Annotated in this window: 197 protein-coding genes, 3 tRNA genes and 1 pseudogene (2 of these 201 running past the window's edge); 114 read left to right on the top strand and 87 right to left on the bottom strand. The window is 60.5% G+C overall.

Translation table 11 applies throughout. The features are described 5' to 3' along the window. Positions 1-262, bottom strand: the 5' portion of a protein-coding gene (locus GEI7407_RS21215; RefSeq protein WP_015173776.1) for a hypothetical protein. Its footprint begins 338 nt before the window's first position; the window shows 262 of its 600 coding nt (coding positions 1-262); its start codon is at positions 260-262; its stop codon lies beyond the left edge, outside the window. A 122-nt stretch (positions 263-384) separates the two neighbouring features. Further along, the gene (locus GEI7407_RS21515; RefSeq protein ID WP_015173775.1) at positions 385-588 is read right to left on the bottom strand and encodes a hypothetical protein; all 204 of its coding nucleotides are present in this window, start codon (positions 586-588) and stop codon (positions 385-387) included. A gap of 261 nt (positions 589-849) precedes the next feature. On the opposite strand from GEI7407_RS21515, the gene GEI7407_RS18660 reads away from it, so the two are divergent. After that, positions 850-1,356, top strand: a complete 507-nt coding sequence (locus GEI7407_RS18660) for a hypothetical protein (protein WP_015173774.1) — start codon at positions 850-852, stop codon at positions 1,354-1,356. A 96-nt stretch (positions 1,357-1,452) separates the two neighbouring features. On the opposite strand, the gene GEI7407_RS18655 is transcribed toward GEI7407_RS18660, so the two are convergent. Together GEI7407_RS18655 and GEI7407_RS21510 are read right to left on the bottom strand one after the other, a co-directional pair. Further along, a tRNA-Gly gene (locus tag GEI7407_RS18655) sits at positions 1,453-1,523 on the bottom strand. A gap of 79 nt (positions 1,524-1,602) precedes the next feature. Further along, entirely contained in the window at positions 1,603-2,874 is a 1,272-nt protein-coding gene (locus GEI7407_RS21510; RefSeq protein WP_190274159.1) for a hypothetical protein, read from the bottom strand. Positions 2,875-3,129: 255 nt separating this feature from the next. Between GEI7407_RS21510 and GEI7407_RS18645 the strand changes: the two genes are divergently transcribed. The 12 genes from GEI7407_RS18645 to hpsP all read left to right on the top strand — a co-directional run bounded on the left by GEI7407_RS18645 (position 3,130) and on the right by hpsP (position 14,392). Further along, on the top strand, positions 3,130-4,362 hold the full coding sequence (locus GEI7407_RS18645; protein ID WP_015173772.1) for an RNA-guided endonuclease TnpB family protein: 1,233 nt from the start codon (positions 3,130-3,132) through the stop codon (positions 4,360-4,362). Positions 4,363-4,571: 209 nt separating this feature from the next. Beyond that, on the top strand, positions 4,572-4,952 hold the full coding sequence (locus GEI7407_RS18640; RefSeq protein WP_015173771.1) for a DUF1823 family protein: 381 nt from the start codon (positions 4,572-4,574) through the stop codon (positions 4,950-4,952). Between the two features lie 85 nt (positions 4,953-5,037). After that, complete coding sequence (locus GEI7407_RS18635) at positions 5,038-5,418, top strand: hypothetical protein (protein ID WP_015173770.1); 381 nt, start codon at positions 5,038-5,040, stop codon at positions 5,416-5,418. Between the two features lie 389 nt (positions 5,419-5,807). Further along, complete coding sequence (locus GEI7407_RS18630) at positions 5,808-6,029, top strand: Calvin cycle protein CP12 (protein ID WP_041269253.1); 222 nt, start codon at positions 5,808-5,810, stop codon at positions 6,027-6,029. A gap of 264 nt (positions 6,030-6,293) precedes the next feature. Next, positions 6,294-6,893: a DUF3177 family protein gene (locus tag GEI7407_RS18625; RefSeq protein WP_015173768.1), complete on the top strand. Its 600-nt coding sequence runs from the start codon at positions 6,294-6,296 to the stop codon at positions 6,891-6,893. A 27-nt stretch (positions 6,894-6,920) separates the two neighbouring features. Then, positions 6,921-7,220 carry a hypothetical protein gene (locus GEI7407_RS18620; RefSeq protein WP_015173767.1) on the top strand — a complete coding sequence of 100 codons (300 nt, stop codon included), beginning with the start codon at positions 6,921-6,923 and terminating at the stop codon, positions 7,218-7,220. Positions 7,221-7,440: 220 nt separating this feature from the next. Further along, positions 7,441-8,925, top strand: coding sequence for a phosphoglucosamine mutase (gene glmM, locus GEI7407_RS18615; protein WP_015173766.1), 1,485 nt, complete (start codon positions 7,441-7,443; stop codon positions 8,923-8,925). A gap of 161 nt (positions 8,926-9,086) precedes the next feature. Continuing rightward, positions 9,087-9,230 carry a hypothetical protein gene (locus GEI7407_RS21505; protein WP_190274158.1) on the top strand — a complete coding sequence of 48 codons (144 nt, stop codon included), beginning with the start codon at positions 9,087-9,089 and terminating at the stop codon, positions 9,228-9,230. Then, on the top strand, positions 9,190-10,905 hold the full coding sequence (gene hpsL, locus GEI7407_RS18610; RefSeq protein ID WP_015173765.1) for a hormogonium polysaccharide biosynthesis protein HpsL: 1,716 nt from the start codon (positions 9,190-9,192) through the stop codon (positions 10,903-10,905). The genes GEI7407_RS21505 and hpsL overlap by 41 nt, the downstream gene beginning before the upstream one ends. Positions 10,906-10,977: 72 nt before the next feature. After that, positions 10,978-12,006 carry a hormogonium polysaccharide biosynthesis glycosyltransferase HpsN gene (gene hpsN, locus GEI7407_RS18605; protein ID WP_015173764.1) on the top strand — a complete coding sequence of 343 codons (1,029 nt, stop codon included), beginning with the start codon at positions 10,978-10,980 and terminating at the stop codon, positions 12,004-12,006. A gap of 23 nt (positions 12,007-12,029) precedes the next feature. Then, positions 12,030-13,199, top strand: a complete 1,170-nt coding sequence (hpsO, locus tag GEI7407_RS18600) for a hormogonium polysaccharide biosynthesis glycosyltransferase HpsO (RefSeq protein ID WP_015173763.1) — start codon at positions 12,030-12,032, stop codon at positions 13,197-13,199. An 8-nt stretch (positions 13,200-13,207) separates the two neighbouring features. Further along, positions 13,208-14,392, top strand: coding sequence for a hormogonium polysaccharide biosynthesis glycosyltransferase HpsP (gene hpsP / locus GEI7407_RS18595; RefSeq protein ID WP_041269252.1), 1,185 nt, complete (start codon positions 13,208-13,210; stop codon positions 14,390-14,392). On the opposite strand, the gene GEI7407_RS18590 is transcribed toward hpsP, so the two are convergent. Beyond that, positions 14,380-14,691 (bottom strand): hypothetical protein, encoded by a 312-nt coding sequence (locus GEI7407_RS18590; protein WP_015173761.1) that lies wholly within the window; start codon positions 14,689-14,691, stop codon positions 14,380-14,382. The genes hpsP and GEI7407_RS18590 overlap by 13 nt on opposite strands. Before the next feature lie 150 nt (positions 14,692-14,841). Beyond that, a complete protein-coding gene (gene glgA / locus GEI7407_RS18585; RefSeq protein WP_015173760.1) occupies positions 14,842-16,254 on the bottom strand; it encodes a glycogen synthase GlgA in 1,413 nt (470 codons plus the stop codon). 359 nt (positions 16,255-16,613) lie between these two features. On the opposite strand from glgA, the gene GEI7407_RS18580 reads away from it, so the two are divergent. Both GEI7407_RS18580 and GEI7407_RS18575 read left to right on the top strand, forming a co-directional pair. Next, the gene (locus GEI7407_RS18580; protein ID WP_041268527.1) at positions 16,614-17,111 is read left to right on the top strand and encodes a hypothetical protein; all 498 of its coding nucleotides are present in this window, start codon (positions 16,614-16,616) and stop codon (positions 17,109-17,111) included. Positions 17,112-17,190: 79 nt separating this feature from the next. Beyond that, on the top strand, positions 17,191-18,153 hold the full coding sequence (locus tag GEI7407_RS18575; RefSeq protein ID WP_015173759.1) for a glutathione S-transferase family protein: 963 nt from the start codon (positions 17,191-17,193) through the stop codon (positions 18,151-18,153). Positions 18,154-18,174: 21 nt separating this feature from the next. On the opposite strand, the gene GEI7407_RS18570 is transcribed toward GEI7407_RS18575, so the two are convergent. Further along, a complete protein-coding gene (locus GEI7407_RS18570; protein ID WP_015173758.1) occupies positions 18,175-18,396 on the bottom strand; it encodes a hypothetical protein in 222 nt (73 codons plus the stop codon). 651 nt (positions 18,397-19,047) lie between these two features. On the opposite strand from GEI7407_RS18570, the gene GEI7407_RS18565 reads away from it, so the two are divergent. After that, complete coding sequence (locus GEI7407_RS18565; RefSeq protein WP_015173757.1) at positions 19,048-19,392, top strand: hypothetical protein; 345 nt, start codon at positions 19,048-19,050, stop codon at positions 19,390-19,392. A gap of 111 nt (positions 19,393-19,503) precedes the next feature. Here GEI7407_RS18565 and GEI7407_RS18560 read toward each other — a convergent pair whose 3' ends face one another. The 3 genes from GEI7407_RS18560 to GEI7407_RS18550 all read right to left on the bottom strand — a co-directional run bounded on the left by GEI7407_RS18560 (position 19,504) and on the right by GEI7407_RS18550 (position 21,878). After that, positions 19,504-19,932: a DUF1824 family protein gene (locus GEI7407_RS18560; protein ID WP_015173756.1), complete on the bottom strand. Its 429-nt coding sequence runs from the start codon at positions 19,930-19,932 to the stop codon at positions 19,504-19,506. A gap of 38 nt (positions 19,933-19,970) precedes the next feature. Then, positions 19,971-21,362, bottom strand: coding sequence for an asparagine--tRNA ligase (gene asnS / locus GEI7407_RS18555; protein ID WP_015173755.1), 1,392 nt, complete (start codon positions 21,360-21,362; stop codon positions 19,971-19,973). 120 nt (positions 21,363-21,482) lie between these two features. Next, positions 21,483-21,878, bottom strand: a complete 396-nt coding sequence (locus GEI7407_RS18550) for a hypothetical protein (protein WP_015173754.1) — start codon at positions 21,876-21,878, stop codon at positions 21,483-21,485. 175 nt (positions 21,879-22,053) lie between these two features. On the opposite strand from GEI7407_RS18550, the gene GEI7407_RS18545 reads away from it, so the two are divergent. Further along, the gene (locus GEI7407_RS18545; protein ID WP_015173753.1) at positions 22,054-22,365 is read left to right on the top strand and encodes a DUF6439 family protein; all 312 of its coding nucleotides are present in this window, start codon (positions 22,054-22,056) and stop codon (positions 22,363-22,365) included. Here GEI7407_RS18545 and GEI7407_RS18540 read toward each other — a convergent pair. Next, on the bottom strand, positions 22,362-22,811 hold the full coding sequence (locus GEI7407_RS18540; RefSeq protein ID WP_015173752.1) for an anti-sigma regulatory factor: 450 nt from the start codon (positions 22,809-22,811) through the stop codon (positions 22,362-22,364). The two genes, GEI7407_RS18545 and GEI7407_RS18540, sit on opposite strands and share 4 nt — an antisense overlap. Before the next feature lie 716 nt (positions 22,812-23,527). On the opposite strand from GEI7407_RS18540, the gene GEI7407_RS18535 reads away from it, so the two are divergent. Continuing rightward, on the top strand, positions 23,528-23,851 hold the full coding sequence (locus GEI7407_RS18535; RefSeq protein ID WP_015173751.1) for a DUF1825 family protein: 324 nt from the start codon (positions 23,528-23,530) through the stop codon (positions 23,849-23,851). Positions 23,852-23,878: 27 nt separating this feature from the next. Here the strand turns inward: GEI7407_RS18535 and GEI7407_RS18530 are convergent, their stop codons facing one another. Beyond that, positions 23,879-25,816, bottom strand: coding sequence for a transglycosylase domain-containing protein (locus GEI7407_RS18530; protein WP_015173750.1), 1,938 nt, complete (start codon positions 25,814-25,816; stop codon positions 23,879-23,881). A 270-nt stretch (positions 25,817-26,086) separates the two neighbouring features. Between GEI7407_RS18530 and tyrS the strand changes: the two genes are divergently transcribed. From tyrS to GEI7407_RS18515, 3 genes are read left to right on the top strand one after another with little or no spacing between them, the layout of a single operon-like run. Beyond that, positions 26,087-27,331 (top strand): tyrosine--tRNA ligase, encoded by a 1,245-nt coding sequence (gene tyrS / locus GEI7407_RS18525; RefSeq protein WP_015173749.1) that lies wholly within the window; start codon positions 26,087-26,089, stop codon positions 27,329-27,331. An 18-nt stretch (positions 27,332-27,349) separates the two neighbouring features. Next, positions 27,350-28,069, top strand: coding sequence for an orotidine-5'-phosphate decarboxylase (gene pyrF / locus GEI7407_RS18520; RefSeq protein WP_015173748.1), 720 nt, complete (start codon positions 27,350-27,352; stop codon positions 28,067-28,069). Between the two features lie 13 nt (positions 28,070-28,082). Then, complete coding sequence (locus GEI7407_RS18515; RefSeq protein ID WP_015173747.1) at positions 28,083-28,679, top strand: hypothetical protein; 597 nt, start codon at positions 28,083-28,085, stop codon at positions 28,677-28,679. A gap of 24 nt (positions 28,680-28,703) precedes the next feature. Here GEI7407_RS18515 and GEI7407_RS18510 read toward each other — a convergent pair whose 3' ends face one another. Then, positions 28,704-29,414, bottom strand: a complete 711-nt coding sequence (locus tag GEI7407_RS18510; protein WP_015173746.1) for a uracil-DNA glycosylase family protein — start codon at positions 29,412-29,414, stop codon at positions 28,704-28,706. A 301-nt stretch (positions 29,415-29,715) separates the two neighbouring features. On the opposite strand from GEI7407_RS18510, the gene purL reads away from it, so the two are divergent. Continuing rightward, complete coding sequence (gene purL / locus GEI7407_RS18505; RefSeq protein WP_015173745.1) at positions 29,716-32,067, top strand: phosphoribosylformylglycinamidine synthase subunit PurL; 2,352 nt, start codon at positions 29,716-29,718, stop codon at positions 32,065-32,067. Positions 32,068-32,411: 344 nt separating this feature from the next. Beyond that, entirely contained in the window at positions 32,412-33,929 is a 1,518-nt protein-coding gene (gene purF / locus GEI7407_RS18500; RefSeq protein ID WP_015173744.1) for an amidophosphoribosyltransferase, read from the top strand. Positions 33,930-34,011: 82 nt separating this feature from the next. On the opposite strand, the gene GEI7407_RS18495 is transcribed toward purF, so the two are convergent. After that, positions 34,012-35,352: a sensor histidine kinase gene (locus GEI7407_RS18495; protein WP_015173743.1), complete on the bottom strand. Its 1,341-nt coding sequence runs from the start codon at positions 35,350-35,352 to the stop codon at positions 34,012-34,014. 31 nt (positions 35,353-35,383) lie between these two features. Further along, on the bottom strand, positions 35,384-38,443 hold the full coding sequence (locus GEI7407_RS19785) for a PAS domain-containing hybrid sensor histidine kinase/response regulator (protein WP_015173742.1): 3,060 nt from the start codon (positions 38,441-38,443) through the stop codon (positions 35,384-35,386). Positions 38,444-39,196: 753 nt separating this feature from the next. Here GEI7407_RS19785 and GEI7407_RS19780 point away from each other — a divergent pair. Then, positions 39,197-40,930 carry a HAMP domain-containing sensor histidine kinase gene (locus tag GEI7407_RS19780; protein ID WP_223294452.1) on the top strand — a complete coding sequence of 578 codons (1,734 nt, stop codon included), beginning with the start codon at positions 39,197-39,199 and terminating at the stop codon, positions 40,928-40,930. 431 nt (positions 40,931-41,361) lie between these two features. Next, positions 41,362-41,529 carry a hypothetical protein gene (locus GEI7407_RS21500; protein WP_190274157.1) on the top strand — a complete coding sequence of 56 codons (168 nt, stop codon included), beginning with the start codon at positions 41,362-41,364 and terminating at the stop codon, positions 41,527-41,529. Between the two features lie 167 nt (positions 41,530-41,696). On the opposite strand, the gene GEI7407_RS18480 is transcribed toward GEI7407_RS21500, so the two are convergent. After that, positions 41,697-42,584 carry a M23 family metallopeptidase gene (locus GEI7407_RS18480; RefSeq protein WP_015173740.1) on the bottom strand — a complete coding sequence of 296 codons (888 nt, stop codon included), beginning with the start codon at positions 42,582-42,584 and terminating at the stop codon, positions 41,697-41,699. Between the two features lie 156 nt (positions 42,585-42,740). Between GEI7407_RS18480 and GEI7407_RS18475 the strand changes: the two genes are divergently transcribed. From GEI7407_RS18475 to GEI7407_RS18465, 3 genes are all read left to right on the top strand, one after another. Beyond that, positions 42,741-43,616, top strand: coding sequence for a sulfurtransferase (locus tag GEI7407_RS18475; RefSeq protein WP_015173739.1), 876 nt, complete (start codon positions 42,741-42,743; stop codon positions 43,614-43,616). Positions 43,617-43,953: 337 nt separating this feature from the next. After that, positions 43,954-45,126 carry an RNA-guided endonuclease TnpB family protein gene (locus GEI7407_RS18470; protein WP_015173738.1) on the top strand — a complete coding sequence of 391 codons (1,173 nt, stop codon included), beginning with the start codon at positions 43,954-43,956 and terminating at the stop codon, positions 45,124-45,126. Between the two features lie 136 nt (positions 45,127-45,262). Beyond that, complete coding sequence (locus GEI7407_RS18465; protein ID WP_015173737.1) at positions 45,263-45,472, top strand: hypothetical protein; 210 nt, start codon at positions 45,263-45,265, stop codon at positions 45,470-45,472. On the opposite strand, the gene ggt is transcribed toward GEI7407_RS18465, so the two are convergent. Beyond that, the gene (gene ggt, locus GEI7407_RS18460; protein WP_015173736.1) at positions 45,473-47,047 is read right to left on the bottom strand and encodes a gamma-glutamyltransferase; all 1,575 of its coding nucleotides are present in this window, start codon (positions 47,045-47,047) and stop codon (positions 45,473-45,475) included. 9 nt (positions 47,048-47,056) lie between these two features. Continuing rightward, positions 47,057-48,223: a pyridoxal phosphate-dependent aminotransferase gene (locus GEI7407_RS18455; protein WP_041269247.1), complete on the bottom strand. Its 1,167-nt coding sequence runs from the start codon at positions 48,221-48,223 to the stop codon at positions 47,057-47,059. Positions 48,224-48,598: 375 nt separating this feature from the next. Between GEI7407_RS18455 and GEI7407_RS18450 the strand changes: the two genes are divergently transcribed. The 4 genes from GEI7407_RS18450 to GEI7407_RS18435 all read left to right on the top strand — a co-directional run bounded on the left by GEI7407_RS18450 (position 48,599) and on the right by GEI7407_RS18435 (position 52,985). Continuing rightward, positions 48,599-50,863, top strand: coding sequence for a Tex family protein (locus tag GEI7407_RS18450; protein ID WP_015173734.1), 2,265 nt, complete (start codon positions 48,599-48,601; stop codon positions 50,861-50,863). Between the two features lie 256 nt (positions 50,864-51,119). After that, positions 51,120-51,890, top strand: a complete 771-nt coding sequence (locus GEI7407_RS18445; protein WP_015173733.1) for an alpha/beta hydrolase — start codon at positions 51,120-51,122, stop codon at positions 51,888-51,890. A 241-nt stretch (positions 51,891-52,131) separates the two neighbouring features. Continuing rightward, positions 52,132-52,320 carry an NAD(P)H dehydrogenase subunit NdhS gene (locus GEI7407_RS18440; RefSeq protein ID WP_015173731.1) on the top strand — a complete coding sequence of 63 codons (189 nt, stop codon included), beginning with the start codon at positions 52,132-52,134 and terminating at the stop codon, positions 52,318-52,320. 2 nt (positions 52,321-52,322) lie between these two features. Then, positions 52,323-52,985 carry an HAS-barrel domain-containing protein gene (locus GEI7407_RS18435; protein ID WP_015173730.1) on the top strand — a complete coding sequence of 221 codons (663 nt, stop codon included), beginning with the start codon at positions 52,323-52,325 and terminating at the stop codon, positions 52,983-52,985. Here GEI7407_RS18435 and GEI7407_RS18430 read toward each other — a convergent pair. Then, positions 52,982-53,515 (bottom strand): hypothetical protein, encoded by a 534-nt coding sequence (locus tag GEI7407_RS18430; RefSeq protein ID WP_015173729.1) that lies wholly within the window; start codon positions 53,513-53,515, stop codon positions 52,982-52,984. The genes GEI7407_RS18435 and GEI7407_RS18430 overlap by 4 nt on opposite strands. Positions 53,516-53,587: 72 nt before the next feature. Between GEI7407_RS18430 and GEI7407_RS21845 the strand changes: the two genes are divergently transcribed. Then, positions 53,588-53,710 (top strand): hypothetical protein, encoded by a 123-nt coding sequence (locus GEI7407_RS21845; protein ID WP_255347593.1) that lies wholly within the window; start codon positions 53,588-53,590, stop codon positions 53,708-53,710. On the opposite strand, the gene GEI7407_RS18425 is transcribed toward GEI7407_RS21845, so the two are convergent. The 3 genes from GEI7407_RS18425 to GEI7407_RS18415 form a co-directional block, all read right to left on the bottom strand. Continuing rightward, positions 53,707-54,273 carry an NUDIX hydrolase gene (locus GEI7407_RS18425; protein WP_015173728.1) on the bottom strand — a complete coding sequence of 189 codons (567 nt, stop codon included), beginning with the start codon at positions 54,271-54,273 and terminating at the stop codon, positions 53,707-53,709. The two genes, GEI7407_RS21845 and GEI7407_RS18425, sit on opposite strands and share 4 nt — an antisense overlap. Positions 54,274-54,427: 154 nt before the next feature. Next, complete coding sequence (locus GEI7407_RS18420; RefSeq protein WP_015173727.1) at positions 54,428-54,880, bottom strand: tellurite resistance TerB family protein; 453 nt, start codon at positions 54,878-54,880, stop codon at positions 54,428-54,430. Between the two features lie 170 nt (positions 54,881-55,050). Beyond that, positions 55,051-55,980 carry a histone deacetylase gene (locus tag GEI7407_RS18415; protein WP_015173726.1) on the bottom strand — a complete coding sequence of 310 codons (930 nt, stop codon included), beginning with the start codon at positions 55,978-55,980 and terminating at the stop codon, positions 55,051-55,053. A gap of 138 nt (positions 55,981-56,118) precedes the next feature. On the opposite strand from GEI7407_RS18415, the gene GEI7407_RS18410 reads away from it, so the two are divergent. After that, positions 56,119-57,438 carry a pentapeptide repeat-containing protein gene (locus GEI7407_RS18410; RefSeq protein WP_015173725.1) on the top strand — a complete coding sequence of 440 codons (1,320 nt, stop codon included), beginning with the start codon at positions 56,119-56,121 and terminating at the stop codon, positions 57,436-57,438. 99 nt (positions 57,439-57,537) lie between these two features. Here the strand turns inward: GEI7407_RS18410 and GEI7407_RS18405 are convergent. The 3 genes from GEI7407_RS18405 to GEI7407_RS18395 form a co-directional block, all read right to left on the bottom strand. Further along, a tRNA-Gln gene (locus GEI7407_RS18405) sits at positions 57,538-57,609 on the bottom strand. Positions 57,610-57,679: 70 nt separating this feature from the next. Beyond that, on the bottom strand, positions 57,680-58,306 hold the full coding sequence (locus GEI7407_RS18400) for a hypothetical protein (RefSeq protein ID WP_015173724.1): 627 nt from the start codon (positions 58,304-58,306) through the stop codon (positions 57,680-57,682). 145 nt (positions 58,307-58,451) lie between these two features. Beyond that, positions 58,452-61,316 carry a GAF domain-containing protein gene (locus GEI7407_RS18395; protein ID WP_015173723.1) on the bottom strand — a complete coding sequence of 955 codons (2,865 nt, stop codon included), beginning with the start codon at positions 61,314-61,316 and terminating at the stop codon, positions 58,452-58,454. 942 nt (positions 61,317-62,258) lie between these two features. On the opposite strand from GEI7407_RS18395, the gene GEI7407_RS18390 reads away from it, so the two are divergent. After that, complete coding sequence (locus GEI7407_RS18390) at positions 62,259-62,669, top strand: PleD family two-component system response regulator (protein WP_015173722.1); 411 nt, start codon at positions 62,259-62,261, stop codon at positions 62,667-62,669. A gap of 86 nt (positions 62,670-62,755) precedes the next feature. On the opposite strand, the gene cheB is transcribed toward GEI7407_RS18390, so the two are convergent. From cheB to GEI7407_RS20815, 6 genes are all read right to left on the bottom strand, one after another. Next, positions 62,756-63,853, bottom strand: a complete 1,098-nt coding sequence (gene cheB, locus GEI7407_RS18385; protein ID WP_015173721.1) for a chemotaxis-specific protein-glutamate methyltransferase CheB — start codon at positions 63,851-63,853, stop codon at positions 62,756-62,758. After that, positions 63,854-66,271, bottom strand: coding sequence for a hybrid sensor histidine kinase/response regulator (locus tag GEI7407_RS18380; protein WP_015173720.1), 2,418 nt, complete (start codon positions 66,269-66,271; stop codon positions 63,854-63,856). It lies immediately after the preceding gene. Between the two features lie 105 nt (positions 66,272-66,376). Beyond that, on the bottom strand, positions 66,377-67,828 hold the full coding sequence (locus GEI7407_RS18375) for a methyl-accepting chemotaxis protein (RefSeq protein WP_015173719.1): 1,452 nt from the start codon (positions 67,826-67,828) through the stop codon (positions 66,377-66,379). 43 nt (positions 67,829-67,871) lie between these two features. Continuing rightward, positions 67,872-68,930, bottom strand: coding sequence for a chemotaxis protein CheW (locus GEI7407_RS18370; protein WP_015173718.1), 1,059 nt, complete (start codon positions 68,928-68,930; stop codon positions 67,872-67,874). A 47-nt stretch (positions 68,931-68,977) separates the two neighbouring features. Beyond that, on the bottom strand, positions 68,978-70,378 hold the full coding sequence (locus tag GEI7407_RS19775) for a CheR family methyltransferase (RefSeq protein WP_015173717.1): 1,401 nt from the start codon (positions 70,376-70,378) through the stop codon (positions 68,978-68,980). 52 nt (positions 70,379-70,430) lie between these two features. Beyond that, a complete protein-coding gene (locus GEI7407_RS20815; RefSeq protein WP_081587342.1) occupies positions 70,431-70,676 on the bottom strand; it encodes a hypothetical protein in 246 nt (81 codons plus the stop codon). Here GEI7407_RS20815 and GEI7407_RS18360 point away from each other — a divergent pair. Further along, positions 70,675-74,187 carry a response regulator gene (locus GEI7407_RS18360; protein ID WP_015173716.1) on the top strand — a complete coding sequence of 1,171 codons (3,513 nt, stop codon included), beginning with the start codon at positions 70,675-70,677 and terminating at the stop codon, positions 74,185-74,187. The genes GEI7407_RS20815 and GEI7407_RS18360 overlap by 2 nt on opposite strands. 85 nt (positions 74,188-74,272) lie before the next feature. Next, positions 74,273-75,406, top strand: a complete 1,134-nt coding sequence (locus GEI7407_RS18355; protein ID WP_015173715.1) for a PP2C family protein-serine/threonine phosphatase — start codon at positions 74,273-74,275, stop codon at positions 75,404-75,406. A 30-nt stretch (positions 75,407-75,436) separates the two neighbouring features. Here the strand turns inward: GEI7407_RS18355 and GEI7407_RS18350 are convergent, their stop codons facing one another. Then, entirely contained in the window at positions 75,437-75,763 is a 327-nt protein-coding gene (locus tag GEI7407_RS18350; RefSeq protein WP_015173714.1) for an STAS domain-containing protein, read from the bottom strand. A 461-nt stretch (positions 75,764-76,224) separates the two neighbouring features. On the opposite strand from GEI7407_RS18350, the gene mrdA reads away from it, so the two are divergent. Both mrdA and hemH read left to right on the top strand, forming a co-directional pair. Then, entirely contained in the window at positions 76,225-78,009 is a 1,785-nt protein-coding gene (gene mrdA / locus GEI7407_RS18345) for a penicillin-binding protein 2 (protein WP_015173713.1), read from the top strand. A 324-nt stretch (positions 78,010-78,333) separates the two neighbouring features. Then, the gene (hemH, locus tag GEI7407_RS18340) at positions 78,334-79,497 is read left to right on the top strand and encodes a ferrochelatase (protein WP_015173712.1); all 1,164 of its coding nucleotides are present in this window, start codon (positions 78,334-78,336) and stop codon (positions 79,495-79,497) included. Positions 79,498-79,594: 97 nt separating this feature from the next. Here the strand turns inward: hemH and GEI7407_RS18335 are convergent, their stop codons facing one another. Beyond that, positions 79,595-80,209, bottom strand: a complete 615-nt coding sequence (locus GEI7407_RS18335; protein ID WP_015173711.1) for a DUF4126 domain-containing protein — start codon at positions 80,207-80,209, stop codon at positions 79,595-79,597. 562 nt (positions 80,210-80,771) lie between these two features. On the opposite strand from GEI7407_RS18335, the gene GEI7407_RS18330 reads away from it, so the two are divergent. Together GEI7407_RS18330 and GEI7407_RS18325 are read left to right on the top strand one after the other, a co-directional pair. After that, positions 80,772-82,061, top strand: coding sequence for a Glu/Leu/Phe/Val dehydrogenase (locus GEI7407_RS18330; RefSeq protein ID WP_015173710.1), 1,290 nt, complete (start codon positions 80,772-80,774; stop codon positions 82,059-82,061). Positions 82,062-82,274: 213 nt separating this feature from the next. Next, entirely contained in the window at positions 82,275-82,850 is a 576-nt protein-coding gene (locus tag GEI7407_RS18325) for a thioredoxin family protein (RefSeq protein ID WP_015173709.1), read from the top strand. Positions 82,851-83,099: 249 nt separating this feature from the next. Here GEI7407_RS18325 and GEI7407_RS18320 read toward each other — a convergent pair whose 3' ends face one another. After that, positions 83,100-83,327, bottom strand: coding sequence for a hypothetical protein (locus GEI7407_RS18320; protein WP_015173708.1), 228 nt, complete (start codon positions 83,325-83,327; stop codon positions 83,100-83,102). A 301-nt stretch (positions 83,328-83,628) separates the two neighbouring features. Between GEI7407_RS18320 and GEI7407_RS18310 the strand changes: the two are divergent. Then, positions 83,629-84,501 (top strand): annotated as a pseudogene (locus tag GEI7407_RS18310) (NAD(P)-dependent oxidoreductase); the annotation flags it as partial. On the opposite strand, the gene GEI7407_RS18305 reads toward GEI7407_RS18310, so the two are convergent. Both GEI7407_RS18305 and GEI7407_RS18300 read right to left on the bottom strand, forming a co-directional pair. Continuing rightward, positions 84,498-85,127, bottom strand: coding sequence for a TenA family protein (locus tag GEI7407_RS18305; RefSeq protein ID WP_015173705.1), 630 nt, complete (start codon positions 85,125-85,127; stop codon positions 84,498-84,500). The pseudogene GEI7407_RS18310 and the gene GEI7407_RS18305 overlap by 4 nt on opposite strands. A gap of 32 nt (positions 85,128-85,159) precedes the next feature. Next, a complete protein-coding gene (locus GEI7407_RS18300; protein ID WP_015173704.1) occupies positions 85,160-86,107 on the bottom strand; it encodes a nucleoside hydrolase in 948 nt (315 codons plus the stop codon). A 42-nt stretch (positions 86,108-86,149) separates the two neighbouring features. On the opposite strand from GEI7407_RS18300, the gene rbsK reads away from it, so the two are divergent. The 5 genes from rbsK (at position 86,150) to lspA (ending at position 90,300) form a co-directional block, all read left to right on the top strand. Further along, positions 86,150-87,073: a ribokinase gene (rbsK, locus tag GEI7407_RS18295; protein ID WP_015173703.1), complete on the top strand. Its 924-nt coding sequence runs from the start codon at positions 86,150-86,152 to the stop codon at positions 87,071-87,073. Between the two features lie 147 nt (positions 87,074-87,220). Further along, a complete protein-coding gene (locus tag GEI7407_RS18290; RefSeq protein ID WP_015173702.1) occupies positions 87,221-87,898 on the top strand; it encodes a pentapeptide repeat-containing protein in 678 nt (225 codons plus the stop codon). A 101-nt stretch (positions 87,899-87,999) separates the two neighbouring features. Then, positions 88,000-89,115, top strand: a complete 1,116-nt coding sequence (bioB, locus tag GEI7407_RS18285; protein ID WP_015173701.1) for a biotin synthase BioB — start codon at positions 88,000-88,002, stop codon at positions 89,113-89,115. A 6-nt stretch (positions 89,116-89,121) separates the two neighbouring features. Then, complete coding sequence (locus GEI7407_RS18280; protein ID WP_015173700.1) at positions 89,122-89,703, top strand: biotin transporter BioY; 582 nt, start codon at positions 89,122-89,124, stop codon at positions 89,701-89,703. Positions 89,704-89,811: 108 nt separating this feature from the next. Then, positions 89,812-90,300: a signal peptidase II gene (lspA, locus tag GEI7407_RS18275; RefSeq protein WP_015173699.1), complete on the top strand. Its 489-nt coding sequence runs from the start codon at positions 89,812-89,814 to the stop codon at positions 90,298-90,300. 2 nt (positions 90,301-90,302) lie between these two features. On the opposite strand, the gene GEI7407_RS18270 is transcribed toward lspA, so the two are convergent. Next, positions 90,303-91,712: a glycoside hydrolase 100 family protein gene (locus GEI7407_RS18270; protein WP_015173698.1), complete on the bottom strand. Its 1,410-nt coding sequence runs from the start codon at positions 91,710-91,712 to the stop codon at positions 90,303-90,305. A gap of 204 nt (positions 91,713-91,916) precedes the next feature. Between GEI7407_RS18270 and GEI7407_RS20490 the strand changes: the two genes are divergently transcribed. Beyond that, positions 91,917-95,666: a glycosyltransferase gene (locus GEI7407_RS20490; RefSeq protein ID WP_015173697.1), complete on the top strand. Its 3,750-nt coding sequence runs from the start codon at positions 91,917-91,919 to the stop codon at positions 95,664-95,666. Between the two features lies 1 nt (position 95,667). On the opposite strand, the gene GEI7407_RS18255 is transcribed toward GEI7407_RS20490, so the two are convergent. Together GEI7407_RS18255 and GEI7407_RS18250 are read right to left on the bottom strand one after the other, a co-directional pair. Then, positions 95,668-97,908: a hypothetical protein gene (locus tag GEI7407_RS18255; protein ID WP_015173696.1), complete on the bottom strand. Its 2,241-nt coding sequence runs from the start codon at positions 97,906-97,908 to the stop codon at positions 95,668-95,670. A 156-nt stretch (positions 97,909-98,064) separates the two neighbouring features. Continuing rightward, positions 98,065-98,640: a type IV pilin-like G/H family protein gene (locus GEI7407_RS18250; RefSeq protein WP_015173695.1), complete on the bottom strand. Its 576-nt coding sequence runs from the start codon at positions 98,638-98,640 to the stop codon at positions 98,065-98,067. A gap of 278 nt (positions 98,641-98,918) precedes the next feature. On the opposite strand from GEI7407_RS18250, the gene GEI7407_RS18245 reads away from it, so the two are divergent. The 4 genes from GEI7407_RS18245 to GEI7407_RS18230 all read left to right on the top strand — a co-directional run bounded on the left by GEI7407_RS18245 (position 98,919) and on the right by GEI7407_RS18230 (position 103,998). After that, the gene (locus GEI7407_RS18245; protein ID WP_015173694.1) at positions 98,919-100,952 is read left to right on the top strand and encodes a DICT sensory domain-containing protein; all 2,034 of its coding nucleotides are present in this window, start codon (positions 98,919-98,921) and stop codon (positions 100,950-100,952) included. Positions 100,953-101,093: 141 nt separating this feature from the next. Next, the gene (locus GEI7407_RS18240) at positions 101,094-101,522 is read left to right on the top strand and encodes a photosystem I reaction center subunit II PsaD (RefSeq protein WP_015173693.1); all 429 of its coding nucleotides are present in this window, start codon (positions 101,094-101,096) and stop codon (positions 101,520-101,522) included. 138 nt (positions 101,523-101,660) lie between these two features. Next, on the top strand, positions 101,661-103,199 hold the full coding sequence (gene trpE / locus GEI7407_RS18235; protein WP_015173692.1) for an anthranilate synthase component I: 1,539 nt from the start codon (positions 101,661-101,663) through the stop codon (positions 103,197-103,199). 181 nt (positions 103,200-103,380) lie between these two features. Continuing rightward, positions 103,381-103,998, top strand: a complete 618-nt coding sequence (locus GEI7407_RS18230; protein ID WP_015173691.1) for a pentapeptide repeat-containing protein — start codon at positions 103,381-103,383, stop codon at positions 103,996-103,998. Between the two features lie 11 nt (positions 103,999-104,009). Here GEI7407_RS18230 and GEI7407_RS18225 read toward each other — a convergent pair whose 3' ends face one another. The 3 genes from GEI7407_RS18225 to cruF are packed head-to-tail and all read right to left on the bottom strand — an operon-like array spanning position 104,010 to position 106,987. Continuing rightward, positions 104,010-104,792 carry a ZIP family metal transporter gene (locus tag GEI7407_RS18225; protein WP_015173690.1) on the bottom strand — a complete coding sequence of 261 codons (783 nt, stop codon included), beginning with the start codon at positions 104,790-104,792 and terminating at the stop codon, positions 104,010-104,012. Positions 104,793-104,843: 51 nt separating this feature from the next. Then, positions 104,844-106,061 (bottom strand): 2'-O-glycosyltransferase CruG, encoded by a 1,218-nt coding sequence (gene cruG, locus GEI7407_RS18220; RefSeq protein WP_015173689.1) that lies wholly within the window; start codon positions 106,059-106,061, stop codon positions 104,844-104,846. Then, on the bottom strand, positions 106,058-106,987 hold the full coding sequence (gene cruF / locus GEI7407_RS18215) for a gamma-carotene 1'-hydroxylase CruF (RefSeq protein WP_015173688.1): 930 nt from the start codon (positions 106,985-106,987) through the stop codon (positions 106,058-106,060). The genes cruG and cruF overlap by 4 nt, the downstream gene beginning before the upstream one ends. Positions 106,988-107,261: 274 nt before the next feature. Between cruF and GEI7407_RS18210 the strand changes: the two genes are divergently transcribed. The 8 genes from GEI7407_RS18210 (at position 107,262) to GEI7407_RS18175 (ending at position 116,524) form a co-directional block, all read left to right on the top strand. Next, positions 107,262-108,431 carry a F420-0--gamma-glutamyl ligase gene (locus tag GEI7407_RS18210; RefSeq protein ID WP_041268525.1) on the top strand — a complete coding sequence of 390 codons (1,170 nt, stop codon included), beginning with the start codon at positions 107,262-107,264 and terminating at the stop codon, positions 108,429-108,431. A 172-nt stretch (positions 108,432-108,603) separates the two neighbouring features. Then, a complete protein-coding gene (locus tag GEI7407_RS18205; RefSeq protein ID WP_015173686.1) occupies positions 108,604-109,833 on the top strand; it encodes a GNAT family N-acetyltransferase in 1,230 nt (409 codons plus the stop codon). Between the two features lie 9 nt (positions 109,834-109,842). Continuing rightward, complete coding sequence (gene ruvX / locus GEI7407_RS18200; protein WP_015173685.1) at positions 109,843-110,331, top strand: Holliday junction resolvase RuvX; 489 nt, start codon at positions 109,843-109,845, stop codon at positions 110,329-110,331. A 9-nt stretch (positions 110,332-110,340) separates the two neighbouring features. Then, positions 110,341-110,892 (top strand): DUF3727 domain-containing protein, encoded by a 552-nt coding sequence (locus GEI7407_RS18195; protein ID WP_015173684.1) that lies wholly within the window; start codon positions 110,341-110,343, stop codon positions 110,890-110,892. Between the two features lie 200 nt (positions 110,893-111,092). Continuing rightward, the gene (mltG, locus tag GEI7407_RS18190; RefSeq protein ID WP_015173683.1) at positions 111,093-112,292 is read left to right on the top strand and encodes an endolytic transglycosylase MltG; all 1,200 of its coding nucleotides are present in this window, start codon (positions 111,093-111,095) and stop codon (positions 112,290-112,292) included. Positions 112,293-112,540: 248 nt separating this feature from the next. Beyond that, positions 112,541-113,101 (top strand): YqeG family HAD IIIA-type phosphatase, encoded by a 561-nt coding sequence (locus tag GEI7407_RS18185; RefSeq protein WP_041269232.1) that lies wholly within the window; start codon positions 112,541-112,543, stop codon positions 113,099-113,101. Between the two features lie 384 nt (positions 113,102-113,485). Continuing rightward, positions 113,486-114,598: a glutamate 5-kinase gene (gene proB, locus GEI7407_RS18180; protein WP_015173681.1), complete on the top strand. Its 1,113-nt coding sequence runs from the start codon at positions 113,486-113,488 to the stop codon at positions 114,596-114,598. Between the two features lie 294 nt (positions 114,599-114,892). Continuing rightward, positions 114,893-116,524: a Ppx/GppA phosphatase family protein gene (locus tag GEI7407_RS18175; protein WP_041268524.1), complete on the top strand. Its 1,632-nt coding sequence runs from the start codon at positions 114,893-114,895 to the stop codon at positions 116,522-116,524. On the opposite strand, the gene GEI7407_RS18170 is transcribed toward GEI7407_RS18175, so the two are convergent. Genes GEI7407_RS18170 through GEI7407_RS18160 form a run of 3 tightly spaced genes read right to left on the bottom strand, consistent with a single transcriptional unit; the run spans position 116,521 to position 119,579 of the window. Further along, positions 116,521-117,219 (bottom strand): DevA family ABC transporter ATP-binding protein, encoded by a 699-nt coding sequence (locus GEI7407_RS18170; RefSeq protein ID WP_015173679.1) that lies wholly within the window; start codon positions 117,217-117,219, stop codon positions 116,521-116,523. The two genes, GEI7407_RS18175 and GEI7407_RS18170, sit on opposite strands and share 4 nt — an antisense overlap. A gap of 9 nt (positions 117,220-117,228) precedes the next feature. After that, entirely contained in the window at positions 117,229-118,404 is a 1,176-nt protein-coding gene (devC, locus tag GEI7407_RS18165) for an ABC transporter permease DevC (protein ID WP_015173678.1), read from the bottom strand. Further along, the gene (locus GEI7407_RS18160; protein ID WP_051030885.1) at positions 118,401-119,579 is read right to left on the bottom strand and encodes an ABC exporter membrane fusion protein; all 1,179 of its coding nucleotides are present in this window, start codon (positions 119,577-119,579) and stop codon (positions 118,401-118,403) included. Before GEI7407_RS18160 ends, devC begins: the two co-directional genes overlap by 4 nt. A gap of 152 nt (positions 119,580-119,731) precedes the next feature. Here GEI7407_RS18160 and GEI7407_RS18155 point away from each other — a divergent pair, with 152 nt between their 5' ends. Together GEI7407_RS18155 and GEI7407_RS18150 are read left to right on the top strand one after the other, a co-directional pair. After that, positions 119,732-120,367, top strand: coding sequence for a TetR/AcrR family transcriptional regulator (locus GEI7407_RS18155; protein ID WP_015173676.1), 636 nt, complete (start codon positions 119,732-119,734; stop codon positions 120,365-120,367). A 162-nt stretch (positions 120,368-120,529) separates the two neighbouring features. Then, positions 120,530-121,210, top strand: a complete 681-nt coding sequence (locus GEI7407_RS18150; RefSeq protein WP_015173675.1) for a hypothetical protein — start codon at positions 120,530-120,532, stop codon at positions 121,208-121,210. A 220-nt stretch (positions 121,211-121,430) separates the two neighbouring features. Here the strand turns inward: GEI7407_RS18150 and GEI7407_RS18145 are convergent, their stop codons facing one another. After that, complete coding sequence (locus GEI7407_RS18145) at positions 121,431-121,874, bottom strand: Hsp20/alpha crystallin family protein (protein WP_015173674.1); 444 nt, start codon at positions 121,872-121,874, stop codon at positions 121,431-121,433. Positions 121,875-122,641: 767 nt separating this feature from the next. Between GEI7407_RS18145 and GEI7407_RS18140 the strand changes: the two genes are divergently transcribed. Together GEI7407_RS18140 and GEI7407_RS18135 are read left to right on the top strand one after the other, a co-directional pair. Further along, positions 122,642-123,274 (top strand): TetR/AcrR family transcriptional regulator, encoded by a 633-nt coding sequence (locus GEI7407_RS18140; protein WP_015173673.1) that lies wholly within the window; start codon positions 122,642-122,644, stop codon positions 123,272-123,274. Between the two features lie 4 nt (positions 123,275-123,278). Beyond that, the gene (locus GEI7407_RS18135; protein WP_015173672.1) at positions 123,279-124,664 is read left to right on the top strand and encodes an aminopeptidase P family protein; all 1,386 of its coding nucleotides are present in this window, start codon (positions 123,279-123,281) and stop codon (positions 124,662-124,664) included. Here the strand turns inward: GEI7407_RS18135 and lysS are convergent. Then, complete coding sequence (lysS, locus tag GEI7407_RS18130; protein WP_015173671.1) at positions 124,661-126,223, bottom strand: lysine--tRNA ligase; 1,563 nt, start codon at positions 126,221-126,223, stop codon at positions 124,661-124,663. The two genes, GEI7407_RS18135 and lysS, sit on opposite strands and share 4 nt — an antisense overlap. Before the next feature lie 115 nt (positions 126,224-126,338). Between lysS and GEI7407_RS21205 the strand changes: the two genes are divergently transcribed. Continuing rightward, the gene (locus tag GEI7407_RS21205) at positions 126,339-126,518 is read left to right on the top strand and encodes a hypothetical protein (RefSeq protein ID WP_150109823.1); all 180 of its coding nucleotides are present in this window, start codon (positions 126,339-126,341) and stop codon (positions 126,516-126,518) included. Here GEI7407_RS21205 and gatB read toward each other — a convergent pair. The 3 genes from gatB to GEI7407_RS18115 form a co-directional block, all read right to left on the bottom strand. Continuing rightward, the gene (gatB, locus tag GEI7407_RS18125; RefSeq protein WP_015173670.1) at positions 126,508-127,995 is read right to left on the bottom strand and encodes an Asp-tRNA(Asn)/Glu-tRNA(Gln) amidotransferase subunit GatB; all 1,488 of its coding nucleotides are present in this window, start codon (positions 127,993-127,995) and stop codon (positions 126,508-126,510) included. The two genes, GEI7407_RS21205 and gatB, sit on opposite strands and share 11 nt — an antisense overlap. Before the next feature lie 77 nt (positions 127,996-128,072). Continuing rightward, positions 128,073-128,492, bottom strand: a complete 420-nt coding sequence (locus tag GEI7407_RS18120; RefSeq protein WP_015173669.1) for a hypothetical protein — start codon at positions 128,490-128,492, stop codon at positions 128,073-128,075. A gap of 188 nt (positions 128,493-128,680) precedes the next feature. Continuing rightward, positions 128,681-129,109 carry a peptidylprolyl isomerase gene (locus GEI7407_RS18115; RefSeq protein ID WP_015173668.1) on the bottom strand — a complete coding sequence of 143 codons (429 nt, stop codon included), beginning with the start codon at positions 129,107-129,109 and terminating at the stop codon, positions 128,681-128,683. On the opposite strand from GEI7407_RS18115, the gene GEI7407_RS21200 reads away from it, so the two are divergent. The 3 genes from GEI7407_RS21200 (at position 129,108) to GEI7407_RS18105 (ending at position 132,018) form a co-directional block, all read left to right on the top strand. After that, positions 129,108-129,332: a hypothetical protein gene (locus GEI7407_RS21200; protein ID WP_150109822.1), complete on the top strand. Its 225-nt coding sequence runs from the start codon at positions 129,108-129,110 to the stop codon at positions 129,330-129,332. The two genes, GEI7407_RS18115 and GEI7407_RS21200, sit on opposite strands and share 2 nt — an antisense overlap. 242 nt (positions 129,333-129,574) lie before the next feature. After that, on the top strand, positions 129,575-131,089 hold the full coding sequence (locus GEI7407_RS18110; protein WP_015173667.1) for an NAD(P)/FAD-dependent oxidoreductase: 1,515 nt from the start codon (positions 129,575-129,577) through the stop codon (positions 131,087-131,089). Positions 131,090-131,115: 26 nt separating this feature from the next. After that, positions 131,116-132,018, top strand: coding sequence for a DMT family transporter (locus GEI7407_RS18105; RefSeq protein WP_015173666.1), 903 nt, complete (start codon positions 131,116-131,118; stop codon positions 132,016-132,018). Here GEI7407_RS18105 and GEI7407_RS18100 read toward each other — a convergent pair. Continuing rightward, on the bottom strand, positions 132,015-132,632 hold the full coding sequence (locus GEI7407_RS18100) for a class I SAM-dependent methyltransferase (protein WP_015173665.1): 618 nt from the start codon (positions 132,630-132,632) through the stop codon (positions 132,015-132,017). The two genes, GEI7407_RS18105 and GEI7407_RS18100, sit on opposite strands and share 4 nt — an antisense overlap. 280 nt (positions 132,633-132,912) lie before the next feature. Here GEI7407_RS18100 and GEI7407_RS21495 point away from each other — a divergent pair, with 280 nt between their 5' ends. The 4 genes from GEI7407_RS21495 (at position 132,913) to GEI7407_RS18085 (ending at position 135,882) form a co-directional block, all read left to right on the top strand. Further along, positions 132,913-133,077, top strand: a complete 165-nt coding sequence (locus GEI7407_RS21495) for a hypothetical protein (protein WP_190274156.1) — start codon at positions 132,913-132,915, stop codon at positions 133,075-133,077. A gap of 8 nt (positions 133,078-133,085) precedes the next feature. After that, positions 133,086-133,430: a thioredoxin gene (trxA, locus tag GEI7407_RS18095; protein WP_015173664.1), complete on the top strand. Its 345-nt coding sequence runs from the start codon at positions 133,086-133,088 to the stop codon at positions 133,428-133,430. 96 nt (positions 133,431-133,526) lie between these two features. Continuing rightward, a complete protein-coding gene (locus GEI7407_RS18090) occupies positions 133,527-134,696 on the top strand; it encodes an LL-diaminopimelate aminotransferase (RefSeq protein ID WP_015173663.1) in 1,170 nt (389 codons plus the stop codon). Positions 134,697-134,955: 259 nt separating this feature from the next. After that, positions 134,956-135,882: an NF038130 family PEP-CTERM protein gene (locus GEI7407_RS18085; protein ID WP_015173662.1), complete on the top strand. Its 927-nt coding sequence runs from the start codon at positions 134,956-134,958 to the stop codon at positions 135,880-135,882. A gap of 150 nt (positions 135,883-136,032) precedes the next feature. Here the strand turns inward: GEI7407_RS18085 and GEI7407_RS21490 are convergent, their stop codons facing one another. Both GEI7407_RS21490 and petN read right to left on the bottom strand, forming a co-directional pair. Next, the gene (locus GEI7407_RS21490) at positions 136,033-136,170 is read right to left on the bottom strand and encodes a hypothetical protein (protein WP_190274155.1); all 138 of its coding nucleotides are present in this window, start codon (positions 136,168-136,170) and stop codon (positions 136,033-136,035) included. A gap of 6 nt (positions 136,171-136,176) precedes the next feature. Further along, positions 136,177-136,266: a cytochrome b6-f complex subunit PetN gene (gene petN / locus GEI7407_RS20485; RefSeq protein WP_071880863.1), complete on the bottom strand. Its 90-nt coding sequence runs from the start codon at positions 136,264-136,266 to the stop codon at positions 136,177-136,179. A gap of 331 nt (positions 136,267-136,597) precedes the next feature. Between petN and GEI7407_RS18080 the strand changes: the two genes are divergently transcribed. Together GEI7407_RS18080 and GEI7407_RS18075 are read left to right on the top strand one after the other, a co-directional pair. After that, a complete protein-coding gene (locus tag GEI7407_RS18080) occupies positions 136,598-137,647 on the top strand; it encodes a TonB family protein (RefSeq protein WP_015173661.1) in 1,050 nt (349 codons plus the stop codon). A 10-nt stretch (positions 137,648-137,657) separates the two neighbouring features. Then, positions 137,658-137,936 carry a TIGR02450 family Trp-rich protein gene (locus GEI7407_RS18075; protein WP_015173660.1) on the top strand — a complete coding sequence of 93 codons (279 nt, stop codon included), beginning with the start codon at positions 137,658-137,660 and terminating at the stop codon, positions 137,934-137,936. Here the strand turns inward: GEI7407_RS18075 and GEI7407_RS18070 are convergent. Next, positions 137,933-138,415 (bottom strand): universal stress protein, encoded by a 483-nt coding sequence (locus GEI7407_RS18070; RefSeq protein ID WP_015173659.1) that lies wholly within the window; start codon positions 138,413-138,415, stop codon positions 137,933-137,935. The genes GEI7407_RS18075 and GEI7407_RS18070 overlap by 4 nt on opposite strands. 124 nt (positions 138,416-138,539) lie before the next feature. On the opposite strand from GEI7407_RS18070, the gene GEI7407_RS18065 reads away from it, so the two are divergent. After that, on the top strand, positions 138,540-140,066 hold the full coding sequence (locus GEI7407_RS18065) for a dolichyl-phosphate-mannose--protein mannosyltransferase (RefSeq protein WP_015173658.1): 1,527 nt from the start codon (positions 138,540-138,542) through the stop codon (positions 140,064-140,066). 11 nt (positions 140,067-140,077) lie between these two features. Here the strand turns inward: GEI7407_RS18065 and trmB are convergent, their stop codons facing one another. Continuing rightward, complete coding sequence (gene trmB / locus GEI7407_RS18060; RefSeq protein ID WP_015173657.1) at positions 140,078-140,707, bottom strand: tRNA (guanosine(46)-N7)-methyltransferase TrmB; 630 nt, start codon at positions 140,705-140,707, stop codon at positions 140,078-140,080. Between the two features lie 290 nt (positions 140,708-140,997). On the opposite strand from trmB, the gene GEI7407_RS18055 reads away from it, so the two are divergent. After that, the gene (locus tag GEI7407_RS18055; protein ID WP_015173656.1) at positions 140,998-142,107 is read left to right on the top strand and encodes a metallophosphoesterase; all 1,110 of its coding nucleotides are present in this window, start codon (positions 140,998-141,000) and stop codon (positions 142,105-142,107) included. A gap of 15 nt (positions 142,108-142,122) precedes the next feature. Here GEI7407_RS18055 and GEI7407_RS18050 read toward each other — a convergent pair whose 3' ends face one another. The 3 genes from GEI7407_RS18050 to GEI7407_RS18040 form a co-directional block, all read right to left on the bottom strand. Then, on the bottom strand, positions 142,123-143,361 hold the full coding sequence (locus GEI7407_RS18050; RefSeq protein WP_150109820.1) for an FIST N-terminal domain-containing protein: 1,239 nt from the start codon (positions 143,359-143,361) through the stop codon (positions 142,123-142,125). Position 143,362: 1 nt separating this feature from the next. After that, a complete protein-coding gene (locus GEI7407_RS18045) occupies positions 143,363-143,551 on the bottom strand; it encodes a hypothetical protein (protein ID WP_041268522.1) in 189 nt (62 codons plus the stop codon). 94 nt (positions 143,552-143,645) lie between these two features. Then, positions 143,646-145,493, bottom strand: a complete 1,848-nt coding sequence (locus tag GEI7407_RS18040) for a DUF1565 domain-containing protein (RefSeq protein WP_015173654.1) — start codon at positions 145,491-145,493, stop codon at positions 143,646-143,648. Between the two features lie 410 nt (positions 145,494-145,903). Between GEI7407_RS18040 and GEI7407_RS18035 the strand changes: the two genes are divergently transcribed. From GEI7407_RS18035 to GEI7407_RS18020, 4 genes are all read left to right on the top strand, one after another. Further along, complete coding sequence (locus GEI7407_RS18035) at positions 145,904-146,992, top strand: thiamine phosphate synthase (protein ID WP_015173653.1); 1,089 nt, start codon at positions 145,904-145,906, stop codon at positions 146,990-146,992. Continuing rightward, positions 146,985-147,224 carry a sulfur carrier protein ThiS gene (gene thiS / locus GEI7407_RS18030; RefSeq protein WP_015173652.1) on the top strand — a complete coding sequence of 80 codons (240 nt, stop codon included), beginning with the start codon at positions 146,985-146,987 and terminating at the stop codon, positions 147,222-147,224. Before GEI7407_RS18035 ends, thiS begins: the two co-directional genes overlap by 8 nt. A 251-nt stretch (positions 147,225-147,475) precedes the next feature. Then, entirely contained in the window at positions 147,476-148,459 is a 984-nt protein-coding gene (locus GEI7407_RS18025; RefSeq protein WP_015173651.1) for a DUF1517 domain-containing protein, read from the top strand. A 233-nt stretch (positions 148,460-148,692) separates the two neighbouring features. Next, positions 148,693-150,630 (top strand): CASTOR/POLLUX-related putative ion channel, encoded by a 1,938-nt coding sequence (locus GEI7407_RS18020; RefSeq protein WP_015173650.1) that lies wholly within the window; start codon positions 148,693-148,695, stop codon positions 150,628-150,630. Positions 150,631-150,717: 87 nt separating this feature from the next. Here the strand turns inward: GEI7407_RS18020 and clpB are convergent, their stop codons facing one another. From clpB to gloA, 3 genes are all read right to left on the bottom strand, one after another. After that, entirely contained in the window at positions 150,718-153,378 is a 2,661-nt protein-coding gene (clpB, locus tag GEI7407_RS18015; RefSeq protein ID WP_015173649.1) for an ATP-dependent chaperone ClpB, read from the bottom strand. A 163-nt stretch (positions 153,379-153,541) separates the two neighbouring features. Then, the gene (locus GEI7407_RS18010; RefSeq protein ID WP_015173648.1) at positions 153,542-155,035 is read right to left on the bottom strand and encodes an iron uptake porin; all 1,494 of its coding nucleotides are present in this window, start codon (positions 155,033-155,035) and stop codon (positions 153,542-153,544) included. Position 155,036: 1 nt separating this feature from the next. Continuing rightward, positions 155,037-155,471, bottom strand: a complete 435-nt coding sequence (gloA, locus tag GEI7407_RS18005) for a lactoylglutathione lyase (protein WP_015173647.1) — start codon at positions 155,469-155,471, stop codon at positions 155,037-155,039. A 206-nt stretch (positions 155,472-155,677) separates the two neighbouring features. Between gloA and eno the strand changes: the two genes are divergently transcribed. Both eno and GEI7407_RS19770 read left to right on the top strand, forming a co-directional pair. After that, positions 155,678-156,976, top strand: a complete 1,299-nt coding sequence (gene eno / locus GEI7407_RS18000) for a phosphopyruvate hydratase (protein ID WP_015173646.1) — start codon at positions 155,678-155,680, stop codon at positions 156,974-156,976. A 284-nt stretch (positions 156,977-157,260) separates the two neighbouring features. Then, positions 157,261-161,670: a PAS domain S-box protein gene (locus GEI7407_RS19770; protein WP_015173645.1), complete on the top strand. Its 4,410-nt coding sequence runs from the start codon at positions 157,261-157,263 to the stop codon at positions 161,668-161,670. On the opposite strand, the gene pheS is transcribed toward GEI7407_RS19770, so the two are convergent. Then, positions 161,667-162,662, bottom strand: a complete 996-nt coding sequence (pheS, locus tag GEI7407_RS17990) for a phenylalanine--tRNA ligase subunit alpha (RefSeq protein ID WP_015173644.1) — start codon at positions 162,660-162,662, stop codon at positions 161,667-161,669. The genes GEI7407_RS19770 and pheS overlap by 4 nt on opposite strands. A gap of 237 nt (positions 162,663-162,899) precedes the next feature. Between pheS and surE the strand changes: the two genes are divergently transcribed. The 5 genes from surE to GEI7407_RS17965 all read left to right on the top strand — a co-directional run bounded on the left by surE (position 162,900) and on the right by GEI7407_RS17965 (position 168,993). Then, positions 162,900-163,745: a 5'/3'-nucleotidase SurE gene (gene surE / locus GEI7407_RS17985; RefSeq protein WP_015173643.1), complete on the top strand. Its 846-nt coding sequence runs from the start codon at positions 162,900-162,902 to the stop codon at positions 163,743-163,745. 255 nt (positions 163,746-164,000) lie between these two features. After that, positions 164,001-164,909, top strand: a complete 909-nt coding sequence (locus GEI7407_RS17980; protein ID WP_015173642.1) for an MBL fold metallo-hydrolase — start codon at positions 164,001-164,003, stop codon at positions 164,907-164,909. Positions 164,910-165,019: 110 nt separating this feature from the next. Continuing rightward, a complete protein-coding gene (locus GEI7407_RS17975) occupies positions 165,020-166,012 on the top strand; it encodes a bifunctional riboflavin kinase/FAD synthetase (RefSeq protein WP_041268521.1) in 993 nt (330 codons plus the stop codon). 163 nt (positions 166,013-166,175) lie between these two features. Then, a complete protein-coding gene (locus tag GEI7407_RS17970) occupies positions 166,176-167,084 on the top strand; it encodes a MoxR family ATPase (protein WP_015173640.1) in 909 nt (302 codons plus the stop codon). Positions 167,085-167,457: 373 nt separating this feature from the next. Beyond that, positions 167,458-168,993 carry a family 10 glycosylhydrolase gene (locus tag GEI7407_RS17965; protein ID WP_015173639.1) on the top strand — a complete coding sequence of 512 codons (1,536 nt, stop codon included), beginning with the start codon at positions 167,458-167,460 and terminating at the stop codon, positions 168,991-168,993. 202 nt (positions 168,994-169,195) lie between these two features. On the opposite strand, the gene GEI7407_RS21485 is transcribed toward GEI7407_RS17965, so the two are convergent. Continuing rightward, a complete protein-coding gene (locus GEI7407_RS21485) occupies positions 169,196-169,351 on the bottom strand; it encodes a hypothetical protein (protein WP_190274154.1) in 156 nt (51 codons plus the stop codon). A gap of 67 nt (positions 169,352-169,418) precedes the next feature. Between GEI7407_RS21485 and GEI7407_RS17960 the strand changes: the two genes are divergently transcribed. The 5 genes from GEI7407_RS17960 to purU are packed head-to-tail and all read left to right on the top strand — an operon-like array spanning position 169,419 to position 174,694. Beyond that, positions 169,419-170,450 (top strand): ABC transporter ATP-binding protein, encoded by a 1,032-nt coding sequence (locus GEI7407_RS17960; protein WP_015173638.1) that lies wholly within the window; start codon positions 169,419-169,421, stop codon positions 170,448-170,450. Beyond that, on the top strand, positions 170,451-171,257 hold the full coding sequence (locus tag GEI7407_RS17955) for an ABC transporter permease (RefSeq protein WP_015173637.1): 807 nt from the start codon (positions 170,451-170,453) through the stop codon (positions 171,255-171,257). It abuts the gene before it with no gap. A 16-nt stretch (positions 171,258-171,273) separates the two neighbouring features. After that, complete coding sequence (locus tag GEI7407_RS17950; protein ID WP_015173636.1) at positions 171,274-173,076, top strand: Gldg family protein; 1,803 nt, start codon at positions 171,274-171,276, stop codon at positions 173,074-173,076. Positions 173,077-173,091: 15 nt separating this feature from the next. After that, positions 173,092-173,817, top strand: a complete 726-nt coding sequence (locus GEI7407_RS17945) for a DUF4340 domain-containing protein (RefSeq protein WP_015173635.1) — start codon at positions 173,092-173,094, stop codon at positions 173,815-173,817. Positions 173,818-173,839: 22 nt separating this feature from the next. After that, positions 173,840-174,694, top strand: coding sequence for a formyltetrahydrofolate deformylase (purU, locus tag GEI7407_RS17940; RefSeq protein ID WP_015173634.1), 855 nt, complete (start codon positions 173,840-173,842; stop codon positions 174,692-174,694). Here the strand turns inward: purU and GEI7407_RS17935 are convergent. After that, positions 174,691-175,638: a glycosyltransferase family 2 protein gene (locus tag GEI7407_RS17935; protein WP_015173633.1), complete on the bottom strand. Its 948-nt coding sequence runs from the start codon at positions 175,636-175,638 to the stop codon at positions 174,691-174,693. The two genes, purU and GEI7407_RS17935, sit on opposite strands and share 4 nt — an antisense overlap. 141 nt (positions 175,639-175,779) lie before the next feature. On the opposite strand from GEI7407_RS17935, the gene GEI7407_RS17930 reads away from it, so the two are divergent. The 8 genes from GEI7407_RS17930 to GEI7407_RS20475 all read left to right on the top strand — a co-directional run bounded on the left by GEI7407_RS17930 (position 175,780) and on the right by GEI7407_RS20475 (position 184,806). Next, positions 175,780-176,997 (top strand): glycosyltransferase family 4 protein, encoded by a 1,218-nt coding sequence (locus GEI7407_RS17930; protein ID WP_015173632.1) that lies wholly within the window; start codon positions 175,780-175,782, stop codon positions 176,995-176,997. Positions 176,998-177,015: 18 nt separating this feature from the next. Next, positions 177,016-179,289 (top strand): hypothetical protein, encoded by a 2,274-nt coding sequence (locus GEI7407_RS17925; protein WP_015173631.1) that lies wholly within the window; start codon positions 177,016-177,018, stop codon positions 179,287-179,289. Positions 179,290-179,433: 144 nt separating this feature from the next. Then, complete coding sequence (locus GEI7407_RS17920) at positions 179,434-180,051, top strand: thylakoid membrane photosystem I accumulation factor (protein WP_015173630.1); 618 nt, start codon at positions 179,434-179,436, stop codon at positions 180,049-180,051. A 113-nt stretch (positions 180,052-180,164) separates the two neighbouring features. Then, positions 180,165-180,665, top strand: a complete 501-nt coding sequence (locus GEI7407_RS17915; protein ID WP_015173629.1) for a pentapeptide repeat-containing protein — start codon at positions 180,165-180,167, stop codon at positions 180,663-180,665. Between the two features lie 1,053 nt (positions 180,666-181,718). Further along, positions 181,719-182,804 (top strand): prenyltransferase/squalene oxidase repeat-containing protein, encoded by a 1,086-nt coding sequence (locus GEI7407_RS17910; RefSeq protein ID WP_223294451.1) that lies wholly within the window; start codon positions 181,719-181,721, stop codon positions 182,802-182,804. Between the two features lie 483 nt (positions 182,805-183,287). After that, on the top strand, positions 183,288-184,064 hold the full coding sequence (locus GEI7407_RS17905) for a WecB/TagA/CpsF family glycosyltransferase (RefSeq protein ID WP_015173626.1): 777 nt from the start codon (positions 183,288-183,290) through the stop codon (positions 184,062-184,064). 245 nt (positions 184,065-184,309) lie between these two features. Beyond that, positions 184,310-184,546 carry a type II toxin-antitoxin system Phd/YefM family antitoxin gene (locus GEI7407_RS20480; protein WP_015173625.1) on the top strand — a complete coding sequence of 79 codons (237 nt, stop codon included), beginning with the start codon at positions 184,310-184,312 and terminating at the stop codon, positions 184,544-184,546. Beyond that, positions 184,543-184,806 (top strand): Txe/YoeB family addiction module toxin, encoded by a 264-nt coding sequence (locus GEI7407_RS20475; protein ID WP_015173624.1) that lies wholly within the window; start codon positions 184,543-184,545, stop codon positions 184,804-184,806. Before GEI7407_RS20480 ends, GEI7407_RS20475 begins: the two co-directional genes overlap by 4 nt. A 32-nt stretch (positions 184,807-184,838) precedes the next feature. On the opposite strand, the gene GEI7407_RS17900 is transcribed toward GEI7407_RS20475, so the two are convergent. Further along, positions 184,839-186,992 carry a pentapeptide repeat-containing protein gene (locus GEI7407_RS17900; RefSeq protein WP_015173623.1) on the bottom strand — a complete coding sequence of 718 codons (2,154 nt, stop codon included), beginning with the start codon at positions 186,990-186,992 and terminating at the stop codon, positions 184,839-184,841. A gap of 15 nt (positions 186,993-187,007) precedes the next feature. Beyond that, entirely contained in the window at positions 187,008-187,364 is a 357-nt protein-coding gene (locus GEI7407_RS17895; protein WP_015173622.1) for a hypothetical protein, read from the bottom strand. A gap of 257 nt (positions 187,365-187,621) precedes the next feature. Here GEI7407_RS17895 and GEI7407_RS17890 point away from each other — a divergent pair, with 257 nt between their 5' ends. Together GEI7407_RS17890 and GEI7407_RS17885 are read left to right on the top strand one after the other, a co-directional pair. After that, positions 187,622-189,508 (top strand): tetratricopeptide repeat protein, encoded by a 1,887-nt coding sequence (locus GEI7407_RS17890; protein ID WP_015173621.1) that lies wholly within the window; start codon positions 187,622-187,624, stop codon positions 189,506-189,508. Then, on the top strand, positions 189,505-190,077 hold the full coding sequence (locus GEI7407_RS17885) for a hypothetical protein (RefSeq protein WP_015173620.1): 573 nt from the start codon (positions 189,505-189,507) through the stop codon (positions 190,075-190,077). The genes GEI7407_RS17890 and GEI7407_RS17885 overlap by 4 nt, the downstream gene beginning before the upstream one ends. A gap of 17 nt (positions 190,078-190,094) precedes the next feature. On the opposite strand, the gene GEI7407_RS17880 is transcribed toward GEI7407_RS17885, so the two are convergent. The 3 genes from GEI7407_RS17880 to GEI7407_RS17870 all read right to left on the bottom strand — a co-directional run bounded on the left by GEI7407_RS17880 (position 190,095) and on the right by GEI7407_RS17870 (position 192,717). Next, positions 190,095-190,724 (bottom strand): class I SAM-dependent methyltransferase, encoded by a 630-nt coding sequence (locus GEI7407_RS17880; RefSeq protein WP_015173619.1) that lies wholly within the window; start codon positions 190,722-190,724, stop codon positions 190,095-190,097. A 265-nt stretch (positions 190,725-190,989) separates the two neighbouring features. Beyond that, positions 190,990-191,907: a hypothetical protein gene (locus tag GEI7407_RS17875; RefSeq protein WP_015173618.1), complete on the bottom strand. Its 918-nt coding sequence runs from the start codon at positions 191,905-191,907 to the stop codon at positions 190,990-190,992. Positions 191,908-192,051: 144 nt separating this feature from the next. Next, entirely contained in the window at positions 192,052-192,717 is a 666-nt protein-coding gene (locus GEI7407_RS17870; protein ID WP_015173617.1) for a histidine phosphatase family protein, read from the bottom strand. 212 nt (positions 192,718-192,929) lie between these two features. Here GEI7407_RS17870 and GEI7407_RS17865 point away from each other — a divergent pair, with 212 nt between their 5' ends. Further along, the gene (locus GEI7407_RS17865) at positions 192,930-193,274 is read left to right on the top strand and encodes an NAD(P)H-quinone oxidoreductase subunit M (protein ID WP_015173616.1); all 345 of its coding nucleotides are present in this window, start codon (positions 192,930-192,932) and stop codon (positions 193,272-193,274) included. On the opposite strand, the gene GEI7407_RS17860 is transcribed toward GEI7407_RS17865, so the two are convergent. Continuing rightward, on the bottom strand, positions 193,271-193,546 hold the full coding sequence (locus GEI7407_RS17860; protein ID WP_015173615.1) for a hypothetical protein: 276 nt from the start codon (positions 193,544-193,546) through the stop codon (positions 193,271-193,273). The genes GEI7407_RS17865 and GEI7407_RS17860 overlap by 4 nt on opposite strands. 244 nt (positions 193,547-193,790) lie before the next feature. On the opposite strand from GEI7407_RS17860, the gene GEI7407_RS17855 reads away from it, so the two are divergent. Further along, on the top strand, positions 193,791-194,561 hold the full coding sequence (locus tag GEI7407_RS17855) for a proteasome-type protease (RefSeq protein WP_015173614.1): 771 nt from the start codon (positions 193,791-193,793) through the stop codon (positions 194,559-194,561). A gap of 9 nt (positions 194,562-194,570) precedes the next feature. Here the strand turns inward: GEI7407_RS17855 and GEI7407_RS17850 are convergent, their stop codons facing one another. The 3 genes from GEI7407_RS17850 to GEI7407_RS17840 form a co-directional block, all read right to left on the bottom strand. Then, entirely contained in the window at positions 194,571-195,467 is an 897-nt protein-coding gene (locus GEI7407_RS17850; RefSeq protein ID WP_015173613.1) for a transglutaminase family protein, read from the bottom strand. An 8-nt stretch (positions 195,468-195,475) separates the two neighbouring features. Further along, positions 195,476-196,435 (bottom strand): alpha-E domain-containing protein, encoded by a 960-nt coding sequence (locus tag GEI7407_RS17845; protein WP_015173612.1) that lies wholly within the window; start codon positions 196,433-196,435, stop codon positions 195,476-195,478. Positions 196,436-196,522: 87 nt separating this feature from the next. Next, on the bottom strand, positions 196,523-197,956 hold the full coding sequence (locus tag GEI7407_RS17840; RefSeq protein WP_015173611.1) for a circularly permuted type 2 ATP-grasp protein: 1,434 nt from the start codon (positions 197,954-197,956) through the stop codon (positions 196,523-196,525). Positions 197,957-198,606: 650 nt separating this feature from the next. Here GEI7407_RS17840 and GEI7407_RS17835 point away from each other — a divergent pair. Then, entirely contained in the window at positions 198,607-199,152 is a 546-nt protein-coding gene (locus GEI7407_RS17835) for an FHA domain-containing protein (RefSeq protein ID WP_015173610.1), read from the top strand. A gap of 95 nt (positions 199,153-199,247) precedes the next feature. Here GEI7407_RS17835 and GEI7407_RS17830 read toward each other — a convergent pair whose 3' ends face one another. The 4 genes from GEI7407_RS17830 to GEI7407_RS17820 all read right to left on the bottom strand — a co-directional run bounded on the left by GEI7407_RS17830 (position 199,248) and on the right by GEI7407_RS17820 (position 202,502). After that, positions 199,248-201,275, bottom strand: coding sequence for a ribonuclease catalytic domain-containing protein (locus tag GEI7407_RS17830; protein WP_015173609.1), 2,028 nt, complete (start codon positions 201,273-201,275; stop codon positions 199,248-199,250). Between the two features lie 138 nt (positions 201,276-201,413). Next, on the bottom strand, positions 201,414-201,629 hold the full coding sequence (gene rpsR, locus GEI7407_RS17825; RefSeq protein WP_015173608.1) for a 30S ribosomal protein S18: 216 nt from the start codon (positions 201,627-201,629) through the stop codon (positions 201,414-201,416). A gap of 84 nt (positions 201,630-201,713) precedes the next feature. Beyond that, complete coding sequence (gene rpmG / locus GEI7407_RS20470; RefSeq protein ID WP_015173607.1) at positions 201,714-201,908, bottom strand: 50S ribosomal protein L33; 195 nt, start codon at positions 201,906-201,908, stop codon at positions 201,714-201,716. A gap of 42 nt (positions 201,909-201,950) precedes the next feature. Continuing rightward, positions 201,951-202,502: an RDD family protein gene (locus GEI7407_RS17820; RefSeq protein ID WP_015173606.1), complete on the bottom strand. Its 552-nt coding sequence runs from the start codon at positions 202,500-202,502 to the stop codon at positions 201,951-201,953. Positions 202,503-202,721: 219 nt separating this feature from the next. Between GEI7407_RS17820 and GEI7407_RS17815 the strand changes: the two genes are divergently transcribed. Next, positions 202,722-204,446, top strand: coding sequence for a serine/threonine-protein kinase (locus GEI7407_RS17815; protein ID WP_015173605.1), 1,725 nt, complete (start codon positions 202,722-202,724; stop codon positions 204,444-204,446). Here GEI7407_RS17815 and GEI7407_RS17810 read toward each other — a convergent pair. Continuing rightward, positions 204,385-204,903, bottom strand: coding sequence for an NADAR family protein (locus GEI7407_RS17810; RefSeq protein WP_015173604.1), 519 nt, complete (start codon positions 204,901-204,903; stop codon positions 204,385-204,387). The genes GEI7407_RS17815 and GEI7407_RS17810 overlap by 62 nt on opposite strands. 244 nt (positions 204,904-205,147) lie before the next feature. Between GEI7407_RS17810 and GEI7407_RS17805 the strand changes: the two genes are divergently transcribed. Beyond that, the gene (locus GEI7407_RS17805; protein WP_015173603.1) at positions 205,148-206,380 is read left to right on the top strand and encodes an RNA-guided endonuclease TnpB family protein; all 1,233 of its coding nucleotides are present in this window, start codon (positions 205,148-205,150) and stop codon (positions 206,378-206,380) included. A gap of 81 nt (positions 206,381-206,461) precedes the next feature. Here GEI7407_RS17805 and GEI7407_RS17800 read toward each other — a convergent pair whose 3' ends face one another. Both GEI7407_RS17800 and hemC read right to left on the bottom strand, forming a co-directional pair. Next, complete coding sequence (locus GEI7407_RS17800; RefSeq protein WP_015173602.1) at positions 206,462-208,075, bottom strand: ABC-F family ATP-binding cassette domain-containing protein; 1,614 nt, start codon at positions 208,073-208,075, stop codon at positions 206,462-206,464. 282 nt (positions 208,076-208,357) lie between these two features. Further along, the gene (gene hemC / locus GEI7407_RS17795) at positions 208,358-209,326 is read right to left on the bottom strand and encodes a hydroxymethylbilane synthase (protein ID WP_015173601.1); all 969 of its coding nucleotides are present in this window, start codon (positions 209,324-209,326) and stop codon (positions 208,358-208,360) included. Positions 209,327-209,533: 207 nt separating this feature from the next. Here hemC and GEI7407_RS17790 point away from each other — a divergent pair, with 207 nt between their 5' ends. Then, on the top strand, positions 209,534-210,706 hold the full coding sequence (locus tag GEI7407_RS17790) for an adenylate/guanylate cyclase domain-containing protein (protein WP_015173600.1): 1,173 nt from the start codon (positions 209,534-209,536) through the stop codon (positions 210,704-210,706). 170 nt (positions 210,707-210,876) lie between these two features. Further along, positions 210,877-211,134: a hypothetical protein gene (locus GEI7407_RS17785; protein WP_015173599.1), complete on the top strand. Its 258-nt coding sequence runs from the start codon at positions 210,877-210,879 to the stop codon at positions 211,132-211,134. A 12-nt stretch (positions 211,135-211,146) separates the two neighbouring features. Here GEI7407_RS17785 and GEI7407_RS17780 read toward each other — a convergent pair whose 3' ends face one another. The 4 genes from GEI7407_RS17780 to GEI7407_RS20465 all read right to left on the bottom strand — a co-directional run bounded on the left by GEI7407_RS17780 (position 211,147) and on the right by GEI7407_RS20465 (position 215,849). Beyond that, positions 211,147-213,681 carry a sigma 54-interacting transcriptional regulator gene (locus GEI7407_RS17780; RefSeq protein ID WP_015173598.1) on the bottom strand — a complete coding sequence of 845 codons (2,535 nt, stop codon included), beginning with the start codon at positions 213,679-213,681 and terminating at the stop codon, positions 211,147-211,149. Positions 213,682-213,800: 119 nt separating this feature from the next. Further along, positions 213,801-214,988: a glycosyltransferase family 4 protein gene (locus GEI7407_RS17775; RefSeq protein ID WP_015173597.1), complete on the bottom strand. Its 1,188-nt coding sequence runs from the start codon at positions 214,986-214,988 to the stop codon at positions 213,801-213,803. Between the two features lie 213 nt (positions 214,989-215,201). Further along, positions 215,202-215,274 (bottom strand) — tRNA-Glu (locus tag GEI7407_RS17770). Positions 215,275-215,576: 302 nt separating this feature from the next. Next, on the bottom strand, positions 215,577-215,849 hold the full coding sequence (locus GEI7407_RS20465; RefSeq protein WP_015173596.1) for an Npun_R1517 family heterocyst differentiation transcriptional regulator: 273 nt from the start codon (positions 215,847-215,849) through the stop codon (positions 215,577-215,579). 41 nt (positions 215,850-215,890) lie between these two features. On the opposite strand from GEI7407_RS20465, the gene GEI7407_RS21195 reads away from it, so the two are divergent. Further along, the gene (locus tag GEI7407_RS21195) at positions 215,891-216,208 is read left to right on the top strand and encodes a DUF317 domain-containing protein (RefSeq protein WP_150109819.1); all 318 of its coding nucleotides are present in this window, start codon (positions 215,891-215,893) and stop codon (positions 216,206-216,208) included. A gap of 604 nt (positions 216,209-216,812) precedes the next feature. On the opposite strand, the gene GEI7407_RS17760 is transcribed toward GEI7407_RS21195, so the two are convergent. Continuing rightward, positions 216,813-217,994, bottom strand: coding sequence for a histidine kinase (locus tag GEI7407_RS17760; RefSeq protein WP_015173595.1), 1,182 nt, complete (start codon positions 217,992-217,994; stop codon positions 216,813-216,815). A 164-nt stretch (positions 217,995-218,158) separates the two neighbouring features. Beyond that, on the bottom strand, positions 218,159-219,142 hold the full coding sequence (locus tag GEI7407_RS17755) for a universal stress protein (RefSeq protein WP_015173594.1): 984 nt from the start codon (positions 219,140-219,142) through the stop codon (positions 218,159-218,161). 96 nt (positions 219,143-219,238) lie between these two features. On the opposite strand from GEI7407_RS17755, the gene GEI7407_RS17750 reads away from it, so the two are divergent. From GEI7407_RS17750 to GEI7407_RS17740, 3 genes are all read left to right on the top strand, one after another. Then, positions 219,239-220,861: a DUF2079 domain-containing protein gene (locus GEI7407_RS17750; RefSeq protein WP_015173593.1), complete on the top strand. Its 1,623-nt coding sequence runs from the start codon at positions 219,239-219,241 to the stop codon at positions 220,859-220,861. Positions 220,862-221,078: 217 nt separating this feature from the next. Continuing rightward, complete coding sequence (gene pruA, locus GEI7407_RS17745) at positions 221,079-224,057, top strand: L-glutamate gamma-semialdehyde dehydrogenase (RefSeq protein ID WP_015173592.1); 2,979 nt, start codon at positions 221,079-221,081, stop codon at positions 224,055-224,057. Between the two features lie 116 nt (positions 224,058-224,173). Beyond that, complete coding sequence (locus GEI7407_RS17740; protein ID WP_015173591.1) at positions 224,174-226,780, top strand: glycosyltransferase family 39 protein; 2,607 nt, start codon at positions 224,174-224,176, stop codon at positions 226,778-226,780. Positions 226,781-226,830: 50 nt separating this feature from the next. Here GEI7407_RS17740 and glp read toward each other — a convergent pair whose 3' ends face one another. Continuing rightward, positions 226,831-228,075: a gephyrin-like molybdotransferase Glp gene (gene glp, locus GEI7407_RS17735; protein WP_015173590.1), complete on the bottom strand. Its 1,245-nt coding sequence runs from the start codon at positions 228,073-228,075 to the stop codon at positions 226,831-226,833. Between the two features lie 667 nt (positions 228,076-228,742). Here glp and GEI7407_RS17730 point away from each other — a divergent pair. Next, positions 228,743-229,997: the 5' end (the start) of a response regulator gene (locus GEI7407_RS17730; protein WP_015173589.1), read on the top strand. 2,645 nt of this gene lie beyond the right edge of the window; the window shows 1,255 of its 3,900 coding nt (coding positions 1-1,255); it begins with the start codon at positions 228,743-228,745; its stop codon lies beyond the right edge, outside the window.

The following is a 229,997-nucleotide window of genomic DNA, read 5'->3' as shown; positions in this document are numbered from 1 at the left end:
CAGGGGTTTGGACGGGCACAGTGCGGGCAGACCGCGGAGCGGGCGATCGCGCAAGCGGTCGACTGCTGTAGTTCACCGTGGTCCTGCGAACAGTATAGGAATCATCCGAAAATTCTGTCTCTGGGGATTTACTTCCTTTCCCTAGAAGTTCTTGAATAAAAAAATAGATAAACAATAATACTGGAACTATGACATATAGGCTTGCAATGATTCCGCATGCCCAAATAACAACTTGTAATGTGCCAATAATTAAATCGGGCATAATTTTTTAAAAGTTTGAAGAAAGTCTAGAGCTTTTGACTGATAACAATAGTTTTGTAATTTTCTCGATCTAGTTTTAGCTCTGATTTCTTGATTAAAAAAATCAGTCTAAGATTTAATAAATTAGCTGACCAAAATTAATACAATCAGATTGTAGCCGCTCCATATAAGCATCAAAATAGCAACGGTATCCATGAAGCTGGTTCTGATTAGAGGTTTTTGAGTTGATTTTCTGAGTTTCTTGCCAGCATTCATCTGATCATGAATGCCACGAGAAACTAGATAAATCAAGCTGGTAAGGGCTACCAAAAATAATCCAATTGTCATTGTTTTCTCTACCTTCTTAAAAACTGTTTTTCTGGCCACGCCTATCTACCCCCTAACATGTTGCTTGGGATGTAATAGGTAAACAAGGCTTAAACCAGTGTTCCCTGATTTTTGGTTGCGGAACGAGAAAATGTCAGATTTAGTCAGAAGCTAGAGAAATTTGGGCGATCGCCCCTTTTCGGCGCTCCTTAGCCAGTGAGGCAACCTTTTGGGCAAGGGATTCCTCTAAAATTGCAGGGCAGCGTACATCGACGAACTTTAATGCCCAGCAACTTGGACTCTATTACCCGTTCCTTCGCCATCCTTGCCCCCGTTCCCTTGGCCCACCTAAAGTCTGCTCAAGCGGAGCAGCTTGACCCTGTTGCCTTCGGGAGTCGGGTCTACGACACCTTTTTTGAAGCTGAGCAACTGCGGGCCGGGAAGCGAGTCCAGGTGTATCTGTACGCGTCCTGGCTGCCCGGAGATGACCCAGAGGAGCACATCACGCCGCCCTCGGTCACCTGGCAAGGCTTGTACGTCCGCTGTTTGGATCCCGCAAAACCCCGCGATCGCCGCGAAATCCCGTCCCTGCGGCCCCCATCCACCGAGAACGAGCGCGGCTGGGGTGTGTACTGGGTGCTCGAAGGCCTCACGCGCCTGAGCAGCCCGCTGGCGATCGCCTCTTTCCGGGGCCTCAAGCAGCGATCGCCCTACCGCGAGACCTTCGTGCCCGAAGAGCCGCTCCTCATCGAGTATCCTCGCCGCACGAGCCCCCTTTCTGCTCGTTAAAAGGCGGGCGATCGCGGCACTCGCCCCATCGTCTTGAAATAGCCAAAAGCCCTGAGACGTTTATTCTCAGGGCTTTTGCAGTGCTCATGCTTGGAAAGCGGGTGGCGGGAATCGAACCCGCATCATCAGCTTGGAAGGCTGAGGTTTTACCACTAAACTACACCCGCACAGACACAGAAACGACAGGCGTTTTTGCGCCGACTCCGACTAGATTAGCATACCTGGGGCAAATGCACGACCTCTCGGCTAGGAGCGATCGACCACCACCTCGACGTAGGCCTCGCTCCAGGGACTAGTGGCGGCTGAGCGAAATTCCCAGTTGCCGATGATGCAGGCGGCAAATTGGTCATAGGCATCGTTGCCGCTGGGGGTGGCGATGCGGGTGTACTCGGTGAGGACGCGGCCGCTCTGGTTGTCGACGGTGACGATCATCCCCACCGGCTGACCCTGGCCGAACATGCCGACGACTTGGGGCGTGAGGGCGCAGGTCCCGGCAGACGGATCGAGCGTGAAGATCTGCTGGCGGCCGGCCACGGGCTCCGGCAGCTCGGTCGGGACGTCTCGCTGGACCCCACCAGGGCCGCTGGGGACTTGGCTGATCGTCGTCAGCGTGGCCGAGATCTGCGCGGGAGCGATTTCTTCTTCTACGTCGACTTCTGGCTGGGATTCGGGTGGGGCCTGGGCGACGTCGCCCGGATCGATCACCTCGCCCGGATCGGGCAGGCGGGTGTCCGAAGTGGCAGGTCCCAAATCAGGCTCAGGCGCCGGTGGTTCTTCGGGCTGGGTGGGCTCGGGCTCAGGCGCTTCTGCGCTTTCGGGAGGCGTCTCGCTGCTGGCCTCTCCCGGAGTCTCAGCGTCTGCGGGCGTTTCTGTTTCTGTCGAGGTTTCCCCACTGCTAGGCAGATCTCCTTCCCCATCGCTAGGCGTGGGAGCGTCAGCGGGTGGGGCTTCGGGGGAATTGGTGGGGCTGGGGGGGTCGGGCGTTGGGGGTGGAGTTGGCGAGGGGGTAGGGCTTGGAGACGGCGTCGGTGTGGGGGCTGGGGCCGGTGCCTCCGATCGGGGAGGGGGGGTTGGTGTCGGGGCGGGTGTGGGAGGCGATGGACGCTGGGCTGGCGCTTGGGCGATCGCCCCCTGCCGGTCAGACGGAAGGGCGATCTCTTCTCCCTCGTCGCCCAGGAGGGGCTGGGGGGCTGCTGTGTCTGCGGGGGCGGTCTGGGGCGGTGGGGCAGCGCTGGAAATGTCTGGGTTCGGAGCGGCGGCTGGCGGTGCAGCGGTCACTGGTTCACCGGCCTCAGGCGTCACCTCCAGCAGCTCGATGGCCATGGGTGTCTCTGGCAGGGCGGCTGAGCGACTGCGCATCTCCAGCGAATAAAACCGCATCGCCACCAGCGCCACCAAGTGCAGCACCACGGAGCCTGCTACCACGACAGGCCACAACTGCGGCGGATCTTGATGACGGCGATCGCCCAACATCAGAGCAGCCTGCGGGGACGAGGCTGAGGACGGCGTTTCTATCACCTACAACTCCCAAACGCCCAAAAAATTCTGCTGGGCTTTTTCGATCTTAGCTAGTTCAGCCAGAAGCCTCATGTCCATAATCTCTGATTTGGCTTGAGACGAAGGCGCGTTCATGGCGGGACGGTCGGTGAACTATGTTTGACGCGAGAGCCTACCAGCCCCGTCATGAACCCCCTCTTTCGCCTCAAATCAGAAAATCATACTCTCCAGCTCAATGGACGTATGCTGAAAAATCTCACCTAGTAAAATGTTGAAGTGAGAACTGCTTACCAGTACCGATTGCGCCCAGCATCTAGTCAAGTCGCCTTGATGAGCGAATGGCTGGAATTGCTGCGCAGACAGTACAACTACCGTCTCGGTGAGCGGTTCTCTTGGCATGAACAAAATCGCTGTGACATCAATGCCTGTCCCTTAATTTGTCATCTGCCAGAACTGCGAGAAAATCCTGACTTCTACTCCCAGAAACGAGACCTGGTCAACTCCAAGACTTTATTCCCGGAGTACCAGCAGATTCATTCTCAAGTCCTACAAGACTGCATTGGCCGGGTGAAGAAGACCTTTGACCGCTGGCTCAAAGGAGACTGTAGCGGCAAGCGAAGCGGTAAACCTCGATTCAAAAGCGCTGGACGCTACCGCTCATTTACTTTCCCGCAGATCAAACAGGACTGCATCCAGGGCAAGCAGATCAACCTGCCCAAGATGGGCTGGGTGAAACTGATTCAGCATCGACCCTTACCGGAAGGGTTCAAGATCAAGACCGCTACCGTCAGCTACAAAGTCGATGGCTGGTATGTGACCCTGAGTCTTGAGGACGCATCGGTTCCCATCCTCACGCCTGACGCTCCAAGTCTTGAGAACACGACTGGGATTGATATGGGCTTGAAATCTTTCTTGGTAGACGACTCAGGACAGGAAGAACCTATTCCCCAGCACTACCGCAAAGCCGAAAGGCGCCTGAAGCGGTTGCAGCGTTCACTGTCTCGAAAGAAGAAAGACTCCAATCGCCGAAAGAGGGCGATTAAACGAGTTGCCAAGGCGCACCTAAAAGTCTCAAATCAGCGCAAGGACTTTCACCACAAGGTCGCAAACAAGCTTTTATTCCAAAGGAAGCATGTCGCTCACGAAAAGCTGAACATTCGAGGTATTGCGAGAACGCGACTCGCAAAATCGACCCATGATGCTGGCTGGGGCCAGTTTCTGCAAATTCTGGCAATCAAGGCTGAAAGAGCCGGGTTGCTAACGATTGCGGTGAATCCCAGCGGCACGTCTCAGAGCTGCTCTGGTTGCGGGGTCAAGGTGCCAAAAACACTTCAGGACAGGATTCATACCTGTCCTGAGTGCGGGCTGACGATGGACCGTGACCACAATGCAGCGATCAACATCAAGTATTTGGCGGTAGGGCATTCCGTCAATAAAGCTCAGAAAACGCCCGATGGGTTACCAGGGGTCACTGAGAAGCCTACACCGGATACGTCAGTATCGGTGTAGGAGTATGTCACCTGACGCGACAAAAGCCTCACGCTGTCCCCGAAGCGTCGGTGCCGCAATGAATTCAGCTTGGGATGAATTGCTTGTGTCGTCACGCCTGACCCTCCCGAAGGCGGTGCTAGGAAAATGCTCCCCAAGGCAGTAGTCTGAACCATGGGGCGATCGCCCGCCAAACGGAGCAATCTCCCGGTTGAGTGTTTGCCAAACCCATGCCTGATTTGCCACCTTTGACCTCAGAAACGCTCTGGGCAATTCTGAACGATCAGCTCGACGATGACACCACCAATCGCCTGGTATGGGATGCCCTCGGGTATCGCTACGACCCCGCCACTGAGGCCTGGGACACCAGCGCTGTGGCCCCAGAGTGGCGCGAGACCTATCCCACGCCGCCTGACTTTATTGAGAGCCGCCCAGCAACCGTCAAGCTGACCCGCTCGATCCCCGCCGAAAACAAGCAGCTCCTCAAGGAAACGCTGGGCTTTGGCGGCTACAAGGTCAATGAGCTGGTCCCACGCCTCACCCGGCGGGCCACGATGACCAACTGGCTCCTGAGCCATCTACAAGTTCAGGGGCAGCTAGAAACGCTCTAGGCCAGCCTTTGGCGTCTTTGGGCGGCTGCACGACGTCAGTTTGCTGTTTTTGATACAACCCGGGGAGTGCTTTGCGGTGTCTGAGATGCTGACTGATTTCTTTCCCTTCTTGCTCGCGATCGACAAAACGGCGATCGCAGGCAGCACGCTGTGGGCCTTGGCGCTCTACCTTGGATTCTCCCCTGTGGGCACCTGGATCACTGAGCAAATCAACCGCTGGCTCAACTTCGCCGAGCGATCGCTCTACACCTCTGCCGAGGCCTTCGAGAAAGAGCGACAGACCAGCGAAAACCAAAACGCCTTCTACGCCTCTATCCTCAGCATCCTGCCGTTTTTAGTCACCGGCATCGCCTGCCACTACGGCCTAGAGTGGAGCCTAGGCCGCAGCTGGTCCATCAGCACCGGCATCCTGGCCGTCGTCGGCTGCGGCATCTTCGAGCTCGGCCGCCGCAACAGTACCCTGTGACTCGCTGCTGCTGCGAGGGACGGCTGTCGCGCTGCCTCTGGGGCTGCGAAATCTCGGACGCCAAGCCGTAGGGCAGATATCTCCTGAGCGCAAAGGCGCAGCTACTACAGAGCATCGCCCTGTACGTTAACATGGTGTTACATAAGCGCCGCTGGCTTTGCCCCCAAGCAACGCATAGCGGATGTTGAGCTGAACGCTGACGAAAGTCTGAAGTCTTCTGACGTCTTAAGCACTCAATCTTAAGAAATAGGAACCAACCCCTAGGGGACATTCAGCTCTGTGTACTAATGGAGGAAGACCATAGGATAGCTATCCTGTGGTGGGCTGGCGCAAACCGCCTGATCTTCCGCAGATTTAGTGTGAATCAGTGGCAAACACGGTTAAGACCCATGAGTGATATTCACGATCAGATTCAAAAAGAGCGCGAGCAAGCCCGGATGGCTTGCGATTCTAGCGGTGCGAACTCCGAAGAGTGCGCTGCAGCTTGGGACGCGGTTGAAGAACTTCAGGCTGAGGCGGCTCACCAGCGCGATGTCAAGCCTAAGAACTCTCTAGAGCAGTACTGCGACGCTAACCCGGAAGCCGCAGAGTGCCGCGTTTACGACGACTAGTTTTTCCGATTTTTCTCAACGACCCAAAATCGCAGTCGATAACGGCTGCTTTGCCCAGAAGCAACCCTTCCCATTGAGGCGATAGTGTTGCTTCTTTTTTTGGCGCAAATTTGGCAAATCCTGAGATGATAGGTACGACGTTCGGGGCACTGCGCCTGCGAAGCGTTTCTCCTAGAGATTTTTCAGGATTTTCTGGGACGCTCAGGAAGGCGATCGCGCCGTTTCACGCCCATTGACTTTCAGTCACTGCTGCTATTGACCGCTATGGAATTTGAGCTTTTTCGATCGCTGGTTTGGACCGATTACAGACTTGCTGTGCTCTTGACGGTGATCTTGCCGCTGATCGGGCTAATCTGGGCCTTTGTGAAAAACTCGGAGGCCATTCTGCGGGTGCTCATCATCTATTGGCGGGTGGCGAGTTTACTGGGCATTACGGTGTACCTGCTGATCGGGGCGTTTCCCATTGGGTATCTGACCGGGGTGGCCGCGCGGGTGCTGATCCCGCTGTCTCTCTGGTTCTGGGTGGATCTCAATGAGGAGATCGACGATCAGCCCATGAATTCCTTCAAGCTCTCGTTCTTGTCGTGGCGCTGGGCGATAACGGTGTACAACGGGCTGGGGCTGCTGCTGGCGATTCCTTCGCTCAAGTGCGCGGTGAGTCCTCAGGCCACCATTTTGGCGGATCCGTTTTGCCGGGTGTGGCTGGATGCGCCCTGGGGATTCCGGGCGTTTTTCCACGCGAATACGAAGCCAGGCTTTTTGGGCTTTCTGGGCATTATGGGCCTGGTGATTTATGTGCTGTACCTGGGCTATTTTGTGTTTTTCCGGCTGTCGCGCCAGGGGCGATCGGCAACGGAGCAGTAGCGATCGCCCGTTTCTGGAGCCGCGAGTATGAGCGCTTCTATCAATCGCCGCCTCGAGCAATACACGATCAAGCGCCCCCAGGAAGTGCTGGTGGTGGCTGCGCAGGTCGAGGGCGAGAGCGACCAGGTGATGATTTTTCGGGGGTTTTCCAGTTCGCTGGTGCGTCCGACGGCCTTTGATCCCGATGTGCCGGTGCTGCCGGACGAGGCAGTGATTGTCCAGATTGATCGGGTGGAGGGTCCCTACGATCCCCAGCAGCCGCGGTACATCGCCCAGGGACTGTCGTGGCCTGAGATGGCGGCGCTGCTGGACGAAGTGGGAGTCTAGCGACGCTGGGCAGCGGCCAAAAGTTGGTGAAAAGTTGGGGATGAGCGTCTAGGATTTGTCCGGATTGGGCGAGGGGCGGGCTGCCTATTAGAAGCAGTTCCTGAGTGGAAGGGCGATCGCCAGTTTTTGGACTGGACGAAGGCGCCATTCGACGGAAGAGGGAACTGGAGAAAGGTGATATTCTCCACAGTGAATGTGAGTGTGTGGAGTGGAAAAGTTTATGGTTTCATCGTCTACGCGCCCCCAGAGCGCGGGCGCTGCTGAAGCTTTATTGGGGCGATCGCCCGAGCCCGCCAAGCGCCTCCATACCCACGCGGGCTGGGGACCGCTCCCAAATCTGCCGCGATCGCCGCTGTTTGGCACCGATGGTATTCGGGGCAAGGCTGGCGACTTGCTAACAGCTCCCCTCGCGCTTCATGTGGGGCTGTGCGCCGGTCAAGTGCTGCGATCGCAAACGAGTAATCCTGGCCCGGTCATCGTCGGCCAAGATTCCCGCAACTCCAGCAGCATGCTGGCAATGGCCCTCTCGGCGGGCCTGACGGCCGCTGGCCTCGAGGTGTGGGATCTGGGCCTGTGTCCGACCCCAGCCGTGGCTTACCTAGCCAGCATTTCCCAGGCGACCGGCGGCGTCATGATTTCCGCTAGCCACAATCCGCCCGAGGACAACGGCATCAAGTTTTTTGGCGGGGAGGGCACCAAGCTCTCGCAGATCCTCCAGCAGGAAATCGAGGCGGCGGTCCGGGGCAACCTGGAGGTCCTGCTGCCCACCCAGACAGTCTGGGGCCAGCAGCACTACCGACCGGAGCTGGTGCAGCGCTATGCCGAATTCCTCCAGACGCCGCTGGCCGCCGCAGGGGGCCTGAGCGGCCTGCGCGTGGTGCTGGATCTGGCCTGGGGCGCAGCGGCCAATTTGGCGCCCGAGGTGTTTAAGGCCATGGGAGCGGAAGTGATTTGCCTCCACGCCCAGCCAGACGGCGATCGCATCAATGTCCACTGCGGCTCCACCCACCTGGCCAGCCTCCAGGCCGCCGTGCTGGAGCACCGGGCAGATGTGGGCTTTGCCTTTGACGGCGACGCCGATCGCGTTTTGGCCGTGGACTCCGCCGGGCAGCCGGTCGACGGGGACTACATTCTCTATCTGTGGGGTCAGCGCCTGCGGGCCAACCAGCAGCTCCACGGCGACGTCCTCGTGGCCACCGTGATGTCCAATCTGGGCTTCGAGCGCGCCTGGACCGGCCACGGCGGCAAGTTTGTGCGGGCGTCCGTGGGCGATCAGTACGTTCACGCCGAGATGATGCGCCACAATGCCGTTTTGGGCGGGGAGCAGTCGGGTCACATCATTTGCCGCCACTACGGCATCAGCGGCGATGGCCTGATGACGGCCCTGCACGTGGCGCTCTTGGTGCGTCAGTCGGGGCTGTCGCTGGCGGAGCTGGTGGCCAATAGCTTCCAGACCTATCCCCAGCTGCTGCGCAATGTGCGGGTAGAAGACCGCGATCGCCGCCTGAACTGGCAAGACTGCGCTCCGGTGCAGCAGGCCATTGAGGCCGCCGAGGCCGCCATGGGCGATCAGGGCCGCATCCTCGTGCGCGCCTCGGGCACCGAACCGGTGATCCGGGTGATGGTCGAGGCCGTCAGCGCTGAGATGACCGCTCACTGGACCGAAACTCTGGTCCAGACGGTCTCCCAGCACCTGGCTGACTAGGCGTTTGCGTTTTCGATTTCGGTGAGAGTTTGAGCTATGGGCCTCCCGCTGGAGCGCGATCGCGCCCTCGGGGGGCCTTTTCATCGGGGCTTTAGGCTCTCTTTTAGTCCTATTAAGGCTCGGTGAAGTCCCGCATCAACTTCACCGAGCCCTGAAAGCCGGTGGCACAATGGGGGAACTCTGGCCTTGAGTCTCGCCTCACCGGTTGTAGCCCCCGCGACGCCCCGCCCAAACCTCAAGGGCGATCGCCCATCGAGATGCGCCATGCCCAAACCCAAAGCCAAAGCCAAAACCAGCGGCTCTAAAAGCGCCAAAGCCACCAAGGGGCGCAAAGGCCGCTCCAAAAACGCGACCCCGGCCCCCGACGAGCCCGTCCTCAGCAAAAAAGAGCAAAGCATTATCAAGCGCCGGGCGGCCCTCGAGCGCAAAAAGCTGATCAACTTCACGATCTTTGCGGCCCTCGGTTCCTGCACCGTCGGTATCGGCCTCGGCGCCCTCCAGGGCGACCCCAAAATCGGCATTGGCGTCACTTTGGCCCTGCTGGTTCTCTCTTTATCCTTCAAGTATCCGCGGCAGGCCCTGTGGGCATTTTTGATTTACATGCCCTTCAGCGGCACCGTCGTCTACGCCCTCGGCGGCAACGCCCTGCTGCAGCTCGCCAAAGACGCTTTCTACATTCCGGCGCTGATTGGCATCGTCCAAACCTGTCGGCGCGATCGCCTGCCCATCCTGATTCCCAAGCAGATCATCGCGCCTTTGAGCATCCTCTTTGCTCTGTCGCTGATGACGCTGATGTTTGTGAATGGCTCCCAGGCCATGGAAGCCGCCAGCGGCGCTATCTTCACTGACGAAGGCAAGCCCGAAAAGCCGATTTTGCTGGGGATCTTGGGCCTGAAGGTCCTGATTGGCTACGTTCCCCTGATCACCTGCACGTTCTACTTGCTGCGCACCAAAAAAGAGTTTCTATTTCTGATGCGCTCCATTGCCATCTTGGTGATCATCTGCTGCGCCCTGTGCCTGATGCAGTACATCTTCCTGAAAACGGGTCGCTGCAAGGGCACCGTGGGCACCGGCTCGGAGCTGTTCAAGGCGTCTCTGGAGGCGCGATGTCTGGTGGGCGGGTCGCTGCTCTACACCCCGGAGCAAAACCAGATCCGGCTGCCGGGCACCTTTGTGGCGCCTTGGCAGTGGGGCTGGTTTCTGATTTCCAGCGCTTTCTTCACCTTCGGCACCGCCTTCAGCGACCCCAAGTTTGGCTGGCGCACGGTGGGTCTAGTGTCGATGGCTTCGGTGTCGGTGGCGGCGGTGATCTCCGGTCAGCGGATCGCCCTGGTGCTGGTGCCGATTATTTTCGGCGTGCTGGCGATCTTGACGGGGCAGGTGACGAACCTGAAGCGGTTTATTCCCATCGGGGTGGGTTTGGGGGGCATTTTGGGGGTGGCTGCCGCCCAGAATCCGGCGATCGTCCAAGAACGGATCGACAGCTTCGTGAGCCGCTGGAACGCGTCGCCTCCCTACAATTTTATTTACTGGCAATTTATTGATGTTTACCGGATGCAGGAGGGCATTCTAGGGAATGGTCTGGGGCGGGCGACCAATTCGGCGCGCACCTTCGGCAAGACGATTTTGCTGGAGACCTACTATCCCAAGATGCTGCACGAAATTGGGCCGCTGGGGGTGTTTGCGTTTTTGGCGCTGGTGACGACGCTCCTGGTGGTGACCTTCAAGGCCTATCGCTCGGTGAAGGACAAGAACTTCCGCAGCTATGGGGGCTGTCTGTGGGTGTTTTTGCTGTTTATCAGCTACAACACCTACTACTATCCGCTGGACGTGGATCCGGTGGCGGTCTACTACTGGCTGATGGCGGGGGCGATCTTGAAGCTGCCGGAGCTCGATCGCCAGGAGGCGCTGAATGCGATCGCCTCTGAAACGGACCTGCCGCCCCCCAAACGGCGATCGCGCCGCGTAAAAGCCGCGTAAAAGCCGCGTAAAAGCAATTGAGATCCTGCGAAGCAAATCCATAGCGAACCAACCCTGAAGGAGCCCCACACCGTGATTTGGCCCAAAATCTCCGTTGTTGTCCCCACCTATGGCCGCGAGGAGCCCCTGTGCGACTCTCTGCGGGACATCCTGGCCCAGGACTACCCCAGCTTCGAGGTGATCGTGGTGGACCAGACGGCCCACCATCAGCCGGAGACGATGGCCTACCTGACGGAGCTGGCCAATGATGGCTTGATCCAGTGGCATCGGCTGCCGTGGGCGAGCCTGCCGGGGGCGCGCAACTACGCGATCCGGCGGGCCACCGGAGATGTGCTGCTGTTTCTCGATGATGATGTGCTGCTGCCAGCGGGGTTCCTGGAGGCCCACGCCCGCAACTACCGCGATCGCCCGGAGGTGGGGGCGGTGGCGGGACGGGTGTTTGACCGCATGAAGCTGGCGGATGCCCAGCCCGGCCTGACCATCGAGGATCTGCCGCCCCAGGCCATGGATCCCGGGATCGCCTGGTATTACATTGACCTGGTGCACACGGTCAAAGCCCAGCAGGTGCTGACGGCCCGGGGCTGCAATATGTCCTTTCGGCGGGAGCTGCTAGAGCGCCACGGCCTGCGCTTTGACGAGCGCTTTCGGGGGAGCGCGGTGCGGGAGGAGTCGGATTTTTGCCTGCACATTCGCGGGACGGGCTACATCGTCTGGTACGACCCGGAGGCCCACTTGGTGCACCTGGGGGAGGAGACGGGGGGCTGCCACGACATCAGCACGCGATCGCTCCAGTACCAGATCACCTTCTATCACAACCATTTTTGGCTCGGCCTCAAAAATCTCACGGCTCTCCAGGCGCTGCGGCTGTTTGGGCGGTTGTTTGACTGCCACGTGCTGGGCCGCCCGCCCTGCCACAAGAGCGGCTCCCCGATCAAGATCCTGACGCGGGGCTGCTTTTATGGGCTGGGTTTCTTGAGCGCGCTGAAAACGGCGGTGCGATCGCTGTGGGACGATGGCCAGCTCTATTCGCGGCGGGACGCGCTGCGGGAGATGCAGCCGACTGATCCCGCTGATCGCTCTAGCCCCACCGCTTCTGTGTAGCCCTTTGATCTTGGTGTTTGTCCATGCGGATTCTTGTTGCCAGCCACACCTACATCGTTGACCTGAACTGCGAAAAGCTGCGATCGCTGGCGGCCCTGGACCCGCGCAACGAGGTGACCATCGTGGTTCCGCGGCGCTGGCGGCCGGGCGGCGTCCAGAACAAAATCATCGAGCCGGTGGCCCGCCAGGAGGGCAACTTTCGGGTGGTGCCAGTGGCAAACTTCAGCGAGAACAATCAGGGGCTGCTGTGCTTTGGCTGGGATCTGGTGACGCTGCTGCGAGAGTTTCGGCCAGACATTATTCAGGTGGAGCAGGGGTCTAAGGCGATCGCCTACAGCCAGTTCATCACCCTCAACCGCTTGCTGGGCCTGAAGGCCAAAAACCTGTTTTTCACCTGGTGGAACCTGCCCTACGACCTGAAGTTTCCGGTGTCGCTGCTGGAGCGCTACAACCTGGGCCACACCGATGGCGTGGTGGTGGGCAACCAGGACGGGGCGGACATTTTGCGCGATCGCGGCTACCAGGGGCCGATGCGGGTCATGCCCCAATTGGGCGTCGATGAGCAGCTCTTTCGGCCCCAGCCCCAGCCGGAGCTGGCGGCCAGCCTGGGCATCGACCCAGGCGAGTTTGTGGTGGGCTACGTGGGGCGCTTTGTCCCCGAAAAGGGTCTGGGGACGCTGATCCAGGCGCTGGCTGGCCTGGGCGATCGCCCGTGGAAGCTGCTGCTCCTGGGTCGCGGCCCCCTCAAAGAAACCTTGGCGGCCAGCGCCGAGGCGGCGGGCATCGGCGATCGCATTCGCTGGATCGAGAGCGTGCCCCACGACGACGTTCCCCGCTACATCAACCTGATGAGCACCCTGGTCCTGCCCTCGGAGACCACCTACCAGTTCAAGACCCTCACGGCGGCGGGCTGGAAGGAGCAGTTTGGCCACGTGCTGATCGAGGCGATGGCCTGCCAGGTGCCGGTCATTGGCTCCGATTCGGGAGAAATTCCCCACGTGATCGGCGATCGCGGCCTGACTTTCCCGGAGGGAGACGGGGCGGCCCTGGGCCAGTGCCTCGCCAAGCTGATGGACAGCCGGGAGTACGCCCAATCCCTCGGCCAGCAAGGCTATCAGCGCTGCCTGACGCACTACACCAACCGCGCTCTGGCCCAAGAGCTGCTGGCCTTTTATCAGGAGCTGGCCCCATGACTTCGCCGCTGCGCATCGTCCACATCGTGCCGTCGATCTCCCTGGTCTACGGCGGCCCCAGCCAGATGGTGCGGGGACTGGCCGCCGCCCAGGCCGCTGCGGGGGCGGAGGTGACCATCCTCACGACCAACGCCAACGGCGATCGCGGCCAAGCCCCTTTGGATGTGCCCCTCAATCAGCCCATTCCCGAGGCGGGCTACCACGTGCGCTATTTCCGCTGTGCTCCCTTTCGCCGCTACAAGTTTTCGCTGGATTTGCTGACCTGGCTGGCCGCCCACGCCCAGGACTTTGACATTGCCCACATTCACGCCCTGTTTTCGCCCATCAGCACCGCTGCGGCCACGGTGGCGCGATCGCGGCGGCTGCCCTACCTGCTGCGGCCCCTGGGCACCCTCGACCCCGCTGACCTGCGCAAAAAACGCTGGCTCAAGCAGATCTACGGTCGCCTGCTGGAGCGGCCCAACTTGGCCGGGGCCGCAGCGGTGCACTTCACGAGCGACCAGGAGGCCAAGATCTCCGAGCGCTTTGGGGCGCAAACGCGCGACTGGGTGATCCCGTTGGGGGTGAGCTTGCCGGATCCGGAGACCGCGCCCAGCCCGGAGGCGATGCGGGCAAAGTATGGCCTGCCGAGCGATCGCCCGTTGGTCCTGTTTATGTCCCGCCTTGACCCCAAGAAAGGCCTAGAGCTGCTGATTCCGGCCCTAGAGGCGATCGCCGCCGAGGGGCTGCCTTTTCACTGGGTGGTGGCTGGCTCCAATCCCCAAGACCCCGCCTACGAAGCCCAGATTCGCGCGCAGATCCAGCAGTCGGCGATCGCCCCCCACACGACCCTCACCGGCTTTGTCACCGGCCCCGACAAGCTGGGCCTTTTGCGGGCTGCCGATCTTTTTGTGCTGCCGTCCTACTACGAAAACTTCGGCATTGCCGTCGCCGAGGCCATGGCCATGGGAATTCCGGTGGTGATTTCTGACCAGGTGCACATCTGGCCCGCCGTCCAGCAGGCCGGAGCGGGCTGGATCACCCCCTGCACGGTGCCAGATCTGATCGCGAACCTCAAAAGCGCCCTAGATCCCGCCGCCAACCGGGCTGAGCGGGGCCGCCAGGGGCAACTCTACGCCCAAAAAATCTATAGCTGGAGCGCGATCGCCCGCCAAACTCTCGACGCCTACCGCACCCTGCTTCAGAAGGGCTGAGCGTGGTGAAACCAGTCCACAAACCCATAGCAGCTCAGCAGCAGCAGCACCGTCGCTGATACCTGGGCCACCGAGGCATTCGGAGACGGGGCGATCGCCTCTCGCACCAGGCACGACACCGCCGCCCCCATGGCAAAGCTAAAGCTCAAGACAAAATAGGGCCACTCTCGCACCAGTCCCAGCAGCGCCAGGGACAACAGCACCATGGCCATCACCAGCATAATCAGCTCGACGCAGTGGGGCGGATTTTGCTGGACCGCCATGCTAAAGCTGCGCCACCAACCTTGGAAGGACCTCATATCCAAGTTTTTAGAACCATCGCGACGGGTCAATAGGGGCGCGATCGCCGTCCCGCCCCTGCCTTCTAGGGTACTCACTTCCCCCGGTGCAAGTCTCTACCCAGTGGCACTGATCGAGCCCCCGACCCTGATCGACTAGCTTTACCCAGGCTAGCTAGGGGTCGCTGCCAGATCCGGCGTCTCCTCAGCAGGCAGCCCCTTCACTTGGCGGTAGAGCTTGAGATACTCCTGGGCCGACTTGTCCCAGCTAAAGTCCATCCGCATGCCGCGCTGCTGGAGCCTCTGCCACTCATCCTTGAACCGGAAGGCCTCGCTGGCTCGCACCATGCAGCTAAACAGATCCAGCGGCTCATAGCGATCGAAGCAGTAGCCGTTGCCTGCCTGCTGGGTGGGGTTATTGTGGAACACCGTGTCCACCAGGCCGCCGGTCCGCCGCACAATGGGCACGCAGCCGTAGCGCAGCGCCATCATTTGGCTAATGCCGCAAGGCTCAAAGCGAGACGGCATCAAGAAAGCATCTGATCCCGCGTAGATTCGCCGCGCCAAAACATCGTTGTAGAGCAGATAGGAGGCCATGCGCCCCGGATAGCGGGACGCTAGCTGCCACATCTGGGTTTCGTAGTAGCGATCGCCCGTTCCCAGCAGCACGAACTGCGCGTCGTTGTAGGCCATGAAGCGATCGAGCACCTGGAGCACCAGGTCAATGCCCTTCTGCTCCACCAGACGCGTCACAATGCCCACCAGGAACGTCTTGGAGTTGACCTCCAGGCCCATCTCTTCCTGGAGGGCGATCTTGTTGGCGACTCGCTTTTCGAGGGTGTCCGCCGTGAAGGTCTGCCGCAGGTGGGGATCGTTGGCCGGATCGTACACGTGGGTGTCGATGCCGTTGAGAATGCCGCTCAGCTTGCCGCTGATGAAGGACAGCAGTCCCTCAAGCTCCTCCCCATAGGCCGCTGTCTTGATCTGCTCCGCGTAGGTGGGAGAGACCGTATTCACCAAGTCCGCGTACTGCACCGCCGCCGCCATGGTGTTGTGGCCCTGCATGTACCACGGACACCAGGTCATCTGCTCGAGCTTCCAGCGCCACGGCCCCTGGTAGGCCAGGTTGTGAATGGTGAAAATGGTGGCAATGTCGGGCGTCTGGTGCATCCACACCGGGATCATGCCGGTGTGCCAGTCGTGGCAGTGTATGATGTCGGGCTTCCAATAGTTCCAGGCAAACTCAGCCGCCCCGTTAGCAAAGAAGGTGAAGCGCCAGTCTTCGTCGGTGCCGCCGTAGATGCGCCGGGGATCGAAGGCAGGGTGACCAAACAGGTAGAGCGGAACGTCGCTGCCGGGCAACACCGTTTCGTAAACGGCAAAGTCCTGGAACATGGCGTAGCCCCACCATACCGGCTCTTCAGGAATGTCGATTTTGTCGGACAAGAAGCCGTAGTACGGAATGAACACTCGAACATCATGGCCCAGGCTGCGCAGCACTTTCGGAAGCGCGCCGACGACATCTCCCATGCCGCCGACTTTCGCGATCGGGGCGGCTTCGGCTGCAACGAATAAGATCCGCATGTTAATTAGCTGTCTTCCCTGCGAGTGTTATGAAGTTTGGACGGTGCTGGAGCCCTGATGGGCGGGTTGAGCGACAGTCTGAGTTGCTGGCCTGCGTCAGGAGCGGCGGGCAAAAGCGGGAAAGCCATGGCGCACTCTCCCAAATTTGGCGATCGCCCTCGGGATCACAGGCACTGCCTAGATAGGCTATGGCGATCATACCGAGTTGCCTTGGCGTATTTTGCAGAACGACCGACAATTTGGCGATCGCAGCCACCCCAAGACGAGCCCGTCAGCGACTCGATATCCTAGATGGGGGTACAGATCGTTTCTGAATTTTCCCCAATCACGCTGAACGACGCTGAGGATGGCGAGAAGCTGTGGACTCTGAGGACTGGTTGGACTCTATCGTGGCTGAGATCGGCGCTCTGATTGTTGAAGATGAGCGCCTCAAGGACGAAGTCACCGCGCTGCGAACCGAGGTGGAGAAGCTCAAAGCGCGATCGCTCTCGACCGAAGAAAGTATGGATAGCCTCAAAGCCGATGCCTTTCGGCTGCGGGCAACCCTGGCTTATCTGCGGGCCGGGACTGCCCAGGCCCGGGCCGATCGCGCCCAGATTCAGGCCGACGAAGTGCAGCAAAAGGCCGACGCCGTGCAGCAGGTTGCCAGTCAAGAGCTGGCCCCTTCCAGGCAGTCGGTGGCCGATCAGCTGCAGGAGCAAGCCAACGAAGCCCAGGCCCGTGCTGACGAAGCCCAGGCCCGCGCCGATGCAGCCCGCGATCGCCTGCTGAATGCCGAAGATCGCGTCGAAGAAGTGATCGACGATCCCCTCGTGCCGCCGAACGCAGACCCCAAACCCTCAGAGCCTCCGGCCTAATCTCTGGCTGAGGGAACTGGCGATCGCCCTCAATCTCCGTCACCCTGAAGGGGTACCCCACCACAGGAGAGAGGAGCGCATGGGTTTGGGCATGTTAGTTGACGGTCGCTGGGTCAAGGAGCGCGAGCAGGAAGACCCGCAGGGCCGATTTTTGCGGCCTTCGACCACCTTTCGGCAGCGCATCACCGCCGATGGATCCAGCGGCTTCCCGGCCGAGGGCGATCGCTACCACCTCTACATTTCCCTCGCCTGCCCCTGGGCTCACCGCACCTTGTTGATGCGCCAGATCAAGGGCCTCGAAGACGCGATTTCCCTCTCGGTGGTCGATCCCGAGATGCTAGACGAAGGCTGGGTCTTCTCGGAGGGGCCGGGCTGCATCCCTGACACCGTGAACGGGAGCCAGTACCTGCGAGAGGTCTACCTCAAGGCCGATCCGCAGTTCACGGGGCGGGTGACCGTGCCCATCCTCTGGGACAAGCAAACCGGCACCATCGTCAACAACGAATCGCGGGAAATCATTCGGATGCTCGATCGTGAATTTGGGGCGATCGCCCGTCACGCCATCGACCTTTGTCCGCCCGAGCTAGAAGCTGTCATCGACCAAACCATCGACGCCATCTATCAGCCGATCAACAACGGCGTCTATCGGGCTGGCTTCGCCACCCAGCAGGCCGCCTACGAAGAGGCCGTCACGGAGCTGTTTGACGCCCTCGACCACTGGGACGCCGTCCTGCAAAACCAGCGCTACCTGTGCGGCGACGTCCTCACCGAGGCGGACCTGTGCCTGTTCACCACGCTGGTGCGCTTCGACCCGGTGTACCACGGCCATTTCAAGTGCAATCTGCGCCGGATCGCCGACTATCCCAACCTGGGCAACTACCTCAAGGATCTCTACCAGCGGCCCGCCATTGGCGAAACCTGCAACCTCGATCACATCAAGCGCCACTACTACCGCAGCCACCCCAAGGTGAACCCGACCCAGATCGTGCCCAAAGGCCCCATTTTGGATTGGGACAGCCCCCACGATCGCGATCGCTTTTAGCGAGGGCGCCGCGCCGGTTGCCTAGACGCTGTCCTGGGGCCGCAGCAGCAGGGCCGCAACCAAGCTCGGAGTGCCGCCGATCAGGCCGATGGCGAGCCACTGAGGCAGGCTGCGGCCTTTGCGGTGGGCAACGGCGGCGGCGACGAGGCCGATCGCACAGTGGGCGATCGCCAGGGTCGCGATCGTCGCGGGCTCCGGATGTAGTAAACGGGCGATCGCCGCTTCAGCAGAAAAATTCACCACAGCGCAACTCTCAAAGATCGCCCCGAATTTAACATTCTTGGGGCAGATCTACCCAGTCTCTCGGGTGCTGCCCTGTCTCTACCAGGAGACCTATGGCGCTTTCGATCCTCCGAATCTCGGCAGAGACGCGCTCTTGAAAATGACAGATTTCTCGCTGCGGTTGACCTTCGAAAGAATTTCTTAATTGATCATATTTTCCTCGCAAATCTTCCTTGAGGATCGTGACTCTTTTGCGAGGAGTTTTTACACTAAAGAATCATCTATTTTTTGTAGCTTTTCAGTTTAGATTTTTTAAATTAAATAAACCTGAAAATTAGTTTTAAATTTATTCTTGATGCTTTATCGTCAATCTTCAGGGATTTACCTGATTTTGCAGCCATGACAAAAAGGTAAAAACATGGTGTCTATTCTGCATAAGCTATCTTGATCAAAACCGATGTTTCGTCCATGTCAACACCAAATGAGTATTCTTGCCCATTGAGCTAGAAATCTTAAGGCCGTATAAAGGTTACAAATTATTGATGCTCAAGTTGACGATCGCGGCTTCTTGTTAAGCTCAAATCAATATCGAATCTGAGCTTTTGCGATCGCTTTTGTGAACCTTTGAAAACTTAGTCGTCCTGTCTTACGCCGTCTCGTTCAGCCCCTCCTATGGCAAATCGTTATCCTTGCAAAATCGCCTACGACCTCATCGAACAGTGGTGCCAGACCAATGGCTGGACAGATATCTTTTTTGAGCACTATCGCTACTGGGCGTTTCCGCCCCACGCGGTGATGCCGCTGCCTGTCCCCATTCAGTCTTCTGCTGACCTGCGGCCCCGAGAGCTGAGCCCGCTGGCGCGCCGCCTCAATGCGCTGGCCATTTTCGTCGCTTTGGCTGCGATTCCCCTGAGCTATTTTTCGCAGTCGCCCATGCCCTTGGTGTTTGCCTTTTTGGCCGGGGCGATCGCCGTTGGCCTCCAGGAAGAAGAAGATCCCTGCGAAGTCCACCTCTAGATTTGGCTACCCTCTCACGAGAAAAGCACCCCAAAACTGGGGTGCTTTTGTTTTGTGCATAAACCACTCAACTTGAGCGGCGCTCAAGCCCCTTCGGGGCGCAGAGCTGGCCTACAAATTGTCGGCAAACAAATCGAGGGGCAGGTGCCCGAACATTTCGTTCACGTCCGTTTCTTCGGCTGACTGACAGGAGACCAGCACGCCCCGATGATGGCCGCTGTAGCCCTCTTGGTAGCAGAGACCGGTCTTGGGGTTGAACTTGAGGTAGAGGGGGGCCGCTGGGCCGCCGGTGGGCGTCGGGGCCGCGTAGCCGAGGGCCTGGGCGTAGCTGTACAGCGCCCGGTGGCCTTCGGCCTCGGTCTCGGCGCAGATCCCAAAGATCTGGTAGTCCGAGTGCTGGCCCACTTGCAAGAGGGCCTGACGGACCTGGGCCTTCTCGGTGGGGGCGGTGAGGACCTTGCCGGCAGTGCAGTTGAAGGTCCGCAGGAGGGCGATCGCCTCGGCCAGGGACAAGTCGGCGGAGCTGGGAAAAGCAGACATGACAGACAACACTTTTTGAAACAACAGGGCGATCGCCGCTAAAACTCAGCGCTCAGGGGCGATCGCGGGAAGGGGATCACGTCGCGAATATTGGTCATACCGGTCATGAACTGTACCAAGCGCTCAAAGCCGAGGCCAAAGCCCGCGTGGGGCACCGTGCCGTAGCGGCGCAGGTCGCGGTACCACCAATAATCATCCAAATTCAAGCCCTGGGCCTGAATGCGCTGCTCCAGCACGTCTAGGCGCTCTTCTCGCTGGGACCCACCAATGATTTCTCCCACCTTGGGCGCCAGCACATCCATGGCCCGCACGGTTTTGCCGTCGTCACTCAGGCGCATGTAAAACGCCTTGATCTCGGTGGGGTAGTCCGTCACGATAATGGGCTTTTTGAAATACTCTTCGGCCAGATAGCGCTCGTGCTCCGACTGCAAATCGAGGCCCCAGTGAACCGGATACTCAAACTGCCGATCGGTCTTCTCCAAAATGGCGATCGCCTCGGTATAGGTCAATCGGCCAAACTCACTGTTGATAATCTTGTCCGCCGTCTCCAGCACCGAGTTATCAATGCGCTCATTGAAAAACTCCATGTCCTCGGGGCAGCGCTCCAGGACCACCCGGAACACGTGCTTGAGGAAGGCCTCGGCCAAGTCCATGTCGCCTTCGAGGTCGCAGAAGGCCATCTCCGGCTCCACCATCCAAAACTCCGCCAGGTGACGGGAGGTGTTGGAGTTTTCGGCCCGGAAGGTGGGACCAAAGGTGTAGACATTGCCGAAGGCCATGGCCATGATTTCGGCTTCGAGCTGGCCGCTCACGGTCAAAAAGGCGCGGCGACCAAAGAAGTCTTGACTGAAATCAATGGCGTTTTGGTCATTGCGCGGCGGCTTCTCCAGATCCAGGGCGGTGACGGTAAACATTTCGCCCGCCCCCTCGCAGTCGCTGGCGGTGATCATGGGCGTGTGGACCCACAAGAACCCTCGCTCCTGAAAAAATTCGTGGATGGCCTGGGCGCAGGCGTTGCGCACCCGAAAGACGGCCCCGAGGGTGTTGGTGCGCGATCGCAGGTGGCCGATGGTGCGCAAAAACTCAAAGGAGTGGCGCTTTTTCTGCAAGGGATAGGTTTCGGGATCCGCTTCCCCATACACGGTGACGCTGGCAGCCTTGACCTCGATGCGCTGCCCTTTGCCCAGGGACGGCACCAAGACCCCCGTCACTTCCACCGATGCGCCGGTGTTGAGGCGTTTGACCAGGGTTTCGTAGTCCGGCAGACTCTGGTCCATCACCACTTGCACACTCTTCATGGCCGAGCCGTCGTTGACCTCCATGAAGGCAAAGTCTTTTAGCTCGCGCTTGGTGCGGACCCATCCCTGGAGGGTGACGGAGTCATCGGGCTGGCCATCTCGCAGAACGTCGGCAATGCGTCGCGTCGTCATAAAGCTATGGGGGTTGCAAAACGAATCAAGGAAACGCTGGGTATTTCGGGTATCCCAGTGTTTTTCAGTCTAGCGAGTTACCCTAGGCACACTGCACGCCAAGGGCGATCGCCCCTCGAACTAGCCCGAGCACGATCGCAGCAGCCAGCCCAGCACCACCCCCAGGCCGCCGTAGCGGACAATCTGCCAAAAGGGCTCGCGCACGCTGCGCCACGACAGCAGGCGGCTTTCGAGGGAGACTTCGAGCTGGGCCAGCTCTTGGTTAATGGTTTTGAGAGTGGCTTGCAGCTCGCGGGATCGATGGCGCTTGAGCGATCGCCGAATATCTGCCGCCTCTAGGGAAAGCTCGGTCTGGCGGTCCTGATCGCGCTGGACCTGCTCGTAGCGATCGCGCAGTCCCTGGACCTCTCGCTCCAGACGCTCCAGCGCCTGCTCAAAGGTTTCCTCGGACTCCGCCAGATCCTCCGGCAACCGAGACTCGTCAGGAGATTGATCCGGATTCGGGCGCTGCTCCATACCCCTTCCCCACTGCACGACGGCGCTGTTCGGCTAGTGTACTGTCTCCGGGCGATCGCCTCAATGCTTTCTCCCAGACCGCGATCGCCCCGCCATACCCCAAAGCGCCCCAGATCCGCTAGGCTTGCATACAGCAAGAGCGAAGCATTCACCGCCCGAGCAGCATCTGAGCACCATGCAGCCACTTCACACCCCCCTCAGCAGCCCCGCCAGCCAAGCCCTCCAGGACATCAGCACCCTAGAGCTGGCCCAGGCCCTCGCCGAGCGCCTCACCCTCACCGACGCAGACTGGCACCGCCTCAAGAGCAACCGCCCCGTGCGCGCCCGCGAGCAAGCCGCCATGGCCCTCGTCTACCTGCTCAAAGACCAGCCCGAAGAAGCCCTGCTGCGTCTCCAGCAGTCCGTTGGCTGGCTCGATCGCTCCATCTCCGCGCCGCCCTGCCCGAGCCACGGCACCAAAGCCCCCTCAGCGTCTGCTGACCTCTAGCGCACCTTGGGCACGCGGGCCGTGCCCCTGAGTTGCTTTCCCAGGCGCAATTGGGTACCATCCGTACTCCAGTGGACTTGGTCAAAAATCTGATGCAAGATAAACAGGCCCCGGCCGCACTCGCCCTCATGGTGAGGCAAGTGCTCATCAGCATCCGCCTGACAGCAAGCGGGTGGACTAAAGCCTGGACCTTGGTCCGAGATCACCCACCAATAGTGGTTTTCGGTTACTAAAAAATTGACCAGAACCGTTTTGCTGGGGTCGAGGTTATTGCCATGCTTGGCAGCGTTCACCAGCGCCTCCTGAAGGCCCAGACGAACCTCAGCTCGCCACGCTCGGGGAACTTCGGATAGCAACAGGTCTAGCACTGGGTACAGATACAGCGTAGACGCAAAACTGATGGTGCCCCATCGACGCCCAACTGGACGAGGTGCAAGGGAAATCACTTGTAGAACCCCGTAAGCTTACTGATAAAAGTGAGCGCGTGATAGTTTCGATGCCCGGTAGTGCCCCTAGCAACACAACTTTAGAAAATGCTGCGGACAATAAAAGCCGAATGAAACGCGAGACAGGACTCAGAAAGGGTCGGGATTAAAAATGCTGCTCTGTTGGAGTTCAGAGCTTACAAAGAAATCTGATTGAAAGGGATAAGGTGCGCTTTGGCACCCAAAATCAACTTGAATAGCTTTGGAAAAATCCAAGCAAAGGAGCTTGCGCAAGGCCGCGCTTTGTATTAACTTTAATCGTTTCTGGCCTTGGGTTTCAAGGGGGCAGACTCTTTTTGGATCAAGCGATTTGGCCAAAGCGTTTGCAGATTCAAGCTTCCAGGCACCTTTCTTTTCAGCTCTTCTCAGGGGCTCTGAGGCAGTCTTGGCCTTCTTTCGCGATCGCCCCGGTGCACCGGACGCGCTAGACCTGCTATCCCCATCCATGCACTTTCTTCATCGGGCGATCGCCCGCCCAAAAAGTACGGTAATCCAGCCCAGAGCGCGATTGAAGCGCCCCAAACCCCTGCACTACAATGAGCCTACGGCGCTTCCCCAGCAGCGCAGCCCCGTTGCCCTAACCTCACAGGACTGGTTGATCTGCCAGATTGCTGGGAAGACAGCCACTCATGTTTGTTCCCTTCATGCGCGGGCGAATTCGCGACGCAAGGATGCCAATGGGATTTTTTGACTCTGATATCGTTCAGCAAGAAGCCAAACAACTGTTCGAGGACTACCAGTCCCTCATGCAGCTCGGTGGCAGCTACGGAAAGTTCGATCGCGAAGGCAAAAAGCTCTTCATCGAAAAGATGGAAGACATGATGGAGCGCTATCGGATTTTCATGAAGCGCTTTGAGCTATCAGACGACTTCTCCGCCCAAATGACCGTCGAGCAGCTCAAGACTCACCTGGGCCAGTTTGGGCTGACCCCCCAACAAATGTTTGACCAAATGCATCAAACCCTAGAGCGGATGCGGGCCGAAGTCGAAAAGACTCCCTAGCCGCTTTTACCGTTCACCAGAACCTCGCTAGGGCTGTGGAAAGTCGGAAGCCGGACGGAATCGCTCCACCGGGACTCCTCGCAGGGCCTGGAGCATAAAGTCTCGCCAGATCGGCGCCACGAAGGTTCCTCCGGTTGCTCCATAGCCCAGAGGGCGGTAGTCATCGTTGCCCACCCAGACCGCCACCGAGAGCTGCGGCACATATCCCACAAACCAAATGTCTCGCTCTGAGGACGTCGTGCCTGTCTTGCCTGCTGCGGGCCGGTCAATGCGAGCGTTGGTTGCCGTACCGCGCGTGATCACCCCTTGCAGTACGTCATTCAAAGCAGCGGCAGCCCATGGATCGAGCACTAGCTGAGGAGATGGGGTATTGTCGAGCAGCACATTGCCCTGGCTATCGGTCACATAGGCAATGAAGGTCGTGTCTGAGTGCCAACCATTATTGGCAAAGGTCGCATAGGCGCCGGCCATCTCCATGGGGGTGAGGTCCACCGAGCCCAGAGGCAAGGAAACCACCGGATCCATAGGGCTCTTGATCCCCAGGGTGCGAGAAATCTCAATCACTTTGTTGAGGCCAACTTCTTGCCCCAGCTTGACCGCTGGAATGTTGCGGGACATTTCGAGGGCGCGCCGCAGGGTAATGCTGCCCATGAAGGAGCCATCGTAGTTTTGGGGCGAGTAGTAGCCGTATCCGTCGGGATAGCTGACCGGATTATCGCCAATGATGGAGTCGGGGCCGTATTTGCCGGAGGCAAAGGCCGCATAGTAAACGAAGGGCTTGAAGGCGGAGCCTGGCTGGCGCTGGGCCTGGATGGCTCGGTTGTACTGGCTTTCGCTGTAGTCGACACCGCCCACCATGGCTTTGACAAAGTGGGTGCGGGGATCAACTGCGGCGAGGGCAATCTGGTCTGCGTACAGTCCCTGAGCCCACATATTGTCGTGGGCGCGTCGGACGGTGTCTTCAGCGATGCGCTGTAGCTTGTAGTCGATGGTGGTCTGCACGCGCATCCCGCCTTTCATGACGGCGTCTTTGCCGAAGCGCTTGGACAGTTCCTGGACGACGGCTTCGGTGACGTAGGGGATCTCGCTGCGGCGGAAGGACGTGACTTGGCCGAGGCGAATGGGTTGCTTGCGGGCTTCGGCTTCTTCGGCGGACGAGATCCAGCCCAGCTCTCGCATGCGGCGGAGCACGACGGCTTGGCGCACCTTGGAGGTTTGGTAGCGATCGCTCGACACCTGGTAGTTGCCATCAAAGGGGCTATATTCCTCGGGCGCTTGGATAAAGCCAGCCATCATGGCCGCTTCCGCTAGGGTCAAGTCGCGAGAGGACTTATTAAAGTAGCTGCGCGCCGCGGTCTCAGCCCCGTAGGTGTTGTGCCCCCAGTAGACCTGGTTGAGGTACATCTCAAGGATTTCGTCCTTGGTGAAGACCTGCTCGAGACGCATGGACAAGATAGCTTCTGCGATCTTGCGGCTAATCGATTGCTCTGGGGTCAGGAAGAGGTTCTTCACCAACTGCATGGTGATGGTCGAGCCGCCCTCCACCGTGCGCCCCTGCTGTAGGTTGGCGACGAACGCCCGCGCGATGCCGCTGGGGTTGATGCCGTGGTGGGTAAAGAAATGGCTGTCTTCGATGGCCAGGACTGCCCGCTTGAGGTTCGGAGAGATCTCTTCGAGGGGGACCACATCCCGGTTGGCTTCATCGTGAATGCTGGCGAGGGGACGACCGTTGATGTCGTAGATATGGGTCGTCTCGTTGGGCACATAGCCCTGCAAAACGTGGACGTTGGGCAGGTTGCGCAGGCTAATGGCTAGACCCACAAGGCCCCCGGCCGCGACAGAACTGGCCAGCATTGTGATGCCGAGGAGCGTGCCGCCTGTGACCTTCGCCACACCTTGGAAAAAACCCGAGGTGGGTGCAGCAACCTCTCCCGACCGCTTCCCTTGAATGGTGTTAGACGACACGGCGATTCACTTCCTCAACAGTACTGAATTAGCGATACATTGATAAGGCTGCAGGCACTCTCAGGCCGCTCGCTGACCGAAGCTCTACGCTTGATGTTGGCGATGAGGTCGGTGCGGTTTTTGCCCCTATGTTAGGCTGCTTTGGCGATACTTGCACTTCGCGAGGTGAATGTTATTGATGCTAGGCCATGAAGTGGCCTTTCATTGAATAACGAAATCTCGATTTTTGTTTCCGTCACTGTAACTGACTCATCGACAGACTGGCAAAGCATGGTTGGCGAGGACCCCCAGACTCAGAATCTATCCAATCTTCAAGACTTCTCGGCGATCGCCCGGGGGGTGAGTGAAGTTTTTCCCAATCAGCCGGACTCCCAGGATCCGGCCGAGAATCTTCAGCAGCGTCTGCTCCAGAGCGATCGCCCTTTGCGGGTGAAGCTGGGGATCGATCCGACGGGCGCCGACATTCACCTCGGCCACAGCATCCCGGTGCGCAAGCTGCGCGCGTTTCAGGACGCAGGCCACACAGCGGTGCTGATTATCGGAGACTTCACGGCCCAAATTGGCGATCCCACGGGCAAGTCTGAGGTACGCCGTCACCTGACGCCCGAGGATGTGGCCAACAATGCCAAGACCTACCTGGATCAGGTGCGCCCAATTTTAGACTTTGACACGCCGGGGCGTCTAGAGATTCGCTACAACTCTGAGTGGCTCTCGTCCCTGGACTTGTCGAAGGTGTTGAACCTGCTGTCGACGATGACGGTGGGGCAGATGCTGGCCAAGGAAGGCTTTGCAGAGCGCTATGAGCGCGGCAATCCGATTTTCCTGCACGAGTTTTTGTACCCGCTGATGCAGGGCTACGACTCGGTGGCGATCGAGGCGGATGTGGAGCTAGGGGGCACGGACCAGAAGTTCAATATTGCGGTGGGGCGCGATCTCCAGCGCTACTTTGGCCAGCGGCCCCAGTTTGGCATGCTGATGCCGATTTTGCTGGGGACGGACGGTGTGCAAAAGATGTCTAAGTCCCTCAATAACTATGTGGGTCTGCGGGAAGACCCGCTGACGATGTACTCGAAGCTGGAGAAGACGCCGGACGCGCTGATCCCGCAGTACTTTGAGCTGCTGACCAGCCTGCCGCTGGAGGGTCTGCCTGACAATCCGCGCGATCGCCAAAAGCTGCTGGCTCTGGATGTGGTCACCCAGTATCATGGCCCCGAGGCCGCCCAGCAGGCCCAGCAGGCCGCCCTCGAGCTCACCCAGGGCCGCGCCCAAGAGGCCGAGGCAGTCCCCGAGTTTTCCCTGGGAGCGGTGGAGTTTCCGGCCAAGCTGTTCTTTATCTTGGGAGCCAGCGGGGTGTGCAGCAACAGCAGCGACGCCCGCCGCCAGATCCAAAATAAGGCGGTCAAGATTGACGGCGATCGCGTGGAGGATGTGAATCTCGTGGTCGAGAGCCCCGAAGCGCTGGTGGGCAAAGTCTTGCAAGTCGGCAAGAAGCGGTTTGTGCGTTTAGTGCCCTAGGGCAAGGAAGGAGCGCCTATGTCGTCCATGGCTGACCGAATCATTGTGCCGCTGGATGTGCCGACGGAGGCCGCGGCGATCGCCCTTCTCGATCGCCTGCCCCAGGTGGGCTTCTGGAAAGTGGGCCTAGAGCTCTTTGTCAGCAGCGGTCCCAGCATCCTGACCGTGCTCAAGGAACGCGACAAGCGAATTTTCCTCGACCTCAAGTTCCACGACATTCCCAACACCGTCAAAGGGGCCTGCCACGCTGCGGGCCGCTACGGCGTTGATCTGCTGACTGTCCACGCGGCCAACGGTAAAGAAGGCCTGCGCTGGGCCAAGGAAGCCGCAGAGGCAGGCGCCCTCGAAACGGGCGTTTTGGCGCCCCGGCTCCTGGCGATTACGCTGCTAACCAGCATCAACGCCCGCACCCTCGCCTTTGACCTGAAGGTGCCCCTGGAGCTGCCGGAGTATGTGCTCAATATGGCGCTGCTGGCCCAGGAAAGCGGCATCGATGGAGCGGTGTGCTCCCCCCAGGAGGTACAGCAGCTCCGCAGCATGTGCGAAAACGACTTTTTGCTGGTGTGTCCGGGGGTGCGGCCGAGCTGGGCCGAGACCGGGGACCAAAAGCGCACGATGACGCCTGCCGAAGCCGTCAAGGCGGGGGCCAACTACTTGGTGATTGGCCGACCGATCACGGCGGCGCCGGACCCGGCAGAGGCCTTCGGGCGGATCTGCGACGAGATGGCGTCGGTGTGACCGAGGAGCCGCGATGGGGCTGACCCAGTTTCCCAAAATCGGATGGCGGGCGATCGCCCTCTTGGCGACCGGGATCGTCGGGCACGCTCGGCCCACTGAGGCGATCGCGCCCCTGCTGGGTCCGCCGTCTCCCGCCGCCGCCGCCAATAACTCGCCCCAGGCCTGCCCCGACGACCTCGAGGCCCTGGTCGATCGCCTGGTGCCCAGCCTGCCGAGCTACGCCAACCGGGTCTTTCAGCGATCGCGCATTGATAACCCCGACTATCCCATTAGCTACGTGCTGGTGGCTGGACGCCCGGAGTTTGAGCCCCTGCCCCTGAGCCCGACCGCCGATCCCGGCGCGCCGGTCCCCAATGATCCACGCCAGGTATTTCTGACAACGCTGTCGCGCCAGTACGGCCCCAAGGGCCTGGTGCGTCTCCAGCAGTACCACTGGTTCTTTTTCACCCAGGCCGACGACGGCTGGCGCTTGGCGATGGCCTTTTCGCGCACGGGTTCCGGCCCAGGCCGCGATCGCCCGATTGCGCCGCCCCAGGACAGCAGCGACGGCGCGATCGCCCAAGCCGTCAAGCTCTGGCTGGCGGACTGCCGAGCTGGCAAAACTCCCTGATTCATCTTTAATTAATCTTCAAGCCTAGGCGCGCAGCTCATCTAGCTTCGATCGCACCAGCTGAATGTCCTGCCACATCAGCCACTTCGGGCTGCCTTTTTCGCGAGACGGATTTCGCAGCAGATAGGCCGGGTGCAAAATGGGCATGCACAGCCGTCCCTGCCACTCCATCCACTGGCCCCGAATCTTGGTGATGCCGCGTTTGTCGCCCGTGACGCCCTTCACCGCCGTGGCCCCCGTCAGCAAAATAATCTTCGGGTCCACCAGCCGAATCTGCTCCAGCAGGTAGGGCATGCAGGCCGCCATCTCCTCAGGCGTCGGCGTGCGGTTGCCGGGCGGGCGACATTTCACCACGTTGCAGATATAGACGTCGGTCTCGCTGTTGAGGCGCACCGACTCCAAAATTTTCTCCAGCAGCTGGCCCGCTTTCCCCACAAAGGGCTGGCCCGTTTCGTCCTCGTTCTGGCCCGGCCCCTCGCCCACGATCATGATCGGCGCCCGGGGATTGCCGCGACTGACCACGGCATGGGTCCGCGTCGCCCCCAGATCGCAGCGCTGGCACTGGCGACAGTGGGCAGCTAGGGGCTCCAGCGACTCATAGGTCCCTGGCGGAATCGGCACGCTGGCCCGCGTCGGAATGGCGTCTGGATCAAACCCTGCTGGCGGCGTCGCGCTCTCCGCACTACCGGCAAAGGTGGACAGTTCAAAGAGGTTGATTTGGTCGTCGGTAGACATAGGGCGAGCGTGGCGATAAACGCGGGACAAAGGCAGTGGGCTGAAAACAGGAAGCTCTATGGCCATTGTTTCGCAAATTGCAGCACTTCTCACCCCTCCCGCGAGGGTTTTGGCCTCAACCTTTTGCTGGACGAGCCCAAACCCTTGGGCCAAAAGCGGCCGATCGATTTTTCGAGGAGAGGCGATCGCACCCTTGAGCGGTCCTTGCTCAGACCCAATTCGGGAATCCCGCCCGAGACTGCCTAGCGATCGTCTAGCGAGGATGTCAAAATTGGGCTTGTCCGTTTTTGCCAGTGACACCATGTCCGCCATCTCCTCCGCGCCGTTTTCGCCCGAAGAAATTGCTGCTGAGGGCATCAAGCCCGACGAGTACGCAGAAATTGTGCAGCGTTTGGGCCGCCATCCCAACAAAGCAGAGCTGGGCATGTTTGGCGTGATGTGGTCCGAGCACTGCTGCTACAAAAACTCTCGGCCCCTGCTCAAGCAGTTCCCCACCACGGGCGATCGCATTCTGGTCGGTCCCGGCGAAAACGCAGGCGTTGTAGACCTCGGAGATGGCCTTCGCCTGGCCTTCAAGATTGAGTCCCACAATCACCCCTCTGCTGTTGAGCCGTTCCAGGGAGCGGCCACCGGCGTCGGCGGCATTTTGCGCGACATTTTCACCATGGGAGCCCGGCCGATCGCCGCCCTCAACTCTCTGCGCTTCGGCAAGCTCGAAGATCCACGCACCCGCCGCCTCTTCAGCGGTGTCGTGGAGGGCATCGCTCACTACGGCAACTGCGTCGGCGTCCCCACCGTGGGCGGCGAGGTGTACTTCGATGCCGCCTACTCGGGCAATCCTTTGGTCAACGCCATGGCCCTCGGCCTGATGGAGACCGAAGAAATCGTCAAATCCGGGGCGTCGGGCATTGGTAACCCCGTCCTTTATGTTGGCTCCACCACGGGGCGCGACGGCATGGGCGGCGCCAGCTTTGCCAGCGCCGAGCTGAGCGACGCATCCATGGACGATCGGCCCGCTGTGCAGGTGGGCGATCCTTTCTTGGAGAAGTCCCTGATCGAGGCGTGCCTGGAGGCCTTCAAAACGGGCGCGGTGGTCGCAGCCCAGGACATGGGCGCGGCGGGCATCACCTGCTCGACGGCTGAAATGGCGGCCAAGGGCGGCGTCGGGGTTGACTTTGATCTCGACAAGATTCCGGTGCGCGAAACCGGCATGGTCCCTTACGAGTACCTGCTGTCGGAGTCCCAGGAGCGGATGCTGTTTGTGGCGCACAAGGGCCGCGAACAGGAGCTGATCGACATTTTCCACCGCTGGGGTCTGCACGCGGTGGTCGCTGGCACGGTGATCGAGGAGCCCATCGTGCGGATTTGGTTTAAGGGCGAAGTGGCGGCTGAGATTCCGGCCACAGCGCTCTCGGACAACACGCCAATCTATCATCGGGAGCTGATGGCGGAGCCGCCAGCCTACGCCCAGGCGGCCTGGACCTGGACGAGCGATCGCCTGCCTGCGGCCAGCGCCGACGGCATTGAGCTGCCCGGTAGCGGCTCCCAGTCTTGGAGCGAGGTTTTGCTGAAGATGCTGGATGTCCCCAGCATCGCCTCCAAGCGCTGGGTTTATCGCCAGTACGACCACCAGGTGCAAAACAACACCGTCCTGCTGCCCGGCGGCGCCGATGCGGCGGTGGTGCGCGTGCGGCCCATTGATGCCGACACCAAAACCTGTCGGCGAGGCGTCGCGGCGACGGTGGACTGCAACCCGCGCTACGTCTACCTCGACCCCTACGAAGGCGCCAAGGCGGCGGTGGCCGAAGCCGCTCGCAACCTGAGCTGTGTCGGCTCGGAGCCCCTGGCCGTCACGGACAACCTGAACTTTGGCAGCCCCGAGAAACCCATTGGCTACTGGCAGCTGGCCGAGGCCTGCCGGGGTCTCGCTGAGGCCTGTGGCACCTTCCAAACGCCGGTCACGGGCGGCAATGTCTCGCTCTACAACGAAACCTTCGACAGCAACGGCCAGCCTCAGCCCATCTATCCGACGCCGGTGGTGGGGATGGTGGGCCTGGTGCCGGATATCGCCCAGGTGCGCGGCCAGAGCTGGCGAAATGAAGGGGATGGGATTTATCTGCTGGGCTGGCCGGTGGGCGAGGCGTCTGAGGGCCGCGTGACCCTGGGCGCTTCGGAGTACCTGGCGTCGCTCCACGACACGGTGGCGGGCCAGCCGCCCCGGATCGATGGCGATCTGGAGGTGCGGGTCCAGGCCGCCTGCCGAGAGGGCATTCGCCAAGGCTGGGTGCAGTCGGCCCACGATAGCTCCGACGGCGGCTTGGCGGTGGCCCTGGCTGAGTGCTGCATTGGCAGCGATCGCGGGGCCGAGATCCAGCTGGCGATCGCCGCTTCGGCAGCGGTGCGCTGGGACGAAGTCCTGTTTGGCGAAGGGGGCGCGCGCATCATCGTCTCGGTGGCGAGCGATCGCGCGGAGGCCTGGGAAACCTATCTAAAAGAGCAGCTAGGCGATCGCTGGCAGCGCCTGGGCACCGTCGGCAGCGCCAGCGGCTCTCTCCGCATTACCACCGCCGACAGCCACCCCCTCATTGACGCTAGGATCAAAGCCATGGCCGAGCAGTGGTCCAGCGCCATCGAGCGTCGCCTCGACCTGTAGCCTTGGGGGCCTCCAATCCTTGAACTGAAAGGCTTTTGCCCGCGATCGCCCGTCCCTCTGGCGATCGCGGGCGATCGGTTTTCCCCCTTGCCTCCCTGGCCCGAATGGTTGTTAATGAGGACATTAAGAAAGTCTTAACGACGGGTCCAACTGTGGATTGCAAGATTGAGATAGAGGCCTGTGGCGATCGCAGCCTGTATCCTCAGAAAGCCCACGCACCTTTTGTCGATACACCGGCTCCATACAGCCGCCCCAGGTCATTCTGGGCTGTCCAAACAGTCTCAGCGACCCCTTCGATCGCCGTCTTGCTCACCCAACTCTGCTGTTAGGAGCCAATCAGCCGCATGATTCCCCATTCTTCCCTATCCCCCGATACTCCGTCCTTCCCAGCCAGCAGCGATCTCGATTCCCTCGACCAGCGTCCCGACAAACCCGAAGAAGCCTGTGGCGTCTTCGGCCTCTACGCACCGGGTGAAAAAGTCGCTAAGCTCACCTACTTTGGACTCTTCGCGCTCCAGCATCGGGGTCAAGAATCGGCCGGAATCGCCACCTTCAAACTCGGCGAACCCGTGCGGCTCCACAAAGACATGGGCCTCGTTTCCCAAGTCTTCAGCGAAACCATCCTCAACGAGATGCCAGGCGACATGGCCATCGGCCATACCCGCTACTCCACCACCGGCTCCAGCCGCGTGGTTAACGCCCAGCCCGCCCTCGTCCAAACTCGCCTCGGAGAGCTGGCCCTCGCCCACAACGGCAACCTCGTCAACACCAGCGTTCTCCACCAAGAGCTTCAGAAAATCAACTGTGACCTGCTCACCACCACCGACTCCGAGCTAGTCGCCCGCGTGATCGGCGCCGAAGTCGACAGCGGCAAAGACTGGCTCGAAGGGGCCATCAGCGCCTTCAATCGGTGTCAGGGCGCCTTTAGCCTCGTCATCGGCACCCCCGAAGGCCTCATGGGCGTCCGCGACACCAACGGCATTCGCCCCCTCGTCATCGGCACCCTCGGCACCAATCCCAAGCGCTACGTCCTCTCCTCCGAGACCTGCGGCCTCGACATCATCGGCGCTGAGTACCTGCGCGACGTCGAGCCCGGCGAACTGGTGTGGATTACCGAAGAGGGCCTTGCCTCCTTCCACTGGACAAACCAGCCCCAGCCCCGCCTGTGCATCTTTGAGATGATCTACTTCGCCCGTCCCGACAGCGTGATGAGCGGCGAAAATCTCTATACCTACCGCACTCGCCTGGGCCGCCGCCTCGCCGAAGAGTCCCCCGCCGATGTCGACCTGGTGATGGCCGTTCCCGACTCGGGCGTCCCGGCCGCTATTGGCTTCTCCCAAGTCTCTGGCATCCCCTACGCCGAGGGCCTGATCAAAAACCGCTACGTGGGCCGCACCTTCATCCAGCCCACCCAGAAAATGCGTGAATCCGGTATCCGCATGAAGCTGAACCCGCTGCGGGACGTCCTCGAAGGCAAACGCATTGTCATCGTGGATGACTCCATCGTGCGGGGCACCACCAGCCGGAAAATCGTGAAGACCCTGCGCGATGCCGGGGCAACCGAGGTGCACATGCGCATTTCGTCGCCGCCGGTCACCCATCCCTGCTTCTACGGCATCGACACCGACACCCAAGACCAGCTGATCGCCGCCACCAAGAGTGTCCAGGAGATCGCCGAGCAGATCGGCGTTGATTCGCTGGCCTACCTGAGCTGGCAAGGTATGCTGGAGGCCACCAAAGAAGACACCACTCACTTCTGCTCGGCCTGCTTCACGGGGGATTATCCGGTTGCGATTCCTGACCCGATCAAGCGATCGAAGCTGGTCCTGGAAAAAGAGAAAGTCGCAACGCCCCAAAGCTAGGCTTCTCGCCAACCCAGCCTGCGGGTTAAGGCAGGCGAATCGCGGCGATCGCCCGTCCCATCCCCTGATCGAGCTTCTGCGGTCAGGGGATGTTGCGTTGGGCCGTGGTTGCTCGTTGCCGGATTGGAATCTCAATCACGAACTCCGCTCCCTGACCCGGCTCAGACTGACAGTAGAGTTTGCCGCCGTGCTTCTCGACAATCAGCTCATGGCTAATGGACAAGCCCAGCCCGGTCCCTTTACCCACGGGCTTGGTCGTAAAGAACGGCTCAAACAGTCGGTCTTTGATGGCTTCGTCAATGCCGGGGCCATTGTCAGCGATGCGAATGGCGATCGCATCTTCGCCCGCCATGGCGGTGGAAATGTGAATCCGCCCCGGCTCTCGGATGGCGCTTTCCGGAAATGCTGATTGGCTCGCTTCATCCAGCGCGTCGATCGCATTGGACAAAATATTCATCAACACCTGATTGAGCGGCCCCGCGTAGCACTCTACGGGCGGCAGCTGTCCATAGTCCTTGAGAACGGCGATCGCCCCATTGTCGGGCCGAGACTTCAGGCGATAGTGCAAAATCGTCAGCGTGCTGTCAATTCCTTCATGAACGTCGATGGGCTTAGGCCCCATTTCATCCACTCGCGAAAAAATCCGCATGGACTTGACGATATCGTGAATGCGCTGCGCTCCCACCGTGATCGAATGAAAAAGCTTGAGCAAATCATCTCGGACAAATTCTAGGTCGATCGCCGCTTGTTCAGCCTGGATTCGAGGCGTTGGATTAGGATAGTCAGCTTGATAAAGATTCAGCAGCCGAACAATATCCTCGATGTACTCTTGGGCATAGGAAAGATTGCCATAAATGAAATTCACCGGATTGTTAATTTCATGGGCAATGCCAGCGGCCATCTGACCAATACTCGACATTTTTTCACTCTGGATCAGCTGAAGCTGCATTTCCTTGAGATCGCCGTAGGCATGGCTAACTTCAGCGATTTTTTGCTCTAGCTGGGCATTTTTTTCTGTCAGGCTTTCTGACAGCTCTGCTAGCTTGAGATGCAGCTTGATGCGGACCAAAACCTCTTCTTGCTGAAATGGTTTTGTAATGTAATCTACGGCGCCCAAACGAAACCCTTCCACTTTATTTTCAGTGTCAGAAAGGGCCGTCATAAAAATGACTGGAATATGCTGAGTGGCTGGATTCGTTTTGAGGCGACGGCAGGTTTCAAAACCGTCAATTTCTGGCATCATCACATCCAGTAAGATCAAGTTCGGCAGGGCATACTCCACCCGATCCAGCGCAATTTTTCCGGATTGAGCCACCCAAACTTCTAGGCCCGCCTGATCGAGGGTATCTGACAAAACGCCCAGATTGGCGGGGTTGTCATCAACAATAAGAACGGTGGCAGGCTGATCAATGACTGGATTCATGGCGCTAGCTCTTGATCTAGGAGAATGATGCTTACTGATAGGACTGAATGAGGGCAAGAATGTCTCGATCTTGGAAGTTTTTGGCTAGCTGATGGATTTTCTGAGCAAAGGAAAGATAGCGAGGATCCATTTCCTCAATGAGCGCGGCTTGGCGAATAATGCCTTTAAAATTGCCCTTCATGGCCAGCTCATACAGGGCTTCTAATTCTGCCACTGGAGGTGCTACGAGAGCTGTGTCATTGCTTACGCCCTGAGGTTCCGGGATCTGCTCCTCGTAGATCCACGTTAGGTGCAGATGCGTTTGCAATTTTTTCAGCAACTCCGAGGCTAGGATTGGCTTTGCTAAAAAATCATTGCCTCCCGCTTCGGTGCTGCGGTACTGATCGGCCTCAAAAACGCTCGCCGAGGAAACAATAATAATTAGGTCTTTAAAGGCTTCTTCCTGGCGAATTTGGCGAATTAGCTCAAAGCCATTGATATCCGGCATGATGAGGTCTGTGATGACGAGATCGGGCTGGCGATCGCAGATTTTTTGCCAGCCTTCTTTGCCATTCACAGCTTCTGTGACTTCAAAGCCAATCGGTGTCAATAAATTGCTGATGACGGAGCGGTTTTCCCACTTGTCATCGACGACCAAGATTTTAGGCGTTCGATTTTGGATGCCAATAATTTGGCCATAGCGATCGGCTTGGGAGGTTTTGACCCATTCTTCTGCCTGCGGCAGCTCGACATCAAACCAAAAGATACTGCCGACATTGACTTCACTTTGCACCTGAATTTTGCTGCCCATCAGCTCGACGATTTCTTGGCTGATGGCTAAGCCTAGGCCCGTTCCCTCTGACTGCCGCAGCGCGTCGCTCACCTGCTCAAAGGGCTGAAAGATGGTCTGGAGTTTGTCATCGGGAATGCCAATGCCGGTGTCGCGAATGGAGAAGCGGATTTTGCCGGCGGTGGCGAAGCTGACGGTGAAGGTGACGCTGCCGGTGTCGGTGAATTTGATGGCGTTGCTGAGCAGGTTGATCAGGACTTGGCGCAGGCGCTTTTCGTCGGCTCGCACGCCCAAAGGCAGCTCGGGCGCGGCTTCATAGCAAAACTGAATGGCTTTGAGCTCTGCGCGAATGCGGCACATTTCGGCCACGCCTTGCAAAAAGGCGGGCAGGTGAAAGTCGCTGAGCAGAAGCTCGGTTTTGCGGGCCTCGATTTTGGAGAGATCGAGGATGTCATTGATGAGAGTCAGCAGGTGAGAGCCGCACTGGCGAATCACGTCGATGCGCGATCGGTCTTCTTCGCTGAGGGTTTTGGTGCGCTGCAAAATTTGGGCGTAGCCGATGACGCCATTGAGAGGCGTGCGCAGTTCGTGGCTCATGTTGGCCAGAAATTCGCTCTTGGCTCGATTGGCGGCTTCAGCGGCGTTTTTGGCTTCGGTGAGGGCGATCTCGGCTTGTTTGCGCTCGGTGATGTCGGTGTTGGCGCCGATCCACTCGCGGATGGTGCCGTCGGGGTTCAAGATGGGAATAGCGCGGCAAATCATATAACGATACTGCTCGTCGTGGCGGCGCATGCGGAATTCGACTTCGTAGGGCGATCGCTCGGCGACAGACGCGGACCACTGAGCGGCTACAGAGTCATGGTCGTCTGGATGGATGGCGCTCAGCCAGCCCCGGCCTCGGTAGGTGTCGAAGTCTTGGCCGGTGAACTGGCTCCAGCTGGCTTGTTCCTCGACGAGTTCGCCAGCGGCGCTGGCGGTCCAAATAATTTGGGCGGAGGCCTGCATGAGCGATCGAAACCGCTCTTCGCTCTGGCGCAAGGCTGCTTCTGTTTGCTTGCGATCGTGAATGTCGGTGCAGGTGCCCATCCAGCCGTAGATGGTGCTGTCGTCGGACGCGAGAATTGGCACGCCGCGCACCCAAACGTACCGATACTCTCCGGTGGGCGATCGCAGGCGATATTCGGTTTCGAAGACGCTTTTGGTCGCGACGGCTTGATTCCAGCGCTCGGTTGAGATTTCGCGGTCCTCAGGGTGGACTACGTCGACCCAGCCCCAGCCCTGGTACTCTTCGAGGGTTTGGCCCGTGTACGCTCGCCAAGTCGGCGAGTCTTCGATGACGCAGCCACTGGCGTCAGCAGTCCAAACGATCTGAGACGTTGCTGTGGTCAGGGAGCGGAATCTGGCTTCGCTTTGGCGCTGATCTTCGGCCTGCTGACGCCGGGTGTCAATTTTGCCGAGGGATCGGGCATTGAGCCAGATCAGCACGGCAAATACAATCACGTTCAGAACCGCCAAAAGCGATAGACCGACTTCTCCGCTGTAGAGCTGGCCGCGGTGACCCGCTAGGACCAGCCAGCTGAGAATCGGCGGGATACCCAACACGGGCAGGATGAGCTGCCTTGCCATCATGCCGCCAGCGTGGGAGCTGGTCAGGACATTCATGACGCCCCACGCCGGGTGGAGACCCAGGGTGCCCGTCGACAGGAGCAAAAAGGCGATCGCCGTATGGACCGCCATTTTTGTATAGGACCCAAAGCCATAAAACTCTTGGATGTCGTAGACGTAGCCCAAGAGGCCCAGGAAGGCAATAAAAAACGCAACGATCGCGAAGACTTGAATCCCAGCTCGCAGCAATCGCCGCTGGCTCAGCAGCAGCAGCGAAGACCCCAGCAGCAAAAAGTTCAGCGCCGTGTTGGCGGCCATGCGGCCCGGTGCAGAGGTGCCCACCGCTCCCGCCGACTCCCGAAAAAGCAGCTGATCAATGCCCAGATTCACACTAAACAGGTACTGAATGAGGGTCAGCAGCCCCAGGCCCAAGACGATCGCCGCCAAGATCTGGGCGTAGCGGCAGGAGCGACGAGTGCCTGAGGACAGCAGCCAGAGGCTTGTACCCCCCAGCACTAAACCGACTGCTGTGTTCGCCTTCATCGTCACCCAAGCCGGCGAAATGCTTTTGAGGGTTGGAATATCCAACAGCCATCCCAGGATCACGATCCCGCCAATCAAGATAACAAGGCCACTGGCTAGCTTGGCCCAGGCCCTGACCCAACCGAGTAACTGGTCAGACTCCGGCGCATGATTATTGATCAACGAACTCTCCACTTGGCCCCTCCATTTGGCTGCGACTTAGAAACGCAGAGGTGCAGAACCTGACAACCCTAGAAGGCGATCGCCCCCTCAACCGGCACCATGTCCAGAGATTCCCAGGCTATTTCCGGCCCCAGCCCGCAGTGGCGCAGCCTCCAGACCCCAGAGAAGTGTTTGACCGCCTCAGTCCTACCCAAGCAGTGCGCTCTGATCAGATTTGCTTGGACGTCTCCGCGTGGACAAGTCACCGTCTTTGCCCCCGATGTAGATCAGCTTCAGCGCTCTTTGAGGGGCTCTAAGCAGCCTTCGCCGATCCATCGCCCCCGCCACAGGCCATTAGCAGCGCGATTTTATAGCGAGATCGGGCAAAGTCCCGTAAATACCCTAGTTATCTTTAGCTATCCCGGTAAAGCCGCCTCAGAGCTAAAAATCACGGATCTTTGGCCCTCTCACAATCGACACCAATGCTGCTGTAGAAACAAGGAAAATGCCGGTGCCCCAGTGAAGTCAACAGCGTTGTGTCTTGCGTCTGGGTGCTACCATCGACGTTCTGTCTCTGCGTCACTTGCGGGCCTAGCCCTCAGCCCAACTGAGTCTCTGGGCGGACGGCGATCGCCCCCCAGTTCTGAGCGCTATGCTAGTGGCGAACGGTCACTCAACGGGCTTCCCTGGGCAGCAAGTATCCCCACCAAGCCTCCTCACCCGGTGGCCATTCCCATCATGAGTGCCAGATTTGCCGCCCTACTTGTACCCTTCTTCAGGTCCAAGGTGAAGTCCCCAGATTACCGATCCCTCAGCTCCGCACCCCCTCGAGCCCTCGTCACTTCTCGGCACAACGTCCGGCTCGTGAGCCTGCGCGTCAAGCTACTCCTGGGGTTCACCCTGGTCTTCAGCATCGCCTTTGCTGGAGCCTTCTACTGGTTCTACAGCTTCACCACTGACCACGCCATTGCTCGACTGCGCAAGGACATGGCCTCCACCCTGAGCGGGGCCGTCCAAGGCGTCAACGTAGAAGAACTCATGGCCCTCTACCGAGAGGGCGAAGCCAACGCCGCCGGTTTCTCCGATGACCCACGCTATCGGCGTCAGCTCGAATGGTTTGACACCGTTCACCGCATTGAGCAGCGGGCCTGGCTGTACTCCTTCGTCGTCGATCGCCCCCAAAACCTCCGGCGCATCGGCCCACCCGCCGTCGGCCCCGAGTACCAAGAAGCCGTCTACATCGTCGACCTGTGGGCCAAATACAACCCCGCCAAAGCCGCCCGCTTTCTGCAATCCGATGTTGCTAGCTCCGTTGCGCGCCTGGTCCTCGAAAAAGATCGCGTCATGGAGCAAAGCAGCATTTACGACGATAGCTGGGGAACCTGGATTTCAGCCTTTGCGCCCCTCAAGGACTCCACTGGCAGGACCGTCGCCATCCTGGGCCTCGACATCGAAGCTGACTATATCCGAGAGGTCCAGCGGGCCATTCTCAAACAGGTCATTGTGGCGTTCTTGGTCGGCTATGCAGCCCTATTTTCCCTGCTGTATGTCTTCTCGGGGGTCCTGACCCGCCGCCTCAGCGGCCTCACCTATGCCGCCCAGCGCATTGCCGCTGGCGACTACGACAGCACCATTCCCTTCAAGACTTCGGGGCGCTTGGTTGACGAGATGAATATCCTCGCCCAAGCCTTCACGAGCATGATTCATTCCATTCGCATTCGCGAGCAGCTAATCCAGGAAGGCCAGCAAGTCGCCAAACAGATTCGCCATGCCCTGCAAGAGGAGCGAGAACTCAATGAGCTCAAGTCTCGCTTCATTGCGATGGTGTCCCATGAAGTGCGCACGCCGCTGACGGTGATTCGCACCTCAACAGAGCTGCTGGACTGCTATGGAGATGTGGCCCCAGCTGAAAAGCGTCAGGAGTACTTTTTGCGGATTCGCAGCGCAGTTCGCCACATGACTCAGCTGATGGAGGATGTGCTGACGATTGGCAAGGCAGAGGCCGGCAAGCTGGATTTTCATCCAAGCTGGATCGATGTGGAGCAGTTTTGCCAGGACATTTTGGAAGAGGTGCAGCTGGGCTTTAGCGATGGCCATGTGCTGGAGTTTATTCCCTATGGCAACTGCCACCAGGCCAAGCTGGACAAAAAGCTGCTGCGATCGATTTTGACCAACCTCCTCTCCAATGCGCTGAAGTACTCGCCGCCGGGCAGCACCATTCGTCTGCTGCTGTCTTGCAGTCCGACCCTGATCGAGTTCACCGTCCACGATGAGGGAATCGGCATTCCCCTCAAAGACCAGCCGCGCCTGTTTGAGCTGTTTCACCGGGCAAGTAATGCAACCACGATCCGAGGAACGGGCCTGGGGCTCGCGATCGTGCGTCAGTGCGTGGTGAGTCACCGCGGAGATATTTCGTTTCGCAGCGAGGAAGGGGTCGGGACGACCTTTGTGGTGCGACTGCCGGTGGCCCCAGACGCTACCTCTGCCGATGCCAGGATGGCGCCAAGCACTGGCGGCTAGGCTCGCCCCAGCCAACAAAATCTGTCCGTAGTTTAGCGGAGGGAACAGACGGAAAGTGGGCGATCGCACGGACATCACTTTTTCTGACGGTCAATTCCTGCTAGATTACGCTGGTGCCCTGACGTAATCGAATTGATTACACCGATCAGTTTATTTCTTTTTTCAATTGTGTTTTTACGGACTGCAGCGTTCTTTTTGATCGAGCAGTGCAGTCATCCCTTATTTTTTGATTGCTTTGACTAACGAGGTCAATGAGCCAAGCCTCGTATTTTTGCTGAATTCTTTTTTATTCTTATCAAGAAATATCTTGATACTGAGTCCCCAATGGATTCACATCAAGACTCTTTAAAGAGAATCTAAGGCGCGCTAAAATCACGCGCTGATTGGGGCACGCTGAACACTAGTCAGGTAAAAATCAGCGTCATCTTGCCATGAACCGTTTCTTGTCTTCCACAGCCATTATCAATGCCAGCGTCGGAGCTGTTCTGTTTGCGCTTTTAATGAGTGCTGTGCTTCCGGTTCATTTTTCTGTGGAAGGGCTGCAAGCCAAAAATCCCGGCTGTGTGCCTGAAATTCATCCTGACTGTCCCAAGTCTTAAGCTTCCGCAGCCAGCTCGGGAATTTCGGAAAGAGTCCCAAACTTTTTTTGATGCGCCTTTTGACGCGCTGCCCTTGCCAAGAAACGGGGGCAATCTGCGATCGCCCTAGCCCGATCGAACTGTCGATAAGATGCGATCGCAGATTGCCTTGCTACTCACAAATTTTGCTATTGCAGGCTTTCGTAGCGCCACGGAGCCGGATCAACGGCTTGGCCATTGACGTAGAGGCCCCAGTGTAGGTGCGGGCCGGTCGATGCGCCCGTGGACCCGACCGCTCCGACGACTTGACCAGCGCGGACCATGTCGCCTTCTTTGACATCGATACGGCTGAGGTGGATAAGAATGCTGAGCACCCCCTGACCGTGGTCGATGCCAACGGTATTGCCATGAATTTCAAAGCCGTCTGCTTCGCGGCCAACGAGGGCGACCCGACCCGCAGCGGGTGCCACAACGGGAGACCCCTGAGCGCCGCCATAGTCCACGCCCCGGTGGTAGTAGTCTTCGGCAAAATCGCCGTTGTAGTAGCGCCGCACGCCAAAGACGGTGGTCACTTCGCCCTGGTTGGGCCGCGTGAAGGGGCCATTCCAGAATTTTTGGGGGGAGACGGTGGCCTTGAAGGCGTCTACAAGGTCAAATTCGCGATCGGTTCCTTCCAGGTCGTCTTTGCCGGGGGGCAGCCAGATGCTCTGGGTGGGGAAGCTGCGGTTTTTGACCCACACCGCCAGATTGCGCGTTTCGCCTTCGCCACTGATGCGAACGGTGCGGGCGCCCGGGGCGTCTAGGGGGGTGGTGGGCAAAAAGGCCCGGTAGCGCTGGGGCGCGATTTCAAAAACGGGGTAGGTCTTGTCGTTGACGGTGACGCTGGGGGGGTCGCTGACTTGATCGGTTTGGATCAGCACGGAGATGGTGTCTCCGAGTTCGGGCTGTTCGGGCTTGATCTGGACTTCGAGGGCCTGGGCGGGCAGGGTGGCGGTCAGGCCGACGGCAGCGCCCAGCAGGGTGCCGAGCCAAGGGCGCTGAGCCGCGAAGGGTGTGGAGGAAGGAGCGACAGTCATGAATGCTTTCCGCTGCGAATGGTTTGGCCGTGGACATAGACTATCGCTTTGGGCGATCGGTTTCCAAGGGTCTGGCTGAGGGGCGATCGCGCCGGGTCTGGGGGACAATAAGCAATTGAAAGGCTGGTGGCTGCGGCTGCCAGCGCAATTGTTTTGATGCAAACCCTGTGGATGGAGGGCGCTGGCGTGGATTCTCCGGTGGTTTCGGTGGCGTGGTTGGCAGAGCATTTGAATGATCCGCAGGTGGCGATCGCCGATTGCCGCTTTTCGCTAATGCAGCCAGAGCTGGGGCGCCAGCAGTATGAGGCGGGCCATATCCCGGGGGCGCACTATTTTGATCTCAATCAAGATTTGTCATCGCCGGTCCAGCGCCACGGCGGTCGGCACCCCTTGCCCGATCCAGAGGCGATCGCCGCCAAGCTCTCGGCCTGCGGCATCACCTCCGAAGGCCCTAGCCCCACGCTGATCGTGGCCTACGATGATTCTCGCTTTGCCTTTGCGGCGCGCTTTTGGTGGCTGCTGCGCTACCTGGGCCACGCTCAAGTGGTCGTTCTCGATGGCGGCTTTCAGGCCTGGCAGGATGCTGGATACCCTGTCTCTACGGAGCGCCCCTCAGCTCAGCCAGGCGTCTTTGTGCCGCGACCCCGGGCCGAGATGCTGGTATCCAAGCAAGAAGTAGAGGCGCGCAAGGATCAGCCGGGGGTGGTGCTGGTGGACTCGCGGGAGGGCGATCGCTACCGAGGCGAGCGGGAGCCCATTGATCCGATCGCGGGCCATATCCCGGGGGCCGTCAACTACCCCTGGCAAGCGGTCTCCGACGCCCAAGGCTGTGTGCTGCCGGTCGAGGAGCAGCGCCGCCGCTGGGCTGAGGTGCAACCCGCCCAAGAAATTCAGGTTTATTGCGGCTCTGGCGTCACGGCCTGCGTCAACTTGCTGTCTCTGGAGCTGGCAGGCCTGACGGGCAAACTGTACGCCGGGAGCTGGAGTGACTGGTGCTCCTACCTGGTTCTAGACGCGGCGGCTGAAGAATAGACTGCTTTTGGCCGTCGGGGCCACGAGAGAGCGTCGCCTAGAGCGCTTTGACTAGCTGCGCAGGGTGACGCTCCCACACCTACGTGTCTGGGAACGGGGAATCTCCAGCGATACGCGCAGCGCTAGCTGGATGAGCGTCAATCCAAGAGAGGTGCGGGCTTCTCAGGCATTCCAAAAAACGCGTAGAACTTCCTGGGAGGTATCATCAGAAGCCTCCGAGAGACCCCGCCGTTTCAGGGCGGGGAGGGATAGGAGCGGCAATTGAGCAGGGCTCGATGCCCTCGAAATTGCCATTAGAGTCTGTGGTTTTCACAGTAGAAATGTTAGAACGTGAGACATGGAAAAAGCCTTCAGCTACCGGTTCTATCCCACCTTCGAGCAAGAAAATCTCTTGCGTCGGACACTGGGCTGTGTTCGGCTAGTTTACAACCGAGCCCTGGCAGAACGGACTGAAGCTTGGTATGAGCGACAAGAGAGAATCGGCTATGCCGAGACCTCTTCGAAGCTGACGGAGTGGAAAAAGCAAGAAGACCTCCAGTTTCTCAATGAAGTAAGCAGCGTTCCTCTTCAGCAGGGACTGAGACATCTGCAAACGGCTTTCACTAACTTCTTTGCCGGTCGGACAAACTATCCGAACTTCAAGAAGAAGCGCAATGGTGGCAGTGCAGAGTTCACAAAGTCTGCTTTCAAATGGAAACAGGGTCAGGTGTTTCTGGCTAAAAGCCCAGAACCATTGAACATTCGATGGTCCAGGCGGATTCCCGAGGGGGCTGAGCCCTCCACGGTGACTGTACGACTGAACCCGTCTGGTCAGTGGTACATCAGCCTCCGCTTTGACGATCCTCGGAATCTCACACTGGAGGCTTCTAACCAGTCGATTGGGGTGGACGCTGGGATTACCAGCTTGGTCGCCCTGAGTGACGGGGAAAAGGTCGCCAATCCCAAGCACTTTGACCGGCATTACCGACGACTTCGCAGAGCCCAAAAGTCCCTGAGTCGCAAGCAAAAGGGCTCTCGCAATCGAGACAAAGCTCGACTCAAGGTATCGCGGATTCACCAGCAGATTTCTAATTCCCGAGAAGACCATCTTCACAAGCTGACGACTCGACTGATTCGTGAAAACCAAACGATCGCGGTCGAGACGCTGGCGGTGAAGAACATGGTCAAGAACCCCAAGCTCTCCCGCGCCATTAGCGATGCGGGTTGGGGTGAGCTGATTCGCCAACTGGAGTACACGGCCCTGTGGTATGGGCGAGAGTTGGTGAAGATCGATCGCTGGTTTCCCAGCTCTAAGCGCTGCGGGAGCTGCGGCCATGTCGTAGAGCGATTGCCGCTGAGCATTCGAGAGTGGGATTGTCCGAAGTGTGGCAGTCACCATGATCGGGATGTGAACGCAGCAAAAAACATCTTGGCGGTGGGACACACCGTGTCAGTCTGTGGAGCGACTGTAAGACCAGAAGGGAGCAAGTCCCGGAAGGCGGGTGCTAGGAAGCAGAAACCCAAGTCGTGAGGTTTGGGAATCACCGTGGGTTTACCCCGGTGAGGATGTCAACGCTGAGCAGAGAGCCAAAACCCCTTCAAGACAGAGGTTGGTGACGCTCCGGGCCTTTAGCCTGAAGACAGTAGACCTCTGGAGGAATTCCATCATGCTGCTTCAGCACAAAGAAACTGCGAACTTGATCAAAGTTGTCGATCCCACCGACCTGTTCAACCCGTCCACAGAGTCCATTGAGGGCCAGATTCAGGCGGGTCAAGAAGAGCAAGACCCCACGCCCTTTGCCAAACAGGAGCTGGTGTTTCCGTCGGGGGAGGCCCTGCCCCGCTGCTGGCTCGACCCAAACTACCGCCAGAACTAGCTAGCTAAACGAATCTGCGAGGAAGACGCCGCTGCGCCGCTCATCGCCCGCCCCCGCAAAGCGATCGCCCGCTTGGGCCATCACCGTATGGACCCCGCCAAAGAACATGCTGGGCGCTTGCCACTGGGTCTGCTCCTGGGCGATCGCCGGTCTGTAGCGGGCTAGGCGCTCCACCGCCCCGGGGTCAAACCCGGGCTCAAGGCTGAGGCGCCCCTGCTCCCAGTGGATGCGGGGACTGCTCACCGCCGCCGGGGCCGCCATGCCAAAGTCCAAAATGTTGGAAATCACCTGCAAGATCGCCGTGCGGATGCGGTTGGAGCCGCCGGAGCCCAGCACGACTTCGGGGCGGCCCTCCCGCAGCACCAGGGTGGGCGCCATCATGGACGACATGCGCACATTTTCGGCCCAGCGGTGGAACCCAGCGGGATTGAGGTCTTCTTCGCCCAGCATGTTGTTGACCATGATGCCGGTGCCAGGAATCAGGTAGCCCGAGCCTTCGCCGTTGGAGGTGGTGACGCTGGCGGCGTTGCCTTCGGCGTCGAGGACGCTGATGTGGGTGGTGCTGCCCCACCGGTTCACGGCGTTGGTCAACTCGGCTTGGTAAGGCTGCACGTGGTCTAGCCCGAGAAATCGCTGGGCAATGTCCGCGCTGTGGATGTGGTCGTCGTAGCCGTCCTTGCGGGCGGCGTTGGTCAGGGCCATGGCCGTGGCCAGGGTGGCCAGGTGGCGATCGCTGCCAAAGCCCATCGCGCCGAGATCCTGGGTTTCCAGCAGCGCCAAGGCAAAGGCAATCAGCGCGCCGCCGGAGCTGGGGGGCGGGTTGGTCAACAGCGTATGGCCCCGATAGCGAATCTGGAGGGGCGATCGCGCCTGAACTTGGTAGCGCGTCAGGTCCTCCAGGCTCAGGTGGCCGCCGCCCTGGCGACAGTCCGCTGCCAGCTGATGGGCCATTTCCCCTTGATACAGCCCCTCGATCCCGTGGTTTGCCCAGCCCCGCAGGGTCTCGGCTAAGTCACGGAAGTGCAGCACGTCCCCGGCCTGGGCCAAGCTGCCCTGGGGCGCGTAGATGGCCCGCCCCTCGGTTGACGCTGTCAAAATGGGCGCCAAAATCTGGAGGCAGTAGGCCTGGAAATCATTCAGGGCCACGCCCCCCTCGGCGTAGTGAATGGCCGGCTCAGCCACCGCTGCAAAGGGCAGGCGTCCCAGCCGCTGATGCACCGCGTGAATCCCTTTGAGGGCGCCGGGCACCGCCATCGAAGCTAAACCAATGTGGAATTCCTGGACCGCGCCCCCAAAATTTACCCCCACCGGATAGAAGTCCAGAGGGGGCGATCGCCGCTGGCGGGGCGTCTGGGTAAAGAAGTCAAACAGCTGGGCCTGCCGATCGGCTGTGTAGGCCAGCAAAAAGCCGCCGCCCGCGGGCGAAGTCAGGGGGGACTCCACCACCCAGGAAGTCAGCACGGCCGCCGCCGCCGCATCAAAGGCATTGCCGCCCTGACGCAGCATTTCGAGGCCTGCTTCGGCCGTGAGGGGATGGCCCGCCGCGATCGCCCCTCCCAGGGGCTGTCGGCCCATCAGCGTGCCCTACAGGTGCGATCGCACGAAGCGCTCAAAACGTTCAAGGCCTTTCTCAATGGTGGGCAAATCCGTCGCGTAGGACAGGCGAATATTGGCGTCTGTGCCGAAGGCCATGCCGGGAATCGCCGCCACCTGCTGCTCTTCTAGCAGGCGATTGCAAAACTCCAGCGAGCCCATGCCCAGCTTGCTGATATCGGGAAACAGATAAAACGCCCCCTTGGGCTCCGGGCAGCTCACGCCCTCGAGGGCGTTGAGGCCGGCCAGCATGACTTGGCGGCGCTGGGCGAAGGCTTGGCGCATCTCCTCGACGCAGTCCTGGGGGCCTTTGAGGGCGGCGATCGCCCCGTACTGGGCGAAGGTGCACACGTTCGAGGTGCTGTGGCTCTGGAGGGTGGTGGTTGCCCGAATGATTTCTGGCGGGCCGGCCAGGTAGCCAATGCGCCATCCGGTCATGGAGTAGGCCTTGGCAAAGCCGCTGCTGGTGATCGTGCGCTCGTAGATCTCGGGTCCCACCGCGCCAATGCTCAGGTGCTCGGCCCCGTCGTAGCAGATTTTTTCGTAGATTTCATCGGACACTACCAGCAGGTCTGCCTCCACGATCACCTGGGCGATCGCCCGGATTTCCTCCGGCGTGTAGACCATGCCCGTGGGATTGGAGGGCGAATTTAGCACAAACAGCCGCGTCTTGGGCGTGATGGCCTGCCGCAGCTGCTCGGGAGTGATTTTGTAGCCGCTCTCGAGGGTGGTTTCGACGATGATCGGCGTGCCCCCCGCTAGGCGCACCATCTCGGGGTAGCTCAGCCAGTAGGGCGCTGGGATGATCACCTCGTCGCCGGGATCGAGCAGCACCTGCATCAGGTTGTAGATTGACTGCTTGCCGCCGTTGGTGACCAAGACATTCTCGGCGCTGTAGCACAGCAGGTTTTCGGTCTGGAGCTTGTGGGCGATCGCCTCGCGCAGTTCCGGTTCTCCTGCTGCTGGGCCGTAGCGCGTTTTGCCTTCGTCGAGAGCCTGCTTGGCCGCTGCTTTGATATGAGCCGGAGTCTCAAAATCCGGTTCACCGGCACTGAAACTGCAAACATCCACGCCCTCGGCTTTTAGGGCCTTGGCTTTGGCGGCGATCGCCAACGTCATCGAAGGCGTTACTTGACTGATTCGTGCGGCTAATTTGATGCTCATCTCAATTTCAAGCAGCGTATGGCTCTCGCAGACGTTTCTCCCAGGAAGCCAATACCTATCACGTTAGATGCGATTTAGATCCTCATTTGTGAAGTGAGAAATCACGGTCCACCGCCAGCACAGGCCTCGTCTGCTCCACAAGATCCTACCTCCCTACGCCAGTCTGCGATCATTGCCGACTGCGAATACGGCGATTCGTTGACAAGAATTCTTAAATTCCCGGCAGGTTCTCCTGCAAAAGCGTCCCCGACCCCCCGCACGCTCCGAGCCGTCAGCACTCCGGAAGGAGGAGCGGCTTGGGGCCGATTAAGCTAAGAAGAGGGCCACCGCCTTGGCCCTGCCAGGATTTTCGAGGTTGTTTTCGCGTCTATGCTAAATATTCCGCAACGGCTCGCCGATGAGCTGTCCCTCAAGCCGTTTCAGGTGGCCCAGGCCCTAGAGCTGTTTGCTGAAGGCGCAACGGTCCCCTTCATCGCCCGCTACCGCAAAGAGCGCACCGGGGAGATGGATGAGACCCAGTTGCGCACGCTCCAGGAGCGCCACGCCTACCTGACGGAGCTCGAGGCCCGCAAGGCCAGCATCCTAGAGGCGATCGCCGCCCAGGGCAAGCTCACCGACGAGCTCCAGGCCAAAATCAGCGGCTGCCTGCAAAAAACCGAACTCGAAGACCTCTATCTCCCCTACCGCCCCAAGCGGCGCACCCGCGCCACTGTGGCCCGAGAGCGGGGCCTCGAACCCTTGGCCCAGGCGATCGCCCACCACAACCAGCCCCAGGCCCCGGCGATCGCCCTCGACGCCGCCGCCGCGCCCTACGTGAATCCTGACGCCGGTGTGACCACGCCCGAGGAGGCGCTCCAGGGCGCTGCTGACATCCTGGCGGAAGCCGTGGCCGAAAACGCCGATCATCGGGCCTATTTGCGCGAATTCTTGCTCAAAAACGGCCTTTTCAGCTCCAAAATCAAGGCCGACTTCCCCGAAGGCTCCACCAAGTTCGAGATGTACCGGAACTACCAGAGCCCGGTCAAAGACATCGCGCCCCACAACCTGCTGGCCCTGCTGCGCGGGGAGACCGAGGGCGTTTTGACCCTGGAGGTAACCTTTGACGAAGAGGCGGTGCTGCACTACCTAGAAAGCCAAGAGAGCCGCAGCAAGCAGCGATCGCTGCGGGAGTTTTATCGCGCCCTGCTCAAGGACGCCTTTCAGCGCTTGATGAAAACCTCCCTCCTCAACACCCTGATCGCCGAGAAGAAAGCCTGGGCGGACGGCGAGTCGATCCAGACCTTCGAGGCCAATCTGCGCAATCTGCTGCTGGCCGCCCCGGCGGGCATGAAGCCGACCCTGGGCCTGGACCCTGGTTTCCGGACCGGCTGCAAGATGGTAGCCCTAGACGAAACGGGCAAATTTCTGGAATATCAGGCGATTTTTCCCCACCAGGGCCAGGGACAGCGCGATCGCGCGGCCGCAGAGCTCCGGCGCTTCATCGGGCAGTACCGCATCGAGCTGATCGCCATCGGCAACGGCACCGCCGGTCGAGAGACGGACGCCTTCGTAGCAGAGGTGCTGCAAACCCTCGATCGCAAGCCCGTCAAGGTGATGGTGAATGAGGCCGGGGCGTCGGTGTACTCGGCCAGCGAGGTGGCGATCGCCGAATTTCCCGAGCTCGACGTCACGGTGCGGGGCGCCATCAGCATCGCTCGCCGCCTCCAGGACCCCCTGGCGGAGCTGGTGAAAATCGACCCCAAATCCATCGGCGTGGGCCAGTACCAGCACGACGTGGACCAAAAGCTGCTCAAGCGCAAGCTCGACGAAACGGTGGAAAGCTGCGTCAACTACGTGGGCGTGGACCTCAACACCGCCTCCAAAGAGCTGCTGACCTTCGTGTCGGGCATCTCCCCGGCGGTGGCGAACAACATCGTGGCCTACCGCAACCAAAATGGCGCTTTCAAGCACCGCCGAGAGCTGCTGAAGGTGACCAAGCTCGGCCCCAAGGCCTTTGAGCAGGCGGCGGGCTTTCTGCGGATTCGCGGCGGCAAAAATCCCCTGGACAATACCGCCGTCCACCCCGAGAGCTACGGCATCGTGGAGGCGATCGCCGCTGATTTGCAGCTGCCCCTGGTCGAGATTCCCCAGGCGGGCGATCGCCTCGCGCGGCTGGACGTGCGGCGCTACGTCACCGACACCGTGGGCGAGCCGACCCTGCGGGACATCCTGCGCGAGCTCGAAAAGCCCGGTCGCGACCCCCGAGACCAGTTCACCTACGCCACCTTCCAGGAAGGCATCAACGACTTGGCCGATCTCCAGGTCGGCATGACCCTAGAGGGCGTGGTGACCAACGTGGCGAATTTCGGGGCCTTCGTGGACATCGGCGTGCACCAGGACGGCCTGGTCCATGTGTCCCAGCTCGCCGATCGCTTCGTCAAGGACCCCCAAGAGGTGGTCAAGGTGGGCCAGGTGGTGAAGGTGCGGGTGATGGAGGTGAATGTGCCCCTCAAGCGCATTAGCCTGTCGATGCGATCGCCCGACGGCGGCGCTCCCAAGCCCCGAGCCGCCCGACCCGGCACCGATCGCGATCGCCCGGACACTAGCGGCGCCTCTCTGGCCGACCTCAAGGCCAAATTTAATCGGCGCAAATAGAGCCCCGATCACGCCCCGATCGCCCTGCCCGAAAATTTCAGATGCCAGAGAAATAAAGGTACTCCGAAGGGTGCCGTGTTCTGCCGGGACCTCCGCGATACTTTTCTTGGAGACTACTCCTAAAGACCTTACCTGTCTGCTTGGGGTCAACCAACCTTGGCTCAGGCAGACTTTTTTCTCGGCTGTCTAATAGGGCTGGATTGACCCCTACCCGTTGCGATCGCCCCCTTTATTGTCTCTTCGGCCTCTTCTCCCCATGGGCTCTATCCAAATCCTGCGAGACTTTCCTTCGCCCCCGGAGCAGCTTCAGCGCACGATTCGCATCTTCACCCCAGATGCCTACGATCAGCAGCCCGATCAGCGCTTCCCGGTGCTGTACCTGTTCGATGGCCAAAACGTGTTTTCCCATCCCGAATCGGCGGTCTACGACACCTGGTGCGCCAATACCACCCTCGAAAGGCTGGTTGCCGAGGGCAGTATCCGACCGTGGATCATCGTGGCCATCGACCATTTGCCCAATCGCCTCGAAGAATATTCGCCTTGGATTGGCGGTCGGGGTCCCCAGTGCGCAGAGTTTGTCGTCCACCATCTCAAGCCCTACATTGACCAGCACTTTCGCACCCTGCCTGAGGCCCCCTGGACCGGGATTCTGGGGGCCAGCATGGGCGGCTTGATGGCTCTCTACCTGGGGCGTCGCTTCCCAGAAATATTTGGGCGGATTGGCGGCCTGTCCCCGGCGCTCATGTGGGGCGGCGGCCAAATGTTTCAGTTCTGGGACCGCCACACCCGGCACTGGTCCAAAATTGCTCTGCACGTGGGCAGCCAGGAGCAGTATTCCTTCTATGGGGTTTGGCTGGACTACGTGCCCATCACCCAGGATTTTTATCGTCATCTCCGGGGTTTGGGCTATGGCGACCATGAGGTGCGCTTTAGCTTGGCGGAGGGTGACATCCATCACGAAACGGCTTGGCAGCGGCGATTGCCGGAGATTCTGCGCTGGCTGCTAGTCGATCCTGAGGGCCTTTGAAGGGACGGTGAACCAAAGCGCTGAAAGGGGATAGAAATGGCCCGCTCACTGCCAAGGATTTGGGAAGCCTCGGCTGTTGGATCTGAATGCAGATTCTGACTTTGGCTTCGGGGTGGTGAGAGACCAAGAGATATCATGGCCAAATTTCCCGATAAGCTAGTAGGGAAGCAGTGCCAGCGCCCGTTTTGGCGGCAGTCTGGGCTGCAGTGTAGGCTCACCGATGTGCAGGAGACATAAACCCATGATTTTGCCCGGTTCTGCGGTTCGCGTTGTCAACGCCAGCGATACCTACTACGGCTTCCAGGGACAGGTGCAGCGAGTCAGCGACGGAAAAGCGGCGGTGCTGTTTGAGGGAGGGAACTGGGACAAGCTCGTGACCTTCCGGCTGTCGGAGCTTGAGGTGGTGACGGCGGGTCGCAAAGGGAAATAGCGGTGCGCCTGCCCCGATCGCAATTTGCGGCGCGCGATCGCCATCCCAACCATTTCGCGGAGGTCATCGAGACGTCCACGACGGAGTTTTTGGCCCAGTGCCTGGAGCCCGAAGACCTCAGCTTCGCGGTGATGCCGCCCTTCGGTAGCTGGGTCAAGTCCGTTGACGAAGAGTCGGGCAACCAGGTCTACGCAGTGGTTTACCACGCGACCACCAGCCCCATCGACTCGGTGCACCGGGCTCGGGCCTTGGGCCTGTCTCTCCAGGATCTGCGAGAGCAGCAGCCCCAAATTTTTGCCATGCTCAAGACGGAGTTTCGGGCGGCGATCGTTGGTTTTCAGGCACCGCCGCGATCGCCCAGCGCCGACGATCTAGGCCCGGTCTATCAGCATCTGCCGCCCAGGCCGCCCCAGATTCACCAGGCGGTGTATCGCTGCGAACCGGCGGAGGTGGTGCGCTTTACGGAGCGCTTTGATTTTTTGCGGACGCTGCTCGAGGTGACCCAGGCACCGGTGGATGCCCTGGTGGCGGCGGCGATCCGGGAGGTGTATCAGTGTCGTCAGGCCGATCGCCCGTGGCTCGTGCAGGCGGGGCGCTCCCTCGGAATTTTGCTCAAGGACGACTACGATCGCCTCCAGGTCATTTTGAATCAGGTTCATCCCTAGAGCAGTGCCTTGGCCGGAGCAAAGGGCGATCGCGGTGCCGAGCCGTGCCCATTGGTGTCCGCGGACGCCGCCTCAGTGCCCATCAGTGGCCTAGCCATGGCGATCGTCTCGGGCAGCACCCCGACGAGCTGCGCTAGCACCTCATTGGGCAGGCGATCGACGGTCTCGGGATTGGCGCAGCGCCCCAGCGTGTGCAGGATGCCCTGGGCGCGCTTGAGGGGGGCCGGCAGACCGACGATTTTTTGCGTGATCGTGAGCCAGCGCTGGCGAGTGGTGTAGGCTTGGCGACGCACGGCCCGATCATCGGAGTAGATCAAGGACGGCGCGCCAAAGGGCACAACGCGCTGACAGTCGAGGTCAAAAACGCCGCCAATGGCAGAACCGGGACCGGCGATCTCGGCATGGTGGCGATGGCAAATAATCAGGCCGCTGCCTCGTTCTCCTTGGACAATAAAAATCTGGCCGCTTTGTAGCTGGGACAAAACTGCATTGGGCTGGATCAGCGGCTGGGGCAATAGAGAAGAAGACATGGCAATCAGGGGAGGCTGCTATTTTTAGGGTGCACTGGTCTGCGCCTGAGCAAGGTGAATCTTGCGCAATATATGACTTACTACTCAAGAAGATTTTGTGAAGGTATCGACGAGCACGGCAGTGGCGCTTTTGGCAGCACGCGATCGCTGCGATCGCCCTCTCGCTGGGCCGCTGATCTCGCTATGGCGCCCTAGCCCTGGGCAGCCTGACGTTGCAGATAGGCTAGGCCCAAAAACACCGCCGCCACGCTGCCCGCGACGCAAATATCCCCTACTTCTATTTTGGCGACCAGCTCCGAAGGCGGTATTAAAACAATCTCGATTTCTTCCGTAATGTCGAGGATTTGATCAGCGGTTTTTTGGGCATTTTGAGCCAAAAACACGTGAATTTTGTTGGTTTCCTTCACCGGGTTGTCGTAGAGAACCCCTAGGGATATCCAGGTCGAGGCGGTATAGCCCGTTTCTTCTAGCAGTTCTCGCTGGGCTGCCCCTTGGGGCGCTTCTTGGGCAGGGTCAAAGGTCCCCGCGGGCAGCTCCAGCAAAACTTCGCCCGCTCCGTGACGATACTGACGCACAAAGACCAGTTCCCCGGCACGGGTCACGGGCAGCACGAGAGCCACATCGGGGCGCACGCTGAGAAAATAGTCATCGATGACGGTCCCGTTGGGGAGCTGCACGCGATCGCGCCGCACCTTGTACCAGGCGTGGTCAAAGGCCATCTGGGAGGCCAGGGTTTTCCATTTGTGCAGCTCAGCCACGAACCTTGTCTCCTGCTGCGAATATCGCCCCCACCTTAAGCTGACTGCTCCCCACCGCGCACGCTTTTTGCCCAGAAAAAAGCTCCGATTCGGAGCTGGGAGAGGGTCGAAAAAGATTGGGCGAGAGCATGGCAGAGGCTCCTGCTGCGCAGGTCTAGCCGCGATTTTTGATCAGCAGCACTTCGATGATCTTGATGGCGATCGCGTCATTGAGGCCCAGAGCAATCTGCAAATCGTTCAAAAATTTCTTTTCTTCTTCTGCCACGTGACCATCGGCCAGGACCAAGTCCGTGGCCACGGCGAACACCGTTTCCTTCAGCTCAAAGGGCAAAGAGGCGATCGCCAAATCCACCAGAGAGCCAGCTCCGTCCCGCCGCATGATGCCCAGCAGCTTGTCGAACATCCGCCGCACCACATCAGTGGAATAGTTCTTAAACATCTGCATCCGCGACAGGGTCGTGTAGACCCCCGTGGACTCCTCGTCGGACAAGTACCCATCCGATGCCACCGCCACTAGCACGATCGCTGCAAACGCCTCCGGAGGATTGAGGACGTCTTGCTGCTGTTCCGTGCGAGCGCCACCAAACACTTTGTCAAACAAGCCCATATGCTTTCCTCAACAAGTGGTAGGAAATGGAAATTGCTGCTGCAAGGTCCGGAAGCGCGCGGATAGTGGCTCTAGTCACCCCCATCAGCGGAGGCACTCCCAGAAATTACAGGGATGACTTCACCAGCATGGCGACAGATTTAGCAAACGCCTAGAATTCTGCGAAAAATTTAATGCCCCGGGGTGAGCAGGCAGCGCTCGAGGGTGGCGACCACCGATTGGCCCAGGCTGGCTAGATCGTAGCCGCCTTCTAGGCCAAATAGGATGCGGGGCGTGAGGCTGAGGCAGTGCTGGGTGAAGAGGCCGTAATCGGCTGGCTTGAGGCAAAGGCTGGCGATCGCGTCGTCCTTGTTGGCGTCGTAGCCCGCGCTGACAATCAGCAGATCGGGCCGAAATGCTTTGAGGGTCGGGACAATCTTTTCGCGAAAGAGGGGGTCGTAGTCCTCGAAGGTGCTCTCCGGCGGCAGGGGCAGGTTGAGCACATTGTGGTGAAACCCCTGCTCGGAGCGGCTGCCCGTGCCGGGATAGCAGGGCGACTGGTGCAGCGAGCAATAAAAAATCTGGGGGTGGGTTTCGGTGAGGGCCTGGGTGCCGTTGCCGTGGTGGACGTCCCAGTCGAGGATGGCAACGCGCTGGATGCCGGGCTGGCTAAGGGCGTAGTGAGCGGCGATCGCCGCATTGGCAAAAATGCAAAATCCCATGCCGCGATCGCGCACGGCGTGGTGACCCGGCGGCCGCGCCAGCACAAAGGCCGGTCGACCCGTCTCCAGGACCTGATCGACGCCATCGAGCCACGCGCTGACTGCCAGTTGCGCGATCTCAAAGCTGCGGGGAGACACCACCGTATCGCCGTCGAGATGGCCGCCGCCGCGATTGGCCAAGACCCGCACCTGCTGGACATAGTCGGGTGTGTGAATTTGCTCGATCCAGGGCAAGACCGATCGCGTTTCAATGGGAGTGGGCGATCGCCACGCCAGCTGATCGGCCCAGGGAGCGGCTCGCAGAGCAGACATCACCGCCCGCAGGCGATCGGCCCGCTCCGGATGAAACAACCCAGTATCGTGGAGAAGAAAGTCGTCGGCGTAAATAATCGGCAGCATAGACGCTTTGACAGGATATATTGCGATCCTAGCGAACAGGCCAGCGCCTCTGAGCCGCGCCCGTAAACGCAGGTTTTGCCCTTGATGCTTGTCGTGGCCTTTTTGTTTTGCTCACCTCTCGCGTCCTGAACCGTGCCTATGACCCCAGATCCCCACGCTGACCAGCCCCCCGCCCAAGAATTTCCGCCCGCTGCGGACCTCTCCGAAGAAGACGACGCGCTCGACAATCTCAACGGCCTTGCTCAGCCGGTGGAAGGCCTCAGCCCCTCAGCCACCGCTATCTTGGCCGCCAGCCGCAACGCTCAGCTGGCGATCGCAGCCTCCCGGCTCCCCCGCCGAGTACCGCCGGGCTCACTATTTGGCCTCGTGGCGATCGCCATTTTGATTCTCGGGCTGGCCCTCGACCTAGACTGGCTGACCTGGCCTGCCACCCTGGTGTCGCTGCTGATTTCCCTTCGCCTGCTGTGGCCCCTCTTTCGCGACATCCTGGAGGAGCTGGTCAAACCTCAGCAGCGCACCTTTCTGGTCGGCAGCCTGGGGCTAACGCTGGGATTTGTTGGCCTTTGCCGCCTGCTGGGCTGGGACCGCCCGATCGTGGCCTGGTTCAAAACCATCAACTGGGACATAGTCGCCGTCCTGAGCGACTTCATCGGCGCCTTTGGCCAAATCTTGATTGCGATTCTGGCGGTGTACGTGGCCTGGCGGCAGTACGTCATCTCCAAGGACCTCACCACCCAGCAAAACCTGCTGACTATTCAGCAAAACCTGATTACTCAGCAGCAGACCATCGACACCTACTTTCAGGGCGTCTCGGATCTGGTCCTAGATGAAGAAGGACTCCTCGAAGACTGGCCCCAGGAGCGGGCGATCGCCGAAGGCCGCACCGCCGCCATCCTCAGCAGCATCGACGCCAACGGCAAAGCCAAAGTCATTCGCTTTTTGTCCCAATCGAAGCTGCTGACTCCCCTCAAGCGCGACCAGCGCCTGGGCCGCGCCATCCTCGACGGTGTCGGCGGCTATGCCGAGGACCGCGAGCAGGGCGTCCGGGTGATCGACCTGGGGGTCATGCTGGCCAAGGCAGACCTGTCGCGCACGGATCTGCGCTGGACCGACCTCAGCGACGCCAACCTGGTGAGCGCGGACCTGAGCGAGGCGGATCTGGTCAAGGCCAATCTGGCCCGCACAATTCTCTACGGGGCGAAGCTGCGGGGCGCGGACCTGCGGGGCGCGCGGCTGTTCTATGGCGAACCCCAGACCGCGACGCCGCGCAGCCGCACCGAGCCCCCCAACTACGCAACGGGTGAGTGCACGGGGGCCGTGGTCGAAGACGCTGACTTTAGCCGGGTGGAGCGATTGTCTGAAGGGCAGCGCTACTACATTTGTGCTTGGGGCGGGGCGCGGACCCGAGCGACGGTGGTGGGAGGCTGCGAAGGCATCCCCAATGAGCTGGGCCATTAGCGATCGCCCCTAAGCCATCCCAAGTCGCCCCAAAATATCCAAGATCGTTCCAAGACAAAAGCCGCCCTGGAGGACGGCTTTGTTATTTTGCTCTAAGAGCTGGGGTGCTAGGATTCGAACCTAGGAATGGCGGAACCAAAATCCGCTGCCTTACCGCTTGGCCACACCCCATCGTTGTCGCTTGGGCTTCATTGCTGTCGCCTCAGCGAAACTGATTGTAACAGAACATGAGGGCGATTTGTCAAGAATTTTGTGCTTGTTTTTTGAAACGTCTCACATTGCCCATCCAGGCCTGTCCCTGAGCCAGCCAGCCGCGATCGCCCTCCCCTAGGCCCGCCGTTCGGGTCCCCCGAAATCGCCGCACCACGGACTGCTCAACGCCGATCTGCACCGTCACCGGCAGCACCTCTATCTGCGATCGCCCCAGGCCCCCCTCGATCCGCATCAGCGAAATTTTCCAGCAGGGGGACTGCATCATCCAGCCCAGGTGCCGCTGGTTTTCGTACACTGGCCGGATCGTCTGGCCCTGATACTCCCAGATCATCGCGTTGGGGCGGCACGCCTGGTTGGCCAGTAGCGTCTGCACCTGGCCCCAGCTGTCGGTGCTGTGGAGCGAGATTTGCTGTCCAGCCACAAAGCAGGTGGCCCCCATCAGCCAAGTGAGCCGTTTGGCGATCGTCTCTAGCCGCGCAAAATCGCTCATCAGCAGCGAGGCTTCGTTGACCGCTAGCAAATCTTGGGTCGGGTACCACAGCTCAAAGCTGCTTTGGTGATCGACGAGGACGGTGCGCAACTGCAAACCATTGACCATGGCCGCAGGACTGGGGGCGATCGCGAGTTCCGGCGGAATGAAGGTACCAGTCAACATCCGTGTTTTTCAGGAGTCTTGATAGAGGAAGAAAACCCCTCAGATACAGATTCCACTGAAAATACGGAAATTACTAAAAAGCCTCTGTGAAGTTGCTATGAAGAGTTGACCAGTATACGGAGAATAAGGCCTAGGGGCGATCGCCCTAGGGATGGCCCTGGAGATAGCTGCGCGGAAAAACCGGAATTTCGATCACAAACTCGGCTCCTTCTCCCAGTGCGGAAAGGCACTGGAGCGTGCCGCCGTGGCGCTCCACCACGATTTGGTAGCTGATCGAGAGCCCCAGGCCGGTTCCCTGGCCCACCGGCTTAGTCGTAAAGAAGGGATCAAACAGCCGCTGCTGCACCTCCGGCGTCATTCCAGGCCCGTTGTCCCGAACCCGAATCACGACGGACGTGGGCACCGAGCAGGCCAGCGCTCCATGGGTCCCGATGGGCTCCCCCTCGGACTGCTTGACCTCCGTTGAGATCACAAGCAGCGGATCGTGATGCTGCTGGAGGGCGTCCGCGGCGTTGCTCAGCACGTTCATAAACACCTGATTGAGCTGGCCCGCGTAGCACTCCACCAGGGGCAGCTCGCCAAAAGCCTTGATCACCTTGACGCCATCGCGGTTGGCCTTGGGCTTGAGGCGGCCCTGGAGAATCAGCAGCGTATTGTTAATGCCTTCGTGGATATCGACCGGTTTCATGGCGGCTTCGTCGAGGCGCGAGAAGTTGCGCAAAGACAGGACGATTTGGCGAATCCGGTCGGCGCCCATCTTCATGGAGGCCAGGACTTTGGGCAGGTCGTCGGCGAGAAACTCGAGGTCAATGGTTTCGGTAAAGCTGTCGATCTCCGGCACGGGCTGGGGATAGTGCTTGGTGTAGAGCTCGACGAGCTCTAGCAGGTCGCGGGTGTAGTTGCTGGCGTGGGTGAGGTTGCCGTTGATGAAGTTAACGGGGTTGTTGATTTCGTGGGCGATGCCAGCGACTAGCTGACCCAGGCTGGACATTTTTTCGCTCTGGATGAGCTGGGTCTGGGTGTGTTTGAGGTGCTCGAGGGTTTCGTTGAGCTGCTGGGCCTGGGTCTGGGCGGCGAGGGCAGCGGCTCGGCTCTGGGCGTAGAGCTCGGCTTGGTCGATGGCGAGGCCGAGCTGGTTGGTGATGGCGGTGACGAGCTCGACTTCGCTCTCGCTCCAGGAGCGGGGACCGCTACAGTGGCTGCACACGACGGCCCCGAGCTGGCCCGCCCGCGTCTCCAGGGGCACCAGGAGCTGGGAAACGATGCCCTGATCGAGCAGGAGCGATCGCGTGTCGGAAGGCAGCTCGTCGTCATCGAGGACGCTGTTGATCCGCAGGGTTTGCAGGTTGAGGATGCTGGTGGCGATCGCCGGGGTGCGGTCCGCCGGGAAGTCGCCCAGCAGGCTCGGCAGCTCGGCGGGTTTGTCTTCGTGGGTGACCGCCAGCTGGGCCGCCTGCTCGCCAATGCTGTCGCGCGACTGAATCCAGCACCACAAAAAGTAGCAGCGATCGATTTGCAGCAGGTTGCGAATTTCGGTGACGGCGGCTTCCAGGATGGTGTCGAGGTCGAGGGAGTTGCGAATCTGGTTGGCCAGCCGAAACAGCAGGGCCTCCCGGCGGCTCAGCAGGGCCTCGCGAGCCCAGTTGCGATCGATCGCCACGGCCATGCTGATGCCCAGCCACTGGATCGCGCCGAAGGCGGCGTCGCTCAGGGGCTCGTTGCCAAATAGAGCCATGACGCCGATGACGCGATCTTCGAGCACCAGGGGAATGCCCACAAAGGACTGAAAGCCTTCTTGCTGGACCCAGGTTTGGTCCAAGATGCAAATGTCGCTGGCTAGCTGGTTTGCGACGTAGGGCTGCCGACTCTGAGCAATCCGGCCAATCAGGCTGATGCCCATGGGGATCGACGCGGGAAATTCGTCGGTGTGGCTGTGGTGTCCGGCGATCGCCTGCAATTCGAGCAGGTGGGTTTCCTCGTTGTAGGTCCACAGGCGCACAAAGTCGATGTCCAGATAGACGGCGATCGCCTCGGCGCACTGGGCCAAGACATCCGTGAGCGAGCCGCTTTGGCCCAGCAGCAGACCCACCGTCGTCGCCAGGGTCGAGAGGCGCGACTGCTCTAGCAAGTTGGCCTCAGTTTGCTTGCGCGCCGTCACGTCCCGAAAGTACACCGCCAGCCCGCCGGTGTGGGGATAGGCGTGGACCTCTAGCCAGAGACCCAGCGGATCGTAGTACTCCTCAAAGTTGACCTTGGTGCCTTGGGTGACGGCCCGGCGGTACTCCTGCTCAAAGATCGAGCCCACCGCGTCCGGAAACATCTCCCAGATGCACTGGTGCAGCAGCTCATCGCGCGATCGCCCCAGCACCTGCTCCGCCCGCACATTGAGATAGCTAAAGCGCCAATCAGCGTCCAGGGTGAAAAAAGCGTCCGTGATGCCTTCGAGGATGTAGGCGATCGCCTGGTTGCTCGGCTGGATCGTCAGCTCACACTGCGGTGCCAGCGCCCCCGCCGTCAGGGCCGCCCCCAGCGAATCTCCTGCCCCGTGGCGCAGCCGCCGCAGCTCCAGCTGATCGATCACCTGCTGAGCCATCATGCACAGCGTTTGCCGCTGCTCCGGGGTGAGGGTGCGCGGCACCGTATCCAGAATGCTCAGCGTCCCCAAAATCGCGCCTTCCGCCGTTACCAGAGGCTCCCCCGCATAAAAGCGCACCCCCGGCGCATCCACCACCCAGCGATTGGCCTGCCACTGCGGATCCGTCGCCGCATCGCCCACGTACCACCCGCGGCCCTGCTGGACCACATAATCACAAAAACTGCCCTCCCGAGGGACTTGCCGCTGGGGCAGTCCCACTTGGGCCTTGAACCACAGGCGATCGCGATCGACAAAGGCGATCGCCGCCATCGGCACCTCACAAAATCGAGCAGTCAATCGCACCAGATTGTCAAAGGCGACTTCCGGTGCAGAATCCAAAATGCCATACTGCCGCAGGGTCTCTAGCCGCGCCATGTCACCAGAGAAGGAAGGGATAAAAGGGAGTGCAGGAACACTCTCAGGGGAGCAAGAAGAGGGAATAAGCACGGGTAGGTTCCTGGCTGTAAGTAAAACCCAAGCAGTGCCGCCAGCGCCTGGCAACCCCTGAGCTTCCGAACGAGCATCCCCCATGGATGCTGCCCCTCCACCCCGACCGCTGCCATGCATTGATACATGTATTCAATCCACCGCCACCCACATCAACCATGAATTGCCCAGGTTTCTAGCATGGAAGCAGCCTGTTAGACCACAGCAGCCGATCGACACACTTTGTGGAATGGGCCAAAAGTCAGATTGACGCTGGTTTCCACTACTCTCTAAAGTGCCCATCTTCCGGCTGCTTCTATCCGCTCCCAAGCCAATTGTTGACCCAAATTCAAGTCGGAAACCGCCTCCCCATTCCAGCGCCTCGCGGATCCTTGGCCACCGCGATGAGAGTGGCTACTCCGGGCTTGGTGTCTGTGGCTTATCCTTGGCGATCGCGCCAGCCAAAATCCTCCCTGCGGGCTCCTCGACTGCCAAGATTCCCAAATAAAAGGCCACAAAATCACCGCGCCCTTGAGATCCTTGGCGGACTTTCCCGCTGCCTCAGCGAGATCGCGATGGAATTTCCGCCATTACGCGTTTGTGATCGTTGTCAAATCAGGGGATGATTGCGTCCAATGAAATTAACTAATTCTTTTTAAAAAAAGATCGAATCCCTGATTGGGGAATGAACGAGATCAAGAAACCGAAAGGTATTTATAAACTGCTATCCAAAAGTGATTTTTTACGAACAATTTTGATGAATCCGGACTAATTCTTCATCATTGCTCGACTTTCTATTCAAACTATTAAAAACCGTCAGAGTATTATTTCTCAAGTTGCTCAATGGGAACTTTAAACCTAGGTCACAGCATTCCATGGAAAGGAAGCGTCATGCCTGAAGGAGCCGCAAAGCTGCCACAAGTCTTAGCCGTTGATGATAGCCCGATCGTCTTAGAGATGGTCCGCCGCATCCTCAAGGATGACTATCAGGTTCTACTAGCGGACAACGCCGTAGAAGCTCTGTCTAAGATTTATCACGAACCGATTTCGGTCTTGCTTTTAGATGTTTCGATGCCGCAGATCGATGGGCTCGAACTGTGTCGCACAGTGAGAAATTTGCCGCAGTTTCGAAATTTGCCCATTGTGATGATCACATCGCGCGATAAGGCGTTTGATCGGGTGCAAGGGCGCATGGCTGGGGCAACCGAATATTTGACGAAGCCCTTTGAGGCCCAGCAGCTCAAGCAGATTGTCGATCGCCTGACGCGATCGACGGAGTCTCCGGCTGGCAGCGTGGCCTAGTCGGGCCACGGCTGCTGGCGGGGGCGATCGCCCAGTCCCAAAAAATTTTTGGGCACCAGCGCGCGCTGGCTCGGGAGTGGCGCGGCCTAGAGGCGCGATCGCCCGGTCATGCAGCGCTGGATCACATAGCCCGCAATGTCGTTGAGGGGCAGAATGTGCTGAGCGGCTCCCAGGGCGATCGCCTCTCGCGGCATGCCAAAAATGACGCTGCTGGCTTCGTCCTGAGCAATGGTCATGCCTCCGGCTTGGGCGATCGTCAGGAGCCCGTCAGCGCCGTCGCGCCCCATCCCCGTCAGCAAGACGCCGATGGCGCTGCGACGAAAGGTGTGGGCCACCGACTCAAAGGTCACGGTCACCGAGGGACAGTGGCCGGACACCGGTGCGCCTGAGCGCGTCACAAAGCGGCCCGCCCCATCAAAAAGCAGGTGCTGGCGCTCGGGCGGAAAGTAAACGTGGCCCGATCGCGGCAGATCGCCCGCTCGGGCGATCGTCACCGGCAGCGCGCAGCCGTGGCCCAGCCAGTTGATCAGCCCCTGCAAAAAGCCTTCGCTGATGTGCTGGACGCACACGATGGGTAGGGGGAACTTGGGCGGCAGCTGGCTCAAGATCGTGTACAGCGCCTGCGGCCCGCCGGTGGAGGCGCCAATGACCAGCACCCCGCCCGTTGCGGGGCGGGGGTTCACGTCGGCGGGGAGCGGCGGCAGCGGCAGCGGCACGACAGCGGCTGGATTGCCTGGGTTGGCTGAGGGCGATCGCCCCCGGTGCTGCGTAAACACCGTCACCCCCGACAGCACCTTGATCTTGTCGATCAGCGCCTGCGCAATCTTCGGATCGCTCACCGCTAGGCCGCCGACCGGCTTCGGAAAAATGTCCACAGCCCCCGCCTCCAGGAGCTGAAAAATATTTTGGCTGTCGTCCTCTTGGACCGAAGCGCTGATCACCAAAATCGGCTTGGGCGAAGTCGACATGACGCGCCGCGTCAGCTCCAGGCCGTCCATCTGCGGCATGTGCAAATCGGTGCAAATGACCTGGGGCCGAGCCTCGGGCAGCAGATCCAGGGCTTCTTGACCCGTGCGTGCTGTTCCCACAATTTCGATGTCGGGAGACGCCTTGAGGATCCGCGTGAGCACTGCTAGCGCCACTGGAGAATCCTCGACCAACAGCACACGAATGGGCTGGGGCATCTACATCAGCCTCCGCAGGGTATCCAAGAGAACCTCTTGATTGAAGGTGCCCTTCGTAATGTAAGCATTGGCTCCCACCTCGACGCCGCGCTTTTTGTCTTCGTCGCTGGCCAGGGTGGTCACCAAAACGATGGGCAGCTCGGCGAAGTCGCGATTTTGGCGAATTTGGGCGGTCAGCTCGAAGCCGTCCATCTTGGGCATTTGGACATCGGACACGACCGCATCAAAGGCGCGAGACATGATCTTGCTAAAGCCGTCGAGGCCATTGACGGCGGTCACGACTTCGTAGCCCGCCCCCTCTAGAATGCGTTTTTCTTGGGTGCGGGTGGCGATCGAGTCTTCTACCAGCAGGATCACCTGTTTGCGGGTGGGCTGGGCAGCGGGGGCAGGGGCGACGGCCGAGCGCGATCGCTGGCGGCGATTGATGGACTTCACTAGGTCCGGCGCGCTGAGGATCATGCAGACTTCCCCGGTGCCTAGGATCGTTGCCCCGGCCACGTTGCGGACGCGCCGCAGGATTTTGCTTTGGGGCTTGAGCATCACATCTTGTTCGTCTAGCAGGTCATCCACGAGCAGGGCGAGCCGCTCTTCTCCCACCTTCAGCACGATGCAGGGCATGGGCTGGTCGGCGCTGAGGGCCGCTTTGGTTTTGGCATCCTGGGCCGGCAGCTCCAGCAGATCGATCAGGTGAGCTACGGGGACGGGGGATTCGTCCAGGAGGGTGGCTTCTCGGCCTTCGATGGTGAAAATCTCGGAGGGGCGCACCAGCTGGGTCCGCAACACAAATTCGACCGGCAGGGCATAGTCGATGCCCGCGACGCGGACGATCAGCACGTGGACGGTGGCCAGGGTGGTGCCCAGGCGGATGCGAATGGTGCAGCCCTGACCCGGCGTCGAGAGGACTTCGATGCTGCCCTTGAGCCGATCGACGTTGGTGCGCACGACGTCCAGACCGACGCCCCGTCCGGAGACTTCGGTGACGAAGTTGCGGGTCGAGAAGCCCGGCTCGAAGATCAGGGCCTGGATCTGGCTGGGGGTCATGGCGTCGAGGTCTTCTTCGCGGCAAAGCTGCTTGGCGATCGCCGCGCGCCGGATCGCGACAGGATCGATGCCCCGGCCATCGTCGGAGACCTCGATCAGGATGTTGTTGGCGGTTTGGTAGCCGCGCAGGGTGATGGTGGCGATCGCCGGTTTGCCCAGGCGCTGGCGCTCCTCCGGCGACTCCAGACCGTGGTCGATGGCATTGCGCAGCATGTGGGCGATCGGGTCTTTCATCTCCTCCAGGATGCGCTTGTCGGCGCGCGTTTCGCCCCCTTCGAGCACCAGCTCGACCTGCTTGCTTTCCTGGCGGGCCAGATCGCGCACCATGCGAGGAAAGAGGCTAAAAAGACTCGACAGGGGCATCAGGCGCAGGGTGCGCACCCCCGCTTCGAGCTCCTCGGCCAGCCCTTCGAGGCGCATCGTGTCTTCGTAGAGGGCGTTGCGCAGGCGGGTGATGGCGGTGCCCATCTGCTCGATGCGCTCTTCGGTGCGCTGCTGGAAGGTCTGCCAAATCTGGCTGCGATCGCCCATCGCGCCGGTACTACCCAGGGCATAGCGATTGACAAAGGCGTCGCGGCTCCAGTCTTCCCAAAATCCCAGGAGCGACTCGACATCATTGAGGCGGTGAGCAATGCGGATTTTCGTCACCGTCAGCTCTCCGGCTTGGGTCATCAGGGAGTCGAGATCCCGCGTTTCGACCCGCAGCGTCTTGATGCGGTAGTCGTCGGTGGGTCCGTTGGCTGGGCGAGGGGCCGGGGGCGGCAGGGTGGCAATGGGCGGCAGAAGCACAGCGGTGGGAGCGTCTGGGGCGATCGCGCCGCCATGGGTGCCCCCGTTCAGGTCAGGACTCAGGCTGGTATGGGTGCCCCCGTTCATGCCAAGGCTCAAGCTGTCTCCTGGCTCTGGCAGTGGTTCTGGCAGCGGTTCTGGCAGCGGCAATCCGGCTGCCAGTGCCGCTTCGTCGGCGGGCGGCGCGGGCGGGGACTCCTCAGGCGGCGTCCCGCCGCCCAAAAAGCGCGCTAGAGCGTGCACGGGATTGACGGAGGCGCGCTCGCCGGTCACGGCTTCGTGGACCAGCTCGCCCATCACCTCCAGCACCTCCGACACGCGATCGCCCAGCTCCGGCGAAAAGGCGATTTCTTGGCGGCGCACCTGTCCCAGCACATGCTCGATCTCGTGGGCCAAGGCTCCCACCTCGCGCACCCCCAGCATGTTGGCGTCCCCCTTGAGGCTGTGGGCTTCTCGCATCAGGTTTTCTAGGCAGGCCTGATCGTCAGGGTGCTTTTCGAGGTGCAAAAGCCCCGCATCGAGCTGCTGGAGATGTTCCTCGCTGGCGGTTTTGAAAAGCCCGCGCAGCTCTTCGTCCTCAATGAACATAAGCGCCTCTTGGCAATAGCGTTTGAGAGAAGGGGCGATCGCCGACCCAGGACTATCGCGGTAAGCTGCCCCGGCCCCCAGGGGAAGCAGAGCCGTCAAAAAGCATCAAATCACCGCCTGGAGATTGAGCGCGGCGGCGTTGAGACGCTGGGTGCCAATGCGCACCTGGGAAATGCCCCCGGCGCTCTCTTGGGCCGCTGCATTGAGGGCATTCATTGCCTCGATCACTTGCTGAATGGCGATCGCCTGCTGCTTCACGCTCAGAGAAATCTGCTGATTATTGAGCATGACGTGCCCCAGGGAATCCTTCACCCCATTGAAGGACTGGGCGGTTTCCTGGGCCACTTTCACCCCGGTTTCTACCGTTTTGGTGCCCTCATCGGTCACCATCACCGTGGAATTGATCGCGCTTTGAATATCGACCACCAGCGTGTTGATTTTCTCGGCGGACTTGCGGCTCTGGTCCGCCAGCTTGCGGATCTCGGCGGCCACCACCGCAAAGCCCTTGCCGTGCTCGCCTGCCCGGACCGCTTCGACCGCTGCATTCAGGGCCAGCATATTGGTTTGGTTGGCCAGATCGCTCACCAGCCCAGAAATATTTCCGATTTGGCTGGTTTGCTCGCTCAAGCGCAGGATCTGGTCGGCGATCGCGCTCACCTTCTCCCGCAGCACCTCCATGCCCTCCATCGTCCGATCGACTGCCACCGTGCCCGCCTCCGACAGGGTCAAGGCCTGACGTGCCTCCAGCACAGCGGCCTCTGCCTGCTCGGTAATCTGGCGCGACGAGGCCCCCAGCTCATCCATCGTGGCCGTAGTTTCGTGGACCGAGGTGGCCTGCTGGGTGGCGGTGCGCTCCTGCTGCTCGATGGTGGCGGCAATCTCCGACGAAGAGCTGCTCACGGCGCTGGCGGCCTGGTTCATTCGCTGGGAAATGCCTGAGGCAATGCGCAGCCCAATAATCACCGCTAGCAGCGCCGAACTCAGGGTCGCTACAAAGACCGCTAGAACGAGGGTTTTGAGAGCTTCTTCGTTGCTTTTGGTGCGCTGCTCAATGATGTCTTGCTCCCGCTCTTCAAAGGCTTCTAGGAGACGCGAGATTTCTTCGGAGCGGCGCCGGCCATCGGAGGCCTTCCAGCGGGCGATCGCCGCCTCGCCCCGGCCATCGTTGACCAGATCGACCAGCGTGTCATTGAGCTCGGCGATCTGGCGGTGAGCCTGCTGGATTTCCTGGAACATAGCCTGCTGCTGCGAATCGCTGATCAGCCCAGAGATCTCTTCGGCCAGGGCCTGATAGGTGGTGCGGGCCTGCTCATAGGTTTCTAGTGAGATCGAGCTGCGATCGAGCAGGTGTCCCCGCACGGCGCGATCCATGATCTGGACGCTCAGAGCGAGCTTTTGGGCCTTGTCCAGCACCTCGTAGGACTTGTGGGTCAAGGTCGTCTGCTGCTGCACCATGGTCACGCGCGAGTACACAATGCCGGAGGATACGATCGACAGAATCACGGGTATGCCGTAGCCCAAAAGAATGCGACTTCTGAGGTTGAGGTTTTCGAGCATGAGTGGGTACCTCTAGCAAAATGATGAAGATAAACGGCCGGCCCTAAGCAACTTCTTCATCGACGACCAGGCCCCCTTGGCTCAGAAACTTGGCTAAATCCAGAATGCTCATCATCGCGGTCTGGTAAGGGGCGGATCCTTTGAGATAGTCTTCGGTGCTGTTGCGGACAGCATTGGGCACGGGCTTGATATCGCTGGGATGAAGGTATACAACGTCGCAGACCTCGTCGACCTGAAGGCCGACGATGATGTCTTCGACTTGGAGGACCACGGCTTGGTCTGAAGTGGTCTGGGCGGTGGTGACGACGCTGAGGGATGGGCGCACATCCACCAGGGTCAAGATTTCGCCTCGCAGGTTCATGTTGCCGACGACGTGGGCGGGGCAGCAGGGAATTGGCGTCACTTGGCGAACGTCGGTGAACTCGCGCACGATGTCGAGCTCGATGCCGAAGTATTCGTTGCCGAGGCCAATCACGGCGAGGGGAATGAGCTGGCTGGCGTCCTGAGTTTCGGTCTGATACAGGAGGTTTTTGGCCCGATGCAGAAAAATTTCTCGTTCTTCGGGGGTGGCCTCGGGGAAAAAGTAGCTGTGGGCGCGATCGCTCCCCGAAAGGCTCTCGGCGTCGCCGCTGAGGTCTTGCTCGCTGCTGCTGACCGGCGGGGCGCTGGCGTGGAGATAGCCAAACAAGCTGGCGGCGTTGAGCAAAAAGACGAGCTGATCGTTGATCTGGGTGACGCCGGTGAGGGTGGCAGTGGGGATGCTGATGGGCGATCGCCCGGCCCAGTCGGTGACGACTTGGTCTGCCGAGATGGTCTGGATTTCGTGGACTTGGTGCACGAGGATGCCGACGCGGCGATCGCCCTGGGCCAGGACAATCACGCTGTCGGTGATGCTGTAAGGCCGGGGCTTGCACCGCAAAAAGCGCTCAAGATTGATCACCGACAAAATCTCGCCTCGCACCCGGACGATGCCCGCGATCGCTGGGGGAGCCTCGACCACCGGGGTCAACTGGGGCAAGAAAAACAGCTCCTGCACCAGCAGCGCCTCGACCCCGTAGCGCGCATCTCCCAAACTAAAAATGAGATATGACTGACTATCCATAGACCGTAAACGCTCAGGATCGAAGAAAAGATTCGCGAGAAGATTCGCTACTCAGGCGTCGGAGTACTGCCGGACTGGGTCAAAGCCAGCAGCAAATCCTGGGCCGTCAAGGGCTCATGGTTGACCACAGGAGTCTCGGGCGGCAGCCGCTGCAAAAACTCCAAAGCCAGCTGCTTCATTTTTTGCGATCGCCCCTCATCGCCTTCTTGGCCGTAGATCAAGCTCAGCTCCAGATAGGCCGCCACCGCCTCCGGATCGAGGTAAATAACCCGCTTGAGAAACAGCTTCGCCCCGTCGCGATCGCCCTGCTCCTCGGCGATCGCCGCCAGCAGGTAGTAGGGCTCTAGGGCAAAGGGATCGAGGCCCAAAGCCGCCTGGCACGCCGCCGTTGCCAAATCATGCTCTCCCCGGTGAGCGTGGGCGCGCGCCTGCTCGATCCACTGCATCAGGGTGCTGGGCGCTGGGGGGGCGGCCTGGGGGGCCGGAGCAGACCGGCGGGGCAAAGGGGCCGCAGCGGGCGATCGCGCTGGGACCGCGCTGGGGGCCGGCGAGGCCACCATCGTCTCAGGGGCGATCGCCCCCGAACTGCGCTGATAGACCACCGACTCCGGCAGCATCCGCGTCTTGAACGCCCGCAGATCCTGGCCGTAGAGCTCCGTGTGCCCCACCATCAAATAGCCACCCACCCGCAGCGTGTGATAGAGCTTGGGCAGCACCCGCCCGATCGTCGGCTGATCAAAATAGATAAAAACATTGCGGCAGATAATCAAATCCATCTCCCACAGATGATTTTGGGGATTGGGAAACGAATCTTGCACCAAATTGTGAGGAACAAACTTCACCCAGCGCCGCACCCGATCATCGATCCGCCAGAGAGCCTTGTGATCCGCAAAGTACTGCTCCCGCAGCCTCGGCTCCACCAGCCGAAACGACCAGTCATTGTAGAGGCCCTCTCGCGCCCGATGGAGCGCCCCTTCATTGATATCAGTCCCCACCAGCGTGATGTCCCAGCGGCTGTGATTGGGCAGCAGCTCCATCAAGACGATCGCCAAAGAATAGACCTCTTCGCCGGTCGAGCAGCCAGCGCTCCAGATGCGCAGCGATCGCCGCTGGGCGTTTTGCTGAATCAGCTCCGGCAAAATCAGCTCCCGCAGCAGCCGAAACTGCCCCTGATCGCGGAAAAAATAGCTCTCCGTGATCGTCAGTAGCTGAATCAGGGTCTGCCATTCCTGCTGCGCCGCTTCCCAGCGCAGATCGTGGTTTGTCCCAGCGTCATGGTGTCGCGCCAGATCCAGAAGCTGGTAGTACTGCACTGCGCTCGGCAAACGGAGCGCCCGCACGCGAGCATCAATTTTTTTGTGCAGGTTCGTGCGATCTTCAGGCCGAATTTGTAGGCCGGTCTTGTGGGAAATCAGCTGAACAAAAGCCTGAAGCAGTGCGTTGTCCATTCAGCGAAAATCTCAGCGGGATAGGGTCCTTCTTACAATGCCCAAAACTGTTTTAGGCCTCACGATTTTGGTGATAAAAGTTATAAATATCGGGGGCTGTCGGTCCCTGACTTTGCCTCGCTTTGGGGCCAAATTGGCCCTCAAGACGAACGCCAGCAGAGGGGTGCTCAGATGCCGCCGCGATCGCCCAAAATGCAGCCCCGCGAACCCCACTTGGACAAAGCCCAGCCCCGGCGATCGCCGCGAAAATTTCAGCGCGACCGGGATGCCCCCACCAAAACTGGGCATAGTAAACCATGGTCCCTATCGCGCTCCTGTTGTCTGCCGGACCGGGCCAGCGCTTCGCCCTTGATGACCCTGGAAATAGCCCCGTGAGACCGCACAGTTCTTTGCAGGAGCTTCAGCGACTTCAGAAGCTCTATGAATACAACCTTCTAGATACGGATGCTGAGGCCTCGTTTGATAGCTTGGTGCAGCTCGCGGCGGAGATTTGTCAGGCGCCCATCGCGCTGATCTCCCTGATTGATCGCGATCGCCAGTGGTTCAAGGCCAAAGTCGGCGTGACCGTCCAGCAAACAGCTCGCGACATTGCCTTTTGTCCCCACGCCCTCGAGCAGGGCTCAATCTTGATCATCGAAGACGCCAGTCTCGATCCGCGCTTTGCCCACAATCCCCTGGTGCTGGGGGAGCCCCACATTCGCTTTTATGCGGGGACGCCGCTGATGACGCCCGACGGCTTCGGCATGGGCACGCTGTGCGTGATCGACCAGACCCCGCGCTCCCTAGATCCCCAAAAAATCAAGGCTTTGCAGGTGCTGGGGGAGCAGGTGGTCACCCAGATGGAGCTCCGGCTCAAGCTGGCCCAGGTGCAGGCAACCGAAGCCCAGCTCAAGAGTATTTTTGACAACGCCCTAGAGGGCATGTTTCAGATCACACCGGAGGGGCAGTACCTGACGGCCAACCCGGCCCTGGCCCGCATCTACGGCTATGGCTCACCGGCGGAACTGATGACGGCGGTGTCCCAGGTAGATGACCTCTATGTCGATCCCCATCGGCGGACCGATCTGCTGGCCCAGCTCGCGCGGCAGGGTGCAGTGCGCGACTTTGAGGTGCGGGTTTACCGGCGCGATCGCACAGTCACCTGGATTCGGGAACATGCCCGAGCGGTGCGCGACAGCGCGGGGCATCTGCTCTACTACGAAGGCTCGGTGGAGGACATCTGCGATCGCAAGCAGGCCGAAGCCGATCTGCAGCGCCAAACCCTGCGATCGCAGCTCTTTGCCGACATCACCCTGCGCATTCGCCAGTCCCTCGACCTCCACACCATCCTCCAGACCGCCGTCACCGAGATTCGCCACTTCCTGCACACCGATCGCGTCCTGATTTACCAATTTGACCCCACAGGCCGCGGCAGCGTCGTCGTCGAATCGGTCCAAGCGCCCTGGCCCGCCACCTTGACCGACGACCCCAGCTTCTGGGAAATCCCCAGCGACGACGCCCGCCAGGGCCACGTGCGCACCATCGAAGACGTTCCCTGTGCTACGCTACCCCCCGCCTATCAGGCCTTGCTGGCCCGCTTTGAGGTGCGCGCGAGCCTGCGGGTTCCCATTTTGGAGGGCACCCAGCTCTGGGGCCTGCTGATTGCCCACCAGTGCAGCACGCCGCGCGCCTGGACCCCCTTTGAGATCGACCTGCTGTGCCAGCTCGCCAACCAGGTAGGCCTGGCCGTCGCCCAGGCCCGTCTGCTCAGCCAGGAGCGCCAGCAGCGCCAGCAGCTCGCCCAGCAAAACCTGGCCCTCGAAGCCGCCCGCAAAGAAGCCGAGCGCGCCTCCCAGCTCAAGAGCATTTTTTTGGCGACCATGAGCCACGAAATCCGCACCCCCATGAATGCGGTGCTCGGCATGACGGGGCTACTGCTGGACACTGACTTGAACCCCGAGCAGCGAGACTACGTGGAGACCATCCAGGTCAGCGGCGACGCGCTGCTGACGCTGATCAACGAGATTCTGGACTTCTCCAAGCTTGAGGCGGGGGAGATGGAGCTCGAAATCTTGGAGTTCAACCCCAAGGACGCTCTGGAGGAGGTAGCGGACCTGCTGGCCCCCAGCGCCCACGCCAAGGGCCTGGAGATGGCGGTGTGGAGCGATCCTCAGCTGCCGCCCTGCTTGCTGGGGGATGTTAGCCGCCTGCGTCAGGTGCTGATCAACTTGGTGGGCAATGCGATCAAGTTTACGGCCCAGGGGGAGGTGGTGATTCGGGCGGCGCTGCTCCGCGCGTCGGCGTCGGAGGCACGGCTGGAGTTTTCGGTGAGCGACACGGGGATTGGGATTCAGCCGGAGGCCCAAAAGCGCATTTTCCAGCCCTTCTCCCAGGTGGATGCCTCGATGACGCGGCTCTATGGCGGGACGGGGCTGGGGCTGGCGATCTGTCGTCAGCTGACGGAGCTGATGGGGGGCGCGATCGGGGTGGAGAGCGAGTGGGAGCGCGGGTCGCGCTTTTGGGTGCGGCTGGGGTTTCAGGTGGGCGTGGCGAAGCCAGGGCCGCGCAAGCCAGAGGCGCTAGACCCTGGAAGCCTGGTGGGGGCGCGGCTGCTGGTGGTGGATGATAATGGGACGAACCGCCGGATCCTGCGGGAGCAGGCGATCGCCTGGGGTATGCAGGTGGAAGAGGCGGCAGGAGCGGCGGAAGCTTGGGCGATGATGCAGGGGGCGATCGCCGAAAATCAGCCGTACGATGCGGCAATACTCGATATGCTGATGCCAGAGATGAATGGCGAGATGCTGGGCCGCCAGATCAAAGCCGATCCGGTTCTGGCGTCGACGCCATTGATCATGATGACCTCCGTCAACCAATCGGGGCAGCGGCAGACGCTGCTGGATCTGGGTTTTGCGGCCTATCTAATTAAGCCGGTCAAGCAGGCGCGCCTGCTCCAGAGCCTCGTGCAGGCGATCGCCCCCAAACCTCCGGCGGAGTCCCGAGGCGCTTGGGGAGATCCTGCGACGGGCGATCGCCCTGCTGTGGGTTGCTACTTGGAGTCCTGGTCGTCATCCCCTCTGCCTTCACAATGGGCTATGCAGACAACAACCAAACCCAAAATCCTGGTGGTCGAAGACAGTGCCGTCAATCAGAAAGTTGCCCTCAAGCAGCTAGAGCGCTTGGGCTACGCGGCGGATGTGGCCGCCAACGGCCAAGAGGCCCTGCAAATGCTGGAGACCATTCCCTACGACATCGTGCTGATGGACTGCCAGATGCCGGTCCTCGACGGCTACAGCGCGACCCGGATGCTGCGCAGCCGCGAAGACGGTCAGCGCCACACCATCGTGATCGCCATGACGGCCAACGCCATGACCGAGGACCGCGACCTGTGTCTTGAGGCCGGGATGGATGACTATCTCTGCAAGCCAATTCGCATTGATGATCTGGGCCGCATGATCGATCGGTGGGTGCTTCCCTGCCAGATGCAGCCCCCCAGCCCCCTGCGCATTGATTGGGAGCATTTGCACCTGATTTCTGACGATAATCCGGAGTTTGAGCAGGAGCTGCTGGCCATTTTCGTGGAGGACGTGCACCAGCAGCTCAGCAAGGCGACAGAGGCGATCGCCGCGCGCAACCGCCAGCAGCTCGAAAGCATCGCCCACCACGTCAAGGGCGCCAGCGCCAATGTCGGCATCCTCGACATGCAGGCGATCGCCGCTACCCTAGAGCAGGACGTGCGCCAGGGCTACCTCGACAACGCCGTCCCCCTGCTCTACCAGCTCACGACCCTGCTCCAGCAGGTCCAAGCCCTCATTGACCAAAAGTCGCCCTAGCCCCCGGCCAGTCTGCCAGGGCAGCGCTGCGCTTTCTCAGAAATCCTTGAAAATGGCTGTGTAGCCCTTCTCTGTGCTGTTCGCTATGCCTGATATTTTGGTGATTGATGACGACCCAGCCATTCAGCTGCTGCTAAAGCGATCGCTGGAAAAACAAGGCTACAGCGTTCAGGTCGCCACCAATGGTCAAGACGGCATCGACTGCGCCCGCAAGACCCCCCCTTCCTTGATCCTCTGCGACTGGATCATGCCGGGGCTCGACGGCCTTGAGGTCTGCCGCCGCATCAAGGCCGACGCCGCCATGGCCGCCACAGGCTTTATTTTGCTCACCTCCAAAAGCGGCGTCGAAAATCGCGTCTTGGGCCTCGACACCGGCGCTGACGACTTTTTGTCCAAGCCCATCGACCTCACCGAGCTGACCGCCCGTGTCCGGGCTATCCTGCGCCTCTACCAGCTCACCCAGGAGCTCCAAGAAAAAAAGCAGCGCCTCGAAGCAGAGCTCAGCGAAGCCGCAGACTACGTGCGATCGCTCCTGCCCTCCCCCATGGACCGCCCCCTCCAGATCCGCTCCTGCTACATTCCCTCAAGCCGGCTCGGCGGCGACTGCTTTGACTACTACTGGCTCGATCCGGAGTACCTAGCCCTCTACCTCCTAGACACCGCTGGCCACGGCTTCAGCGCGGCCCTGCTCTCGATTTCTGTGCTGAACTTGATCCGCTCCCATTCCCTGCCCGGCGTCAACGTCTACCAGCCCAAGGAAGTCTTGCAGGCCCTCAACGAAGCCTTTCAGATGGAGGACCAGAGCGACAAATATTTCACCATCTGGTACGGCGTCTACAATCGCACCACCCGCCGGCTGATCTACGCCAGCGCGGGCCATCCTCCCGCGATTTTGATCACGGCCACTGACCATGGCCCCGAGGTACAGTCTCTGCGGACGCCAGGGCTGCCCATTGGCATGCTGCCGGAGGCGCGCTATGCCCATGATTTTTGTCAGGTTGCGCCGGGCAGCAGTTTGTTTCTCTTCAGCGATGGAGTGTACGAGATTCAGCGCTCAAACGGTGAGGTGTGGACCCTAGAGGAGTTTATTGCTCTGCTACAGCAGCACTGGGCCAATCCGGCTGCGGCAGTCGCGGAGCTGCCGGCCAAGATCGAGCAAATTACCCAGCGCGATCTGTTTGATGATGACTTTTCGCTGCTGCAGCTCAATTTGCCCTAGGCGATCGCCCCTTGCCCGCCGGCGCCAGCCTCAGTCGGTGGCGAGAACGGCTTCCTGGAAGGCTTGGCGGCTCTCGAAGCTCTCGAAGACCCGGTCCATGCTGGTCAGCTCAAAAAGCATCTTGATCTGAGCATTGGCTGAGCAGACAAAAAGCTTTTTGCCGCGCGATCGCGTCATTTTCAGGACAGCTACCAAGGCTCCGAGCCCTGAACTGTCAATAAAGGACACATCTTTGAGCTCAATCAGGACAACATCCGGCTGTTCGGCTAGCGCGTCACTCACGGCCTGACGAAAGGAGTTGACCTGCGTGCTGTCGAGAATGCCGGCGGGCTGTACAACTTTCACTGAAAGACTCATAGCGTCCAGAGGGGGAAAGGCTCGTCCTCTAGGATATCCGAATCTCTGAGGGCCAGTGGTGTCGCAAAAGCTGCGGATCTCGAGCGGATGCTCTTTGGCGGACCATTCCCCCAGGTTGGCGGATAGCGAATCTTGAGAACGAACGAAAAATTGCGATCGGGGATCAAAAAAGCCCTTTAAATTAACGTTAGGGGAGATAGCATCGGCGCGATCGCTGGCGCTGGCACACCGTCAATCTGGAGGCGCTGTCGCCCTCCAAACTGTCCGGAATCGCCGTCCTGGGGACCGGAAGCTACACAAGAATCTCCCTTGAGGAATGGGCTGAAAAACCCTTGGGCTCGGGGCTACAGCAGTCACCCCCTGACCCGATGGGCGGCCTAAACGCCCGACCTCGCCTCGTTAACTCAAAATTTTGGCCCACGTACCGCTCCCCTGGGGCATCTGGTGAGGAAGTGAAGAGTATGGCTCGTGGACTTTCGTTTTCGCCCGGTTTGGCCCGCAAGCGGGCAGTGACCGCAACACCGCCAAGCGCGCGATCGCTTCGGGCGATCGCCCTGTTGATCGCAGTGACAGCGCCCTTGATGGTGTGTACCTTCCGGCTGGCCCAGCTCCAGCTCATCGAAGGCAAGTACAACCGGCTGTTGGCCGAAGACAACCGCGTACGCTTTGTCCCCATTCCCGCCGATCGCGGCAACATCTTCGATCGCAACGGCAAACTCCTTGCCACCAACCGTCTGACCCGCGCTGTCTACCTGTGGCCTCGCCAGCAGAGCCCCGAGCAGTGGTACGCTAGCGCCCAGCGCCTCGGCAAAATCCTCGGCCTAGAGCCCCAGGAAATCCTGAAAAAGCTCGAAGAAGCCGGCTTTGCCTCCAGCCTGCCCGTGCGCATCACGCGGGACCTCTCCCCGACGGAGTTCATCGGCTTAGCTGAGTTCGCGGGCCAGATGCCCGGCCTCGAAATTCGGGGAGAGGCGGCGCGCAACTATCCCAACGGCTCCGTGGCAGCCCACATGCTGGGCTACATCGGCGAAGCGACTGCCGACGATCTCAAGGAGCACCCCGAATACCCCATGGGCATGCTCTTGGGCAAAATGGGCCTCGAGCGCACCATCAACAAAGTGCTCCAAGGCAAGTGGGGCAACCGCCTGGTTGAGGTAGATGCCGCTGGCAAAGAGCGGCGGATCCTGGGCTATCAGTCCCCGGTGGGCGGGGAGTCGGTCAAGCTGACGGTGGATATCGCCCTGCAAAAAGCAGCGGAAGCGGCCCTAGGCGGACGCCGGGGCTCTGTCGTGGTGCTGGATGCCAAAACCGGTGCGGTTCTGACCATGGTCAGCCACCCGACCTTTGACCCCAACCTCTTTACGCGCAAGGTGTCAGCGAGCGAGTGGGAACAGCTCCAGGCGAGCGATAATCCCTTCCTCAACCGATCGCTCCAGGGCTATCCCCCCGGCAGCACCTTCAAAATCGTGACGTCGGCGGCGGCCATGGGCTCGGGGCAGTTTTCGCCCGATTCGATGCTGGTGAGCAGCGCGGCGATCACGGTGGGCGGTATCAGTTTCCACGAGCACGGCAACAGCGGCTACGGCCTGATTGGGTTTCGCGATGCCCTGGCCTACAGCAGCAACACGTTCTTCTACCAAGTTGGCTTGGCGATCGGCCCAGAGCAGATTTCCAAGTGGGGTAAGGCCCTGGGCATTGGTGCGACCGACCTGTCGCTGCTGGGCCTCGATGGCGGGAGCCATGGCTCGCTGCCCACGCCCAAGGAGAAGCAAGAACTCTACGATGAGCCTTGGTATGCCGGGGATACGGTGACGATGTCGATCGGTCAGGGGCTAGCCCTGATGACGCCGCTAGAAATGGCGGTGATGGTGTCGGCGATCGCCAACGGAGGCTGGCGCGTCAAGCCTCACCTGCTAACAGCGCAGACCAACACGCCGCAGACTGCCCGCGAGAAAGTTGGCCTCTCACCGGAGGAGATCGCAGTCATCCGAGAGGGCCTGATCGCGGTTGTCCAAAAGGGCACAGCGCGTCAGCTCAACGACGGCACCATCCCCCTCACGGGCGGCAAGACCGGCACCGTAGAAGTCCTGGGTCAAGAGGACAACTCGATGTATGTGGGCTTTGCACCGGCCAACGATCCCAAAATTGCCATCAGTGTGGTGATTGAGGAAGGCGGCTATGGCGCGACATCAGCGGTGCCCGTTGCCCAGGCGGTGTACCGGGCCTACTTCAGTCAAAAACGCTAATCGTCTGCCCTCTGAAGCGGCGTAACTCCCGTCGGGAAACGCTGCTCTAGGGGTATGCACAAGCCATCGATTTATTCGGCAAGCTGACGCGAATTTGCAAAGGAAGTCTAAAAAGAGGCGATCGCCTAAAACCTTGCCCCTGCGACTCTGCTGGAGCTAGGCAAATGGGGCGATCGCTGCCCGCTGGCCCCATTTGCGTCCTGAGTTTTTGTCAGCTATTGGAAGAATTATTAAGTTATGTGTTCCATAACATTGCCCCCGCAGAGGAACGAGATTTATTGTTAAAATCGGTAACAAAGCTGAGAGCCAGGAAATAAAGCCGCTATGGGTCGTGTAGGCGTATTACTACTGAACTTGGGTGGGCCAGATCAGATAGAAGATGTGCGTCCCTTCCTGTTTAATCTGTTCTCTGACCCAGAAATCATCCGGCTACCTTTCCCGTGGCTACAGCGCCCCTTGGCCTGGATGATCTCCACGCTCCGAGTCAAGAAGTCCCAAGAGAACTACGCCCAGATCGGCGGCGGTTCTCCCCTGCGCCGCATCACCGAGGCCCAGGCCCACGCCCTCCAAGAGAGCCTGCAGCGGGTCGGTCAGGACGCCAAAATCTACATCGGGATGCGCTACTGGCACCCCTTCACCGAAGAGGCGATCGCCCGTCTCAAGCGCGACAGCATCGAAAAACTCGTCATCCTGCCCCTTTATCCTCAGTTTTCCATCAGCACCAGCGGCTCCAGCTTCCGGCTCCTCGAGCAGATCTGGAAGCAAGATCCCGATTTGCAAAAAGTCGAGCACACCGTTGTCCCCTCGTGGTACGACCAGCCGGGCTACGTGAGCGCCATGGCCCAGCTCATCCGCGAAGAAATCGACAAGTGCCCTGAGCCTGAAAAGGCCCACGTGTTCTTCAGCGCCCACGGGGTGCCGGTCAGCTACGTCGAAGAGGCGGGCGACCCCTACCAAGAAGAAATCGAGCAGTGCACCGAGCTGATCATGCAAAAGCTGGGTCGCTCCAACCCCCATACCCTGGCCTACCAGAGCCGCGTCGGCCCGGTGGAGTGGCTGCAGCCCTACACCGAAGATGCGATCGTCCAGCTGGCTGAGCAGGGCGTGCAGGACTTGGTGGTGGTGCCGATCAGCTTTGTCTCGGAGCACATCGAGACCCTCCAAGAAATCGACATGGAGTATCGGGAACTGGCCGAAGAGCACGGCATTCACGGGTTCCACCGCGTCCCCGCTCTCAACACCCACCCTGACTTTATTAATGGTCTGACGCAGCTGGTGACAGACGCCTTGGCCAGCCCGCCAACGGACCTGTCGCAGGTGATGCGCCCCAAAAAGCAGGTGAAGATGTATCCCCAGGAGCGCTGGGAGTGGGGCATGACCACGGCAGCCGAGGTTTGGAATGGTCGTCTGGCCATGATTGGCTTCTTTGCGCTGCTGCTGGAGTTGATTAGCGGCCACGGTCCGCTGCACTTTGCGGGGCTGCTGTAGCGATCGCCTCTCGCACGAACTCCCCCCAACCTTCTAAATGCCAAACCCCTCTTGCCACTAGGTAAGAGGGGTTTGGCGTGGTGTTTGGCAGCAGGCTCTAATCGGGGTCTTGCTTGAAGCGGCGAGGATTGCGGGAGTCTCGCAGATTGGGGCGATCGCCGTAGGCCGCCTGAGCCTGGTACCAGCGCCGCCACTCGTTGGTGCTGCGGATGGCCAGCCACAGCAGCAGCAGCGCGATCACGCCGCCCTGGCGGGGCGCATCAAAGGCAAAGAGCGTCAGGGCAATGCAGAGGCCGTCCTGGGCAAAGATGGCCCACAGCGGCAGCCCCTGGAGCCGGTAAAACCAGCCCACCTGGACCAGTTGCAGCACCAGCGCGAGCAGGCCGCTCAGGACCCCCATGATCAAAATCATGGGCGCTTCGCGATCGGTAAATTCGGCGATCGCCACCCCCAAGATCGTGCCGGCGATGGGACTGAAAATCAGCTGGATGATTTGCAGCGTGCGCTGACCCAAAAGCTGCTTGGACCCAAGCAGCTCAAACAGTGACCAGCTAACCAGCACTCCCAGCACCACCCGCGGGGGAATCAGCGACAGGAGGGGGGCCTGGGCCCAGATCGTTTCGCCGTAGAGCAGGCCAATGACCAGCAGAGGAAGGGCAACCCGCAGGCCTGCGGCAGCGGAGGCAGAAAGGGCAGCAAGGAGGGCAATCATAGAAACCAGAAATGAGCTGAGGTGCGATCGCGGTCAACCAGAAACCAAGGTGTTAATATGCGGGCTCATTGAGACTGGAGATTGCTGACGTCTCTGGCGCCCGCAGTGGCGGCATCGACCCTGCAGACATACTTTTAGTGTGGCACTGTTTCCTCGCTTCGGAAGCCCTCCAGACGGGTTAATGCTGCCCCGAACGCTCACAAGCGATCGCCCCCTAGCTTTCTGACGCCTCGCTACCCCAAGGTTGTCTCACAGGGGCATATTAAGTTTTTGGAGAAACTATGACACCCTTTTCTCCATCTACTAAATTGAAATAGAGGGGTTTTAAGTTGATCCCTGATAGTTTTAAGCTCAATTAATCGATTTATCGCCACACGTCATCGATGCAAAGAGAGCAAAATCTACCTTCATCACTCAAGCGTTAATTCTCAAACCAAAATTCCCTATTGAGCACCAAAATTTTGGCTTTGAGTGCTTGACTTTTACGCAGATTCTGGACTAAGGCATCGACTTTGGTCAAAGCGCGATCGCTCACGTGAATAGGCTTTGGGAGTTTAAAGGTATGTCTGAATCTTTGTTGGCTGATGCCAGTCAGCGGCTGGAAAATGCCTTGAAATACGTCAAGATTTCCGAAGATGCCATCGAGCGTCTGAAGTATCCCAAGGCCAGCATCAGCGTTTCGATTCCGGTACGCCTCGATAACGGTTCACTGCGAATTTTTCAGGGATATCGGGTGCGCTACGACGACACTCGCGGCCCGACCAAAGGCGGCGTGCGCTACCATCCCAACGTGTGCATGGACGAGGTCCAATCCCTGGCCTTTTGGATGACCTTCAAGTGTGCGGCCCTCAACTTGCCCTTTGGCGGCGGCAAGGGCGGCATCACCCTCAATCCCAAAGAGCTGTCGCGGATGGAGCTCGAGCGCCTCAGCCGGGGCTACATTGACGCGATCGCCGACTTCATTGGCCCCGACGTGGACATCCTCGCCCCCGACGTCTACACCAACGCCATGATCATGGGCTGGATGATGGACCAGTACAGCATTCTCCAGCGCAAGCTCTGCCCCGCTGTCGTCACCGGCAAGCCGATCACCATCGGCGGCAGCGTCGGCCGCGATACCGCTACAGCCTTGGGAGCCTTTTTTGTCATGGAGGCCATGCTGCCCAAGTTTGACCGACGGCCCCAAGAGACCACCGTCGCGGTCCAGGGCTTCGGGAATGCGGGGGCGATGCTGGCCGAGCTGCTGTGGCAAGCAGGCTACAAGGTAGTGGCGGTGAGCGACTCCAAGGGCGGCATCTACGCGCCCCAGGGCCTCGATATTCCGAGCATTCGCCACTACAAAGAGGCTAGCCGCAGCATTCAGGCGGTGTACTGCAAAGATACGGTGTGCAACATCGTCGAGCACACGGTGATCACCAATGAAGAATTGCTGGAGCTGGATGTTGATGTCTTGGTGCCAGCGGCCCTCGAAAACCAGATCACCAGCGCCAACGCCGATCGCATTCGGGCGCGCTACATTTTCGAGGTGGCCAATGGTCCGATCACGTCGGCGGCGGATCGGGTGCTGGAGGCCAAGGGCGTCTACGTTTTTCCGGACATTTTGGTGAATGCGGGGGGCGTCACGGTGAGCTACTTCGAGTGGGTCCAAAACCGCAGCGGCCTCTACTGGACCCTAGACGAGGTGAATCAGCGCCTCAAGCAAAAGATGCTCGACGCGGCCGAGCCGATTTGGGCGATCGCCCGTGACCAAGGAATGCCGGTGCGCACAGCGGCCTACGTCTACGCCCTCGAGCGCCTCGAAGAGGCAATCCGCACCAAAGGCACCCGCGACTACTACCTCAATGGCCATTAACCAGCGGCCCCTAGCGCCTTGGGCGACCCGCTCCCATTCAGAAATTTAAGTTTGCCCTGATTCGGAAGATCATCTTCCCACCCCAGCCTGCGATCGCAGGCTGTTTTTTTTGTGGAGTTTCTGGCGGGGCTAGCGGCACCGATCGCGGGTGGGATGGAGCGATCGCCGCGAAACTTGCTCTAATTTAAAGCGTTGCTCACCTCCAAAAAGACGATGGTTCTCACTCCCTCTACCATGCTGGCCCTGGGAACATCCGCGCCGGACTTTGCCCTTCCCGACGTCGTCTCCGGCCAAACCATCTCCCTGGCCACCTTCCAAGAAAAGAGTGCCTTGCTGGTGATGTTTCTTTGTCGCCACTGTCCCTACGTCAAGCATGTGCAGGCGGAGCTAGCCCAGCTCGGCCGAGACTATGTCAACTCGCCCCTCGGCATTGTGGCGATCAGCGCCAACGACGCCCAAAACTACCCCGCCGACGCCCCCGAGCGCCTAGCGGAGATGGTGCGAGAGCAGGGGTTCAATTTCCCGCTGTGCTACGACGAATCTCAGGCCGTAGCCCTGGCCTATACGGCAGCCTGCACGCCCGATTTCTTTCTCTTCGATCGCGGGCGATCGCTGGTATATCGCGGCCAGCTCGACGACAGCCGCCCCAGCAACGACCAGCCCCTGACTGGCCAAGATTTGCGCCGGGCCATCGATGCGGTCTTGGCGGGCCAGCCCGTCAGCCCCGATCAAAAGCCCAGCATCGGCTGCAACATCAAGTGGAAACCGGGCCGTGAACCAAGATACTGAGGGAGCCGTCTGTATAGGAAGCACTTGGGTGCAGTGTGTGTTTCTGTGTCGGCTGAGGTTAGGGGGCGATCGCCCCGTGGGAGCGACTCTGTCGCTCTCTCAACCTCATCAAGCGATATCCCAAAGACAGACCGGGCTGTAAAAACAAAAGCACTCCGGCCAAATTGTTGTGAAAAACGAAAATCTGGGCTAAATCGTAGACAATGCCCTCATTTCATCACAAAGAGGCATTTCTAGCGCCCATGGAAGCTAGAGGTTTCGCACAATCACGTAATAGTGACCCAGGCCTTTCTTAAGCAAAACTTCAGCAAGAGAAACCGGTAGCGTGATAGGCGAAAAAATGAGTCCCAGGCTCAAGACAATCCAGGATATCGGATCGTCTTTGGCGGCTTCTTCATCGCTTAGAAAGGCTCCGATCCACCAGATTGCAGCGATCGCCGTAATGATTAAGTAGCCAAGACAGAGAATATCAGTCACAACGCTTCACCGACTCCTAAAGAAGGATCGTTTTCTCTATTGTTGACGAGGAATTGGAGGGATTCATCAGACGAAATACGCAAACTCTTCAGCGATTGATCACGCTGTCAATGCGTACAAAGGTATAAAAAAGCCCGCGCTCCTCCAGCGTGCCACTGCTCCCAGGACTACTCTCTAGGGAATTTTTCTTTATCCGGAAAATCAGTTGGAAAGTCCGCGCATGCAGGCTCAAAACCGGCGCTTGGAAGGCATTGAGCGGCAATCGCTGCCCTAGCATAGAGAGGACGTTCACAGGAGAGAGGGAATGAAGTTTGGATTTCTGGGCACGGGCCTGATGGGTCAGCCGATGGCTCAGCGACTCCTGGCGGCCCACGGCGCTGTGACGGTGTACAACCGCAGCCCTGAGAAAGTGCAGGCTCTCCAAGCCCAGGGCGCGACGGTGGCCGAGTCGCCAGCGGCGCTGCTGCGAGCGGTGGACTGCGTATGCCTGATGCTGTCGGATGGAGCCGCGATCCGCGCGATGCTGCTGTCCCCCGAGGCCCAGGGCGCGATCGCCGGTCGGACCGTGATCCAGATGGGCACCATCGCTCCCCAGGAAAGCCAGGCGATCGCCCAGGCTGTGGCGGCGGCGGGCGGCGAATACCTAGAAGCGCCGGTCCTGGGCAGCATTCCTGAGGCGACCCAGGGCACTTTGCTGGTGATGGTGGGCTCGACGCCGGAGCAGTTCGATCGCTACCGGCCTGTGCTGCAAACCTTCGGGCCAGAGCCGCGCTATGTGGGCGAGGTCGGCACCGCTGCCGCGCTCAAGCTAGCCCTCAATCAGCTCATTGCCTCGCTCACGACGGCCTTTGCCCAGAGCTTGGGCTTGGTGCAGCGCCAGGGCGTGGACCCAGAGCTGTTTATGACGATCCTGCGCCAGAGCGCGCTCTATGCGCCCACCTTCGACAAAAAGCTCCAGCGCATGCTCGATCGCAATTTTGACAATCCCAACTTCCCCACCAAGCACATGCTGAAGGACACCAACCTGTTTTTGCAGGCGGCGGAGGCAGTGGGCCTAGATGGGCGGGCGATCGCCGGAGTTCGCGACATCATTGCAGCGGCCAGTGACGGGGGCTTCGCCGACGCAGACTATTCGGCGATCTTTGCGGCGGTCAATCCAGAGGAGCCGCGCTAGGGCAGGTCGCTTTCCCAGGCCGCCTGGAAGAAATCGCGCTCGCACTCCATGGCGTAGCGATAGGCGTCTTGGACGGCGTCGGTGTCTTGGCCATAGCGATCGGTCAGCTGCTCGAGCGTCTCGGCCAGGGCGGCAAACTCGGGGCTGCTGTAGGTGCGGATCCAGTCGCTGTAGGCGTGCTCGGCCTGAGCTTCGGCAGCTAGGCGATCGCCCAAAAAGGCGTACAGGCGCATGCAGGGGGTCATGGCGGCGGTGGTGCGACCAACCTCACCTGCCCAGGCCGTCGCCAGCAAAAAGTCCACGTAGCGCCGCGTGGCTGCCCCTGGCTTCACGTTGGCCAAGTCCACGCCCCACGCCGCGGCATAGCTCTGGTGCAGCTGGAGCTCGCCCAGCACGCCCTGGGCCATCTGCAAAAATTGGCCGTACCCGTCCCAGTCGGGGGCCTTGGCCGCGGCGATCGCGTAGGCCCGCGCAAAGGACTCCAGGAAAAACGCGTCTTGGCCCACGTAGTACGCGAAGCGATCGCGCGGCAGGGTGCCATCGGCGAGGCCCCGCACGAAGGGATTTTCTAGGCAGGCCTGGGCGAGGTCCTGGGAGTTTTGCCAGAGAGAATTGGAAAGCGTCATAGCAAGAAGTGCAGGAATCAGGGCGTTTTGGGTCAGGGGGTCGAGACTGAATAGCGAGCGAGGCGATCGGTCAGGAGCCTGTAAAACCCGTCAGCGTCAACGGTCTCAAGAACTAGGGCATTGGCGGGCTGGCCGCTGAGGTGCCACCAGTCCACGATGCTCTGGCCGCAGGTCAGCGGCCCGGCGGTGTCCACAGTGACCGGGCAGGCTTTGCCGCTAAAGAGGTCTGGCCGCAAGAGATAGGCGATCACGCAGGGGTCGTGGAGGGCTGCCCCCTCGAAGCCGTAGCGATCGCGATAGAAGTCTCCATAGGTTTCGAGCAGATCGGCGACTACGAGGGCGACGGGGGAGCCCAAATTTCGTAGGGCGGCGACGCGCTGGGGGGTGGCGATCGCCCGGTGGGTGACGTCGAGGCTGATCAGCGTGATCGGGCAGCCGCTGCTCAGGACGATCTGGGCGGCGTGGGGGTCATTGTAGAAATTAAATTCGGCTACGGGCGTGACGTTGCCGTGGGTGATGGCCCCGCCCATGATCACGATTTCTGCGATCTTCGGGCCGATCTGGGGCGCCTGAATCAGGGCGATCGCCAGATTGGTCAAGGGGCCGAGGGCGGCCAGGGTGACGGGTTCTGGCGCCTGGGTAAGGGTTTCGATCAAGAAATTCACGCCGTGCTGGGCCTGACAAGGCTGCTGGGGCTCCGGCAGGGTGACCTGACCTAGGCCAGTTGCGCCGTGGACGTACTCGGCAGTTTCCAGCGGGCGCATCAGGGGGCGCGGACAGCCCGCGTACACGGGAATGTCTTGGCCGCTCAGGGTGACGATGCGGCGGGCGTTTTTCTCGGTGAGGGCCAGGGGGACATTGCCCGCGACGGTGGTGATGCCCAAGAGCGAGAGCGCCTCGCGAGAGGCGATCGCCAACAGCAGGGCGATCGCGTCATCGACCCCCGGATCGCAGTCGATAATAAGCGGTCGTGGACGCATAGCTGAGACACAAGACCCAATCGTTCCCCGGAGTGTAGCGCAATGGCTGTTGTCGTGTTTGGCAGTATCAACCTGGACCTAGTGACGCGATCGCCCCGCTTGCCTCGGCCCGGTGAGACCTTGCTGGGCTCGGCATTTGCCATGGTGCCCGGCGGCAAGGGCGCCAATCAGGCTGTGGCGGCGGCGCGCTTGGGGGCGGTGACCCATCTGGTGGGGCGGCTGGGCGCGGATCTCTTTGGCGATCGCCTGCAAGCGGACCTGGAGGCTGCGGGTGTCCAAACGGCGGGTGTTTTTCGGGACGACATGGCCCAGTCTGGGGTGGCGGCGATCGCCCTCGACGAGGCTGGCGAAAACCACATTATCGTGGTGCCCGGCGCCAATGGCCGCCTGGATCAGACCGACTGCGATCGCCTGCGGCCCCTGCTGGCGGAGGCCAGCGTCCTGCTGCTCCAGCTCGAAATCCCCCTAGAAGCTGCGATCGCCGCTGCGCGCATGGCCCACGCCCAAGGCGTAACGGTGATTCTCGACCCGGCCCCAGCGCCCGCCGCACTCCCTGCCGCGCTCTATCCCTGCCTGGATTTCCTGACCCCCAACCAAACCGAAGCCGCCCAGCTTGTGGGCTTTGGCCTGGACACGCCGGAGGCCGTCGTCGCCGCCGCCCAAGCGCTGCGATCGCGCGGCGTGGGCACCGTGATTCTCAAGCTGGGCGGCCAGGGTGCCTACTGCCTGTCCGACGGTGGGGGCCTCTGGCTGCCCGCGTTTCCGGTCCAGCCCGTGGACACCGTGGCGGCGGGGGATGCCTTCAACGGGGCCCTGGCGGCGGCCCTCGATCAGGGATTATCCCTCAGTGAGGCTCTGCGGTGGGCGATGGCTGCGGGGGCGATCGCCGTCACCCAGACCGGCGCCCAGAGCGCCATGCCCAACCAAGCGATGCTTAAAGATTTCTTGCGCCAACAGGCCTCCTAGACTCGATTCCCGTGGCCCTCACCCAACTGGACGACCCAGCGGAGGGAGGGCGAAACCCTGCCTTAGCGCCGATCTTCGTAGATAGGGGAACAACTACAGTTGCCCCCGATTCGATTCCGCGCTGTGCCCTGAGGAGACTCTTTCCCTATGGACCCTGTTGGTTTTACCCCTTGGCTTTTGGGGGGTGCCGTTGTGCCCCTGCTGCCTGCGGCCGCCGAGCCCAATGCTGATGATTTGCAGCGCCTGCGCGATCGCGCGTCTTGTCCGGGCGGCAACCTCCAGGGAGCGCTGCTGTCCCGCGCCGACCTGGAAGCGGCGGATCTCGCCGGAGCCAACTTCAACGGAGCCGACCTGAGCTATGCCAACCTCAAGCGGGCTGATCTGCGGGGTGCGACGCTCCTGGGCGCCAACTTCCGCGGCGTGAATCTCGAGCAGGCCAACCTCTGCGGCGCGGACTTGCGGGGAGCCGATCTGCGCTGTGCCCAAATGCAGGGCGTGCAGCTCCGGGGCGCTTTGATGCATGGCGTCAACCTGGTCGGCGCAAATCTGGCGGCCTCGGAGCTGGCGGGCTCGAACCTCAATCACGCTCGCTGCATGGGCAGTTTGCTGGGGCGCGCAAATTTGCGGGGCGCGACCTTGGTCAAGGCTGACCTGCGGGGCGTCGAGCTGACGGATGCCAGCCTGCGCAGCGCGGATCTGGCCAATGCGGACCTCGAGCGCGCCAACTTGATCGGCGCCGATCTCGATCGCGCCAACCTGACAGGCACCAATCTCCGGCGGGCCTTTGTGTGCTGCGCCCCCTGCACCAAACCGCCCCGGCCCTGAGCTTTAGGCGGCCAGGGGCCAGGGCGGGCGAATTGCGGCGGTCAGGCAGCCCGTGGGTGATACAATGCCATCATTTCAATCCTGAAACCGGAAGATCGACCGTGGTTCAAGCACCGTTGTCCGCCGTCCAGTCTGGACCAAGCGTTGACCCTGCCGTCCTCGATACAGCCGCTCTGCGGGACTACCTCAGCGCCCTAGCCGATCGCATCATTGCTGGGGAGCGCCTGGGTCGGGAAGAGGCCCTCGCCTTGACCCGCATTGAGGATGAGGAAAAGATTTTCCTGCTCTGTGAAGCGGCCGATCGCGTGCGTCAGGCTTGCTGCGGCAACACCGTCGATCTGTGCAGCATTATTAATGTCAAATCGGGCAACTGCTCCGAAAATTGCAGCTTCTGCTCCCAGTCGGTCCACCATCCGGGCGAGGCGTCGCCGGTCTACGGCCTCAAGACGATGGACGAAATTTTGGAGAACGCCCGAGCGGCGGCCTCCGCAGGCGCCAAGCGCTTTTGTCTGGTGAGCCAGGGGCGCGGTCCCAAGTACAACAGCCCCAAGTCTGGGGAATTTGAGCAGATTTTGGAAACGGTGCGCCGCATCGCCGATGAAACGAACATCAAGCCTTGCTGCGCCCTGGGCGAGGTGACGCCGGAGCAGGCGATCGCCCTGCGCGAGGCGGGGGTGACGCGCTACAACCACAACCTCGAAGCTTCTGAGAATTTCTATCCGGAGGTGGTCTCGACCCACTCTTGGCAAGACCGAGTGGAAACGGTGCGCAATCTCAAGCAGGCTGGCATCCAGGCCTGTACGGGCGGCATTTTGGGCATGGGCGAGAGCTGGAGCGATCGCGTAGATTTGGCGCTGTCGCTGCGGGAACTGGAGGTGGACTCGGTGCCCCTGAACCTGCTCAATCCGCGATCGGGGACGCCCCTGGGCGATCGCCCCCGGCTGACGGTCCACGAAGCGCTGAAGGCGATCGCGATTTTCCGGCTGATCCTGCCCCAGCAGATCCTCCGCTACGCCGGCGGCCGCGAAGCCATCATGGGCGAGATGCAGAACCTGGGCCTGCGGGCCGGCATCAACGCCATGCTGATCGGCCACTACCTGACCACCCTGGGTCAGCCCCCCGAAAAAGATCACGAAATGCTGCACTCTCTGGGCCTCGAAGGGGGCGAAGCGCCCGTGCCGGGAGAGTATCAGCCCGCCACTGGTGACGCCCACTAGGACGCCGTGTTCACCCCCAATGAGCTGCTGTGGGCGCTAATTGGTCTCCTGTTGACCATTGGCGGCACCTTCCTCGAAGCCTTTATCGCCAGCCCTCCCTGGAGCTGGGGCGCGGAAGGCATTTTGACCTACTCCCTGGGAGTCACCTACCAGACCGGAGCGGTGCTGCTCATTGGGTGCCTCGGGGGCCGAAATGCGGCGGCTCTGTCCCAAATCGCCTATCTGGCCCTGGGACTGGCCTGGTTTCCCGTTTTTTCCCGGGGTGGCGGCCTGGGCTACGTGCGAGAGCCGACCTTTGGCTACCTGATTGGCTTTGTGGTGGGGGCCTGGGTGTGCGGCTGGCTGGCCTTTCAGGCGGCGCCGCGTCTGGAATTGCTGGGCTTTAGCTGCTTGTGTGGCTTGTTGGGGATTCACCTGACGGGGTTCAGCTATTTGCTGATTACCTACCTGACGGGCTGGGTTGAGATGCCTATGCCGCTGTGGGAGGCGATTTGGCGCTATTCGCTCCAGCCGGTGCCTGGGCAGCTGGCGATCGCCTGTGCTGCCGCCGTCCTTGCCTATGGGCTGCGCCGTTTGATGTTTTACTAAAAAAGGCGAGGGCGATCGCCCTCCTGTAGACACAGCCACGGATAGACCGTCTGGCGGTCTGCCCACTCTGGCTGCGCCTACCCGCCCTCCTATGCTCCTACACTGTTCATGCGCCTAAAGAACCTTTTGTTCTGGAATGCCGCCCTCGTGGCGCTGGTCCTCGACCTGCTCACCAAGGCCTGGGTCGTCCAAAACCTGGAACTCAGAGAAGTGCGGCCTCTCCTCCCCGGCATTTTCAAGCTCACCTACATCATCAACTACGGCGCAGCGTGGGGCATCATGAGCAACAACGGCGGCTGGCTGCGCTGGCTCTCCCTGATCGCTAGCCTGCTGCTCGTAGCCCTGGCCTTCTCCGGCTCCAAACTCAACCGCTGGGAGCAGCTCGGCTGGGGCTGCATCCTGGGTGGCGCCGTCGGTAATGGCATCGAGCGCTTTTCTGACGATGGCGGCGTCACGGACTTTATTCAGCTGGCTTTCATCAACTTTCCGGTCTTCAACATCGCCGACTCAGCCATCACCCTGGGAGTGTGCTGCTTGCTGTGGACCTACTTCCGCCAGTCTGGCTCCACCCAAGATTCACCGCCACCCGATGCCTAGGGCTAGTCAGAAAGAGAGCTGCCGTTCCCGTTTGGGGGTACGATCACATCCTCAAAGCTCAGCATACTCAGGGCTTCGGGACGATTCATCAGCTCAACGGCCAATAGGAAACCAGCGATCGTCCAGGTCTGGAATTTGCGGGCTTCCTTGCCAATCAAGCGTCCGCTCTGGCCGTCGTAGTATTCTGGCCAGCCATCCTGGCTGAGTCGCTTCGCCGCAATGGCGATCGCCTCATAGGCGATTTCCTTGCGCCCCGTTTTGATGGCCGCCGCCGCCAGCATCCACAGCAGCACAGGCCAACTGCCGCCATTGTGATAGGACCACGGGCGATTCTTCGGGTCGCAGCCCGTCAAGAGCCGCCATTCCGAATTCTCGAGGGCCGGGAAGCAGATCTTCATTGGCATTTGACTAATCAGATCGCCCTGCCGCTGAATAATCAGCTCCATGATCGCGTGGGCCTGGTGATCGCTGGCCAGAGACGTGGCGATCGCCATGAGATTCCCCAGCGCGAAAAATCGGCAATCTAGTTGAGACGGCCCCAGATTACCCGCCAGATAGCCCCCTTTTTCGGGTATCCAGTTCACCAGCCAGTCAAAGGGAATCGAGTCCGAATAAATATTAAATTTGTTGAAACTTTCCTCGCCGTACTCCTCCACCTGATAGCGGTAAATCACATTTAGCCGCTCCGCATCCAGCCAGTACTCGTCCCGAATATGCCGCTGCAGCGGCGCAATGCGATTGTTGACCGCCTGCACAAAGTACTGATTTTCCTCATTCTCCAGCAGCAGCTCCTGAGCCGCCCGCAGCGCTCCATAAAACAGCGCCTGGATCTCCAGGGGATGTCCAGCAATGCCCATTCGCCGGTCGATCATGCAGGCCCCATCCGGCACCAGGAGCGTCGGATACATATCAAACCGAGACACCAGGCACAGATCCAAAATCAGCCGAATCCCTTTCTGGAAGCTCGGCTGGTGAGCCAGTGAGATATCGCCCGTCACCTTCACATAGGCCCGCAGCAGCAGTAGCCACCACAGGCTAGAGTCCACCGGTGTCACGCGCCCGATCGCCCGTTCCCCAAAGTCTGCCCGCAGATCCTGGGTGACCCCGTGCCCCTCGACCTTGAAGCTCGCTGGCATCAGGCCAAACCCCGGCTGGAAGAAGTCCCACTGGCGCTCCTTAGCCTGGAGCCGCAGCGTCTTCTCTAGAAAATTGCGAACAATCTCAGTCTCCCCTTTGATCAAGAAGACCAAGGCCGACGATACAAAGTCTCTGATAAAGCACTGGTCATAGTTCAGCGCGTCCATCTCAGGGTCGTAGGCCGCTACCGTGCCGACTGGTCGTCCGAGATAATAGATGATAGATTTCTCAAGAGCCAACCAAGCTTCCTTGAGCAACGCTTCTTCAACAGCCATCCTTGATTGCGTCTCCTCTCCATGCGCATCGGGCGATCGCACCCTAGCCTAACCTGCCAGCGGCGTTTGATCGAAGAAACTAGAGGCTGATTGCAGGTGAAACTATACTTTCTGTTCTTTCTTCAACGGGCCTACTCACCAAGATTTTTTGAGTACAAAAGAGCCTGTTTGAAATTCTCACAAAATTCACGATAGGTGCAATCAATGAACTCAACAGCTCGTGTTTCCGTTGTGATTCCATGCTTCAATCACGCGCAATACTTAGAAGAGTCTGTTGGGAGTGTCATAACCCAATCGTTTCAAGACTTTGAAATTATTATTGTTGATGATGGCAGTACTGATGAAACTGTCGCGGTGGCCAATTATTTAATCCAGGTCAACCCAGAAATTCAAATTAGACTGATATCTCAACCAAACTCAGGGCAGCCAGCGATCGCGAGAAATCGAGGCATTTCAGAAGCGATCGGTGAATATATCCTGCCGCTAGATGCCGACGATCGCATCTCCAGCGAAATGCTAAAAGAGTGTGTCGCGCTGTTAGACTCTCGATCTGATATTGGAATTGTCTATACAGACCGACAAGACTTTGGGGACTGTTCTGAAACAGTCATTGCCCAAGATTATGACTTTCTTGCTTTGCGGTATGTGAATCAAATCTCCTACTGTGCTCTGTTTCGACGCGATATTTGGCTACAAGTAGAAGGTTATAAAACTAACGTCAAAGGGTGTGAATATTGGGACTTCTGGATTGCCGCAGGCTTCCACGGATATCGTGGATGCCGAATTCCGCAGCCTTTATTTGAATATCGCAATAATTCCTCAGGTGTGTATCAAGACTTTCTGGCTAATCAAAGTATTCGGTGGGCTCAAATCGTTTTTAATAATTATCTTGCATACTCCCAGGGGGACATTCTCCGTGCAGAAGCGCTGCTTGGACAACGGTTACAACCAAGAAGACATCCTAAAACTCCGTTAATTTCGGTTGTCGTTCCATCCTATAACCATGGAGCATTTCTAGTCGAAGCAATCGAAAGTCTGGTTAGCCAAACCTATCAAAACTGGGAATGTATCATCGTCGATGACGGAAGCACTGATAGTACCCAGCTTATTGCCCAGCGCTTAACAGATCACTACAGCTCTAGCAATATTCAACTATTGACCCAAAAAAATTCTGGTGTTGTTCAAGCAAGGCGTAATGGAATTCAACGCGCTAGAGGTGAATATATTCTTTTCTTGGACTCAGACGATAAAATTCATCCTCGATTTTTAGAAGATGCTAGCTTTCTGTTATCTATTTATGCTGATATTGGCTTTGTTTATACAAATCTAGAGTATTTTGGCGCTAAAGTCGGTTCCGTAAACTATGGGACATTTGACTTGACGAAATTCCTGGAAAATAATCAAGCCACAGTTTCCTCTTTGTTTAAGCGGCAAGCCTACGAAGATGCTGGTGGTTTTAAAGATGCAATGGAGGAAGGCCTTGAGGATTGGGAACTCTGGGTATCCATGTGCGATAAGGGTTGGATGGGATATCATCTCGATCGCACTTATTTATACTATCGTCAACATCATCAAGGATCTCGCCTACAAAACTTACTTTCCCGGCAGTCTCTCTTAAGAAGGCAAAAGGCAAAGATAATTTGCTTTCATGAGAAGCTTTACTCTCCAAAGGCTATTGAAAAAGCTCGTAAAGAGCTTGAAAGCTATAATTTATTAATTCAAGAATCAACAGAATTATTAAATCAGTGGCCCTCACTGTCTAACTGTCTTGCAGCAGCTATCAACAAGTTTCGACAAGGAAATGATAGTTCTCTAAAAAAAATTGAGGAAATTCGAGTTCAAGTTGCAAAGAATTGGCAATGTATTCCTGATCATTTACTGGAATCTGCATTCGAAAATGGATTGGGAGACATATCAAAAATCCTAATTTTCCAAGTCCCTGACTCTGAAGCTGAGAAAAATATACTTTCTGCTCAGATGCTGGATCAAGAGAATAATTGCTTGACTGATTCAGAAAAGATCAAGCTGTTGCTGATCTCAATGCTCTATGAGCGCCCTAATACCCAGTCCTGCCCTGTAGAGATTAGCCAGATACCAAATTGGCTCCTAGATACCTATTTGAAGTACAGCTTGCAGCCACCTATCTTTTTTAAATCTGAAGCTGAATCACAAAGATTTTATGATTTTCAGAAAAATCTAATTGATGAAATTTATGAAAACGTCTTCGAGAAAAATACTGAAGAGCACTCTCAAATTGTTGCTCTTAGTTTTTTTCAATGTGAAAACTTTATCCACTTCTATTTTAATGATAGAAATCTGAAAAATCTGTACGTCAAACGTGCAGAAATTTTAGCTTATGCTTTGCAAGCCAGTGGCCATGAGCTTGCATATACCTTTCCTGAGCGACAAAGAGTCCGACAGAAAATTCGCCTTGGGATTCTAGCTGCTCACTTTACGCCTTCAGCAGAAACTTTTGCGGTTTTGCCATTTTATGAATTCATTAGTCGAGATTTTGAAGTAATTCTTTATTCATTGCAGTGGACCAATCACCCACTAGAAGGATACTGTCAAGCTTCAGCTAATTTGGCTCGGCAGTTACCTGCTGATTTACAGTCTCAAGTACAGATGATTCGAGATGATGATCTAGACCTCCTATTGTTTGCCTCTAATATCACCGCAGTAACGAACCAAGTTACATCATTGGCATTACATCGCCTTGCACGAATTCAGCTTACAAGTGTAGCTTCAGTCGTCACGACTGGTATGAAGTCGATCGACTATTACCTATCTAGTGAATTCACTGATCCGTCACCTTCAGCTGAAGATCACTATCGTGAGATACTAATCAAGCTTCCTGGAACAGTACACTGCTTTAGCTATGGGACAGAAATCGCGTCATCTAGCTTGGTAGTAACTAGGCAAGATTTAGGAATTAAAGATGAGCAAGTTGTGTTTTGCTCTGGCGCGAATTTCTTTAAAATTACTCCTGCACTTCTGCAATCCTGGCTTGAGATTTTGCAGAACGTTCCTAATTCTTTATTGCTATTAATGCCTTTTGGGCCAAATTGGTCTAATGCGTATCCCAAAGGTTACTTTCAAAAATACTTGCAAAATGCTTTTGTAGAAGCTGGCTTATCTAAAGATCAGTTTTTAGTGCTTGATCCCGATCCTGTTCCGAATCGTGCTGACGTGAAGCAGTACTTTAAATTGGCAGATATTTATCTTGACTCCTATCCTTTTGCTGGCACTACCTCTCTGATAGAGCCCTTAGAAGTAAATCTCCCAATTGTTACAAGGGTAGGGGAATACTTTCGTGGAGCAATGGGGGCAGGAATTTTGCGTGCTTTAGGGCTTGTACAGATGGTTGCGGCAGATGAGGCAGAGTATGTGCGAAAGGCGATTGCCCTCGGTACTGATCCTTCTCTCAATCAGCAATGTAGACAGCAAATAGCAAGCGCAATGCGATCGAATCCTGCTGTTTTAGACAGTCGAAGCTACGCCCTGAAAATAGAGCAAGCACTCAAAGAACTCTGGCAACGCTATCAACGCGATCAATTAGCAACTCGTCTGAAGCTGCGAGAGATTAATTTGGCGGTATTTCTAGACTGGCAGTCTTCTGAGGATGCGCTGCTTGCTGTGGTTTCAGAGATTTTTAGAACAATAACAAGCTTGTTTGAAAATCAGGAAGTAACGCTTTTAATTAACACAACAGGTATTGATCCTGAAGAAGTAGAAGCAGCGATTTCAAGCGTGTTGCTGAATCTCATGATGGAAGAAGAGATTGATATGAGTGATACTCTAGAAATCTCTTTGCTGGAACCTATGTCAGACAGTGAGTGGGAAATTTTGGCTTCTGAGCTTTATGCCTACATTAAGACTTCCTGTGACAATCTAGAGGTTGGCTTTAGGCCCTACGAGGAAAATTGCAAATCTATATCGCTGGAGGCGATTTAAATTAACCCTGCACTTGAGGCGATCGCCCCTCTAGATAAATCTCCCACATCTTCTGATAAGCCTCTTCTATGCTTTGCGTAAAGCGCTTACCACTCCACAAAGGAGAAGTCTGGCGTGACAGTTTGAGGCGATGAGAAATTTCTTGTCTCAACTTCGCATCTCGCCCCAGCGTAACACCCCAACGAATGTATTCCTCGTCAGACCAGGCAATACCCTCTTGAATGCCAGCATTCATCATCATGCTGTAGCTATTTCGAGCTGAGAACTGCTGACCTACCTTGGTGACAATGGGAACACACATCCACAGGGCCTCCATGGTGGTTGTTGCACCATTGTAGGGATACGTATCTAGGATGACGTCCGCTATGCCCATATTGGCTCGGTGAGTGGCTTCGGAGGGCACGATTGGCAGGAATCGGAGCCTTTCGCTATCTACGCCTTCTTCACTAGCAATTTGCTTAAAGCTTTGTTGGAGAGCACTTTCGTCAGCCCAGCCTTTGATGAGGAGATAGCTATTGGGCACCTGAGCCAGGACTTTCATTTGCAGGCGAACAGTGTCTGGGTTTCGCTTGATACCAGTTTGGGCGGAGAGATAAATAACGGCGTCTGTACTGATGCCTAGATCTTCCCGCTTTAGCGTTGGAACTGCCACTTCAAAACCATCAATCCCTAGGAAAGTTTGGGGAAGTCGCCAAATCTTCTCGGCATAGTAGTCTTCTGCCTCGGTTGGCAGAATGTAGGGGTCTGCCAGAAAATAGTCGATGCTCGGGATTCCTGATGCATCCCACCCCAGCCAAGAAACCTGAATTGGTGCTGGCTTGAGACTCATGACCTCACAGGTAATATCCAAAGTAAGGCTGTCTAAGTCAACTAAGATGTCTATTTGGTCTTCATTGATTTGATCGGCGATCTCAACTGCGTTTGATGACATTTTTCGAACGTGATTGATATTGTCGACATACCAATCTCGTAGGGAGTCTTCAACCGCATCTGAGAAATTTACGAAATAACCATAGGTTTTGATTCGTTCTGGATTGTGATAGCGGAATAGCCAGCGAGCTAGCCAGCCAACTGAATGGCTATTGAAGCAGTGAGAAATATAACCAACCTTAAGTTCTTGATCAGAGGTTGCGGTAATGAGACGCAGAGCTTGGCTTTGTTGGTATTTAGCTACTTGTTCGGCAGCATAAATGGCTGTGTTGGTTTGGCAAAGCTTAGCAACTTCATTGTGAAGTCTGCGATTCTCTACAGGAGAATCCTCACAGTAAGGTAGGAAATAAGTAGTGGAAAATAGCCTCTCAACGGTGATGGGGTGAAGGTTGAGAGGCTGCTCTTGAATCAGCTGATTGAGGATTTGTTTATGTTCTTGGATAGCAGTCTGAACTTCATTCCAGTAGCCGCCAGCACTGAGAATACCGCGCAACAAAAGGTGGCTGGCAAAGGCTTTATCTTCAATTTTGTCGACTAGATCACAGCAGTGACGGGCTGTCTGAATGCCTAGGGCGTACTGCCCAGAGTTTTGATAGAAAGCTGCCAATATTCTCAGGACCTCGACGTTGTCAGGCTCAACTTTGAGGCACAGTTCAGCGACACGACTGGCATGAGCAGGTTGCTTCTGCTTGTACGCAATCTTCATGGCGGCCATCATCAACGTATTTGTAAAAGATGATGATGGTTCTATGAAAGGGATGCAGGCTTCAGCAAACTTGAGTGTGGAACCTGCTAAAGGCATGAAATCTAGGACAGATTCTAGAGCACCTAGAAGAAGTTGAGCTTCAACGCGTTCTAAGGTCTTCGACTCTAATAAGTTAGTTAGCTGTTCTAGCTCAGGGCTGTCTTCTGTTAAGATTCTTTGCTGAATCGATAGAGGAATAAGCTTTAGAAGATTGCGACCTATGTTTGGTGCTATCTCTCGAATATGCTGTCGAATTAGCCAAGCTGCCTGAATATCTTCTTTAGCTTCTTGACGGCTTGCTTCGGTCTCTAAGATATTGATTAAATCGAGAGTAGCAAGATCTATATCCTCAGCAGCAGAAAGACCGCAAAACCAAGTAGCCTGAGCATCTGCCTCTTGACCCTGTAGCAATTGCACTAATCCGAGCCACCAATAGTTTTGGATATCTGCTGCGGGGTTAAGCTCGATTGCTTGCTCGTAAAGCTGAGCTGCTTGAAGATAGCGTCGGCTTTCCAAATAATCAATGGCTGTTTTTTTCCATTTGCTATCTTGATGAAAACTACTCATATGGTTGTCTACACCTGCTTATTTAAAGAACACCAACAGCAAGAAGACATATTGTCAACGAAAATAGAAAAAGGTGGATAGCTGTTCTACCCACCTCTAAAAATTCAAAGCATAGCTCTCTGAATTTTGATTGCCTTTTAAAGGGCTGGTTTGCTGTTACTTGAGTACGTCATATGCACCCAACGCTGAACAAATGGGGGTGCCATCAGCTTCGTAGTCGCTGTCTGCAGCTTCAAATGCTTCTGTACCATCAGGCCCCTCCGCAATGCCAGGTTGTTTCCCTTCGCACAAAACAGCCAGTGTCGTAGCCTCACTGGTTACGGCAACAGTACCTACAGAAACCCCGCCAACATAAGCCTTCAAAGGAGCATCAGCCTCTTTTAGACGGGCTTGGTTAGAGACAAAAGAGGAGTTTTCTGCAACTCGGTTGATGCTGTAGATATAGTTCTGGGTTTGAGTTTTGATACCCAGACCTAGATCACCGATGCTGTCAGTGAAAGAAATTTTTTCAAGGTAATAAGCCTGTTGAGAGCGGTTCATGGAACCGACGTACTGCTTCGCTTCGGACTGCTTGGCCTTGTTGGCTTGGTTCAGGAAGGAAGGCAGTGCGATCGCAGACAGAATACCGATGATGATGATAACGACGAGGAGCTCAATGAGGGTGAAGCCTTTCTCACTCTCTTCCCGCTTGAGGAGGTGCTGGAGGAACTTGGCCTGGAATTCGGTTTTCATGTGGTGATTGCTCCTTGGAGGATTCAGGATGCCTGGTTCGTAAGTCCTTGGTGCTAACTTACCCACCTGAATTCAGCGATCGATCAGGGACATCCATAAATTTTTCTGATTGCTGGTCAAGAGAGGGGGGCACGGGGGCGCGGGCGGGGTTGTTGTGGGGCGCGATCGCCCGCAAATCGCCCGTAAACCGAGGGATGGCGGTAGCATGGGATAAGGCTCGGGCCTCATGTCGCTGTGGCGTGGATTTCACTTCCTCAGGCCGAACGAAGAGATTGTCGATGAGCATTTCCACTTCCATTCTGGAAGCCCTTCTCCAAGCCCTCCCCCAACTGCGGTCCCAAATCTATTTCAAGTCTTCGCTGACGGCGCTCTCCCACGCCATGGAGGATCAGGTGCTGGCGGGGGGCGATCGCCCGCTGATCATTGCTAGCTTTCAGCGTGAGCGTTTCTATCGTCAGGAAGCCCACCGCTACCAGCGGATTTCGGAGCAAAGTGACCAGGTTTACGTGCTGGCGGCCCCAGAGACGAACTTCACCAATGCGTCGGGGCGCTACGAGACGGTGGCCTTTGAGCCCGAAGATCAGCTCAGCCACGAGTGGCACTTGGTGGTTTTGGGGAGTCAGCAGGCCACCTGCTTGATCTGCCGAGAGCGCGAGCCGGTGGTGTCGGTGCCGGGGGCGCTCGAGCCAGCGGCGGTGGACCAGTCGCGCCAGTTTGAAGGCATTTGGACCTTCGATCGCTGCGTGAGCCAGCAGGCGGCGGCGGTGCTGCTCGATCGCATTTTGCTCTACCGGCCCGAGCTGGTCGAAAAGATCGAGCAGGCGCGCGATCGCTATGGCCTGCGGTCCTTTGAAGAAATGGCCTGCGTGCCGGAGGATTCTGCCAATCCGGGGCCCTTTGCGGAGCGCTTGGTGACCTACCTTCAGGCGGGGCAGTACAAGCTGCTCAAGGCCTACCGGTCGATCGCGGCCCAGGAGCGCAAGGAGCGGCTGGTGAACTCCATCACGACGGCGATTCGGCGATCGCTCAATCCCAGCGAAATTTTTACCGTGGCCGCCGAGGAGCTAGGGCAGGCGCTCAAGGTCTGCCGCTGCCTGATCTATCGGTGTAAGGCAACGGACGCCACCGCCAAGATTCAGTACGAGTTTCTGGGAGCAGAGGTGCCGTCGGCCCGGGGACAAACTTGGCCCCTCGCCGAAAACGCGCTCTTTCAGGAGGTGCTCGCCAAGCGGGAGCTGCTGCCCCTCGAATCGACGGCCTCAGACCCTCGCATCACTGAAGACTCCCTGCTCAAGGAGATGGTCCAGCAGTGGCAGATTGGCTCGTGGCTGCTGGTGCCGATTTCCTATCAGGGCCGCCTCGTGGGCATGGTGGAGCTGCACGGCTGCTCTTCGGCCTACGCCTGGACCCAGGATGATTTGTCCCTGGTGGATGCGATCGCCGGTCAGCTCGGCGTCGCCCTGATCCAGGCCGAGGCCTTCGCCAACCTCGAAGACCTCAACCAGCAGCTCGAAGCCCTCGAGCGCACCCGCAGCAACCTGATCGCCATCACCGGTCACGAGCTGCGCACGCCCTTGTCCACCATTCAGGTCTGTCTAGAGAGCTTGGCCACCGAGCCCGACATGCCCCTAGAACTGCGGCAGGTTATGCTCAACTCTGCCTTGGCCGACGCCGAGCGAATGCGGGAGCTGGTCCAGGACTTCTTGACCCTGTCGCGTCTCGAGAGCGGCCGCGTAGAGTGGCATCTCGAATCGCTGCCCATGGCGGAATGTGTGGACCTGGCCCTCAGCAGCGTCGGCAGTCGGCAAGGGGAGATGGATCTGCCCACCATTGTTACCAAGGTGTCTCTGGATTTGCCCCTGGTCCAGGCGGACGGGGAGTGGCTGGTGGAGGTCCTCTCCAAGCTGCTGGACAATGCCTGCAAGTTTACGGAGACCGACGGCCAGGTCAGCGTCGAAGCCCATCCCAAAGATGGCCAGACCCTGGAAGTGATCGTGACGGACACGGGACGGGGCATTGAGCCCAATCGCCTGGAGGCGATCTTTGATCGCTTCTACCAAGAAGAGGGCGCGCTGCGGCGCACGGCGGGCGGTACGGGCCTGGGTTTAGCGATCTGCCGCCAGATCATCGCGGGGCTGGGGGGCCGGATCTGGGCAGAGTCGGCGGGCCGGGGCCAGGGCAGCCGCTTCCACTTCACGGTGCCGATCGCGGAGGAGCAAGAAGCTGAGGTCCGCCCGCCCGCGGCCCAGCCAGCGCGCAAGTCTCCCGGGCGATCGCGGGGACGGCGCACAACGCTGCGGTCTTCTTCCTGAGAGGATTAGAGGCGATCGCCTTGGGCCGATCAGGAGTAGCTACCCCGGAACCCTGAAGTTCTGTAACACTTCCTCACGAAGTCGTTAGGCTGTCCGGCAGTCGGTGATAGGATGCCCTAAAAACGTTGAGAGAATAAGTTCATGGCTGAAACTCTGACGGGAAAAACTCCAATATTTGGTGGTAGCACCGGCGGCCTTCTGACCAAGGCCGAGGTGGAAGAAAAGTACGCTATCACCTGGACCAGCAAGAAGCAACAAGTCTTCGAAATGCCGACGGGCGGCGCTGCCGTGATGAACGAAGGCGAAAACCTGCTGTACTTGGCTCGCAAAGAGCAGTGTCTGGCTCTGGGCGCTCAGCTGCGGACCAAGTTCAAGCCCAAAATGGAAGACTATAAGATCTACCGAGTTTTCCCCAACGGCGAAATCCAGTATCTGCATCCCAAGGACGGCGTCTTCCCCGAGAAGGTGAACGAAGGCCGGACCTCGGTGAACCACAACCCCCGCAAGATTGGCGACAACCCTCAGCCCGCCAAGGTGAAGTTCAGCGGCACCCCGACCTACGAAGCTTAGGAAATCTAAGCCGTAGGGATCTTCTCAGGTTGTCAAATCAGTAAGATAGAAAAGCGATCGGTCTCGGAGGGTAAAACTTCCGGGACCGATACTTTTGCAAGGCCTTTATTCCGGTTTTTGACCCACACCGCTAGCGTCATGATCTTCCCCGACTTTTCTCAATTCGCCGCCATGGCTGACCAGGGTAATTTCGTGCCGGTTTATCAAGAATGGGTGGCGGATCTCGATACCCCGGTGTCGGCGTGGTACCGAGTCTGTGCGGGGCAGCCCTACAGCTTTTTGCTGGAGTCGGTGGAAGGGGGAGAAAAAATTGGTCGCTACAGTCTGCTGGGCTGCGATCCGCTGTGGGTGCTGGAGGCACGGGGCGATCGCACCACCCAAACCTATCGGGATGGCTCTGTGCAGGTCTTTGAGGGCGATCCCTTCACGGCCCTAAAAGACTGCCTAGCCCCCTTTCATCCGGTGAAGCTGCCCCAGCTACCGCCAGGGATTGGCGGACTGTTTGGGTTCTGGGGCTACGAGCTGATCAACTGGATCGAGCCGCGCGTGCCGATCTATCCGAGCGCTGAGGGTGACCTGCCCGATGGCCTGTGGATGCAGGTGGATAACCTGCTGGTGTTTGACCAGGTGAAGCGCAAGATTTGGGCGATCGCCTATGCTGACCTGCGCGATCCGAACGTCGATCTGCGATCGGCCTATGACCAAGCCTGCGATCGCGTACGGCAGCTCGTCGCCAAGCTACAGCTCCCCCTTTCGGGCAGCGACACCCTGCTGTCTTGGCAGCCGCCCACCACCGAGGGACTGCCCCCGCTCAGCTACCGCAGCAACACCGAAAAAGAGCAGTTCTGCGCCAACGTCCAGGCCGCCAAAGACCACATCCGGGCCGGCGACATCTTCCAGGTGGTCCTGTCCCAGCGCCTCGAGGCCCAGTACACCGGCGATCCCTTTGCCCTCTACCGCTCCATTCGCCTGATCAACCCCTCGCCCTACATGGCCTACTTCCACTTCCGGGACTGGCAGATCATCGGCTCTAGCCCCGAGGTGATGGTCAAGGCGGACCGGGCCGACGAAGCCAGCGACATCATGCAGGCCATCGTGCGGCCGATCGCCGGTACCCGCAAGCGCGGCGCCACCCCGACCGAAGATGCCGACCTCGCCGCCGACCTCCTGCAAGACCCCAAGGAGATCGCGGAGCACGTCATGCTCGTCGACCTCGGGCGCAATGACCTGGGGCGCGTGTGCGTCAATGGCACGGTCCGTGTCGACGAGCTGATGGTGATCGAGCGCTACTCCCACGTCATGCACATCGTCAGCAACGTCGTCGGCACCCTAGCACCGGGCAAAACGGCCTGGGACCTGCTCAAGGCCTGCTTCCCCGCCGGGACGGTCAGCGGCGCGCCCAAAATCCGGGCGATGCAGATTATCAATGAGCTCGAGCCCTGTCGGCGCGGGCCGTACTCCGGGGCCTACGGCTACTATGACTTTGAGGGGCAGCTCAACACGGCGATCGCCATCCGCACCATGGTCGTGCGCAGCAACGGCGATGGCAGCCACACCGTCCGGGTCCAGGCCGGTGCTGGCCTGGTGGCCGACTCCGAGCCCGAAAAGGAATACGAAGAAACCCTCAACAAAGCGCGGGGCTTGCTCGAGGCCATTCGCTGTCTGCACCCAGCCTAGTAGTGAGCAGGGCGTAGGTCAGCCCAATCCGACAGCAAACTCGATGCGCCCTACAATGGCCAGTAAGCGGGGTTGTCGCGGTAACAAAAGCCCTTGAACGCTGGGCCTTTCACCCTTTCGCGACAGAACCCTTTGCTTCTCCCTTGTCTGTCTGATCCTGTTCTGCCACCCTGTCAAATTTATGAAACCAACGGTTGTTTTGGCTGCCACCCTCCTGATGACCTTTGTGGGCAGTGCAGCAGCTGAGGCTGCAAACCCAGAGCATGTCGAGCAGCTCCGCAAGACCAAGCGCTGTCGTCGCTGTGATCTCAGCGGGGCGAATTTTCAGGGGGCTGATTTGGCGGGCGTGAGCCTGCTCAGCGCCAACCTGCAAGGCGCCAATCTGAGCCAGGCCAACCTAGCCAATGCCGATCTCAACGGCGCTAACCTGAGCGGCGCTAACCTGAGCGGCGCCAACCTGCGCAGCGCTGATATCGACGCGGCGCTCCTGCGCTATGCGAATCTGTCGGGGGCCAACCTGAGCGAAGCGTCGGTGTTTGGGTCGGATCTGCGCTACGCCAATTTGAGCGGGGCCGATCTCAGCGCGACGACGATGCGCGGGTCCAGCCTCTTTCGGGCGACCCTGACCGGGGCTGTGATGCAAAATACGGATTTGCGCGGGACGTTTTTGTTTTTGACGGACCTCAGCAGCGTGCAGCTGTCGGGCGTCAACCTCAGCAGCGCGATCTTGCCCAATGGCGACATTGCGCCCGAGGAGGAAGAGCAAGAGTCGATGCGCCTGATGAGCCTGCCCCGATAGGCGATCGCCCCCTAGCCGAGGGTGACATCCAGAAACATCATCAAAATGAAGCCCACCATGACGCCGATGGTGCCTTCTTTTTCGTAGCCCCGGCTATGGGACTCCGGAATAATTTCGTCGCTGATCACAAAGAGCATCGCGCCCGCCGCGAAGGCCATTCCCCAAGGCAAAACGGGCTGGGCGACGGACACGACGGCGGCCCCGATCAACCCGCCAATGGGTTCGACCAGGCCTGTCAGAAAGGCGATGGTGAGGGCGTATCGGCGAGAATACCCTTCGCTGACGAGGGCAAGGGCAACCACGAAGCCTTCGGGCAGGTTTTGGAGGCCGATACCGGCGGTGAGGGCGAGGCCGTTGGCGATGTCGTCACCGCCGAAGCCGACCCCCACGGCCAGCCCTTCGGGAAAGTTGTGGATGGCGATCGCAATGATAAAGAGCCAAATCCGCTTGATCCGATTGAGGCTGGCTCCCTCGGGGCCTTTGATGAAGTGCTCGTGGGGAAAGTGGTTGTGGCTGAACCACAAAAACCAGCCGCCCAGCGCGATGCCCGTCGAGACGGCGATCGCCGCGTACAGCGTCCCGTTGGCACGACTAGCCGCATCGAGGCCCGGCACCACCAGCGAAAACGACGTAGCCGCCAGCATCACCCCCGCCCCGAAGCCCAGCAAGATGCCTTGCAGCCGGTTCGTAATCTTGCCGAGAAACAGAATGGGCAGTGCCCCAAAGCCTGCCGCCAAGCCAGCCACTAGGCTACCCAGCAGCCCGAGATAGACAGGAGAGAGGTTTTGGAGCATGGCGAGATTGGGGGCGTGGGTAAACAGTCCGTCAGTCGTTGTTGAGAATCGCTAGAGACTATACTGGCGACCGCGCCAGCGCTTGGGGGTCCGCAGCGAGGACAGCAAAATCCGCAAAACCGCCAGGGGGTCCGCGAAGGGCGACAGCCAAAAGGTCCAGCGGTGCTGGGCTTGGCTCCGGTCGTAGGAAGGGGCGATCGCCCACATCAGGCTAAAGCGAATCACCACCAAGCTCAGGTTGAGGCCGAGGGCTGCGGTGACCGGCGCAGCGGTGTTGCCAGCGATCACCAGGGACAGGAGCACCACCGTCATGGACAGGGGCAGCCCCTGCACCGCACTCAGCAGCCACAGATCGCCCCAAATTTGACCCCGCTCCGCCGCGTCCTTGAGATCGAGCGATCGCCCCCACTCGTGCCAGGTTTCCAGCGCGCCCTCATACATGCGCACCTTGAGCACCTTGGCCCCGTCCAGAAAGCCCACCCGAGCCCCTTGGCTAGCGGCATGGCGGGCCAGGGTCACATCGTCGCAAAAGGAGCTGCGAGCGCTGCTGTAGCCGTCGATCTGGGCCAGGAGCGATCGCCGGCACAAAAAGCACTGGCCATTGGCCATGACCCGCTCCGGGGGATTGTCCCCCAGACCCGCTGGCCCAAAGCGATACACCAAGGTCATCAGCAGCGCGGGCTGGAGCCACAGCTCCCCAGGAAACTTGAGAATAAACTGGGGCGAGAGGGAAATTAGATCATAGCCCTCCGTTTCGGCGGTCTTGATCAAGCTGGACACCAGGCCCGGATGAAGCTGGGTGTCCGCATCGACGCCGAGCACCCAGCGACTCTCTTCGGCGCTGTGCAAAAAGCCAGTGTGCAGCGCCCAGGGCCGACCCACCCAGCCTGCGGGCAGCGGATCATCCTCAATCAGCCGAAAGCGGGGGTCCTTTCGCTGAGCAGCCGCTACCAAGTCCGGCGTGCCGTCCTGGGAGCGGCTGTCAACGATGATAATCTCGCGCACCTCGTAGCTCTGGCGAGCCAGGCTGTCGAGGCAGGGCTGGAGGCGATCGGCTTCGTTGAGCGTCGGCACCACAACGCTGACGCTGCCCAGCTGGGTCGGATCAGAGCGCTGGGGCTCCAGGGGCGGCCGTCGGCCCGGCCCCTGGAGCAGCCGCGACAGCAAGATCGCCGTAGCGGGCACCTGGAGCAACAGCAGCCCAAAGGCCAGCAGGCCCGCCAGCCCTAGCCCCAAGTCATTCCCTAGCCAGTCAAGCGAAATGGTCACAGACGCTGAGCCCCCGCGGATGCTTCGGCGGTCAGGGGGAGCGCTGCATCGGCCGGGGCAGAGAAGCCCTCAAGCTCCCCAGGCGAGTTGATCGGGGAAGCGGCGCGCCACAGCGCGATTGCCGGTCCGGCTCCCACCACTACGCCCAGGGCCACCGGAATCCAGAAACCCGCTGCTAGGCTCATCACCATCGCGAAGGCAAAGTTGCTCAGATAGATTGCCAGGGCGAAATTGAGCTGCGATCGCCCCAAAACCAGGGGTCTGCTGGGCCACAGCAGCGTCGCCACGCTCATAAACAGCGCGCCCGTGCCAAACCAGCCCACAAAATTTTGGTAGGGCATGCCAAAAAACGCTCCCGGCTGACGCCACTCCCAGAAAGGATAGAGCGTCTGGCTCATCGCCGGGTCTAGCACGAAGTCCCAAGACGTCAGCAAAATCGCGCCGAGGACGATCGCCCCTAAACGCGAGAGCCAGGGCGATCGCAGCCGGTAGTCCAGGGCCGCCCGCGCCAGCACGTAGGACACAAACCCTAAATAAAACCAGGACAGCGGAATCGTGAAGGGAACCAGCCCCGCGATCTTGTAGCCCAGGCCGTTCAGATAGTGGTAGTCCCCAAAGGGAAAGCCCGTGCTCGTGCCCAGCAGCTCACTGCTCAGGGACAGGGCGATCGCCGGCACCATGAAACTCAGCCACGGGCGCAGCCCCAGGGTTCGGTAGGCGTACAGCGCCACCGCTGCCGTCCCCAGCAGAATGTAGACCACTCCCCCACCGGCCATGCTCCAGCCGAAAAAGGTTTGGCCCGCGCTGGGCAGCGCCGCAATCAGTTGGGCATTGGGAAGGACGAGGAGCAAGCCAGCCAATCCAAAGGCCATAGCCGCCACGTGGCCGATCAAGCAGAAGCGCTCAGAAGATACCAGATGCTTCATGAAATCCTCGGACCCTTAAGGTCAATAAGTTGTCACTAGTTTACAAAAATTCAATAAATGCGATCGCCTTCCTGAGCGGCTTTCTCCTCAGTTCTTTTGGGTTTTCCCTAGGTCTGCTCAGATTCCTGGCCCAAGGATTGCTATCCCAAGGCAGCTTATCCCATCTAGGGCGATCGCCCGCTGAATTCGATCGCGTCGGTGTCCGATGCATCTTCGGGGGCAGGACTCCTGGTATAAAGACAGAGAAAATGAACGTCATCCCGTGGAGAAGGCAGTGGTTGCAGCGAGTATCGGAATAGGCCTGGGTGTGGCAGCCCTCATCGTGGGCGGCGGTGCCTTGGCGATCGAATCCCAATATCGACGCCGGCCTGGCAACCGCCTAGAGCTGACCCCAGGAACCTGGAACTTGGAGATCTGCGAACCGCAGCACTACCGCCTCGTCGGTGAGCTAGAGCTCCAAAACCGTACCCGCCGCCTCGAAATCATGGTGCCCGAGCTGGAGGCCCAAGCCCAGCTCCTGTCCAAGGGCAGCCTGGACGGCATCACCTGCCAAACGACCGTGACGCCCTGCCACGAAGACGCCCCCGCTCGCGAGGATGGCTACTGGTTTGCCTACATCGTCAAGGTGCAAAAAACGACCCGCCTGAAGGTCGTCGTTGACATTACCGGCCCCGACCTCCAGGCCCTGCAAACCGCCTGGGTCCAGGTGCGCTACGTGACCTACGGCCCCGGGGGCCGCGTCCCCAAAAATCGCCACATCATCGTGCCCCTGCGCTATCCCCAGGTCGAGGACTCGCGCAACTGGCGCACCACCGAGCGATCGGAGGTCCTGCCCATCAAGACCCACCTGCTCACCCACCTAGACACCCCCGTCGAGATCGTGCGCCGCTACGTCACGCCCCACGCCAAGCCCGGCGACATCGTCACCATCGGCGAGACGCCCATCGCGATCATGCAAGGGCGCTGGCGGCACCCCACGGAGGTGCGTCCGGGCTGGGTGGCTCGCCGCCTGTGCTACTACTTCTTGCCGACCTCGAGCTTGGCGACGGCCTGCGGACTCCAGGCTCTGGTGGACATCGTGGGGCCGTGGCGCGTGGTGTTTGCGTTCCTAGTCGGCTCGATCGCCAAAGTTCTGGGTCGACCCGGCGTTTTCTATCAGCTGGCAGGGGAGCAGGCTCGCCTGATCGACGACGTTACAGGCACCTTGCCGCCCTACGACCAGTTCATCGTGCTGGGGCCTGACGACTCTCAGCAGGTGGTGGACGAGATCTATCAGCAAACGGGCCTGGGCGCGGCGATCGTGGACGTGAATGATCTCAAGGCCGTTAAGGTGCTGGCGGCCAGTCAGGGCGTCTCGATTGCCTTGCTCGAAGAGGCCCTGCGATCGAACCCGGCGGGGAACTCCGACGAGCAGACCCCGGTGGTGCTGATTCGCCCTCGCTAGGGGCGATCGCCCCTAGCGCTGCCCGCCGCGGGGCCTGAGGCTCTGAGAAACCAAAGGTTTCCAGCTATGCAAGCCCCTCTCCAGGGCAAGCGCTATCATCATTAGTAGTCCCTTCTTGGGGGCTGACCTTCGAAGCCCTCTCTTCATTGGCGCTGTTGCAGCCCTATCCAGCATGAATGCTTTTACCCGCACCGCGAACCTCGTGATCCGTGCCTTCCAGCATCGAGATTTGGACGCGATCGAGCAGCTTTGCCTCACGGACGCTGAGCAGGATGCTAATCACCGTTCCCAGGGGACTGCGCATCAGCTGGCTCAGGTGCGCCAATGGTACGGGCTGCTGAAGTTTTTGAGCCTTTTTCCCAACCCCTTGCGCTACTACTTCTGCACCCACGTGGCGGAGCAGGCTGGCAAGGTGCTGGGCATGATTCAAATTTCGCCCTTCAACCGCACCCACAGCACGTGGCGGGTGGATCGGGTGGCGACCGAGCCCGGGGAGATGACCCAGGGCGTCGGGTCGCAGCTGCTGCGTTTTTGCCTGGAGTCGGTGTGGGAAGCCCGCACGTGGCTGCTCGAGGTGGACGTGAATGACAAAGGGTCTTTGGCCCTCTATCGCCAGAACGGCTTCCAGCCCCTCGCTCAGCTCACCTACTGGGCGATCGCCCCAGAGCTGCTGCGGGATCTGGCGGTGCGAGAGCCCGACCTGCCCAACCTGCTGCCCGTCAGCAATGCCGACGCCCAGCTGCTGTATCAGCTAGATACCGTCGCCATGCCGCCCCTGGTGCGTCAAGTCTTCGATCGCCACATCACCGACTTCAAAACCAGCCTGTTTAGCGCCGTAGTCGAGGGCCTGCGCCAGTGGTTCAACCGCGTCGAAGTGGTCAGCGGCTATGTTTTCGAGCCCCAGCGCAAGGCGGCCATCGGCTACTTTCAAGTGCAGCTGTGCCGCGACGGCTCTCGCCCCCACTCTGCCCAGCTGACGGTGCACCCGGCCTACACCTGGCTCTACCCCGAGATGCTGGCTCAGATGGCCCGAATCGCCCAAGAGCTGCCGCCCCAGACCCTGCGGCTGGCCTCGGCGGACTACCAGCCCGAGCGCGAAGAGTACCTCGAGCAGATCGGCGCGACGCGCCAAGAGCACACCCTGATGATGTCTCGCTCGGTGTGGCACAAGCTGCGCGAGCTCAAGCCCTCGGCCCTCGAAGGGCTGCAGCTGTCGGAGGTTTTGCAGGGATTTCAGCCCGCCCGCAAGCCGGTCCCGGGCCGCATTTCCATGATTCCGCCCATGAGCCCCAACTACCTGGAAGCCAACGGCCAAAAGGGGAAAGGAGCGCCGAAGTCTGGCGGTGCGGGGACGCCCGAGAACAACGGCAGCCGGTCCGATGATTCGGCGACGGAGGCCTAGGCAAGAGGCATGCGGATTTCGGTGTTGGGCCTGGATGTGGGGCGCAAGCGGATTGGGATTGCGGGCTGTGACGGCACGGGGCTGATTGCGACGGGGCTGATGACCCTGGAGCGCAAATCCTTTGTCCAAGACATGGAGCAGCTGCGGGCGATCGCCCAAGAGCGCCAAGTCCAGCTCCTGGTGGTCGGCCTGCCCTACTCTATGGACGGCAGCCTCGGCTCCCAAGCCCGCCAGGTGCAAAGATTTGCTCAGCGCGCCTCCCAGGCCCTCGATTTGCCGGTGGAATTTGTTGATGAGCGCCTGACATCGTTTCAGGCTGAGCAGCTCCTGCTGGCCGAAAATCGATCGCCCTCCCGCAATAAAGGCTTGATCGATCGCAAAGCAGCGGCAATAATTCTGCAACAATGGTTGGACGAGCGTCGGTCGTCAGGTCGTAGTGTTCTTTTGGAAACTACGCCAACAGATCCTACGACTCACGCAACAGCACAGGAATACTAGAGACAGCTTATGGGTATGGATGCCCCCACGATTACACTGAACGATGAAGCGGGGCGATCGCTTCTCTGCTACATCGAGCGGACGATTGAGGTTGAAGGCGAAGAGTACCTACTCTTGATGCCAGCAGACTCGCCCGTCGAAATCTTTGCGTGGGATGAAGATGCAGACGAGGAAGAGTCCGAGCCGACCCTCGTCTCTGAAGATGACGAAATCGACGCCATTTTCGCGACGGCCAAAGCCGTGCTGGGTGAGCTCAATCTCACGCTCAAGCGGAGCGCTGTGACGCTGACGGTGGAGGGCGAACTGCCAGACACCGACGAAGAAGATGACCTGGTAGACGAAGACGACGAAGAGGAAGGCTACGAAGAGCTTCAGCTTCTGGCGACTTTCTATCACGAGGAGCAAGAGTACGCTATCTATGCGCCCCTCGATCCCTACCTCATCTTGACCCGCCTTGACGAGAATGGCGAGCCTCAGCTTCTTTCGGATGAAGAGCTGAAAAAACTGGAGCCAATTCTCCCTGCGATAGAGGATGAGCTGTTCTACGAGGAATTAGACTAGGCCCGGATTGGGGATAGAGGGGGGCGATCGCCCCCCTCTATCCCCACCGAAATAGTTGATCAGAAATCTTTGATCAGAGCCCGCCAAACAGTGATGAATGCCTCCAGTGCCCTGCGGCTGGGGAATGCAAAGGTCCCTGGGCGGGCTCCGGGGTGCTGGGCTGCTGACGACATTCCTGCAAGCGCTATGCTGCATCGTGTATGAAGCCAATTCAACGTTTTTCGCGCTGGTTTTTCTACCTGGCGATCTTGCCGGCGGCCCTGGGAGTGGCGGGGTGGCAAGGCTGGTCCTGGTGGAGCTGGGCCAGTGCGCCCGTGGTGGCCACGACGCCGGAGATGGCGGACAAAGTGCCAGCCGTGCAAATCAAGATTCCGCCGGGAACCCCGGCTCAGCAAATTGGCCAAGATTTGGCGGCAGCCGGCATTATTCGCTCAGCCGATGCCTGGGATGTCTGGACGCGCTGGCTGACTCTCCAGAGCAAGGTGCTGCCGACGGTCCAAGGCCCCAATTTCCAGGCGGGGACCTACGAGCTCTCGCCAGCTCAGCCCCTCCAGGCGATCGCCGATCAGATTTTGCAGGGCGATGTTGTGCAGCGGCGCTTTACGGTGCCTGAGGGCTGGTCGATGCGCCAGATGGCGGCCTACTTCGAGTCCCAGGACTGGTTCACCGCCGAAGAATTTTTGCAGGCCGCCAGCCAGGTCGATCGCAACGCTTACCCATGGCTGCCCCCGGACCTGCCCTACCTAGAAGGCTTTTTGTATCCCGACACCTACGAAATCTCCAGCGAGACCCCCACGCCAGAGGAGATTGTTCGACAAATGCTCGATCGCTTTGCCCAGGTGGCTCTGCCGCTCTATGAGCAGTCCCGGGGTCAAACCGAATTTAGCCTGCTCGAGTGGGTGACCCTCAGCAGCATTGTCGAAAAAGAGGCGGTCATCCCGTCGGAGCGGGGCACCATTGCCGGGGTGTTTGTGCAGCGCCTCAAGCAGGACATGCCCCTGGGGGCCGACCCCACGGTGGAGTACGGCCTCAACGTGACCCAAACCCCGGACCAGCCCTTGACCCTGGCCCAGGTGAACACCCCCACGCCCTACAACACCTACATCAACGTGGGCCTGCCGCCGACGCCGATTGCCAGTCCCGGCCAAGCGAGTCTGGAGGCGGTTTTGCGGCCGGAATCTACGGAGTATCTGTACTTCGTGGCTCGCTATGATGGGACCCATGTTTTTAGCAAGACCCTGGAGGAGCACGAAGCGGCCCAGGCGACGATTCGCGATCAGCAAGATGCCCTGCGATCGCCCGCTGCGCCTAGTCCTGAGCCGACGGCAACCCCCGCGAGTCCCCCCGCCGCGACGGAGTCCCCAGTTAGCCCCTCTCCCGCCGCCAGCCCTGCCCTCTAACTCTCCGCCAAAAAACTGGCTGGGGCCTGCTGAAAAAAACGGCGATCTGCCTAGAATTGCGGTGGGAAGAGGGCGATCGCTCTCTTTCCCGGCCCCCAAAGCCAGGAACCATGGGCAAGCTGAGCCAGCGTTCCAGAGGGGCGATCGCTCCTGATGTCGGGTTTAGAAACTACCGTTAACCGCTGGGAATTATGGTAGTTTCTGACATGAGCTGACCACCTTAATGTTTTCTGTGAGCTGCAATCATGATGTCTTGGGCGACGCTTCTACAGCCTGATTTAGTGCTTGGGGGACCGATCTTGCACCTCACACCCGACATCTTGAAACAGCATCACATTGAGGGGCTGGTGCTGGATGTCGACGAGACGCTGGTGCCGATCAAAACGACCTCTGTTTCCGATGCGCTCTACACCTGGGTCCAGCAGACGCGCGATGTCGTGTCGATCTGGCTGGTGAGCAACAATGTCAGCGATAGCCGCATTGGCGGCATTGCCCATGCGCTGGATTTGCCTTACCTGATTGGTGCTGTGAAGCCGTCGCGCCGCAAGCTGCGGCAGGCGGTGAACGCCATGGGACTGCCGGCGGAGCGGGTGGCCATGGTGGGCGATCGCCTCTTTACCGATGTGCTGGCGGGCAACCGTCTGGGCATGTTCACCGTTTTGGTCGATCCCATGGTGTCGCCGGGCGAGGTCGCCAGCAAGTATCCGCTGCGCTCCTTTGAGGTGTGGGTGTCCCAAAGGATGGGCGCGACCCTAAAGCTTGACCCCGAACGCACGCCTTCCTCCGAGGCCTCTGAAGCAGAGACCTGAAGTGCTGGAAATGCCGATTGTAAAGGGATGACACGAGTTATAAAGAAAAAATTACGTTAACCCCTTCTCCGTAATACTTCTGATAATCTCGTAATCAAGTTCAATAAAGGCCAGCTACTATAAAGGCCTACAGCATAAATCTTTGACTATATTTGGAGCGGAGCTCTGGCAGCTTTATTTAGCCAGTTGCTCCGCTTCAGCCATTTTGGGACTGGGGCTGGGCGCCCATTGCGCGATCGCCCCTAAAATGAACGCGCTAGAGTCAGTCGCCAAATCCGAAATTTTGGGCGTGAGGGGTCCGGCTGATTCCGCTAAAATCTCCTCTGCGTGGCCGTTTTTGCACGCCATTGCGCTGATTTTTGTTGGTCCTGGCGTGGTTTTTCTATGTCCCAAACTCTTGTCGTCAAAATCGGTACGTCTAGCCTCACTCGCCCTGAAACGGGTGAGCTGGCCCTGTCCACCATCGCGGGCGTGGTTGAGGTCCTGAGCGCTTTGCGGCGCGAGGGGCACCGGGTGGTGCTGGTGTCGTCGGGGGCAGTGGGCGTCGGCTGCGCGCGGCTGGGACTGGTGGAGCGGCCGCGGGCGATCGCCCTCAAGCAGGCGGTGGCGGCGGTGGGCCAGGGACGCCTGATGCGCGTCTATGACGACCTCTTTACGACCTTGCAGCAGCCCATTGCCCAGGTCTTGCTGACGCGGGGGGACTTGGCCCAGCGCAGCCGCTACGTGAACGCCTACCAAACCTTTCGGGAGCTGCTCAATCTGGGCGTCATTCCGGTGGTGAATGAAAATGACACCGTGGCGGTCGACGAGCTGAAGTTTGGCGACAACGACACCCTCTCGGCCCTGGTGGCGAGCCTGATCGAGGCGGACTGGCTGTTTTTGCTGACGGATGTGGACCGGCTGTATTCGGCGGATCCGCGGCGCTTTCCGGATGCGCAGCCCATCACGCTGGTGACGCGGATGGAGGAGCTGCACGAACTGCAGGTGCAGACGGGCGATCGCGGTTCGGCCTGGGGCACGGGCGGCATGGTCACCAAGATTACGGCGGCCCAGATCGCCACCAGCGCGGGCATTCGCACAGTGATCACCGAGGGCAAAACGCCCCAAAACATCGTGAAAATTTTGCAGGGAGAGGCGCTGGGCACCCAGTTTGCGCCCCAGCCCCAGCCAGTCAACGCCCGCAAGCGCTGGATTGCCCACGGCCTGATTTCGGCGGGCAAGCTGTACCTGGACGGGGGCGCGGTGGCGGCGATCGCCGAAGCCGGAAAGTCGCTGCTGGCGGCGGGCATCGTCGAAATCGAAGGGGAGTTTCAGGCCCAGGATGCGGTGCAGCTGTGCGATCGCTCCGGCAAAGAAATCGCCCGCGGCCTCGTCAACTATGCCAGCACCGATCTCCAAAAGATCCTGGGGCGTCGCTCTGAGGAAATTTCGGCGATTTTGGGGGCTGAGTGCCCCGAAACGGTCGTCCACCGGGACAATTTGGTGCTGCTGAGCTAGACCGGGGTGGCGATCGCGGCTTCGCGGCTTTGATCAGGTTGCCAGAGGAATTTCACCATCAGGTATGGTGTATCTGGCAATACATTGTTCTCTGTGACCCGGTAGGGCTGCGGCCTCGCGGTAAGATGAGAGCAACTTGCCCTGCGGTGGTGAAGAGGTCAGCCGGGGATACGGTAGATCTGCTAGAAGTCCGCAACTGCATCGCCCGTCGCCTTTTGCGCGATCGCGATGACCCTGCTGCAAAGCCGCATCGGTGGGAAGCCACCACAGCAATTGCGCGCCAAAAAAAGTTTTATGGTTCACTCAGTTTCTCAGTCTGCGGATCAGCAGCCTCCGTCCGATCGCATTCTCGCGGCCATCGACGTCGGCACCAACTCCATCCATATGGTGGTGGTGCGGATTTTGCCGGACTTGCCCAGTTTTTCGATTATTACGCGGGCCAAGGACACGGTGCGCCTGGGCGATCGCTGCCCCGACACTGGCAACCTCACCCCCGAAGCCATGGAGCGGGCGACGATCGCGCTGCGCCGCTGCCAAGAAATTGCCAAAAGCCTCAATGCAGAGCAGATCGTCGCGGTGGCCACGAGCGCGGTGCGAGAAGCGCCCAACGGGCGAGACTTTCTACGCCAGATCAAGACCGAGCTCGATTTGGCCATCAACCTGATTTCGGGGCCTGAGGAAGCGCGCCGGATTTATCTGGGCGTCCTGTCGGGCATGGAGTTCAATCACCAGCCCCACGTCATGATCGACATTGGCGGCGGCTCCACGGAGCTGATCCTCGGGGACGGCCACGAGTCCCGCACCCTCAGCAGCACCAAGATCGGTGCGGTGCGCCTCACCACCGAATTTGTCACCACCGATCCGATCGCTGCCCCCGAGTTTCAGTATCTCCAGGCCTACGTTCGCGGGATGCTGGAGCGGCCCACCGACGAGCTTTTGGCCCACATCAAGCTGGGTGAGCAGCCCCGCCTGGTGGGCACCTCGGGCACCATTGAAGCCCTGGCGATGATTCACGCCCGCGATACCCTGGGCGTCGTGCCCGACCCCCTCAATGGCTACCAGTTCAGCCTGCGGGATCTGCGCGAAATGCTCAACCGCCTGCGCAAGCTCAACTATGAGCAGCGTCAGGCCATTCCCGGCATGTCGGAGCGGCGAGCTGAAATCATCGTGGCGGGGGCGCTGATTCTCCAGGAGGCGATGAGCTTGCTGGGGCTCGAAACTATCACGGTGTGCGAGCGATCGCTGCGGGAGGGCGTGATTGTCGACTGGATGATCACCCACGGCCTGATCGAAGATCGCCTGCGCTACCAGGGCTCGGTGCGCCAGCGCAGCGTGCTCAAGGCGGCTCGCAAGTACGACGTGAATCTTGAGCACAGCAAGCGGGTGGCGAGCTTTGCCCTCAGCCTGTTTGACCAGACGCGCAATGTGCTCCACGAGTGGGGACCGGAGGAGCGAGAGCTGCTCTGGGCCGCCGCCATTTTGCACAACTGCGGGCACCACATCAGCCACGACGCCCACCACAAGCACTCCTACTACCTGATTCGCAACGGCGACCTGCTGGGCTACACCGAAACGGAGATCGAGACGGTGGCGAATCTAGCCCGCTATCACCGCAAAAGTTCGCCCAAAAAGAAGCACGAGAACTATCGCAATCTGGCCAGCAAGAAGTATCGCCGCGTGGTGGAGCAGCTCAGCGCCCTGCTGCGCCTAGCCGTAGCCCTCGATCGCCGTCAGATCGGCGCGATCGAGGCGATCGCCTGTCACTTTGACCCGGCCTCTCGCGTGCTGTCCCTGCACCTGCGGGCCACTCAGCCGGAAGACGAGTGCGCCCTAGAGCTCTGGAGCCTCGACTACAAGAAGGGTGCCTTTGAGGCAGAGTACAACGCCAAGCTGGTGGTCAAGCTAGAGGCGGCTGCCCCGTCCTAAGCTCGGGCTGACGGAGCGGCGTTGCGCGTCAGCATGCCGTCTTCCATGTGCAGAATGCGATCGGCAACGTCCAGGATGCGATTGTCGTGGGTGACCAGCAAGATGGTGCAGCCCTGCTCCTGGGCGAGGCGCTGCATGAGGGTGACTACGTCGCGGCCAGACTTGCTGTCGAGGGCGGCGGTGGGCTCGTCGGCCAGGACCAGCTTGGGGTGACTGACCAGCGCCCGGGCGATCGCTACGCGCTGCTTTTGGCCCCCCGACAGTTCGTCGGGGTAGTAGTCGACGTGGTCTCCCAAGCCGACGTGCTCGAGCATGGCGATCGCCCGCGCCTTCATCTCGGCTGTCGAGAGGTGTTGGTGCAGTTCGAGGCCCATTTTGACGTTTTGGAGGGCGGTCAGGCTGCTGTGCAAGTTGTGGGCCTGAAAGATGTAGCCGTGGTGTCGGCGCGCCTGGGTCAGCTCGTGGGCGCTGGCCTGAAAGAGCTCTTCGCCCAGGATCTGGAGGCTGCCTGACTGCGCCGATCGCAAGCCGCCAATCAGGGTCAGCAAGGTCGTTTTGCCGGAGCCTGATGGCCCGGTCATGATCACGATTTCGCCGACATTGATTTCGAGGTTGATGTCAAATAGCACCTGCTTGCGCAGGTGGCCGTGACCAAAGTGGTGGTTCAGATTGCGCACCGAAATTGCGATCGCCATGGTCAGCTCCTAAAACATATCGGCTGGGTCGGCGGACTGCAGCTTGCGGGTGGCGATCGCCCCCGACAGCACACACATGATCAGCGTCAGGCCCAGCACCAGCATGGCCCGCGAAGCCGTCATATAGATAGGCAAAGCCGTCGCCTTTGCCGCAACGGCGTACAGCCCCAGGGGCAAAATGACGCCAGGCACAAAGCCGAGAAACGCCAAAACGATCGCCTCTTCAAACACGATGCTCAGCAAATAGCCATTGCTGTAGCCCATGGCTTTGAAGGTAGCGTACTCCTGGAGGTGGGCGTTCACGTCGGTGGAGAGCACCTGATAGACGATCACCACCCCCACCACAAAGGCCATGACGGTGCCCAGCCCAAAGACAAAGCCAATCGGGCTGGCAACGCGCCAATAGTTTTCTTCAAACTGCACAAATTCGGCTCGGGTCAGCACCCGCACGTCTTCGGGCAAGTGCTGCTCCAAGGCGGCGGCGACTTCCTGAGCGTCGTAGCCCGGCTCTAGGTGCAGCAGCCCCAGGCTAATGCTGGCGGGATCGCGGCGGGGAAACAGGCGCTGAAAGGTTTGGTCGCTGGTCAGGAGGTTGGCGTCAGCGCCGAAGGAGGCCCCCAGGCTGAACACGCCTGCCAGCGTCAGGGTACGGCGATCGACTTCGGTGGTGAGGGTTTTGCCTTGTTCGAGCTGGGCGATCGCCTCTGCGTATTTGCCGCGGGCCTTGCGATCGAAGAGCACGGTGTCCGGCAGCTTCAGTTTGTCGAGCTGCTGATTGACCTCCGGCAGGGCAAAGGCCGGCTCGTCCGGCGCAAAGCCCAAAACCTGAACCGTCGCGTTGAGGCGAGTTTGGGGATTTTTCCAGGTCAGGTTGCTGACATACAGAGCGCTGGCGTCCTCGACGCCCGGGACATCCTGGGCCTGGAGCAGCCGCCGCCGGGGCAGGGTCGACAGGTTTTGCAGGTTGAGAGCTTTGGGGCTGATCAAAACGATGTCCCCCTCCATGGCACGGCTGACTCGGGTGTTGCTATCGTAGAGCGACGCCTGAAAGCCGAGCTGCATAAACATCAGCACATCGGCAAAGGCAATCCCTGCGAGGGCCACCAGCAGGCGGCTTTTTTCGTGCTTGAGCTGGAGCCAGCCCAGGGGAGTGCGACGCTGAAGCTGTCGAAACAATTTGATCATGGACCCATTACCACCCGCACTTGCAAGTTGGTGAGCTTGGCGACTTTTTGGCTGGAGGCGCGGTCTAGGGTGACGTAGACCTCGATGACGCGGGCGTCGATGTTGGCGCTCGGGTCGGTGTTGACGACGGCCTGACGGCGCACCTGGGAGCCGATGCGATCGATGGTGCCGGTGAGCTCGCCGTCGAGGGCGTCGCTGGTGACGCGGGCGGGCTGCCCTAGGTGCACGCGCTGAATGTCGCTTTGGTACACCTCTGCGATCGCCTGCATTTGCTGCGTTTGGCCGATCTCAGCGATGCCGTCGGTGCCAGGGACCTCTCCAGCTCGGGCGTGAATTTCCAGAATTTCGCCGTCGATGGGCGATCGCACGATCGCCTGATCCAGGCTGGCCTGGGCTTGGTCTCGAGCGGCGATCGCTCGATCGATTTCGGCCTGCGCCGAGCGGACATCCACGGGGCGGACCTCCGCAATTTGTTCGAGGGTCGCCTGGGCCCGCTCCAGCTCTGGCGGCGTGGTCGAGCGAATCCGATCAAGGGTGACCTGGGCCTCGCGCAGGGACTGCTGTCGCGTTTCCAAGGCCAGACGCTTGCTGTCGAGATCTGAGTCCGCGATCGCCCCTTCGGTGGCCAGGGAGGCGTAGCGATCGAATTCCGTTTGGGCATTGCGCACCTCTGACTCGAGGCGCGCCACCGTTGCCGCCTGGGCGGCCAGATTTCCCTGGCGCTCTGCCCGCAGCCGCTCCATTTCCGCCTGCTGGGCCGAAATCTCGCCTTGTTTGGCACCTGCTTGCACCACCTCCAAGCGGGCTTGGGCCACCTTCACTTGGGCCTCAGCTTCGACGAGGGCGGCTTGGCGCTGGGGGTAGGAGTCCAAAATGGCGATGACCTGTCCGGCCTGGACGCGATCGCCCGCTTCTACCAGCAACTGCTCGACTCGATTGCCCTGGCCCGAGGAGGGGGCCGAGAGCTGGATCACCGTTCCCTGAGGCTCCAGTCGTCCGAGGGCTGTCACTGTGCGAATTTCGGGCGCTGCGACGGGGAGGGTTGCCAGTTGCTCTATTGCAGTTTTTTGCTGCCATCTGTAGGCGATCGCGCCCCCGACGCCCAGCAAAATCACGCCCGCGATCGCCACGCCGCGCTGGGGAATCGCCTTGAGGAGAGGGTGTTTGGCTGGCATCTTGTAGTCGTACATTCGGCCCCCTTGCAGCACCGTCGGATACTGGACCTAAAAACTAAACTGATTAGTTTAGTCTTATGTCAATAAACTAGCCAGTTTAGTTTAGGATGTCAATGAAGGTTCCACAGATTTAGACCCAAGGACGCCCCGGTATGGCACAGGCAAAACCTGGACGCTCGGACAGGCAGCTTTCCCCCGAAAAAACGGCAGCGATTTTGCAGGGGGGGATGCAGGAGTTTTTGACCCGTGGCTATGCGGCGACCAGCATGGACCGCGTGGCGATCGCCGCCAAAGTCTCGAAAGCCACGGTCTACAGCCACTTTCAGGACAAAGAAGGTCTGTTTAATGCCCTGATTCGGCAGTTGGTCAACCAAAAATTTCAGTCGATTTTCGGTGCGGAGGACGAGCAGCTGCTGCACCGAGATCCGCAGCTCGTTCTCCGGGAGTTTGCCAATCGCATCCTGGACGTGGGCCAGAGCGAACCCCAGTTTCTCAATTTCCTGCGGCTGATCATCGGCGAATCGGGGCGGTTTCCGCAGCTAGCGCGGGCCTTTGTGCGCAACATCGAGCAGACGACCTTCCGCCGAATCTGCCACTATTTCACCCATTGCCCCCACCTCCACCTGGCAGATCCGGAGGCGACGGCCCGCATTTTTGTGGGCTCGCTGGTGCACTTCATGATCGTCCAGGAAATGCTCCACGGCAAAGACATTTTGCCCATGGAGCGCGATCGCATTATTGGGACTTTGATTGCCATGATTGTGGAGGGGCGATCGCCCGCCGCTTAGGCCAAATCGCCCAAAATGCCTGCCACGACTGGCTTTTGCCTCGACGGAAATCTGAGGAAATGTTGGGAACGCGTTTCCCCTTAAAACTTTGATTGCGAATCAGTCAGAGCCGAAAAATCCCTTGAATAATGGGGAGAAAAGTCGCCATTTTCCGCCCCAAACATGCCTGAAGAGCGATCGCCGCGCCAAGTCATTCCTCTGCATCCGGACTTCTTTTGTGATGGGCATTACTATGTGCTGACCTCGGTCAGTCTGGGGGGCAGCGACATGCCGCTAGGGGCGATCGCAGACATCTTGGGCTACGGCCAAGAAGCGGGCATCCGAGACCTGCTGGAGCGCGGCATTTGTCTGCCGCTCTGCTTTGAGGGCGACTGCGCCCTGGACGGCAAGACGCTGTTTGTCCTGGGTGACCTGACAGCCCAGGAAGAAAACGACTGGATCGCGCGGCTGGTCTGGAAACTCAAAGTCCCCTGCGGCAAACTGCTGATTTTGTGTGGGGGCGGCGACGAAGGCGACTGGATCGACGCGACGTCGGGCAACCCGCCCAAGCCCACCTACCGAATTTTTCAGGTGATGGAAGTGCCGCCCGGGGAGTACCAGGTGGAGGTGTACGCCTACCTGGCAAGCATGACGGTGCAAGTGTCCCTAAGCGAATACGACCAGCACTGGAACCTGATCGAACATGAGGCCCTGCGCCAGTGGTACGAGGACCATCGGCCCGGCGATCCGGAGGTTGGCTACATCATTCGCCTCACGCCTCTGGAGGCGGCGCCGCCCTTCCCGGAGCTGCTGCCAGAGATTTCCTGGTGCGGAAATTTTGAGTTTCGGCAACCCGAGCTCTGAGGGAGTTTCTGCCCCAAGGGCGCGACTCGTTTCGCAAGCGGGTTGGCAGCAGGCCAAACAAAAAAGGGCGAGAACCCTCGCCCCAAAATCAAGACTTACCAAGCTTTGAGCAAAGCTTTCTCTAGGAGGCGATCGCCCTCAGTTGGCGACGCAAGTGCTCAACCCAAGGCTCTCCACCAGTGCAGCCCGCGCGATCTCGCTAGCTGACTCCGAGAATCTCCTAAGAGCGGATTTCGACCTTCACGACTCTGTTTTTCTCGGCGTCCTCCTTGGGCAGCCGCAGCCGCAGGATTCCCTGGCGGTATTCGGCCTCGACGTGGGTGTTTTTCACGCGGCTCGGTAGGGGAATCACCCGCTGGAATGAACCGTAATGGAACTCCGAGCGCAGAACACCCTCGCTTTCCTCCAGGGCTTCGCCGCGTCGCTCCCCCAGGATAGAGACCGAGTCTGCGGTCACCTGAACGTCAATATCTTTGGCCTCGACCCCCGGGAGCTCGATGCGCAGATCAATCGTATCGCCGGTTTCTCGGAGCTCGGCAGCGGGCACAAAGTCTGTGCTCCCCAAGCCATCACCTCGGGTCACGGCCAGGTTTTCGAATAGACGATTCATCTCGCGCTGCAGGCTATCAATTTCCCGGAGCGGTTCCCACCGAATCAGTGTCATATAGAGGCCCTCCTTGTGTCTGTTGTCACCGTGGAAATAGGGATCTATCAGCTCTGTCTGAACTGATTTCACGCTAACAAAGACCCCCCGCTGGGGTGGTTCGGTTTTGAGTCCAGTTGAGAGGGCAATTTCCGCACCTGCTCAAGATCTGGAGAGACGGGCGATCGCTCGCAAAATACCCTCGCAACGCAGAATTTCAGAGACAATCTGGGCCTCGGGAGCTGTGTCAAAAGCGCGCTAAATTCGAGCGTCTGTCCGTGAATTTCTGGGTGCTGGCGAAGGGCGATCGCAGGTGCGGCTCTACCAGAGAAGATAGTTTCCCCAGACTCCTTGAAAGTGGCGCTAAAGGGCTTTGGGGAAGCTTTTAGAACATTTGTGAACCGACGTGAAGCTCTCTGCTCAACCATGAACTAAATCGCGACAAAAGCTTGATTTTTGAATACAAAATCCTTGTCAAAGGGAGAATTTGGCGAAAAATCTGCCTGTCAGCAAGGAGCGCCGAAAATCTCTGGCTGCTTGAGTTTGGTAAGGGTACCCCATGAAAAATTTGATTGGGGAGAAATGGCCTGAAATTAAGAAAAAATTCGGTTTTTGCAACGATAAATCGACGCTTTGAGTAGGCCTTGATGGGCGATCGCTTCAAGTTTTGACATGGAGAACTAGACGGCGCATTCCTGTTAGGTGACGACTCTGTAATGTTCTATGAAAGTTTTCACCAATTCAGAGATTGCTGTTAGAAAATAGCGCAAAGGATTCCCCGCACCCTTATGAGACTTTTCTCCCAATCAACTCCCTCCGAAACCGAGACCCGCACTCGGATTTTGCAGGCGGCTCAGCGGCTTTTTGCCCGTCGGGGCTATGACGGTACGACGACGCGGGATTTGGCCCAGGAAGCAGGCGTGGCGGAAGGGACGTTATTTCGCCACTTTGCGAATAAAAAGGCCATTTTGGTGGAGGTCGCGACCCAGGGCTGGGTGGAGCTGCTCACGGATCTGTTAACAGAACTTAGTGAGATGGGCAGCTACAAGGCCGTAGCCCAGGTGATGCGGCGGCGGATGCTGAATTTTCACAAGAATGCCGACATGATGCGGGTGTGCTTCATGGAGGCGCAGTTTCACACGGACCTGCGGGAGCGCATCCAGCAGGAAGTGGTGGACAAGATGATGGATGTGGCGGAGGCGTTCTTCCAGACGGCGATGGACCGCGGGGTTTACCGTCGCATGGACCCGAAAGTGATTGCGCGGGTGTTTTTGGGCATGTTTGCGATCGCCGGGTTCAGTCAGGAGACGATCATGGAGCCCGACGCTTCTCCGGCCGCGATTCAGGCGATGGCGGAGGGGTTGGCTGACATTTTCCTCAATGGTGTGTTAGCAAACAATCAAACTGAGCTGCATTCCTAGCCACATGTCCTGGGTGATTTCAAGTTCGCTGCTGGCGGCCCTGCGCGATCGCCGGCAGCGTTTGGCGCGTCTGGTGCCGTTTCCGGTGCTGCTGTGGGCGGGCGATCGCCCCTCGCGAAATTTTCCGGCCAATCCCTTGCCCTTTCGAGCGAGCAGCCATTTTCTGTACTTTGTCGGGGCGCCGCTGGCGGGGGCAGTGGTGCATTTGGCCGAAGGCCGCCTGACGCTATTTCTCGATGAGCCGCCCCCGGAGAGCGAGCTGTGGCACGGTCCGACTCTGTCTCGGGAGGCGATCGCGGCCCAGATCGGCGCGGAGGCGGCCTTTCCCCTGGAGAAGCTGGCGGACTGGAGCGCGGAGGCGGCGACGATTCCGGTGCAGAGCGTGACGGCGCGGCAGCACCAAGCGGCCATTTTGGGGCGATCGCTGCCGGGGGCGCGAGACCTGGCGGGACGCGATCGCGCGCTGGCGGAGGCGGTGGTCCAGCTGCGGCTTGCCCACGACGAGGCGGCGATCGCCGAAATTCGCCAAGCCGTCGCGGTGACGGTGGCGGCCCACCAGGTCGGTATGGCGGCGACGCCCCAGGCCGCCACGGAGGCGGTGGTGCGGGCCGCCATGGAAAGCGTAATCTTGGCCCACCAGATGACCCCGGCCTATCCCAGCATCGTCACGATCCAAGGCGAAGTGCTGCACAACGAGGCCTACCACCATCCCTTGCGGGCGGGGGATCTGCTGCTGGTGGATGTGGGGGCGGAGACGCCGGGGGGATGGGCGGCGGACGTGACGCGCACGTGGCCGGTGTCAGGCCGATTTTCGCCCACCCAGCGATCGCTCTACGACGTGGTGCTGGCGGCCCACGATGCCTGCATCGCGGCGATCGCGCCGGGTGTGGAGTACCGGGAGATTCATCTGCTGGGGGCGCGGGCGATCGCCGCTGGCCTGGTGGATTTGGGCATTTTGCGGGGCGATCCCGACAGCCTGGTCGAGCAAGACGCCCACGCCCTGTTTTTTCCCCACGGCATTGGCCACTTGCTGGGGCTCGATGTCCACGACATGGAGGACCTCGGCGATCTGGCAGGCTACGCGCCCGGTCGCCAGCGCAGCGATTGCTTTGGACTGGGCTTTTTGCGCTGCGATCGCCCCCTCCAGGCGGGCATGGTCGTCACCATCGAGCCCGGCTTCTACCAGGTGCCCGCCCTGCTCCAGTCCCCCGTCACCCGCGAAAAATACGCGTCCCTGGTGAACTGGGACCGTCTGGCGGACTTTGCCGATGTTCGCGGCATTCGCATTGAGGACGATGTCTGGGTGACCCCCAGCGGCCCCGAAGTGCTGACGGCGGCCCTGCCGACCGAGGCCGCCGCCCTCGAAGCCCTGGGCGATCGCCGGACTTAACCTTCGGGTGACTCCGCGTCGCTCTTTTCGGGCTTCAGCAGCGGGAAGGCGATCACGTCCCGGATACTGGCCGAATCCGTCAGCAGCATCACCAGGCGATCGATGCCGATGCCCAGACCGCCGGTCGGCGGCATGCCGTGCTCCAGGGCCAGCAAGAAGTCCTCATCCACGCCCTGAGCTTCTAGGTCACCGGCAGCCTTGCGGGCGGCCTGCTCCTCCAGGCGCTGGCGCTGGTCGATGGGGTCGGTCAGCTCCGAGAAGCTATTCGCTGTTTCCCGGCCCACCATAAAGAGCTCGAAGCGCTCCACCAGACCGGGCTTGGAGCGGTGGGGCTTGGCCAAGGGCGAAATTTCTACCGGATAGTCGATCACAAAGGTCGGCTGGACCAGGTTTTCTTCCACCTTTTGCTCAAAGGCCTCGTTGAGCAGCTTCCCGAGGGACGGGCAGTCGTCGATCTGGGTCAGCCCCGCCGCTTTGGCGGCCGCCTTGGCTTCGTCGAGGTCCGTAAACTGGCTAAAGTCGAGCCCCGTGAACTCCTTGACGATGTCGTGCATCGTCACCTGGCGCCAGGGCGGCGTCAGGTTGACGCTCTGGCCCTGATAGGTGATCTCGAGGGTGCCGATCACCTCCTGGGCCACCGTGGCAATCAGGTTTTCGGTCAGGGCCATCATGTCGTCGTAATCGGCGTAGGCCTGGTACACCTCGATGGAGGTAAACTCCGGGTTGTGGCGCGTCGAGATGCCCTCGTTGCGGAAGATCCGCCCCATCTCAAACACCTTTTCGAAGCCGCCTACGATCAGCCGCTTGAGGTGCAGCTCGGTGGCGATGCGCAGGTACAGCTCCATCTCCAGGGTGTTGTGGTAGGTGATGAAGGGACGCGCATCGGCGCCGCCCGCCTCGGCCTGGAGAACGGGGGTTTCGATTTCGATGAAGCCCTGCTGGTCGAGGTAGCGACGAATCCCGGCGGTGATCAGGGCGCGCCGACGAAAGGTTTCGCGCACTTCGGGATTGACGATCAAGTCGACATAGCGCTGGCGGTAGCGCTTGGAGATGTCCGTCAGGCCGTGCCACTTGTCGGGCAGGGGCTGGAGGGACTTGGTCAGGATGGTGTAGGTGGTGACGGCGACGGAAAGCTCGCCCTTGTCGGTGCGTCGCAGGCCGCCCCGGACGCCGATGATGTCGCCGACGTCGGTGAGGTTTTTCAGGTGGTCGAAGGCTTTTTCGGTGTCGGGCATCCCGGCCTCGATGGCCTTCTTGTCGAGGTAGAGCTGGATGCTGCCGGTTTCGTCTTGCAGGCCAAAGAAGGCGAGCTTACCGAAGACGCGCCGCGCCATAATTCGACCGGCGATCGCCACTTCTACGCCCTCGACGGATTCCCCATTGGGCAGGTCCGCGTACTTCTCTTGCAGCGTTGCGGCCTGGTGGGTGGATTCCCAACGATAGGCGTATGGATTAAACCCTAGCTGTTTGAGCTGCTCGACTTTCTCGAGTCGGGTTGCCCGAATCTCATCGAGGGTGGAATGACCTTGGGGTTCGCGCTGGGAGTGATCGGCTGCCATAGGAAATCAATGAGGAATGAACGCACCAAAACAGGAGGCGCGATCGCGCCTCCTAACTCGGCAAATGCAATTAACGTGAGACATTCATTGTGACGCACTCCCACGAATTCTAGACATGGGATTTCGCTCCTGGGGTCGAAAGCGGCCCCACGGGCGACGGCGCCTCAAAGCGATCGCGCGCTGCCCCCAGCTGGGGATGAGCGGGGCCGCAGGCTTTGGCCCCGGCCCGACGGGTTGCGCTGCGGCGCGATCGCAGACAGACTGCCTGTTCCCAAGGGCGGGCGCTAGCCCTTGAGCTTGGGACCGAGGAGCTGGTTGGTGAGCTTCGGGTCTGCTCGGCCGCTGGTTTTCTTCATTACCTGACCGACAAAGAAGCCTTGCAGCTTGGTTTTGCCGTTGCGGTACTGCTCCAGCTCGGTGGGGTTCTCGGCGAGGACTTCGTCGATGATGGCCCCGAGGGCTGCCGGGTCAGAAATCTGCACCAGGCCCTTTTCCTCGATCAGGGCCTTGACGGAGCCGCCTTTTTCCAGGAGATCCGGCAGGATTTCCTTGGCGATCTTGCCGCTGATGGTGCCGTCTTCGATCAGGCTGACCATTTCGGCGAGGACGGCGGGGGTGAGGGCGATCGCGCGGATGGAGAGACCGGGCTTGCTGTTGAGGTAGGCGGCAATGTCGCCCATCACCCAGTTGGCGGTCTGCTTGATGGGGCTACCGGCGATGACGGCCCCCTCAAAGTAGGCGGCCACGTCAGGATCGTCGGTCAGGACGCGGGTGTCGTAGGCCGACAGACCCAGCTCGGACTCGTAGCGATGGCGCTTTTGGGCAGGCAGCTCGGGCAGCTCGGAGCGCCAGTGCTCTAGCTGGGCGGGGGACACCTCGATGGGGGTGAGGTCGGGCTCGGGGAAGTAGCGGTAGTCGCTGGAGCCTTCTTTGATCCGCATGCTGATGGTGCGCTGGCTGCCTTCTTCCCACAGGCGCGTCTCCTGGAGGATGGGCTCGCCTGCTTCAACGGCGGCGATTTGACGCTCGATTTCGTACTCGATCGCCCGCTGGATGGCGTTGAAGGAGTTCATATTTTTGATTTCGACCTTGGTGCCGAAGGCTTCTTGGCCGACGGGACGGATCGAAATGTTGACGTCGCAGCGCAGGGAGCCTTCTTGCATGTTGCCGTCGCTGACGCCGAGGTAGCGCATGGTGCGGCGCAGCTCTTGGGCGTACTCGGCGGCTTCTTGGCCGGAGCGAATGTCGGGCTCGGAGACGATTTCGAGCAGGGGGACGCCGGCGCGGTTGTAGTCCACGAGGGAGTGGGTGGAGCCGGAGAGGCGATCGCTGCCGCCGTGGACCAGCTTGCCTGCGTCTTCTTCCATGTGCAGGCGGGTGATGCCGATTTTCTTGCGTACGGGGTTGCCTTCGCCGTCGGTCAGCTCGATTTCGAGCCAGCCGTGCTCAGCGATGGGCAGGTCGTACTGAGAAATCTGGTAGTTTTTGGGCAGGTCGGGATAGAAGTACTGCTTGCGATCGAATTTGCTGAAAGGTGCGATCGCGCAGTTGAGGGCCAGACCCGCTTTCACGCCGTACTCCAGCACGGTTTGGTTGAGCACGGGCAGCACCCCTGGCATCCCCAAGCAGACCGGGCATACGTTGGTGTTGGGGGGTGCGCCGAAGGTGGTGGAGCAGTTACAGAAAATCTTGGTGTTGGTGCGAAGTTGACAGTGGGTTTCTAACCCGATGATCGCTTCGTACTGAGTTTTTACGGGCGCAGCGGTCGTCATGGGCGTCTCAAGTGCGGTTCAGCAACGAATGGTTTTATTTTAGCTGGGTAGCTGGACCGCACAGGGGCAAAGTTCGCTCATCCTGGGGCCGAGGCGCAGAAGCGGTCCCAGTCGACGCGCAGCAGGTGGAGCAGCACCAGGGTGGCCATGGCTTGGTCCATTGGCAGGGCAGCGGTGCTCCGCAGGGTGTCGAGCAGGCGGGGCAGCTGGGCGACGTTCTCGGGGCTGCGCTGATAGTCCTGGAGCTGCTGCTGGAAGGACTTGGAGCGGCCCAGGGTCGAGGCCAGGGTGTTGAGGGTGGCCTGCCAAAAGGAGCGGGGGTCGTCCGGCTCAAAGACGACGGCTACGCCGATTTTCTGGGCGCACAGGTGGTTGAAGCTGGTGTCGAGGCGACCGCTGTGGGCCTGGAGAGCGGCGATCGCCTCTTGGGCAGCGGCTTGGCCCGCAAACTGGGTTTGGGCCGCTTCGATTTCGGCGGGGCTCAGGACGAAGGTCATAAATTCAAATCAGTCGGTGAAAAGGGGCAAAACACTCCAGACAGCAAAGGGGGCGATCGCCCCCTTTGCTGTCTTTATCTCAGTATTCAGTCTGGGTGAAATTTTGGGTGAAATCGGCTGAGATTGAGAGACATCGGGCCGAGCGGCGCGCGGTCTGCGCAACAAGCCGCCCGCCCAAACGCCAATCCCTAGGCGATCTCGACCAGTTGAATATCAAAAATCAAATCTTCGCCAGCTAAGGGGTGGTTGGCATCCAGCGTCACCTGGGCCTCCTCCACTTCCGTCACGATGACCGGCAGGGCGTAGCCATTTTCTTGGCGGAGCTGCAGCTGCTGGCCCACCTGGAGATCGATGTCGGGGGGAATCTGCTCTCGCTCAACCACCAGCACCATTTCCTGGCGATGGGGGCCGTAGGCCTGGTCTGCCGGGATGTGGGTGGTTTTGGAGTCGCCGGGGTTCATGCCAATCACGGCTTGCTCGAAGCCGGGAATGATGCCGCCGGAACCGATAGCAAATTCGAGGGGATCGCGGTTGCTGGACGAGTCGAAGATCGTGCCGTCTACGAGCTTGCCGGTGTAGTGCACTCGCACGGTATCCCCAACTTTGGCCTGTGTCATGCTTCTGCTCCTAAATGCTGGGTCTCGATGCTGTCTCGAGGGTGATGGGGGACTGACCAAACGCGATCGCCTTCCGGAGGGCAATGACGTTTTGGCAGGCTGCCGACCGAGAAACGCCGGGGCGCCCCAGCGGCCATCAAGGCTCAATGAGCAGACAGCGATCGCTATTTGCCAGTTTAAAGGCTCCTTTCGAGGCCGGAAGCGGCGATCGCCCGTGCCCTAGGCCCAGCGTTTCCTCGCAGCGGTCGCAAAAGCTCAGTTTCTGGCGGTTGGAAGAACTTCAAAGAAATGCTTAATTTTGGGCGATCGCCCGCCAAACTCTGGCTTTTTCGCGGCAAAAGTGCCCCCGCAGCTGCTTGGAATCCCTCCCAAGGCAGAATTTTTTTCCTGCGCCAAACCGCCCCAACGCTAAGAAAGCTGGGGTTCTCGCTAGAATTCGAAGGGGCCTAGGGGAGCAGAAAATACATGCAAGATTTTGATGTCATCGTCGTGGGGAGCGGCATTGGCGGCCTGGTCGCCGGCAGTCTGCTGGCCCGCTACGGCAAAACCGTCTTGGTCTGCGAAAGCCACAGCCTGCCGGGCGGTGCGGCCCACGGCTTTTCGCGAGAGGGGTTTCATTTTGATTCGGGTCCCTCCTTTTATTGCGGCCTGAGTGACCCCCACTCCCTCAATCCCCTGCGCCAGGTCCTCGACGTCCTGGGCGAGTCTCTGGAGGCGATCGCCTACGATCCGCTGGGCCACTACCATTTTCCTGATGTGACGCTGCCCATCTACGGCGACGCCCAGCGCTACCGCCGCGCCGTGGCCCACATCACCCCCGAGGGCGCCAGCCAGCTGGCCCACCTCGAAAAAAAACTCCTCGGCCTCTATGAAGCCCTGCGCGGCATTCCGACCCTGGCTCTGCGATCGGACTGGAAGCTGGCCCCGGTGCTGCTGGGCCGCTACGGCCTGCCCCTGCTCAAGCTGCTGCCCTATCTCACCATGGTGCAGTCCTCGGTGGGCGCTGTGATGCAGCCGCTGGTCCAAGACCCGTGGGTGCAGCGCCTGATTGATCTGGAGTGTTTTTTGCTGTCGGGTCTGAAGGCAGAGGGGACCGTGGCGCCCGAGATGGCCTTCATGCTGGGGGAGCGATCGCGCTCGGTCATTGACTATCCGGTGGGCGGCAGCGGGGCGATCGCCTGGGCTCTGGTGCGGGGACTCGAGCGCTGGGGCGGCAGGCTGCGGCTGAATGTCCACGTCGAGCGCATCCTGGTGCGAGATCAGCGGGTGACCGGGGTCCAGCTGCGCAGCGGCGAAAATCTGCTGGCGCCGGTGGTGATTTCCAATGCCACCCTGTGGGACACCTACAGCCACCTGCTCGCCCCCGACGTCTTGCCGGAGTCCTACCGCCGCGCCGCGATGAAAACGCCAGCGGTGGAGAGCTTTATGCATCTGCACTTGGGCATCCGGGCAGAGGGGCTCGAGTCCCTAACCGGCCACCACGTGGTGATGCATGACGAGAGCTGGGATCTAACGCGTCCCGGCAACACCTGCATGATCTCGATTCCGTCGGTGTGGGACCCCCATCTGGCTCCGTCGGGCTACCACGTGGTCCACGCCTACACCCTCGAAGACGCGGCGGGCTGGGAACGCAGCGCCCAGTACGACCAGCGAAAACGCGATCGCGCCCAGCCCCTGTTTCGTGCCCTCGAGAAAGTGATTCCCGATCTGCGATCGCGCATTGAGCTGGAGCTGATCGGCACGCCCTTGACCCACGCCCGCTACCTGCGCCGCTATCAGGGCACCTACGGACCAGCGATCGCCGCAGGCCAGGGCACCTTTCCGAGCTGCTACACGCCGATTCAGGGGCTCTACCGGGTGGGGGACAGCACCCTCCCCGGCATCGGGGTGCCAGCGGTGGCGGCTTCGGGGATTTTGTGCGCCAATACGTTGGTGGAGCCGGAGCAGACCGCTGAGCTGCTGGCGCTGCTGCCGGAGTAGACGCACGAAGGAGTCGAGATCGCCCTGTGGAAGCGTGGGTTGGCCAATTTCGAGGAGAGCTGGCGGCGCTGGGAGCGTCCTTTCTGTGGGCGATCGCCTCAATTATCTACACCCGTCTGGGGACTCGCATCACGCCGCTCGTCCTCAACCTCAGCAAGGGCCTCGTGGCCATGGCGCTGCTGCTGGGGGTGCTGGGGCTCCAGGGGGGCCTGTTTCCGGATGTCAATCGCCTGACCCTAGGCTTTTTGCTGCTCAGCGGTTTGGTGGGTATTGGCCTCGGGGACACCTGCTATTTTCAGGCTCTCAATCACCTCGGTCCCCAGCGGACCCTGCTGATCGAGATGCTGTCGCCCCCGCTGTCGGCGCTGCTGGCGATGGTGTTTCTCCAGGAAGTGCTCAGCCTGCGCAACTGGCTGGGCATTTTGCTGACGGTGGGGGGCGTGGCTTGGGTGATCAGCGAGCGATCGCCCGCTCACCCCAAGGCCTCGGCCCTGTCGCTGCGGGGCCTGGGGTTTGCGCTGCTGGCCGACATCAGCCAGGCCATCGGCGCGGTGCTCTCGCGCACCGCCCTCAGCGACAGCGTGGCCGATCCCCTGTGGAGCACGCTGGTCCGCTTGGTGGGCGGCACGATCATCATTGTGCCGATGCTGGTCTGGCAGCGAAGTCGCGGGGTGCCCCTGACCAACCCCCTTCGGTCGCGGCGCTTGCTGGGAGCGATCGCCCTCACGGCCTTCTTCAGCACCTTTTTGGGCATCTGGCTCCAGCAGACTTCGCTCAAGTTCGCCGAAACCGGGGTTGCTCAGGCCCTCAACGCCACGAGCCCTCTGTTTATGCTGCCCCTGAGCCTTCTGCTGGGGGAAACCCTGACCCTGCGATCGGTGTTGGGGGTTGGTTTGGCCCTGGGCGGCATTTGGCTGCTGTTTGGCTAGGGAGCTTTGGTTGCAACCCCTTTGTAGAGGTAGCCGCCGATTTTGGGCAGGTCTTCGCCGTAGAAGGTTTCTAGAGAGACGTGCTCGAACTGTGCCTCGACCAAGGCCTGGATATTGCGGTTGAGGTGGCAGCCATCCCCGATGACTTTTTGCAGCGGCGTGAGGCGGTTTTGCCAGACCTGGATCTTGGGGTCGTCGCTCAGCCCATGCTCGATAAAGATGAACTTGCCCCCCGGCTTGAGGACGCGGTGAATTTCGGCGAGGGCCTGCTCGACTTTGGCAATGCTGCACAGGGTCCAGGTGCTGACGACGCTGTCAAAGGTGTTGTCCGCCATGGGCAGGTTCTCGCCGCTGAGAATGCGGTTGTCGACGGCGATCGCGGCGGCGTCAATGCGGCGCTGGGCGATCGCGTTCATGCCTTCGTTCACGTCGATGGTGGTGATTTTGCGCACCTGGGGCGGGTAGTGGGGCAGGTTGAGCCCTGTCCCAAAGCCGATCTCCAAGATTTCGCCTTCGACGCCTGCGAGGATCTCTTGGCGATAGCGGCTGAGGGCCGGACCGGACATCACGCGATCGAGCAAGCGCGGCAGCACAAACTGGGAGTACCAACCCATGACCTAGTTTCCTGAAAGGGCTTCAACTTTTTGATAGCATGCCGGACCTTTTTCGAGGCGATCGCCCGTCGCCGCTCCAGGCAAAGATCGAATCGGTCCAGACTTTGCTACCATGCAGAGTGCGAGATTTGATGAATACACAGTAAGTGCCTGTCCTGGTCGGCATTGCCACGGGCTCCATCAGCGCTGCAGTGGAGAGCCAAAAGTGCTGCGTCTTTGATCGAATGGTCTTTTTGACCGATCAGGGACGCAGTTGACGTCAGGAGCAGCATGCTGGAGCATGGCAACCCATCGCTTGCCGCACCGCAGGGGTAAACGCCGAGTCGAGGGCTCGCGGGTCCCGGCCGGTGCCCTTTTTGAGTTTGTGCGGCCTTTGGGGTTTGGGGCGATCGTGCTGAGACGGCTCTCCGACACAACAGACGTGAAGTTTATGGCTAAGGCTTGAGGGTTGATATGAGTAGCGGTGTGTTGTCGATTAATGATGCGCAGTTTGAGGCAGAAGTGCTTCAGGCGACGCAGCCGGTGTTGGTGGATTTCTGGGCCGAATGGTGTGGCCCGTGTCGACTGATTGCGCCGCTGATGGACTATGTGGCCAATACCTATGGCGATCGCCTCAAGGTGATCAAAATGGAAGTCGACCCCAATCCTGAAACCGTCGCCCAGTACAAGGTCCAGGGCATTCCGACCCTGATTTTGTTTCAGGGGGGCGAAGTGAAAGAGTCCATTGAGGGAGCCATCGGCAAGCAGCGCCTCGAAGACTGGCTGCTCAAAAATCTGCCGGAGCTCCAGCAGGCCTAAGCATCGAGCTCCAGAGCAGCGGTTTTTGGACCCCAAAAACCGCTGCTATACTGGATTTTCCGAACGCCCGCCCTCGTCCTCCAGGAAGCGCACGCTATGCGATTGGCCCAGCGAGTTGAGTCTTTGCAAAAGAACGTTTTTGCCGACATGGACGAAGCCAAGTCCAAGGCGCTGGCGGCGGGCCGAGATTTGATTGATTTGTCCTTAGGGTCGTCGGATCTGCCGACGCCACCCCATGTTTTGGAGGCGATCGCGCGATCGCTGCCTGACCCGAGCACCCACGGCTACCTGCTGTTTCACGGGACGCGGGCCTTTCGGGACGCGGCGGCCCAGTGGTACACCCAGCGCTTTGGCGTGGCCGTCGACCCAGAAACCGAGGTGCTGCCCCTGATCGGCTCCCAAGAAGGGACGGCCCACCTGCCCTTGGCCCTGCTCAATCCGGGCGACGTGGCGCTGCTGCTCGATCCGGGCTATCCCTCCCACATCGGCGGGGTGGCGCTGGCGGGCGGCGAAATGTACCCCATGGCGCTGCGGGCCGAAAATGGCTTTTTGCCGGTCTTCTCGGAGATGCCGGCGGCGGTGATCGAGCGATCGCGCATGATGGTGCTCAGCTATCCCCACAATCCCACCAGCGCGACGGCGAGCCTGGACTTTTTCCGCGAGGCGGTGGCCTTTTGTGAGGCCCATGACTTGGCCTTGGTGCACGATTTTCCCTACGCGGACTTGGTATTTGACGGCTCCCGAGCGCCCTCGGTGCTCCAGGCCGACCCCCAAAAGCGGGTGTCCATTGAGTTTTTCACATTGTCAAAGTCCTATAACATGGGCGGCTTCCGGGTGGGCTACGCCATCGGCAATCGCGAGCTGATCCGGGTGCTGCGCCAGATCAAGGCCGTTGTGGACTTTAACCAATATCGCGGCATTCTCAACGGGGCGATCGCCGCGCTGACCGGTCCCCAAGAGACGGTGCAGCAAGCGGTCGATACCTTCCGCGATCGCCGAGATGCCTTTGTGAGTGCCCTCAATGCCATTGGCTGGAGCGTGCCCACTCCCTCCGCCACCATGTACATCTGGGCCAAGCTGCCGGAGCCCTGGGACCAGGACTCCATTGGTTTTTGCCGAGAGCTGGTGCAGGCCACTGGAGTGGCGGCGTCTCCCGGCGTCGGCTTTGGGGCGGCGGGCGAGGGCTACGTTCGCTTTGCGCTGGTGCATTCACCGGCGCGTCTTCAGGTGGCGGTCGAGCGGATGGCGGCTTTTCTCAAAGGCTGAGCCCATCGGCCTTTCAGCGCTTGGGCGATCGCCTGTTTCACTGCGGCGGCCGGACTTTACGGAAGCTCTTTAACGGATCTGCCAAAATTTATCCTGGCTTTATCGAAGTCCATCAAAGTCCCTCGTAAACTAGACAAATATTTCCTCAGATCGCAGCAATAATAGGCCAGGTCCGGTAGTCATTTCCGCTGGGAACAGACACCGCTGCGCCTCTGATCCCTGTTCGCGGATTGTCTTTGGTACTTTCTCCGTTACCACCATGGTCACTAAATCTTTTCAGACTCTCATGATGGGTTTTTCGGCGATCGCTCTCGCGGGCACTGCCGCGATCGCAGCGACGCCCGCCACCGCAGGCACCCTGGCCAATCCAGTGGTCAGCGGCTCTGACTACCTCACCTACGGCTCCGACGGCACCAACACCTTCCTGGTGCCCAACACGTCTGCCAATGTCCAGTCGGCACTCACCGGCGACAGCAGCAACCCCACCGGCAACGTCGAGCTTTTTGCCAGCAGTGAGCAGCCCGGCGCTAACTTCAACCAGGTCACCAGCCTGAGCGGCACCCTGGGCGGCAAGGGCATCACCCTCAGCAACCTGACCCTCAGTGACTGGCTCTCGCCGGTCGGCAGCAGCACCTTCGGCCAGGTGTGGTTCAATGCAGCGCTCAACAACAACGGCTTGGGCGGTCTGTCCAACGACATCAAGGGTTTCGCGTTCAACGTATTCAAGAACTACGGCGGCTTCCAGCGCTTTAGCGACCCCAACATTTCCTACGTCAACCAAGACAGCAGCGGCCTGGTCCGCATCGGCTTGGCGGGCCATTTCAATGCCACCTCGCTGATTACGAAAAGCATTGATGGCTTCCTCAATGACAGCAGCGTGCCTAACAACGCTAAGTTTCTCGCTAATAACCTGAAGTCGCAGCTTTCGGGCCGCACGATCCAGGCCAGCGAAGTGGTCAAGGTTGCCTACAATGGCGGGCCCTCTCAGCTGCTCTATAGCTTCAATGCGACCCAGTCTGGTCTGGTGGAGCGGGGCGATCGGCTCTCTCACACGGGCAACTACGAAGTGACCTTCCAGGGCGATGTACCGCCCCAAGACGTGCCTGAGCCCTCGCTGCTGCTGGGCCTTGTGGGTCTCGGCGGCGCTTTCTTGCTGAAGCGCCAAGGCGGCCAAGGCGCGGCCTAGGGTATCAAACGAGTAACTTGAGTCCTCCGTATACCAGCGCGGGAGCCCCTCGGGGCTCCTTTTTTTGTGGTGCTTTTCGCTGGGTTTCTCCAAAAACAAAGCAGCCCGCGCGGGCTGCTTTGTAGAGGTCTTTGGTTTTGTGAGTTTTGGCTAGCGTCCGCGTCGCTCTCGGTCTTGGCGACGGCGATCGCGCCATTCGGCATAGGTGAGATAGCTCACGCCGCCGGTGACCACGACCAGAAGGGCGATCGCTGCGGTAGCCAAAACGATATAGGGCGAAATTTCCACGGTGCCTTACATGCCGTTGTGGCCCCAAACCACCATCGAGATGGAGAAGGAAAAGACGGTCAACAACCCAACCCAACCCAGCGTCAAGATATCCATGGCAGTTATGTAAAGACTGGCGAATGTGAAACGACAGAAATCCTCTTGGCACCCGTAGCGAGGCGCATCCAGGCTACAGCCTCGGGGGTTGACGCTTGATCGGCCAGATGATGCGCAAGGGCGATCGCAGGGTCGATCGGTGGCGTCCGTTTAGAGTCTCGGGTTGCCTGCCCGCGACTTCGCCGATCTTACCAAACCTTGTCCCCCCAGGGCGAGGGCTGTCCCTGGTTCGCTTTTCCCAAATGCGTGGATAATAGAGCATTCATCCATTGCCCCAAGCCCGAGGCGGTCAGAACTGGCACAGGCAATGGCAGCGAGGAAGCCAGCGGATATGAAGCTAGCACGCACCTATCGCGCCCAAAAGGGGGTCTGCTCGGGCGATCGCCTGATGTTTTATTTGGCGATGGCGATGGTGCTGCACACAGGGGCGATCGCGGGCTTCGGGGTCTACTGGCACCGTCGCCAGGCCGAGCAGCCACCAGAGCCCATCGAGGTGGTGTATCTGGAGCCCAAGGAGGCCCCCCAGAAGCCGCCGGAACCTACGGCACGCCGGGCGATCGCCGATGCCACCGCCGCCGGTTCGCCCCGACCCCAGCAGCCCGTCACCACCGGCGCCCCGAACCTGCCGCGCCAAGGCGCACCCTCGCCCGCACCCAAGGCCATCTCACCCCTACCAGACCTACCGCCGCCTGCTCCCAGCCCGCCAGCGCCAGAGCCTTCGCCCCAAGCGGCTTCCGCCAGCAGCTCCCTTCAAAATAAAAGCCTCAAATCCCTCGACACAAACGCGAAGAAGGCCCCCAAAGAGCCATCCTCCCCCCGCCCCAAGGTGCCTGCTCTGAAGGCCAATCCCGCTACCGACCCGCGATCGCCCGCCCTTTCCCCGTCGCCAGCGACCCCTGCGTCCCCGGAAGCACCCCCCAGCCCAGAAGCGTCGCCCAGCTCAGAGGCACCCCCCAGCCCAGCCCAAACTGGCGCCGAGAACGGCGATGAAAGCAGCCAGACGGATCAGGCCTTTGGGGGGCAGGGGCTCGATGGCGCACCGTCCGCGGATCGGGAAGCGCCCGGAAAACCCAGCGTAGACGCGATGGCAGACCAAGCCGTGGGGAGCTACGTCAACCGGGTCAATCAGCAAATCAATCAGCACTGGGATCAGGTCCAGCTCGACATTTCTCGTCAAGTGGTCGTGCGCTTTGCCGTTGATGCGTCGGGGCGGCTGCTCTCGGCGGAGGTGGCCCAGTCGTCGGGCCTAGCGAATGCCGACGAAGGGGCGATCGCGGCGGTGCAGGCCGCTGCGCCCTTTCCCCCGTTTCCGCCAGAGATCCAAGACACCTCCATCGTGGTTAATATGAAGTTTGGTTACAAACTGCGGGACGGGTCCTAGCACAGTTGGCATGGCGAAAAAGCAAAAGTTTCCCCATCTCCTCGGTTCCAAGTGGACAGCTCAGTCTGCGACCTTTGGCTGGCGGCACTTTCAGGTGCTCAATCGCAAAAATCAAGGGGAGTGGGTCTTTGCAGAAATGGTGTCGTCCTGTGATGACGACGTGCGCTTTTGGATCAATGCCACCCTGCTGAAGGACCGATCGCTGTGGCAGCCGGGCTGGACGCCCCTGCGCGATCTGGAGCTTCAGGCTGAGAGCGATCTGGGAAGCGATCGCGATTTGGAAGATTAAGCAGTCTCTGGGTCGTCTCCCTGGACCACCAGCACGGAGCGGGCTGCCTGGTGCACAACGTCGCTGCTGACGCTGCCGAGCAGGACCTCGGTCAGGCCGCGCCGCCCCCGCCGCCCAATCACAATCAGGTCTGCGGACCATTGATCGGCGCTCTGGCAGAGCCATGCACTGGGTGAGCCGACTTCGCAGCGGATCTCGGCGTGGACGCCGAGGGCTTGGGCCTGGGCCTGGTAGGCTTGCAGCCACTGACGGGCCTCCTGCTCGGCGCGATGCTGGGTCTGCTGCTGGGCCGCCGAAAAGTTCACCATGGGCTTGCCGTAGAGGTCGGTGTAGGCGATCGCGTTGCTGGAGATGCCGGTGAGGCAGTGACACAGCAGCAGTTCGGCCTGATCGCTTTGGGCGAGGCTGACGGCCCGCTGAAAGACGCTGTCGGAGTGACCGGAGCGATCGAGTGCTGCCAAAATTCGCTTGAATTTCATCGGTTTTCTGTCCTGTGCGCCCCTATTTCTCAGAATATCCTGTGCAAGGCGATCGCGCTTTTGGCAAGCCCAAACATCCCTATGATGGGATACACAATCGTCCGCGATCGCCCAAACCGCCTCTATGCAATCTAGCGCTGTGTCCCCCTGGTTTTCTCGCCTGCCGCCCGCTGTCCAGAAACTGCCCTGGTATTCCCTGGGCTTGCTGGCGATTTGGGGACTGTCCCTAGGGCTGCGGTTTTGGGGCCTGAGCCGGTTCAACACCTTGGTCTTTGACGAGGTGTATTTTGCTAAGTTTGCCGACCACTACCTGACCCAGACGTTTTTCATCGACGGTCACCCGCCCCTGGGGAAATACCTGATCGCCATCGGGATTTGGATCGGGGAGCGGCTGCCCTGGCTGGCGGAGGTGCCCCGCAACAACCTGACAGGGTCGTGGCTGGCGCCCTGGAGCTACCGCTGGGTCAATGCCCTGACGGGGTCGCTGGTGCCGCTGGTGGTGGCGGGTATCGCGCGGCAGGTGAGCGATCGCCGCAGCTATGGGCTGATGGCGGGGCTGCTGATGGCCTTGGATGGGCTGCTGCTGGTGGAATCGCGCTATGCGCTGATCAATGTCTATTTGCTGATTTTTGGGCTGCTGGGGCACTGGTGTCTGCTGCGATCGCTGGGGCTGCGGGGCGGGCAGCGCTACGGATGGCTGGCGATCGCGGGGCTGTGCTTCGGGGCCTCGGTGGGCGTCAAGTGGAACGGCCTGGGCTTTTTGCTGGGGGTTTACGGCGTGTGGCTGATTGCCTGGGGCCGCAAGACGTGGGAAAACGGGCGATCGCGGCGCGCTGCTGCCAACTCTGCCGCGCCCGCTGCGCCTTTTCGCTGGAGCAGTCCCGTCCTAGAGCGCTTTGCCAGCCTCAGCCCGATCGCGATTGTCGTCTTTTTGGGACTGGCTCCCTTGCTGACCTACAGCCTGATCTGGATTCCCCACCTACAGAGCTTCGGCGGCACCTTCTGGAGCGCCCAGGCAGAGCTGCTCAGCTACCACCGCCGTGTCGGCGACAATGCAACGCACCCCTACTGCTCGCCGTGGTACACCTGGCCCGGCATGGTACGCCACGTCCTGTACTTCTATCAAACCGGCCAAACGCCCCAGGAAATCGTGCCGATCTACGGGCCGCCGCTGCCCAGCGGCGCAGGGCGCTATATCTTCGACGTCCACGCCATGGGCAATCCCTTTTTGTGGTGGCTCTCGTCCAGCGCGATCGCCCTGTGCTGCGCTCTGGTGATCCAGCAGGTGGGGCTATGGGGGTGGCAGCGCTGGCAAAAGCAGCCTGTCTTCGTCGAGGCAGCCCAAGCCGCGATCGCCCCCGGACTGGCCCTGTACCTGGTGATCAACTGGGCCGCTAACTGGCTGCCCTGGATGCTGGTGCAGCGCTGCACCTTCCTCTACCACTACATGGGGTCCTCGGTGTTTAGCCTGCTGGCGATCGCCTGGATGGGCGATCGCTGGCTCCACAGCCCCAGCCTCTTCCGCCAGCGCTGCGCGATCGCCCTGATCGCCTTAATTGTCCTGAGCTTCCTGTTTTGGCTGCCCGTGTACCTGGGCCTGCCCCTCTCCCCCTCTGCCCTGCAAATGCGGCGCTGGCTGCCCACCTGGTAGCTGCCCTCGGGCTAGCTTCGCGTGAAAATCGCTCGATAAACCGGGTCTCGGCGGCCCAGAGTCAGCTTTTCGCGCTCTGTCGCCACGCCCAGCGGATTTTCGGGCAGCCACTCGTGGCCCTGACGCTGAAAGCTGGGAGATTCGGCAAAGCGATCGACCATTTCCTGGGCCACCGCCAGCACGTCCGACTGCAAAAACACCACCCCCTCAGCGGGCAAATACTTCGCCAGCACCGCCACCAGCTCCGGCTGCACCACGCGCCGCTTTTGGTGACGCTTCTTGAACCAGGGGTCCGGGAACTGGATGCTGACCCGCTGAAAAGCGCCCGTCGGCAGGGAGGCCAAGATCGGCTCTACGGAGTTGTTGGCGTTGCAAAAAAGGAAATGCACATTGGTCAGGCCCAGCTCTTGGCAAATCTCGTTGGCCCGATCGACCAGGGGCTGGCGAATTTCGAGCCCCAGGAAATTCCAGTCGGGGTACTGAGCCGCCATCTCCCACACAAACTGCCCCCGCGCGCAGCCAATATCTAGATGCAAAGGCCGATCGAGGCTGGCATAGATCTTTTGCCAGTCGGGCGGCGGGGTGGGGATTTGATACTTGTCGCTGAGGGGATTGACGTGTTGACGCACGCGAACAACCACTGAGTTACCTTCCTTGGGGCGCGGCGGCTCCCGATCATCGGGCTGGGGACCGGGAGCGCCTCACAATAGTTTGCAAGCTAGGCATCATAAGGCGGTTTTGCCCCTGGGTGCAAGGGCAAATCAGCGGTAGCCGCGCTCGCGATTTTGGGGGCGATCGCCCGACCCGCTGGCCCTTGAATTTAGCCCTGGACTGCCCGATCGAGCGATCGCCCCAATTCCCCAGTCCGCTAGGATTGGAACGTGCCTGGATCAGATCTCCAGGCTGACGACCGTCACTCCTGCGATCGCCCATGAGCCCCGAGTTTCGCTTTGCTGTGATCAGCGATGCCCACATCGCCCTCCCCGAGACAATCTGGCAAAATCCCAGCCGATTTCACATGGTCGAGGTGAGCATTGCGGCCCTCGAACAGGTTTTTGCCCACCTGGAGACGCTGGATCTCGACTTTTTGCTGCTGCCGGGGGACCTAACCCAGCACGGAGAACCGGCCAATCACGCCTGGCTGGCCCAGCGCCTCAGCCAGCTTCCCTTTCCCTGCTACGTGGTACCCGGCAACCACGACGTCCCCAACCGAGAGGCGGACGGCCGGTCCATTGGCCTGGCGGAATTTGCCCACTACTACCAGGCCTTCGGCTATGACGATCCGGCCCAGCCCTACTACAGCCGCCAGGTGCTGCCGGGGGTGCGGCTGATCGGCCTGAACTCAAATCAGTTTGACGAAACGGGGCAGCAGCAGAGCCAGGGCGCGATCGACGCAGCCCAGATGCGCTGGCTGCGAGAGGTGCTGGCGGCGGCCTCAGAGGAGCTGGTGATGGTCATGGTGCACCACAATGTCGCCGAGCACCTGCCCAATCAGTCGCGCCACGCCATGGGCCGCCGCTATATCCTGCGCAACCACCAAGAACTGCTGGAAGTGCTGCAAGCGGCCGGGGTGCCGCTGGTGTTTACGGGGCATCTGCACATCCAGGACATCGCGCGGTCCCACGGCCTCTACGACATTACGACGGGGTCTTTGGTCAGCTATCCCCATCCCTACCGCGTGCTGGCAGTGCGCAGCGACCCCCAGGGCCAGCGCTGGCTGGAGGTGGTCTCGGAGCGAGTGACGGCGGTGCCCGACTGGCCGAGGCTGACCCAGGTGTCGCGCCAGTGGATGGGCGATCGCAGCCAGCCCTTCATGGTGCGCCTGCTTACCGAAGCTCCGCTGAATCTGCCCCTGGACGCCGCCGAGAGTCTGGCTCCCGAACTGAGCTACTTCTGGGCCGACATTTCCCGAGGCGATGCGCTTTTCGAGTTTCCAGACTTCCCGCCCGCGGCGCGACGATTTTTTGAGTCCTTTAGCGCCCTCGACGCCGCTGGCGTCCCTCACCTGATCGACAATCACACCGCTCTGCGCCTGGACTAGGCCCGCCGCTCGGGCCTAGGGAGAGGGCTGGCGGCAGATGCCCAACACCGAGGTGTAGCCGTGCAAAAAGGTGCCACCGCCGACGGGGCCGATTTCGCCGTTACAGAAGAAGCCGCTCAGAGCCAGAGGGCCGAGGTAGCGGTGCACCAGCTGGGAATCAAAGTTGGGCTGCTCGTAGAGGCCTTCGCCGCGCCCCATGCAGGAGAACATCAGCGCGCCGACGGGCTGGGTGGCCTGATCATCCAAGGTGGACTGGTAGCGCTGGAGCAGGATTTCCAGATCTTCGGCGGAGGTGTTGGCGTCACGCAGATGGAACTGGATGCGCTGCCCCGGCCGGACGCGATCGCCGATGGCGATCGCCCCCACCCGCGGATCTACCCCCAGCAGATTGCGAATCAAAAAGTCCCCTTGCTCCAGATTTCGCTTGAACTCGTTGCGCGCCAGCCCCACAAACAGCGAGTGCTGGGCTAGCGCCCGGTCCTCATCACTGAGATCTTGAATAATTTCTTGGAGCACCTCTAGGGGCGTCCGCTCCTTGGGCGAGCTGAGCAGGTCCGCGTCGTCCTGCTCCGACAGCTTGAGCATGATGTGGCGCTCCACCTCTGCCACGCGGTAGGGCTTGCCGATGGGGCGACAGCCCTGGGCCACGATGGTTTCCAGGACAATGTTGCCGCTGAGGGCCAGCCCCACGGAGCCCTCGCGATGGAGCTGATAGTTGCAAAATAGGCCGTTGTTGGTGCCGGAGCCGCCCCCGGCGAGGCCGCCCACCGTCGGCGAGCCTGCGTAGGCGAAGTCCAGCCCCTGCAACAGATCGTTGATCTTGGCGGAGAAGGGGTCCGCCAGCAGCACGAATTTGGGCTGGGCCTCTGGAGGGACGCCAATCAGGTCGATCCAGGCGCTGGGCGGGCTGTCGAGGTCGGGAATCTCGTCGGCGCTGAGGTGAAAGGCCCGGATCGAGACGCCCGGCAGCTTCGCCACCGTCAGCGCCAAGGCCGGGGTTTCTTCGATTTCTTGGGTTTGGCCTGCGGCGTCACAGCCAACGATGCCGCCGCCGCTGCAGCCGATCAGGTGCGGAACGTCGAGCTTTTCGCGCAGCAGGGGCATCAGGCGCGGAAAGTCGCTGCTGAAGGTGGCGGAGATAAAAAGGATGGCAAGATCGGGCGGGCCTTGGAGCTTGTGATGAACCTGGGTGACCACCTCATCCACCGCTGCTTCGAGGGAGGGACGGGTTGAGAGGGCATTAACCCATTGCATTTCAGTCGTCGAGGACGCTGCCATCGCCTAAGGTTCCTTCCGATATGATGCTGCACAAAAATGGGCTGCTCTCGGAAATGTCCAGAAAGAGCGTCAGGTTGGCTCTGGAGACCTGCTGGCGGCGATCGCCTTGGATCTTGCCAGCCCGCCGATCGCCCTTTCGTGGACCATTCCCGAACAGCCAGGGCACACACACTGCCGTTTCATGATTTTGACATACTCACCCGGCGGCAACTGCGATGAGGGGCGATCGCGCTCTTGCGATGAGGGCCGCGATCGCGCAATCACTGGGTGGTCTCGATCCGGGCCTGCCACCCCTGGCTGCTGACGCGCTGATACATTTCGTCGGCCTCGGCCTGGGTCTTGTAGGCCCCTACCTGCATGAAGATCTGGCTGCCGCGAAACACGCGAAAGGCGCCCGGCACCAGCGATCGCACGCGGGCCTGGTCGGCTTCGGAGCGCGTCGCCACCACCACCCGATACTGGAACCCGAGGGCCTGGGCCTGGGTCGGTGGCGGCGGTGGACCGCCCGGCGTGCTGGCGCCGATCGCCACATTGCGGGCTCGGTTGCCAGCGTTGCCAACGGGAATGCGGGCGCTGGGCACCGGCAGCAGGGCGCCCGATCGCGGACGAGCGGCGACGGTTGCGGGCTGGGGTGTGGGATCCGCGTTCTCCGGGGGCAGCACGGGAATCTCGACGGCAGCGGGCTGCACCGGCTGGGGCGATCGCTCCACCACGGGCACCGAGCGGCTGGGCGGCGTCACCGGAATCTCGATGGCTGCTGTGGGTGCGGGTGCAGTCTGAATCGGCACAGTCCGCGCCGGCACGACCGGGGCCGGTACCGGGACGCTCGGCGTGACGGTGGGCACCGGCAGCGATCGCCCGGAGGTCGTCACGGGCCGCGCCGCTGTTTCGGGCGCTGCGACAGGGATGGGAATCGCGCGGGGCGCTGGCCCCGCCGCCACAGGAACCTGCGGCGGCGGGGCCACCGGCGGGCTGCTTTGCAAGCTGGTGGGCACCGGGAAGGAGCGCGCCGAAAGGGAAGACTTGTCTGCGGCCTGGGCCACGATGGGCGCTGGGGCTGCCGCGATCGCCGGAACGGGCGTCACCTGGGTGGTACCCGCGAGGTCCACCCGGCCCTCCACGCGGCTGCTCACCAGCTGGTTGCCAAAGGCCGGGACGATCTGGCTGGACGCTTTGACGTTCACATCCAGTCGGCCATTGTTGCGGAAGGTGTTGCTGCCGGGCTGGGCCTGGGTGCCGAGGTCGGGCTGGGAATCGGCGATCGCCACCAGACCATCCCGCTGATTGCCCTCGATCACGTTTTCCCGCAAAATCGGCCGACTGCTGGCCTGGACCACCACGCCGTCCTCGTTGCCCACAATGCGATTTTTCAGCAGCGTCGGCGCTGCTTTCTGGCCCACATTGACGCCAAAGCCTGTCCGCTCAAACAGATTTTCTTGGACCTGGGCCTGGGACAGGCCGTAGAGGGTGATGCCGTTGGCCCCGTTGGCCACAAAGTGGTTGCCGCGAATCAGCGGCGCGCTGCGGCCCACCACCGAAATGCCGTCGTGGGTGTTGCCGGTGAAGGTGTTGCTGGCCACCGTCGGGTTGCTCGACTCGATCCACAGGCCGTAGCCCCGGGGGTTGGGATTGGTCACCGTCACGCCGATCAGGGCCGCCTGATTGGCCCCCAAAATTGCGATGTCCTGGCCCGCCGAGGTCGGACTGAGAAACCGCCCGCCCCCGCGAATCACGATACCTTGACCCTGGCTCTCGGCGCTGCCCTGGAGGGTGACCCCGGGCTGGAGGCGCAGGGGAAAGGTCTCGCCGCTGGCGGCGCTGTAGGTGCCCGGCGCGAGCTGAATCACGCTGCTGGTGGGGGCGATCGCCAGGGCCTGGGTAATGGTTTTGAGGGGAGCCTGGGCCGTGCCTGCGCCGGCATCACTGCCCCGGACCGGATCCACGTAGAGAACGGTTGCCGCCTGAGTTTGGGCGATCGCCCCCTCCGCCAGCAGACTCCCCAAGACCACCGGAATCCCGACACTACTGACCGCGATCGCCACTCCCCCACTGCTCAGCAGCAGCGAGGCGATCGCCGAAACTCGAACCGAACGACTCAACAGACTCATAGAACAGCCTCCGCTCTACAGCGCGTGCATTTCTCGTGAGAACCCCAAAGGGCTATCAACACCCCGCCGTCGGGTTCTGGCACCCGCACCCATGGCGGCTGACCCGCAGGTCAGTCCTAAAAATCGCGAAAATTTAGGGAGGCTTAGAGCCGCTCCAGGCTGGCAGCGTCTAGATCCTGGGCGATCGCGCCCCCCAAACTTACGCAGCACAAAAGGTCAAGATGCATCAAGCTTAATGGCTTCTGGCTCTTTCTTTCGCAGGGCGCGCCAGAAATCCGCATCTTTGGGCGATCGCCATCCGAGGCGATCGCCCGCTAGCTAGGCTTTGGGACTCTCCCGCCAAGCCCAACGAGAACCATAGAATCTTGGAAACTGGCTGCTAGGATTAAAAAACCAAGAGGAAAGTTCCGATGCGCGATACCCAGGGCTGGAGTTTCGGAGCGCAGCCTGCGCTTTATCGAATTTTGGACGCCAACCTCGACCGAGCGCGCGAAGGACTGCGCATCATCGAGGAGTGGTGCCGCTTTGGCCTCAACAACCCATCTCTGACCCAAGTCTGCAAAACCCTGCGCCAAGAGCTCGCCAGCTGGCACCATGCCGAGCTGCGAGAAGCGCGCGACACCCCCGGCGACCCCGGCACGGGCCTATCCCACCCCCAAGAAGAGCAGCGCACCAGCATTGAGCAGGTCCTGCTCGTCAACTGCTGCCGCGTCCAGGAGGCCCTGCGCGTCCTCGAAGAGTACGGCAAGATTTATGACCCCAAGTTCGGCGCGGCCTGCAAGCAGATGCGCTACGAGGTGTACACCCTCGAATCCACGCTGCTGGCCCACCACCGTCACCAGCGGCTCCAGCAGGCCTTGCTGTACTTGGTCACCTCCCCGAGCGAGAACCTGTTTGGCGTCGTAGAGGCCGCGCTCCAGGGCGGCCTGACCCTGGTGCAGTACCGCGACAAAAACACCGACGATGTCGTGCGGCTGCAAAATGCCCGCAAGCTCAAGGCCCTGTGCCACGAGTACGGCGCCCTCTTTTTGATGAATGACCGGGTGGACCTGGCCGTGGCCGTGGAGGCAGACGGGGTTCATCTGGGCCAGCAAGATGTGCCCATCGCCTTTGCGCGGCAGCTCCTGGGCCCCCAGCGGATCATTGGCCGCTCCACCACCAGCCCCGAGGAAATGCGCCGCGCCCTGGCTGAGGGAGCCGACTACATTGGGGTTGGCCCAGTCTTTGAGACGCCCACCAAGCCCGGCAAGGCTGCCGCTGGTTTCGACTATGTCCGCTACGCTGCCGAAAACTCCCCTGTGCCCTGGTTTGCCATCGGCGGCATCGACACCGAGAACGTGAACGAGGTGATCGCGGCGGGAGCGGATCGGGTGGCGGTGGTGCGCTCCATCATGGAGGCCGAGCAGCCGACCCTCAACACCCAGTTTTTCCTGTCCCAGCTCCAGCGGGGACAAACCCTGAAGGCCCACGACGCAAAAGTTTCCCAGACCCATGGCTGAGCTATCGTTTTTCCAAAACTCCGTCACGCTGCAAGTCAACGGCGAGCCGAAGGCTTGTCCGCCCCAGACGTCGCTGCCGACGTTTCTCGAGCAGCTCGGCCTCAATCCGCGCCTGGTGGCGGTGGAGTACAACGGCGAGATTCTCCATCGCCAGTTCTGGGAGCAAACCCAGATGCAAACGGGCGATCGCCTGGAAATTGTGACCATTGTGGGTGGCGGTAGCGTTGCCTAGGGTTGGCAATCCGCTTGGTTTTGGCCGGTTATTGCCCGCGAAATCTGCCAGGGGCGCGCTGCGATCGCTCCCGAGAAGGCGATAGATTAAAGGGTGTGAAGCCAGACTCCGTGGGCTGGCTCGACCCAATTTCTGGGCGATCGCAACCACGACACCCCTAGACGCATAACAAGATGCAAAAGCTTTTGGAAAAAGGGTGGGGATCAACCAGAATCCCGATACTTTGAATGAGCATAGATAGGTCAAAGCTGATGCGCAAAAAACTGATGGCTACGATAAAACCCTTTTTGAAATCCCTGGTGATGCTGGGCCTCGTCGCCACCTTGGTGCTGGGCAGCGCAGGGGATGCTTGGGCGGCCCGCACGGGTGGCCGCATGGGCGGCGGCTCCTTCCGCGCGCCGAGCTCCTACTCAGCGCCGACCCGCACCTACAATCCTCCCTCGGCCTATCCCGGTGGCGGCTTTGGCGGTGGCTTTGGCTTTCCCTTCTTCTTCCCCATGCCCTTCTTCGGCATTGGGGGTGGGTTTGGCGGCCTCTTCACTATCTTGATCGTGATTGCGATCGCCAATTTCCTGATGCGCAGCTTCCGGAACTTCTCCGAGGGCGGCGAGACCATGGGCTACAGCAGCAACCCGTCTGTGTCTGTGGCCAAGCTGCAAGTGGGTCTGCTGGCCCAGGCCCGCGATCTGCAAGCCGACCTCGATCGCGTCAGCCGCACCGCCAACACTTCCACGAGCGAAGGGCTGACCCAGGTGCTGCAAGAGACCTCCCTAGCGCTGCTGCGTCACCCCGAGTACTGGGTGTACGGCGCCTCCGAGTCTCAGCAAGCTCGCCTCGAAACGGCCGAAGCCCAATTCAATCGCCTGTCCCTAGCGGAGCGCAGCAAGTTCAGCGAAGAGACCCTCTCCAACGTCAACAACCAGCTGCGTCAGGCCGAGCGCCGAGCAGCCCTGCCCGTGGTTGAGCGCGATGGCGAAATCTTTGTTCGCGCCGACCTCAACCCCGAAGGCCCCGGCGAGTACATCGTGGTCACGCTGCTGGTCGGCACCCAGGGCAAGCTGGACCTGCCCACCATCAACGGCGCCGACGACCTGCGCCAGGCCCTCCGAAAGATCGGGGCCGTGGGCAGCGACCAGCTGCTGGCGGTCGAGGTGCTCTGGACGCCCCAGGCAGACGGCGACGTCCTGACGACGGACGATCTGCTGGCTGAGTACCCTGACCTGAAGCTGGTCTAGACAAGACCTGCGGCCCCGTTGCTTGGTGGGCCGTCGTTGTCTGGCGAATACTTCCATGGAAAATCTCCACCTAGCCTTTTTTGGGTTCGGTGGAGATTTTTGCGATTGGGGGGCTGTCTATCGGCGTTAGCGCTGTTTTTTCGAAACTGGGAAAACTATTGGATACCTCGAATGTTCGCGAACACACTGAATGTCCGCGAACACCCTGAATTCATGTGTTCCCTGGTTTTCCCATGCCACAATCCCTTCGCAGCCGCTCCGTATTTCGCGACAAAGACCATAGCAGCACGCTGGCTGGTCATCTGCGCTACCAGTTCGACAACTTTATGGCCCGGGGAACCGTGGCTCTGGTCAGTGGCCTGGCGCTGGTGTCCCTAGCGTTTATTGTGCTGATGGCGGCCCTGGTAAACCTCTTGGGGATTGCGCCTGAGGGGGGCGATCGCCTCAATCTTCCCGAAGCCCTGTGGGGCGTGCTGATGCGGACCCTCGACTCCGGCGCAGTCGGCGGCGACACCGGCTGGGGGTTTCGCCTGACCATGCTGTTTGTCACCTTTGGCGGCATCTTTGTGGTGAGCACGCTCATCGGCCTGCTGAGCAGTGGCATCGACGCCAAGCTGGAGGACCTGCGCAAAGGGCGATCGCGCGTCATCGAAACCGACCACATCGTGATTTTGGGCTGGTCGCTGCAAATTTTCACCCTCATTTCGGAGCTAGCCCTGGCCAACGCAAACTGCCCAGACACCTGCATTACCATCCTCAGCACCGAGGACAAGGTGGAGATGGAAACGGCCCTCGCCAGTACGCTGGGCAAACTGCCCCGCATTCGCCTAGTCTGCCGCACGGGCAGCCCCAGCAGCATGGCAGACTTGGGCATTGTCAGCATTCAAACGGCCCGCTCCGTCATCCTCTTGAACTCCAGCGAGGATCACAGAGATACGCAACTGGTCAAAACGCTCTTGGCGATCAAAAGCATTCCGCGATCGCACCCCCAGCCCTATCACTTGGTCGCCCAGGTTCAGACTCCCAAGACCCTGGATGTGCTCAAGCTGATTGCCCACAACGATGTGGAGCCGCTGCTGATCCACGATTTGATTTCGCGGATCGTGGTGCAAACCTGTCGGCAATCAGGGCTGTCTACGGTCTATATTGATCTGCTCAACTTTAGCGGCGATGAAATCTACTTTCGAGAGGAGCCTGCTCTCCAGGGCAAAACCTACGGTCAGGCGCTCTTGGCCTACCATCACTCGGCCGTGATCGGCATTCAAAAGGCCGATGGCACCCTTCAGCTGAACCCTGGGAGTGAGACCTGCTTACAAGCTGGCGATCGCCTGATCGTGATTAGCGAAGATGACGACACGACCCAGCTAAACCCAGCAGACCAGGCACCCATCGATCATCAAGCCATTCAGCTGGTCGAAGCGTCCCCTGCGATCGCCGAGCACACCCTCATCTTGGGCTGGAATGACCGGGTCGCCACCATTATTCAGCTGCTGGATCAGTACGTGGCTCCGGGCTCGAGCGTGATGGTCGTGGCCGAGCTGCCCGCCGCCGAGGTGGACCTGTCTGCGGAAAGCCTCCAGCTGGAGAGACAAGCTGTGTCCTACCGGCAGGGAGACCCCACGGATCGCGACACTCTAGAAAGCCTCGATCTGACCCATTATGACCATGCGGTTGTGCTGTGCAACTCGACCCTGGAGGCCGAAGAAGCAGACGCCCATACGCTGGTGACGCTCCTGCATTTGCGGGATATGTGCGATCGCCATCACCACAATTGCCAGATCGTCACCGAAATCTTGGATGTGCGCAATCAGGCCCTGGCCCAGGTCGCCCGCCCCGATGACTTCGTGATCAGCGAGCAGCTAATTAGTCTCATGCTGGCCCAGGTTGCTGAGCAGAAGAGCATCAACGCAGTGCTGACGGAGCTGTTTAGTCCTGAAGGCTCAGAGATCTACCTGAAACCGGCCAGTCGCTACGTCACCGGCGATCGCCCCGTCAATTTTTACACCGTGGTCGAAGCCGCCAGACAGCGGGGAGAATCGGCGATCGGGTATCGGCGCAAAGCCGACGCCAGCAGCCTTGCCCAGTCCTATGGGGTGGTGATCAATCCGCCGAAGGATCAGCCCATTACGTTTCAGCCCGGTGATGCGATCATCCTGGTCGCTGAGTCCTAGGCGCCCCTAAGTCCTAACGGCCGGGGTTCGAAGGCTCACTCAGCCGAGCACTTCTAGCGGGCAGAAGACGCCTTGATTAAGGCTGATTTAGGTTGAGACGACTTCGGGTTCGGAGACCGGAGCGGCGACCTTTTTGCTGAAGATCAGGCTGTCGTCCTCGACGGCCACGCAGATGGTGTCCCCTTCCACGAAGAGGTTCTCCAGGAGCTTGGTGGCCAGGGGGTTCTCGATCTCCCGCTGGATGGCTCGCTTGAGGGGCCGCGCGCCATAGACGGGGTCGTAGCCCGCTTCGGCCACGTGGGTGAGCGCCTCTTCGGTCACCTCGACGGCGATCTTTTGGTCGGCGAGCAGACGCTCGATCCGGCGGATCTGGATGCTGACGATGGCGCGCAGCTCCTTGCGGCTGAGGGGGTGGAAGAGAATGATGTCATCGACGCGGTTGAGGAACTCGGGCCGGAAGTGTCCCCGCAGGGCCTGCATGACCTGCTTGTGCATCTCTTCGTACTTGGACTCATCGCCGCCGAAGTTCAAAATGCGATCGCTGCCGATGTTGCTCGTCATGACGATGATGGTATTGCGGAAGTCCACCAAGCGTCCCTGGGAGTCGGTGATGCGGCCATCGTCGAGCACCTGGAGCAGGATATTAAACACGTCGGGGTGGGCTTTTTCGACCTCGTCGAGGAGCACCACCGAGTAGGGATGGCGACGCACCGCCTCCGATAGCTGGCCGCCTTCCTCGTAGCCCACGTAGCCCGGTGGCGCTCCGATCAGCCGCGACACCGAATGCTTCTCCATGTACTCCGACATATCGATGCGCACCAGGGCCTCTTCGGTGTCGAAGAGGGACTGGGCCAGGGCGCGGGCCAGCTCGGTTTTGCCGACGCCGGTGGGGCCCATAAACAGGAACGAACCAATGGGGCGGCCGGGGTCTTTCATGCCCGATCGCGCCCGCCGAATGGCGGCGGCCACGGCTTCTACTGCTTCGTCTTGGCCAATCACGCGCTGATGGAGATAGGACTCGAGCTGCAAAAGCTTCTGACGCTCGGATTCCAGCAGACGATTGACGGGAATGCCGGTCCAGCGCGCGACGATTTCGGCGATGTCGGCCTCGGTGACCTGCTCACGCAGCAGGGTGGAGCCCCGGGTCTGCATCTCCAGGAGCTGGGCTTCTTTTTCTTCGCGATCGCGCTGGAGAGTTTCGAGACGGCCGTATTTGAGCTGGGCGGCCTTGTTCAGGTCATAGTCCCGCTCGGCCTGCTCGATCTGGAGGCGGAGCTGGTCCTCTTCTTCCTTGATGGCGTTGATGGCTTCGAGCAGCTGCTTTTCGCCCTGCCACTGATCGTGGAGTTCTTGCTGCTTGGTTTGCAGCTCGGCGATCTCTTGCTGGATGCGCTCTAGGCGATCCTGGGAGGGCTGGTAGGCACCGGTGGCGCCGGGGCGTGCCCCTTCGCCTTCGATGGAGAGCTTTTCCATCTCCAGCTGCATCAGGCGGCGATCGACGGTTTCCAGCTCTGTGGGCTTGGAGGTGATTTCCATCTTGAGCTTGGCTGCCGCTTCGTCGACCAGGTCAATGGCCTTGTCGGGCAAAAAGCGATCGCTGATGTAGCGGTCCGACAGCGTGGCTGCCGCCACCAGCGAGGAGTCGGTAATTTTGACGCCGTGGTGGACTTCGTAGCGCTCCTTGAGGCCGCGCAGGATGGAGATGGTGTCTTCGACGCTGGGCTGGCCGACCACGACCTGCTGGAAGCGGCGTTCGAGGGCGGCGTCTTTTTCGATGTACTTGCGGTACTCGTCGAGGGTGGTCGCGCCGATGCAGCGCAGCTCGCCCCGCGCCAGCATGGGCTTGAGCAGGTTGCCCGCGTCCATGGTGCCCTGGGAAGCCCCGGCCCCTACGACGGTGTGCAGCTCATCGATGAACAAGATGATCTGGCCGTCGGAGTGGGTGACTTCCCGCAGCACGGCCCGCAGACGGTCCTCGAATTCGCCGCGATACTTGGCACCGGCGATCAGGGAACCCATGTCCAGAGAGATGAGCTGGCGGTTTTTCAGGGACTCGGGGACGTCGCCGTTGAGAATGCGCTGGGCCAGTCCTTCGGCGATCGCCGTTTTACCGACGCCCGGCTCACCGATCAGCACCGGGTTATTCTTGGTCCGCCGCGACAGGACCTGGATCACTCGGCGGATCTCGTCATCCCGCCCGATCACCGGGTCGAGCTTGCCCGCTCTGGCCTGCTCCGTCAGGTCGCGGCCGTACTTTTCCAGGGCGGCGTAGCGAGACTCGGGGTTTTGGTCGCTGACCTTCTGGCTGCCGCGAATCGACTTGATTGCTGCTTCTAGGGCTGGCTTTTCGAGGTTCAGCATCCGGCACAGGCGGCGGCCCACCCGCTCGTCCTCCGTGAAGGCCAGCAGCATGTGCTCGATGGAAATAAATTCGTCCTGCCAGGTCTGGCGGGCAGCCTCAGCGCGATCGAGCAGGATGTCGAGTCCCCGGCCCAGATAGAGCTGCGACACTTCGGAGACGCGCGCCTGCCGCTGGACAAACAGCTCGATCTGCTGGGTGAGGCGGCTGATGTCCACGCCCGCGCGCTCTAGGATATTGAGCGCCAGGCCCTTCTCTTGCTCCAGGAGCGCCGTGATCAGGTGCTCTACCTCAAGCTGCTGATTTTTGCAGCGTCGAGCCACGTCCTGGGACTCTACGATGGCGTCCCAGGCTTTGTTGGTGAAGCGAGTCGGGTCGGTGGGCTGCATATCTAAACAGTTCGGTAAACCTGAAGAAATCCTTGCAAAATGGCGCTTCTCAGCGCCTTCAGTATAGCAACTGGACCCCTCTCTTCCCGGAATTTTGGCCGAGGGTGGGGCGATCGCGCCTTGGGGTGACCAAGGCCAGCGGTCCTTGCTGCCTGAGCGTATCTCAAAATGTTACGACCGTGCGTAGCGTTCCTTGCCAAATCGCTGGGCGATCGTCGTTGTCGGGGCGGGTGATCAGCATGAAGACGGGGGTCACGCTGAGGCGATCGTTGAGGGGCAGGTTATAGAAGGTCTCAAAGTTGGTCTGGGTGGCGTCGCCGAGGTCTGTCCCGGCGAAGGGCTGGCCCACCGCCAAACCCGCTAGGGCACCGGGTACCAGCCAATCTTGCAGCGTCAGGCCCACTGCCCAGGTCTGGGGCGTCAGGTCCAGGGAGCGATCGAGGGGAGCGCTGAAGCCCTCATAGGAGGCGATGCCGTAGCGGCCAAACACGCCGACAGAGCGGTTGATCCGCCATTGGGCATTCAGGCCAAAGGCATTGATATCGATGTCGCTGAGGTTGGCGTAGGTGTACTGGAGGCGCAGGGCGATCGCCTCGCTGGGGGCGTATTCTAGCTCTAGGCTGCTCTGGCGGCGATCGCCCCCCAAACCCAAGCTTTCCTCGTCCACTTGCTCGTCTTCTAGCCAGACATGCAGACCCCGCAGCGTCCACTGAGAGCTGGGGCTCCAGGCGATCGCCGCCCCCGCCCCGCCCGGGCGATCGACGGCATTTTGGACAATCAGCGGGTTGTTGACAAACACGCTGCTGCTAAAGTCGCGGCTGCTGTCATTGGCCAGGGCATTGGCGTCGATGAAGTCCCGAGGCGCGAGCTTGGGGCCAACGGTCAGCGCCAGATTGTTCGTCGGGCGCAGGGTGTAGTGAAGCTGGCTGAGGCGCAGCTCGGGGCCTGCGTCGATGTAGTCCAGACCGCCGCCCCCGGCCAAAAAGCCTCGGGTGCCTAGCCAGTTGCCGCCTTGCTGGTGTGCCAGGTCCGCCGCGTCGCGCCCGCCGTTCCCCGTTTCCAGCTGAGTCAGCAGGCGGCTGCGATCGCCCAGCTCGGTCTGCAAATTGAGGCGAACCCGCGCGATCGCCGATAGATTGGCATCGGTGCTCAGGGTGCTGGCCAGCACCGCCTGGGCCTCCAGCTTCGTGGTCGCTGAAAATTGGCGCTCCTCTAGAAAGGCGGTGCGCTGCTCATTGCGATCGAGGCGGACTCCCAGATTGTCGAGGGCGTCGGCATACTCCGTCTGCAAAAACCGCAGCGTCGCCAAATCCTCTGGCTCGACCTGCTGCTCTCGGGTGGTCTGGGCCAGCACCTGCAACTGCTCCAGCACGCGGGCGATCGCCGCCGCAAACTCGGCTCGGCTCAGGGCGCGATCGCCCCGAAATGTCCCGTCTTCGTAGCCCCGCAGGCCGTAGCGCTCCACCAGCGATCGCACCGCCTGATAGGCCCAGTCCGTCGGCGCCACATCCGCCAGCGCCGCCACCGGCCGCACCTGCGCCATGGGATCGACCGGTGCCACAGATACCGGCGATCGCTGAGCTCGCGCCGCCTCGCCGATCGCTAGCCCCAGCAGCCCTAGGCCAAACGCAAGCCCCGCCGCCCGCCGCGCACCCAACCTACACCGACGCTCCCGTCGCAGCTTGCTCCGAGGCCTGGGCTGACCCCTGGGTTCCCAGCTGGATCAGCTCCACCTTGTAGCCATTGGGATCTTCCACAAAGGCGATCACCGTCGAGCCGTGCTTCATCGGTCCGGGCTCGCGCACCACCTTGCCGCCCTGGGCCTTGATCTGCTCGCAGGTCTGGTAAATGTCGTCCACACCCAGGGCAATATGGCCGTAGGCATCCCCCAGCTCATACTTCTCTACGCCCCAGTTGTAGGTCAGCTCCAGGACCGAATGATCCGCCTCATCGCCGTAGCCCACAAACGCCAAGGTAAATTGGCCCCCCGGATAGTCTTTTTGGCGCAGCAGCTTCATGCCCAAAATATCGCAGTAAAACCGCAGAGATTCCTCCAGGTTGCCGACACGCAGCATGGTGTGTAGTAGGCGCATAGGTAATCTCAAATTCTTTCGCTAATTGTTCTTAGTGAAGACACTTGCAGGTCTCTTTAGGACGTATTCTAACAATCGGGTCTTTCTGACATTAAGTTTCTGCGGGCTGATCTGGCTTTGTTGCTGAAACTGCTGGCGCGCTTTTGGGCGATCGCCCCTGCAACCCTCAGCCCGCCGCCATTGTGCCATCCGAGGTAAATAAGGGAATGATTGACAAGCTAGAGACTGTCATTGAAGCTATCCATGCCCGCGAAATTCTTGATTCCCGTGGGCGTCCCACCGTTGAAGCCGAAGTGCATCTCATCAACGGTGCCGTGGGAGTTGCTCAAGTTCCCAGTGGTGCCTCAACTGGCAGCTTCGAAGCCCACGAACTGCGGGACGACGATGCCAGCCGGTACGGAGGAAAAGGCGTCCTAAAAGCCGTCCAAAATGTTGAGGAAACCATTGCTCCTCGCCTCTACGACGTCGCTGCGGTCGAGCAAGAGCTCATCGATCGCCTCATGATAGACCTCGATGGCTCGCCCAACAAGGCAAACCTGGGTGCCAATGCCATTCTGGCCGTTTCCCTGGCCGTGGCCAAAGCAGGCGCCTCGGCTTACGGCCTCCCCCTCTATCGCTACCTGGGCGGTCCCCTCGCCAACCTGCTGCCCGTGCCGCTGATGAATGTGCTCAACGGCGGCGCCCACGCTGACAATAACGTGGATATTCAAGAATTTATGATCGTTCCCCACGGGGCGCCCTCCTTCCGGGAGGCGCTGCGCTGGGGTGCAGAGGTGTTTGAAGCCCTCAGCAAGGTGCTCAAGGACAAGGGGCTCCAGTCCGGCGTAGGTGATGAGGGGGGCTATGCGCCCAACCTGCCTTCGAATCAGGCGGCCCTGGATCTGCTGATGACGGCGATCGAAAAGGCTGGCTACAAGCCCGGTGAGCAAGTGGCGCTGGCCCTCGACGTGGCCGCTAGCGAAATGTACAAGGGGGGACAGTACACCTACGACGGCGCGGCCCACAGCCCGGTGGAGATGGTGGACTACCTCGAGTCGCTGGTGAAGCAGTATCCCATTGTGTCCATTGAGGATGGTCTGCATGAGGATGACTGGGACCACTGGAAACTGCTGACGGAGCGCCTGGGCGATCGCGTGCAGCTGGTGGGCGACGACCTGTTTGTCACCAACATCACGCGCTTGCAGGACGGCATCGATCGCCAAGCCGGCAATGCCATCTTGATCAAGCTCAACCAAATTGGTTCGCTGACGGAAACCCTGCAAACCATCGACCTAGCCACGCGCAACGGCTATCGCTCGGTGATCAGCCACCGCTCGGGCGAAACCGAGGACACCACCATTGCGGATCTGGCGGTGGCGACGCGGGCTGGCCAGATCAAGACGGGCTCGCTGTGCCGCAGTGAGCGGGTCGCCAAGTACAATCGCCTGCTGCGCATCGAGGATGAGCTGGGCGATCGCGCGGTGTACGCGGGCGCGGTGGGTCTGTGCCCCCGCTGGCACGGCTAAGCGGCGTACTTTTTGACAAAATTTGGGGCAGATCCGTAGCCAGTAATACGGTCAAAAAAGCAGGGGTGATCTTCGGAAGCCCCTGCTTTTGGCGATCGCACCAAAATGACATCTGGCATACCATCCGCTGGCCGGTGTTCGTTATTATGGGCAAGGTGGCAGTTTTTACGGAGAGGGCCGCCCGATTTTCTAGCCAATTTCCTCAGAAATATCCATGCCAATCACGGGGTGCATCACTACCGTGAAAGTTAAGTTTTGTAAATAACTGGACTGAGTCCCACACTATGAGTCTGAGTGAGCAGGATGTGGGTTTCTCGTGGCTCGCTGAGGCGATCGCGCAGGGGGCGGAGAAGCTGCTAGAAGCGGTTTTCGATCACTGTGCAGACGGCATTTTTGTTGTAGAACCAGTCCTGGGCGATCGGTCGGATAGCCAACCTGCTTTTCGCTATGCCTTCACCAACGCTCGCTATGAGCAGCTTGTGGCGGGTGAAGCCAGGAGCGTTGGGCGCTTTTTTCGGGACTGCCCTTCGCCGCAATTTGCTGAGCGCACTCAGCATCACCTGGTAAATTGTATCAAAAAGCACCATTCTCTGGATTATCAGGTTTCCCTCAAGGGGGCTCCGGCGCCGGAGGTGTTGCGGGTGACCCTGATGCCCCTCAGCGAGGGCCGGCGGGAGGTGCGCTGGGTGGTGGGCGTCTGCCAAACGGTGCCCGATCGCTTGCAGCCGGTGGCGGCGACGGCCCGTCTGCTGCGGGACGTGACGCGGGCGATCGCCGACTCCCAGGATCTGCCCACAACGCTGCAAATTGTCCTGCGCCGCATCTGCGAGGTGACCGGCTGGAGCTACGGCGAGGCCTGGATTCCCAACGGGGCGCGGGTGGGCCTGGACTTTAGCTCGGCCTGGTATGCCCCCTCTAGCAGCCTCGATCGCTTTTATGAGCTGAGCCGATCGCTGCATTTTCCCTACGGCGCTGGGCTGCCTGGGCGGGTGTGGGCAACCCGGCAGCCTGTCTGGTACCACGACTTGGCCTCCCAGCCTGAACAGTCCTTTTTGCGAGAAGAAGCGGCCAAGGAAATTGGCCTCCAGGCGGCCCTGGGGATCCCGGTGGTGGCGGCAGACGGCAGCGATACGGTGCTGGCGGTGCTGACGTTTTTTATGTACCTGCCCCAGGAGGACGATCAGCAGTTCATCGAGCTGATTATGGCGATCGCCATGCAGCTTGGCCTGGTGATGCAGCAGAGGCATACCGAAGCCGCCCTGCGGGAAAGCCAGCGCCAGCTTGCCATTCTCATCGACTCGCTGCCGGGGATTGTTTTCGCCTGCACAAACGATCGCCACTGGTCGATGATTTATCTGAGCGAGGGCTGCTACACCTTGACCGGCTATCGCAGCGACGAGCTCGCTGGCCCTCGCCGCCAGCTCACCTACAACGACATCACCCATCCCGACGATCTGCCCGGAGTGCTCGACACCATCAACCAGGCGATCGCCCAGCACCAGCCCTACGTCACCGAGTACCGCATCCGCACCAAAGCCGGTGAAGAGCGCTGGCTCTGGGAAAAAGGCCACATCGTCTACAGCAGCGACAGCAGCGAACCGATGGGTCTTGAAGGCTTCATCACCGACATCACCGATCGCAAGCGCATGGAGGAAGCGCTCCAGCGCAGCGAAGAGTGGTTTCGCTTCATCTTCGAGGGCAGCGCGTTCGGCATTGCCTTTGCGGACCTCGACGGCTACATCGTCGACAGCAACCCCGCCTTCCAGCAAATGTTGCAGTACAGCAGCCAGGAGCTGCGCGGGATGCGCTTCATGGACTACACCCATCCCGACGATCTGGGCCTCGATCTCCAGTGCTGGCGGGAGATGCTGCGGGGAGATCGCAACCACTTTCAGCTCGAGAAGCGCTGCATCCGCAAGGATGGCCAGTGGCTCTGGAGTCGACTGACGGTATCGGCGATCCGCGACAAAACCGGGACTTTGCAGTACAGCGTGGGCCTGGTCGAAGACATCACCGAGCGGAAGGCCGCTGAAGAAGCCCTAGGCCAAAAGGAGCGGTTTTTGCGGCTGGTCCTCGACAACATTCCCCAGCACATTTTTTGGAAGGACACGCAGTCGGCCTATCTGGGCTGCAACCAAACCTGGGCGATCGCCGCTGGCCTAGAGCACCCCGACCAAGCCATCGGCAAAACCGACTTCGAGCTGCCCTGGACTGAGGGGGACGCCGAGGCCGAGCGCCAGCGAGACCAGGCGATCATTCGCACGGGCAAAGCCGACCTCAACCGCCTCGAGTACAAGCGCCTAGCCAACGGCGAGCAGGCCTGGCTCAGCGTCACCAAGCTCCCCATCCATGACGCCGAGGGCAACATCATTGGCCTCCTGGGAGCTTTTGAGAACATCACCCCCCTCAAGGAAGCCGAAGAAAAGTACCGCAGCATCTTCGAAAACGCCGTTGAGGGCATTTTTCAGACCACGGCAGAGGGCCGCTACATCACCGCCAACCCGATGCTGGCCCGCATCTACGGCTACAGCTCGCCCGAAGAGCTGATCAAAAGCCTCACCGACATCAAGCACCAGCTCTACGTCGATCCGGAGCGGCGGCGCACCTTTCGGCAGCTGATCGACCAAGAGGGGGCGGTGTGGGGCTTTGAGTCGCAGATCAGCCGCAAGGATGGCTCGGTGATCTGGATTTCGGAGTGCGCCCGCGCCCTCTACGACAGCGATGGCACCCTGGTCGGCTACGAGGGCACGGTCGAGGACATCAGCCAGCGCAAGCAGGCCGAGGCGGAGCTGCACCAGCGCGATCGCCTGTTGCAGGGCGTCGCCACCGCTACCCACCACCTGCTGGCCAATCCCGACTACGACACCGCCATCCAAGACGCCCTGGCCGCCCTGGGCCACGCCTCCGGCGTCGATCGCGTCTACATTTACGAAAATCATCCCCACTCGGAGACGGGTCAGCTCGCCATGAGCATGCGCTTTGAGTGGACCCGGGAAACGGTGCTGCCCACCATTCAAAATCAGCACTGGCAAAACCAGATCTACGAAGTTCCGGCGTTTTGGCGCTGGTACCAGCTGCTGTCCCAGGGGCGGGCGGTTAAGGGGGCAACCGAAGACTTCCCGCTCGCAGAGAGGCCCTTTCTGCAACAGGATCAGGTACTGGCAATTTTGATGGTGCCGATCCTGGTGGACGACGAATTTTGGGGCTACATCGGCTTTGATAACTGCACCAGCCCGCGCCAGTGGACCCAGGCCGAGGAGTCGATTTTGGTGACCATGGCGGCCAGCTTGGGCAGCGCCGTCAAGCGCCGTCGCACCGAGGAGATCATTCGTCACCAGGCCTGCCACGATCAGCTGACGGGCCTGCCCAACCGCAGCCTGTTCAACTACAAGCTGCCCGTCGCCCTCAGCCAGGCGGCCCACAGCGACAAGCTGGTGGCGGTGATGTTTCTCGACCTCGATCGCTTCAAGACGATCAATGACACCCTGGGCCACGCGGTGGGGGATGAGCTGCTCAAGCAGGTGACCCAGCGCCTGATTCGCTGTATCCGCAAGGGCGATCTGATTGCGCGCTGGGGCGGAGATGAGTTCACGCTGCTGCTGCCTGAGATCGACAGCGTGGAGGCAGTGATCAAGATTGCTCAGCGGATTTTGGAGGTGCTGGGGCCGGCGTTTATGCTGGAGGGCCACGAGCTGTACGCCACGAGCAGCATTGGGATTGCCCTGTATCCAGAAGATGGCAAAGATCCCCAAACGCTGCTGAAAAATGCCGATGCGGCGCTCTACCGGGTCAAGGACCAGGGACGCAATGGCTACCAGTTCTATACGCCATCGATCAACTACCAGGCGTCGGAGCGTCTGGCGCTGGAAAACAATTTGCACCACGCCCTAGATCGGCAGGAGTTTCTGCTCTACTACCAGCCCCAAGTGGATCTCCAGACGGGGGAGGTGCGCCAAATGGAGGCGCTGCTGCGCTGGCAGCACCCTGAGTATGGCCTGGTGCCGCCCCAGCGATTTATTTGTTTGGCGGAGGAGACGGGCCTGATCTTGCCGATCGGGGAATGGACGCTCTATGAGGCGTGCCGCCAGGCGCGCCAGTGGCAGCGAACGGCTTACCCGGGGGTGCGAGTGGCGGTGAATCTGTCGGGACGGCAGTTTCAGCAGCCGGGGCTGGTGGATTTGGTGGCGAGGGCGCTGGCGGAGACGGGGCTGTCGCCGGAATGGCTGGAGCTGGAGATCGCCGAGACGACGGCGATGCAGAACGTGGAGTTTACGGAGGAGGTGCTCCGAGAGCTCCAGGAGATGGGGGTTCGGCTGTCGATGGATGATTTTGGCACGGGGTATTCTTCCCTGGCGTACCTGAAGAAGTTCCCGTTCCACACGCTGAAGATCGATCGCACGTTTACGGAGGATGTGACGACGGATCCGAGCGACGCGGCGATTATTACGGCGATGCTGGCCCTGGGGCGATCGCTCAATTTGGAGGTGGTGGCGGAGGGGGTCGAGACGGAGGCGCAGCTCGAGCAGCTGCGATCGCTCCATTGCCGGCATATGCAGGGATATCTCTTTAGCCCCCCCTTGCCCGCCGAGGACGCGCTGGCGTTTCTCCAGAGCTATGGGGAACGGGCGATTTTCCGGGCGATCGCCGCCCAGTCCCCGGCGATCGCGGCCCTAGTTCCCGAGCGATCGCCCTAGAACTGGCGCAAGAAGCGCAGATCGCTGGAGTAAAGCCGACGAATGTCGTCCATTTGGTGCAGCACCATGGCAAAGCGCTCCACCCCAAAGCCCGCCGCAAAGCCTGTGTAGATCTCGGGGTCATAGCCCACGGCCTTGAGCACGTTGGGATCTACCATGCCGCAGCCCAGGACCTCCAGCCAGCGGCCATTCCACTGCACGTCCACCTCGGCGGACGGCTCTGTGAATGGGAAGTAGCTGGCCCGGAAGCGAATGGGCACATCGCCAAACAGCGCCTCTAGGAAGACGCGCACCGTTCCCTTGAGATCGTTGAAGGTCAGGCCTTCATCTACGGCCAGCAGCTCGATCTGGTGGAACACGGCGGAGTGGGTCGCATCCACCGTGTCGCGACGATAGACCCGGCCCGGGGAAATCACGCGGATCGGCGGCTCGTTTTCCTCCATGTAGTGAATCTGCACCGAGGAGGTGTGGGTGCGCAGCAGGTTGCCGTCGGAGAGGTACAGCGTGTCCTGCATGTCCCGCGCTGGGTGATCAGCGGGCATGTTCAGCGCTTCGAAGTTGTAGTAGTCCGTCTCCATTTCGGGGCCTTGAGCCACCGTGTAGCCCATGCCGACCAGGATGTCCAGCGCCCGATCGATCATGCCGTTGAGAGGGTGAATGCGCCCCTGGGGCCGATAGCTGCCGGGCATGGTGACGTCCAAGGTCTCCGCGTCGAGCTGAGCCTGGATGGCGGCGGCTTCTAGGTTTTCGTGCTGCCGATCGAGCAGTGCTTGGAGCGCCGTCTTGACTTCGTTGGCCAAGGCCCCGATGCGGGGACGCTCTGCCGGATCGAGCTTGCCCATACCACCCAGCACGCTGGAGAGCTGACCTTTCTTGCCAAAGTACTTGACCCGGAGCTGTTCGAGCTGGTCAAGGGTTTCGGCAGCGGCGATCGCCTGCTCAGCGTCCTGTTGGAGCGTCGCGAGTTGAGCGTCTAGGTCGAGGGTCGTCATGCTAGTTGTTTAGGGTGGGTAAAGCCGTCAGTGGATGGCTAGGCTGCCCAAATCACATCGGCAGCTTGCCTTTATTTCAGTGTAGAGGGCGGAGGGGTCTTGCGGCCGCCTTCGCCCCAGGATTATCAGCGGCGATCGCAGGGTCTCTGGCCCTTCAGGCTCTGCCCCATTTGCCCCCATTCAGAAGATTCGGGTACAACTGGCTGTAGCACCGCTGTCCCCCAAGGTTCGCGTTTCATGAAAATTCTGGTTAGCAACGACGATGGCATCTTCGCCCTTGGCATTCGCACTCTTGCCAATACCCTAGCCGCTGCTGGCCACGACGTGAAGGTCGTCTGTCCCGATCGCGAGCGATCGGCCACGGGCCACGGCCTGACCCTCCACAAGCCCATTCGGGCCGAGGCCGTGACGGGCCTCTTCCATCCCAGCGTCCAGGCGTGGGCCTGCTCCGGCACCCCCGCCGACTGCGTGAAGCTGGCGATCTGGGCGCTCCTGGACGAAATGCCAGATTTTGTTGTGTCCGGCATTAACCACGGCTCCAACCTAGGAACCGATGTCTTGTATTCCGGAACAGTCTCCGCAGCCATGGAAGGCATTATTGAGGGAATTCCGGCGATCGCCCTTAGCCTTGCCAGCTACACCGCCCAAGAGTTCCAGCCCGCTGCGGACTTTGCCGTGCAGCTGATCCACCAGCTCATCCAGGCTCCCCTCAGCGACGGTTGCCTCCTAAATGTCAACGTGCCCGCCGTCCCCGCCAGCGCGATCGCCGGTGTAGCGATCGCCCATCAAGGGGTGCGTCGCTATATCGACGTCTTCGAAAAGCGCGTTGACCCCCGGGGCAAAACCTACTACTGGCTCTCCGGCGAAGCGATCGAAGACCTCGAAAGCCAGCCCCCCGAAATCACCGCCCAAACGCCCCTCGACGTCCATGCCATTCGCCAGAACTACATCACAGTGACGCCGCTACAATATAACTTGACAGACGTATCCCGCTTGGCCACCCTCCAGTCCCTCCAGCAACTCTCGTGGCACCCTCCCGCCAGCCCCGCTCCTAGCAAAACCGAACAAGCAACTCCTGGCTAACCTTTCTGATTGCGATCGATTAAAGACATTCAAAAGAAATTTTGTTTAAACCGGGGTAAAGGGCACCCGAGTTGTGTGATAGCGTATCTGCCAACCTGCAAATCCAGCCTTCGTCCGCCGACCAGTCACGGGTGTATTTACGGGGTATTTAGAAAGAGTGTTGCAGCCCACAACACCAGTAGTCTGGGTTAGGCTAGTGGGCAACTGAGTTGCCAACGCTTGAGACTTCAGTAACGTCCTTCGTACGGAACACCCATGTCTAGCACGCACGACCAGTTCACAGTTCATTTTTGGGGCGTTCGAGGCAGCATTGCTTCACCTGGCGCAGAAACCGTTCGCTACGGCGGCAACACCTCCTGCGTTGAGATGCGGGTGGGCAGCAAGCGCCTGATCTTTGACGGGGGAACCGGTCTGCGAATGCTGGGGAACGCGTTGATGTCTCAGCTGCCCGCCGAAGCCTATCTCTTCTTTACTCACTCCCACTGGGACCACATCCAGGGCTTTCCCTTCTTTGTGCCGGCCTTTGTGCGGGGCAACCGCTTCCATATCCACGGCTCCATCGCCCCCAATGGCTCCACCATCGAGCAGCGCCTCAATGACCAGATGCTGCACCCCAACTTCCCGGTCCCGCTCCAGGTGATGGGCGCAGACCTGAAGTTTTACGATCTCGAGATCGGGGAAACGATCCAGATCGACGATATTTCGGTGGAGACGGCCCTGCTCAACCACCCCGGTGAAGCGGTGGGCTATCGCGTCAACTGGCGTCAGTATGCGGCGGCCTACATTACGGATACAGAGCATTTTCCCGATCGCCTCGACGAAAACGTCATGCGTCTGGCCCGGAATGCAGACGTGATGATCTACGACGCGACTTACACGGACGAGGAATATCATTCCAAGACCTCCAGCAAGGTGGGCTGGGGCCACTCGACCTGGCAAGAGGCGATCAAGGTGGCGAAGGCGGCCAACGTGAAGCGGCTGGTGATTTTCCACCATGACCCGATGCACAACGATGATTTTCTGGATCGGGTGGGTGAGCAAGCGGCCCAGAGCTTCGCGAACTGCATCATGGCGCGCGAGGGGCTGTCGGTGCAGCTGGTGGCGCCGAGTAATGATGAGTCGTCGGAGCCAGCGAGCGACGCGGCTTCGAAGGTTTCGGTTTAGCGCAGCCAATTCAGATCAACAGAGGCCAATCGAGGCGATCGCGCCCCCGCCTCCTCGCAAGATTGGCCCTAGGCAGCGGGGAAGGGGCGGATTGTGGCAAAATGTGAGGCGTGTGGATTACTTCTTCTCCGGCCACGGCTCTAACTCCAACTGCCATTGCCCTTGGTAACTTCGATGGCGTCCATCGAGGGCATCGGCGAGTCATTGAGCCTGTGCTGGTGCCTGTGACGGAGTCCCAGCGATCGCTGTTGGCCCAAAAGGGGCGATCGCCCCTGGCAACAGGCTCCGAGCTTCCCCAGATTTATACAACGGTGGTGACCTTTTGGCCCCACCCCCGCGAGTTCTTTAGCGGCCAGCCGCGTGCCCTGCTTACCCCCATTGCCGAAAAGGCTCAGCAGCTCAAGGTGATGGGCGTGGATCAGCTGGTGCGGCTGCCCTTTGATCGAGAACTGGCGAGCCTCACGCCCCAGGATTTTGTTGACGTGATTTTGGTGCGGCAGCTCGGGGCCACCCGCGTCAGCGTGGGCCAAGACTTTCGCTTTGGCCATGGCCGCACGGGGACAGCGGAGCACTTGCGGGCGATCGCCGCTCACCACGGTATCGAAGTCATCATCGTCCCCCTAGAAACCTGCGCCGAAGAGCGCATCAGCAGCTCCGGCATTCGCGAGGCCCTGCAAAGCGGAGACATCGCCCGCGCCAATCGCCTCCTCGGCCATCCCTACACCCTGCTCGGGGACGTGGTCGCCGGAGCCCAGCTCGGACGCAAGCTCGGCTTTCCCACCGCCAATCTGCGCCTGCCATCCGACAAGTTCTTGCCGCGCCAGGGCGTCTACAGCGCCTGGGCTTACCTGGCCCACGATCCAGCCCCCCTGCCCGCCGTCATGAACCTGGGCAACCGGCCCACCGTGGACGGCCTCAACCAGACCGTCGAGGTCCACCTCCTGGACTGGAGCGGCGATCTCTACGGCCAAACCCTCACGGTCTGTCTGGAATCCTTCCTGCGGCCCGAGCAGAAATTTGACTCCCTCGAGAGCCTCACGGCCCAAATTCATCTGGACTGCGAGCAGGCCAAGGCAAGCTTGAGCGCAAAGGTTCAAGCTTAAAGTAACTTTTGCTGACGGTGCTCCCGACGCTCCCGGCGATCGCCTGACCGCGCTGCACCCCTGGCGTCGGTTCGGGGCAAACCTGGGCAGATTTTCGCCCCTGCCACCCCGGAAACGGTGGCATGATGGAGCAGAGTCACCGTGAACCAACATCGCCATATCCATGAGAGAGCGCATCAACCGGCTAACTGAGAACCTCAGCCGCACCATCGTGGGCAAAAGCGATGCCATTCGCTTAGTTTTGGTTGCCCTGTTCTCCGGCGGCCATGCCCTGCTAGAGGATGTGCCGGGGGTGGGAAAGACGCTGCTTGCCAAGTCCCTCGCGCGCTCCATTGACGGGAAGTTTCAGCGGATTCAGTGCACGCCCGACCTGCTGCCCACGGACATCACCGGCACCAACATCTGGAACCAGAGCACCGGCGAATTTGAATTTCTGGCCGGGCCGGTGTTTTCCAATGTGCTGCTGGCAGACGAGATTAACCGCGCCACCCCCCGGACGCAGTCGGCGCTGCTGGAGGTGATGGAAGAGCAGCAGGTGACGGTGGACGGGGTGTCGCGCCGCGTGCCTCGGCCTTTCTTTGTGATCGCCACCCAAAACCCGGTGGAATATCAGGGGACTTTTCCGCTGCCGGAGGCCCAGATGGATCGCTTCGCCCTGGCTCTGTCCCTGGGCTATCCCACGGAGGCCGAGGAGTTGCAAATGCTACAGCGCTGGCAAAGCAATCTGAGCCTGGACGACTTGCAGCCTTGCCTGTCCATTGATGACATTCAGGAGCTGTGCCACCTCTGTAGCCAGGTGAAGCTAGAGACTTCCCTCCAGCAGTACATCCTGAATCTGGTGCGGGCGACGCGGGAAGATGAGGACGTGATTTTGGGGGTGAGTCCGCGGGGGGCGATCGCCCTTCAGCGCGCGAGCCAAGCCCTGGCCTTTTTGGACAGTCGCGACTACGTGATCCCGGATGATGTGAAGTTTTTAGCGCCCTTTGTGCTGTCGCACCGGATGATTTCGGTGGGCGGACGCAAGGCCAAAGCGACGATCGCTCGCCTGCTGGACACGGTCCCGGTTTCCTGAAGGTTTTGTGACACGGTCCCTGGTTGGCGACCAGATTCAGGGTGAATCGGCGCAAAAATTGCTGTACTCTGCAACCAGATTGCCTTTCTCGAGACAAAATTTTGTCCGGAATGAGACGGGGCGGCTTGGGGAAGTAGGGGAGACGAAATCAGGAACTTCTGAGGAATGTTCGGTTTCTAAGAGGGGAATGGCGCGGGCGATCGCTCGATGGCTCCCTGGCGCGACCTCAACTGTCGATGGCGAGTTCCTTTGGAGCGAAGCCGATCGGCGGCTCAGAGGCGCGATCGCCCCGAGCCCAGACCCCTGGTTGTGAAATAGAACAATAAACTTTGGTTTTCCTGAAACTTCGGTTGTGAGGAGCTTGGAGCACAGCATGAACATTGCGCGGTTTCTAACCCGATGGCGGGGCCAGCGCGCCCGGCGTGGACTGTCGGCGATCGCCCTCACCGCTAGCCTCTTTAGCGGGCAAACAGCCTGGGTCGCGCCCGCCCAGGCCCAGCAAGCGCAGACCGGAGCCTACTGCCAGCTCCTCAACGACTCAATCCTCGAAAAGCAGCGCCTGCTGCAGTCCTCCCTGCAAGGCAGCGAAGAGGCCAAAACCCAGTACCAAAACCTGCTCAAGCAGCACGCCGAAGTCATTCGCCAGTGCCGCACCCGCACCTGGCCCCAAAACCAGGCCATCTGGCTACGCCTCTATCCCTGCGACGCCCAGCCCGGTGTCCTGGAAGCCGTCCTCGATGACATCGTGAACCGGGGCTACAACCAGGTCTATGTCGAAGTGTTTGCCAACGGCCAAGTGCTGCTGCCCTCCAGCAGCAACTCGACGGCCTGGCCGTCCCTGCTCCGCACTCCTGGCTACGAGAACGTCGACCTGCTGGCCCAGTCCATCGCCAAGGGCCGCGAGCGCGGCCTCAAGGTCTACGCCTGGATGTTCTCGCTGAACTTTGGCTACACCTACGCCACCCGGAGCGATCGCCAGCAGGTCCTCGCCGTGAACGGACGCGGCGAAACCACCGTCACCCTCAACAACCACGAGCCCGACCCCGTCACCGGCACCGCCGACGGCTCCTTCGTCGACCCCTACCATCCCCAGGCCCGCTACGACTACTACCAGCTGCTCCAGGCCATCCTGCAGCGCAAGCCAGACGGCGTCCTCTTCGACTACATTCGCTATCCCAGGGGCACCGGGGCCGCCTCCGTCGCTGGCAAAATCCAAGACCTCTGGGTCTACGGCGACGCCGCCCAGCAAGCCCTCTATGAGCGCGCCATCAACAACAAAGGCCGTGCCCTGATTCAGACCTTCTTGCAAAAGGGCTTCGTCTCGGCGGGAGACATCGCCGCCGTCAACAAAGCCTATCCCCAAGAAGGCGAGCCTCTGTGGCAGGGTCGCACTCCCACCAATGTCAAAAATGTGACTGCGGCTCAGCTCCAGCCCATCCTTCAGCAGGAGCTGTGGTTGCTGAGTGTGGCCCACGCCTTCCAGGGCGTGGTGGACTTTTTGACCATGGCCGTCACGCCTGTGCAGCAGCAGGGCATACCCGCAGGCGCAGTCTTCTTCCCCGACGGCAACAAAATCATCGGCAAGCAGGGCTTTGACTCGCGCTTGCAGCCGTGGGACCGCTTCCCTGGCAACATCGAGTGGCACCCCATGTCCTACGCCACCTGCGGCAGCGTGGACTGCATCGTCGAGCAGGTGCAGCGGGTGCTGTCCCAGGCCCCGGCGGGCACCCAGGTCAAGCCCGTGATTGCCGGGAACTGGGGGGCCGCCGTGAGCAATCGGCCCTCCCTGGAGGCGCAGATGCAGGCGATTCAGCGCCTCGCCCCCCAGATCAAAACCGTGAGCCACTTTGCCTATTCCTGGCAGCAGCCCCAGTTTGACCGTCAGCGGAAGTTCTGCAAGTTCCAGTAGCGGCCCTGCTCTCAGCCGCCAAGCCTGCCCTAGGAAGCATTTTCTGGAAGCCCCCGATAGGGTAAGGTCTTGGGGCCTAGGGCTCTGGGCTTTGGCTGGGAGAATGGGCCGGTGTTCTTGCCGTTGTGGGCCAAAGTGTGGCATCTTCTGCTCACGATGCTTTGGTGCATGCTTGAGTGCAGCGGACAGGGTTCTATGGGCGCTATCCTTGGGGCGCTATCAAGATCTGGTGACGCTCCTGGCTGGGGTCTTGAGTGGGACTCAAGCCTCCTGGGTCTGGCCGCTGGGTCGGGCGGCAGGAGGGCTGGAGAGCGTTCCAGGGGGCGATCGCCTGGGCCGGATGTCGAGGTGTGGTCACCAGACCTGGGAGCACACAATTTTTCTGTGAGTAGAAACATTGTCGTTTCCCTTCATAAATAGGCGCAATGATTGAAGTCGAGCATTTAAGCAAGGTCTACGGTTCAACGCCGGCGATCGCCGATATTACCTTCGAGGTGCAGGCCGGGGAAATTTTGGGATTTCTCGGTCCTAACGGCGCTGGTAAAACGACGACGATGCGTATCTTGACGGGCTATTTGCCTGCTACGAGCGGAACGGCTCGGGTGGCGGGCTACGAGGTCCACGAGGACTCGATGGCGGTGCGCCAGCGCATTGGCTATTTGCCGGAGACGCCGCCGCTGTACCCGGACATGACGGTGGCGACGTTCCTCAACTTTGTGGCAAAGATCAAGGGCGTGTCGGCGGGCGATCGCCCGCGCCAGATCCAGCTGTCCCTGGAGCGCTGCGGCCTCATGGACAAGCGCGATACCCTGATTCACAAGCTGTCGAAGGGCTATCGGCAGCGGGTGGGAATTGCCCAGGCGATCGTCCACGATCCGCCGGTGATCGTGCTGGATGAGCCGACGGTGGGCCTAGACCCGCGCCAAATCATTGAGGTCCGCAACCTGATCAAGAGCCTGGCGGGGACCCACACGATTATTCTTTCGACTCACATTTTGCCTGAGGTCAGCATGACCTGCGATCGCGTGGCGATCATCAACCGGGGCCGCGTTGTCACGACCAATACCCCAGAGGCTCTGATGGCGCAGCTAGCGGGCGGCGCCAACTACGAACTGGAGGTCGAGGGCACCCTGGAAGCGGTGATCGCGCTGCTGAAGGCGGTGCCAGGGGTGCGCCTGGTGGAGCTGATTCCCCAGGAGGATGAGGCGCCGACGGCGCGTCGCCAGCGTCTGCGGGTTCTCTCAGAGCCGGGCTTTGATCCGGGCCGCGATCTGGCGGCGGTCTTGGTCGGCGCTGGGGTGGGCCTCTATGAAATGCACCGCTTGCGGGCTAGCCTGGAGGATGTTTTCTTGGAGCTGACGACCGCCGAGAAATCGGTGACTGATGCGGCGACGGAGACCGCTGAACCGGAGGGCGCGATCGCCCCTGAATCGTCCAATGAAGGAGAAGCAGCGTAGATGCGCGTCATTCTGAGCAATGTGCTAGCGATTTACCAAAAGGAACTGCGGGGCTATTTCGCTTCCCCCCTGGCCTACGTCGTGGCTGGCGTGTTTTGGCTGCTGTCGGGCCTCTTTTTTGTCGGGATTCTCGATAGTCTGCTGGAGCAGTCGGTACAGCTCGATCAGCAGCGTCAGCAGTTTGGGGCCGCGGCGGTGCCGCCCTTTGATGTGCCCTACATCCTGCTCCAAAATTTCTTGAGCATCATGGCGTCTCTCTCCATGGTGGTGCTGCCGATTTTGTCCATGGGCCTCTACTCGGAGGAGCGCAAGCGCGGCACTCTGGAGCTGCTGGCCACCTCGCCCCTGACCAACTGGGCGGTGGCTCTGGGCAAGCTGCTGGGGGTGCTGACGTTCTTTGTCACGCTGCTGGTCCCGGTGATGGTCTATGAGGCGATCGCCCTGAGCGCCACGGACCCTGCGGTTCCGATCACGATTTTGCTGATCAGCCACCTGGGCTTGGTCTTGCTGGCGGCGGGCATTTTGTCGCTGGGGATGTTTATTTCGTCTCTGACGGACAGCTCGATTATTGCGGCGGTTTTCACCTTTGCGCTGGTGCTGGTGCTGTGGGTGATCAACGAAGTGGGCAAAGGCGTGGGCGGCCCGGTGGGAGAGGCGATCGCCCATCTGTCGCTGCTCAAGCACTTCACCAACCTGGTCCAGGGCATTGTGGACACCAGCAGCCTGATTTTGTTTGGCAGCTATATTTTTCTGGGGCTGTTTCTGACAGCCCAATCCATTGAAGCGCTGCGCTTCCAACGGTCTTAGAGCAATCGATGTGACTATGAAAACCTTCCTGGCCAAGCAACGATATTGGCGATTTCTCGTGTGGTTCGGTCCGGGATTGGCGATCGCAGGGTTGACGGCGGGCGTAGTAGCAGGCGCCTGGGGTCCCATTCCCGTCGGCCTGATCGTGGCGGGCATCGTGATTTTGATCCTGTGGTTGGGCCTGAGCGGCGGCCTCTCTGGGGGCTTTTGGGGACGGCGATCGACCCAGGTCGGCACCAACGCCCTGGCCGCGACCCTGGCCATGATCACGATCCTCGGGCTGGTCAACTTCTTGGCCGCTCGCTACGTTTACCGGGTGGATCTGACCGAAAATCGCCTCTACACCCTGGCCCCCCAATCACGGCAAATCGTCCGCAATCTAGACCAGCCCGTCAAGGTGGTGATCTTTGATCAGGACGTCAATCCTCAGCTGCGGGAGGCCCTCGAAAACTACCGCCGCCAAAATCCGGCGGACTTTTCCTTTGAGTTTGTGGACCCCCAGGGACAGCCGGGCATCGCGCGGGAGTTTGGTCTGCGCGGCGTGGGAGAAATGTACCTGCAACGGGGCGATCGCCGCCAGCTGGTGCAAAACGTCCGCCAGGAGCCTTTCTCGGAAATCCGCCTGACTAGTGCCCTCGAGCAGATCGCCAGCGATCGCCAGGACACGGTCTACTTCCTTCAGGGCCATGGTGAGCCGCCCCTAGAGCAGTTTTCCCAGGGCGTGTCGTTCCTCAAAAGCAAAAACTTCACTGCGGCGCCCCTGAACCTGGCCGAGCGCCTCGCCTCGGGCGACAGCGACCCAGAAACGGTGCTCGAAGACGCCTCTGTGGTGATTATTGCCGGGTCTCAGCGCGCCTTTTTGCCCCCAGAGATTGAGGCCTTGCGGGCCTATCTCAATGGTGGCGGCAGCGTCCTGCTCCTGGCGGATCCCAACACCGATCCGGGCCTCACCGCCCTGCTTCAAGACTGGGGGGTCACCCTCGACCCGCGCACCGTGATCGACGGCTCGGGCGGCGGCGCGGCCATTGATCCCAGCGGTGGTCTCGTGGGCTACGGACCCACTGCGCCTCTGGTCACCCGCTACGGCGCCCACCCCATCACGCGCGACTTCGAGGGCGGCAACTCGTTTTATGTCCTCGCTCGCCCCATCGAGATCGCCGAGAAACCCGGCATTGAGGCGGTGCCCCTCTTGCTGACCGGGGACCAAAGCTGGGCCGAGAGCGACCTCAGCAACCGCCGCGTTAGCTTTGACCAAAACACCGATCTGCGGGGTCCCCTCACCCTGGGCGTGGCTCTGAGCAAGAGCCCCAGCGATGCGCAGGCCGAGGAAGCCGCAGCTTCGCCCTCCCCGAGTCCTTCCCCGAGTCCCTCGCCCAGTCCCTCGCCAGAGGCCTCCGAGAGCCCAGCGCCGGAGGCTAGCCCCAGCCCCTCGCCGGAGGCGTCGGAGAGCCCAGCGGCTGACGCGAGCCCGTCGCCCAGCGCGTCTCCTAGCCCGTCTCCCAGCCCCTCCCCGAGCCCATCGCCAGCGGCTGATCAGGCAGAGGCCCCCCGGGAGCCCCGCCTGGTCGTGATTGGCAACTCTCGCTTTGCCCTAGACGGCTTTTTTGACCAGCAGCTCAACGGCGACGTTTTCCTCAACTCGGTGGTCTGGCTGAGCGAGCGCGACAACCCCACGCTGTCGATCCGGCCCAAGGAAATGACCGATCGCCGGATTGTCCTTGTCCCGGCCCAGTCCCGAATGATTCGCTGGCTGGGATTGGTGATTTTGCCGCTGGCGGGATTTGCGATCGCGGCGGTGCTGTGGTGGCGACGTCGCTAGGGAACCCTAAAGGCCATGAAGTTTCAGCGCACAACGTTAATTTTGCTGCTGGTGGCGGTTGGACTGGGGGCGGGTGTTTACCTCTGGGAAAACCAGACGCCCCCGAGTTCACCGACGGCCAAAAATTCTGAAGAGGAGCCGCTGTTTCGCTTTAGCGAGGGTGACGTGCAGCGGCTAGAGGTTCGCCAGGATGAGGAAACCCTGGTGTTTGAGCGGCTGGCCAAAGCGGCGATCGTCTCGCCCACGCCCAGCCCCGCTGCCAGTCCACCGCCCAACTCCTACGAGACCACGGAGTGGCGCATGATTTCGCCCGAGGCCGGACTGGCGGATGACGCGGCGGTGGACTTTTTGGCCAATCTGCTGGCCACCAGTTCGCGCGATCGCACCCTGCGCATTGAGCCCGGAGACCTGGATGAATTCGGTCTGACGACGCCATCTGCTACGGTGGAAATCCAGCTCAAAAATCAAGAAACCCACCGCCTGGTTTTGGGAACCCAAAACTTTAACGGTGAGTTCCTCTATGCTCAGATCGATCCGCCCAAAGCCTCTGAGTCTGAGGTCGAGGTGGTCCTGATTCCCAAAAACTTTGAGAGTGCCGTGAACCGGGACCTGGCAGAATGGCAAGCGTCTCCTGATGCGTCTGCCCCCAGCCCCAGCCCGTCCCCGAGTCCGGCGGCCGCAGAGACGACCTCGCCGTCTCCCTCGAGTCCTCCCGACCCCGCTCCCCCCGAAACTCCTTAACCCTTCACCTGGCGTGTCTCCCATGACTGGTCCGACTGCGACGCTCCTGGTTTCCTGCCCTGATCAGCGGGGCCTGGTGGCCAAAATCGCGAATTTTATTTATTCCAACGGCGGCAATATTCTGCACGCTGACCACCATACCGATCTCGAGGCTGGCGTCTTTTTGACCCGCATTGAGTGGCAGCTGGAAGATTTTAATTTGCCGCGAGAGGTGATTTCGCCCGCGTTTCAGGCGATCGCCACGCCCCTGGGCGCTCACTGGCAGCTCCATTTTTCGGACACGGTGCCCCGCCTAGCCATCTGGGTGACGCGCCAGGATCACTGCCTGCTGGACCTGCTGTGGCGGCAGCGGGCGGGTGAGCTCAAGGCCGAGGTGCCCCTGATCATCAGCAACCACACCGACCTCCGGCCCGTTGCGGAGCAGTTTGGCATCGACTACCACCACATCCCCATCACCAAGGAGACCAAGGCCGAGCAGGAAGCGCGGGAACTGGCGCTGTTGCAGGAGTACAACATTGATCTGGTGGTGCTGGCCAAGTACATGCAGGTCCTGAGCTCGGACTTTGTGGCCAAGTTTTCCCAGGTGATCAATATTCACCACTCGTTCTTGCCGGCTTTTGCGGGGGCTAACCCCTACCACCGCGCCCACGAGCGCGGCGTGAAGATCATTGGGGCCACGGCGCACTACGTGACGGCGGACCTCGACGAAGGCCCGATCATCGAGCAGGACGTGGCCCGGGTGAGCCACCGCGACGCCGTGAGCGATCTGATTCGCAAGGGCAAGGACCTGGAGCGGGTGGTCTTGGCGCGGGCGGTGCGCCTCCACCTGCAAAACCGGGTGCTGGTCTACGGCAACCGGACGGTGGTCTTCGCCTAGGGACGCAGCCGCCGCAGCCACTCGAAGGCCGGACGGCGCAGGCCCTGGGGCAGATAAGACAGGGCAAGGCCAACCCGGGCTTTGGCAGGGGCAGCGCGGTGGCCTGCCTGGAGCAGCTCGCGGCCGGGGTGATTTTCGCCGGCTTCGATTAGGCGCAGGCCCAGCAAGAGCTGGCTTTCGGCGAGGCGCGATCGCCGGATTTGCTCCAGGGCTTCGGTTTCGAACTGGAAGTTGCGCAGGTACACAATTTTGTCGCGCAGGTAGGGAATGGCGCGGTGGAGGCCCTGCTGCTCTGGGTGGAAGCGGTACTCCATCAGGCGATCGCTCAGGTAGTAGCCTTGCTTGTGGGCGAGGGCCAGCCGCACGAGCAGGTCGTTGTCTTCGCAGTTTTGGATATTGGGCCGCATATAGCCCACCTCGAGCAGGGCCTGCCGCCGAAAGAGGGTGGCGCCGATCTGGAAGCTCTGGCGGACAAAGACGACCTCGAGCAGGTTGGCGACGGGGCCTTCGGGGAGCTCGGTGCGACCCCAGCGCTGGGAGTTTTGGTCGGTGGCTGCCGGGTCGCGCTGGCTGGCGGCGTCGATCACCCAGTGGTCGGTGCCAACGAAGTCGACGGTCGGGTGCGATCGCAAAATGGCGGTGGTGCGCTCCAAAAACTGCGGCGTCAGGCGATCGTCATCGTCAAACTTGATAAAAAATTCGCCCGTGGCTGCCTGAAACCCCGAAATCATGTTGTTGCTTTTGCCGATGTTCTGAGGATGGCGGAGGTAGCGAATCCGGGGATCTGTGTAGGTGGCCATGCGCTCTGGCGTGCCGTCGGTGGAGCCATCGTCACAGACGATGACCTCGAAGTCCTGATAGGTCTGGGCAAGCACGCTATCTAGGGCGATCGCCAAAAAGTCTTGGCGGTTGTAGGTGGGGATGCAAACGCTAACTGCTGGCACAGGGGCACCGCCTCTCAAACGCTGCGAATCTTTCCCTTAATAGCATGGCGCTTGGGGACATGGCGCTCTAGGATAGACACGGCGATTTCCCCAGGGCTGCGGGAAAGCCGGACCTTTTGTGGCCTCGCGATTTTTGGCTCTATGCGCATCTTGATGCTGTCAGCGACGTTTCCCTATCCGCCGACCCGCGGCGGTACCCAGGTGCGCACCTTCAACTTGCTGAAGTTTCTGCGCCAGCGCCACCGCATTACCCTCATGACCCAGCGATCGCCCGATGTCACCGACGCCGAAGTTGAGGAGCTGCGGGGGTGGGTGGATGAGCTGGCGATCTTTCCGCGGCCCGAGGCCCCCGGCGGCGGCCTCGGGGCCAAGGTGCAGCGCTGGGGCGAGTTTTTGGCGACGGGGACGCCCCCGAGCGTGAAGGCGCTGGCTTCGCCGGAGATTCAGGCGTGGGTGGACCGGGCGATCGCCTCGGGGGAGTACGGGGCGCTGACTTGTGAGCACTGCGTCAATGAGCTCTACGTGCGTCCGGAGTTTCGCCAGCGCCTGACCACGCTGGTGAACATTCACAGCTCGGTCTATGGCACCTGCCGCAATCAGTTGGCCACCGGAACCTCGGAGAATGTGTGGCGCGATCGCCTCAATCTGCCGCTGCTGAAACGCTACGAGCAGCGCTACAGCCAGAAATTTTCCCAGCTGGTGGTCACCACCCGCGACGACGCCCAGCAAATGCAGGTCTTTGCGCCCCAGACGCCCATCCACGTGATTCCCAACGGGGTGGACTTTGAGCAGTTTCCCTGGCGCAGCGCCGATCCGGGCGGTCACCGGGTGATTTTCGTCGGGGCCATGGACAATCTGCAAAACATCGACGCTGCGCGCTTTTTTGTCCTGGAGGTGCTGCCGCTGCTGCAACAGCGCTACCCGGCGGCCACGCTGCAAATTGTCGGTGCCCGGCCCACTCCCGAGGTGGTGGCCCTGGGCGATCGCCCGGGGGTGACGGTGACCGGACGGGTGCCTTCTATGGTGGAATATCTGCATCAAGCCACGGTGTGCGTGGTGCCCATGCGCACGGGGTTTGGCATCAAGAACAAGACGTTGGAGGCCATGGCGGCTGGCGTGCCGGTGGTGGCCAGCGATCGCGGCCTGGAGGGTCTAGCCGTCGACGGCGATGCTCCGCTGCGAGCCCTGCGCGCCAACCAAGTTTCGGAGTATCTAGAGGCCATTGGTCGCTTGTTTGACCAAGGCGACCTGCGGGCCGAGATGTCTCGCCACGCCCGCGCTTTGATCGAGACCGAGTACACCTGGGAAGAAGCAGGTCGCCGCTATGAGCAAGCCCTGCTGGCCCCGCCCCATCCTTGAGCCCCGCCCTGAGTTGCCATGAGTCGCCCTCTACCGCCTGCTCCGTCGCCCCCTGCCCGCTGGCAGTCTTGCCTCACCTGTAGCGTCCTGCTAGGCCTGCTGGTGGGAGCCGGAGGCCTGATGATTGGTGCGACATGGGTGGGCCTACAGCTCATGGTCAACCCCAATGCCCTCGCCTGGGTCAATCGCTACCTGCCGGAGTGGACCCAGATTCCCATCGAGGAGACGACGCCTCCCCAGAGCCTGAGCGAGATCCAGGCGGCGATCGCCCAAAGCGGCTACAGGGCCGGGGCGGCCATTCCCCTGGTGGAAGCGGGGGCCAGTCCCGACGGCCCGACGGATATGTTGATTCCGGTGCTCGAGCGCCTAGACCCCTGCGAGGCCAGCACCTGCGATCGCATTGTGGAGCTGCAGCACTACCAGCCCGCCCAGGGGCGATCGCCGGTGGCTCTGTTTCACCTGATTCAGCGGGTTTCCATCACCGGCATGGAGCAGTCGGCCATCGTGGCTCCCCTGGCGCGGGCGGGGCTGGACGTGGCGGGCTCCTCGCGATCGCTCCCCTTCAGCCAGCTAGAGCTCTTTCGCGGCGGCCCGACCCCCGGCGTGTGGCTGACCCTCTACGGCACCTGGTCCCAGGGCGACCAGAGCGTTCGCTACGGCCAGATTGTCCGCTTCAATCCGCGCCAGGGCTATCTCCGAGCCTTGGCCCCTTGGGTCAGCCCCACCAACGAGCTGCCCACCTGGCAAGAAATCACGGCGGGCGGCGCGCCGGAGCTGGTAATTAATCAAAGCGTGGGCCTGGAGCCAGCCTTCCAGGTGTACCAGGTGCAGCCCATTCCCTTTACGCCGGACCCGGTGGACTTGGTGGCCCTGACCCTTTCGCCGTCCGCGATCGCCGATCCCACCTTCGAAAATGCCCTGACCCTGGCCCGCAGCGGCCTGTGGAGCCCTGCCCAGGCCTCCCTCGATCGCCTGCGCAACAATCAAGCACTCTGGACCCCCGGCGCTGAGGCACAGTACGACCTGATCCGCCTGCACGCCGGGGTCACCCAGGCCCAAGCCAACCAGGCCTGGGCCAGCCCCAGCCAGCAAATCCTGGCCCAGCTGATCGACGGCCGCTGGGAAGCCGCCCTCAAAACCCTAGAAAGCACCCAGCCCCACCGCACCGAGATCGTCAGCCTGCTCAAGAGCGATCGCGGTCGTCTGGAAAATCGGCTCGACAGCGCCCTGCGGGTCTATCCCGGCAACACCAAGCTCCTGGTCTGGGGGACGCTCCTGCGGGGCAGCAAAACCAATGCAGCCGACGGCTTGGCCTGGCTCAACAAACAGCTCAAGGTCTCAGCCGACGCCCGCTCCCAGGCGGTGGCGATGCTGCGCCTGACCGACGCGGCGATCCTGGCCACCGAGCCCGGAGCGAGCCACTTTAGCCAAATCATTGGCAGTGCTGAGGCCCTACCGGGCATCACGCCCAGCGCCTGGCTGCGGCCCGACGGCGAAGCGCTCGAGCTGCCCGCGGGCCAGCGCTGGTACCAGATCGAGGTCACGCGCTTTCACGATGGCCGGGACTGGCAGCGATCGCCTTTTGCCAGTCTCGGCGCGCCCACCCAGCCCGCTGCCCGCCTCTGGAAGCGCCTCGGCCTCGACACCGATAACCAAATCCAGCTCTTGCAGTGGACGCCAGACGGCCAGCAGCAGAGTGTGATCACGGTGGTCAAGGCCCTGCGTACCACGGGCGATCGCCTGTGGCTCCTGGCCGCTGGGGAGCCCAGCCTGTCACAAGATAACGGGCGATCGCCCCGGGCCTTTGCCCTCAGCGCCACCGCCCTCCAGTGGCTTGCCCCCAGTGCCACCAGCTTGATCGGCTACGCGCAGCAGCAGCCCGAGGCCGCCACGCCCCTAGTCAGCAACCTCTGGCAAGTCCTGCGTCAGGCGGGCTACCTCACCGAGGTGCAGGCTCCCCGCCCGGAAGACTTGCCTTTGGCGATCCAGGAGCTGCCCATTCAGCAGATCGACCTGACCGCGGACGGCAAGCCCGAGCTGCTGGTCACCCTCTACGCCGACAGCCTCGCCCAGCTCCAGCCCGCCAAACCCCGGCCCAAGGGCGCATTCCAGAGTCTGCTGTTTGATGCCAGCGGCAAGCTGCTCTACAGCGAACTGGGCCAGCCCAGCCAAACCCTCTTGGCGATCGCCACCCTCTCCAGCGGCGAACCGGCCATCTTGCTCAGCGACGCCAACACCTACCGCCTCCAGCAGTGGTCTCCCCAGCGCCAAGCCTTCGAGAGCACTCCCTGAGCCAAAGGATTCCCGAGGGGGACGCAAGACGATAGAGTCGAAAGGCGGACTTCTGGCAGTGCCTTGGACCTGACCCAGGCTCCGAGCGGCGCTTCCTAAGCCCTGGCCCCGTCTGCACTAATGCGTTTGGCTCTCGGATTTAGCATGCGACTTTCTTGGCTCTCTTCCAATCCTGTTTTTCGCCCTTTGTGCCCCCAAGCTTGGCAGCAGAAGCTGTGTCGGGGACTGGCGATCGCCGTCTTGTGCCTAGGACTGCTACTGGGCCAGTCCAGCCCGGCCCACGCCAGCCTCAACGACGACAGCTTCGACGGCAACATTTTCGCGCTGTACGCCGGTAATGGCTCCCTGGTGCCCCCGCGCGTCACCCTCGCCGACTCCCTCAAGCGCCAGCGACCGGCCATTCTCTTCTTCTACCTGGATGACAGCCGCGACAGCAAACAGTATGCCTCTGTGGTGTCCCAGCTCCAGGCGTTCTATGGGCGGGCCGCAGACTTTTTGCCCCTCAGCATCGACACTCTGCCCCTCGAAGGCAGCCCCGATCTCAAAGATCCCGCCCACTACTACAAGGGATTTGTGCCCCAGACCGTCATCATCGACCAAAGCGGCAAGGTTGTGTTTGACCAGTCCGGCGTCTTGGCCTTGGAATCTGTGGACGATGTGCTGCGAAAAGTCTTTGATCTGCTGCCGCGATCGGAGTCCGTGGAGCTAAAGCGCCGTCCCCTGAACGAAATCAACATCGAAATCACCTCTGAGCCGCAATAGTCAATCTGGGATCGCCCTGTTGCCTCGGCTGCGGGAATCGGCCTTCGGGCCGGTTCTCAGGTTAAAAAATGTTAATTTTATGAAGTCCAGCGACTGAACGATTTCGATTCATCATGCGCGTACTTCAGCGTCTTCTGGGATTTGTAATTGCCCTTGTGATCACCGTTATGGCGCTGCCGCAGCCCGCTCAGGCCGCGAGTTCTGCCGCGATCCGCGCCTACGACGACGTAGAAGCCACGACCCGAGATTATGCAGGCCAGAGCTTGCTCCAGGCAGAGTTTAGCAATGCCAATCTGAAAAATGCGGACTTTAGCGGTGCGGATCTGCGGGGTGCGGTCTTCAACGGCTCGACCCTGGTCCACGCCAATCTGCGGGGTGTGGACTTTAGCGACGGGATTGCCTACATCAGCGACTTTTCGGACGCCAATCTGAGCGATGCGGTGCTGAGCTCGGCCATGCTGCTCAAGTCCCGATTCACCGGGGCCGACGTCACGGGGGCTGACTTTACCGATGCCGTGCTCGATCGGGCGCAAGTGCTGCAGCTTTGCAAAACCGCTAGCGGGGTGAACTCGATCACGGGCGCGGATACCCGAGAATCTCTGGGCTGTCCCTAGGGCGATCGCCTTGCGATTGGTCTCAACATCTTCATGTATTTTTCCCATTTGATCATAAAAAAGGCCAGGATCTCCTGGCCTTTTTTATGGCTGATTTCTCTTAGCGAGAAAGGGCGATTTCAGCGATTTTCAGCCAGGGTTGAAAACTGATTATTAGAGAATAAATCGCCGTTCTAGCAGGTAATCTTCGCGCAAATTCTGAAGCTGACTGTGAGGAAACGTTGAGAGCTCAGACTGGGAAAAATCTTCGCTCATCTGGGCAGGGCTAGGCGCGTATCGGACCCGAAAAAGGGGCCTCGGGCTGAAGAAAGCCCGCCAACTCAAGGGGCTAAACGACAAAATTGTCATGATCTTTGTCTCCGGGTAGAAGCACCAGCAGCAGGACGGGCATCGGCAGTGATGCAGCGGTTGGAAGAGCGCTGGCTAAACGTACTACAAAAATACTACAAGTCTGTCGACTGAATTCCGCAAAGCGGCGCTGAGACCCTCCCGCCGTGCTAAAAATCTTGCTGCGGAAGCTTTTGGAGCGTTTGCTCAGGCGATCGCCCTCTACTTTGAGGGTACTAGTTCCCGCGATTGCCGATCTCCGCAAACCTACGGAGCGATCGCGGTTTTAGCCTTTCAGGCAACACAAAAGCAAGCATTTTCACGCATTTTACGATTCATTTTTTAACCTGCTTTTAAGGTTTTCATTAACATAAATAAGTAGATATACTTTGTGCTCGGACCGCATTTATCAAGAAAATTTAAAGACAAGATAAAAGCTCTGTGAAGGCTCAGTCTTACTTACGTATTTATCCAGAGACTTCCCTTATCTTGATTTGTGAGGTTGCCTTCTTCACACTTTCTGTGATTACCATGCGGGTCAATTCCAGAGCTTCTCTTGGGTCCGAGGTCCATCATTTGAAAGCGCAAGTTCCTGTTATGGGGACTTCGATTGACCAAGAGTCTAGTCATTTTCAAAGTTCGAATTTTAATCAAATCAATCCCCTCGAAGTTGCTCGTTGTTTTACGCAATTGGCAACGCAAGATCTCTTTTCAAAAGCCCATCCTTTGCAATCGAATCAACAGCATTTCCAGGCAGCAGTGCAGTGGCTCAAACGTGCCCAAGATGCCACTCCTGATGATGGCGTGAGCTGGGGATATTCGCTCAAGGGGGGATGGCGATCGTCCTATCGTGAAACCTCGGGCTATATTGCCATCACGCTGTTTGACGTGGCGGCCCGCCTGGGCGATCGCGATGCCTATGAGCGGGCTGTGCGCATTGCGCGGTGGCTGTGCGATCGCCAAAATGACGACGGCTCGATCGCCAATCCAGCGTTTGGGACGTCGGGCATCGTGTTTGACACGGGCCAAGTGCTGGGGGGCCTTGTGCGGGCCTACCAGGAGACCCAGGACCCGGCAATCTTGCAGGCGGCGCTCAAGGCGGGAGACTGGCTGGCAGCGGTCGCCGATCGCGAAGGCCGCTGGACGCGCCATACCCACGGCGGGATCCCTCACGTGTACAACGCCCGCGTCGCCTGGTTCTTGGCTCAGCTCAATGCGATCGCCCCCAGCCCAGAGCGCGATCGCGTGGCCCGCGCCAATCTAGACTGGGCCGTTGCCTGTCAGCGCCCCAATGGCTGGTTTGAGCAGTGCGCCTTTACGGCGGGGGCTGCGCCTTTCACCCACACCATTGCCTACGTGATTCGCGGCTTGCTGGAGGCGGGCTTGCTGCTGCAAGAATCTCGCTATCTAGAGAGCGCGACGCGAGGCGCTGAGGCTCTGCTGCCGCACCTGCGCAGCGATGGCTTTATGCCTGCCCAGATCGACGTGGACGGCTCGCCCGTCAACACGTACTGCTGTTTGACCGGCAACTGCCAGATCGCCATTATTTGGCTGAAGCTGTTCCAGCAAACGGGCCAAGCCCACTACCGAGCGGCGGCTGAGCAGGCCCTGCGGTATGTGATGGCGCACCAAGATCTGACGACGCCCAATGCCAATATTCACGGGGCGATCAAAGGCTCTCAGCCGATTTGGGGCAAGTATGCGCCCTTTGGCTATCCCAACTGGGCAACCAAGTTTTTCATTGATGGGCTGCTGCTCTGGGCGGCCTGCGATCCGGAGGCTTTCCGGGTGGCAGACGAGGTCCTGGTTTAGAAAGGCCTTGGGGATCGCTCAGCGGCGCTGGGCGATCGCCCGCTGCTTGGATCGGTTCATCAAGACTCCCTGAACGCTCTCGGTTGCGGTTTCTCTTCGCCCAACCGATCCAATGACTCCCTGTGCCCGGTGCGTCATTGAGATTCTGATTTTTGATTTTTGACGCTGATGGTTTGGCGCTCCTGGTCCTGGGAAGCGTGACCCATCCCCATGAGTTGGTTGCGTGGCTGAGACGCTGCGATCGCCTTTGAGGGCGATCGCCTAGCCTGCCACATCCAGTTTGAGCATTTCGACAATTCGTACTTTTGCAGGTGACCTGGCGGTGAGCTCTGCATCGCTGATGCAAGCGCAGGCTGGGCTTGCCTCGGAATTCTATTGGCTTTTTGGGCCTAGGCAGGGGCCAAAACCGCGCAAGAGCGCTCTTCCCTGGCCGCGGGCTACGGACCGTTCATCCGTTTACACCATTTTTTGAGGGCTTTGGATATGAAGCGGGTTCCTATTCTTAACGGCCAGTTCGACGCGGTGACCTTTGGCGAGACCCTGGAATGGATCAAGCAGGTCATTCACAGGGGCGATCGCGGCTATATCTCCACGGTGAATGTCGCCATTTTGATGATGATGCGCTCCAATGAGCTGTTGCAGCGCATCGTTGAGCAGTCTGGCCTCATCGTGGCGGATGGTCAGCCCCTGGTGTGGGCGTCTCGCTGGCTGTCGCAGCCGCTGCCCGAGCGGGTGACGGGAGTGGACCTGGTAGAGGCGATCGCCGCCACCGCCGCCGCAGAAGGTTTTGGCATCTACCTGATGGGCGCCGAAAAAGCCACGATCGAGAAGGTCAGCAACCTGCTGAAAACGCGCTATCCCAATCTCCGGCTGTGCGGCTTCGATGACGGATACTTCGGTCCCGAGAAAGCGGGCGATCGCGCGCGAGCCATCCGAGAAAGCGGCGCCCAGATCCTCCTCGTCGGCATGGGTGTCCCCCGCCAAGAGGTCTTTTTGGCGGAGCAGTGGGCCTCCCTGGGCGTCAATGTTGCCCTGGGCGTCGGCGGCAGCTTCGAAGTACTCGCTGGCCACAAAACCCGCGCGCCCCGATGGATGCAGCAGTCCGGCCTAGAGTGGCTCTACCGTCTCCTCCAAGAACCCCGCCGCCTCATGGGCCGCTACCTCAGCACCAACTCAGCCTTTATCTACTACCTGCTCCAAGAACTGGTGCGCACCAAGTGGCTCAGCCTCACCCTGCGCACCACCCCCAAAGCAAGCTAACTTTCACCGATTCCTTACACCATCCCTCTTTCCTCATCCGAGCTTCTCGCACCGGATGAGGATTTTTTTGCTAAACCAATCTCACGGTGAGTCTGGAAACAAGAACTTTCCTAACAAACTACACTAGTGAAAAACTGCTCAACCTCAACAAAGAACTCTTTTGGCCTAAGAGAGCTTTGTAAAAGATTGATAAGACTTACATTTCTTAGATTTTCAAAACCGTAGATTCTGGAGTTTAGAAGCTTATGATTCCAGTCAATCAAGCCCAAGAAAAGTTACAGGAGTTAATTGATTCTGTCCGTCAATCGCACCAGCCGATCGTCATCACAGGATCAAGTGGCAACGCAGTCCTAGTTTCTGAAGCTGATTGGGCTTCTGTTCAGGAAACACTTTATCTTCTCTCTATCCCAGGAATGCGTGAGTCTATTCGCGAAGGACTAGAAACTCCTGTAGAAGAGTGCAGCCAGGAGCTAGACTGGTGACCTGGAAACTTGTCTATACAAAACAGGCACAGAGAGACGCCAAAAAATTAGCTTCGAGCAGCTTGAAAGAGAAAACGCAGAGTTTACTCAAAATTTTGGAAATTAATCCGTTTCAAAATCCGCCACCTTATGAAAAGCTCATAGGTGATTTAAATGGAGCATACTCCAGAAGAATTAACCTGCAACATCGACTAGTCTATGAAGTTCTTGAAGCAGAGGAGATTGTCAAAATCTTACGAATGTGGACGCACTACGAGTAAGAAATTGCGCTTAGTAAGTGAAGCCTTTTAACTTACTCGCAGGCGGGATGCCTGATGCCTTGGGGGCAGAGGTAGGCGAGCTGGTCCTCGGAGAGGTTGCGGGCCTGGGTGAAGTTGACGCCTTGGAGGCCGGGGGCACTTTCGGCGGTGGGTCGCTGGATGAACTCGCTGGAGCTCAGCGATCGCGCCTGAAAGAACGTCGCGCCCGCAAAATCAGCGCCCTGGAGATTGGCGCCGCGCAGATCCGCGCCCGCCAGATTGGCAAAGCGAAAGCTCGCGTCCTGGAGCTGGGCATCGCGCAGGTCGGCCTGGGAGAGGTTGCTGCGGCTCAGGTCGCTTTGGCGGAGGTTGGCGCGCTGGAGCGTGGCCTGGGAGAGATTGGCGGCGCGCCAGTCCGACTGAACCAGATCGGCCCCGGTCAGCTGGGCCGCAACGGCGATCGCCGCGCCCAGATTGGCCTCGCGGAGCGTGGCTTGGGAGAGATTGGCGCTGCCTAGGGCGGCCCCAGTCAGGCTGGCGCTCGTCAGGTCAGCGCGCTGGAGGTCAGCGCCGATCAGCTGGGCGCTGCTGAGGTTGGCGTGGGCGAGGCTGGCATCCCCAAGCTGGGCCTTGGTTAGCAGCGCCCGCAGGAGGTTGGTGCGCTGGAGCTGGCCATAGCGCAGGTCAGCCCCAGAGAAGTCGACTTCCTTGAGCTCGGCGCCATTAAACACGGCGATCGCGTCGTCGAAGGTGCCCGCGCGCCCATCGCCGCCCAGGCCATAGAAGCGACTGCCGCGAAATTCAGCGCCCGCCAGCTTGGCGTTTTGAAAACTGAGGCCCGCTAGATCAATTTGGTTTAGAACCAGCGTAAAAGGGGCCGGAGTGCCGGATTCGGCTAGATTCACGCGGCTGAGGTCTCCCTCGCGGAGCTGACCGCTCTCGAGGGTGAGGAGCTTGGCGATCGCCCGCTGGGTGGCCTGCTGGCGCAGGGCGATCGCCCGCACGCGATCGCCATCGGCGCGATTGAGCGCTGCCAAGTCATTTTGGTTGGACTGGTTGAGTCGGCGCAGGTAGGGGAGCGATCGCCCGCCCGTGCTCACCAGGGCCTGCTGGATTGCTTCGATCAGAACCGGCTCTTCCTCCTGGCTCAGCAAATCCGCCAAAACCTGCACCGCGTCCGGATTATCCAGGGTTCCCAAGGCCAAAATGGCTCCTCGCTGCGCCTCCAGGCTGGTGGGCGTCGTGGCCTGATTCACCAGCTGCAAAAACTTTTCGTCGTAGCGCTGGCGATCGGCCCGCCAGTTCGCCTGCCCCTGGATGTAAACCTGGGTGCCAACAAAGGTGCCCAAGACCGCGGCGCTTGCCGAGAGAGCCACCAACAGCAGCGTCAGGCCGGGATGGCGACGCATCCACCACCACAGCCCGCTGGCTTCCGGAGGCTGCTCCGGCGAAAACACCACCGACGCGACGATCGCGCCTTCGGGGTCCCACACTTCGGCATTGCGCCACTCTTCATCGGTCGATCGCGCGGCTGGTGTCGGCGCAGACCCGCCCGCCAGACCCGCCCCGTTGACCACGTAGGTGCCCGCCAGTCGGTCGTGGAGGGCGCGGCGCTGGCGATGGAACCGGGCGCTGAAGCTTTCGCTCAGGACGGCGATCGCGGCTAGGCCGGTTAGCCAGCCCAAGCTCGGAAAGGCCCAGCTATAGCGCCACAAAAAGTAGGCCAGCCCCAGGGGCAGGCTCCAGCGACTGATCCCTTCGCGGATTAGGGCGCGGCCCAGGCCGGGCGGCTCGCTCAGGCGATTCACCACCCGCACATTGAGCCAGGATTTTGGGAGGGTTTGGCCGGTCTTGGCGAGTCGCCAGAGCTGCCAGGTGGCGATCGCCGCTGGCATCACGAGGGCCGCAGACCACAGCAGATTCGTCGCGGGAGGCACCACCTGAGGGCGATCGTGGCGCGGCAGGGCCAGGGTCTGGGCGATCGCCTGATCCGCCTGGGCCACCGGAGCCAGCAGCGGCGCTGACCCCGCGCCTGATTGCACCATCGCTTGGCGGCCCAGCTCGTAGGGAATCCAGCCGCTAGCGACCAATAAAGACACTTCCAGCGCCCACGCACCGCAGCGTCGCAAGATCAGCGGCATCCGCCGCAAGCGTCCCCGTTGGGGGCTCAGGGATGAAGCTCGACGACCAACGGTGGGACCCGACATGCTGGACGTTCCTGTCTAGCGAGAAGAGTTGGAATCAGAAGCCACGAATACGCGGTACAGCACGTATACCACGAGGCTCAAAAATGCTAACCCAATCAGCGCTGTCAGAAGCTGAAAAAATAACCGCAAAACGGACAAACCGACAAAAGCCGCGCCCACGCCTACGGCAATCTTGCCCACGGTGGGCAGGCCGTCAAACCAGTTCAGCACTTGGTCAAGCAAGTTGCGATCGCCCTGGCCCGAGACCTCCCCCGCAGCTTGATGGGCAACCGGCGGCTCTGCCGAAGTGAGGCGAGGCTGGACCGGCTTGGCCTCCACTTCCACTTCTAGCTCGCGCAGGCGTTGCTCGAGATCATCGTTGGAGTAGCTCATGATTGGCATCCATTCAGAGGGCATCGATGCTGCGATTTTAGCGAATCGGAGCACCGGGCGAAGGTCGAAAAAGCCGTCCTTAACCGCCCTCGGTTGGCAGCAAAGCGCGATCGCCCCTCCCCATCACAAAACGTAGCGGCCAAGCGGCAGTGAAAGCTGCCCAGAAATCGCTAGACTGCATCCTATAGAGGAGTCCTGCCAGCGGCGGTCCAAGCCGCTCTGGGATTCCTGATGTAGGTAGTTGTGGCCCTAGACCCATGTCGAACTCTGTTGCCCTCAGCGATCGCTACAGCGAGCTGATCGACGAAATTGTCCAGACCACCCTCAAGGGCAAAATCCGCTCCAAAGAGCAGGTCTATCGTCTGCTCGTCCAGAATGTTGCGCCCGGTACTGGAGAAATTTTTGAGCGCTGTCTGGGCGACCAGCTCGTGGCCACCCAGCGCCAGGTGGAAACCCAGACCGACGAGTTCAAGCTGGCCAAAGCGACGCGGATCCAGCGGGCGCTGCAAACCATTCAGGGAGAATGGGAGCGCTGGCAGGTCGATCACCAGGCCACCACGGCGATCGCCGCTACCGCAGACGCCCTGATCCAGGCGGCCCCGAGCGATCGCCTGAGCATTCTCCTGCGGGCCATGGACCCCAACCGTCAGCCGCCCCTGACCTTGGCCCAGATCCAGTCCCTCGCCAAGATCCTGGAAACGCGCGCCGCCACCCTCGACCACGGCGCTGAAGAAATCCGCGCGATCGCCCGGGGACTGGTGCAGGGCCTGGTCGACTGGCAGCGCCTCGAAAACCATCTGGTGAGCTGGATTTATGACCAGGGCCAGGGACACATCGGCTTTGGCGGGGTACCGGGGCAGTCGGGGCCTTGGGCGCTGTGGGCGCAGCAGGTGGGCCGCGATCGCCCCCAGTCCCTCTTGCAGTCCCTGGCCTTTGATCAGAGCGCCACCGAATGGGCCGCCCACCAGCGCGACTGGACCCTCGAAGATATGGTGGCGCTGGCCATCGTTTTGCAGTGCCTCCAGCAGGGGCTAGTAGCCTGGTTCGACAAGCTGGTCTACGACTCCAAGGTGGGCTCCAAGCTGTCGATCAGCACCTTTTTGACCTTTGCTGTCATCTGGTCTCAGATGGCCAATGGTTTTGGCCAATCTTCTTTCCTCAGCAGCGGCTTTCGCGCTCTGCTGGTGGATGGCTGCTTCCAGGTCACCCTCCAGGTCCTGCGGGCCTTTTCCCAGCGCGACTATTTCCCGCTCTACGGCAGCCTCTACGCCTCTTTTGCGGGCAAGTACATGCGCGAGGCCCTTCACTACCTCGACGAGCCCCTCAGCCGTGTGGAGGGCACCCAAGAAAAAGCCCGAATTCTCACCCTGCTGGGCAACTCGGCCCGCGCCCAGGGCCATGCAGACCGAGCGATCGCCCTTTATGAGCAGGCCCTGGAGATTGCCCGAGCGGCGGGCGATCGCCCCTGCGAAATCGCCGACCTCAACCACCTCAGCCGCACCTACGTCAGCCAAAAGTCCTACGGCGAGGCCATTCGCTACAGTCAGCAGGCGCTGATCTTGAGCCGTCAGGCGGGCGATCGCCCCGGCGAAGCCAACGCCCTGGCCAACTTTGGCTACAGCGAGGTGCTCCAGGCCCGCCAGGATCTCGGCAGCGAGGCCGATCGCTACGAAATGGCCATGGACTATCTCCAGCAGGGCCTCAAGCTGGCGGAGCGGCTGGGCGATCGCCAGAGTCAGGCCCTGTGCCTCACGAGTCTGGGTCTTACCCAACTGGTCCTAGAGCAGCCCCAAGGGGCGATCGCCTACCTTGAGGGCGGCATTCAGGCGGCCCAGTTTAGCGGCGATCTGTACCTCCAGGCCCTTAACCTCAGCCACCTCGCAGACGCCTACTACCGCCTCCAAAGCTACGGCCTCGCCCTGCGCTACGGCAGCCTCGGCATGTACCTCCTGGCACAGATCGCCTCCCAGGAGTGGCGGCAGTCGGCGGCCCTGCTGACGGTCCTCCGGGGCCAAGTCGGCCCGGAGGGGTTCGAGAATCTGCGCACCGAGCAGCGATCGGCGATCGCGGCCCTGATCGGCGTCGATGGCTACGACCATATCCCCACCCTTTTGGCGGAGTATCAGGCGTCCCTGGATTCGTGAGCCCTCTTCCAGCGGAGCCCGTTTCGCCCGCCAGCGATCGCTACGAGAGGGCGCTACTCAGCGCCCTGGGCTGCCCGGAGCCCCAGACATCCCCCGGCGGCTGGGCCTACCAAATGCTCTTTGTGCCGACCTTCGAGCGGTGCAGCGCCGCCACGCTGATCCAGACGCCGAGCGGGGTAGAGTGCTACTTTTCGCTGCTGCTGGGGCGCACCGATGACCTATTCGAGGCCGCCTACCGCGCCCCCGAGACCCTCAGCGATCTGCTGGCGCAGCCGCGATCGCGCCTCTGCGAAGTCGCCCTCGTCCCTGCCGAAAGCGCGATCGCCCTCTGCCAAACGCTCCAGCAGATCGACCCCAGCCGCTTGACTTCGGTCAACAACGGCGGCCGAGACGGCCTCCTAGTGCGATCGCGCTGGTCCAGCCAAGGGCGATCGCGCACCCTCTGGATGCTCCAGCCCACCGCCACCGACAATCCTAAGCACACCCAGTGGATCCGCAGCACCCTCGCCATTCTGCATCAGTGCTTCCCGGACCCGCCCCTCCAGGCCTACCTCCAGGGCCTCGCCTAGCTCAGGCCGCCTGACCCTCAGCCCGGCTTGCGAAACAGCATGTAAGTCCCCACATCTGCTCGAGGATAGGTCGGCTCGATGCGGCGCGGCTGGGTCGCGAGCAGCTCGCACGCCCCAAAAAGCTGCTGATAAACCGTCACCGGCCTGCCAATTGTGCACATTCCTGCCGGATCCTCTAGGTCCCCGTCCCGCAACTGCGGATCGCTCTCTTCACAGATCAGCAAATGACCGCCCGGCTTCAGGATGCGCAGAATTTCCTGGGAAGTTGCCTGCACCACGGGGTCGATCAGGTGCTGCAAAACCGTGAACGTGAGCACCAAATCAAGGCTTTCTGTGGCCACTGGCAACTGGGTGAGGGCGGCCACATTGATAAACGTGATTTCTGGCAGCAAACGAGTGGCTTCCTCAACAAAATGCCGCTCGCGCTCGAGGCCGGTCACCTGCTCTGCAAACTCGGTCAGCACAACGGTCATCCGTCCATAGCCCGCCCCGACCTCACAGGCACTCTGAAGGCGCTCTGCACCCGTCACCCGCCTCAAAAGAGCCCGCACGTCAGCGTGTTCGCGATAGGTTCGGGCCGCAAACGCCGCATCCCGCACATCAACGACATGCTGCTGCTGCCAAAGAACATGATTAGAAGAAATCATTTTTAAGAGTTTTTGATAAAGGGAAGTCTGGAAAATTAGAGCCTCAGAAATCTGCTTTTTCTCAGGATTTTCTAGTGCTCAGAATTTTCCAGAGACTTCGCCTATTGTGCAGCAAGCAAGTTGTCTTTTAAAAGGTTCTCTTTTGGCAGACCGAAAAGCGAATGAATGAGCCTCAGGCGTCAAAGCAAAGATGCCAGACAGGCTGCCGAGCGAAAGGCGATCGCCCTGGCGTTTCTCTTGCCCGTCGAGCGTGATTGGGCGGGCTCTACTGGGCCGCTCCGGCTCCGCGACGCTTTTGGGCTTCCTGGAGGGCGACTTCGCTGTACTGCTGATATAGCTGAATCCGGTCTTGGGCCGTGGCGTAGCGTCCGTCTGCTGCCGGGATTTGCTTCATCAGGTCCGAGGCCTGCTGCCAGCGCGTCGCGATTTCGAGCCACTCCGCTGGGGTGTCGGCGCTCTGGCCGAGGCGGGCGTTGGCTTCGGCAATGCGGACCGCCGCCGCGAAAGGATCCCCTGCGCCCGCCGGGGGAGCCGCTGGCGTGGGGGATGCCGCTGGCGTGGGCGAGGCCGGCGCCGGTGAAGGACTCGCGGGCGAGGCGGCGGGGCTGGCGGGAGGCGCAGCAGGGGGCGCGTCGGCGATGACGGCTTCGCGGCGCTGGGTCAGCTGCCACAGCAAGAGCAAGAGAGCCAGACCAATCCCGCCCACCAAGATGCCTCGCCAAAACTGGTTGCGCTCGCGGATGGGGCGCAGGGGCGAAGGTTTGGGCAAGGGAGGGCGATCGCCGTCGTCCTTGCGCGCTTTCAGGTCTTCGGCCAGGCTCTTGAGAGGGTTAGGGCGGGCCAGGGTAATGGTCTCGGACCACAGGAGCTGGCTTTCTGGATCGCGGTTGATGTCATCGAGCCACAGCAGCTGCTGTTCGCGGACGATGCGGCTGTTGATTTTGACGCGGCGAATATTGCGGGGGGCGATCGCCTCTAGGAGGTGCTGGATTCGATTGACCAGCGCTTCTTTTTCGAGCTGCTCGAGGGTGGGCGCTTCGCACAGGAGCTGCAAGATGCCGTCTTCGAAAATGGCCCGCGTCCTCACGCCGGAGTCCGCGAGCTTCTCATTCAGAATTTGAATGATGGCGGAAACGCTGCCGCGTCGGGCTTGCTTGGCAATATCGTTGACTGAGTTCACCATTGCTAATTTGGCATCCTGTGAATGGTCTGCACCCCAATCGTTTGGTGACCAGCACACGGGGGCAAGGGATCACTTTGAATTTTACTGGCGATCGCGCCGCCTCAGTTTGCTCCTCCGTGGCAGACGCTGGCCGCAGGCTGGGCCTCAGGTTGCCCGCAGGTGCTGGGAGTCGTTGAAGCGCACAATCCGCCACAGCTCGGAATTATATCGATTTTGGGCGCTGGCGGTGGCCCAGCGATCGCCATCGACTGAGAACTCAAACAGCGCCGTCGCCCCCACCTCAAAGCCCCAGGTGCGATCGCTCCCCAGCAGCGCCGCCACCAGGTGCAGCAGCAGCCCGCCGTGGGTCACCAGCCAAATGCGATCGTCGTTGTGGTGGCGACGAAGCAAGTCTTCGACGAAGCGCTGGGCGCGATCGCGCACGGTCTGGGGCGCCTCCGCCTCAGGCACTGGCAGCCACTCCAGGGACGCCTCAAGCTGAGCGCACAGCTCACCGTGGCGCGCCTGGGCCTCCGCCCAGGTCAGCCCTGACAAAATGCCGTTGTCGATTTCCTGGAGGGCCTCGGCGATCGCGGGCTGCACCCCATCCGCTACCCCGACCTGCGCCAAAATCAGGCGGGCCGTTTCCCGAGCGCGCAGGAGGGGGCTAGTGTAAACGTGGCTGGGCCGCTGGCCTTCTTGGCGCAGGCGATCGCCCAGCCGCTGCGCTTGGGCGACGCCTTCGGCGGACAGCTCATAGTCCACCCGTCCCTGGAGCCGTTTTTCCACATTGCCGGTGGACTGGGCATGGCGAATCAGCAAAATTTTCACGGCAACCCTCCTCGCTGCTGCTACTCACGCTTTGATGGCTGGCCAGAAGCCTGCGATCGATGCCTTTGATTGTGATCGAGAACCCGCTCTGCTGACCTCCGTAGGGCGATCGCCCGGTCTCCCGCCCGCGAACTCCTCAGCTCTAGCGCTGCGCAGGGGAAGCACAATGGCAAAATAGGAGAAATGACCTCACTTTGAGCGCACAAGTACTCATGCTGTTAAAGTCTACGACGCGTCATATCCGCATCTTCACGGCTGAAGTCCAAGGCAAGGAACTGATTCCCAGCAATAACGTACTGACGCTGGACGTTGACCCAGACAACGAATTTCTCTGGAGCGAAGATGCGCTTCAGAAGGTCTACCGACTCTTTGATGATTTGGTCGAGTCCTACAGCGGCCAAGAGCTGACCGAGTACAATCTGCGCCGGATCGGCTCGGATATGGAGCACTTTGTGCGCACGCTGCTCCAAAACAGCGAAATCAGCTACAACAACCAAAGCCGCGTGCTCAACTACAGCATGGGCCTGCCCCAGGTGGCTGCCGAGACCGACAGCTAGGAGGCTTTGCGCTCTTGGCGCTGCCGTTCTAGAAAGTCTTTGAGAGCCGCTTGGCGATTTTCCATAAAGCGGCTCCAAAATCCTGGCAAAAATCGATCCATCGTTTGGGCGATCGCGCAGGTGTCTAGCCCCAGCATCTGATAGTGCATTTTTTTGGTGCGCAGCATTTCGTCGAGCAGCTCGTGGGGAGAAGTGCCGTCGGGGAGCGAGAGGTCTTCTTCTTGTCCGAGCTCTCGGTCGCGGGTCGGGGACGATGAGCGAAGGTCTAACACAGCGATCGCCTCAATAACCTCAAGTGCTTTAGCCAGTCGAGAACTTTGGGCTGTTGACTCTGCAAGCCAGCCTGGTTTCACTCTAAGGTCTGTTTTTAAAATTCCCAAGTAGGGGTCACCCCTCAGGCGATCGCCCCCGGCCCTCTCTCCCGAGATCCAAAAGCCCTCGAATTTGGCGAAGTTCGACATTGGTTTGACCAGCGGGATTCTCTAGAATCAAACAGACCAATCCTTCCAGAGCCTCATGACCTACTGCCTTGGCATCATTACCCGCTACGGACTGGTGATGGCCGCCGACTCGCGCACCCACGCGGGCGTCGACAATATCTCCACCTACCAAAAGCTGTTTGACTTTTCGGTCAATGGCGATCGCACTTTGGTCCTCTGCACCGCGGGCAATCTGTCCATCACCCAGTCGGTCCTCACCGCCATCCACAAAGACATCAAGGTCGACGCCGAAGTCAACCTCTACAACCTGCCCAGCCTCGACAAAGTCGCCCGCTACATCGGCAACAAAATTCGCCAGGTCCACGAAGTCGATCGCGAGTGGCTCCAGCGCGACGGCATCGACTACCACTGCAGTTTCTTGCTCGGCGGTCAGCTGCCCGGGGAAGACGTCGAGCTCTACCGAATTTATAGCCAGGGCAACTTCATCCAGGCGACCCAGGAAACGCCCTTCTTGCAGGTGGGCGAGACCAAGTACGGCAAGCCGATTCTCGATCGCACCCTGACCTACGACACTCCCCTGGAAGCCGCCGCCAAGTGCGCGCTGCTGTCCATCGATTCGACCATGCGCTCCAACCTGTCGGTGGGGCCGCCGATCGACATGGTGATGTACGAGGCCAACACCTTTTCCCTGCGCCATCAGCTCCGGCTGCGCCTGGGAGACCCCTACCTGGCCAAAATCCGCAAGCTGTGGGAAACCTCGCTGCGGCAGGCCTTTGACTGTATGCCCAGCGTGGAATGGGAGCAGCTGCCGAGCGCTGATCCGGCAGAGGATATCTTGATCGACTAGGTTTGTCGACTAGGTCTGACTCTGGTGCTGGCTGAGGGCTGCCTCGAGCTCGAGGTGCTGAATGTCGAGGGTGTAGTCCAAGGATGCGGCCACGCTGCCCGGCCGCACCTGGCCGACAATGGGGGCGGCATCGGGGGGAAAGGCGCTGGCGGCGATCGCGATGTGACGGTCGGCCACCGCGAGCCCGTGGGTCGGGTCGTAGCCCCGCCAGCCAGCCCCTGGCAAATACACCTCGGCCCAGGCGTGCAGGTGGCGATCGCGCGTGTCCGGCTCTCCGACCTCGTAGCCGCTGACAAACCGCGCTGCCAAGCCCGCCGCCCGGCACGCCGCCACAAACAGCACCGCAAAGTCCCGACAAGAGCCCGATCGCTGGTTCCAGGTGATCATCGGCGGCAGCGGATCGCCGGTCTCGCGCACCCCGTAGCTGCACGCTTGATAAATTTGCTGATTGAGCGTCCCCAAGAAGGCCACCACATCCCCCTCGACGGCGTGGGCGATCTCAATGGCCAGCTGGGAGGCCACGGGGTCCGGCGGCAGGTCCACGCTCGACGGCACCAAGTAAGGCTGAAGCTGCGATCGCAGCGTGACCGGGTAGTTCAGCGGCAGGCGCAGCGCCCAGGGCTCCAGCAGATACCCAAACGGGTTGCTCCAGTGAGGCTCCACGACGGACACCGCCTCCACCACCAGCGCCTCAGTCTGCGCCCCAAACCACGCCCGGTGGGTTGTATGACCATCGAGGTCCGGAAAGCAGGAGATCCCGAGCGGCGTCGGCGAAACCGTCAGATTAAAGCGATGGAGAGACTGAGCGCCATCATGCCGGGGCCGCAGCCGCAGGCTGTGGGGAGCGAGCTCGACCGGCTGGCCATAGCGGTAGGTCAGCCGATGACAAATGCGATAGTGAGCCACGGGTGCCTCTAGGTTTGGATGGGCTGGAGGGCAAAGAAAGCCTCAAAAATCTTGTCTCCCACGTCGTTGATCTGGAGCTGGAGATAGTCCACCAAGAACTCGTGCAGGCCCGACTGGACAATCTCGTCGACCGTCAGGTAGTCAAGCTGCGATCGCACCCGGCCCAGGGCCCGCTCCGCCGGATAGCGCCAGGTCCCGGGCGGTGTCCCCGTGATCGCGTGGAGGCACTCCTCCGCCTTCAGCAAGCAAAAGCGAATCGAGCGGGGAAACTCCAGATCCAGTAGCAAAAAGTCGGCCACTCGCGTCGGCGTGATCCGGTGCTGGCCGCGCTTGCGATACATCTCGTAGGCGCTCACGGACTTCAGCAGCGCCATCCACTGCAGCTCGTCGAGGGTCGAGCCCACATCCCCCGGCGACGGCAGCAGCATAAAGTATTTCACATCCAGGATCCGCGTCGTCTTGTCTGCGCGCTCCAGCAGCCGCCCCATCTGGCCAAAATGCCAGCCCTCGTTGTGGCTCATCGTGGCGTCCATCAGCCCCGAAAACAGGTGACTGGCCAGCTTCACCTCACTACAAAACTCGTGTAGCTCAATCAGAGAGTGCTCCTGAGAGGCGTCTTTCACCATTAGGTAAAAGGCATTCACCTGCTCCCACATCTCCGAGGAAATGATTTCTCGCACCGATCGCGCATTTTCCCGCGCCATGTGCAGACAGGACAGGATGGAGTTGGAGTATTCGGTGTCAAAGGTCAAAAAGTGAATCACCGTTTCTGCGGTCGCCTGGCCGTAGCGATCGCGAAACGTGGCTAAATCCCCGGTGGTGCGCACCAGCGGCTCCCACTGCTCGAGAGTGCCTGTGGTCCCGTCCAGCAAAAGATTTACATTCACATCCACAAAGCGGGCAATGTTCTCCGCCCGCTCGACGTAGCGGTTGAGCCAATAGATCGAATCTGCAACCCGACTGAGCATAGATTTTCCGTGTTCTTCAAAAATTTCTGGCCCTCGCGGGATTTCTGGCCCTCGCGGGATTTTCGGCCCTAGGCTCGGGCGATCGCCCTACTGGGTCAGCACCCAGGTGTCCTTGCTGCCGCCGCCCTGGGACGAGTTCACCACCAGGGAGCCGCGCTTGAGCGCGACCCGCGTCAGCCCGCCCGGATTGATGTAAATGTCCTGGCCGTAGAGAATATAGGGCCGCAAATCGACGTGGCAGCCCTCCACTGCGTTGTCAATTAGCGTCGGCACCCGGGAGAGGGCCAGGGTGGGCTGGGCGATGTAGTTGCGGGGGTTGGCCTGGATGCGCTGGGCGAAATCTTGCCGCTCCTCGGGCGTGGCGTGGGGGCCTACCAGCATGCCGTAGCCGCCCGACTCGTTGGCAGCCTTGACCACCAGCTTGTCGAGGTTGGCCAGGACGTGGGCCTGCTGCGCTGCATCCCAGCACAGATAGGTCGGCACGTTCTGGAGCAGGGGCTCTTCGCCCAGATAGTAGCGGATCATTTCCGGGACGTAGGCATAGATCACCTTGTCGTCGGCAACGCCGGTGCCTGGCGCATTGGCGATCGCCACCCGTCCCTGGCGGTAGACCTCCATCAGGCCCGGCACTCCCAGCATGGAGTCCGACCGAAAGGCCAGCGGGTCCATGAAGTCATCATCGATGCGTCGATACACCACATCCACGCGCCGCATCCCTTTGGTGGTGCGCATTTGCAGATAGCCGTCCACCACCACTAGGTCGCGCCCCTCCACCAGCTCCACGCCCATCTGCTGAGCCAAAAAGGAGTGCTCGAAGTAGGCCGAGTTGTACATGCCGGGGGTCAGCACCACCACCGTCGGGTCCAGGATCGTGGGCGGTGCCAGATTGAGCAACGTTTCCAGCAGGTGGCTGGGGTACCCTTCGACGGGCCGAATGTCTAAGGTCTGAAAGACCTGAGGAAACGCGCCCTTCATCACCCGGCGATTTTCGAGCACGTAGGACACGCCCGACGGACAGCGCAGGTTGTCTTCTAGGACGTACCACTGACCATCGCGATCGCGCACCAAATCGGTGCCGGTAATGTGGCACCAGATGCCCTGGGGTGGCTTGAGGCCGAGGCAGGGCTTGAGAAAGCCCTTGGCCGAATAGATCGGCTCCGCTGGAATCACCCCATCGTTGATGATTTTCTGGTCGTGGTAGATGTCATTCAAAAACGTGTTGAGGGCCTCGATCCGCTGGCGCAGACCCCGCTCGAGGGCATCCCATTCGGCGGCTGCGACCACTCGCGGCAAAATGTCGAAGGGAAAAATCCGCTCAGTCCCCTGGCGATCGCTGTAAACGTTGAACGTCGCCCCCAGCTTGAGCAGGGCCTTTTGGGCTGCCTGCTGGCGCTGCTGCACCTCTTCCACCGACAGCGCGTTCAGCCGCCGAATCAACAGCTCTACTGAGGGGCGCGGCTGGCCTGGCGCCACAAAAAATTCGTCGTAAAAGTTTCCCGGATCGTAACTATCGAACTGCACACCTACTCTCCCGTAGTCTGTCGGCCCCTGACGTTTTGCCCAATCGCCCCACGGCGGCCCGTCGGATAAAGTCAGGAGCCTATTACATTTCGAGCCCAACTCCAAAGTAGAAGGTCGCGGGGACGTGGGACTGTAGCTGTTAATACGAGCCAGAAAACTTCGGGGTTGCGCTTTTTCTATCAGGAAACCATGGCGTTTGGAGTCCTGCAATCGTGATCAGGGGCAGCCATGACCGAGAAATTACGGTTTTGGGGCTTTTTGCTGGGTTAAAACCCGCAGGACTATCTGCTGCGCCTTTGGAGACGGGAGGATGCTCGCTAGCTTCACAAAGGCTTTAGCTGAGCTTTATAAAAAGCGGGGCTGTGTGAAACCTTCGCAAACTTTATAGGCATATCTACCCGTATTTCCTGACGAATAGGGTATTCAACTTAAAGCAACGCTCAGCTTTGTTGCGCAAAGCGTTTCAAAAATCGGCGATCGCTCCAAAAGTTCCGCTCCGCCGCGATCGCCTACGCTAGCTATTGGCATGCGTGATTCATTTCTGAGTCAGCCCAGTTCGGTCAGGGTGCTTGTTCCACGTTTTTCGATCTCTGTGCCCCTAGTGCACGGGATTGTTGCTACACACGAAAATTGCCCCTTGGAATGAAGCTATGGTACAGACCCAGATCTGCTCCGATGCCAGTCGCCGAGCCCTCAGCTTTTTTCAACAAAATCCCTTAATTTCGCGATCGCTCCTGTCAGACTGCAACCACGACTTCGAGCAAGTCACGACGATTATTGAGCCCCTGCTCAATCCGACGGCGCGCTGCAGTGTGGCAGCCCACTATATCCAGGCGATCGCCACTGAGCGCACCAGCTTTCTGGCCACCAACCTCACGCCAGCGCCCGATTTGCAAATCACAGATCTCAGCAGTAGCTGGCTCGTTGGTCGGGGCGCTCGCTGTGCCATCAGCATCCAGGACAGCTCCGTGTCTCGCTGTCACTCCGTCATCAGCTACTGCCCTGAAAATGGCTTTTACCTGACCGATGTCGGCAGCAGCAACGGCACCTTCCTCAACTGTCGCCGCATCCCGACCCTCGAGCGCCTCTCGCTGCGCGACGGGGACCTGATTCAGTTCGGCAACGTGCAGGTCGAGTTTTTCCTCTCGATCCATCAGTCCGAGGCGATCGCCTTCTCCGACGCCACCTTCTTCTAAATCAAGTTCAGGATTGCTGGGTAAATCGCCGCTAGAACTCGGTTGGCTTGCGAGGTTCTAGCCGGCGATCGCCCAGCCCTTATTTTCGCCAATCCCTAAAGCGACGTTGCCGTCTGGGCCATCGTCTCGTAGGACGCCATCTCTTCAAACTGCACAATGTCCTGGCGCGGATCGACATAGGTGACCCGTACCTGGATTCGCTCTCCCAGCTCCATCGATCGCGACGGTCGCCAGGCCAGCTCTAGCCCCAGCTCCTCCAGCAAAATCAGTCCCAAGTTTTCGTGCTCCCGCAGCCAGCGCAGCATCATCGCCTGCCACACCTCACCCGTGTGCCGCCGCAAAAACTCCAGGCCCCAATAGCGATTGGTCTGACGCTCCACCAGCACCGCCTCATAGGCCGTCGTGCTCACGCTCGCCAGCACTTCCTGCATCACGTCCGACGAAAAAGGAGTTGGCTCGCCCCGCAGGTGAGCCTTGATCTGAAAGTGAGCCAGCAAATCGGTGTAGCGCCGAATGGGAGACGTCACCTGGGTATAAGTGTCGAGGCCCAAACTGGCGTGGCGAGCCGGCGTCAGACTCATTTCGCTGCGGGGCATGCACCGGCGAATCGCGCAGGCCCGTACCGGTCCCGCCGGTAGCTGCATCAGCTCTTCCTCGGGCGGCAGTTCCGGCTGAGTCTGGTTGCGGAAGGGCATATACAAGCCGTGGGTTTGGCCGTAGTGAGCGGCCACCTCTCCGGCCAAAATCATCATCTCAGCGACAAGCTGGCGCGCCTGGGAATCCTCCAGGACATTGACCACCACCTCATCGTCTTGGACCTTGATCGAAGACTCGGGCATCCGAATGCTGATGGCGCCCTGGGCATGACGCCAGCGATCGCGGCGACGCGCCCACTCAGCAATCCCATTGAGCTCTGGCTCCGCCGTGATGCCAAGCTGCAGCATCTCGTCCACATCCTCATAGGTCAGGCGGTAGGTCGGCTTGATGCGGCTGACATGGATGCTGTAATCTTCGACCGCTCCCTCTGCTGTCAGCAGTACCCCGAAGCTTAGCGCGCAGCAGATCTGGCCCTGAATCAAGCTCATCGGCCCCGTCGCCAAATCCGACGGGAACATGGGAATCATCCCCGTCGGCAGGTACACCGTCGTCCCGCGACGGCGCGCCTCTAGATCCAGCTCATCCCCCGGCTCGACCCAGCGCGTCGGGTCTGCGATGTGGATCCACAACCGCTCCCGCCCATCCGGCAAATACTCTAGGCTCAGGCCATCATCAATTTCGCGCGTGCTCTCATCATCGATCGTGTAGACCTTGAGATGCGTCAGGTCCAGGCGATCGGGATGGGCATCCGGTGGCGGAGACTGAAGACGACCATGAGCCACGTCAATGACCTTTGTAGAGAACTCAACGGGAAGTTGACTGCGCCGCAGGAAGAGGTTCTCGTGAACGCTCCACAGCCCCAGATCGACCAGCAGTTGAAAAGCGCCTTGAGGAGTTTCGGGGCGCTTCAGCGCGGCCAAAATTTCGAGAGCCGGGGTCCGATGGTTCGCAGTTTCCCCCAGAGTAGCAAAACGCTCCAGTGTATCCAAACGCGGGCGATCGCCACTGCCCCACTCCACTGACTCACCGGCCAGCGCCATTTCAAGCCTCGCCAAAAACTCTTGCCACTCTCGCTGACGCTGAGCCTCAACGGCTACCTGATGCTTGATCTCAGCGACTTGAGTAACAGAGCGCGGCTCGTAGCTGTCTCCCTTTTGCTTGAAATAAAGCTTATCTTCCGAGAGCAAGGAGTGGGCAGCATAGCAAAACGCCGGACTCTGGTCCGAAAACAGGAGCTGCGCCAGCAGCGCCGGAGTCGTGCTTTCTCCATCCTCGACCAGCAGCTCCCAGGCCACCTCTAGACTCGAGGGGTCGAGGTAGTTCTGCACCTCGGCCAAAAACTGAGGAATCTCAGTCGGCTTATAGGATTGGTCCGCGACCTCGTAGGTGACTTGTCTGGGATGTAGCGTGTGGGACTGACCCCGTTCGTCAATGACGATCCAGTGCTTCTTGCCCTCTGGACGCTCCGCAACAGCCAGTCGACGGTCTCCATGCAGGCGAAATTCGATCAGCGTTCCCTTTTGCACAAGCTGAATCCTGGTGTAGTCAGCAACCTATCCTAATTGCCCAGACGGCCTCCGTAACCAAAACTGAACCAGAAGGTGGGGCCATAAACGTTCAATCCGCAAGTCTGAGCGTCCCCACCTTTGGTTAACGGGGAACGCTTAGCCTTCGCGGTTGATGAAGGGCAGCAGAGCCAGAACTCGTGCGCGCTTGATGGCGACGGTCAGGTCACGCTGCTGTTTAGCGGTCAAGCCCGTGATCCGGCGAGGCAGAATTTTGCCACGCTCGGTGATGAACTTGCGGAGCAGATCAACATCTTTGTAGTCGATGGGTTCGCCCGGCTTAATGGGAGAAACGCGACGGCGGTAGTAGGTCATAGGAACTTAGCGTGATGCAGCAGATTTCAAAGGATTGGAGAAGTAGCAAAGATGCCAAAGCCTCCCGCCAACTGGCGCGAGAGCTTATTTAATCTCTTTGTGAACCGTGTGCTGGTTGCAGTGGGGGCAGAACTTTTTGAGTTCCATCCGTGCAGTGGTGTTACGACGGTTCTTGGTGGTGGTATAGCGAGAGACACCCGGCGAGCGCTTCGCAGGATTGGTGCGGCACTCGGTGCACTCTAGCGTGATGATGATTCGGACGCCTTTGCCCTTAGCCATAGTTTTACTAGGTTACAAACTGGAGACAGCAAACACGATCTCCTATCTTTTCACACGACGCATCATTTCCGCAAGGACATTGTGCGATGGCAGGCGCTGAGCCCATCGCTGGAGCCGCAGGTCCAAGGCATAGCCCCGCCGGGTGCCGATCACGAGGGTGTGGGCCACGCGATCGTGGAAGGCCTGCGGCTTGGGCGGGCCAGCGAAGGCCAAACTGCAATCTGCGAGCAAGGGCAGCATCCACAGCAAAACCCAGCTGCGACCGGGATCGATGCGCGTCAGGGCCAGCATGAGTAAGACCGCTCCCAAGCCAGCGATGCTCTCGCGCTTGAGCAGATCAAAAAAGTTCGGGGTCAGGTCAAAGCGCTCATAGATCAAGGACAAATTGAAGGCCCATCGACCGGGGCTCTGCCCGTGGTTGCGGATCGGCAGGGCAACCCGCAGCCCAAACCAGACCAGCAGAAAAAGCGGAACTGCCAGAGTGCCACCCGCAAAGCTCAGGAACCAGGCTATCCCAAAGTCGAAACCAAAGGCGGCCCCCCTGCGCCAGAGGGGAACTCTTGGGAATCGGGTGGGGACAAGAGGGCTAGACATAGACTTTCCTGGGAGGGGCTGATGCAGCAACTCGTCAGGTTCTGAGGTCAGCGGTCAATGCGTTTGCGCAAAGGAGGGAGCTAGGGCGAAGAGGAGGCTGACGGGTTACTGAAACTTATTTCTATTTTAGGAAGAGGACTGGATAAGGTCCTGGGGCGTAGGGCAGAAAAGTAGGTGAGCTAGAGTGAACAAGATTGGTCTGAAACAGGGGCAGTCCCGATGAATTCTCTCGTGGGTAAGACATTGCAAGGTGGCAAGTACACCCTGGAGGAAGAGCTAGGCCGGGGTGGCTTTGGCGTGACGTTTCGAGCGATGCATCACTTCTTGGGACAAGGGGTGGTGATCAAGACGCTCAATGAGACGACCCAAGCGCGGCGAGAGGTTGGGGGGTCTTATCAAAAGTTTCAGGATGAGGCGCGGCGGCTGGCAAGCTGTGTCCACCCGAATATTGTGCGGGTGAGCGATTTTTTTGAGGAAGATGGTCTGCCCTATATGGTGATGGACTATATTCCGGGCGCGCCTCTTGACAAGCTGGTGTTTCCAGATCGGCCTTTGGCGGAGGCGATCGCCCTGCACTACATCCGGCAGATCGGGGCGGCGCTGGAGGTGGTCCACGCCAAGGGGCTGCTGCATCGCGATATCAAGCCGCAAAACATTATTTTGCGGGAGGGCACCCAGGAGGTGGTGCTGATCGATTTTGGGATTGCGCGGGAGTTTTCGGGGGATGCGACGCAGACCCACACGAGTTTGGTGTCGGCGGGCTATGCGCCGGTGGAGCAGTACCTATCCCAGGGCAAGTACACGCCGGCAAGTGATGTGTACGGGCTGGCGGCGACGCTGTATGCGCTGCTGACGGCGAAGGTCCCGCCGGCGTCGATTTTGCGCGATCGCCAGCCGATGGCGTCCCCCCGCGAGGTCAACCCCCAGATTAGTCCGGCGGTTAGCCAAGCGGTGATGCGGGGGATGGCGGTGGAAGCGCGTCACCGTCCGGAGAGCGTGGCGGCCTGGCTGGCGCTGCTGCCGCCGGTGACGATGGCGGTAGCCGAAGCGGCGGTCACGCAGGAGCCCGGAACGGTGACGGCGGCGACGCTGGTGGTAGCGCCTCGAGGAGGGCCGGTCGAGCCGACGCTGGCGCCCAAGACCCAGGTGGCCCAGAGCGTGCCGAAAGAGCGATCGCCCTGGGTGTTGTGGGGGGTGCTGGCGCTGGTGATGGCGATCGCCGGGGGCGCTATGGCGGCAGCCCTGCGATCGCGCCAGCCCCAGCCCGCAACGGTGACCTCCCCCTCTGTGCCCGCTGAGACTCCTACGCCCAGCGCGCCTACGCCCGAAGCCCCGATCGCCAGTACCCCCACCCCGACCGCCAGCCCCCCGCCCTCCGCAACGCCGCTCCCTGAGCCTAGCCCTGCCGAGGTCTCTCCGTCGCCGCTTCCTGAGCCTGAACCCATTCAAGAGGCTCCCCCGGCGGCGGAGCAGCCCCAGCCCAAACCCAAAAAAGACAAGCCCAAAAAACAAGAGTCTGCCGCGAACTCCTCGGCGCTGTCCGTTGTGCGGGGGTTTCCGACGGGCACCGATCAGCAGGCGATCGTCCGTGAGCTGGGGCAGCCAGCCCAGAGCGGAGAAGGCTACTGGCCCAACACCCAGTCAGCGCTCTACGAGCCGGTGCCGGGGCGCGTTTCCCTGGGCTATCTCTACGATCGCGACACGGGCCGCGTTCGCCAGACCGAAGCCTCCTTTAGCCAGGGAATTGACCGCTTCATGATGCGGGCGGCGCTCAATGGCATGCTGAACAACCGCACAACTCCGGCCATTGAGCAGGGCTTGGCGGCAGTGCACGACCGCGATCGCGATCAGTACGCCTTCTCGGTGGGCAACCTGAAAGGCGTCATTGAGCGAGATGCCCAAGACCGCGTGTATATCGGGGTGTGGGAAGCGGATCTGCACTAGAGCGCGCCTCGGAGGTGCTCCCGTGGCGCAAATGCTCCCGCACCGCCACCAGGATTTGGCCCAGGCGATTTTGGCCGCTGCCGTCGGCGCCGCAGCCCCAGTAATAGTCGTGGGGCGCGTTTTCCACGAGGAGAGCGCTGTTGGTCGCGAGCAGGATTTCGCGAATTTTGGCGTGGGTCTGAAATTTGCACAGGACCGCTCGCCACATCACGGCGTCCTTGACGTTGTCCCAGTCGGGACGCAGGGGCAAGGAGCGATCGCGCCCCAGATTGGCAGCATCTTTGGGGGTGGGCGCTTGGCGCACCTGCTCAAAGTAGGGCGTCCCGACAAATTTTTGGGCCTGAAAATAGTGCTCGCTGGTCAGCCAGTAGCGGTGGTCGAGCACAAAGCCGTAGGGCGCGAAATTGGAGAAACAGCCGTAGGGCTGCTCCCGTTCGAGGTAGAAGTAGATCGTCATAGCGCTGAAGCGTTGGCCGCCAAGAAAAGGATGGTTTAGCTAGTTCAGCCAGAAGCCTCACGTCCATAATCTCTGATTTGGCATGAGATGAAGGCGCGTTCATGGCGGGACGGTCGGTGAACTATGTTTGACGCGAGAGCCTATCAGCCCCGTCAGGAACCCCCTCTTTCGCCTCAAATCAGAAAATCATACTCTCCAGCTCAATGGACGTATGCTGAAAAATCTCACCCAGTAAAATGTTGAAGTGAGAACTGCTTACCAGTACCGACTGCGTCCAACCTCCCGTCAAGTCGCCTTGATGAGCGAATGGCTGGAACTCTTGCGCAGACAGTACAACTACCGTCTTGGTGAGCGGTTCTCTTGGTATGAGCAAAACCGCTGTGACATCAACGCCTGCCCGCTGATCTGTCATCTGCCAGAACTGCGAGAAAATCCTGACTTCTACTCCCAGAAACGAGACCTGGTCAACTCCAAGGCACTGTTCCCGGAGTACCAGCAGATTCACTCTCAAGTTCTGCAAGACTGCATTGGCCGGGTCAAAAAGACCTTTGACCGCTGGCTCAAAGGAGACTGCAACGGCAAGCGAAGCGGTAGACCTCGCTTTAAAGGGGCAGGCCGCTATCGCTCCTTCACCTTCCCGCAAGCAAAGCAAGACTGCATCCAGGGCAAACAGATCAATCTCCCCAAGATTGGTTGGGTAAAACTGATTCAGCACCGTCCCTTACCAGAAGGCTTCAGGATCAAGACTGCCACCGTCAGCTACAAAGTCGATGGCTGGTATGTGACTCTGAGCTTGGAGGATTCATCAGTCCCTGTTCTCACACCTGATGCTCCAAGCCTTGAAAATACGACTGGGATTGATCTGGGCTTGAAGTCGTTCTTGGTAGATGACACAGGGCAAGAAGAACCCATCCCCCAGCACTACCGCAAAGCTGAAAAGCGCCTAAAACGGTTGCAGCGCAGTCTTTCACGCAAGAAAAAAGGCTCCAAGCGTCGGAAAAAGGCGATTAAACGAGTGGCCAAAGCACACCTGAAAGTCTCGAACCAGCGAAAAGACTTTCACTACAAGGTTGCAAACAAGCTTTTATCCAAAGGAAATCATGTTGCTCATGAAAAGCTGAATATTCGAGGCATTGCCAGGAGCAAACTGGCAAAGTCAACTCACGATGCTGGTTGGGGTCAATTCCTGCAAATTCTGGCAATCAAGGCTGAAAGAGCCGGGTTGCTAACGATTGAAGTGAATCCCAGCGGTACGTCTCAGAACTGCTCTGGTTGCGGGGTCAAGGTGCCTAAAATACTTCAGGACAGGATTCATACCTGTCCTGAGTGCGGGCTGACGATGGACCGTGACCACAATGCAGCGATCAACATCAAGTCTTTGGCGGTAGGGCATTCCGTCAATAAAGCTCAGGATACGCCCGATGGGTTACCAGGGGTCACTGAGAAGCCTGCACCGTATACGTCAGTATCGGTGTAGGAGTATGTCACTCGTGGACGGGCTAGGAGCGAGGGACGAGGGGTCTATCGGGGAAGCGCTGAAGCCGCAGGGACCGGCTTGTCAGTAGCGGATGTGGAGCTGCTGATAGAGCGCGGCAGCGTCCTGGGAAGCAGGGCCTAGGGCGTGCACCCGCTGGTCTTGGATGTGCAGAACCTGGGTGAGGCAGAGCCGGCTGAGAAAGTCGAGATTGTGGGAAATCACCCAGAGAGCACCACCGAAGTGATTCAAAGACTCTACGATCTGATCCACCGTTTCCGCATCGAGATTGTTGGTTGGCTCATCCAAAATCAGCAGGTCGATGGCCGCCACGCTAATCATGGCGATCGCCAGCCGGGCTAGCTCGCCGCCGCTGAGGTCCCCGCCGCGCTGATGCACGCGATCGCCCCAAAACAAGAAGTGCCCAAGCTGCTGGCGCACCTGCTGATAGGACAGAGACGGGTTGACCCCCTGAAGATTTTCCAGCAGGGTTTTTTGGCGATCGACGAAGCCGTAGTGCTGATCGAGATAGACTACCGACGCTGCCGGGGACACCGTGAGCCTCTCGGCCTGGAGCTCGGGAGTAGGCTCCCCCGCAAAGCGCGATCGCAGGGCCTGGAGCAGCGTGGTTTTGCCGCTGCCGTTGGCCCCCGACAGCATCAGGCGATCGCCCGTCTGGCACTGGAGCTGCAGATCTCGCAGCAAGAGGCGATCGCCCACCTGGATCCGTCCCCCTTCGAGCTGCAGGAGCTGCCGACGTTTCGGGCTCACGGCCTGGAGCTGCACCGAGGTTGCCTTGGGTACAAAGACCTTGGTGCTGGCCACCTGCTGCTGGGCCTCCGTCACCGCCGCGGCATGGCGCTGAGACGCCCGCCCCGAGCTGCCCGATGCCCAATTGGCAAAGCCCCCGCGCATACAGCGATCCATGCTGCCCTTGAGAAACTGTTGCTGTCCCTGGCGCGAGGCCTGAGCTGCGCGCTGCTGCTCTCTGAGCGCCGATGCCGTTGCCCGCTGTAGCTCCTTGCGGGCGGTCTCGTGGGTGCGGAGAGCGGCCTGGTGCTCCGTGGCCTTTTGGGCTCGGTAGTCAGAATAGGTGCCGCTGTAGCGCTGTAGGCCTGTCGGCTGTAGCTCCCACACCTGGGACACGGTCTGGTCTAGAAACAGCGGATCGTGCGAGACCAGCAGTACGGCCCCCGGAAACTGGGCGATCGCCCTTCGCAAAACCTCGAGGGTCGCCAGATCCAGATGATTGGTGGGCTCGTCCAGCAGCAGTCCATCGGGCTGCGCCGCTAGGGCGATCGCCAGATGCAGCTTCAGGCGCTCGCCGCCACTGAGGCAATCGAGGGGCAGCGCCCAGTCTAACCCGGTGGACAGCGTCTCTTCGAGGGTCTGCTGGACCACCCACCAGTCCTCGCGCTGGCCCGCCACAAACTCCAGCACACTGGGTACCGGGTCAGGGAGCGCCAGCGTGTCCACCTGGGGCACATACCAGACCGAGCCGTACCGCTCAACCCGGCCCTGGCTTGCGGCCTTTTGTCCTGCCAGCACTTTGAGCAGGGTTGACTTGCCGACGCCATTGGGGCCGACCAGTGCCACCCGATCGAGGGATCGCAGGGTCAGCTGCACCTGAGAAAAGAGCGATCGCGTCGGCAGCTCGTAGGCAAGCTGCTCGGCTCTCAGAAGTAAATCAGGCTGCATGGCGAAATCCTCGTCGGGGGCACACCAGAACGCTATTTCCAGGCAACTTCAGAACCTCTCAAGGCGTCATCTCGAGGCTGACAAACTGGAAGCTTTGGCCGTTTTTGGTAATGTACTACAAACTATACTACAAAATAGTACACGTCAAGCGCGCCTCATTTCGCCCTCTCGGCGTCCCAGCAAAAAGCGCCCCCTCCAGACCACCAGGTCGGAGCAGGGCGCTCATTGTGTTCTTCAAAAATTTTGCGCTAGGGCAGCCCGCTCAAGGGAGCCAGAAACCGCTTAGCTACGCTGAACCTCTGCAAAGATGGCCGCCAGGATTTCCTCAGCGCCTTGGTCCTTGAGCTTCTGAGCGAGCTCGACGCCGAGGGCTTCTGCCTCTTCGGGCGCGCCGCTCACCACGTCTTTGACCAAGGTCTTGCCGTCAAGGGTGGCCACCAGGCCGGTGAGGGTGAGGACGCCATCTGCAATCACGGTGTTGACGCCGATGGGCACCTGGCAGCCTCCCTCCAGCTCGCGCAGGAACGCCCGCTCGGCGTAGCAGCGCTGGGCCGTCTCGGTGTGCTCCAGAACTTTCAGCAGCGACAGAATCTCGGGGTCTTCGGTGCGGCACTCGATGCCCAGGGCACCCTGACCCACCGCGTGGAGGGAAATCTCGGCGGGAATCACCTGATGAACGCGATCGCCCATGCCCAGACGCTGGAGACCGGCCACCGCCAAAATCAAAGCGTCGTACTCGCCCGCTTCCAGCTTGGCCAGACGGGTGTTGAGGTTGCCCCGCACATCTTTAAATTGGAGGTGGGGGAAGTGGTGGCGCAGCTGGGCCAGACGCCGCAGCGAAGAGGTGCCGATCACCGAGCCCTCGGGCAGGGTGGCGAGCTGCTTGTCGCGGTGCTTTTCGTGGAGGACCAGGGCGTCTGCGGGATTTTCCCGCTCGGTGACGCAGCCCAGCATGAGGCCTTCGGGAAGGCGAGTGGGCAAGTCCTTGAGGGAGTGAACGGCGAAGTCGCTCTCGCCCTTGAGCATGCCGACTTCTAGCTCTTTGGTAAACAGACCCTTGTCACCAATTTTGGCGAGCGCCACGTCCAGGATCTTGTCACCCTGCGTGCTCATCTCCTGAATCTCGAAGGTCCAGTCGGGATAGTGCTTTTGCAGCTCATCGCGGACCCAGTGGGTCTGCACTAGGGCGAGCTGGCTTTTGCGAGAGGCGATCCGGATGGTGCGGGGAGAGCTAGAGACGGTGGACGACATAGGGCTCGCGATTTGAAATCAAGGATCTTAAAGACACTCTTTCCAGGGTACCGTAGCGGGGGACGCTCGTGAGTGAGCAATTTTGGGGAGGCAAATCGAGGCCGCAGGCGGATTTTGCCGCTTCTGTTGGCGCGATCGGAAACCTCAGGCCACAATGGGCAGCAAGCAAACCAAAAGTCTCCGAATACGCGCTCTAGAGCGGAGCTTATGACCAATCATTCCGATTTTCAGGAGCAGGGGGCGTCGGTGACTGCGGCGCCGTGGATGGCGCAGGTGCAGGCGCTGGAGGCTGAAAATGCTGCGCTCCGGGAGCAGCTGGCCCAGACGCGGGAGCTGCAAGAGAAGGCCGAGGGCGATCGCGACCAGCTGGCGGCGGCGCTGCAGGCGACGGAGCGCAGCAATCGGGCGCTGCTGGAGGCGGTGCCGGACTTGATTGTGCGGCTGAACTCGGGGGGCATTTACCTAGATTTCATCCAGGCAAAAAATATTGAGCTGGTCACCGAGAGCGATCGCGTCGGCAAGAGCGTGTACGAGGTGCTGCCGCTGGAGCTGGCTCAGCAGTATGTGCATGCGACCCGGCGGGCGATTCGGACGGGGGAGACTCAGGCCTTTGAATATCAGCTACAGCTGCGATCGGCTCCTCGAGACTATGAGGCGCGGGTGGTGGCGGCGGGGCCGGAGGAGGCGCTGCTGATCGTGCGGGACATCACGAAGCGCAAGCAGGCGGAGCGATCGCTGCGGGCCGAGCAGGAGCGATCGGAGAAGCTGCTGCTCAACATTTTGCCCCAGCCCATCGCGGCCAAGCTCAAGCAAAACCAAGGGGCGATCGCCGAGCGCTTTGAGGATGTGACGATCCTGTTCTCAGACATTGTCGATTTCACGGGGCTCTCGGCCCGCATCTCGCCGACGGAGCTCGTAGATCTGCTCAACGAGATTTTTTCGGCCTTTGACCAGCTCGCCGATCGCTACGCCCTCGAGAAAATCAAAACCATTGGCGACGCCTACATGGCCGTGGGCGGCATTCCGGTGCCGCGCAGCGACCACGTGGAGGCGATCGCCCACATGGCCCTCGACATGCAGCAGGCCATCAAACAGTTTCGGCGCGACGATGGCGAGCTGTTTCAGCTGCGCATTGGGATTAGTACCGGCCCCGTGGTGGCGGGGGTGATCGGTCTGAAAAAGTTTATCTATGACCTGTGGGGCGACGCGGTGAATATTGCCAGCCGCATGGAGTCCCAGGGCGCTGCGGGCGGCATCCAGGTCACCCACGAAACCTATGATCGCCTGAAGGAGCACTTCGAACTGGAGTCGCGGGGGGCGATCGCGGTCAAGGGACGTGGCGACATGCAGACCTACTGGCTCCAGGGCCGAAAAAGCTGAAAAATGGGCGAAAACCTGGTCTTTCTCTCGAATGGTGGAGAGCGATCGCTCCCGAGGTCTCACTCCGAGTCGATGCGCGAGGCGAGGGGCGATCGCTAGGCTAGGACCAAGAGCCCACGGCTCTTTAATCGATTGCCTGTTCTACCCACCGAAGAGAGAAATTTTCTGCCATGACCGCCAATCAACGCCTGACCGGCCTAGAGCTGATCGACTGCGCCAAGGCCAACGCCGCCCAAGGCCTGGAGGTGGCTGCCCGCCAAAGCGGCTACGGCGACGATGTGCAAGCCTTCCAAACAACCCTCAAGCAGGCCTGTGCCACCATCGGGGTTCACATTGACGAGCTGCGGGACCTGATCACCGAGCAGGCGATCGCTAAAGAAGGCAAAGGCGGCATCGAAGTCGCCCCCGACACCGACGGCCAACTCTAGCGATCGCGCGCCCTACAAGCCGACAATCACGCGCCAGCACAGCGCCCCCAGCCCTACCAGCGCCAAATGCTGGGGTAGCAGACTTCCCAGGGACTGGCGGGCAATGCGCTGCGTCAAAATCACGCTCAGCCAGACCGCCCCGATCAGCGTGACCCCCTGCAAAAACGCCACCACCGCCGGGTGAGCCACCGCCACCGGCAGCCCAGCCCCTTCCAGGCCCACGGTCGCCACCGACACCGGAATGATGCGCCCAGCCTCCGTCAGGCCCAGGCGCAGGTAGTGGGCCAAGCTGCTGCCCAGGACCAAAGGCAAATAGCCGTAGGCCAGCTCCACAAAGGGCCGGGGCCGAAAATGGCGGTTGAAAAGACGCACAGCGCCGTGGGCCAACAGGGCGATCGCCCCCGGCAGCGCCAGCGCCAGCACCGACACCCCCGCATGCACCGCAAAGTTCTCTAGCGGCAGCTCCAGCCCCAGCGCCGCCGTGATCTCCGGCAGCCGATGGAGCAGCACCGCCCCAAACAGCAAGAACAGCAGCGACACCTCATAGGCCGTCGGCGTATGGGTTGTCCACAGCTCGATGCCGGGGGGACGCAGATTTAGCTCCACCGAGCGGTGGGGGCACGCCTTGAGGCAGGTCATGCACATCACGCAGTTGCGATTGTCCGTGAGCTGAGCCGGGTGAGAGTACACCGGACAGCCGTTGGTCTCCTGGCCCTCCCCCTTCTCGGGGCCGCCCTTGTAGCACTGATACGTGGTGCAGCTCGCTGAGCAAATGCCCTGCTGGGCGCGCAGCTCAACGATCGACAGCTTGGCAAACAGGCCATTCATGCCGCCGATAGGGCACAGATAGCGGCACCAAAATCGCCGCTCAAACAGCTGGGAAAAAATCACCGCCCCCGCCGTGATCAGCAGCAGCAAGCAGGCCGACAGATAGGCCGTGTTTTCCAGATTCCACAGCTCTTCCCACAGCAAAATCAGCACAAACAGCCCAAAGAGAAACCAGCCGCCCCACTTGTCGGCCATTTGCCGAGGCCAGGGCAATAGGTCTCGGGGAAAAAGCTTGAGGGACAGCTTTTGCATCAGCTCGCCGTAAATCATGAAGGGGCACACGGCGCACCACAGCCGCCCCACAAAGGGAAAGCTGATCAACACCAGAGGCCACCACCAGGCCCAGAAGAGATTGAGAGCAACGTTGCGATCGCGCGTTTGGGGGCCGAGGATCAGCACCGCCACCACCAGGGCAAACACCGTCAGCGTGAAGCCATAGTTGAGGCGATCGGGCCACCAGGGACTGCGCAAAAATCGGCGCAGGGCCGGGTAGGTATTGAGCAAATTGAGCCGGAACTGTCGCCCCTTGGTGCTCGCAGACCAAAACAGCTCATCGGTCAGCTCATTGGGGTTGTCGGACTGGAGCAAGGCCCGCTCGATCAGGCTTTCGAGCTCCGTCAGGTTGCCCGGAAAATCATAGCTTTGCAGACGGCGCACGGCCTCGGGCGTCAGGTGCGGCCGCGCCAGCCCTTTTTTGCGACAAAACAGACTGAGGTAGTAGCCCACCTGCGCCTCGATGTCCGCCTTGCGGACCCGCAGCGGCGGCACCTTGATGCTGTGCCCGAGCAGCTTTTGGCGATCGAGCTGGGGAAAAGCCTTTTCGGCGGTCAGGATCAGGCGCGCCTCGGTCCGGCGGCGGGGCGCTTCGCCGTCGGTATCCCGCCGCACCAGAGAGTACTCGCCGGTTTTCAGCAGCTGCCAAATCTTGTCCTGGAGGACCTCCGGCAGCTCCTGCAAATTATTGAGGACCAACGTGCCCCGGCCGATCGCCTCTAGCAGACCGGGCTTGCCGCCCACTCGGCCAAACAGCTCTGCCCCGCTAGTCTGGAGGGTGTCGCAATTCACCTTGATCAGCGGCTCTCGGCGATCGCGCGATCCAAAGTGAATCAGCGCCGCTGCGTTGTCTTTGCCTAGGCCCGGTTCGCCAAAAATCAGCACCGGCTGGCGATCGCCCGCAGCCTTATTGATCGCGTCGCGCAGCCGCTTCGCATAGCGACTGGTGCCAATAATGCCCCGGCTCACCTTAGGCACCACATAGGGCCGCAAAATTCCCTGTCGCTCCTGCTCGTAGGCCAGCTGGGACGACACCTGCTCTAGCTCCGCCGCCAGCCGCTGGGAAAATGTCCGGCCAATCTCTGGATGGGCCGTCGCGATCGCCAGAAACGCTTCTCGCGGCACCCGCCACAGCTCCCCTGCATCCAGGGTGATCACCGTTTGCGATGCCGGACGCTCCAGCAGCAGCTCCTTCAGATGGACGACGCTGCCCGGCAGCAGGCTCACTCCCTTGACAGCGCTACTTTCAGCGGTGTGGTAGCTCTCCCAGTGACCCGTCCGCAAGATCAGCAGATCGGGCCTAGCGGCATCCTCCATCACCAAACGGCGGTTGGGCTGGATTGGCTCCGCCTCAACAGCAGCGGCGATCGCACTGAGGGGTTCCTCCGCCAGCGAGCCAAACAGCGTAAACTCTCGCAGCCAACGAATGCGCTCAGCGTGCTCCATGATCCACCTCGTCGCGTCAAATCGTTCTGGAATTACGCTATCACGCCGCTACATAAATCAATCTAATTAATTTTGAAATAAATTATTGATTTTGTTTATGAAAGCTAATCGCCTCTCCCCTACCAGGCTGTCTGCGATCGCTCCTGAAACACCCGCTCATAGACCGCCTCCGTCTGCCGCGCCAAGTCACTCCAGCGAAACCGCCGATCCAGCTCCTCATAGGCATTGTCCACCAGCCACTGCGCATAGTCGGGGTTCTTCAGCACCTCCAGAATGCCCCAAGCCAAAGAATCCGCGTTATTGGTCCAGGTCACCACCCCCGTTTTCGTGTGGCGCACCACCTCCGGGAAGCCGCCCGTATCCGACACCACCACCGGCACCCGCGCCGCGAAGCTCTCGAGCGCCACAATGCCGAAGGGCTCATACAAGCTAGGAAACACCGCGCAGTCCGCCACCGTTTGGAAGCGATTTAGATCCTCTTCTGGCATGAAACCGGTGAAAAACACCTTGTCCCAGATGCCCAGGTCCCAGGCCTGCCGCCGCAGCGCGTCCGTGTTGCCCCCCCCAATGATCACCAGCTTGGCGTAGCCGTGCATCTCCTGAATCACCTTGGGCGCCGCCGCCAGCAGCACAGACAGCCCCTTCTCGTAGGTCATCCGGCCCACATAATAAAAAATCTTCTCGCCGTCCTCGGCGTAGCGCTGCCGGAAACGCCAGTAATCAAAATCGTACTGGCGCTTCTTCTTCTCAGCCCGAATGCCGTTGTAGATCACATCGACCTTTGCCCAGGGCGTGTGCAGCGCTCGCCCGACCTCTTGGCGCATATACGACGTACACACAATGACGCGCCAGGCATTGAAAGCGAGCTCCCGCTCCTTGCCCGCAATGTAGCGATGGGTGTCGTTGTAAAGGCCGTTGTAGCGTCCAAACTCCGTCGCGTGCAGGGTCGCAATCAGAGGGACCTTAAACGTATGCTTGAGGGCGATCGCCGCATCCCCCACCAGCCAATCATGGGCATGAATGATGTCAAACGGGCCTTCCTCCAGCAGCAGCTTGCCGCCGTGGAGCCCCATACTCTCATTCATATTGACAACCCAGTGGAAAAAATTCTCACTCGGCCCCACCGGCACCCGGTGGACATGGATTCCCTCCACGACCTCGTAGAGCGGCGCCTCCCCAAATTCCACGGTCATCAGATGAATGTCGTGCCCCAGCTTCACCAGCTCAGGGTAGAGCTCAGCCACATGACGCGCGATGCCCCCCACAATCCGAGGAGGAAACTCCCAGGTCAGTACTAGAATCTTCATCCCGGAGGACCTCAAAGCTTCTCGCGATTTAAAAAGTGTAATAACAGGTGCTCCACTTCGGATCACCAATCCGTCGCACTTTATTGACCCTTCACCTACTGCCCAGGGCCGAAAATTTGCCGACTTTTGCTGCTGCTGGTTGACGCGTTTAAACGCCAAAACGGCCCAAGGTTTATATTCCTTGAGCCGCTTTGGTTCGTATCTAGTCTTAGATACCCCCAGGGGAATTCGAATCCCCGTCGCCTCCGTGAAAGGGAGGTGTCCTAGGCCTCTAGACGATGGGGGCGCGTGCCTTTGACGTTTTTTAATCTAATCAATTTCCTAAAGCTTGTCAACACCCTCAAAAAGTTTTTTTCGGGGGGATGAGCCGGGGCTCTCAGGTAGCCACAGGTGGGGCTGTGGGGGGCCGGAGGAGGCGGGCAGGAGTGGGCGTCCAGGAACCTGAAACGGAGTGCTGGTCACCCACTGCTCCCGCGAAACTGGCCGAATCATCAACAGGGGAAGGGAAAAACTTGGTGCAAAACGAGCGGGACGCTGGCTGTTTCGAAGAGACAGAAACCGCTGGCCCAAAGAACAGGCAAACGGGTTTTAGTCTCGGGAGTTGCGGAGCCGGATGATCTGACGCCGCATCTGGGGGGAGGTATGAATCTCGGGTACTTCTTCGGCTTTGGCTACTGCCTGAATCAGTTCGAGATATTCATCGGCACCACCAGAAAAAGCGTCGAGCAGCATTTCGAGCAGCTGATCGCGATCGCTGAGAGCCCCTTTCTCTTCTATGAGGCGAAACTTCAAATGGACTTCACATTCATAAACGCCAACATCAGGTTGGCTCTTTTGAAACTCCAGAGAATCAGATTTCATTGGAACGAGAGTACGCTTAAGGATGTTCGAGGACGGACAGCGTGACTGGCAAGAAAAACCAGGCAACCGTAACAGCTCCCGCGAGACTTTTTAGAATCACTGATTTCTCAAAGTTTAGCTTGGAGAACTTAGAGGTTTCCAAAAGAATCTCTGGTTGGCAATTAGAAGCTAACACTAATAAAACCAAAATCAGATCAGCGATATGGCGGATCTATTTTGATAGTCTGGTATCCGTTGAACTTGTTGAAATCTTTACGACTTCTTTGTTAAGCCTTTACGGAATTCAGGGCCGAAATGAATCTGGAAATATATTAGCTCTAACTTCCGGAATTTTTGCAAGAGGACTTAGAGAAAAATAACGATTATCTGATAAAGATCGAGACCGTTGGGCTTGGGTCTTGATTGAGAAAACGCAGTGATATTTGTGACAAAATTGAAGGCTGATTCACAGATTCTCGGCGATCGCCTTCTGGTGATTTTCTCAGGAAAATTACGGAAAATCCTAGCTTATCAACGCCGTGCTCGCCGATGAAACTCTTTTAAAGACACGTTTTGATGCTCAAAAATCCGATCCGTAGCTTACTTTGATCGAAGGTATGTTGAATACTCAGTAAATTTTGTCTACGGTCTTTCGGCGTTCTAAAAAATCAAAAGACACCCGCAACGAAGAAAGAGAAGCAGGCTGTTTGATCGCTTTTTGCGAGGTCGACTCTCTTTCTACAGAAGCGATCGCCCCCTTGTCAACTGCGGGGCAATCCTAGGTCCAAAGATAAATTTAAATGAACGAAATGAGGCGGTAAGTCAGTAGATTTACAACCGTGACAGTATTAATTGGTTTAAGAAAATGGTCGATGGCGATCGCCTTTTCGGGGCGGACCTCAGCCAGAGCTCGGCTGAGGCCCAGCGGGTCTCAGCACTCTGCCGTCGGATCAGCGCCCGAGGCGTTCACAAACTGTCGCCATCCTAGGCTCGATACACCGGCAGCGTGAAGTGAAAACAGCTACCTTGCTGGGGCGCAGAATCCACCCAGATTTGGCCATAATGGGCCCGAATAATCCGCTGGCAGAGCGCCAAGCCAATCCCATAACCCGCTTGGCCCTCATCCCGCTTCAGACGAAAGCGATCTTCGAAAATCTTCTCGCGGTTCTCCTCGGGAATGCCGGGACCATCGTCGCAGATCGTGATCTGGACTTTTTGGGTCGTACGATGGAGCCCCGAAATGCCGATTTTGCCGCCGGGAGGCGTGTACTTCATCGCATTGTCCATCAGGTTCATCAGCACCTGACGCATCCGCTCGCGATCGGCATAGACTCGCGGCAGATCCGCCGGAATGTCTACCCAGACTTCTAGGTTTTTGCCTTGGAGCTGCTCTTGGAGCGCGTCCAGCACCTCTAGGCACAGCTCCCGCACATCGATGCCCTGGGGATAAATGCACAGCTCCGTACTGCTGCCGCGAGCAGCCTGCAAGATGTCTGTGATCATGCGATCGATGGAGCGAGTCTGGGTGCGCGCGTGGCGCAGCAGCTGGGCCATCAGCTCGGGGGTGAGGCGGGAGGCCCGCTGAGTATCGGCATTTTGCTGGTAGGCCATCTCCAGGGTCTCTAGGGCGATCGAGGCTGCCGTCAGCGGGTTGCGCAGGTCGTGGGCCAGCATGGAGATGATCAGATCTTTGAACTGGAGCTGCTCTTGGAGCTTCTCGTTGGCCTGGTTGAGGCGAAAGATTTCGTCGGAAAGGTAAATAAGCTCAGTGGAGCGGGCGACGGAGCTGGGATTGCCTTCGGGATGTAGCTTCTTGCCGCCGGCGGTCTGGGCTGCGAGGTATTCTTCGGCGGCTCGCTGCCAGCGCGGCCACCAGTGCTCTAGCTGCTTGACGAGATCGCTGCCGGCTAGGGTTTGGCGAGGTTCAGGGCAAATTTTTAGCAGGGCGGGGGTGGCGACTAGCTTGAAGTGCTCTGCTAAGTAGGGCTGCTCGCCGACGTCAATGACCTCGAGGGCAAAGGGCGTTTCAGCCTCAAGATTTTTGAGGCGGTTGCGAATGGTGCGGATTTGCTCTCGGGAGCTAGGTCGCCGATCGACAAACAGCAGGAGCTGTAGGGGCGCTTCCTGTTGGATAGATTCTGCCGGATCTGTCGGAGATGATTGCATGCAATCTCTCTTTACCTCGAGAGTCAAGGAATCAAGGATCACGTCACGATTCAAATAGAGAGGCTGGGAGCCTACTGAGTCGTGGAGCTGGGGAAAGTGTCTGGCGATAGATCCTTTCTATTTTATTTAGATTTTGACATGCGCTGGGAGGGGCTGAGACGCCGCTAGGGGGATTCGGCGGGGTGCGCCGTGTCGTTTTGGGGGTTGCGACACAGCAAAACGGGGCAGGGGGCGTGGTGGATCAGGTAGTCGCCGGTGGCGTTGAGGCGGATATTTCGGAAGGCTGGGCGGCGATCGCTCCCGACGATGATCAGGTCGGACTGGTGATGCTGGGCGAGCTGACAGATCAGGGGGCCAGGTTCGCCAATCTGAATTTGGCTGCTCACGTCAATGCCGCTATCGGCGAGGGCGGCTTCGGCCTGATGGATGAGCTGCTCGCTCTGCTCGTGCTGGACCTGCTGGAGGGACAGGGTGAGCTGGGAGTTGGGGGTGGGGGTGGCGAAGGGGCCAAACAGGTACTGGCTGGTCAGGGGCGGCTGGACGCAAAAGATGCTGACGTGCTGAACGCCGATGGGCAAGATCTGGCGGGTGAGGGCGATCGCCTGTTTGGTGGCCGGAAAGCCGTTGACCACGAGCAAAATGCGCTGCCAGCGGGCTTCGGTGGGGGCTTCGGTCTCGGGGTGGCGGGCGATCAGGATGGGGCAGTCGGCGTAGCGGGCGATCGCCGAGGAGACGCTGCCGAGGAGCAGCTCGCGCACGCCGCCGACGCCGTGCTGGCCGAGGGCGATCAGGCCGGGACGGGTGCGGCGGGCGTAGCGCAAAATCTCGTTGGCGGGTCGGCCCTGGCGGACCTGGAGACTGACGGAGAGATCGGCGGGTAGGTCAGCGGCGATCGCCTCGAGCACGGCGTTCTGGCTGGCGGTGGGGGCGGCTTCGCCTGAAGCCTCTTCGGGGTCTGGGGGCTCGGCCTCGGCGGCTCGGCGGCGGCTGGGCCTGGGCTCGACGGTCAGACAGTGGAGCACGGGCTCGCGATCGCGCATTTTCACCACCGACGCCAGGGGGTACACCAGGCGCTGGGCCAGCAGCGCGCTGGGTGAGCCATCCGTGGCCACGAGAAGGGGCGAAACCAGGGGAAGAGTTTGAGTCATGGGCGATCGCAGGGCTGTCTGTCCTTCACTTGAGTCCACGCAGAGGACATGAGAGCTTTAACAATGTCTTTTTTATTTTGCTGGGAATCCACCAAGATGCTAGCAAGCTTGCAGAAGAATCCATGGCTGCGGCTCGTGGTGCTGGGGGCGATCGCCTTTTTTGCGATCGCTCTCACCCTCACGCTGCATCGCTACTACAACTTCTACGCGTCCTTCGACCAGGGCATCTTCAACCAAGTCTTTTGGAACGGCACCCAGGGACGTTTTTTCCAGAGCTCCCTCTCGTCGTCCCTCTCCACCCAAGTCGTCCACGACGGCCAAGTGCCGGAAGTGTTCTATCACCGCTTGGGACAGCACTTCACCCCAGCACTGCTGCTGTGGCTACCGCTGTACGCCCTGTTCCCCTCGCCCGTGACCCTCACGGTCCTGCAAGTCACGCTCATCACCGCCGCGGGCCTGGTGCTTTATCTCTTTGCGCGGCACCACGTGGAACCCCAGATCGCCGCTTGGCTCACCCTGGCCTTCTATGGGGCCAATGCCGTGGTCGGCCCGACCCTGGGAAACTTCCACGACATTTTCCAAATTCCGCTGATGGTCTTTACGCTCTTTTTGGCCCTGGAGCGGCGCTGGTGGTGGCTCTTTGGGGCCATGGCCCTGCTGCTGCCCCTCGTGCGCGAAGACTCCGGCGTCACCCTCTTTAGCATCGGCTTCTATCTGGCTCTGAGCCGGCGCTATCCCCGCATTGGGCTGGGGCTGTGCGTCTGGAGCTTCGGCTACATGGTGGTGCTCACCAACGTGATCATGCCGCTGTTTTCGGAGGATATTTCGCGGCGCTTCATGATGGAGCGCTTTGGTCAGTACGCCAGTGGGGAAGAGGCCTCCAGCCTCGAAATCATCTGGGGCATCGTCAGCAATCCCCTGCGCCTGATCGGTGAAATCTTCTCCCCGCTGGGGGAAACGCTGCTGTACCTGCTGGGCCAGTGGCTGCCCTTGGCCTTCGTCCCGGCGATCGCCCCCGAAGCGTGGCTGATCGCTGGATTTCCGCTGCTGAAGCTGTTCTTGGCCCAGGGCGACAGCGTCCTGTCCATCAACATTCGCTACGCCATGACCGTGGTGCCGGGCCTCTTTGTCGGCAGCGTGTTTTGGTGGTCTCGCCATAGCGACGCCCTGACCCCCAAATTCCAGCGATTTTGGGCGGTCTGCATCGCCCTGTCCCTGACGATCTGTCTGCTCGCCAACCCCAACCGGACCCTGTCTTTTGCGATTCCAGACTCGATCCGGCCCTGGGTCTACGTCCCCCTGAGCGAGCAGTGGCGCCACGCTCCGGCCCCGCGGGCGCTGCTGGCCCAGATCCCTGAGGATGCCAGCGTATCGGCCTCGACCTTTTTGGTGCCCCACCTGTCGGGTCGCCGCAAGATTCTCCGCTTTCCGGCCCTCCAGTTGCGCAACGATGCCGGCGAGATCGAGGAAATGGAGTACGGCATCGCGGATCTGTGGCAGCTCCAGCAGTACATTCCCGCCTTCAAGCACGATCGGCGGGTGCTGCAGTCCAGCCTGGCCGGGATCGACCAAATGCTGTCCAGCCAGCAGTACGGCGTGGTGGGCCTGGAGGATGGCGTGATCCTGCTGCGGCGGGGCGTGCCCTCGACTCCTGAGGCCTTCGCGGCTTGGCAGAGCTATCGCCAAACGGTGGAGGCTGCGCTGCTGTCGCTGACCTAGACGCGGCATTGCCCCGCCTTCTAAAGATTTGCCAGGAGCCCCGAGGCTCCTTTTTTTTGTGGGTTGGGGGTGGACAGCAGCAGGGCCGAAGTCAAGGTTTGCGGACAATCCCTTGCCGCTAGAGAGGATTTTGGCAGCTTAAGGTAGAGGCATCTGGAGAGAGCCCGCTTCAAACTTTGCCCTCTCCTGTCCTTCCTTCCCAAGGAGTGTTCACACCGTGGTGGTTCAAGTTTCCGATCCGACCTACGAAGCCAAGACTCAGGCGATCGCCCGGGAACTGCTCAGCGCAACCCGCGAACATCGGTCGTTTTTGGCCCAGATGCGGGACCAGATGCGCTGGGATGACAAGCTACTGGCCTGGGCGATGGGCAATCCGGGCCTGCGGGTGCAGCTCTTTCGCTTCATTGACTGTCTGCCCGCCCTGGGCAGCAAGCCGGAAATCGCGCGCCACTTGCAGGAGTACCTGACGGCGGAGGCGGTGGAGCTGCCCAGCGCCCTCAAGGGGCTGATGAACTTTGCCCAGGCGGACTCGATGCCGGGTCAGGTGGCCGCGTCGACGGTGTCGGCGGCGGTGGAGGCCCTGGCCCACAAGTACATCGCGGGGGCGACGCTGCCCCAGGTGATCAAGACGGTGGAGCGGCTGCGCAAGGAGTCCATGGCCTTCACGATCGATCTGCTGGGGGAGGCGGTGATCACTGAAGCTGAGGCCCAGGGCTACTTTCGGCGCTACATCGAGCTGATGACGGCTCTGACGGCGGCGGCTCAGCACTGGTCGCCGGTGGCGGCCCTTGACCACGCGGAGGGCGATCGCCTGCCGACGGTCCAGGTGTCGGTGAAGCTGACGGCCTTTGACTCGCAGTTTGATCCGCTGGATGCAGCGGGCAGCGAGGCGCGGGTGGGCGATCGCCTGCGAGAGCTGCTGCGTCAGGCCCAGAGCGTGGGAGCTGCGGTGCACTTCGACATGGAGCAGTTCGTTTACAAAGATGCGACGCTGAGAATTCTCAAAAATCTGCTGCTAGAGCCGGAGTTTCGCCAGCGCACAGACGTGGGCCTGACCCTCCAGGCCTACCTGCGCGACAGCGAAGCCGACTTGCAGGGGCTGATCGAGTGGGCCAAGGAGCGGGGCTATCCGGTGACGGTGCGGCTGGTGAAGGGGGCCTACTGGGACCAGGAAACCATCAAGGCGGCCCAGCGCGACTGGCCGCTGCCGGTGTACGCCCACAAAGCTGAGACGGACGCCAACTTTGAGCGGCTGACCCAGCGGCTGCTGGAGAACCACGACGTCCTCTACGCGGCCATCGGCAGCCACAATGTGCGATCCCAGGCCAAGGCGCTGGCGATCGCCGAAACGCTACAAATCCCGAAGCGCCGCCTGGAGTGTCAGGTGCTCTACGGCATGGGGGACAAGCTGGCCAAGGCGATCGCCCAGCGGGGCTATCGGGTGCGGGTTTACTGCCCCTACGGCGACCTGCTGCCCGGTATGGCCTACCTGATCCGCCGCCTGCTGGAAAATACGGCGAATTCGTCCTTTTTGCGCCAGAGTCTGGAAGATCGGCCCGTGGATGAGCTGCTGGCCCCGCCCCAGGTCCCGGAAACTGGGGCGATCGCCCCCCGCCACCGTCCGGGCCTCTTTGCCAATGCTGCCGACACGGACTACGCGGCGATCGCTCCCCGCCAAGGAGCCCAAGCGGCTCTCCAGCGGGTGCGCCAGCAGCTCGGCCACACCCATCGCCCCTGGATCAACGGCGAATATCGCGACACCGAGGCCTTCTTTGAGCGGGTGAACCCGTCCCGCAGCGCCGAGGTGGTGGGCCGCGTGGGCCTGATCAGCGTGGCCCAGGCCGAAGAGGCGATCGCAGCGGCCAAGGCAGCCTTTCCGGGCTGGCGGGCGACGCCTGCGACCCAGCGCGCCGCCATTTTGCGGCGGGCCGCCGATCTCCTGGCCCAGCGGCGGGCCGATCTGAATGCCTGGATGGTCCTGGAGGTGGGCAAACCCCTGCGGGAAGCCGATGGCGAAGTGTCTGAGGCGATCGACTTTTGTCGCTACTACGCCGACGAAATGGAGCGCCTCGCCGCGGGCAGCGCCTACGATCTGCCGGGGGAAACCAACCGCTACCACTATCAGCCCCGGGGTCTGGTGGTGGTCATCTCCCCCTGGAACTTTCCCCTGGCGATTCCCCTGGGCATGACCGTGGCGGCCCTGGTGACCGGCAACTGCGCCCTGCTCAAGCCCGCCGAAACCTCCTCGGCGATCGCTGGCCAGATCGCCCAGATCCTCATCGAAGCGGGCATCCCCAAGGGGGTGTTTCAGTTCGTGCCGGGTCGGGGCTCCACCGTGGGCGCTCACCTCGTGCAGCACCCCGACGTCCACATGATCACCTTCACCGGCTCCCAGGAGGTGGGCTGCCACATCTACGCCGAGGCGGCCAAGCTCCAGCCCGGCCAGCAGCACCTGAAGCGGGTCGTGGCCGAAATGGGCGGCAAAAACGCCATCATCATCGACGAAAGCGCCGACCTCGACCAGGCCGTCCAGGGGGTGGTGCAGTCGGCCTTTGGCTACAGCGGCCAAAAGTGCTCGGCCTGCTCCCGGGTGATCGTGCTGGAGGCGGTGTACGACAGCGTGGTGCAGCGGCTGATCGAGGCGACGCGATCGCTGAAGGTGGGGCCAGCCGAAGACCCCAGCACCAAAGTCGGCCCGGTCATTGATGGGGCGGCCCAACAGCGCATCCAAAGCTTGATTGAGCAAGGGAAAGAACAAGCCACCCTGGCGCTGGCCATGGCGGCACCGGAGGGCGGCTTTTTTGTCGGGCCGGCCATCTTTACCGACGTTGATCCCGACAGCTCCCTGGCCCAGGACGAAATCTTCGGGCCGGTGCTGGCGGTAATCCGGGCCAAGACCTTTGGGGAGGCCCTGGCGATCGCCAACGGCACGCGCTATGCCCTCACCGGCGGCCTCTATTCGCGCACGCCCTCCCACATTGCCCAGGCTCAGCGAGACTTTCAGGTGGGCAACCTCTATATCAATCGGGGCATCACCGGGGCGATCGTGGCCCGCCAGCCCTTCGGCGGCTTCAAGCTCTCGGGCGTCGGCTCCAAGGCCGGGGGACCCGACTATCTGCTGCAATTCCTCGAACCGCGGGCCATCACCGAGAATATCCAGCGTCAGGGCTTCGCGCCCCTCGAAGGCGTCGATTAGCCGGAGGGACTCGCGCGATGCTGGGCGGGTGAATTCCGCACGGGCTGGGCATTTTCCCAAAGTGCCATGGCAAGATGGGGGGCAGTTGCGCAGACACTATCTCCCTGAGGTCTCTCGTGAGTCGAACGTTGCTCTGGCGATCGCCCGATGTGTTGTTTTTGGCGGTGGTTTGGGCGCTCAGCGCGGTGCTCGATCGCCTGTGGTTTGTGGTCGATCGCGATGTGCCCACCTGGGACCCCGCCGACTACCTGACCGGCGCCCTCAACTACTGGCACGCCCTGCAAACGCCCCAATGGTTTGATGGGAGCTGGTGGGCCTCGCTGTGGCAGCTCACCTCCAAGGTGCCGCCCCTGACCTACTTGGCTACGGTGCCGTTTCTGAACCTGTTTGGGACGGGTCTGGAGTCGGCGACCCTGCTCAACCTCTTTTTGAGCGCGGTGCTGCTGGCCTCGGTGTATACCTTGGGGGCTCACTTGTTTTCGCCGGTGGTGGGGCGGTGGGCAGCGGTGATCAGTTTGCTGATGCCGGGGCTGTACCAGGTGCGGCTGAATTTTTTGACGGACTATCCCTTGGTGGTGACAGTCACGCTGTGCTTCACGCTCCTGACCCTGGGGCGATCGAGTCAGCGCTGGCACGGCTGGCCCTGGGCGGTGGCCTGGGGGGCGGCTCTGGGACTGGCGCTGCTGGTGAAGCAGACGGCGATCTTTTTTTTGCTAGTGCCCCTGGCCAGCCCCCTGGGAACCCGAGAAGGGCCTTCCCAGCGGTGGCGTCGGCGATCTCAGGGACTGGTGGGGGCGATCGCCGCGATCGCGGTGGCGGGGCCTTGGTACCGCACCAACTGGCTGCTGGTTCTCACCTCCGGCAAGCGGGCCACGGTGGATTCGGCGATCGCCGAAGGAGACCCTTCGCTGCTGAGTCTCGATGCCTGGACTTACTACGGGCGAATTTTGCCCTACCAGGTGTCCTGGCCGCTGCTGCTGGTGCCCCTGGTGGGGCTGCTGGTCTTTGGCGGATGGGCGATCGCTCGCCAGATCCGCGCCGGAAATATCACCCTTTCGAAGGGCAAGTGGCATCTGCCCGCGCCCCTGGCCCAGGAGTGGCCCCGGGTAGCCTGGCTGCTGCGCTTTTTGCTGGGCGCCTATATCTTGTGCTCCCTCAACGTCAATAAAGACGGGCGCTACACCTTGGCGATGCTGCCGGTGCTGAGCGTGCTTTTGGCCTATGGCTTGACCCTGCTGCCGGTGCGCTGGCGATCGCTCTCCCACTGGACGGCGGCCCTGGGCCTGCTGCTGCTGGTCCTGAATGTGTTTCCTGTGGGCGGGGTTTGGGGAACGGGCTTGACGAATTTTCTGAGTCCCAAGGCCCAGCACTTCGCGGATGGCCGCATTCGCTGGCCCCACCCGGCGGTGATCCAAACGGTGACCGACACGGAGCCCTACCTGCGCTCGACCCTGGCGGTGCTGCCGTCCACCCCGGGCATCAACCAGCACAATCTCAACTACTTTGGGGCGCTCCGGGACTTCCAGGTCTACGGCCGCCAGGTGGGCACCCGAGAAAAAACCGTGGCCCAGGATTTGCGATCGCTGGATTGGTTTGTGACTAAAACCGGGGACCAGGGCTCTGTGCCGCAGTCTCAGGCGCTGATGGCCGAGGGCGTTCGCCAAAGCCCGGACCTATGGGCGCTCCGGAACTGGCCTCTGCCAGACGGCAGCACGCTGACCCTGCACCACCGCCGCCAGCCTGCGGTTCAGGTGCAGCCCCTGACCGTTGGCAAGGCCGCCCCAGAAACGAGCCCGACCTTTGTTGCGGCCCAGCGGACCCTGGCCCAGACGCCGGAGCGTGTCACCCTGACGCAGATTCAGGTGCCAGCCCAAGCCCCACCAGGCGCGCCGGTGCCGGTGACCTACACCTGGCAAGGCCCCTGGCATCATCTTCACCACGGCATGGTGCTGCTGACCTGGCAGCGCCAAGAGGCCGGTTCGCGCCCCGAGCAGCGCTGGCTCCATGACCACGCGATCGCCCTCGGAGCGCTCCACGATGGCCGGGTACCGCCGGAGGAGCAGCAGAGCGCCTTTCAGGTGACCGAGCGGCTGGCCATGCTGCCGCCCCCGGAGAGCGCGCCGGGGACTTACCGCTTGGTCGCCGAGTACCTCGATCGCCAGACGGGCGATCGCTATCCGATCCAGGTGCCGCCAGCATCGCTGGTGATCCGCCCCAATGCGGCCTCCAACCCCGCGCCGGAGGTCGATTTGGTGACCCAGTTCCGGACGCTGGCCCAGGGCTTGCCCCAAGGACGAGCAGCCCTCGACAGCATCTTTGAAGAAATCGGGCGCATTAGCCAGTACGACCCGATCCAGGACTACGCGGCCCAGCTCGCCACGGCGCTGGAGGCGCGGCTACAGCAGGAGCCAAACAACACGGCTTTTGCCTACGGGGTCGCCCTCGCCGAGGCTCAGCAGCGCCACGTGCCCCAGGCGATCGCCGCCCTAGAGCGCGTCGTCGCCCTCGACCCGACCAACCCCAACGCCCACGCCTATCTGGCGGTGGTCAATCTCTACGATTTCCGGGCCAAGGCTGCCCGCCCAGCGATCGATCAGGCCCTGACCCTGGCACCGGAATCACCAGAAATCCACGGGCTCAGCGCCGTGGCGGCCCTGATGCGCGGCAATCTGGCCCGGGCGTGGCGCGATGGCCAGTTCGCCCTCAGCGCGCTGGAGGAATAGCAGGGGCAGCGCCCAGAAGCAGTCATGGCGGCAGTCCTGGGCCTTTGACCCTAGCCTGGGAACACGGCCCCCACCTGCAAAATCCGGGTGGGCTCACCGGCGGGCACCAACGTTTGGCCGACGGGCACCACGGCCAGGGCATTGGTCGCGGCCAGGTTGATCAAGTTGCCCGAGCTGTGGCCGCCGCCCGCCAGCTCGAACTCGTAGGCCCCGCCCACCAGGGTCAGCCGTCCCCATAGGTAGGTTTCGCGCTGGCCGCCCCCGCGCAGGTCTTGGCGCGATCGCCCCGTGACAAAGACGGGCTCCCAGCCCCGGGCTTGGCCCCCGAGGCGGCGAATCGCGGGCTGCACAAAGCGCCAGAAGCTCATCAGTGACGACACCGGATTGCCGGGTAGGCCAAAGTACAGCACCGGTCGCTGGCCCGATCGCCCAAAAGTCGCCACCGTCAGCGGCTTACCGGGCTTGATCGCCACCGACTGCACATGGATCGTCCCGCCCAGCTCCGCCAGCAGGCCGTCAATGTAGTCGTAGTCTCCGACGGAGACGCCCCCCGAGGAGATCACCACGTCTGCTTGGGCGATCGCTCCTGCCATCGCCGCCCGCAGCGCCTCCGGCTGATCCGGCACGATGCCTAGGGGCAGGGCTTCGCCCCCCGACTGGGCCACCAGCGCCGCCAAGGCGTACTGATTGGAGTCCACGATCTGGCCCGGCGCCAGGGGCTGCTCGGGCGACACCAGCTCGCTGCCCGTCGACAGGATCGCCACCCGAGGCCGCCGAAACACCGGCACCTGGACGCACTGGGCCGCCGCCAGCACCGCGATTTCGGGGCCGTTGAGCACGAGGCCCGCCGCCAGCAGGGGCGCTCCTGCCCGCGCAAAGGCTCCCCGGTGGCGCACATTGGCCTGGGGCTCAGGAGCCCGCAAAATCGTCACGCGATCGCCCGATCGCTCCGTGTTCTCCTGCATCACCACCGTGTCAGCCCCCGCTGGCATCATCGAGCCCGTCAGGATCCGGGCCGCCTGCCCCGCCGCCACGACTTGCTGAGGCTGGTACCCCGCCGGGATCTCCTCCCCGATCGTCAGCGTCACCGGCACCGTCGCCAAGTCCTCGTGGCGAACGGCGTAGCCGTCCATTGAGGCGTTGTCCCAGTGGGGAAAGTCCAGCCCGCTTTGGACCGGCATGGCTAGTACGCGGCCCGCAGCTTGCAGGAGGGGCACCCGTTCCTGGTCGTTTTCTGCGCTAAATGGCTGAATTTGCGCCTGAATTCTCGTTTCTGCCTCGTAAACTGACAACATGACTCTATAAGACCTCCGAGAAACCACATCTCCTAGTCAGGGCTGCCCACCTATCCCGCGCCCAAGGACGAATTTGATCATGGGGCATTTTGGCCGATTAAATGAGCATTTAGTGGCGAATTTTGCAATTTCTAGTGTTTTTGTGAGGTGCGCCTAAACCGCCCAAAATGTTTGCAAAAAAAGTCCCAAAGCGCTACAGGACCGTATTTTCTCGGAAATCTACTCCCGATCGTCTTTTCGTTAGAAAGTGCAGCATAATATTTTGTAAGGATAAGTTTTAAGTTTTTTTGAATACATCGCCTAATTGAATGCTTGGGAAACGATTAAAGGGTGCTGATTCCTCTGCGATTGCCCCTTACTCCCAGTACAAGTTTGCACACGCAATTGCTGAATTGAACCGGCTCTGTCGAACGCTAGGCTAGTGCCTCCCTGGCAAACGGCGATCCGTGCGAATACTGAGGCCAGCGCTTGGGCCTGAATGGGGTTTGGGGTTTGGGAGCGTGGCGCTCAGCGATCGCCACAACGCGAATTTTAGTTTTTAAAAGTTTTATAAACCTTTTATCCCACGTCGACCGTCTAAAGGCCTCACGGGGATCAATTTGGTATAAAGTCCACCGACTTTTCTCCCGGCACCCCCTCCACCGTGCGCTCCTCCTCCTTACCCCGAATGAAGCGAAAACAGCTTGTCCCCACTTTTATTGCCACGGTTCTGCGTCGTCATCGGGGAATCGTTTTGGCTGCGGTTCCGATCGCCTCTTTGGTCACCGCCTTAACGACCTTTGGCTGGCTGCATTTGCGAGCCGCAGACATCGAGCACTGGGTCGATCACACCCAGATGATTCGGGTCGAGACCAATCAACTGCTTGCGTCCCTGCTGGATGCTGAAACGAGCGTACGAGGCTATGACCTGACTCGGCAGGCAGAGTTCCTGGAGCCCTACGAGCGCGCAAAACTCGAAATTCCGCGTTTGCTGGCCCAGCTGCAGGGAATGGTGACGAACAATCCTCAGCAGATGCGCAATCTGGCCACCATTGAAGCCGAGACGGCGGTGGTTCTCAAGGAGCTGGCAGTCAATCTGGACACCCTACAAAGCATTGACGCTGAGCTGGGCAGCGTGGTGGAGTTTCAGCGCCTAGAGCGATCGCTCAAAGAAAGCAAAAACGCGATGGATCGGGCTCGGCAAGCCATCGACGCCTTTATGGCCCAGGAAACTCGCCTCCTGGCGACTCGGCAGCAGGATTTGGCTTACCAGCGTCAGGCGGCCTGGGCCATTGTCGGGGCGATCGCCGTGATTGGCGTCCTGGTCTCCGCGATGGTCGCCGTCCTCATGCGCCATCTCGATCGCGACCTCGACGCCAAAAATCGCATCTTTGAACTTTCCCAAGATCTCATGGCGATCGCCACCTTCGAGGGCGCCTTCATCCTGGCCAACCCCGCCGCCCAAGAAACCCTGGGCTATCGCCTCAGCGAGCTGTGTGCCCTCTCCTGGCCCGACCTGATCCATCCAGAAGACCTCGATCGCACCCTCCAGTCCATCGAGGGTCTGCTTGCGGGCGATCGCAGCAGCACCCTCGAAAACCGCTGCCGTCACCGCGACGGCTCCTATCGCTGGCTCGCCTGGAACCTCGTCGCCGTTCCCAGCGAACAGCGCATCTACGCCGCCGCCCGCGACATCACTCAGCGCCGAGCTACCGAAGACGCCCTTCATCACGAGCAAGAATTTCGGCGCGCCATGGTCGAAAGCTTCTCCGAAGCCCTCGTTGCCTGCGACGCCACAGGTCAGCTCTCCCTCTTCAACCGCGTTGCCCGTGAGTGGCACGGCACCGACCCCCGCGACATCCCCGCCGAGCGTTGGTCTGACTACTACGACTTGCGCTGCTCTGACGGTATCACCCCTCTCCCCACCGAAAACATTCCCCTCG

This window comes from Geitlerinema sp. PCC 7407, from assembly GCF_000317045.1.
Lineage (GTDB): Bacteria > Cyanobacteriota > Cyanobacteriia > PCC-7407 > PCC-7407 > PCC-7407.
This window is presented reverse-complemented; position numbering and strand designations above follow the sequence as displayed.

Excerpts from the sequence above, each read along its gene's own strand:
- trpE (WP_015173692.1), top strand. The coding sequence starts at position 101,661 with ATGATCTTCCCCGACTTTTCTCAATTCGCCGCCATGGCTGACCAGGGT.
- GEI7407_RS18025 (WP_015173651.1), top strand. The coding sequence starts at position 147,476 with ATGCGCAAAAAACTGATGGCTACGATAAAACCCTTTTTGAAATCCCTG.
- GEI7407_RS18270 (WP_015173698.1), bottom strand. The coding sequence starts at position 91,712 with ATGGCTGTTGAAGAAGCGTTGCTCAAGGAAGCTTGGTTGGCTCTTGAG.
- GEI7407_RS18430 (WP_015173729.1), bottom strand. The coding sequence starts at position 53,515 with ATGTCTTCTTCTCTATTGCCCCAGCCGCTGATCCAGCCCAATGCAGTT.
- GEI7407_RS17930 (WP_015173632.1), top strand. The coding sequence starts at position 175,780 with ATGCGCATCTTGATGCTGTCAGCGACGTTTCCCTATCCGCCGACCCGC.
- GEI7407_RS18380 (WP_015173720.1), bottom strand. The coding sequence starts at position 66,271 with ATGTTCATTGAGGACGAAGAGCTGCGCGGGCTTTTCAAAACCGCCAGC.
- GEI7407_RS17790 (WP_015173600.1), top strand. The coding sequence starts at position 209,534 with ATGACCAATCATTCCGATTTTCAGGAGCAGGGGGCGTCGGTGACTGCG.
- GEI7407_RS18080 (WP_015173661.1), top strand. The coding sequence starts at position 136,598 with ATGAAGCTAGCACGCACCTATCGCGCCCAAAAGGGGGTCTGCTCGGGC.
- glmM (WP_015173766.1), top strand. The coding sequence starts at position 7,441 with ATGGTTTCATCGTCTACGCGCCCCCAGAGCGCGGGCGCTGCTGAAGCT.
- GEI7407_RS18300 (WP_015173704.1), bottom strand. The coding sequence starts at position 86,107 with ATGCGTCCACGACCGCTTATTATCGACTGCGATCCGGGGGTCGATGAC.
- GEI7407_RS18545 (WP_015173753.1), top strand. The coding sequence starts at position 22,054 with ATGCAGCCACTTCACACCCCCCTCAGCAGCCCCGCCAGCCAAGCCCTC.
- GEI7407_RS18355 (WP_015173715.1), top strand. The coding sequence starts at position 74,273 with ATGCCTGATATTTTGGTGATTGATGACGACCCAGCCATTCAGCTGCTG.
- GEI7407_RS18245 (WP_015173694.1), top strand. The coding sequence starts at position 98,919 with ATGAGCATTTCCACTTCCATTCTGGAAGCCCTTCTCCAAGCCCTCCCC.
- GEI7407_RS18415 (WP_015173726.1), bottom strand. The coding sequence starts at position 55,980 with ATGCTGCCGATTATTTACGCCGACGACTTTCTTCTCCACGATACTGGG.
- GEI7407_RS18640 (WP_015173771.1), top strand. The coding sequence starts at position 4,572 with ATGCCTGATTTGCCACCTTTGACCTCAGAAACGCTCTGGGCAATTCTG.
- GEI7407_RS18255 (WP_015173696.1), bottom strand. The coding sequence starts at position 97,908 with ATGAGTAGTTTTCATCAAGATAGCAAATGGAAAAAAACAGCCATTGAT.
- GEI7407_RS18205 (WP_015173686.1), top strand. The coding sequence starts at position 108,604 with ATGAATGCTTTTACCCGCACCGCGAACCTCGTGATCCGTGCCTTCCAG.
- clpB (WP_015173649.1), bottom strand. The coding sequence starts at position 153,378 with ATGCAGCCCACCGACCCGACTCGCTTCACCAACAAAGCCTGGGACGCC.
- GEI7407_RS17810 (WP_015173604.1), bottom strand. The coding sequence starts at position 204,903 with ATGACGATCTACTTCTACCTCGAACGGGAGCAGCCCTACGGCTGTTTC.
- ggt (WP_015173736.1), bottom strand. The coding sequence starts at position 47,047 with ATGGGCCGACAGCCCCTGGGAGGGGCGATCGCGGCGGGCCATCCCCTC.
- GEI7407_RS18155 (WP_015173676.1), top strand. The coding sequence starts at position 119,732 with ATGGCACAGGCAAAACCTGGACGCTCGGACAGGCAGCTTTCCCCCGAA.
- GEI7407_RS18070 (WP_015173659.1), bottom strand. The coding sequence starts at position 138,415 with ATGAAATTCAAGCGAATTTTGGCAGCACTCGATCGCTCCGGTCACTCC.
- GEI7407_RS18395 (WP_015173723.1), bottom strand. The coding sequence starts at position 61,316 with ATGGCGCGGCTAGAGACCCTGCGGCAGTATGGCATTTTGGATTCTGCA.
- GEI7407_RS18445 (WP_015173733.1), top strand. The coding sequence starts at position 51,120 with ATGGGCTCTATCCAAATCCTGCGAGACTTTCCTTCGCCCCCGGAGCAG.
- pheS (WP_015173644.1), bottom strand. The coding sequence starts at position 162,662 with ATGACGACCCTCGACCTAGACGCTCAACTCGCGACGCTCCAACAGGAC.
- GEI7407_RS17955 (WP_015173637.1), top strand. The coding sequence starts at position 170,451 with ATGCGCGTCATTCTGAGCAATGTGCTAGCGATTTACCAAAAGGAACTG.
- GEI7407_RS18335 (WP_015173711.1), bottom strand. The coding sequence starts at position 80,209 with ATGATTGCCCTCCTTGCTGCCCTTTCTGCCTCCGCTGCCGCAGGCCTG.
- purF (WP_015173744.1), top strand. The coding sequence starts at position 32,412 with ATGATTCCCCATTCTTCCCTATCCCCCGATACTCCGTCCTTCCCAGCC.
- GEI7407_RS18620 (WP_015173767.1), top strand. The coding sequence starts at position 6,921 with ATGAGCGCTTCTATCAATCGCCGCCTCGAGCAATACACGATCAAGCGC.
- GEI7407_RS17855 (WP_015173614.1), top strand. The coding sequence starts at position 193,791 with ATGACCTACTGCCTTGGCATCATTACCCGCTACGGACTGGTGATGGCC.
- GEI7407_RS18225 (WP_015173690.1), bottom strand. The coding sequence starts at position 104,792 with ATGCTCCAAAACCTCTCTCCTGTCTATCTCGGGCTGCTGGGTAGCCTA.
- GEI7407_RS18325 (WP_015173709.1), top strand. The coding sequence starts at position 82,275 with ATGGTTCTCACTCCCTCTACCATGCTGGCCCTGGGAACATCCGCGCCG.
- eno (WP_015173646.1), top strand. The coding sequence starts at position 155,678 with ATGATTGACAAGCTAGAGACTGTCATTGAAGCTATCCATGCCCGCGAA.
- mrdA (WP_015173713.1), top strand. The coding sequence starts at position 76,225 with ATGGCTCGTGGACTTTCGTTTTCGCCCGGTTTGGCCCGCAAGCGGGCA.
- GEI7407_RS18350 (WP_015173714.1), bottom strand. The coding sequence starts at position 75,763 with ATGAGTCTTTCAGTGAAAGTTGTACAGCCCGCCGGCATTCTCGACAGC.
- GEI7407_RS18635 (WP_015173770.1), top strand. The coding sequence starts at position 5,038 with ATGCTGACTGATTTCTTTCCCTTCTTGCTCGCGATCGACAAAACGGCG.
- GEI7407_RS17800 (WP_015173602.1), bottom strand. The coding sequence starts at position 208,075 with ATGCAGCCTGATTTACTTCTGAGAGCCGAGCAGCTTGCCTACGAGCTG.
- GEI7407_RS18370 (WP_015173718.1), bottom strand. The coding sequence starts at position 68,930 with ATGGATAGTCAGTCATATCTCATTTTTAGTTTGGGAGATGCGCGCTAC.
- GEI7407_RS18135 (WP_015173672.1), top strand. The coding sequence starts at position 123,279 with ATGTCCTGGGTGATTTCAAGTTCGCTGCTGGCGGCCCTGCGCGATCGC.
- proB (WP_015173681.1), top strand. The coding sequence starts at position 113,486 with ATGTCCCAAACTCTTGTCGTCAAAATCGGTACGTCTAGCCTCACTCGC.
- GEI7407_RS18375 (WP_015173719.1), bottom strand. The coding sequence starts at position 67,828 with ATGCTCGAAAACCTCAACCTCAGAAGTCGCATTCTTTTGGGCTACGGC.
- GEI7407_RS21500 (WP_190274157.1), top strand. The coding sequence starts at position 41,362 with ATGAACCGTTTCTTGTCTTCCACAGCCATTATCAATGCCAGCGTCGGA.
- GEI7407_RS19775 (WP_015173717.1), bottom strand. The coding sequence starts at position 70,378 with ATGGACAACGCACTGCTTCAGGCTTTTGTTCAGCTGATTTCCCACAAG.
- GEI7407_RS18290 (WP_015173702.1), top strand. The coding sequence starts at position 87,221 with ATGGACCCTGTTGGTTTTACCCCTTGGCTTTTGGGGGGTGCCGTTGTG.
- GEI7407_RS18440 (WP_015173731.1), top strand. The coding sequence starts at position 52,132 with ATGATTTTGCCCGGTTCTGCGGTTCGCGTTGTCAACGCCAGCGATACC.
- GEI7407_RS18160 (WP_051030885.1), bottom strand. The coding sequence starts at position 119,579 with ATGCCAGCCAAACACCCTCTCCTCAAGGCGATTCCCCAGCGCGGCGTG.
- GEI7407_RS18390 (WP_015173722.1), top strand. The coding sequence starts at position 62,259 with ATGCCTGAAGGAGCCGCAAAGCTGCCACAAGTCTTAGCCGTTGATGAT.
- GEI7407_RS17945 (WP_015173635.1), top strand. The coding sequence starts at position 173,092 with ATGAAGTTTCAGCGCACAACGTTAATTTTGCTGCTGGTGGCGGTTGGA.
- GEI7407_RS18090 (WP_015173663.1), top strand. The coding sequence starts at position 133,527 with ATGCGATTGGCCCAGCGAGTTGAGTCTTTGCAAAAGAACGTTTTTGCC.
- GEI7407_RS21200 (WP_150109822.1), top strand. The coding sequence starts at position 129,108 with ATGCTTCTGCTCCTAAATGCTGGGTCTCGATGCTGTCTCGAGGGTGAT.
- GEI7407_RS17965 (WP_015173639.1), top strand. The coding sequence starts at position 167,458 with ATGAACATTGCGCGGTTTCTAACCCGATGGCGGGGCCAGCGCGCCCGG.
- GEI7407_RS18465 (WP_015173737.1), top strand. The coding sequence starts at position 45,263 with ATGCTGCTTCAGCACAAAGAAACTGCGAACTTGATCAAAGTTGTCGAT.
- GEI7407_RS18360 (WP_015173716.1), top strand. The coding sequence starts at position 70,675 with ATGGTCCCTATCGCGCTCCTGTTGTCTGCCGGACCGGGCCAGCGCTTC.
- trxA (WP_015173664.1), top strand. The coding sequence starts at position 133,086 with ATGAGTAGCGGTGTGTTGTCGATTAATGATGCGCAGTTTGAGGCAGAA.
- GEI7407_RS18480 (WP_015173740.1), bottom strand. The coding sequence starts at position 42,584 with ATGACTGTCGCTCCTTCCTCCACACCCTTCGCGGCTCAGCGCCCTTGG.
- GEI7407_RS21205 (WP_150109823.1), top strand. The coding sequence starts at position 126,339 with ATGGGATTTCGCTCCTGGGGTCGAAAGCGGCCCCACGGGCGACGGCGC.
- GEI7407_RS17890 (WP_015173621.1), top strand. The coding sequence starts at position 187,622 with ATGTCGAACTCTGTTGCCCTCAGCGATCGCTACAGCGAGCTGATCGAC.
- tyrS (WP_015173749.1), top strand. The coding sequence starts at position 26,087 with ATGGTTGGCGAGGACCCCCAGACTCAGAATCTATCCAATCTTCAAGAC.
- mltG (WP_015173683.1), top strand. The coding sequence starts at position 111,093 with ATGAAGCCAATTCAACGTTTTTCGCGCTGGTTTTTCTACCTGGCGATC.
- GEI7407_RS18575 (WP_015173759.1), top strand. The coding sequence starts at position 17,191 with ATGGGTTTGGGCATGTTAGTTGACGGTCGCTGGGTCAAGGAGCGCGAG.
- GEI7407_RS18075 (WP_015173660.1), top strand. The coding sequence starts at position 137,658 with ATGGCGAAAAAGCAAAAGTTTCCCCATCTCCTCGGTTCCAAGTGGACA.
- purL (WP_015173745.1), top strand. The coding sequence starts at position 29,716 with ATGTCCGCCATCTCCTCCGCGCCGTTTTCGCCCGAAGAAATTGCTGCT.
- GEI7407_RS18305 (WP_015173705.1), bottom strand. The coding sequence starts at position 85,127 with ATGACGCTTTCCAATTCTCTCTGGCAAAACTCCCAGGACCTCGCCCAG.
- GEI7407_RS21495 (WP_190274156.1), top strand. The coding sequence starts at position 132,913 with ATGGCAACCCATCGCTTGCCGCACCGCAGGGGTAAACGCCGAGTCGAG.
- hpsO (WP_015173763.1), top strand. The coding sequence starts at position 12,030 with ATGCGGATTCTTGTTGCCAGCCACACCTACATCGTTGACCTGAACTGC.
- GEI7407_RS20480 (WP_015173625.1), top strand. The coding sequence starts at position 184,310 with ATGATTCCAGTCAATCAAGCCCAAGAAAAGTTACAGGAGTTAATTGAT.
- GEI7407_RS18065 (WP_015173658.1), top strand. The coding sequence starts at position 138,540 with ATGCAATCTAGCGCTGTGTCCCCCTGGTTTTCTCGCCTGCCGCCCGCT.
- GEI7407_RS17900 (WP_015173623.1), bottom strand. The coding sequence starts at position 186,992 with ATGTCGGGTCCCACCGTTGGTCGTCGAGCTTCATCCCTGAGCCCCCAA.
- GEI7407_RS18565 (WP_015173757.1), top strand. The coding sequence starts at position 19,048 with ATGGCAAATCGTTATCCTTGCAAAATCGCCTACGACCTCATCGAACAG.
- GEI7407_RS18625 (WP_015173768.1), top strand. The coding sequence starts at position 6,294 with ATGGAATTTGAGCTTTTTCGATCGCTGGTTTGGACCGATTACAGACTT.
- GEI7407_RS18515 (WP_015173747.1), top strand. The coding sequence starts at position 28,083 with ATGGGGCTGACCCAGTTTCCCAAAATCGGATGGCGGGCGATCGCCCTC.
- GEI7407_RS18035 (WP_015173653.1), top strand. The coding sequence starts at position 145,904 with ATGCGCGATACCCAGGGCTGGAGTTTCGGAGCGCAGCCTGCGCTTTAT.
- GEI7407_RS17755 (WP_015173594.1), bottom strand. The coding sequence starts at position 219,142 with ATGACTCAAACTCTTCCCCTGGTTTCGCCCCTTCTCGTGGCCACGGAT.
- GEI7407_RS18020 (WP_015173650.1), top strand. The coding sequence starts at position 148,693 with ATGCCACAATCCCTTCGCAGCCGCTCCGTATTTCGCGACAAAGACCAT.
- ruvX (WP_015173685.1), top strand. The coding sequence starts at position 109,843 with ATGCGGATTTCGGTGTTGGGCCTGGATGTGGGGCGCAAGCGGATTGGG.
- GEI7407_RS18185 (WP_041269232.1), top strand. The coding sequence starts at position 112,541 with ATGTCTTGGGCGACGCTTCTACAGCCTGATTTAGTGCTTGGGGGACCG.
- surE (WP_015173643.1), top strand. The coding sequence starts at position 162,900 with ATGAAAATTCTGGTTAGCAACGACGATGGCATCTTCGCCCTTGGCATT.
- GEI7407_RS18400 (WP_015173724.1), bottom strand. The coding sequence starts at position 58,306 with ATGTTGACTGGTACCTTCATTCCGCCGGAACTCGCGATCGCCCCCAGT.
- lysS (WP_015173671.1), bottom strand. The coding sequence starts at position 126,223 with ATGGCAGCCGATCACTCCCAGCGCGAACCCCAAGGTCATTCCACCCTC.
- GEI7407_RS17875 (WP_015173618.1), bottom strand. The coding sequence starts at position 191,907 with ATGGTGAACTCAGTCAACGATATTGCCAAGCAAGCCCGACGCGGCAGC.
- cruF (WP_015173688.1), bottom strand. The coding sequence starts at position 106,987 with ATGAAGCATCTGGTATCTTCTGAGCGCTTCTGCTTGATCGGCCACGTG.
- GEI7407_RS18630 (WP_041269253.1), top strand. The coding sequence starts at position 5,808 with ATGAGTGATATTCACGATCAGATTCAAAAAGAGCGCGAGCAAGCCCGG.
- gloA (WP_015173647.1), bottom strand. The coding sequence starts at position 155,471 with ATGCGCCTACTACACACCATGCTGCGTGTCGGCAACCTGGAGGAATCT.
- GEI7407_RS17895 (WP_015173622.1), bottom strand. The coding sequence starts at position 187,364 with ATGAGCTACTCCAACGATGATCTCGAGCAACGCCTGCGCGAGCTAGAA.
- rpsR (WP_015173608.1), bottom strand. The coding sequence starts at position 201,629 with ATGACCTACTACCGCCGTCGCGTTTCTCCCATTAAGCCGGGCGAACCC.
- GEI7407_RS17835 (WP_015173610.1), top strand. The coding sequence starts at position 198,607 with ATGGTACAGACCCAGATCTGCTCCGATGCCAGTCGCCGAGCCCTCAGC.
- GEI7407_RS20815 (WP_081587342.1), bottom strand. The coding sequence starts at position 70,676 with ATGGTTTACTATGCCCAGTTTTGGTGGGGGCATCCCGGTCGCGCTGAA.
- GEI7407_RS17820 (WP_015173606.1), bottom strand. The coding sequence starts at position 202,502 with ATGTCTAGCCCTCTTGTCCCCACCCGATTCCCAAGAGTTCCCCTCTGG.
- GEI7407_RS17865 (WP_015173616.1), top strand. The coding sequence starts at position 192,930 with ATGCTGTTAAAGTCTACGACGCGTCATATCCGCATCTTCACGGCTGAA.
- GEI7407_RS17905 (WP_015173626.1), top strand. The coding sequence starts at position 183,288 with ATGAAGCGGGTTCCTATTCTTAACGGCCAGTTCGACGCGGTGACCTTT.
- GEI7407_RS17785 (WP_015173599.1), top strand. The coding sequence starts at position 210,877 with ATGACCGCCAATCAACGCCTGACCGGCCTAGAGCTGATCGACTGCGCC.
- GEI7407_RS20465 (WP_015173596.1), bottom strand. The coding sequence starts at position 215,849 with ATGAAATCTGATTCTCTGGAGTTTCAAAAGAGCCAACCTGATGTTGGC.
- GEI7407_RS18535 (WP_015173751.1), top strand. The coding sequence starts at position 23,528 with ATGGGATTTTTTGACTCTGATATCGTTCAGCAAGAAGCCAAACAACTG.
- GEI7407_RS18410 (WP_015173725.1), top strand. The coding sequence starts at position 56,119 with ATGACCCCAGATCCCCACGCTGACCAGCCCCCCGCCCAAGAATTTCCG.
- GEI7407_RS17970 (WP_015173640.1), top strand. The coding sequence starts at position 166,176 with ATGAGAGAGCGCATCAACCGGCTAACTGAGAACCTCAGCCGCACCATC.
- GEI7407_RS18470 (WP_015173738.1), top strand. The coding sequence starts at position 43,954 with ATGGAAAAAGCCTTCAGCTACCGGTTCTATCCCACCTTCGAGCAAGAA.
- GEI7407_RS19770 (WP_015173645.1), top strand. The coding sequence starts at position 157,261 with ATGAGTCTGAGTGAGCAGGATGTGGGTTTCTCGTGGCTCGCTGAGGCG.
- GEI7407_RS18590 (WP_015173761.1), bottom strand. The coding sequence starts at position 14,691 with ATGAGGTCCTTCCAAGGTTGGTGGCGCAGCTTTAGCATGGCGGTCCAG.
- GEI7407_RS18660 (WP_015173774.1), top strand. The coding sequence starts at position 850 with ATGCCCAGCAACTTGGACTCTATTACCCGTTCCTTCGCCATCCTTGCC.
- pyrF (WP_015173748.1), top strand. The coding sequence starts at position 27,350 with ATGTCGTCCATGGCTGACCGAATCATTGTGCCGCTGGATGTGCCGACG.
- GEI7407_RS17775 (WP_015173597.1), bottom strand. The coding sequence starts at position 214,988 with ATGAAGATTCTAGTACTGACCTGGGAGTTTCCTCCTCGGATTGTGGGG.
- GEI7407_RS17780 (WP_015173598.1), bottom strand. The coding sequence starts at position 213,681 with ATGGAGCACGCTGAGCGCATTCGTTGGCTGCGAGAGTTTACGCTGTTT.
- GEI7407_RS18495 (WP_015173743.1), bottom strand. The coding sequence starts at position 35,352 with ATGAATCCAGTCATTGATCAGCCTGCCACCGTTCTTATTGTTGATGAC.
- GEI7407_RS18170 (WP_015173679.1), bottom strand. The coding sequence starts at position 117,219 with ATGGCGATCGCAATTTCGGTGCGCAATCTGAACCACCACTTTGGTCAC.
- GEI7407_RS18230 (WP_015173691.1), top strand. The coding sequence starts at position 103,381 with ATGAAACCAACGGTTGTTTTGGCTGCCACCCTCCTGATGACCTTTGTG.
- GEI7407_RS18110 (WP_015173667.1), top strand. The coding sequence starts at position 129,575 with ATGCAAGATTTTGATGTCATCGTCGTGGGGAGCGGCATTGGCGGCCTG.
- GEI7407_RS18100 (WP_015173665.1), bottom strand. The coding sequence starts at position 132,632 with ATGGGTTGGTACTCCCAGTTTGTGCTGCCGCGCTTGCTCGATCGCGTG.
- GEI7407_RS17925 (WP_015173631.1), top strand. The coding sequence starts at position 177,016 with ATGAGTCGCCCTCTACCGCCTGCTCCGTCGCCCCCTGCCCGCTGGCAG.
- GEI7407_RS18450 (WP_015173734.1), top strand. The coding sequence starts at position 48,599 with ATGCTAAATATTCCGCAACGGCTCGCCGATGAGCTGTCCCTCAAGCCG.
- GEI7407_RS21515 (WP_015173775.1), bottom strand. The coding sequence starts at position 588 with ATGACAATTGGATTATTTTTGGTAGCCCTTACCAGCTTGATTTATCTA.
- GEI7407_RS21845 (WP_255347593.1), top strand. The coding sequence starts at position 53,588 with ATGACTTACTACTCAAGAAGATTTTGTGAAGGTATCGACGAGCACGGC.
- GEI7407_RS17920 (WP_015173630.1), top strand. The coding sequence starts at position 179,434 with ATGCGACTTTCTTGGCTCTCTTCCAATCCTGTTTTTCGCCCTTTGTGC.
- GEI7407_RS17815 (WP_015173605.1), top strand. The coding sequence starts at position 202,722 with ATGAATTCTCTCGTGGGTAAGACATTGCAAGGTGGCAAGTACACCCTG.
- purU (WP_015173634.1), top strand. The coding sequence starts at position 173,840 with ATGACTGGTCCGACTGCGACGCTCCTGGTTTCCTGCCCTGATCAGCGG.
- GEI7407_RS18050 (WP_150109820.1), bottom strand. The coding sequence starts at position 143,361 with ATGCAATGGGTTAATGCCCTCTCAACCCGTCCCTCCCTCGAAGCAGCG.
- thiS (WP_015173652.1), top strand. The coding sequence starts at position 146,985 with ATGGCTGAGCTATCGTTTTTCCAAAACTCCGTCACGCTGCAAGTCAAC.
- GEI7407_RS18140 (WP_015173673.1), top strand. The coding sequence starts at position 122,642 with ATGAGACTTTTCTCCCAATCAACTCCCTCCGAAACCGAGACCCGCACT.
- hemC (WP_015173601.1), bottom strand. The coding sequence starts at position 209,326 with ATGTCGTCCACCGTCTCTAGCTCTCCCCGCACCATCCGGATCGCCTCT.
- GEI7407_RS18420 (WP_015173727.1), bottom strand. The coding sequence starts at position 54,880 with ATGGGCTTGTTTGACAAAGTGTTTGGTGGCGCTCGCACGGAACAGCAG.
- rpmG (WP_015173607.1), bottom strand. The coding sequence starts at position 201,908 with ATGGCTAAGGGCAAAGGCGTCCGAATCATCATCACGCTAGAGTGCACC.
- GEI7407_RS17980 (WP_015173642.1), top strand. The coding sequence starts at position 164,001 with ATGTCTAGCACGCACGACCAGTTCACAGTTCATTTTTGGGGCGTTCGA.
- GEI7407_RS18195 (WP_015173684.1), top strand. The coding sequence starts at position 110,341 with ATGGGTATGGATGCCCCCACGATTACACTGAACGATGAAGCGGGGCGA.
- GEI7407_RS20490 (WP_015173697.1), top strand. The coding sequence starts at position 91,917 with ATGAACTCAACAGCTCGTGTTTCCGTTGTGATTCCATGCTTCAATCAC.
- GEI7407_RS18560 (WP_015173756.1), bottom strand. The coding sequence starts at position 19,932 with ATGTCTGCTTTTCCCAGCTCCGCCGACTTGTCCCTGGCCGAGGCGATC.
- petN (WP_071880863.1), bottom strand. The coding sequence starts at position 136,266 with ATGGATATCTTGACGCTGGGTTGGGTTGGGTTGTTGACCGTCTTTTCC.
- rbsK (WP_015173703.1), top strand. The coding sequence starts at position 86,150 with ATGGCTGTTGTCGTGTTTGGCAGTATCAACCTGGACCTAGTGACGCGA.
- GEI7407_RS18055 (WP_015173656.1), top strand. The coding sequence starts at position 140,998 with ATGAGCCCCGAGTTTCGCTTTGCTGTGATCAGCGATGCCCACATCGCC.
- GEI7407_RS18250 (WP_015173695.1), bottom strand. The coding sequence starts at position 98,640 with ATGAAAACCGAATTCCAGGCCAAGTTCCTCCAGCACCTCCTCAAGCGG.
- GEI7407_RS18240 (WP_015173693.1), top strand. The coding sequence starts at position 101,094 with ATGGCTGAAACTCTGACGGGAAAAACTCCAATATTTGGTGGTAGCACC.
- hemH (WP_015173712.1), top strand. The coding sequence starts at position 78,334 with ATGGGTCGTGTAGGCGTATTACTACTGAACTTGGGTGGGCCAGATCAG.
- GEI7407_RS18120 (WP_015173669.1), bottom strand. The coding sequence starts at position 128,492 with ATGACCTTCGTCCTGAGCCCCGCCGAAATCGAAGCGGCCCAAACCCAG.
- glgA (WP_015173760.1), bottom strand. The coding sequence starts at position 16,254 with ATGCGGATCTTATTCGTTGCAGCCGAAGCCGCCCCGATCGCGAAAGTC.
- GEI7407_RS17760 (WP_015173595.1), bottom strand. The coding sequence starts at position 217,994 with ATGCAATCATCTCCGACAGATCCGGCAGAATCTATCCAACAGGAAGCG.
- GEI7407_RS17960 (WP_015173638.1), top strand. The coding sequence starts at position 169,419 with ATGATTGAAGTCGAGCATTTAAGCAAGGTCTACGGTTCAACGCCGGCG.
- GEI7407_RS18510 (WP_015173746.1), bottom strand. The coding sequence starts at position 29,414 with ATGTCTACCGACGACCAAATCAACCTCTTTGAACTGTCCACCTTTGCC.
- GEI7407_RS18040 (WP_015173654.1), bottom strand. The coding sequence starts at position 145,493 with ATGAGTCTGTTGAGTCGTTCGGTTCGAGTTTCGGCGATCGCCTCGCTG.
- GEI7407_RS18145 (WP_015173674.1), bottom strand. The coding sequence starts at position 121,874 with ATGACACTGATTCGGTGGGAACCGCTCCGGGAAATTGATAGCCTGCAG.
- devC (WP_015173678.1), bottom strand. The coding sequence starts at position 118,404 with ATGATCAAATTGTTTCGACAGCTTCAGCGTCGCACTCCCCTGGGCTGG.
- glp (WP_015173590.1), bottom strand. The coding sequence starts at position 228,075 with ATGTTGTCAGTTTACGAGGCAGAAACGAGAATTCAGGCGCAAATTCAG.
- asnS (WP_015173755.1), bottom strand. The coding sequence starts at position 21,362 with ATGACGACGCGACGCATTGCCGACGTTCTGCGAGATGGCCAGCCCGAT.
- GEI7407_RS17750 (WP_015173593.1), top strand. The coding sequence starts at position 219,239 with ATGCTAGCAAGCTTGCAGAAGAATCCATGGCTGCGGCTCGTGGTGCTG.
- GEI7407_RS18550 (WP_015173754.1), bottom strand. The coding sequence starts at position 21,878 with ATGGAGCAGCGCCCGAATCCGGATCAATCTCCTGACGAGTCTCGGTTG.
- GEI7407_RS17915 (WP_015173629.1), top strand. The coding sequence starts at position 180,165 with ATGCGCGTACTTCAGCGTCTTCTGGGATTTGTAATTGCCCTTGTGATC.
- gatB (WP_015173670.1), bottom strand. The coding sequence starts at position 127,995 with ATGACGACCGCTGCGCCCGTAAAAACTCAGTACGAAGCGATCATCGGG.
- GEI7407_RS17950 (WP_015173636.1), top strand. The coding sequence starts at position 171,274 with ATGAAAACCTTCCTGGCCAAGCAACGATATTGGCGATTTCTCGTGTGG.
- GEI7407_RS18330 (WP_015173710.1), top strand. The coding sequence starts at position 80,772 with ATGTCTGAATCTTTGTTGGCTGATGCCAGTCAGCGGCTGGAAAATGCC.
- GEI7407_RS17880 (WP_015173619.1), bottom strand. The coding sequence starts at position 190,724 with ATGATTTCTTCTAATCATGTTCTTTGGCAGCAGCAGCATGTCGTTGAT.
- cheB (WP_015173721.1), bottom strand. The coding sequence starts at position 63,853 with ATGCCCCAGCCCATTCGTGTGCTGTTGGTCGAGGATTCTCCAGTGGCG.
- GEI7407_RS18150 (WP_015173675.1), top strand. The coding sequence starts at position 120,530 with ATGCCTGAAGAGCGATCGCCGCGCCAAGTCATTCCTCTGCATCCGGAC.
- GEI7407_RS18115 (WP_015173668.1), bottom strand. The coding sequence starts at position 129,109 with ATGACACAGGCCAAAGTTGGGGATACCGTGCGAGTGCACTACACCGGC.
- GEI7407_RS17845 (WP_015173612.1), bottom strand. The coding sequence starts at position 196,435 with ATGCTCAGTCGGGTTGCAGATTCGATCTATTGGCTCAACCGCTACGTC.
- GEI7407_RS18175 (WP_041268524.1), top strand. The coding sequence starts at position 114,893 with ATGGTTCACTCAGTTTCTCAGTCTGCGGATCAGCAGCCTCCGTCCGAT.
- GEI7407_RS18085 (WP_015173662.1), top strand. The coding sequence starts at position 134,956 with ATGGTCACTAAATCTTTTCAGACTCTCATGATGGGTTTTTCGGCGATC.
- hpsL (WP_015173765.1), top strand. The coding sequence starts at position 9,190 with ATGCCCAAACCCAAAGCCAAAGCCAAAACCAGCGGCTCTAAAAGCGCC.
- GEI7407_RS18475 (WP_015173739.1), top strand. The coding sequence starts at position 42,741 with ATGCAAACCCTGTGGATGGAGGGCGCTGGCGTGGATTCTCCGGTGGTT.
- lspA (WP_015173699.1), top strand. The coding sequence starts at position 89,812 with ATGCGCCTAAAGAACCTTTTGTTCTGGAATGCCGCCCTCGTGGCGCTG.